This window comes from Arthrobacter sp. S39 (genome assembly GCF_004320525.1).
Taxonomy (GTDB): domain Bacteria; phylum Actinomycetota; class Actinomycetes; order Actinomycetales; family Micrococcaceae; genus Arthrobacter.
The window spans coordinates 1-163,246 of record NZ_SIHX01000010.1; the positions used below are offsets into that span (position 1 = coordinate 1).

A 163,246-nucleotide genomic window follows, 5' to 3' on the forward strand; every position below is an offset into this window, starting at 1 on the left:
GGGAAAATCATCACCCGCGCCCGCCGCAACCAACTCCTCCTACCCGAATCAGCACCGGAAAAAGACCTCCTAAAACTGCTCCTGGCCAACACCAGCCACCTCAAACAGCTGCCCTCCCCGGGCTGAAACAGACCCCTCACCCTGTCCCGACGAACAGCCCCGCCACCGGAAGTGGAACCGGCTCCCAACCCCAAGACGAACCAACGGGCCACACCGCACTGCCCGAAAACAGAAAACAACCGCCGGCCGCACGCCGGCCCGAACTCAGCGGGCATCACCGGCCATCATGAAAAATCGGGGCTAATGGGGAAGTCCGGGGGAGAGATGCTGGATACGCCTGGTTTGGGACTGGTGCCGGGTACGCGGCGCCCGTCAAGGTGACATAGCTGGGGGATGATTCCGACCCCGGCAGCATGAACTTGCGTGACGACTTCAGGCAGCCATTCAAGTTGCGTCTCCGAAGAGTCTTGGCACATCGCCCGCGTCCCTCGCCGCAGGGTGGTCAACGCAGGTGCCCTCTGTGATGATGAGTCCCAGTCCGGTGGATGCGCGGCGGGCGTAGCAGGATGCAACATCGTGCAGTCTTCCCTAGCCGATGTCAGGAAAGATGAATCGAACCTCATTCTGACCCTGCCTGGTTTTCCGCCCCTGACGTCAGCTCTGAATTTACTTCCACTCAACCAGCCAGCTCATGTCGAATCACCTTCTGGTGACTGATAAGTCTGCGGTACTACTAATGACTGCTTCTGCGACTTGTTGGATCTGCTCATCGGTCATTGCTGTTGAGAGGGCAAGGAGTCCATTGGAGCCGGCCAGGACGCCCTTGTCGTAGAGATTCCACCAAAGCGATTCGATGTCCGCGGTGACTATGCGCATGAGTGATCCGAAGCCGTTGACCGGAACCCCCGCGGATTTCAGTTGACTGCGTAAGAGGTCGCCTCGGGTATTCAGAGCAATAACGGCTTCTTCGTCGTAAAGGCGGAGGGCAGTGAGGCCGGCTGCCATAGTCACTGGGTTGGCCGTGAAGGTACCACCCCACATGACATTGCCCGTCGTTGTTGGGCTGAACGTCTTGAGAATGTCGGCGCTTCCGCCGATCGCTCCGGCGGGAAAACCGCCCCCAATGATTTTCCCCATCGAGATCAAATCCGGCTCCACACCATAATGTTGATGAAACCCTCCCCAGCAAAGGCGAAGGCTGATAACTTCGTCTACCGCTAACAGCACACCATATTGTCGTGTGAGTGCCCTGAGCTGTTGGACGAATTCCTGGGTTGCTGGTTGCAACCCTGCACGGTTAGGCATCAGGTCGATGAGAACCGCTGCAGTTCTGTGGCCGAGGATTTGGAGTGCTTCCGAAACGGCTTCTATGTCGTTTTGGGGGAGGACGATAACAGATTTGTGTGTCGAGGCTGGGACGCCCGGCGATTTTTGGTCCACGACTTCGTCGCCGGTGCCGTGGTAGCTGCCCTCGAAGCGGATGATGATGTCGCGACCTGTGTGGGCTCGCGCTGCGCGAAGCATCATGAGAACGGCTTCAGTTCCCGAGTTGCAAAAGCGCCACTGCTGGATGCCGGTTCGTTCTGCAAGGCACTCGGCCATGTCGACTTCGTATTTGGTGGGCAGGCCGAATGCGGTTCCCTTTTTGGCGGCATCAAGAGCGGCGTCAAGGACTTCTTCGTGGGCATGCCCATGTATCAGGGATGTGTAGTTGTTGTTGCAGTCGATGACCGATCGTCCGGTTTCATCGGTGACAATGGCGCCGGAACCTTCGGCGGCATACGGTGGATGGGGAGGGACGAAGACGGTCGAACGAGTGTTGCCGCCTGGCATGACTTTCTTGGCTCGATCGAAAATTTCGGGCAAGTGCTTGGTGGACGTTGTCATTGTGTCAATTCTCTTCAGTTGGGTCGCTAGGCGGCAGTCCCTGGCCCGCTGCACAGGCCAGGGACTGCGTGTCAACGCATGGCGACGGCATCGATTTCGATGACGGCACCTTCGGCGGCCAAGTTACTGACTTCGACAAGGGTGCTGGCCGGTTTGGTGTCGGGCCAGCGAGTTGCCCGCAGCCTGTTCACTGCGGAACGTTCGTTTATGTTCGTGACGTAGACAGTGAGCTTTACCAGGGAGGCTGGAGAAGAACCTGCTGCGTGAAGGATTGACTCGAGTGAGTCCAATATTCTCGCTGTCTGGGCTTCGATGTCCCCCGGTTCAGGGAGCTGTCCGGAGGCGTCAAAGCCGAGCAGGCCGGAGACGTGCACAAAATCTCCGGCGATTACGGCGTGTGAAAAGTGACCGCGGGGGCTTGGTACGTCAGCGCTCAGCACTTCCGCCCTCTTTGTTGGATGTGTCATGCGCGAACGTCCTGCAATGTATTTTTTTGCGCTCTCGAAATGGCCGTGAGCGTCGAGGTGAATGTTTGGATGGCAAATTCGAGATCTTCATCAGTCCAGGCTGCATTCGGACCAAAGGTCCTGCTGGTAAGCCCGAGCCCAGTGTTGGCCAATCCCAAACACATCAGGCGCCACAACCCGTTGTCAGCACGTTCGGCTGACGCGAAATCAATGACTTCTTCACTGGTGAAGTGGAGACCCACGCACGGGCCGTCGCCAGTGATTGCCAGCGGCATTGTAAGCCTTGCCGAGAGGCCGCGTAGTTCCTCTCGTAGCTTTTCGCCCTTGGACGCCGCTTCTGTGAATACCTCCTTGGTTGTTAGCCGCATCGTAGCTACGGCCGCGGCAAGGGCAACAGGATTTTGAGCATGCGTGTTTGATGCGCTGATTGGTTGCTCAAGGATGTCGGCACGCCCGGTCACTACGGCGACAGGCAGGCCTCCGCCAAGCATTTTGCCCATGACGATCAGGTCCGGCGCTTCAAAGCCGTAGTACTCACTTGCGCCGCCGACAGCGAATCGACATCCAGTGATGACCTCGTCAAGGATGAAGAGCGTCCCATGGCGCTGTGTGGCCGAGCGGAGGCCTTCAAGGAACCCATTTCTTTGATGCACAGCGCCGGGGATCGTCATCATGGGCTCAGCGATCACTGCCGCAACTGACCCCGGATGGAGGTCCAAGGCCTCGTTGACGGCTGCGAGATCATTGAACGGCACGGTGATGATGTTGTCATGTGCCGTTGGAGAGATGCCTGCTTTGGACGATTGTTCGCCGAGGAGGGCGTCGTGTTGGCCGTGGAAGCCGCCAGCTACCCTGATGACGGTCTGGTGTCCTGTAAAGGACCGGGCGAGACGTAGCGCGTATGTATTGGCTTCCGATCCGGAGGGGGCGAAGACGACTCGTTCCGCACCGGGGATGCGTTCACACAACTGTTGCGCGAATTCGTCCCGAATGGGGGAGGGGTGCATCGCGCCTCCGGGCGCCCCCAGTTGGTTCATAGCGTCGTGCACTGCGGCGGCCACGATCGGGTGGGACCGTCCAATAAAGCTTGCGTTCCACCCAGCGTTGCAGTCCAGGATGTCATTGCCATCCACGCCAGTGAAGTGGGAACCCGATCCGCGCTGGATGTAGACGGGATACGGCATTCCCGAGTTGAACCGCGTTCGTTGACCTTTGGCAATGAAATTTTGTGCGGACTCATTCGCCGCCTTCGACAGGGCATTTCGCCGGTGATACGTCTCCAACCACTCATCCTCGAGTGCCTTCAGCGTGCTTGTGTTGGTCATAAGTCTTCCTAGTTCATTTGGTGTGGCCGGCGACCGGGCGCTATGCGCGAACCGATGTTTCCGCAGCTTGCTGTTCCTCGTGGTCATTCATCCTCACTCCCCGGGTTTCCCGGGTGAAGGCAGCCGTCACCGCGACAATGGCCAGAGCGATGCAGACGTAGACGATGATGGCAGTTGTGGAACCGAAGATCTGCAGAAGACCGATCGCGATGGTAGGTGCCAGGCTGCCGCCAACGATGCCGGCGAGCTGGTATCCGAGCGAAGCGCCGCTGTACCGGTGCTTGGCGTCAAATAGCTCGCAGATCCACACTGCCTGGACGCCGTACATGGCAGAGTGGAAGACGAGACCGACCAGCACGGCGAGGATGATCAACCCGACAGATTTGGTGTCGACCAGCGGGAAGAAAGCGACGATCATCCAGATGATCGCACCGACGGCGCCGAAAATGGTCACCGGTTTGCGACCGAAGCGATCGCTTAGCGCGGCGAAGGCCGGATACGTCAGGAGTTGCATTCCCGCTCCGAGCATCGCTGCGGTGAGGCCAACCGTCGCGGGCAAGCCCAGGGTCTTCGAAATGTAGGTCAGGAGGAAGGTAATGAGCAGGTAGAACATAATGTCCGCTCCGGCCCGGATTCCAATCACGCGAAGGACGTCGAGGGGCTGACGTCGCAACAGCTCGAGCACGGGGGATTTGCTGACGGTGCCGCTTTCCTTCAAGACGTCAAAGGCAGGTGTCTCGGTGACCTTCAAACGAATGTAGATGCCGACGACAACTACTACTGCCGACAACAGGAACGGTACCCGCCACCCCCAAGAAACGAAATCATCACGTTCAAGGGCCGAGGACATCAGCAGCAGGATTCCGGTGCTGAGAAGGTTGCCGATGGACGCACCGACCTGTACGAAGCTTGTTAGGAAGCCTCGCCGTTCCTTGGGTGCGCGTTCGGCGATCATCAGTGCCCCGCCAGCCCATTCACCTCCAAGTGCAAGACCTTGAATGAGCCTAATCGTGACCAGCAGAATCGGAGCGATCACTCCTGCGGTCGCATAGCTTGGGAGGAGTCCGATACCGATAGTTGACACTCCCATCACCATGATGGTGGCCAGCAGAACTTTTTTGCGTCCGATCTTGTCGCCGAAGTGACCAGCTATCACAGCGCCAACGGGGCGGGCAGCAAAGCCCACAGCGAATGTTATGAATGATAAGAGCGTTCCGGTAAGAGGGTCATACGACGGGAAAAATACGTCGCCGAAGACGAGGGCGGCGGCCGTCCCGTAGAGGAAGAAGTCGTACCATTCCAGGGACGTGCCAACCAGGCTTCCCATAATGGCACGCCGCAGAGATTTTGTCCGTTCGTGCGTTGCTTGTCCAATGTTTTCCATGATGCCTCCAGGTGATGGTGCCGAAGCTGTCGATGCTTTGAGGTGGTTATGTGTCACAGAGCGGAGGACGCTGCCCGGACGTAGCCTGACTCGACATCGGCCCTTAGGGCTTTGTCGGAGCGGGCTGAAGGGTTGCCGTAGCCGCCCCCTCCGGGGGTAAGCATGCAGATAAGGTCACCCCGCGTGAGTGGGATGTTCTCTCCCTTGCTGATCATGGGCAGGATGACTTTTTCGCCGCGGAGGCGGAACCAGGGTGCCGACGCCGCCCCCGGACCTCCACCAGCGCGACCAATTGGAGCGGTTTTCGATTGGTCTCCCAGGAGGCTCGCGCGTCCTCGATCACCGGTGTACTCGAACTCGAAATGCACACCTAGTCCGCCCCGGAATTCGCCTTCACCGAATGAGTTCTCACGGAGCGAGTACTGGCGGACGAGAATGGGATAGCGCTGTTCCAGTGTTTCGACTGACTGGATCAGGCCAATGCTCATGAGCGAGCAGCCGTTTGAAAGCCCATCTCCAGCTTTATGGCCCCCGTAGCCGCCACCGAGGAAGATGTACATGACAAAGGGGTCTCCTTCCTCGTCAACACCGCCAATGGACAAGTTGTTGGAGGTAGCCGAGGAGCCGGCGGGTACCCGGTCAGGAAGCGCACCGGCCAACGCGCCCATGACCGCCGTGATGATCCGCTGGCTTGTTTCCGCGGCGCATCCAGCGACGGGCCGGGGCACCTTGGCATTCAGGAAGACAGTTTCGGGGATTACGAAAGTCAGGGGTTCAAAGATCCCGGAGTTGATGGGCACGTCCGGGAAGACGTGTTTGATGGCAACAATGGCGCTGGACACAGTCGCCGCATAGACGGAGTTCATCGGCCCTTCGCAAGGGGGTGAGGATTTGCTAAAGTCGACCGTCATTTCCTCGCCGGAGACCGTCAGCTCAACTGCGATGCTCAAGGCCTTGTCCACGATGCCGTCGTTGTCCATGTCCTCGGTGAACTGGTACGTGCCATCAGGGATGTCCTTGATATAGCTACGCATCTGAATCGAGGAACGTTCGCGTAATGTATCGATCACCGCGGAGACAAGGTCGGCACCGTATTCATCAAGGAGCTCGGTCAATCGTGAATCCCCTGCTCGCAACGCCGTCGCCTGGGCCTGGACATCGCCCAGGACATCGTCCGGCAACCGGGAATTAGTCTGCAGGATTGCGAGGATATCCGAGTTCAGTGCCTCGTCAGTGAATAAACGAACAGGCGGGATGCGCAGGCCCTCCTGGTAACAGTCGCTAGCTTCTGCTGCGAAGCCTCCGGGGACGCGTCCGCCAAGGTCTGTCCAGTGGCCTGTGTTTGCCAGCATCGCGAATAATTTGCCACCGTAGTAGAACGGCCGCACCATCTTGGTGTCCATGATGTGAGTGCCGCCGGCGAAGGGGTCATTCACCAAGTACATGTCGCCGGGCTTCGGATCCTTGATCGCGGCCAAGACGCTGGCAACCGTGTATTGCATAGTGCCGACGAAGATGGGCAGACCGCGGACGCCCTGCACGATCATCGATCCGTCAACAGCTGAATAGATTCCGTCGGCCCGGTCCCATGCGTCCGAGATGACCGGCGAGAACGCCATGCGTTCAAAGACGGTGTCCATTTCGTCTGCGATTTGCTCGAGTCGGCCGCGGATCACGGCCAATGACAGTGCGTCTACTTCAGGCCTCATCGGGCCACCTCCACGAGAAGAGAGCTATCGTTCTGGACCACCGACGTTGTGCCTGGTGGCAGGATGATGGTTGTATCTGTTTGTTCAATCACTAGAGGTCCTTCCAGTGTCTGGCCGACGGTCAATGTGTCCCGGGAGAGCACGTCGACCATGACTGTCATGCTGTCGAACGTTATGGTTCGTTTTGCCAGCGCGTGGCCGGTACTCGCGGGTAGAGCTGCCCCCATTTGGAGTGACCGTTTGCCGGTGGCGACGGTACGGAGGTTTATCAGTTTGATATCCCGTGATGGGTGCTTGCCCCCATATGTAGTGGCGTGCTGATCGAGGAACGCCTGGATGAGGCACTTGGCTGTCCAGTTGCTCTCTATGTCTCCGAGGGGAATTCGCAGGGTGTACCTCTGCTTGCTGAAGCTCATTTCAGCGAAGTGTTCGACTGTTATGGCCGTGGTGTCGAAGCCGTCGTTGGTCAGCAGGGCATCACCCGCGAGCCGGTGTTCGGCGAGTATTTGCTGCACTGTGTCGGCAAGGCTGCTGCCTTCGACGGTGGCATTGAGTGCGGTTACGTAGTCGTACTTTGCATCCGCGATCAGGCAGCCGTAGGCGCTCAGGGCGCCTGGGTGGGGAGGGATCAGAACTGAGGTGGCGCCGACAGTCCGGGCAAGTTCGACAATGTGCATTGGGCCGGCGCCGCCGAAACCGACGAGGGCGAAGTTGCGTGGGTCGTAACCCTTGTCAACGCTGACGCTTCGAATAGCGGCGGCCATCTTTTCGTTGGCGATGCGGATGACGGCCAGGGCAGCTTCGTCGACCGTGAGTCCGAGAGGTTCGGCGATTACCTTGCGGATAGCTTCTTGTGCGGCGCTAAGGTCAATCTCGAAGCCCTCTTGTGTCCCCAACTGCTGTTTAGGGGCGATTCTGCCGAGGACGACGTTGGCGTCTGTCACTGTGGGGCGATTTCCTCCACGGCCGTAGCAGGCAGGTCCGGGGTCAGATCCTGCACTCTCTGGGCCGACTTGGAGTATGCCTCCTCGGTCGACGGAAGCGATTGATCCTCCGCCCGCGGCAATGGTGGTGATGTCGATCATCGGCAGTTTGATTGGAATGCCGTAGTCGATGTTCTTCTCGGAAGTGATGGCCGGGCTGCCGTCAGGGATGAGCGCCACGTCAAAGCTGGTGCCGCCCATGTCGCAGGAAATGACGTTGGCAAGGCCTGATGCGGCTCCGAATGCGGCCGCGGCAACGGTGCCCGCGGCTGGTCCGGACAGTAGGGTTCGCGCGCCTAAATGCCCCGCACGGCTGGCGGGTGTCAGTCCGCCGTTGGACTGCATGACCTGAACTTCTTGGCTGAAGCCTTGGGAGTTCAAACGTTTCTGAACGCTGTCCAGGTATCGGCTCATCGTGGCGCTCACATATGCGTTGACAGCCGTGGTGTTGGCCCGTTCGAATTCGCCGGCCTCTGGGCAAAGCTCATAGGACGCACTGACGGCCACGTCCGGGAGTAGTTTTGTCAGGAGTTCGACAATTCGTTGTTCATGAGTGGGATTGACGTAGCTGTTGAGCAGACAGACGGCTACGCTCTCTATGTTTGCCTTTCGTAGCTGTCTTGCCAGCTCATGCACTTCGTCCTCGTTAAGGGCAGTGCAAACACGGCCTTTCGAATCGATGCGTTCATCGATCTCGAAGGACAGGCTTCGAGGCACGATGGGCGTGTAACCAGTAGTCAGCCCATACGTAGTGGGCCGGTCGCGGCGGCGAAGCTCAAGTACGTCCCGGAATCCGTGGGTTGTCACAAGGGCGCAGCGGTCACCCTTGCGCTCCAAGACAGCATTGGTGGCAACAGTCGTTCCGTGGACAACGGCACCTAGGCGTTCGAGCGGTACTTCCAGTTGGTTGAGTCCAGACACGAGCCCCTCGGCCTGATCCCCTGGCGTGGAGAAGACTTTGGCGATCCGCAGACTTCCCGTTTCTGCATCGTGGAGGACTACATCGGTAAATGTGCCCCCGACGTCTATACCGGCGATATATTCCATAAGTTTTGTTCCTTTATCGTTTTCGTTAGATACGTCTGTTCACTGCTGAGTGCGGCGGCGGGCTGCAAGAAGTGCAGTCATGTCGTCTGCGGCCTGGAGTAGGCTGCTCACCCATTTGTCAGTTGAGAATCGGCTGCTCGGTCCCGCCACGCTCAGTGCCGCTACCAATGAACCCGTGGAATCGGCGACTCCGGCAGCGACACCGTCAATTCCTTCTGCGTATTCGCCTTCTGTTATCGCGTATCGTCGCCTCCTCACAGTTGGGAGGATCACGGATTTCAGGAGGTCTTTGGAACGGATGCTGTGTTGCGTGACGGGGGGCAGGTCATCCTCCGGGTAGAGATTGTCGATCTCTGCATCCGAAAGGGAAGCCAACATAATTTTTCCGGACGCGCAACTAATGAGTGGCATCCGAGTCCCGACCCTGATGTCCAGCCTTAGGACGTGATTGGTCTCGAAGCGCTGGACGATAATCGCATCGCGATTCCACGGGATTGCAAGTGATACGGCCTCGCCGGAAAGATCTGCAAGTTCGCGCATGGGCCCAAGCAGCTCACCCCCGAAGCGGGCAGCGTCCGGTACAGCTGCCCCGACCTCAAAAGCCGTAATGCCCAAGACATAATGGCTCTCCTCATTTTGAAAGGCGAACTCCTGTTCGACGAGCGTGGCGAGGAGCATGTGCGCTGTGCTGCGCCCAATTCCCATCCGTCGGGCAACGTCGCTTACGCCAATACCGTCAGGATTCTCGCTCAGCAGCTTGAGCACTCGTAGTGCCATTGCCACTGTGCTTGAGGTCCTAGAGCCATTTGACATATGCGAACACCCTTCGTAAAATGCGAATGCAGGTAGATCATGCCCTGTGCGTAGCGACCGGTCAAGAGTTTTTCCACATTAGGCAGATGTGAGAGTGCGGTATCTCTCTGGCAACCCATTGCAGCGCGGACGTAATGCCGGTGGTACGCACACAATTTTTGGGCCGGATCTCCGAGGGCCGCTCAAGGGATCGGGTGAAGTGGCGGCCTCACTGCTGCGACGGCTCGCCCAACCCTCAATGACCACGCCTTAGATGGTCGTAACGATGCGGGCTTTCGCCTGTCTTCATCTACGTCAGCGAAGACGCCGAGGCGGCTTGCCATTTGGAAAGCCGCCTCGAAAGAGGTTTATGTCCGCCGGCTGATATCTCCCCGGGCGCCGGTGATTCGGCAACCAGCTGGTGCTCTTCGGGTCGAGAGGATCGAAGACGTACTCACGCCAACTGAAGACATCTGGGTTGCGAGCGTCGCGTTTACCGCTTCGGAACAAGTTGAAAAGTGTTTGAAAACCTGAGGGCCCCGGAAACCTGGCCATTGGCCGCAGGCGCATCCTGCCTAGGATTTTGCCGCTACCAAAGTGCCCTTCGCTATGGCGGGAATCGGCGTGGACTGCTGTCTCAAAGTGACACGTTTTGTCCCTGGCCCCCGGCCCCATGCTGGAGGAGACCCTGTAGATCTCAAAGTTTGGTGAGTTGATCAGAATGATGAACCGGAAGCTTGCGCTCGGTCGGCACCTCGAGTGGGGGCTACGCGCGAGCGAGCAAGGCAACCCGCAGGGCGCCTCCGACGGCGAGTCGCTACAGCGCAGGCCGCGCTCGGAGTTGACGGATTGGGCCATCGTCGCCTGCTTCCAAAGAACCACTGGTTTCAGTTGTCCGTCACACCATCGATGGCATTTGGCCGGACATCATGGCGGCAATGGCCTGACAGGGTGCGGCGGGACGCGGATACAAAACGATGCTTGCTGGGGACATGGGCTACACCCAGCGTTGTCTGTGAAGCAAGCCTGCGGGGCGGTAACGGTACGTTCCGCCCCAGGTTCTTACAGGTTCTCACCGGCTGGGCAGGTCCGACTAGCCGCTTTCGCGGTCTAGCTCATTGGCGACTTCTATCAGCGGCCAAGCTGCTGCAAACAAACAGTTCATATTTACAGATCAAGGTGAAAGCAATGAAGGCTCGAGAAGCTCACAGGCGACAGAGAAAGCATGCTGCGCTTTCCGACTGGCGAGAACTGCAGGACGGTGAACGAGTAAACATTTTGAGGAATGCAAGGATCGTTGCCCACGGTCGAGTGGAAGAAGTCTCCGAGAGTGGGGGAGTGCTGTGGATCGTGAATGACCAATCCGAAAACCAAGCGTTTCTCAAGTCGGACGGGGTTTTTGTTCACAGGCATTGATGGCGATCGAAATGACGGCATCACCGCCCAACCGATGCCAGCAGACCGTGTTGACCGCGCCTTGGCGGAGATGTTTGAGGACGGTGTCATCATGTCGTCAACGCGAGCCCGCATCGTTGATTACGCCGGTGCGGTTGCCGTTGTGACGTTCGAGCGCGGCCGGCCGATATAGCGCCAAGGGGCGGTGTATCCCGCGTTTCAGATCCGGACATAATCGATCAAATCATCGTCGTCCATTCCGGGCATGGGCCAAGGCTCGCAGCGGGAACTTCGTCGACATTAGAGATGACAATTGAACAGGATGGTGAGACTGATGGCCGAAGCGCCGACAGCCGGCTCTGATAAAGGCCCGATGGATGCATTCCTGCAGGGCGGCTCCCTCAAGCACGCCCCGGGACCCTACTTTGGCCCCTATGGGGGCCGGTGGATGCCTGAGTCACTGATCGCGGCCCTGGACGAGCTTGAGGACACGTTCGAAAAGGCCAAGGCTGATCCCGATTTCATCGCGCAGATCGCCGAGCTGAATAAGAACTACTCCGGCCGGCCCTCCCTCCTGACCGAGGCCAAGCGGTTCGCCGAGCACGCCGGGGGAGTGCGGATCTTCCTCAAGCGCGAGGACCTGAACCACACCGGTTCGCACAAGATCAACAACGTCCTGGGCCAGGCCCTCCTGGCCAAGCGCATGGGGAAGACCCGCGTCATCGCCGAGACCGGCGCAGGGCAGCACGGCGTGGCCAGCGCCACCGCCGCAGCATTGCTGGGTCTGGAATGCGTCGTCTACATGGGCGCGGAGGACTGCCGCCGCCAGGCGCTGAACGTGGCCCGGATGGAACTCCTGGGCGCCACCGTGATCCCGGTGACCAACGGTTCGCAGACGCTCAAGGACGCCATCAACGAGGCCCTGCGTGACTGGGTGGCGAATGTCGGCAACACCCACTACCTGCTGGGTACGGCCGCCGGTGCGCATCCGTTCCCGGCCATGGTCCGCTATTTCCACGAGGTCATCGGCGAGGAAGCCCGCGCCCAGATCATCGAGCAGGCCGGCCGCCTTCCCGACGCCGTCTGCGCGTGTATCGGCGGCGGCTCCAATGCGATCGGCATCTTCCACGGCTTCCTGGATGACCCGTCCGTGAAGATCTACGGCTTTGAGGCGGGCGGCGACGGCGTCGAAACCGGCCGGCATGCGGCCGTCATCACGCTGGGCAAGCCGGGCGTGCTGCACGGTGCCCGGTCCTACCTGATGCAGGACGACGACGGCCAGACTATCGAGTCCCATTCCATCTCGGCTGGCCTGGACTATCCCAGCGTCGGACCCCAGCATTCATATCTGGCCGATATCGGGCGGGTTAGCTATGAGCCGATCACGGACAGCGAAGCCATGGAGGCATTCCGCCTTCTCTGCCGCACCGAGGGCATCATCCCCGCGATCGAGTCCTCGCACGCCCTCGCCGGCGCCATCAAGGTGGGCCAGCGGCTGGCGGCAGAAGCCAGCGAGGCAGGCGCCGCAGGCACCGCGGCAGAGAAGATCGTGATCGTGAACCTGTCCGGCCGCGGTGACAAGGACGTTGCCACCGCAGCAGAGTGGTTCGACCTGCTGGACAAGGATTCCGCAGAAGCCGCCATCGGCAAGGAAGGGGAACAGCTGTGACCGGCGTTCAGGACATCACCAGCACCAGCAAATCGGCAGCCGCCATCGACAAGGCCCGCGCCGAAGGACGGGCGGCCCTGATCGGCTACCTGCCTGCCGGGTACCCCACTGTCGAGGACACCATCGCCGCGGGCATCGCCCTGGCACGGAACGGGGCCGACCTGATCGAGATCGGCATCCCGTACTCGGACCCGGTCATGGACGGCCCGGTCATCCAGGCAGCCACCACGGAAGCCCTGGCCAACGGCTTCGCCGTCCGCCAGGTCTTCGACGTGGTTGCCGGCATCACCAGCCAGACCGACGCCGCCGTACTTGTCATGACCTACTGGAACCCGGTAGTCCGGATGGGCGTGGACGAGTTCTCACGCCGCCTCGCCGAAGCGGGCGGGGCCGGTCTGATCACACCGGACCTTATTCCGGACGAGGCCGCGGAGTGGATGGAGGCGTCCGACAAGTACGGCCTGGACCGGGTGTTCCTGGTGGCGCCGTCGTCCTCCACTGAACGCATGAAGCGCACCGTGGAGGCCAGCCGCGGCTTTGTGTACGCCGTCTCGATCATGGGTGTCACTGGTGCCCGCTCCTCGGTCAGTTCGGCTGCCAAGGGCGTCGTGGCCGCCGCGAAGGAAGCCGGCGCCGAGCGCGTCTGCGTGGGCCTCGGAGTATCCAATGCCGAACAGGTGGCCGAGATTGCCGCCTACGCGGACGGCGTGATCGTGGGCACCGCCCTGGTCGCCGCCATTAGGGACGGCGGCGTGGAAGCCGTCGCGAGCCTGACCAAGGACCTCAGCACCGGACTGACCAGGAAGTAGCCCTTATGCAGACCCTCCTCCACGCCGCGGCCATGGTGCCGGCGAGCATCCCGAGCCCGGACTGGTCCGGTTTCGACATCCCGCTGCCGTGGTCCTCCGTATCCAAGCACGCCGAAGCCCCTCAATCGAGGACAGCAGCATCAAAACCTACGGGGCTGCTCGGCAAGGTCGCTGGAACGTCTCTGCCTGGATGGCCGGCAGGACAGACATCGCCGAAGGGCGGCCTCGGACGTGGCTTCGCGTGGTGGCCAGGACTTCGAGTTCTAGGCTGCGCCCGTCTTCATTTCGGAAGCGCAGAGAGGACTACGGTTTGAGCGTTCTCCGAGTCTCGTGAACTTCATTGGGCGGCGCGAATTCTGCGGTCGCCCCAGAGTGTCTCAAACTGACACGGTACCTAAAGCTGAAGCGTTAAGCATTCCGGACGGCCCGTAAGAGTTGATTTTAATGATGAGCCGAATGGTGGCGGCCGAGACGCGACTGCAGCGCGCTGTTGGCATCCAAAGGTGGCGTAGTGGAGACGATCTGGGCAAGTAAGCCCGTCTGTTTAGCAAACACAAAAACCACTAGCAATTCTGTCAGGTTGATGATGAAGCTTGGGAATTCAGTAATAGAAAGACGCGGCCGAGGAGACCGCCAAAGGAGCGCGCAAATTCGTAACGCGCCAGTGCCCAATTATGGTGGCAAGAAATTGCTTCGACGAAGGAAGCTATCACCATATGCCGAAGGCATGGTTGTGCCAAGACAGAATAGCTGCTGACCCTTGATTGGCGCCCAATATTTAAGCAAAGGTTTAATCAAAGCTAAACCGGCGGTCACAGCTTTCACTTAGTGCGCAAGCTATTTAGACGTCCAGGTCTAATGCCATCGGGCAATCAACAAAGGACTGGTGCAAAATCTATGACGAGAATTTTTAGTACACGTTGGGACAACGGAGCGCGACGTGACGTGGTGGAAGTAAGCTGCGACGGGAGATTCGTGCAGAGGGGAACCGTTGATGAATGTTCTACCGACGGTGACGTCGTATGGATCCTGGACAGCCTCGGCGAGCGGAGACTCTTTCATGAACATGACGGTTGTGACCTCGTTAAAGTGAATAGATAGAGGTCTTTACTTGCAAAGAGAATGCGACGTTTTGCAAGTCCTGTTTACATATTGAAGTCCCGCACCGGCTGACAGCTGTTGAAACGGCGGTAAAGTCATCTCTGACGTGCCCTCAAGTGGAGACTCCTGGTGTGCACTTGGACATGGTGAAGGGCTAGTCTACGGGCACGGTTAGAGTTCCCTTGAATGACAAACCAGTCAATACTCGGACTCCCCAGTTGATGGCGATTGCGCTACAGCCTGGAAATCCAGCTTGAGAACGGCGTGCGAAAGCAGGACTGCCCGGTCGGTCAGCTTATCCAAATCTTCGTCGTCGCACTCGGGGGATGCCCATCGGGTCGCACCTTCCAGCAATGTCATTACAACTTTAACCCGCTCCTCCGCCTCCAGATAACCCATATCGAGGGCAGCGGCCACGTACATGTCCTGATGTAGGTTTACCCAATCGTCTACCTGGGCGCGCAGCTCACTGGGGAGGATGCGGGCCATTCTGTCCGTGGCAACCAGCAGGTCCCATAAGTTGCTTTCGGGGAGCCTCACTTGTCGAGTGAAGTGCAATTTGACCATGCAGACCCAGAACTCCTCAGCCGATTCCGCTTGGTCAACGGCTTCCAGGAGTGCCACGCCGAATCGATGAAAGTGCCAGCGCAGTGATTCCGCCACAATCTCGTCCCTGCCGCCTGGAAAATGCGAGTAGAGGCTCGGCGGCTTGATATTGACGGCATTGGCGATGGTCCGCATGGATACGGAGTTGAACCCATTGGCGATGGCGAGTTGCAGGAAGGCCTCAAGTATGTGTCGTCGCGAAGCTCCCTGGCCCGCCCAATCCCACTCTTCCAAGCGGTGGGCGAAGGTGTCGCGGGCGGCCTTATAGGACGTGCTGCTCATGATTTGACCCTAGCAGTTGCCAGCCCGACACCTTGGTTGCACAGAGCCAACTTCGGTACCGAAACGGGAATCAAATTTTGTGGAAACTATTGGCTAACGATCATTAGTTAGCTATCCTGAAAGAGGCGCAAAGCAGCACCTGCTGGCTCCGCCGTCATCAGCGCATAGCAGGAAGGAACGGATCATGTCTGCCGACGATTCGAACCGGGAAGCCAGAGAAAACACCATGGTCTTTGGCAGTGGGCTTTCGGGCATGGTCGCCGCCTACATCAGTGCCAGGGCGCTTGAAGACGACGCGGCCCACAATCCCAAATGGCACGCGCAGCAGGCCTTCCGCCCCAAGGGCCAAGGCTGGGGAAGCAGATGGATTGCCTCCCGCCGCGCTGGTACTGCCGTCTCCTAAAATTACCGGGCACCTCCAGAAGGAACTATCTGCCATGGCCTCTGCCGAAGTAATTTCCCCTTGGCTGCCGCATGAGTCACTGCGACAAACAGACCGAGTGCGCGAACTCTTCCTGATGCAACCCCATACCGATCTCACCGGAATCCGGCCCATAGTGGCGCGCTCCTGGTACCGAAGCCGGGCAGCCGGAGTTGATGCTGTCGCGGACCGTGGATTCTTTGACGAGGGCCGCGTGGATGAGTACACAATCCATGCAGCCGGCCCGCACCTGCAGAAACTGGATGAGGTTGCCGCCGACCTGGGTGGCTACGTTAGCCTGACAGCGCCCAACGGTGTGCTGATCAAAGCGAACTTCCTGCGTGATGACGGCTTTCCTGCTGGATATTCACTGCTGGAGGAGAGTTGCGGGAGCAACGGTGAAGGTCTGGCGCTGGAAGAAGGACGCGGTGTCTGGCTCGCACCGGAGGAGCACTTCCGCGAGGACATGCGGGGCAATTGGTGCTTTGCTTCCCTAGTCCGGGATCCGTTCCATAACAGGATTCGGGCTGTCATAGGGCTCACTCTGCCCGGTAACCGGGTCTCCAAGCTGGAGCCGTCGTCCACTCTATTGATGCTGGAGGGGGTTGCCTCCCGGATTGAACGCGACATCGAGGTCCGGACGTCATCCAGGGAACGGGCGCTGCTCAATGAGTACTTGAGGGTCTCCCGTCGCAGGGGCAACCGTGCCGTGATTGCCTTCGATGGCAAGAACTCCCTCCTCAACGCTTCGGCAACTGCCACCTTGGAGGACAGCGACTTCTCCATCATCTCCGGGTACGCCAAAGCGGTGATGTCCTCCGGCCGGGAACTGAACTGCGAGGTATCGCTCCAGGGATCAGGGCTTTCCACTCTGGAAGTTTCACCAGTCACCTTGTCTGCGGCCAACGTCGGGGCAATCGTGGTTGTCCGGCCGCACTCACCTGTCACTGAGCGCATTTCCGAACCCATCAGTGTGCCGGACAAGCCGGAGTCGTCCCTGCCGGACACCGCGGACCGGCTCATGAAGCATCTGGACGGGACCAGCATGGGATTCAAGCGCACCCTTAACCTGGCTGGAAAGGCACTAGAGCAGGAACGCTCGGTAGTGGTGATCGGTGAGCTGGGCAGTGGGAAACGCCGGCTCGCGGGTGCCATTGCAGCACTGCGTGGCGAGCATATGGTGGTCGACGCCAGGGGTGGTGCCCTCAGGAATCCCCAACTCCGCGACGTCATCCATCGCGTATCGACCGAAATGCCCTCAACACTCATCGTTGAACATGCCGACGAGCTCTCACAAAACGAGGCCGCCGAGCTGGCGAGGAACCTCCGGGGCAATGCCATCACCAAACTCGCATTCACCATCACGCGGCCCACGGATGCCACCCTGCTTCTCTCCGAAGCGTTCGATGTCCTGGAGATTGCGGTTGAGCCCCTGCGTAACAGGAGGGAAGATATCCCGCCGCTCGCGAACGCAATAGCCGAAGAGATAGGGGACCGCAGGCTGTCCCGGCGGCTCATCACAACGCTGACGCATGCAGACTGGCCCAGGAACATCGATCAGCTGCGGGCAGTGGTGTCCAATGCTGTTGAACGGGCCGACGGCGCCGAAGTAACGGTGGACGATCTGCCGCAGGGGTTCAACCGCGTTCTGACCAAGGGGCGGTTGTCCCGGCTGGAGGACGCCGAGCTCAGCGAACTCCGTACCGCTCTCCAAGAATCCGGGGGCAACCGTAGCCTGGCGGCCGAAACCTTGCAGATTGGCCGCTCCACCCTCTACCGCCGGATGGACTATTTCCGCAGCCGCGGATTCGACCTCTAGCTCCGGACCCTTTTGAAGCAGCTGGCCATCGCGTGTGGTCGGCTGCTTTGTCTTGAACTACCCAGGGCGCATGGGACAGTGTCCCACGCGGGTGTCTCGATCTGGTACGGATGAGCCTGCACATATCGCGTTCTACTTGAAATTACCCGGACACCGGCACCCTCCCAAGGGGTGTTTGGCAGATAAAGAGGGTTACAAAACGAACAGGACGACGACTATGACGCGCGATGCCCAGGGGACCATTCTTGTGGCCCCCCATCACTTTCCGAACCTGGACCGCGAGCACGCGCTCGCTAAGGAGTTCGGTTACACACTCAGCCCGGCTCCCGATGCCGAAGCCTTCCGTGAAGGACTCCCCGAAGCCGACATTGTGATGATCACCCCATACGCGAAACTTACCGCTGCGGACTTTCCCATGATGACCAGATGCAAGGCAGTCATCAGGTACGGGATCGGCTATGACAACATCGATGTTGCCGCTGCAACCGAGGCAGGTATTCCGGTGTCCATTGTCCCTGGGACAGCTTCGGAGGAAGTGGCTTCGCACGCTTTCGCCATGGGCCTGGCGTTGGCCCGCAGGCTGCCCACGGGTGACGCGTCGATCCGGGATCTCGGCTGGGCCGGGACCATCGGCTATGACACGCCGGTATTGTCCGAGCTCGAGGTCGGTGTTCTGGGAATGGGCCGCATTGGCCAGCACGTTGCCCGGATGTACCAGGCTGTGGGTGCCCGTGTCCGGGCTTACGATCCGTTCGTGACGGACAGCTTCGTGGAGCTGACCGGGCTGGATGACATCCTGGAGAACTCCGATGTCGTCTCATTGCACCTGCCTCTGACCGCAGAAACCCGAAACCTGGTTTCCGGCGATGTCCTGGCACGGATGCGCCAGGGCGCAGTGGTGGTCAACGTCTCCCGCGGCGGCCTCATCGATGAAGCAGCTCTTGCCGAAGCACTGACCTCGGGACACATTGCCGGTGCCGGCATCGACACCTTCGCTGAAGAGCCGCTGCGTGAGGGGCACCCGCTCCGCTCCGCGCCCAACACCATCCTGACCCCCCACATCGCGTGGCGTTCCAACCGCTCCACTGGCGCACTGCAGGACGGAGCCGTGGAACGGGTCCGTCTGGCACTGACCGGGCAACCGCTCATCGACCTCGTGAACTGAAAGACTGGAGAAAAACCAATTGGGAACAAAAAACCACCTGGAAAAAGTCGCGGAGAGTCACCCCGCGGAGGATCCACATCTGCGCAGAGGACCCCGCGGCTTCCCCTTGCTGCCGGGCGGCTACGGCCGATCAACGTATTACACGGGAGCCCCGAGCCCGTATGCCATCCGAGGCGAAGGCTACCGCGTCTGGGATGACCGCGGCCATGAACTGATCGATGCAAACAACAACTTCACCTCGCTGATCCATGGCAACGCGCACCCCGAGATCACCGAGGCCGCGACGAAGGCACTCAGTGCCGGCGCCAGCTGGGGAATCCCGAACCTCTATGAGTGGGAACTGGCAGACCTCCTGCTGTCCCGCCTGCCTGATCTTGACCAAGTACGATTTGCCAATTCCGGCACCGAAGCCGTGATGTCGGCAATCCGCATCGCCCGGGCAAGCACTGGGCGCGAACGCGTCATCGTCACCAAGGGCGGCTACCACGGAACCTCCGAAGTGGCCCTGGTTCCTGGCGGACCGGCATACCAGCGCGGAGTGACCCGCGGTGTGATCAACGACGTCACTGCCGTGCCACTGAACGACGTCGACGTCCTGCGTCAGGAAGTTGAAGCCGCACCGGACGCCTACGCCGCAATCATCCTGGATCTGCTGCCCAACAGGGCCGGTCTTCTCAGGATTTCCGAGGATTTTGTGCGCGCTGCCCGTGAACTGGCGACGCGGTACGGGATTGTCCTGATCATCGACGAGGTCATCAGTCTGCGCCTGGGATTCAACGGCTTCAGTGGTGAATACGGCGTTTCCCCCGACTTGCTCACCACGGGCAAGATGATCGGCGGCGGCTTCCCCGTAGGCGCTGTGGCCGGCCGGGCTGAACTGATGGCCCAAGTGGATCCGACCCGGCCAGGCAGCTTGCCCCACGGCGGCACCTTCTCCGGGAATCCGGTCAGCATGGCTGCCGGAGCGGTTGCCTTGCGCCTCTTCACCCAGCAGGAAGTAAAGAGACTGAACCACCTCGGTGACACAACGCGTGACGCAGTGAACCTAAGGATCGCCGACGCCGGCTGGGAGGTGCGCGGCCGAGGTTCCCTCCTCCGCGCGGTTCCTGCCGGCGCAGAAAAGGTCGACGAACAGACACAGCATCAGCTCTGGTGGGCGTCCTACGAACGGGGACTGCTCGGTTCGCCCGCCAACCTGCTGTCCTTGTCCACCCCCATGGACGAGAAAGTCGCCGCGGATATCGCGGACCGACTCGCCGACGCCGTGCTCGCAGTTGCCGGGAAACCTTCCCTCACGGAAGACGGGAAATAGGAAATATGCAAATCATCTCGTACGAACACGAGTCCGGTATTCGGGGTGGGGTCCTGATTGAAGATTCTGTCCACGACCTCGAGCTTCTCTTGCAGGCTTCGAGTGGGGCAGTTAATGGTTCAACCACGTCAGTCCGTGAATTCCTTGAGCTCTACGGCGACCGGATTGCATCGATCTCGGCTGAGCTGTCCGCTCTCGCTGCGCAGGACCCAGAGGCCCGCGTCGGGGAGCGTTCCGAGGTTCGGTTGACCACCCCGGTACCGGATCCGGCCAAGGTGCTCTGCATTGGCCTCAATTACAAGGACCACGTGGCGGAAACCGGCCGGGCCTTCCCCGAATATCCGGACGTGTTCGCAAAATTCGCCTCCACCATGGTGGGTCCGGAGGACGAAATCGGCGGTGCCCGGGTCAGCGATAACCTCGATTTCGAGGGGGAAGTTGCCGTGGTCATTGGCCGCCGGGCGAGCGAGGTCTCCGAGGAGGAAGCACTTAACTACGTGGCCGGTCTGGCTCCGCTGAACGACGTCACAGCACGCGATCTCCAATACCGCGGGACTCAGTGGCTCGCCGGCAAAGCCGTTGACGGTTCAACCCCCTGGGGCCCTGCACTGGTCACCCTCGATGAAGTGGGAGACCCGCAAACGCTTGACCTGGCGACGCGGGTTAACGGCATCGAAGTGCAGCGTTCCAACACGGGATACCAGATCTTTTCCATCGCCCGCATCGTCTCCTACCTGTCGAGCTTCCTCACCCTCGAACCGGGAGACGTCATCGCCACCGGCACCCCGCAAGGCATTGGGGCCAAGCGGAATCCTCCCGTCTGGCTTCAGCCGGGCGACACGGTGGAAATTGAGATCGACAAGGTGGGGCTGCTCCGCAACCGCGTCGGCAAGCCCCAGCTATAACCCCTCCAACTCTACGAAAGTAAGAAGACCCATGAGTGAAGTACAGACACAACCAGGTGACGCGAGGTACCGCATCGCTGTCGATACGGGTGGCACGTTCACGGACGTGGTGGTCGGATCGAATACAGGCGACATGGCGGTTGGCAAAGCATTGACCACCTATGACCGCGTCTTCACCGGCTTCGAAGCCTCCGTGCGCCGCGCCGCTGAATCGGTTGGCTGGAGCGGAGATGACGTCCTCCGCCACGCTGACGTGATCGTCTACGGCACCACGCACGCCACCAACGCAGTACTGACGGGCAAGGTGGCCAAGACTGCCCTGTTGACAACGGACGGTTTCGCCGACACCCTGCTACTCCGTGAGGGTGGCCGCCGGGACGCCTTCGACTCCAAGGCTGCCTACCCGCCGCCCTACATTCCCCGGCACCTGACCTTCGAAATCACAGAGCGCATTTCCGCTGAAGGCGATGTCCTGGTGCCGCTGGACGAAGAGCAAGTACGTGAGATTCTGGGTTCCTTTAAGGACCAGGGAATCGAGGCGGTAGCCGTTTCCTTCCTCTGGTCGATCATCAACGATGCCCACGAGAAGCGCGTCGCGGAACTCATCAAGGAAATCCTGCCAGGTGTTCCCTACACGCTGTCCAACGAGGCCAACCCAACTATCCGCGAATACCGCCGCTCCTCGGCAGCCTCGATCGACGCCTCCCTGAAGCCGCTGATGGCTGACCACCTGGGCAAGCTGCGCTCGGACCTCCAAGAGTACGGTTTCGGCGGTGACCTGCTGGTGGTCACCTCCGAAGGTGCGGTGCTTGACGTCGCGGATGTCCTGGACCGGCCGGTACTGTTGCTGAACTCCGGCCCGTCCATGGCGCCGCTTGTGGGCGCGGCCGCTGCTCCGGAGCGGGACACGGTCGTGGTCTGCGATATGGGCGGCACCACTTTCGACGTTTCCCTGGTTGAAGAGGGCGTTGTCCGCCACACCCGGGAAGCCTGGCTGGGTGAGCCTTTTGTGGGACACCTGACCGGTCTTTCCTCGGTGGCCGTGTCCAGCATTGGCGCCGGTGGCGGCAGCATTGCATGGATCGACGGCGGTGGCCTGCTTCGGGTGGGTCCGCAGAGCGCCCGCAGTACTCCAGGGCCAGCCGCCTACGGACGCGGTGGTGAGGAACCCACGGTGACTGACGCCTGCGTTGCGCTTGGTTACCTTGACGCTGAGGGCTTTGAAGGCGGGTTCACGCTGGACCGCGAGGCAGCTGTCCGCGCCATCGATACCCGCATCGCCGGCCCCATGAGCATGGATACCCTACAGGCCGCACAGGCCATCCTGGATGTCTCTGCCAACCACATGGCCACAGCCATCCGCCAAGCTTCCCTGGAGCACGGCGTGGACCCCCGGGGCGCCTTGATAGTGGCTGGCGGTGGCGCAGGTGCCATGGTCGCGGCCGCGATCGGTGTCCTCCTCGAAACCGATACGATCCTGATTCCCGCGACGGCCGGCGTGCTGGCCGCTTACGGCGCCCACCGCGCCCCCATCGCCACGGAATTCCTCTCGCCGCTGCACAACGACACGCGCAGTTTCGACGCCAGGTCAGCCTCCCGTGCAGTCGAGGACCTGACCGGCAAAGCGGACGCCTTCGTCGAGCGCTTCGACGGCGTAGGAGACGCACCCAACGTCACCTACTTCGTCGACGCCCGGTACCCAGGCCAGGCATGGGATCTGCGCGTCTACTTGGACGCTGCCCCCGATACCGCCGGCGACGCTGCCGGGATCATTGAGCGGGCCTTCCACGAAGAGCACGACCGCCGCAACGGAACCCACGATTCGGACAGTCGGGTGGAGATCATCACCTGGGGTGTCCGGGTCGAAATCCCGAGGCCAGAACACACGAAGGACCAGGTCGAAGCCAGCCGTGCCACCGAAATCCACCGCACAGACTCCATCGTTTTCGGCGGCGAAAGTTTCAGCACCCAGCGGTACCGCGGTGTCACGCTGGCACCCCGGGACAAGATCGTTGGGCCTGCGGTCATCGATCAGCCCACAACCACCATCGTCGTGCCGCCGGAGTGGAACGCCACGCTCGACGAACGATCCAATATCTACCTCACCCGTAAGGAGGCGTAACCGTGACGCGCGAATTTGATCCCGTAAAGCTCTCGGTACTTGCCAACGCATTCGACGGCATTGTCCGCGAGATGACCAGTGGCCTGCTGCGTTCGGCCCGTTCCTCCGTCATCAACACGGCCAGGGATTTCTCCTGCGCCGTGTTGACAGCGGACAACCAACTGCTCGCCGCGGCGGAAGGTGTCCCGGTGCATGTCTTCGGCGCCGGCCCGCTCGGCGAAGATATGGTGGAACTACACGACGACATCCGGGAAGGCGATGCCTTCTTGCACAACGACCCCTACCGGGGGAATTCGCACGCAGCCGACCATGTGATTCTGGTTCCGATCTTCATCCAGGGACGCCACCTCTTCACAGCCGTCACGAAGGCCCACCAGGCCGACTGCGGCAACTCGCTCCCCACCACGTTCTTCGCCACGGCCCGCGACGTCTATGAGGAAGGCGCCCTGATCTTCCCCTGTGTCCGGGTTCAGCGCGACTACACGGACATCGACGACATCATCCGTATGTGCCGGTCCCGCATCCGCGTACCGGACCAGTGGTACGGCGACTACCTCGCCTCGGTGGGTGCCTCCCGGATCGCCGAGCGCCGCCTTCACGAACTCGCCGAAAAGTTCGGCGTCGATGATCTGGTGGACTTCGTTGACGCCTGGTTCGACTACTCCGAGCGGCTCACCGCCAGCGCCATCGAGACGCTGCCCGAGTACGTTCTGCACGGAACCACCGCCCACGACCCCTTCCCGGGCACCGGCCCGGACGGAGTGCCCCTGCAGGCAACCATCGAGGTCAAGCCCAAACAGGGAAAGATCACCATCGACCTGCGGGACAACCCGGACAACCTTCCCAACGGCCTGAACCTCACGAAGGCGACGGCGACAGGCGCGGCGCTGGCAGGCATCCTATCCGGTATCCCGGAGAACCTGCCGAGCAACGCTGGAACCTTCCGCAGGATAGAGGTGCTGCTGCGTGACGGCTGCGCCGTCGGCATCCCTAAACATCCCTTCTCCTGCTCGTCCGGAACCACCAACCTGGCAGACCGCGTCGTGAACCTTGTCCAGGCCGCGTTTTCACAGATCGACGACGGCTACGGCACCGCTGAGGGGGCTGCCGGGCAGGCACCCGCGAAGTCGGTCATTTCTGGAATCGACGAGCGAAACGGCAACGCCTACGTGAATCAGATTCTGGTAGGCGGCGTCGGTGGCCCGGCCACCCCTTACGTCGACGGTTGGCCGACGTACCAGCGGCCCGTCTGCGGTGCCCTTCTCTACCACGACAGCGTTGAGGTAGATGAGCAGCGGTACCCCATCCTGGTCCACGAACGCACCCTGATTGCTGACTCCGGCGGAGCCGGCAGGCAGCGAGGCGGACTCGCAACGCGCGTCACCATGGAACCACGGGTTCAAAGCATGACCATCACGTACGGCATCGAGGGCAAGCTGAACCCACCCAGAGGCGTTCGCGGTGGTCGCGATGGCGCTGTGCCAGCGGCGTGGGTTGAAGACCTCAAGACCGGCGAACGCCGCGAGATTCCCGTCGTGGGCCGATACGACCTGCAGTCCGGTGAAAAGGTAGTATCCATCACCCCGGGCGGTGGCGGATACGGTGACCCGCTGGAACGTGACGTCCTGGCGGTCCTCGACGACTACCGCGAGTCGCGGGTTTCCCTTGCGGCGGCGGTTGCCGAATATGGCGTCGTTATCATCGACGGCGCAATCGATGAAGCGGCCACGGCAAAGACCCGCCAAGAGCGTCTGGCCAGCTAGAAGTACCAGCCATAGCAACTGATTCCGGGGCGGGGTATAGTCCTCGCCCCGGAAGGTTTCACCAACTAATGACGGAGATTCACATGGAACCCATTCGAGTCGGCATTATCGGCGTCGGAAACGTTCTCAACCAATACCTGGACAAGATCGGCGTCCACCCGGACGTCGACGTTGTCGCACTGGCAGACGTTAACGCGGAGGCCGTGAAAGCCCGGGCAGCTGAATATTCGGTTCCCAAGGCCCTCACGCCGGACGAACTGTTGGCCGATGACGAGGTAGAGCTGGTCCTCAACCTCACGCCGCCGAAGCTCCATGCGCCGGTGACCCTCCAGGCCATCGCCGCAGGCAAGCACGTCCTTTCGGAAAAGCCGTTTGCCACCTCCCTGGAGGAAGCTCGCCAGATCCTGGACGCCGCCCGCGAGGCTGGAGTGAAAGTGGGGTCTGCTCCCACCACCTTCCTCGGTTCCGGCATGCAGACCAGCCGCAAGCTCATCGATGACGGGTGGATCGGCGAGCCCGTGGCTGCTTTCGCGTCCTTCGCTTGCCGCGGCTACGAGCACTGGCACCCCAACGTCGACCCCTTCTACAGCCCCGGAGCCGGCCCAATGCTTGATATCGGGCCGTACTTGATCACGAACCTTGTGAATTTCTTCGGCCCGGTCAGGCGGGTTTCTGCAACAACGCCACGTTCATCAGAGACCCGGCCCCGTCCCGGCAAAGAGGGCGAAGTTATCCAGATCAAGACCCCAACGCACGTCACCGGCACCATCGACTTCGAGTCCGGCGCGACCGCTACAGTGATCGTCAGCTGGGACATCTGGAACCACAACCTGCCGCACCTGGAGATCTACGGGACGGGTGGCTCGCTGGCGGCGCCAAACCCTGACCACTTTTCCGGGGCACCCGTGCTACGCCGTGGCGAGCCAGGCGACCTGGCGTTGGACATGACTCCTCCGGGAGGTGGCGACTGGCGGGAAACGCCGATCACCCACCGTGATGATGCCTACCGGGGCATCGGCTTGGCCGAATTCGGCTACGCCATCCGCAAGGGCGTCGAGCCGCGCACCGGTGGCGACTTCGCCTACCACGTGCTGGAAGTCCTCCTCGCCTTTGAATCATCCTCCGAGCAGGGCCGTCACATCGAGATTGAAAGCACCTGCGAGCGGCCACGGCCGCTGCCTTCGGTGGGACCACAGGAGCCCTACCGTTTCGACTAGAGGGACGTTAGACAACAGCAGCCGACGGCGGTACTTGCGTGCCGCCGTCGGCTGCTGTTTTTGTGCCCCGTGGGCAAGCCGCGTATCAAACTGGGACACAACTTTGCTTCCCCACGGTGAAAACCTGATGTTAGGCGAATCGGTTTGCAGATGCCGACGCACCTACGAAACTTAGGAGAACGCATGACAAGCACAGCAGCTGCTGATATCGGCACCGACGTCGAGATCAAGCCCGTCCGCCGCCGCACCGTCGCACAAGCAATCGTTGAATACCTCCAGGTCCAATACAGCGAAATGGACGGTGAAAAGAGGCGCTTGGTTGCCGGAATGTACGGAATTTTCGGACACGGCAACTCGGTTGGCCTGGCGCAGGGAATCGACGAGTATGGCGTGGACTTCCCGCACTACCAGGGCAAGAACGAGCAATCGATGGTCCACGCGGCCATCGGCTTCGCAAAGGCCTCCAACCGCGCCGCAACGCTCGCCTGCACCGCCTCCGCCGGCCCGGGATCGACGAACATGGTTTCGGGTGCCGCGACCGCAACTACCAACCGCCTTCCGGTGCTTCTGTTCCCCGCAGACATCATCAACAACCGTTTTGGTGATCCTGTGCTGCAGCAGATCGAGCACCCCATAGAACGGGATGTCTCCGCCAACGACTGCTTCCGCCCGGTCAGCCGCTATTTCGACCGGATCACGCACCCGGCCCAGCTGCTGTCCACACTCCCTGAGGCCATGCGGGTCCTCACCGATCCCGTGGAAACCGGCGCCGTAGTGGTTTGCCTGCCCCAGGACATCCAGGGCGCGGAATTCGACTTCCCGGAATCCTTCTTCACACCGCGTGTGTGGCACATCCGTCGTCGTCCGGCTGTGGAGGACGAGTATCGTGATGCTGCCGAAATCATTGCGAACGCCGAGCGCCCAATGCTGATCGCAGGTGGTGGCGTCCGTTACTCGACGGCACAGGAGGAGCTGGCACGCTTCAGCGCCGAGTTCGGCATCCCGGTGGCCGAGACCTACGCGGGCAAGGGAAGCGGACCCATCAGTGAACTCAATCTGGGCGCCCTCGGCGTGACCGGCACGGTGGGGGCCAACGAAATCGCCGACGGCGCGGATGTTGTCATCACCGTAGGCTCACGCCTCCAGGACTTCATCACTGCCTCACACTCACTGTTCCAGAACCCCAACGTGAAGTTCGTGAACCTCAACGTTGGCTCATTCGATGCCCACAAGATGGGCTCATTCCCCGTCATTGGCGATGCCAAACTGTCCCTCGCCGCGCTGCGGGAACGCCTCGCAGCCGTTCACTATGGCACGTCCGATGACTTCCGCAGCGACATCGCGGACGCCCGGAAGGCCACCTTCGAGGTACGCAAGCACGACCTTCAGGCATTCCCCGGTGAGAACATGAGCCAGGCCCAGGTGATCGACGTGCTGAACCGCGCGGCAACCAAACAGGACGCCCTGATCCTGGGCTCTGGCGGTGTGGTTGAAGGTATCCACAAGGCCTGGGATCCGTCCAACGGCACCGAGATCCACTTTGAGTACGCCAACTCCTGCATGGGCCATGAAATCCCGGCAGGCCTCGGCTACCGGATCGCGCGCGGGGACGCACCAGGCGAGGTGTACGTGCTGATCGGTGACGGCACCTACTTCATGCAGCCTACCGAGCTGGTCACTGCGGTACAGGAACGGAAGAAGATCATCACCATCGTGATCGACAACCGCGGGCACCAGTGCATTTGGCCGCTCCAGGTGTCGAAGGGCGGCCCTGGCCGCGAGTTTGGTACCCAGTACCGGGAACGCAGCAAGGAGTCCGGTCGCCTCGACGGAGCAATTCTGAACTTCGACATTGCGGCCAACGCTGCCAGCATGGGCTGTGCAGCCTGGTCCACCTCCACAATTGAGGAATTCCAGGCCGCGCTCACGGAGGCCAGGGAAGCGGACGGCCCAGCAGTGATCGTGGCCCGTGTGGAGCCTTGGCGCTATCTGTCGGGCAACGGAGCTTTCTGGGATGTTGGAGTTCCCATGACCTCACAGCGCCCGGGCAGCCAGGAGGGTACCGCGAAGCACCTAGAGGGCCGTGCCCGACAGCGCTTATACGCAGCCACCACCGCACCTGACGCGCGCTAAGCGCACCGGGCGGGACCGTTAGGCTACGGTCCCGCCCGGCCTTTTGGCGGGAAAACGCCGTTTCGAATTTTCTGACAAAGGAGTATCCACCATGAGCGCATTTGCCGTAATAGATCCGGCCACGGGAACCACCCACGCGCAGTACCCTGCGGCCAGCGACGCAGAGGTCGAGGCAGGCCTCAGCGCAGCGCAGACGACATACCAGGAGTGGTCACGCACCACCAGCGTGGCTGAACGGGCAGCTTTGGCCAAGCGCCTGGCCGAGTTGTTTGTGGAGCGCAAGGACAAGCTTGCCGCTATCATCAACCGCGAGATGGGCAAGCCCCTGCAGCAGGCAGCCGGGGAGGCCGAGTTCTCTGGCGCCATCGCCGCAGCCTTCGCCGAGCACGCGGAGGAATGGCTCGCGGATGAAGATCTTGAGGTTGGCGACGGCTTGCGGAGCTTCTTCCGGTACCAAGGCTTGGGCGTGATCCTCGGCATCATGCCGTGGAACTACCCTTACTATCAGGTGGCCCGCTTCGCGATCCCCAACATCATCCTGGGTAACACTGTGATTGTCCGCCACGCAAGCCAGTGCCCGGAGTCGGCGCTTGCTCTGGAGGAGCTCTTCCGCGACGCAGGCTTCCCGGAGGGCGCCTACGTCAACCTCTTTGCCACTCACCAGCAGATCTCGGACATCATCGCCGACGACCGCACGCAGGGCGTCTCACTCACAGGTTCGGAGCAGGTAGGGGCGATCGTGGCTGAGCAGGCCGGGCGTGCCTTGAAGAAGTGCGTGTTGGAGCTTGGCGGCGCCGACGTGTTCATCGTGCTGGACACTGCTGACGTGGACCAGGCCGTTAGGAAAGCCGTCATGGGCCGGATGGGAAACACCGGCCAGTCCTGCAATGGCTCCAAGAGGATTGTGGTGCTGGATAAGTACTTCGATGAATTCTCGGAGAAGTTCAAAGCAGCCATCGCCGGCCAATCCTATGAGAGGGGTGATTTCGGGCCGCTCGCTTCGGCTTCAGCCACCCAATTCCTTAAGGAACAGGTCCAGGGAGCACTCGATCAGGGCGCCGAAATCCTTGTGGGCAACAACCAGCCGCAAGGCAACGTCTTCACCCCGACGGTGATCACCAACATCACTCCCTCCATGAACGCATACAGCGAAGAGCTCTTCGGCCCGGTGGCCCAGCTGTACAAGGTCAGCAGCGATGAGGAAGCGATCAAGCTCGCGAACTCATCGCCCTACGGCCTAGGTTCTGTAGTGATCTGCGACGACCTTGAGCGCGCTGAGCGCGTCGGCAACCAGCTCGACGTTGGAATGGTCTTCATTGGCGCTTACGACCTCAGCGGAGCCGATGTTCCGTTCGGTGGTGTCAAGAAGTCCGGGTACGGGCGCGAACTGGGCAAAGTTGGCATGCTGGAGTTCGCTAACAAGAAGTTGTTCCGCTTCGCCAAATAAGGGACTGGTGCACGCACGAGGAGGCCGGATCATCCCGATCCGGCCTCCTCTTCGAGCTGAACCCAGTTTTCTCAGCCGTTCGGCTGTTGAAGCGGCATGGTGCCGGCTTCTATGGCCGCAAGTTGCAGCGCAAGCAGTTTCGAGTAAAATCTGCCGTCGCCGATGCCAAGCGAGACCATGAACCATAGCTGGTCGACGCCGGTACGACGCCAAAGGCGACCATATTCACGATCCGGACCTACCTTGGAGAATTCACCTGCCCGATCAGCGATGTCGTCACCGAGCACTTCGCGTACCACCGCCGGGGCACCTAGGTAACCGGTAGCGAACACTACGAGGTCAGCTTCCAAGAACCGTCCGCCGTCCAAGTTCACCCCGCCTGCGGAGAGACCCTCAACGGTGCCGTGGCGAAGTTTAATGGTTCCGTCGATGATCAATTCAGATGCGCCCGCGTTGTAGTAATAGCCGGTTCCGTTTTGGCCAAAGATCAATCCAAGAACGCCCTGCCCATTCGGACCGTCGCTCAGCTCGAACCCTGCTTCGACAAGGCCGTCCAAAAGCTCCCGATCCATGGACTTGACCATCTCCACATGCTTTGGGCCGTGCGCTGGAAGTGCTCCGAAGGGAGTAGCAGCGTTTAGGAGATCAGCTTCTTCCGTACTGTACTTACCGCTGACGTGGTTGGCGTGCATCACTTTGTGGAATGTCGAGGTGTTCATGACGAAAGTTCCGGACCGTTGAATCATGGTGACGTCGACACCATGCTCCGCCAGGTCCTGCGCAATGTCGTGGCCACTGACGCCTGACCCGACAACCACTGCCCGCTTTCCCCGCCAACGGGCGTGACCCTGATAGTCGGCCGCGTGCATCACTGTTCCGCAATAGTCCTGCCGACCCGGAAGCTCGGGGATGTTTGGCGCAGCGTTCATACCCGTGGCGAAGATGAGATGCCTGGGGCTAACCTTCCGGCTGCTTCCGTCCAGCCGCCCGACGTTGACAACCCACCGCCGTGAAGCGTCATCGAACTCCACGGTGTCTGCGCTGGCCCCGGTCCACACCGCCAGATCGAGGAGGCTTGCATAACTTTCGAGGAAGTCTCCAAGCTTGTCCTTTGGAGTGAAGCTTGGCCACGTGGAAGGGAACGGAAGGTACGGCAAATGATCGGAAGCAAGCGGGGTGTGGAGTGCCAGCGAACTGTAGCGCTTGCGCCAGTTGTCGCCGACCCGCTGGTTGCGCTCCAGCACCAGGGCGGGAATGCCAAGCGCTCTGAGACGGGCCGCCAGCATGAGCCCGTTGTGTCCTGCACCGAGGATGAGAACCTCCGGCTCCCGCTGTTTGAACTCGGGGTCTAGTCCTTCCTTCCAGCCGACGCGGTCACGAACCGGTCCGTGGGTCTTTCCGCTGGGCCGGGCGCCCTGGTGACGCTCGGGGTGACTGTCCAGGGTATCGAGCGCGAGGACCAAGCTTGCCGCGAGCCAGGATCCGTTTTCCTCTTGGATAAGGCGCACCTGCCCGAACCCTCCCCCCGCACAGTTTCGGAATTGAAGGAAGGAAGATATGGAAGCTGACGTCCCATCCTCTGCAACGATGGGCGCGCCATCCGGGCGCATTCCAATGGACGTAGTTGGCTTTGAGTCCGGCGCCGCCAGAAGACGTGCGATTTCCTCACGGCCAATGGCATTTCGGAAGTCCCATGACAAAGCCAGGAGATCGCGGAAGGTGCCATCCGGCCTGAACAGATCAGCAGCGGCAAGGGGGTCCAGTGACGTCATTGTTGTGTCCAGCCGTTCGACCCACTCACGCACAATACTTTCTGGCGCGTTGATCGAACCGGAATCCTTGGCTGCAGGTTGTACAGCTACATTGGTCATCTGCAGTGCTTCCTTTGCGTATGTCATTTGCGTTTATCTTTCGGGCTCAAGTTGGCCGACTACGCCGCCCTACTGGGCGGTGTAGCCACCGTCAATAAGGAGGTCGGCACCAGTGACGTAACTGGCTTCATCACTGGCCAGATAGAGCACCCCGTAACTCACTTCCATGGGCTGGGCCGCTCGTCTCATCGGCGTGGCATTGCTGAATTCGCGGTTTGATTCTTCGCCCTCTTCGGCAGCCATTGCTGTCATTACCAACCCTGGTGAAACAGAATTGATCCGGACACCACGGTTGGCATACTCCATGGCGGCGGCACGCGTCATCATCTTCACGGCTCCTTTCGAAGCCTGATAGGAGAAGCTGCCTGGGTTGCCGACGGTGCCGTTGATGGAACACGTATTGACGACTGCGCCGCCGCCGCTGCGCTCGATTGCCGGAACGCCGTGCTTGAGGCCCAGGAACACACCTTGTTGATTGATCGCGGTGGTCTTGGACCAACCCTCAAGCCCCTCGTCTTCGACGGATTTCATGGTGCCTACGATCCCGGCATTGTTGATCAGGATGTCGACTCGTCCCCAGCGTTGTTCAGCTGCAGCGATGACGGACTTCCAATCACCTTCGGAAGTAACGTTCAAGTGCATGTACTGGACATCGTGGCCAGACTCCCGCAATTCCAGGGCGACAGCCTCGCCGCTCTCATCCAGAGTGTCGGTGACAAGCACGGACGCGCCCTCCTGGGCGAAGAGGCGGGCGTGCGACTCACCCTGCCCTCTGGCTCCACCGGTGATGATGGTTACCTTGCCTTGTACGCGGCCCATGATTGTCTCCTTAGTGATCTGCGTGAAGTGTGTATCACGCTCTGGAAGACGCTACGGGCATGTTGGGGCCGGATTTGTGTCAGAAAGATACATTTTTGGTCAATCGATCCAAGCCAGCATTGGATTCCGCGCGGCACTCGTCCGCGCTGAATCAAAGGGGATCGACTGTGGGCATGCGGCTCGAAGGCAAGACGGTAATTGTTACAGGTGCAGCATCGGGACAGGGCCTGGCAACTGCGCGGGCACTGATAGAGCATGGGGCCAGCGTCATGGCAGCCGATATTGATGAAGCAGGACTGGAGCGGCTCGCTAAGGAACACGAGCGCATTGCGACGCATCGCTGCGACATGAGCAAGCCCGCCGAGGTGGAGAGGCTTGTAGCCGCGGCAGAGGCGACATTCGGGGCAGTACATGCGCTGCTTAACTGCGCCGGCTACCTGAAGGCCGCGTCGGTGCTTGAGACCACAGACGAAATGCTCGACCGGATCATTGACATCAACCTGAAGGGTGTGTTCTACGGCTGCAAATACGTTATCCCTGCTCTGCAACGGGCTGGTGGGGGATCGATCGTCAACTGGGGGTCGGTGAACTCCATGGTGGCTGAATCGGATATTGCGGCCTACGCGGCGTCCAAAGGTGGTGTCCTGATGATTACCAAGTCAGTCGCTGTGGAATACGCCAAGGACAACATCAGGGCCAATTGTCTTTGCCCTGGCGGAGTGCGCACCCCCATGGTGGCGGACTTCTTTGATGATGGATTCCTCAATGACGAGCAAGCCCAGCGTGCCTACCAGCCGCTCGGGTTGATCGACCCGGAGGAGGTGGCAGACGTCGCCGTCTTCCTGGTTTCGGATGAATCACGCAAGATGACCGGTTCCGCCGTTGTTGTAGACGCGGGCTACACGGCCATGTGACCAGATGTCCCACCTTGGGACAGTAGCCGTTGGCGCTGCTGCGTAGTCTCGACAGAACCCACCGCGGAGGTGGGGAATAACCGATCCATTAGGGAGTTTCTTGGCGATGACCACCAACGCGCAGCAGGCCTTCGGTGCCCGGATGACTGAACGACGACGTGCACCGTATATAACAGTTCCCCACGTCATCGCAGGCCAGGAGTATTTTGAAGGCCAGCTCATGAAACGGGAGGATCCCAGCAACCCCAGCCTAGTAGTCAGCGCCTGTCACGACGCTCCCGCATACCTGGTGGAGCTAGCCGTCCGGGCAAGTCGAAACGCACAACGCGAATGGTCTCGCGTTCGGCACGCCGAGCGCATCGAGCGGGTACGCCGGGCAATCCCGTTCATCGAGGAACGTCTTGACGATTGGGCAGTTCGTGTTGCACTCGAAATCGGCAAGCCTTATGCAGGTGCTCACGCTGAGGGAGCAGAGGTGCTCGAAATTGTCCGTCAATACACCGAGTATGCGTCGGCGCCCGGCGCTTTCGAGGATGAACGGACAGACGACCCAGCTGGCCTGTCAAACGATTCAGTGCTCAGACCATACGGTGTATTTGGTGTCATCACTCCGTTCAACTACCCAATCGTCCAAGCTGCAGGACCGGCGATCGCTGCATTGATTGCGGGCAATGGGGTGGTGGTCAAAACTTCGCACGATGGGCCGTGGTCCGGGCAAGCCGTTTATGAACTCTGTCAGGCAATGAAGCTGCCGGAGGGTCTTGTTAATGTGGTCCATGGAGGCGACGGTCCGGGCCGCGCTTTGGTGTCGTCCGAAATTGACGGCGTGTGCTTCACCGGATCCGTCTCCGTCGGTAAATCGATCCTGCGCGACTTCGCTGCCGGACCCTACCCACGGCCAGTTATCGCCGAAATGGGAGGCAAGAACCCCGTTATTGTCACCGACACGGCCAACCTTGAGCAGGCCGCCGAAGGCATTGTCTTTTCAGCCTTCGACCTCAGCGGGCAGAAATGCAGTGCACTTTCCCGGGTGTTGGCGACACCGGCGGCCCATGACCACTTGGTCGAACTAGTAGAGGAACGGGTTAGGGCACTGAAGGCCGGTGACCCCATCGATGGGGACGTCTTCGCAGGACCTGTTGTTTCTGCGGATGCCATGGAACGCTACGCCTCACTCGTTTCCTCGGCCCGAAGGGGAGGCTTTCAAGTCGAAACCGGGAAGGCCGATGAAGGCGGTTACTTCGCACCGGCCACCGTAGTGTCCGGCGTGCCGGCGACTCATGAGTTGGCGACGGTGGAGCACTTCCTGCCGTTTCTGACCATCAGCAAGGTACCCAATTTTGAAGCGGCCCTCACAGCAGCCAATGACACGGACATGGGATTAACCGCGGGAATTTATACAGGGGACATGGACGAGGCCAGGGAGTTCCTTGATCGCATAGAGGCCGGCTGTGTCGACGTGAACGTCCCGGGGCATGCCACCACTGGCTGGTGGCCAGGACCGCAGACTTTTGGCGGGTGGAAGGCGAGCGGTACAACGGGTAAACAAACGCTGGGAAAGTGGTATTTTCAGCTGTTTGGGCGGCAGCAGGCGCGAAAACTGCCGGGCCATCTGGAACACCTGCTGCAGCACTGACCCCCGCCCTGAATGCAGAAAGCAGGCACAGACATGACTTTCCATGATGTTTCGAGGATGTCCGAGGCTTTTCCCTTGCATGTGGGCGCACGGCCGAACTCAGAGATCCAGTCGCTCAGAGAACGATTCCTAGCCGAGCCCGAGGTGACGGACCTGAGCATCCTGCGACCAGTCATCGCTCGGTCCTGGCAACGTAGCCTTGCGTGCAATGTCACGGCTGTGTCACCGTTTCTGCACACCACGGTTCCTCAGGCCGATGAGCAGTTGCTGGCAGCTGCGGAGCCCGTGCTGACCGAACTCGAACGCCTGTGCACCGATGCCGGGGGCGTAGTTGTCCTCACCGACGCGGAGGGCACACTCGCAGTCTTCCGCGGCGATGCTACCGAGCGGCGGAAAGCCGAACTGTTGTTCCCTAGCTTGGGCGCGCGAATGGCTGAGGACCTGATTGGAACCAATTCCGACGGTACGGTGCTGGAAGAGGGTGAGGCTGTGCAGGTCTGGGGAGCCGAGCACTTCAATGAAGCACTCCAAAACAGTTACTGCACATCTGTTCCGATTCGTGACCCCCTCCGGAGATCCGTCCGCGGCGTCCTGGGCTTGATGTTGCCCGAGAAGTTAGCCCGGACCACTCATCCGGGGTCGGTCCTGCTGACTGTTCACGGCGCAGCCGCCGACATCACGCGTAGATTGGCCGAAAGGTTGGCAGCCCGCGAACAGGCCCTCATGTCCGAGTATCTGACCGAGATCCGGAAACGCGGTGCAGATGCTGTGGTGGCGATGGACGAACGCACCACGATTGCCAGCCGAAGCGCTCTTCGCATGCTGGACCCAAGTGATTTTGCCGTACTTGCAGCCCTGGCTAGGGAGGCAGAGCAGCGGGACGGTACCTCGCAGCATCGTATAAATGTGAGCACCGGCAGGGAGGTCCAGCTCCACATCCGCCCGATGGGTCTCCGCGAACTCGGTGCTGGGGGAGCATCTGTCATGCGGGTCCAAGTCCCGTCTGTTCCAAAGGGGTTACGTGCTGGTTCGGCGACAGTAGAATCCAGCACACACTTCGAAGGCATCGTCGGTACCAGCCGGGCGCTCCGGAGGTCCTTGGACGCTGCAGGTGCTTCCGTAAGCCGTCGAATGCCGGCCTACATTATCGGTGAGCAGGGCAGTGGTAAACGGACCCTGGCGGAAGCGATGGCCAAGCGTCTGTCCGCCGATACCCACGTGTTCGACTTCAGTCAGCGCTCGGCTGGCCAGTTCACCATTGAAGACGTCGATACAGCGTTGGAACGAGGAGCGGCCGTGATCCTCCACCGGGTCGACAAGTGCGGACCACTATTGCGGGATGACCTTGCCTCCTTGCTGCAGGTCCTGGAACAGCCCCAACTCATTTTGACTGCAGGTATCGTCAGTGATGATCTGTTGCCTGTTCTCTCGGCCCTAAGGGGAATCGAGGTGGTCATGCCGCCCCTAAGGGAAAGGCGGGAGGATGTTGTTGTATTGGCGTCGCACCTACTCCGGAACGCACTTGGACGGGAAGTACGGATGTCGCCAAAGCTGCGCGATGCCCTGGTCGTAGCTGATTGGCCAGGCAATGTCAGCCAGCTTCGCGAGCTCGTGGAATCGGCGGCGTCCCAGTCCCTTAGCGGGGAGTTGCACCTGTCAGACCTTAACGCCGTGCAACTGCGCAGACTTGGCACAACCCGCCTCTCCAGGTTGGAAGAGGCCGAATTGCAACAGATCAGGGCAGCACTTGCTGAGGCATCCGGCAACCGCGTTCGGGCCGCAACCCTTCTGGGAATCGGGAGATCGACCCTCTACCGAAAAATCGAAGCCTATGAAGTCATGGGGTTCGATCTCGCGCTGGGCTGAGGGGCAAAGCGACTGTTGCCCGCCCGGAAGTGCATCATCCTGGGACAGTTCCTGCGCCGTTCCAGAATCAAAATCAAGAGACTGACTGGGATCACCTGGTGATACCTCGTCAGCTCACCAGCAGTACGGCCAACCGGCCTGCCTTCCCCCAAAAACAGTGAGCGTCAAAGAGGACGTCACTCTCCTGAGGAGAACAAAAGTGAAACAGGAACTTCCAGTCCAGCGCATAGCCGTTGTTGATTCAGAAGACATTGAAGACCGATCGTCCATCTATAAGCTCAGAGGCCGGATGGGGACCACTGGACTGCTCTTTACGGTCCTGGCTTTTACCGCACCCTTGGGCGTGGTCTTTGGGTTCGTCTCAGTTAACATTTCCTTCGGGATCGGAGTGCCCATCGCGTTCGTTGCGGTCGCTGTATTGATGGCGCTCTTTGCCATGGGTTTCACAGCAATGACGAAGGCGATACCCCGCCCTGGCGCTTTTTACACGTACATCCGCGAAGGTCTGGGCCGTCCCACGGGACTGGGAGGATCATTCCTCGCCTTGGTCACATACGGCTTCAACGTCACGTCATGCATTGTTGTCTCCGGAATCGCCGTGAACAACCTGCTGGGTGCCTTCCTGGGGGACGTGTCAACACCGTGGTGGATCTGGAGCATGGTGATGTTCGGCATTGCCTGGGCGCTTAGCTACTTCAATGTGGAGTTATCTGCCAAGGTCCTCTCGGTCATACTGGCCGTCGAGGTACTTGCGGTGGCCATTTTTGATGCGGTGATCATTGTCAACGGAGGACCTGAGGGGCCTTCCTTCGAGCCATGGAACCCTGTCAACCTCTTCACTCCTACCATAGGAGTCCTCCTTCTGTTCAGCATTGGGGTCTTCAACGGGTTCGAAGCGACAGCGATCTACCGGGACGAGGTTAAGAGGCCGAGCATTACAATCCCAAGGGCAACCTTCCTGGCTGTGGCATTTCTTGGAGTCTTTTACGCCATTTCCGCGTTCGCCCTGATCCTTTCGGCGGGAACGTCGAACGCAGTGTCGGCGGCTCAAGCGGATCCGACGGCCATGATGCCGGACGCTCTCCTCCAGTACTTTGGGGCCTTCGCGAACCAAGTGATTGCGATTCTGCTGGTGACCAGCTTTTTTGCCTCAGGTCTATCGCTCCAGAACATCCTGTCCCGGTACACGCACTCCCTGGCCGTTGACGGGATTTTTCCGAAGGCGCTCTCGACAGTCCATGCAAAGCATGGATCTCCGCATCGTGCCGCTGTGGCAGTCGGCGCCGTCTTGCTGTTGGTACTGCTCATCTTGGTGATTTCCGGCGGCGAGGCGAATGCTCTCTATGCGGCAGCAGCCGGAGTTGCATTTTATGGAATGCTGCTTTTGCTCTGCCTGACCGCTGTGGCCATGATCGTGTACTTCCGCAGGAACAAGACAAGCATGTCTTTCTGGCGCACCCTCGTAGCTCCGGTGATTGCTCTCTTGGGGATCGGTTTTGCGCTGTTGACAGCCTCCTTCAATATGGAGTTGCTGGTGGTCGGTGACCCACTCCTGCTCACCGTGCTGCTTCTCATACCCTATTTGTCGATAGCCGTCGGCATTGCGCTTGCTCTGTTGTTGAGGCGCCGGAACGCTGAGACCTACAGGCGCATAGGTCGAGCTGTCGACTGAGGACATTGAAGGAGGCCGGATCGTGGTGATCCGGCCTCCTTTTGTTGCGGGGGAGTTTGTTCGTGCTTAGGCCTGGTAGGTCGTCTGACCGGAGACTTCCGGGATCTCAACCCACTCGCCGGAACCGGCGCTGCGCAACGAGGCATCCACGAGTTCGGAGGCTGACCAGCCGTCCGCGACGGAGGGACCAAGCTGCTTTCCTTCCGCAACTGAACGCAGGAACAGCGCCGCCTCAATGGTCTTGAGGTCGTTGAATCCAATCCCGGGCCCGGGACCGGGCTGGAAGCGGCCGAACTCGCCGAAGGACGGCGGTGTCATGATGGTGCGGTAGCCGCTGCGGTCCGTTGCGAGCTCCAGTTGGTTCATCCGTTCGAAGTTCCATCGCAGGGAGCCTTCAGTGCCGTAGACCTCGATGATGTATTCGGCGTGGGGCCCGATGGCCACGCGTGTGGACTCGAACATACCGATCGCACCGCCTTCGAAGCGGGCCAGCATGGCTGTGTAATCCTCGTTTTCAACCTCCCGGGTGACGTCTGAGGCCTGGCCCATGTCGAAGGAATTCGAGGAGTTGCCGGCAGGCAGCGGTCTGTCCTTGATGAAGGTCTCCGTCACGGCATTCAGCGACGTTATGCGGCCCACCAGGAATTGGGCGAGGTCGAAGCCGTGGCTGAGGACGTCGCCAAGGACGCCGGATCCTGCTCGGGCCTGCTCGTAGCGCCAGGTGAATACCTGGCTTGGATCCGAGGCGTATCCGGTGAGGAGGCGGATCTGCACGTTGGTGATTTTGCCTAGTGTTCCGGACCGGATAAGTCGCCTGGCTTCCGCCACGGCGGGTGCGTGCCGGTAGTTGAACCCGACTGAAGTGATGAGCCCTGCGGCCTCAGCCCCTTGGGCAATCTCGCGGGACTCTTGGGCGCTGCGACCCATGGGCTTCTCGATCCAGAAGTGCTTGCCGGCCTCTATAGTGGCAAGCGCTATTTCGTGGTGCAGGAAATTGGGAGAGCAAATGGACACAACGTCCACGTCCGGATTTTCCAGCACCTTGCGGTAATCCGTGGCCGTTTCCTTATAGCCGAGTGCGTCTTCGGCATGATGGCGGCCAGCGTCGTCGGGGTCCGCGGCAATCACCAATTCAGGATGTCGCGGCAGTTCCGGGAAGAACTGCTTGGTTGCCAAGTAGGCGCGCGAATGCAGCCTCCCCATCCATCCGACCGAAATCAGGCCGACCCCAATGCGGTTTTGCTGTTCCAAGAGCACTCCTTCATCTCTGCCGCTGTTCGGCGGTGCTGTGCCGCAGACTGACGGCGGCATCTGCTGATCAGCCTAAGGACGTTGGCCGTGTGCTCTGTGTCTCAATGTGAGACAGCCGGAGGCAGGGGAGCGCTGTTTTAGTGGAACGTACTAGCCAGCCACTGCCGAGCAAGAGGAGACCGTCGCCGATGATGGAACGCGACCAACAACTTCGAACGGAATCCCTTCGGGTTCTCATCACTGGTGCAACCTCCGGCGTTGGGGAAGCGACGGCAAAGCTTTTCGCGAAACGCGGTGCTCGGGTGGCGCTTCTGGGGCGGCGTTCTGCGGAGCTGCAGCGCGTGGCTGCGGAGATTGGCCCCGATGCCCACAGCGTGGTTGCCGATGTCTCCGATGCCGACGCAGTCAGGAACGCCGTCCGGAGCGCGATCCACGCATTGGGTGGCTTGGACGTAGCGGTCAACGCTGCGGGTGTAGCCGGGCATGTTGCTTTGGAAGACCTCACCGAGGACCACTGGCAGGAAGTGCTGCAGACGAACTTGTCCGGCACTTTTTACGTTGCGCGGGAGGCCGCGCTCCATATGCGGCGGTCAGGGGGCGGCTCGATTGTCAATGTGGCCTCCGACCTCGCCGCTATGGGCGTGCCGGGGCTTGTTCATTACTGCGCGGCCAAAGCCGGCGTTGTGGGACTCACCCGCGCCCTGGCGCTGGAACTCGCGCCCCTTGTACGGGTGAACGCCGTCTGTCCTGGACCGATTGACACACCCATGGTGCGGGCGGGCCTGGAAGCAGGGCCGGACCCAATTGAAGCCCGGAGGTTGAAGGAAAGCACCGTGCCGCTGAACCGCCTCGCGGATCCGGACGAGGTGGCCGCCGCAATCTACTTCCTGGCCGTCGAAGGAACCTTTGCTACCGGAACCAGCATGGCGTTCGACGGCGGCACATCAGCTGCGTAGGAAACGCCACCAATTACCTGTCAAGACCGAACAAGCCAAGGAGCTTAAAAGACTATGGAAGAGTCGAACTATAAGGACCTCCGCAGTGCGCGGTGGTTCGCGCCGCACGACCTCACCGGATTCGTTCACCGCACAGCGATCCAGGCAGAGGGCTTCTCGCGCTTTGCCCTCAAGGACAAACCGGTCATCGGCATAGCCAACTCCTGGTCGGAGCTGGTTAACTGCAACATCCATTTCAAGCTGCTGGCAGACGCCGTCAAGCGCGGTGTCCTGATGGCCGGCGGGCTGCCGCTGGAATTCCCCACCATCTCCCTGGGTGAAAGCCTCATGAAGCCGTCGGCTATGCAGTTCCGAAACCTCATGGCCATGGACGTTGAAGAGTCCATCCGCGCCTACCCGCTGGATGCCATCGTGCTCCTGGGCGGTTGCGACAAGACTGTCCCGGCCCAGCTCATGGGTGCCGCCAGTGCGGACGTCCCCACCATCATGCTGACCGGCGGACCCCAAGAGCCCGCACACTTCCGAGGGAAGCAGCTCGGGGTAGGCACCGACACCTGGAAGTACGCAGATGAGCTGCGGGCAGGGAAGATCACCGAGGCGGACTTCGACGAGCTCGAGTCCGCCGCGAAACCATCTGCCGGACACTGCAGCGAGATGGGCACAGCCTCTACCATGACGTCCCTCGTCGAAGCACTCGGCATGTGCCTGCCGGGTACAGCGTCTATCCCTGCGGTAGATGCGCGTCGCGCCCAAGCGGCGGAAGCCACGGGCCGCCGGGCAGTGGAGATGGCTCTGTCTCAGGGGCCAAAGCCCAGCGAAATACTGACAAAAGAGGCCTTCGATAACGCCATCACCCTCCTGATGGCTGTTGGTGGGTCCACCAACGCCGTGGTGCACCTCCTGGCACTCGCAAGGCGCGTCGGCTACGAGCTGCCTTTGGACCGCTTCCACCAGATCTCCCAACGGACCCCTCGCATTGTCAACGTCCGCCCATCCGGCGAGTACCTGGTGCAGCAACTGTTCCAGGTCGGCGGCATCTCCACCGTACTAAAGGAACTGGCCCCACTGCTGAACAAGGACGCCATAACAGTCACAGGGGAGTCCCTCGAGAGTGGCTACATGGCGGCCCCCGAACCTGATGGCGTCGTAGTCAGTACTCTCGAGGCCCCCTTCGATGCCTCCGGAGGCATCGCCGTTGTCCGCGGCTCCCTGGCGCCCAACGGAGCGGTCATCAAACGGAGTGCTGCGTCCAAGGATCTGCTGCAGCACAAGGGCTCAGCAGTGGTATTCGAGGACATCTACGACCTGGGACGCAGGATTGACGATCCCGAGTTGGACATTACCGAAGACTCCGTTTTGGTCCTGCGCAACAGTGGGCCTGTAGGAGCTCCCGGAATGCCCGAATGGGGCATGCTGCCCATTCCCGAGAGGCTCCTCCGTCGCGGTATCCGCGACATCGTCCGCATTTCCGATGCCAGGATGAGCGGCACCGCATTTGGGACCACAGTGTTGCATGTGTCTCCAGAGGCCGCCGTGGGTGGACCGCTGGCGATTGTCCGGGACGGGGACCCCATTGTGCTCGATGTTGAGAACCAGCGCCTGGACTTGGACATCCCTGCCGAGGAGATCGAGAGCCGACTTGCGGAACTAAAGCTTCCAGAACCGAAATACCGGCGCGGCTACGGACGGCTCTTCATCGATCACGTGAACCAGGCCGACGAAGGCTGCGACTTCGATTTCCTGAAGGGCCTTCCCGACGAGGAGCCACAACGCTTGCCGTACGGCCTGATGAGCGGTTGGCAGGGCGGTTGGTAAACGGCAGCAAACTCCAAACGCAAGAACAAACGGGGGCTGCTCCTCAGATGCAGACCGGGAAGGGGAAGGTATGTCACGACCAAAAGTGATAGCGATTGTCCAGGAGGGCCGCCCGCGACCTCCTGTTGAGCGGTTGGAAGCCGACGCAGATGTCGTCGTGGTGCGCACCGCGGACGAGTTCCAGGCTGCCCAGCCCGGTGCGGAGATCCTGTTCCTGAACGACTTCAGGACCAAGCTCCTGCGCGAGGTCGGGCCAGGGGAGCTGCGCTGGATCCACACCTCAAGCATCGGCGTTGACAGCCTGATGACCGATGAAATCATCAACAGCGACATTATTGTGAGCAACTCCCGCGGCGTATGCGAGCGGCCGATCGCAGAGTGGGTCCTGGGCGTCCTGCTGATGTTCACCAAAGACCTGCGCCGCACCATCGAGCTGCAGCAGGCCCGCACCTGGCAACACCGCGAAACCGAGCCGCTGCTGGGACGGAGAGTCCTGGTAGTGGGGCCAGGTCCCGTGGGCCGCGAAACCGTCCTTCTGCTGCGCGCTGCAGGTATGGACGTTAACATCGTGGGCCGGTCTGCCAGGAATGATCCGCAGCTGGGTTCCATCTCGGGCTTTGATGAGCTTGACCGGCTCCTGGGCCAAGCCGATGATGTCGTGCTGACATTGCCGCTCACAGAAGAAACCCGTGGCCTGTTCAACTCGTCGCGGTTCCGCAAAATGCGGCCCGGGGCGCGTCTGGTCAACGTCGGACGCGGGGCGGTGGTGGTGGAGCAGGACCTCCTTGACTCCATTGACGCCGGACATCTGGGCGGGGCGGCACTGGATGTGTTTGAACATGAGCCCTTGGATGCCGGGAATCCGCTGTGGAGCCGTCAGAACATCCTTGTCTCCCCGCATGCCTCCGGAGACTTGATCGGCTGGCGCGGAAGAGTAGTGGATTGCTTCGCCCGGAATCTCAGGCTGTGGAAGGCCCATGAGCCGCTGCAGGACGTGGTGGACCTGAAGAAGCTTGGTCCGGCTACTCCTGCCTTGGCGTCTGAAGCCCCCTGAAGCCATTCCATGGGGTATTTCGGGTTCTGGAAACACGCCGGAATGCCCCATGGGATCCCGTGTCCCAAGCTGGTACAGTACTCCCACGATCCTCGTCGATAGTGTGATTCAGCACTCAAAATTTCGTAATGAGGATCTACATGTCAAGCACAATAAGAGGTACGACGAAAACGCCGACCCAGGCCCAGGAACACAAGCTCAGCGGCAATATGGGCGTGGGCGAGCTCGTGATGAACGTGCTCGCCTTTTCCTCTCCGCTGACAACAGTTGCAGGCACCTTGCCTGTGATGCTGCTTTTCAGCGGTCACACGGCACCGGGCATCTACCTCCTGGTGACCCTCATGCTGTTGATATTCTCTGTTGGCTTCGTGAAAATGAGCCGCAGCGTTGACGCTCCGGGTGGTTTCTACTCGTTTGTCACTGCCGGCTTGGGTAAGCCCGCAGGCCTTGGAGGTGCGCTGCTGGCCCTCTTCGGATACGTTTTCATTGGGTTCTTTGCACCCTCGCTTTTTGCTTTGACTCTCCAAAGCTTCGTGGTGAACACGTTGAACGGCCCCGACATCCCCTGGTATTGGTACGGGCTTGGCATCATCGCCGTCACCACGCTCCTTGCCTACCACCGCATTGATCTCTCGGCCAAGGTCCTCACGGTCGTCATGCTGCTGGAATCTGCAGTAGTGATCATTTTCGATGTCGCCGCATTCGCCGCAGGATCCGGAGCGGTTGTTCAGGGCATCGGCTTCTCCATGCCGTGGATCACGGATGCCGGGTTGGGGCTGGCACTGCTGTTCGCCGTCGGAAACTTCTTTGGATTCGAAGCGACAGTCATCTACCGGGATGAAGTCAAGAATCCGGACCGCACCATTCCCCGGGCCACCTACATCGCGGTAGTGGGAATCGGGTTGTTCTACGCCGTGGCGGCCTGGGCCTACACCGCGTTCTTAGGGGCAGACAAGGTTCAGGGCGAAGCTGCCGCCAACACGGTGAACCTCTTCAACGACGGCGCCACGGTCCTGGTGGGCAAGATCTTTGCGGACATCGCAGTGGTCCTTCTCATCACCTCGATCCTGGCTTCAATGCTTTCGATCCAGAACATCGCCGCCCGGTACAGCTTCTCCCTTGCGGCCGACGGGGCCCTGCCCACCATACTTGGCAGGGTCCACCCCCGCCACAAGTCGCCCTATGTCTCGGCATTGGCAGTCGGCCTCCTGTGGGCCCTGGCCACAGTGGTCTTCAGTGTGGTGGGTGTCGCTCCCGAGCTCCTGTACCCCATAGCCAGCGGCAGTGGAACCTTCGCGGTGCTCCTCTTAATGTTTATCACGAGCTTTGCTGTTCTTGTTTACTTTGTCCGCCGCCGCAGCTTCGCTCCGGAGTCCGTCTGGAAGACCATCGTCGCTCCAATCGTCAGCGTGGTCTTCCTGGGTCTGATCACCTATTTGGCGATCACTAATTATCCGGAACTCATCGGCGGTTCTGCAGTCATGACGGCAATTTTTATGACCTTCACTTTCGCCCTGTTCTTCGGCGGCATTGCCTATGCGTACGTCCTGCGATCACGGCGTCCCGATGTCTATGCACGCCTGGGCCGGCAAAAGATCGACTAGAAAAACACTCTTACTTCAACTTCAACATCTGGAGATCTGCAATGATGCAACAGATCAGGGTTGGCCTGTTCGGGACCGGAAGAATCGGCCAGGTACATGCTATGAGTTTGGCTACCTTGGACGAGGCAACGCTGTCCTGGGTATGTGATCCATTCATCGAAGGCGCAAAACAAACGGCTGCAGAATTCGGAGGTCGAGTGACCGACGATCCCGACGAAGTCTTCGACTCGGGCGAAATCGATGCTGTCATCGTTGCCTCACCCACTGCGACCCATCTGGGCCTCGTAGAGAAGGCGATCGACGCCAATGTGCCAGTGCTTTGCGAGAAACCGATTGACCTGGACATTACCCGTGTGGACGCTCTCCGTGAGAAGGCCGCAGCTTCCGACGTGCCAGTTGCCTTGGGTTTCAACAAGCGCTTTGACAGGCACTTCGTGGAGCTGAAACGACGCGTGGCTGCCGAGGAGATAGGAGCGTTGGAGCAACTGGTGATCACAAGTCGGGACCCGGGGGAGCCGCCGGCAGCCTACCTTACGCAATCCGGCGGGATCTTCCGGGACATGACCATCCACGACCTTGATATGGCTCGGTACTTCATCCCGGAAATTGTTGAGGTTTCAGCCCACGGTGCAAATGTGTTCAGCGATAATATCCGTCAGGCTAATGACTTCGATTCAACTGTGGTCACGTTGCGGGGCTCCAAGGATGAACTCATAACGATCCTGAACTCGCGTCACTCGGCATATGGCTACGATCAGCGCATCGAGGCGTTCGGTTCAACCGGTTTGCTCCAGGTAGGCAACAAGAACGACAGCCTGGTGCGCCACTGGGGGGCCAGGTCCGTCGAATCGATCGGGCCTTACCAAAACTTCTTCCTGGAACGCTATGCAGAGGCTTACCGCTTGGAAGTAGCAGAATTCCTCCGCGCGGTCCGGGGCCTGCCTTCGAGGAGCCCAGGATTCGAGGACGGCCGCGCAGCCCTGATCCTTGCTGACGCGGCTGAGAAATCTGCCCGGAAGGGCATTGCGGTAGCAGTGGATCTGGCCTAGCCGGGCCAATTAGGCCGCCTGCCTGGGCCGCTGATGTCTCGCAACAGCATCTGCGGCCCAGAGCAGGCCTTTTTCTTCATTCATTGGGAAGAAAACCAACCAAGACGAGAGGCGCGGTAGACCGGCATGGGGGTAGTTGATGGGCCAAAGGAAGATATGCAGCCAGATTGGACGCCACCGGCTGCCTTTTGGGAGATGGCCGAAAAAGGGGACGCAGTCCGCCTGCAAAAACCGGGCTGGCCACCGCACGACGGATACGTGGACGACAAGACTCCCGACGGTGACATCGTGTGGGTTGTTCGGGTAGGTGAGCGTCGCCTATTCCACAGGGCCGACGGTTACAGCCTGACTGTGTGGAGATAGGCCCAGGGCCTTATATGTATTTTCAGTTCAATATCGGCCAAATGCCAATGGTGATTTGAAACGATCCATTCGCCGTGTTCCAAACTGGCACACATGCCCCCATCCCGAATCCGTCAAAGTTCAAGTAAGTGAAACAGTGTGGCGAGCGTCACGCGGATATGGCCTATTTGGAAAGCCAGATTCTGCACAAATCAATCATCGAAGTCTGATTGACCCTCGCTGAACGTGATTCACCGGTTCGTTTGCATTTGCCCTATCAATCGAGGATGAAATGACCGATGCACCACCGGCGACCCCTCCACTGGTCGCACTACATGACATACATAAGACGTTCGGTGCAGTCTCCGCGTTGCGCGGCGTGAGCATCGATGTGCAGCCTGGCGAAACGTTCGCCTTGCTGGGCGACAACGCAGCCGGCAAATCGACGCTCATGAAGGTACTTACTGGCGTCTACCAACCGGACCGCGGATTTATCGAGCTTGACGGTCAGCGGACCGAGTTCCCAACACCGTCAGCTTCCCGGGACCAGGGAGTCGAGATGGTCTATCAGGACTTCGCCCTTGCCGACAATCTTGACGTCCGGTCAAACATCTTTCTCGGCCGTGAACCGCAGAAGAACATTTTGGGGCCGCTGTTGAAAATCATCGACAGGAAAAAGATGGAAGCCGAAACCAAGCGCGTGCTTGAAAGGCTGGACATTCCCATCAATCCGCGGCTAAAGGTCAAGCGCCTTTCCGGCGGGCAGCGCCAGGCAGTCGCCATTGGCCGGGCACTCGCTTTCGATGCACGCCTGATCATCATGGATGAGCCCACGGCCAACCTATCCGTCGCAAAGGTCGACAAGCTCATCGAAGTGACACAGCGACTCAAAGACCTGGGCATTGCGGTCATCATCATTACCCACAGGCTGGATGAGGCCTTTGCCGTGGCAGACCGCTTCGCCGTCATGCGTCAGGGCCAGGTTGTGGGGCGTTTCCGTGTAGGGGACGTATCCGAAGCGCAAGTGGCGCACCTTATTTCACACGGCACCTTGGACGACTACGTCGACAACGGGAGCGGCATTCCGGAAGAACGTCGCAAGATCGGCAGCACATCATCCATGGACGTGGTCGATGCGGTGGCCGCGCGCGGCAGCAAGGGCGGGAACGGCTCATGAGCCTCACAATGGACAACATCAAGACCAAGCTCGGGCCTGCCGATCTGAAGGACGGAACTGCGGCCACAAAAATCAAGCGCTTCATCGGCGACTACGGGATCATCGTCCTCTTCGTCGTTATCCTTCTGGTCCTGGCTGCTGCGGCACCGAACTTTCTGACCCTGAACAACATCGTGAACGTTGTACGGCAGTCGTCCATCATAGGACTTATCGCCCTCGGAATGACCTTCATCATGATCACAGCCGGCATCGACCTTTCAGTGGGCTCGATAGTTGGCTTGGCGGGCATGACCTTCGCATTGCTGGCCCCGGCCAGTGGAGGCGCTTTTTGGTTGCCCCTGATCGTCGGCTTGGGAGTAGGCCTGCTGGTTGGATTCCTCAGCGCAGCGTTAGTTGTCTGGGGAGCTATCCTGCCGTTCCTGGCAACGCTTGCAACTATGGCCATCGCCCGCACTGCAGTCCTGGTAATGACAAATGGGCAGGTTGTTTCCGGGCTTAGCGGACCTGCTGAATGGCTGGGTTCGGGCTTCATCGGCCCGGTTCCGGTGCCGGTCATCATCTTCTTGATTGCCGCCATCATCTGCGAGTTTGTGCTCAGCCGAACCAAATTCGGTTCCCACGTCTATGCCGTCGGTGGCAATGAAGAATCTGCCAAAAAGGTGGGCATCTCGACAGGACGCGTGCTGTTCGCCGTCTACTTGATCGGTGGCGTCACTGCCGCGCTCGGTGGCCTCGTCCTGACTGCCCGTCTCGACGGTGCGGCACCGGTAGCTGGCACCGGCTACGAACTCCAGGTGATTGCCGCCGTCGTTATTGGAGGCACGAGTCTCTTCGGCGGTGTTGGCACCATCCGCGGAACCGTCATCGGAGTCCTTCTCCTAGGCGTTGTGATGAACGGCATGAACCTGCTCGGTGTCTCCTCCTACTACCAGCAAGGCGTCCAAGGCATCATCCTTGTGCTCGCCGTGCTGCTGAATCGCTGGAAGTCGGACTGACCCCTGGGCCCAGCGTCAACAAACAAACAAACAAACAAAGTTTCCTGAAGCACAGGAATCCATCGAAAGGAACAACCATGGGAATGCGACCAAAGATCGCTGCGGCGGTCGCCATGCTGGCCGCAGGTGCCTTGACCCTCACCGGGTGTGGCGGCAACGGCAGTGCAAGCAGTAGCGAGGCAGCAGGCAAGTCCTACAACATCGGCGTTGTGGTCCTTGACCTGCAAGACCCGGACCTGGCCCATATGACCGACGCTATGAAGAAGACTGCAGATGAAAAGGGCGTCAAGCTCAACATCACCGACTCCAAAAAGGATGTGGGCAGTGAACTCAACCAGGTTGAGGATCTACTGACCCGCCAAGTGGACGCCGTAATCATGCAGCCTTTGGACGGCGAGGCCAGCCAGAACGCGGCAAAACGGGTCATCGCCGCCAACGTCCCGCTGTTCATCCTGTCCACTGAGTTCGCAGAGGGTGCGGACGTTGGATACAAGAGCTACATCGGTGTAGATGACACCGTGGCCGGCGAAATGCAGGCCGAGTACTTGAACAAGGCGCTTCCGGAAGGCGGCAACATTGTGTTCGCCGCCGGCATCTACGGAGCCTCCTGGACGGATCGCCGCAAGAATGGGTTCGACAGCAAGATCAACAAGAACTTCAAGGTGGTGGCGGAATTCCAGGCCAAGGGCAGCCGTGACGACGCCAAGCGCAACATGGAGGACACTCTTCAGCGCTTTGGCGCCGGCCAGATCGATGCCGTGGTGGCCAACAACGACGAGATGGCCATTGGCGCAGCCTCTGCCATTGCTGACGCTGGCCGCACTGCCGAGTTCAAGGCGGTAGTCGGCGTCGACGGTACGGAACCGGCTCTGCAGGACATCAAGGCAGGGACAATGTCGGCAACGGTCCGCCAGGACTCTGCAGGGCAGGGCGCCAAGGCGGTTGAGGTGGTCACCGACTTCCTCAAGGGCGGAAACGTGGAGAACCGGTACACGCTACCGTTCACACTCATCACCAAGGACAACCTTTCTGAGTTCTTGAAGTAGGCCGTTCCATCAATCCAACGGGCACAGCGGATTCGTCCGCTGTGCCCGTTCTGTTTTGGCACACCCCCGCGTGCACCGCACCTGCCTACACTTCCTGCGGACCCCTACGAATGGAGAACTCGACCATGCCCCACGATGACGACAGTGACACGAAACTGAGGCAGTTGCTCGCCAGGTTGAGGGATCACGGCATCGACGTGGACGACTCTCCGCGGAGGCGCTCTGAGTACTCCTATGATGCATCGAACTACCGGGTACGGCCTGCCGCCGTCGCCTTCCCAAAAAACGTCGACGACGTGCGGACAGTCTTGCGGGCATGCTCGGATACAGGGGTACCGATCACCGCACGCGGCGGGGGAACGTCGATGGCGGGGAACGCCGTGGGCGACGGTGTGGTGATCGACCTTTCCCGCCGCCTGACCTCTGTGGGAACCCTCGATGCCGGCCAGGCGACGGTGTGGGCCGACGCGGGGGTTGTGCTCGGCGAGCTGCGCGCGCAGGTTGAGAAGGCCACCAAAGGCAAACTGACATTTGCCCCCGACCCTTCTTCCCTGACACGCGCCACGGTGGGGGGCTCGATCGGTAATGACGCCTGCGGAAACCACTCAGTGGCTTATGGGCGCATGACTCATCATGTGCAGGAGTTGGAGCTGGTTACGGCCGACGGCGCCTACCTAAAGGCAGGGCGGGATTTCCTCTGTGCCGTTGATGAAAACGACGCCCATTCCGTTGCCCGGGCGCAGGAACTGCTGGAAGGCCTGAAAGCGCTGGCGGGAGGACATCTAGCGTCCCTCCGTGTCGAGCTGCAGAACATTCCCCGGCAGGTCTCCGGGTATCATCTGGGCCACCTGCTGCCGGAGCACGGCTTTGACGTGGCTAGCGCGTTGGCCGGCAGCGAAGGTACGTGCGCCGTTGTTGTGCGGGCCAAGGTGGGTCTCGTCCAGAAGCCCGTGACCACCGCGCTGCTGTGCCTTGGCTACGCGAACACTATTGATTCCGCGCGGGATGTGATGACCATCCTGTCCGCAAAGCCGAGCGCCATCGAGGGCCTGGACGTATCGATCGTGGACATTATGCGGCACCGCCGGGGAGTGGCCAGTGTGGAGTCATTGCCGGAGGGCAAGGCTTTTCTTATGGTCGAGTTTTCGGATGACACCCTTCAGCACGCGGCCGCATCTTGTGAGGACCTGGTTGAGAAGCTCAGCGCCGACGGCCGTGTTGTTGACTATTCGATCGTTACGGAACCCTTGGAACGGGCCGCCCTGTGGAGGGTGCGCGAAGATGGTGCGGGGCTCTCCTCGCGGCGGATCGATGGGGTGCAAACGTGGCCTGGATGGGAAGATTCTGCGGTTGCACCGGAGCGGCTTGCCGACTACTTGGCGGACCTGCTCGCACTGGTGGAAAGGTACGGCTACACGGCCCTGATGTACGGCCACTTTGGTGCAGGGTGCGTCCATATGCGGTTGGATTACGATCTCCGCAGTGACTTCGGACGCCAGGTGTTCGGTGACTTCACCCGTGAAGCTGCCAAGCTGGTGGTGGCCCATGGTGGCTCGTTGTCCGGGGAACACGGTGACGGTCGCGCGCGTAGCGAACTACTTGAGGTGATGTACTCCCAGGAGATGATAGGCATTTTCGGAGCCTTCAAGCGCCTCTGGGATCCGGCGGGGATCCTCAACCCCGGGATAATTGTGGATCCGGAACCCTTCTCTGCTTCGCTGGCTTTGGAAGGCGTCGTTGAATCTGGCCACACCCACGGTGAGCTGACCGCAGCCTCGGCTGGCGCCGTCGTGCCTTCCTCCGGGAACCGTGAGCTGCTCCCGGTGGCGAGTCCGTTCGTCGGGAATACCCACGCCTGCATTGGTGTAGGACGATGCCGGTCCGCCACTGGCGGCTTCATGTGCCCCAGTTATCGGGCCACCAAAGATGAAAAGGATTCGACCCGCGGCCGGGCCCGAGTGTTGCAGGAACTAACCCGGACCAAAGGCAGCAGCAAGGATGGCTGGTCAAGCCCGGAAGTCCGGGAGGCACTGGACCTCTGCCTATCGTGCAAAGCCTGTTCCGCTGACTGTCCCACCGGCGTGGACATAGCTGAGGCCAAGTCGCAACTGGTCGACGAGCACTACCGCGGGCGAATTCGACCGTTCACGCATTACTCCATTGGCTGGCTGCCCCGGTGGCTTCCGTTGCTGACACGCGTGGCACCTCTGGCCAATGTGGGCACAGCTTTCCGTCCCTTCAGGCTTGTGGGGGAATGGTTGGGCATCAGCGCCCGACGGCGGCTGCCGGCTTTTGCGGCGAACGGCAGGATCCGCAAGCGGGTGCGGGAAGCCGGATTCGCGGACAACGCCGACGTGCTTCTGTTCATCGACAGTTTTACGCGCGCATTCCGACCCGAGGTTGTCCCGGCGGCGGCCAGGGTGCTCCGCGACTCCGACAGATCCGTGGGGTGCACTCCGGACGCTTGCTGCGGCCTGACCTGGATCTCCACCGGGCAACGTGATGGGGCTCGACGCAGGCTATTCCGGTTGATCAGCAAGCTCGACGACGGCACGGACCGGGATATCGTCGTCCTCGAACCCAGTTGCGCGGCGACCATCCGGGACGAAGGTCCAAAACTGGTCGGCGGTGCCGCCGCTGCGAGGGTCGCGGCAAGGGTGCGGTCATTCTCTGTGGCTATAGATGAAGCCATCAACCGTGGCTGGAAGCCGACGGCGATGCCGCCAGTAACAGCCGTGCTGCAAACCCATTGCCATGAGCATGCTGTGTTCGGTTCAGGTGCCCAGAAACGCGTCCTGGAAGCCTGGGGAGTTCCGAACCTCGTGGAATCATCCTCTTGCTGCGGCGTCGCCGGCAATTTCGGCTTTGAGGCCGAGCACTTCGATATGTCCATGAAAGTCGCCGAGCACTCCGTCATCGCCGCCCTGGCGAAAGGCGACTCTAACGCCCTTGTTCTCACCGATGGTTTCAGTTGCGCCATGCAGGTCTCGCAGATAGACCCCGGGCGCTCGAGCAAGCACCTCGCCGTGGCGCTGGACCCTGAGAATGCCAGCGGGGAACGGTAGGTGGAATACTTCGGAATTTTCCTCATTTTGGTGGCGGCCGGGGTGGGCTTGGTTGGCCCACATGTGGGCAAGCCCGCCCGTCCACTGCGAAACATGGCCAACATGTGGGGCATCCTTTTTATACCATCGGGTGCAGCAGCTTTTTTGATCGCAGCGGCCGGGTTCTTCATCTTTGTCACGAGCATCAGCTCACGATGAGCCCGTGCCCATCAGCAGTTGTGTCTCAAACTGACACGATCGGCACAACTACTGAAGGCGGATTCTGGAAGGGACCAATAGGCACAACTAGTTTTTAGGGTTGATCCCGATGATGAACAGGAAGCTCGCACAAGGACGGCACGCTGAGTGGCTGCGATCCGCGGCACACTGCGGCGAGACGGACGCAGATGAGCGCAGCGACCATCAATCAAAGCGATCCCGCCGGATCGTTCATCGTCTCCGGCAGGACATGGCAGAAGGACGCGACATCAGCGATGTGTGGCCGTGGCCGATGCCGGGCATCTAACCCGCCGCAAGCCGCGGTCCGTAGGGTCTGCTCCTGGCAACGTGTTCAACCACTGCGGCCCGCTTTCCCGGCTCAGCACAGGAGACAGAGCTGGGCAGTCGTGGACCGCCGTCCTTCCAGTGCGCCTGGCCAATTGTAAAGCACACTGCCAGGGCGTTCGCCGCGACCGGGCGCCCCTGCCCTTGTGGAGGTTCCCTAGGCCGCCGACCGGCACCACAACGAGCACGCCGGCAGGCCCAGTCCGGCAACGCCGGAGGGTTCCGTCACGTTTTCACCGCTGGGCCCGTAGCTATCTACTGGAGCTACATGACGAGGCTGTGGCGGTCAGGGTCAGTGACGGCTTCCTAAAGGACCAGACTGAAATCCGGATTGGGGATGCCACGTGGCTACGATTGGGGAAGTGCAGCCTAACGATCGTTAGTTACAATGGAGGTGACCGATCAACGTTGTGAGGATGACATGAACCATTCGCCGCGCGAGCAGGCAAATACTGCTGTCAGAGATTTCCTGTCTAGCCGCGATTGGTCAGCCCAGACGCCCGCCCGGCAGCGGATCCTCGTGGCGTTCCTAAGTCTGGCTACCGCCAGGGGCTTTGGTTCAGTGACTATGAGGACATTGGGCCGCGAGCTCGATATGAAGGCACCCAGCCTGTACTCAAGCTTTCCCCGAGGCAAGGACGAAATTGTTGCCGAGTCGCTCAGTTGGTTCACCCACAGATTCGCCCGTGAGCTCCTTGACGCTGCCGAAGCCACCACCACGCCGGAGGAGTATTGGGCGGCGCTTGTTCGCTTCCATCTCGCCCAGCAGTTGCAGCGGCCCGAGGCGGATCTCTGGGACCTCCTGGTCGCAACTGATCGGGTAGCCCGGTTCCTTAGCGACGAGGTGCGCCAGGAAGTGGCCTCCTGGGTGAGGCTGCATGAGGATATGTATGCGGCTGCCGCCGAAGAGATGGGCTTCCGCCTCTCCAGGAAGACCACCCATGTCATTTTTACGCTCCTCGACGGTGCGGGACGCTGGGCTGACTGGAACGGAAGTGACGCAGACCTTGAAATCCTTCTGGACCACGCGGTGGCACTGAGCCGCTCCATTCTGGAAGTTGGCAGCGGGACCCCCGCCCTGGCTTAATCAGAAGTCCCCGATGACGCGCTCTATGCAGGAGCGCCGCTTTAGCGTGCCCGGAATTCGCGGGCTGGCGGAGCGGGGGTGTAAATATTTCCAAAACCCTTGCCTAACTAACGCTCGTTAGCCTACAGTCATCGCAAGGTCCAAAGACGTACCTGCAGGAGTCTCGACCTCACCGATTACCTGAATCGACAAGGGAAGCCACAATGAGCCATTCCACCAGTGCCGAACGCCATGAGTCGGCCCTTCGCACCACCACTGAACCTTCAATCGAACTTCGCGGCCAACTTGGCGTTGGAAGCATCCTCTTTTCCGTCGTCGCATGGGCCGCACCGCTGCTTGTAGTTGTGGGACTGATGCCCTCGATGATTGCCTTCGGCGGCAACGGGATCATTGCCGCACTCGCAGTCTCCACAGTCATCCTGCTCCTGTTCTCCGTGGGGTATACGGCTGTCACCAGATATGTGGAGCGCCCCGGAGCTTTCTACGCCTACATCACTGCCGGGTTGGGCAAAGAAATCGGGCTCGGTGGTGCCTTCCTAGCCATGTCGGGTTACTTGGTCCTCCTTCTCTCCACGTGGGCCGCGTTTGGCGTTTATGGCCGCGCACTTGTAGTGGATACATTCCATGGGCCCGATGTGCCGTGGTATTTCTACGGGTTGCTGGGCGCCCTGCTCGCGGGAGTAGCTGCATACCGGAAAATCGAGTTCTCGGCCAAGACACTTGGTGTGGCTCTGATCCTGGAAGTCGTCCTCGTCCTGGTGTTCAATCTGAGGGTATTTTTCGACGGAGGCCCCGGTGGTCCACCGTTGGGGGCCCTGACATGGGACGGCGCCAGCACTGGCAACTTTGGACTTGTACTGTTGTTCGCGATGTTGTGCTTTGGAGGATTCGAGTCCTCGGCAATCTACCGTGAGGAAGCCAAAGACCCCAACAAGACAATTCCTAGGGCAACCTATGTTGCAGTGGTCCTCATTGGGCTGTTCTACCTCGTTGCGGCTTGGGCAATGCTGACTGCCCTGGGGCCGCAAGGGGTGGCTGATGCCCGGGCCGGCGGCGCCGTTGCCTCTATGTTCGGCGACCTCGCCGCTTCCTATGTTGGCAATGTGGTGCCGGGCATCATCAATGTCCTCGTAATTTCCTCGACGTTTGCCTGCCTCCTCGCCCAGCATAATGCTGTAGCCCGGTACGCGTACTCACTCGGCAAAGACGGCGTCCTGCCGCGGACGCTGGGAGTGGCGCACGCCCGGCATCATTCCCCGTTTGTAGCCTCCATCATTGTCACCGCGCTTGAATTCGCGGCAATTGTAGCCATCGCCGCTGGCACTGCATTCGACCCCGCTGGCACGGACGCCTTCACGGTCTATGTCCGCCTGAATGGCCTGGGTGCGATCGTCGTCGTGGCGCTTCTGGTCCTGGTCTCCGTAGCAGTACTCGTCTACTTCCAGCACCACAAGGTGCCGGGCCGCGGAGTATGGAAGACGACGGTTGCCCCGGCCTTGGCCTTGGGCAGCCTCGCCATCGTGCTGGTGCTCAGCTTCCTCAACGTCGACGCGTTAATTGGGGCCGGACCCATAGCTTCCTTGGCCTTTACGCTCTTCATCCCCTTGGTGTGGGTGGGCGGCATTGCGTACTCCCGCTGGTTGAAGAAAGCCAAGCCTGCTGTCTACCAAAAAATCGGCCGCCAGTAAGCGGACTCGGTCCACTGACATGACTAACAACAAGGACACCACCATGACACAACGTCTCACCGGCAAGATCGCTGTCATCAGCGGAGGAGCCAGCGGCATGGGCGTCAGCCACACCCGCAGGATGATCCAGGAGGGGGCGAGGGTCATCTCCTTCGACCTGAACGAAGGCGCCGGGCCCCAACTAGTTGATGAATTTGGCAAAGACAACCTGATCTTCCTCCGAGGAGACGTGAGGAACGCCGAGGACTGGGCCAGGGTGGTATCGGCCGGGCAAGCACATTTTGGCACTCCGAATGTGCTTGTCAACAACGCAGGTATCTCTCCACTGCAAACACTTGAAAAGGTGTCCGAGGAAGACTACCGCCGCGTTATCGATATCAACCAGGTTGGCACCTTCCTCGGAATGCAGGCCTTGATTCCATCGTTGCGCCAAGGCGGCGGATCCATCATCAACATCGCGTCCACTGCGGCGCTCGTCGCATTTGCCGATCTGTTCCCCTACGTCGCATCAAAGTGGGCAGTGCGCGGAATGACAAAAGCGGCAGCATTGGAACTGGCGAGGGACGGCATCAGAGTTAACGCTGTTTGTCCCGGAGACACGGACACCCCGATGATCCGCGCCATAGCCCACACGCCCTCGGGGGCACTTCCGCCAGCTGCTGACCTGCCGTTCAAAAGGTGGGCGCAACCTGAGGAGATCAGCGCCGCCGTCGCCTTCCTCGCCTCAGACGAATCGTCGTACATGAGCGGCAGCGAACTCGTCATCGACGGCGCCTTCACCGCGCAGTAGCGCCCAACACACAGAAAAGAGACGAACATTGCATCGAGTCAAAGGAAAGATCGCCATCGTCAGCGGTGCCGCCAGCGGCATGGGCGTGGAACACGTCCGCGCCCTGGTGCGGGAGGGAGCAAAGGTGGTGGGCTTTGACCTTGTTGAGGGGGAGGGGACTGCGCTAGTGGATGAGCTTGGCGACGGCACTTTCCACTTCCTTCCCGACCGCAGTGTCACCTCCGCATCCGATTGGGCGGAGGTTGTCCGGCACTGCGAGTTCAATTTCGGGGCGCCGACAGTTCTGGTCAATAACGCTGGAATTTTCCGATCGACAAGGGTTGAGGATGTCAGCGAGGATGCGTATCGATCGGTCATCGACGTGAACCAGGTTGGTCCGTTTCTGGGCATGCAAAGCGTTATCTCAGCCATGCGATACGCCGGAGGTGGCTCGATTGTGAACATCTGTTCCACCTCCGGCCTGGTGGCCTTCGAAGACAATTTTGCGTACGTGGCTTCCAAGTGGGCGGTCCGCGGCATGACAAAGGCAGCGGCACTTGAGCTGGCCGCGGACGGCATTCGCGTGAATGCTGTCTGTCCCGGAGAAACGGAGACACCCATGTTGCTCAATAGCACGGAGCCCGGCACATCCTTGCCGCCGGAGTGTCTTCCATTCGGCCGCTGGGCCCAGCCTGAGGAGATTGCCGCTGCCGTGCTGTTCCTTGCATCAGACGAGTCTTCATATATGAGCGGCAGCGAAGTTGTCGTGGATGGGGCGTATACCGCTGGGTAGAACGTGCTCTAGGCGGGGGCATGCTGCACCAGCCAGCAGGCCGCATTTCGCGCGTGGAGGCCCACCCACCATTCTTTCTTTTGCCGGAGGAATTACGTCGCATGACCACTGGCATGCGCGCGTCTCTCAATGGCCCTTTGCAGGGTTGAGTAGCGCACAAGTCACTTTCGGCCGCTGGAGTTGTGTTCCAATCTGGCACACAGCGTCTTCAGGGCTTGAAGATAATGTGATGGAGCGCAAGCGGCTGGGGACACTTATCGTGCTAAGAAATCACCCTGGCTCGGTAGAAGGCTTCGAAGGATTAGATGTGGTCCAATGCTGATCATCTGTAGTGATACGGGGAACAATGAACAATTACTATCCACCTGCCCTGCTTCTGGCGCGGCAAGAACAGGCTACAGTCATTGCTCATGAGGCTCGGAGCGCTCTACCTGACGCCCCGGTGGTCGTCGAGGAAGAGTCGCGATCAGCTCTAGGGTGGAGATCCCTTCGAGGGCGAATCGCCACGGCTCTGCATCGCATTGCGTGGGCCATCGAGTCCTAGGCCTGCCCGGGCTGCAGCCCAGACCGGGCAGGGCTAAATGAAAACGCCTACTACCCCCGGGAGTTTGCGCTCGCATGAGCGCGCCAAGCACCGATTTCCGCTCCCGGCCACCGATCACTGCTGAGACCGGCAGGCACGTGCAGTGTCAAAGATGTTCCACGCGAACGCACAAGGTAGTGGCGACCGGTTAGGCATCCCCCAAAAAGCTCCAGCTCCGCCGACCCTCTTGCACTGGTCTGCGGAGCTGGCCGCATTTATTCCAACTCGCGGCAGCGGTGCTTGTAGGTCTGCGACGAAGGATGAACTCAGGATGGGGATCTGTTGTCCAGAAGTTACACGTTCGCCCTGCATGGAGCTGTTGGCCTTGGTATCGCCGGCGTCGTCTTCATGGTGCTCGGCCTACGACTCGCCCGAATGCGCGCGGGAAACGCCCCCACATTTCCGGGAGTTGCTGCATCCACCACCGAGGCAGCCCTGACTTAACAGTTATTCCCAGCGTGCTGGAGACGTTCCAGCGCGCTGGGCTCGGATCGCAACTCCGGCGTCTTCGGGCACCTGCGTTTCCGCACTTTCTTTCGCTACCGCCGCTGATCATTTGGGCCTCGGGGGTCGAGGGCGTGGGTAAGCAGTATCCAACTGTTAACGCCAACCGAAAATAGGGCCAGGAACGCCAACTGAAAATAGGGCCACCGACCATTATGGAAGGTGATCAATTTGGATGATTGGGCGGAGATACGCCACCTGTTTTCGACGGGCAAGCACTCGAAACGGGAGATCGGCAGGATCGTGGGTGTTTCCCGCGGAACGGTTGATCGGGCGCTGGAGTCGGATCGGGCGCCGAAGTATCAGCGGGCATCAGGGGTGTCGAGTTTTGATGCGTTTGCTCCCAGGGTGCGGGAGCTGTTGGTGAAGACGCCAACGATGCCGGCCGCGACGCTGGCCGAGCGGGTGGGCTGGTCTGGTTCAGCGTCGTTGTTCCGGGCGAAGGTCGCCGTGATCCGGCCCGAATACGCGCCGCCGGACCCGGCGGACCGCCTGGTTCACGAGCCGGGGTTCCAGGTCCAGTGTGATCTCTGGTTTCCGCACGAGCCGTTGCCGGTCGGTGCGGGCCAGTCCGATACGCCGCCGGTGCTGGTGATGACCTCGGCGTTCTCGGGATTCATCCAGGCACGGATGCTGCCGTCGCGGACGACGCCGGACCTTCTGGGCGGGATGTGGACTCTGCTGCAGGACGCGCAGGCGGTCCCTTCACGGCTGTTGTGGGATAACGAGTCCGGCATCGGCCGGCGCAAACCGACGGAGCCGGTGGCCGCGTTCGCCGGTTCCCTGGGATTGGAGATCAAGCTGCTTCCGCCGCGGGATCCGGAGTCCAAGGGCATGGTCGAGCGGATGAACAGGTTCTTCCGGCAACGATTCATGCCGGGCCGGGACTTCCGCTCCCCGGCGGATTTCAACGGCCAGCTGGACGACTGGCTGCCCAAGGCCAATCACCGGTACTCGCGGTCCCGCCATGGCCGCCCGGATGAGTTGGTTGTCCTGGACCGGGAAAGGATGCGGGAGCTGCCGCCGGTGACCCCGGAGGCGGTGTTCCGCAACGCGGTGCGGCTGCCACGGGACTACTACGTGCGGGTGTTCTCCAACGACTATTCCGTGGACCCTTCATTCATCGGGCGCATCGTGGACGTCATCGCCGACCTGGACACCATATGGGTGACACACGAGGGTGTCATCATCGCCACCCACGTCCGGGCATGGGCCCGGCACCTCGTGGTGACCGATCCCGCCCACGTGGCCCGCGCGGCGGTGATGCGCCAGGACTTCCGAACCCAAAGAGTGCACCGCCCTGAACCGTTGGAGTCCGTGGAGGTACGGGATCTGGCCGCCTACGACGAGATCTTCGGCATTGATCTGGGCCAGCAGCCGGCTCTTCTGGAGGTGGCTTCATGACCGGAACACCGTCTCAGATCGAGTACTACGCCCGGGCCCTGCGTGCACCACGGATCAGCGACGGGTTCCGCCGGCTTGGGGACCAGGCCAGGGACGCCGGCTGGTCCCATGAGGAGTACCTGGCCGCGGTCCTCTCCCGTGAAGTCTCCGAACGCGAAGCCTCCGGAGCTGCCACCAGGATCAAGGCCGCGAGGTTCCCGGCCCACAAGGATCTGGAGGAGTTTAACTTCGATCACCAGCCCTCCGCGGACCGGAACCTCATCGCGCACCTGGGCACCGGCGTGTTCCTCTCCGAAGCCAAAAACGTGGTCCTGCTCGGACCGCCAGGCACTGGCAAAACCCACCTCGCGGTAGGCATCGGCATCAAGGCGGCCAAGGCCGGGCAGCGGGTTCTTTTCGACTCCGCGACCGGCTGGGTTGCCCGCCTGCAGGAAGCACATTCTCGCGGGAAACTTGCCCAGGAACTGGTCAAACTACGCCGCTACGGGCTCCTCATAATTGATGAAGTGGGCTATATCCCGTTCGATCAGGATGCCGCGAACCTGTTCTTCCAGCTCGTCTCGAGCCGCTACGAACACGCCTCCATGATCCTGACGTCCAACCTCCCGTTCGCCCGCTGGGGCGACGTCTTCGGAGACCTGACCATCGCCTCGGCGATGATCGACCGGATCGTCCACCACGCCGACGTCATCAGCCTCAAAGGCAACAGCTACCGGCTCAAGAAACACCAACCCGCCGCCAGTACGGCACAATAGAACCACAACCCCGTGGCCCCGTTTTCAATTGGCACTAATGGCCCTATTTTCGGTTGGCGTTAACACAGTAACTCGCGACCCCGAAACAGGCGAAAGAAATCTGACCCTGTTGAGAATGATGAAGCAGCAAAAAGGGTTACGAGAATCCGTTCTGGGCACTGGGGTCTGCCTTGGCGTGTACGCGAGAGTCTCCACTCCTGGAATCATTCGAGTCGGCGATGGGATAAATGTCTCCGGTTAGCTCCGCAGAGCGCACGGAAAATCAAGCGTGGAATGGCCGTCACTGGTGGTTTTCGCCCGAGACAACGACACCCTCAATGGAAATGTCGTAGGAGCCGTTGAAGGGGCTACTGATCAGCAGGCTGAACGGGGAGCGGCCACAGGGGCTGCTCCCTCAGGCTTCGCGCTGAGGTGACGCGGGTGGCTTTAGCCGGTCTCGGGACCGGAAGAGTAAAAACAGCTGGATTCGCAGTCCTCAACTTCGCCCCTGCACTTGCCCGGCGCCGTCGTTCCGCGATGAAACGGGAGGTGAAGAGACACCGTGTCCGCGGCTGTGTGTGTGTGCTGGCGGTAGCCCAATGGGGTACGGAAATACTTTTCCTTTGACTGTCTGCGCCTGATCACATCGCTGAGACCGGAGCAAGGACAAAATTAAACAAAGGACTGATTAATGAACATGATGTTCATAAAATGAACGACGCCAACTTAGGTGTGGCATGGGTCGTGTGAGGAATCAACGGTATAGGGCCGCTGTTTGGGGTGAATTCGGCTGCACTCAAACTTGCCGCTCCGGAGCTGACACTGGAGCCGCGTTTGTCGCTTTGCTGCAGCACCGTTTCCCAGTGGATACTCGGTGGGCGAGGCTGTCGCCATTGCGCACGATTGGATGGGGTCTTGGAGATTTCGTCGGCTGAAGGTTGCACCCCTCGACAATGCAGGGGAGCGCATCTGAGCTTAGGCGCTTCATGGGCCCGTCGAGGATGCCTGCGCTGGCTCAGGCAGTGTCGTGACGGGTTGGAAATTTTTGAAGATATGTCTGCGAGCATGTGTCGAGCGTTTGCTCTCGTTGCCTCCGTCGTCATCACTCCGCGCCTCTGACCCGGACGCTGCACTACGACGGCTGGTGCGAATGACCGTGGGATCCCCACGGACGCCCCGCATCTGCTTCGGCACGGCTAAGTGCCCCCAGGGGCGCTGCCCTCACGGGAGCGGCTACAAGCTTGGGGAAGTCCGTCATCAGCACCCGCTAGATCATTGCCTTGGCAATGTCATCGGCTGCCCTTCGTAACCGCTCCACGATTGCCGGCAGCCGTCCAGTCCTCAGGCGTTCGCCGGGTCCGTTGGCTGTGAGGATTCCCGTTAGCTGCCCCCGGACGTCGCGGACTGCGGTGCCTACGGTGAAGAGTCCCTCTTCCAGTTCGTTATCCAGTACGGCATAACCCTGTTCTCGCACCGCTTGGATTTCCCGTATGAGGTCGTTCCGCCTGGTGATCGTGAAGCGCGTGAAGCTTTCGAGGATCTCGGGGAAGGCCTCCTCGATCTTTTCGTCGCTTTCTTCGGCGAGCAGTATTTTTCCGGACGCGCTTGCGTGAAGAGGGTATTTGTGGCCGATGTACTGCTGGGGAACGCTGAGGAGCCTTGAACTCGATCCTTCGGCAACTACGTCGTAGTCAAGCTCTCCGTTGACGATTGCGAAAGTGACAGACTCGTTCAGATCTGTGGCTGCTTCATCGAGTATGGGCTGGACGCGCTCTGTCAGTCCTGTAGAGGGGTCCGCCAATCGCCCTAGTCGGGCGATCTCGTATCCGAGGCTGTAGAGGGTTCCCTTGCGACCTATAAGCCCGGTCTGTTCAAGAGTGAGAAGTAACCGTGATGTCGTTTGGCGACTCATTCCTACAGACTGTGCGAGCTCCGTTGCCGTGATGCCCCTGGGATGTCGACCGAGTTCGCGTAGGAGCACGACTGCTTTGATAATCGACTTATTGGTTGCGTCGACGGACTCGGGTGCCTGCTCTTCTTCAGTCATAACTCCACTGCTCATAGACGATGGCCTGATGGCTGGGCACATATTTTGCTTCTGGCAGTCAGCATGCCCACGCGTTCAATCTTATGCGCGGCATCGCGCCGCTGCTGCCCATATCTTATGTAGGAAGCCAGCTATTGGTCACAAGTACCCGCGGGTCTTCAGCGGGGACGTTGACCGCCGCTTGGCCCTTCCGAGGACTCTTCCGTGGCCAGGTAGAGGCCTTCCCATGCAGCCGAGGATAGGCGGCCGCTTCCATCCGCACTTGGGGCTGGACCGGGGTTGTCGACAACCGGATGGAGGGCTGCCGGCTGTGCGCGACGAAAGAAGACGGAGCCAGCTGACAGGCAGCGATGGGCAATAGACATGGGAGGTTCTCCTTTGCATGTGACAGTTCACGAGGGGGTTGTGGGTCTCAAACACTGTGTGGAACCTGGCGCAGGCTCTCGGCGTCGGGGAATCTCCACTGCAGATACTTCACCGCGATACCGGTGTGGTCAGCTAACCGAACGTAGTCGACCTGCTTGCTCCCGCAGACCGCACTAAGTTCTGCTAACGCTGCCGAGATCGCAGATGTCCTGCGTGCATCGCGCTCGGCAAGTCTCTCCGTTACTGAGGAATTGCGTTTCTTAGGCTTCTGCCGCCAGTGGGACATCCCAATCCTTTCCTGTGCCAGAGCCGGCCGTCCTTCCGCTGCGTGAGGCTCAAAACTGTCGACGGCTCACCGCGAGCGTTTAAATGGGCATCATGCCTACAAAATGAGCATGCCGCTGAAGAGTATGAGACACCCGCCATAGCCAGGCTGTCAAGAGGCGTCTATTTAGTTCACCGAAGCTCATTTTGCCGCTTGACGGTGATGCGGGTTACATCATAAAGTGGGCGTAGCGCCCAACAAGTGGGCGAACCAGTCGTTGATCACGCTTTATCCGGCACGAGTCCAAGGAAGCACCACTGCCATGAAAAACGAACCTCTTAGCCTTTTCGCGTTCGATGTCTTCGCCCCCTCGCACCTGACCTCCGGGTCGTGGCGCAACGAAGCCGACCAGGGCTTTCGCTATACGGACCTCCGGTACTGGACCGGTATCGCGCAAATGCTCGAAAACGCCGGGTTTGACGGGATCTTCTTCGCCGACAACCTCGGCTACCATGACGTCTTCCGCGGCAACGGCGACGCCGCCCTGCGTGACGCCGCTCAATTCCCGATCAATGACCCCACCGTGCTGATCAGCGGCATGGCCGCAGTAACAAAACACCTCACCTTCGGCGTCACTGTCTCTGCAACGTATGAGCCGCCCTACCTGCTGGCCCGCAAGTTCAGTTCGCTTGACCACCTCACGTCAGGCCGTGTCGGCTGGAACATCGTGACCTCATACTCGGAGGCCGCCGCCCGCAACCTCGGCAAGGAGCAGCAGCTCACCCCCGCAGAGCGTTACGACCTCGCCGACGAGTACATGGATGTCGTCTATAAACTCTGGGAAAGCTCCTTCGAAGAGGACGCAGTGGTCCGCGACGCCGAATCCGCAACCTACATCGACCCGTCCAAGGTGCACCCGATCGACCACTCCGGAGAGCACTTCACGGTCCCAGGATTCCACCTCTGCGAGCCGTCCCCTCAGCGCACCCCGGTGCTGTTCCAGGCGGGTTCTTCCGCCAGGGGCATGGAGTTCGGCGGCAAGCACGCCGAGGCCGTTTTTATCCAAGGCACTTCAGTTAACGGGGCCAAGCGCACCGTAGCCAAACTCCGCCAGGCCGTGGCCGACGCCGGCCGCGATCCCCGGGACGTCAAGGTTGTCATCCTGCTCACCGTGGTGGTTGCACCCACCGATGAGGAAGCCCAGGACAAGTATCAGCAGGCCGTGGACAACGCACCCGTTGATGGAATCCTGGCCCGCTTCAGTGGCTGGACTGGAATCGACATGTCCGAATACGAGCTCGATACCCCATTGCGGTCCGTTGGGACGAAAGCGGGGCAGTCCATGGTGGACATGTTTTCCAAAGCGGACCCGGACCGGGACTGGACGCCGCGCCAGATTGCCGAGTACCTGGCCGTCGGTGGCACCGGTGCCACGATCGTCGGCTCACCAAAAACCGTCGCCACCGAACTGCGCCGCTGGCGCGACGAGGCCGACATTGATGGCATCAACCTCAGCTACACCACCAAGCCGGGCGGCTGGGAAGAGTTCATCGAGCTCGCCCTTCCCGAGCTCCGCGCCGAAGGCCTAGTCGCCGCGGAACGCAGTGAAGACCAGGAGCCCGTGACCCTGCGCGAGAAGCTCTTCGGACAGAAATACACGTTGGACGGTCACCCCGCTACGGCACAGCGCGCCAAGCACCTGAGCGACGCCACCCGCTAAACGCACCCGCGACAACGGAATCAACACCTAAGGATTTTCAAATGACTGAACAAACTGACATCGTCGTCATCGGCGCCGGTCTCGCCGGCCTCATCACCGCCCGTGAACTCGGCAACCGGGGCCACAAGGTGGTTGTGCTGGAAGCCCGCGAGCGTCTTGGCGGCCGCCTGTACACCGAACGCCGCCTGGGCCAGAACCTCGAACTCGGCGGCAACTGGCTGCACTGGACCCAGCCCCACGTCTGGGCCGAGGTCACCCGCTACGGCCTGGAAGTCTCCCGCGGCCCGCGCTCGGAAGAAACCTACTGGCTGGCCGGCAACGAAGTGCGCAGGGGCAACCTGGACGACTTCATGAAGCTGATCGACCCCGGCATGACCCGCCTGCTCGAAGACACCACGAAATGGCTGCCCCGCCCGGACGCACCCTTGACCAACCCAAATCTCGCCGAAGCGGACCAATACAACCTGCAGGAAATGCTCGACAAACTGGACCTCTCCGAGGACGAACGCAACGCCAACGAAGCGGCCTGGGTGGGCCACTTCAACGCACCCCTGAACCAGTGCGCCTACGTCAACGCCCTCCGCTGGACCGCCGGCTCATCCGGGCACTGGCAACTCATGCACGAGGCCTCGGCCATCTACCGGCTCAAGGACGGCAACGACACCCTGGTGAACGCTATCGCCGGGGACACCAGCGCCGACATCCGCCTCAACGCCCCCGTGACAGCCGTCCGCCACGACAGTGAGGGAGCAACCGTCAGCTACGGCGACGGCCACGAGATCCAGGCCAAAAGGGTGGTCATCACCCTCTCGCAGAACATCCTGCACAAACTCGACGTCTCGCCCGCCCTCTCCGACGGCAAGCTCGCCCCCAGCCGGGAAAAGACCGCATCCCAAGGCGTCAAGGCCTGGATCCGCGTCAAGGGACCCATCAAACCGTTCTTCGCCTACTCCGCCCAGGACAAGCCGCTGTCCGTGATCCGCACCGAATTTGTCGGCGACACCGACGCCGTGCTGGTGGGTTTCGGAGCCGATGCCGACCGCATCGACGTCACCGACATTGGGCAAGTCCAGGAAGCCATCAAGGTCTGGCGCGACGACCTCGAAGTCCTCGAGGTCACAGGACACAAGTGGGGTGAAGATCCCTACGCGGAGGAAACCTGGCAGATCCAGCGCCCCGGCCAGCTCACCAAGTACCACGCGGCACAGCAGGCCAGCGAAGGCGCACTGCACTTCGCCAGCAGCGACATCGCCAACATCTGGGCAGGCTTCTTCGACGGCGCCATTGAGAGCGGGCTACGCGCAGGCCGCAACATCCACGCAGAACTGACGGAGGACCAGCCATGACCGCCACCGCTGTTGCCCCCAGGACCATCGATTCCGACCGCTACCGCGCCGTCATGCGCCACCTGCCCACGGGCGTAGCTGCAGTTTGCTCCACAGAACCTGTGACCGGCGTCCAGAACGGCATGATCGTGGGGACCTTCGCTTCCCTGTCCATGGAGCCGGCACTGGTGACGTTCAGCGTGATGCACTCCTCCACGAGCTGGCCGAAGATTTCCGACGCCGGCACCTTCAGCATCAGCCTGCTCGCCGAGGACCAGCAACAGATCTGCCGGGCACTGTCCGCCAAAGGCGAGGACAAGCTCCGCTCGATCGGCTGGTCCGAATCGGACTGGGGCACCCCGCACCTTCATGGCTCCCTAGCCTGGCTCGACTGCCGGGTGGAACAGCAGTTCACAGCCGGTGACCACGTCGTCGTCATCGCCAGCGTGCTGGAGATGACGCCGGGAGAGGGCAACCCCCTCATTTTCCACGGAGGCCGCTTCGGAGGCTTCAGCGAACGCGCAGCCAGGCCGTCCTTCTAGCGGCCGGACGACGCCGTCGCGCGCTGTCCCGCCAAAGCAGACGGCGCCGCCCGCCCCACCCTACTCATGAAATCGATCAAGGAAGATTGACATGGATATCACTCCAACCAAAGCCACCACACCGGCAATGGACGTCACACCCGCCTACTACCGCCAAGTATTGGGTAAGCTGCCCACCGGCGTCGTGGCCATTACCGGCATCAACGATGACAACGAAAAGCTTGGACTGGTCGTCGGAACGTTCCAGTCCCTCTCACTCGAGCCGCCGCTGGTCATGTTCTGCGTCGACAAGTCCTCGTCGACCTGGCCCAAACTGCGCAAACTCCAGAACTTCACAGCCAACATCCTCTCCGATGACCAGGTCAGCATCTGCCGCTCCCTCTCGCGTAAAGGGCCGCAGAAGTTCGAAGGACTGCCCTGCAGTGACGGTCCGCTCGGCACCCCGCACCTGGACGGAGCCACCGCCTACATCGACTGCAAAGTTACCGCCGAAGTGGTGGTCGGTGACCACTACATGGTTGTCGGCGCCGTCACCAATATGGAGGAAGGCAGCGGCAACGCCCTGATCTTCCGGGCCGGCAAATTTGGCCAGTATCTGCCCATCGACATCCCCACCCAGGCACCCGAGCCAGCCAGGAGCGCATCATGAGCAACCGCCGTGAAGAAATCCTCAACGCCTGGAACCGTGCCTGGGGCGACGGGGACGTGAAAGCATTCGAACAAATTATCGCGCCTGGTTACCTCCGCCGCTCCAAGTCAGGCAGCGAGGACTCCACCAGCGTCCTGCAAACCATCCAGGACACCCACGAAGCCTTCCCGGACTTCAGCACGGACATCCTGCACATCGTTGAAGATGGCGATACCGCCGCCATTCACTGGCAAAGCCAGGGAACCCATCAGGGCTCGTTCATGGACGTGCCCGCCACCGGACGGAGCATCACCGTGACGGGTGCATCATTCCTCCGCTTCGACAACGACAAAATCGCCGAGGAATTCGTGGTGTGGGACCCCCGGGAACTGCTCTCCGCGCTCGGCATCTGGCATCTGGGCTCCGGCAACGACTAAGGGCCAGCCGACCACCACCACCGGAGAGGGCAGCCGCGTCGTGATCTGCTGGCCGCCTTCTCTTACTTCTTCAGGAGACGAATCAATGACGATTAATGGACACTCCCTCATCGCGGGGGAGACCGCCGCCGGGACAGGCGGCACAACCTATGGTTTCAACCCTGCCACCAACGAGCAGCTCGATCCCGCCTACACGCTGATCACCGAAGCCCAACTGACGACGGCGACATCCGACGCCGCGGACGCCTACGCGTCCTTCAGCACCCTGGACCCGGAGACGCACGCCGCGTTCCTGGAAGCCATCGCTGACAACATCGAGGCCATCGGCGACGAACTCATCGTCCGCGCCGGCCTGGAAACCGGCCTGCCCGCGGCCCGGCTGCAGGGCGAACGCGCCCGCACCACCGGCCAGCTGCGCCTGTTCGCCACCGTGGTCCGCCAGGGCGACTTCCGCGGCGTCCGCATCGACCCGGCCCTCCCGGACCGCACCCCACTGCCCCGGGCCGACATCCGCCAGCGCCAGATCCCGCTCGGCCCCGTCGCGGTCTTCGGTGCCAGCAACTTCCCGCTCGCGTTCTCGACGGCGGGAGGGGACACAGCCTCGGCCCTCGCCGCCGGCTGCCCGGTGGTCTTCAAGGCCCACAATGCCCACCCCGGCACGGGTGAGCTCGTCGGCCAGGCCGTAGTGAAGGCCGTCAAGGACTTCGGCCTGCACCCGGGCGTGTTTTCCCTGATCTACGGCCCCGGCGCCAGCATCGGCCAGGCCCTCGTGGCGGACCCGGCCATCAAGGCCGTCGGCTTTACAGGCTCCCAGGCCGCCGGCATCGCGCTGATGCGCACCGCCGCCGCCCGCCCCGAACCCATCCCCGTCTACGCGGAAATGTCCTCGCTGAACCCGGTTTTCGTTTTCGAAGGCGCACTCAAGGGCGACGTCGACGCCCTGGCACAGCAGTACGTCACCGCCGTCACCGGCAGCTCAGGCCAGCTCTGCACCTCCCCGGGCCTGCTGTTCGCCCCCGAAGGTGAGCTGGGCGACAAACTCGCCGCCGCCGTCGGCCGCGCCATCTCAGCCTGCGCCGGCCAGACGATGCTCACCGAGGGCATCGCCGGGTCCTGGCATGCCGGGGCCGAAGCACTCGGGGCAGCCGCCGGCGTCGACATTGTGGGGCAGGGCACCGCAGGGCCCACCGAAAACGCGCCGGCCCCGACGATCTTCGGCACCCAGGTCAGGGACTTCGTGAAGAACCACGTGCTCCACGAGGAAATCTTCGGCGCCGCGAGCCTCGTCATCCGCTACAGCTCCGTGGAAGAACTGATTGAGGCCACCAACCGGCTCGAAGGCCAGCTCACCGGGACCCTGCAGCTCACCGCGGAGGACTATCCGTCGGCGGCACCCCTGGTCCCGGCCCTGGAGCAGAAGGTGGGCCGCATCATCGTCAACGGCTGGCCCACCGGCGTCGAAGTAGGCCACGCGATGGTCCACGGCGGACCGTTCCCGGCCACCTCCGACACCCGCACCACCTCCGTCGGAACCCTCGCGATCAACCGGTTCCTGCGGCCGGTCGCGTACCAGAACCTGCCGCAGGAACTGCTGCCCACATCACTCCAGGATGAGAACCCCTGGAAGGTCAACCGCCTCGTCGACGGCAAGCCTGAACTAAACCAGTTCTGAATTTGCCGTATCCAAGAACTCCGGCCCCGGACAGCCTCACGAACCAAGAAACGCGTCCGGGGCCGGACGCCACTACATGCACATGTTCCGGCGTTTGATGGTGTCAGGACTGCCAACGACGGCAGTACCCCCAGCTCCTGGAGCGCATGCAGTCACACCGCGTCACCCTCCACTGATCTCGCAACCATGGAGCCCTACATGTACGCACGCACCAAACACCCCCTCCGCAGGATTTCCAGGAGATCCGCTGGCCCCCTGCCCGACTGGTCTAAGCTTTCCCGCCATGACTCCGTGACAGTACTTCGGCCTGACGGCAGCGTCTTGTCGGGACAGATAGACATGATCGCCATAGACCGCAGCGTTTTCTGGATCATCCAGGACGCTGGCCTGGGAAGAACCATGATCTGCAGCGCCGAGTCACCAATCGTGACGAAAACCTGCTAGACCGAACTCCTCGAAACAGCAAGCAGCACCCTGCAGCCTTCTGTTCTCTCATTGCACCAATCATCCTTCCCCAGGCTCCCGGTCTTTGACCGGGCCGCCGGGTTTGGAAGACCAACCCAACAATCCCCTTTTTGAAAGAGGCTCTGATGAGCACTAAACATCTTGCATCGGATGCGTCGTCTGATGAGGCGGCAATGGCGCCGCCGGTGGATGATACCGCGCACTTGCACCGCACTGAGTCCGAGGAAGCGAAAATCCTTGAGGACTTGAAGGACGGTGTGGCAGAACGACGGGGCGCAGTCCGCGCTCATGCCGGTGGTTTGGATAAGACGATCTTCGTGGTGACCGGGGCCCTGGTTGTTGCGTTCCTGGTTTGGGGTTTCACGAACACGGAGAGCTTGGCGACGGCCTCGACGGCGGCGTTGAACTGGGTTCTTGGTAGTTCGGGGTGGGTTTTTGTCCTGCTGTCCTCGGTGTTCGTTGTGTATGTTTTGTGGTTGGCTATTGGCCGGTTCGGGAACATCCCGCTGGGCAAGGATGGCGAGGAACCGGAGTTCAAGACCGGGTCCTGGATTTCCATGATGTTCGCCTGCGGGATGGGTATCGGGCTGATGTTCTATGGCGTGGCCGAGCCGCTGTATCACTACATTTCCCCGCCGCCGAGCACGGTTGATGGGCAGACCGTCGAGGCCGTTGAGACAGCCATGGCCACGTCGGTGTTCCACTGGACCCTGCACCCGTGGGCGATGTACGCCGTGGTGGGCATCGCGATCGCCTACAGCACCTTCCGGCTGGGCCGCAAGAACCTGTTCTCCGAAGCATTCGTTTCCCTGTTCGGCCGCAAAGCCGTCGACGGGATCGGCGGCAAGGTGATCAACATCCTGGCCATCTTCGCCACCCTCTTCGGGTCGGCCGCATCCCTGGGCCTGGGGGCGCTGCAGATCGGCAGCGGCCTCAAATTCAACGGGGTCGTCGGTGAAGTCGCCACCCCGCTGCTGGTGATCATCATCGCCGTCCTCACGTTCTGCTTCGTCGCTTCCGCGGTCTCGGGGTTGGAGAAGGGCATCCAGTTCCTGTCCAACACCAATATGGTCCTCGCCGTTGTCCTGGCCGTCATCGTGTTCGTTGTGGGCCCGACCATGTTCATCCTGAACCTGATCCCCTCGGCCCTGGGATCCTACATCCAGCAGCTGCCCGAAATGGCGGCCCGCACCGAAGCCACCGGGGACGACACCATGCGGGCCTGGCTCTCAAGCTGGACAGTGTTCTACTGGGTCTGGTGGATGTCCTGGACCCCGTTTGTGGGAATGTTCATCGCCCGGATCAGCCGCGGCCGCACCATCCGCCAGTTCGTCACCGGCGTCCTGTTCGTCCCCTCGATCGTGTCCCTGCTCTGGTTCGCCATCTTCGGCGGGACCGCCATCCACCAGCAGCGCGCCGCGGACGCGACCGCCGACACCGCCGACGGGATCGCGACCATCGTTGACGGCGCGCCCAGTATTTCCTTCGACGGCGCCCTGTTTGCGATGCTCAACGGCCTCGGGACACCGCAGTGGCTCACCATCGGCCTGGCCGTCCTGGCCATGGTCCTGACCGGAATCTTCTTCATCACCGGCGCCGACTCGGCCTCGATCGTGATGGGCTCCCTGAGCTCCCGCGGGACCCTGAAACCCTCCAAACCCGTCGTCGTGTTCTGGGGTGTCCTGATGGGCACCGTCGCGATCGTGATGCTGCTGGCCGGCGGAGACACACCCGCCGAAGCACTCAGCGGACTCCAACGCATGACCATCGTCGCCGCGGCACCGTTCGTGATCGTCCTGCTGGTCCTGTGCATCGCCCTGACCCGGGACCTGCGGCGGGACCCTATCTGGCTCCGAAAACAACTCTCCGACTCCGTCATCCGACGCACCGTCCGGGCCGCCGTCGACGAACACGGCCACCAAAAATTCATCCTCGCCACCAAAGAAAGCACCGCACCACCAACAGGACAACTCCAGGCCGTAGACGCCACAGCCGCAGGAACACCCATCTACCCCAGCTCCAACAACCATCGTCCAAAGTCGACCCCGTCCCATCCGGAAAGCTGAACCCCGAAACCGACGCCGGCTGCCTTGTCCCGGAACAAACAGAAGCACGACGACGGCGGCACCCTCCCGCCGTCGTCGGCTCCTGAACCTCCCGTTGTCGCAGCCGCCGGACGGGACCACTCTTAGGTAAGAGACCACAACATTCCCCCCAGCGCTTTCACTGACCGGGAGGTCAAAAGCATGATCCCACGCCAACTTCCCAGAGCCGCGAACAAGGCGAAACCAACCTCATCCGCCACAACCGGGAGGAGCTAAAAATGTCAGACACAAGTAATTCAGCTGCACGCCAGAGCACCGCCTCAACAGCGAGTAAAAGACGCTTTATGTTCAGAATGGTCACCGTCCTGATCGGCGGCATGTTCCTGGACGGATACATCCTGGGCATCATTGGACCGGTGTCCGGGAGGATGGCCGAGGACCTTCAGCTCGATGCGGTGTGGCAGGGACTCATTGCCGCGGCCGCGCTGATCGGCATCCTGATCGGTTCGCCGCTGGGCGGCTGGGCCGCCGACAAGTTCGGCCGCAAGCCAATTTTTATGTTCGACATCGGCCTGTTCGCCATCGCGTCAGGAATGCAGTTCTTCGTCGACTCCCCGGTATTACTCCTTGTGGTGCGGCTGCTGATGGGCATCGCGATCGGTACCGAGTACGCGGTCGGCTGGCCCCTGATGGCCGAGTTCTCTCCCGCCCGTCTGCGGGGGCGCCTCATGGGCGCAATGGAGATCGCCTGGTACGCCGGCTTTATGCTCGCGTTCCTGATCGGTTACCTGCTCGGTGAGTACACCGGCCTGAGCTGGCACTTCATCCTGGGTACGAGCACGTTCATCGCCGTGGTCCTGTTCCTCGCCCGGCTCGGCCTGCCGGAGTCGCCACGCTGGCTGTGGAGTGTGGGCCGAAAGGACGAGGCCCTCGCTCTCGCCGCAAAGTACATGCCCGACGACGCGCTCGATGACCTCCAGCACGAGGACGTCCGCAAGGGCAGCTTCGGGATGCTGTTTTCCAAGGCGCACTGGCGCTCCACCCTGTTCATCTCGGTGTTCTGGTTCTGCGCAGTGACACCGTACTTCGCGATCGCCACTTTCGCCGACAGCGTGCTGAACCAGTACGGCCTCGCCGGTGGGCTCGCCGGGGGCGTGGGACTCTCCGCCGTTGCCCTGGCCGGAGTCGTCATCACGGTCCTGCTGATCGACAAGGCCGGCCGACGCATCCTCTGCGTTCCGCCGCAGTGGCTGTGCGCCGTCGTCCTCGCGGTCATCGGATTGTGGGCTGGCGCACCGGCTCCCATCGTCCTCATCCTGTTCCTGGTTTTCTCGTTCTTCAACGCGATGTACACCACGCTGACGGGCGTCTACCCCGGCGAGATCCTCCCCACCGAGATCCGTGGGATCGGAACCGGGTTCGCGGCCGCTGTCAGCCGCGTCGGGGCGGGCATCGGCATCTTCCTGATGCCGATGTCAATGGAAACCCTCGGGGCGGGCCCCACCATGCTGATGGCAGCCGCTGTCGCCTTGGCCGGTGCCGTGCTGTCCCAATGGCTGGCTCCGGAGACCAAGGGCAAGAGCCTCACCGAGGCAGCCGCAGGGTACTCACACTGAAGAAGCTCCGAACATCACAGACACGGACAGTACTGCGTCAAAAGAACAACCCAAGGAAACACATGTCCAACCCACAAGTAAAAGTCCTTCGTTCCGTGGACAGCCTGTCCTTCCCCGCCCTGGCCCTCAAGCCGACAGCCATCAACGGCACGGAGCCGAAAGACGCCACCGACAACGCCTTCACAGTCAAGGCCAGCAGCGTGGACCTCGGATTCTGGGAATGCTCACCAGGGAGCTTCACAACTGCCCGCGACGGCGTCAATGAGGTCATTCTCGTGCTGGAAGGCAAGGCCACCCTGGTCTCGGACACCGGCGAACGCTTGGACCACCAGGCCGGCGACGTGGTACTGATCCCGAACGGCTGGAGCGGCGTCTGGGAGATCCACGAGCACTTCAAGAAGCAGTACATCACCATCTCCGCCTAGGCGCTTCCGCCTCAGTAAATCTTTCCCCTAGCAAGAAGTCAGGAACCCATGTCCTCCCAACTCAGCGGTGTGCTCACCGCACTGGCAACCCCCTTCACTGCTGACGGCGGGATCGATGAGGCAGGTCTTCGTGCCCTCGTTGACCGTTCCATCGACGCGGGAGTCGACGGTGTTGTCGCCTGCGGGTCCACCGGTGAGTTCGCCGCGCTCCGCCCCGATGAACGGCGCCTGGTCGTGGAAACCGTCGTGGAACACACGGCCGGTCGGGTGCCGGTGGTGGCACAGACCGGCGCGACCAGCACGGCGGAGGCCATCGAGAACTCCCTGCATGCGCAGAATTGTGGTGCTGACGTGCTCATGCTGATCGCCCCCTACTATGAGCCGCTCTCGATGTCCGAGACCATCGGATACTTCCGTGCTGTGGCTGACGCAGTGGAACGTCCCGTGATGCTGTACAACTACCCTTCTGCCACCGGTGTCAACCTCGATGCCGGAATCGTGGGCAAGCTGGCCCGCGAAGTGGAGAACATCCGCTACATCAAAGACTCCAGCGGCGACATGGAACAGGCCACCCAGCTCATCCACCGCCACCGCGAGCACATCACCACCATCATCGGGTCGGACAGCCTGATCCTGGCAGCCCTCACGGAGGGCGCCCCTGCTGTCATGGCCGGGACAGCCAATCTGGTGCCACGCGAAATAGTGGCCGTCCAACGGGCGGTCGCTGCCGGTGACTTCGCCACGGCCCGGGCCGGGTGGAACCGCATCTACCCGCTGATCGACGCCATTCTGTCAGCACCGTTTGTTCCTGCCGTCAAAGCCGCATTGGACATTCTCGGACTCCCTGTCGGCACGGCCCGCCGCCCCACTGCAGACCTCACGCCTGCTTCCCTTGCCAGCATCCAGGAAACTATAAATGGGCTCCAACTGCAGGAAGCCTACGTACAGGACGCAACCGCTCGGTGAATCCGGGTACTGCCGGCTTGACGATGGCAGGTGCTCATTATTACGTGGCTGGAATCCATGTCGGCGGTGGGGCGGTTGTCGATGCCCTGGAGGATGAGGCCGGTGCCGCTGAAAAGTTGATGTCGGTGGTTGGAAGGTCCTCAAGTGGCGAATTTCGGGGTGTGGACAATGTCCAAACTTCAGTCGTCGGACTCGGTCGTAGTGGGGTCGGACGGGGCAGGATTCCGCATGTTTCCTCGGGTGCCCACTGTTGCAAGGGCTGGAATGCAGTTCGAGTCCCACCTCGGGCAAAGTGTTTCCGCAGGTCAGCGGGGTTTTTGCATTTAATGTGTTGACATTGACCCTCCGCGGCCCGGGGATACCCGGGCTACAACCTTTTGTAGATGAACATTCGTCCGGGCACTCACGACGGCGGCGCCGGACTTCCGCTGCTCGGCACCTTGGGGAGGTGGCCGGTTTTATTGCGCGTCGGCGTCGGACTTTCAGTTCCAGCAACCCGTCACTACCCATGGCTGAGAGCGGCACCAATACTGGCGCCGTTTCAACGATGTGAGCGGAATATTAGGAAGTGGCGCGGCGGGCGACGTTGTAGAAGCGGATGTTTTCGTATTCTTCGAGGCCTTCGGCGCTTCCTTCGCGTCCGAGGCCTGATTGCTTGATGCCTCCGAAAGGGGCGCCGGCGTTGGACGGTACGCCTTGGTTGATGCCCACGATTCCGGTCTCGAGGCGGTCGGCGACGTTGAGTGCGCGGTCAAGGTTCTCGGTGAAGACGTAGCCGGCGAGGCCGAATTCTGTCGCGTTGGCCCGGGTGATCGCTTCGGCTTCTGAGGTGAACCGCTGGATCGCGGCGATGGGACCGAAAATCTCGGACTGGGCAACATCGGAATCTTCGGTGACGTGGTCCAGGACGGTCGGGGCGAAGAAGTTCCCTGCCGAGTCGTATCCGTGGCCGCCGGTCAGCAGGCTGGCGCCCAGGGCCACAGCGTTGTTGGTGTAGGCGTGCATCTGGGCTACCGCACGGTCATCGATCAGTGCACCGAGACCGGTGTGCTGTCCGAGGCCGCTTCCGACAGGAACCTGGGCGAAGCGTTCGGCGAGTGCGGCGACGAAGTCATCGGCGATGCCGTCCTGGACGTAGATGCGGTTGGCGCCGATGCAGGACTGTCCGCCGTTGCGCAGCTTCGCGGCGAACGTTCCGTCCACCGCGCGCTGAAGATCGGCGTCGTTGAAGACGATGAGCGGTGCGTTCCCGCCGAGTTCCATGGAGCTGCGGAGCACGTTCCGGGAGGCAAGCTTCAGCAGCTGGCGGCCCGCCGGTGTTGAGCCGGTGAACGAAACCTTTCGGACCCTGGGATCCTGCAGGACGGCTTCGCTGAAGGCCCCTGACTTGGAGGTGGTGATGACCTGGATCAGTTCTTCGGGGACGCCGGCTTCGATGGCGAGCTGGACGGCGAAGTACGTCGTCAGCGGAGTAAGCGTGGCCGGCTTGATGACGACGGGGCATCCTGCCGCCAGCGCCGGTGCGATTTTGCGGGTGGCCATGGCCAGCGGGAAGTTCCAGGGCGTGATCAATACCGCCAGGCCCACGGGGGAGCGGCGGGTCAGCAGGCTCGCGCCGCCGTCCGGGGTGTCCCGGAAGTTTCCTGCGGGGCGCACAGCCTCCTCGGCGTACCAGCGCACGAAGTCGGTGCCGTACTTGACCTCGCCGCGGGCCTCGGCCAGGGGCTTGCCCATTTCGCGTGAGATCAGGTGTGCGAGGTCTTCGGTGTGGGCAACCAGCTTGTCATACCAAGCGTGCAGCACATCCGCGCGCTGACGAAGGGAGCTGTTTGCCCATGCAGCTCCTGCAGCGTCGGCCTTCCCCACAGCTTCCAGTGCCGCCTCGACATCAGCGTCAGGGACATGGGCGATGGTCTCGGCCATGGCGGGGTCCTGCACTGCGATGCCCTGGCCGGGCAGTTTGATGGACTGGATAACGGCATCCGCATGCCGGAGGCTGTCGGCGTCCGCCGTGATCAGCGGGGCAGCGACGTTGGTGGTGAGGCTCATCGGTTCTCTCTTTCGGTTAGGGCTTGCTCAAAGGGACGGTGTTCCGGGGATCAAGGAGTTCGGCAAGGTGAAGGCTCTTGCGCCCGGGTTCCAATTGCTTGACCTGCATCGCACAGCTGAAGCCGTCGGCGAGGACCGGGGTGTCCTGGGCGGTTTTGGCGAGGGCCGGAGCCAGCGCCTGTTCCGCCACCTTCATGGAGATGTCGTAGTGGTTGGCTTCGAAGCCGAAGTTCCCGGCGACCCCGCAGCAGCCGGTCGCCTCGGTGACATTGGCGACGCCGAGGGCGGCCAGGGTCTTGCGCTGGACTGTGGCCCCGAAGGTTGAGTACTCGTGGCAGTGGGTCTGCACCGTCACGTCCGTCGGTACGGCCGGTGGCGTCCAGCCTGCGTCGACCCATTCCTTCACGGCTTCGGCGAAGCTGCGGATCCGGTGGGATACGCGTTCGGCGGCCTCGGTGCCGAGCAGTTCCGGTGCATCTTTCTTCAAGGCGGCGGCGCAGCTCGGTTCGATGACGACGATCGGTGCATCGCTGCCGTCGTCGAGCTTCGCTACGGCCTTGCCCATGAGCTTCTTTGCGGTGTCGAGTTGACCAGTGGAGATCCAGGTCAGGCCGCAGCAGGCGTCGGATTCGCAGCCGACCTGCCTGCCCGTGCTTTCCATGACCCGGGCTGCTGCCCCGGCCACTTCAGGCCTGAAACCCTTGGTGAACGAGTCAACGAAAAGTACTGCGTCGGCTGTCTTGGCGGGGGAGCTGTACGGGGCGAGAGCGTCGCGAAGCATCTTCCGGGAAGCGAACTTCGGCATCTTCCTTTTGGTGGTGAGGCCACCGGCAGCGGCGACGACGTTCCCGAGCGGGCTGGCCAGGACCAAGTTCACCAGCGGGCTAATGCGGGACGATAGCTTCAGCCACCTGGGCAGCCACCCGAGGGAGAAATGCGACATGGGCCGAAGCTTCCCCTCGTAGTAGTGCGCGAAGAACTCCGATTTGTAACTGGCCATGTCCACGCCTGCGGGACAGTCGTTGGAGCAGGCCTTGCAGGCCAGGCACAGATCCAATGCCTCGCGGACATCTTCAGACTTCCAGCCTTCGTCGACGGTCCGGGCACCCCGGACCATGTCCTGGAGCACCCTGGACCGTCCCCGCGTTGAGTCCTTCTCGTCCCCGGTGGCGCGGAAGCTGGGGCACATCACCCCACCCGAGTCTGAACGGCACCTGCCGACGCCGATGCAAGCCTGGACGGCATGTACCCAGGGGGCGGCTCCGGCTGCGGCGGCCTCAACGGGCCGGAGCTCGAAGTGCGTTCTCCACTCACGCTCGGGGACCCCCTCGAGTGCCAGGTTGGCGTCAAATCGATCCGGATCGGTGATGGAACCCGGATTCAGGATCCCTGCCTCATCCCAAAGCCTGCGGTATTCCTCGAACGCGGCGAGCATACCGGGGGAATACATCTGCGAAAGCAGTGCCGAGCGGGCACGTCCATCGCCGTGTTCTCCGGACAGGGAGCCTCCGTGGCGGACCACAAGTTCGGCGGCGGCCTGAGTGAACTTGCGGAACACGCTGCGGCCTTCTTCAGTGCGCAGGTCGTAAGTGATGCGGATGTGCATGCATCCCGCCCCAAAGTGTCCGTACATGATCCCGGTCAGCTCATACTCGTCCAGGAGCGTCCGGAAATCGGCCAAGTAGGCTGCAAGGTTCTGCGGGGCAACGGCGGAGTCCTCCCAGCCGGCCAGTGATTCCCCGCCACTGGCGGGCCTTGACGACAGCCCTGCGCCGTCTTCCCGCACCCGCCACAACGTAGCGCGTTCAGCAGAGTCCGGAACGGGGCACCCATCGACCAGGCGCCCGTTCGCAGCCAGCCGTTCCAGCAGCAGGGCGGCCTGGCGGGCCACTTCGTCCGGGTCGTCGCCGTCGAGGTCTACGTACAGGAACGCCCTGCCCCGGGGAAGCCCCAGGACGGAGTCGTCTCCGCGGCGCAGCCGCATGGTATCCACGATGGCCTCATCGATGCCCTCCACCGCTGCCGGTGAGAAGTCAAGGATGGTCTCGATGTCTTTGGCGGCATCGACGACGTCGGCGTAGCCGAGGCAGACCAGCAGCGCACTGGATGGCTTGGGGACGAGTTTCATGCGGGCGCGGACGACGACGGCACAGGTTCCCTCGGTGCCGACCAGTGCCCTGGCAACGTTGAGGCCGTTCTCCGGCAGGAGGTTGGCAAGGTGGTAGCCGGAAACCTGGCGCTGGATGCGGCCAAGTTCACGACGGAAAGCAGCCAGGTTGTCCTGGGCGAGCTTCTTGAAGTCTTCGCCCAACTGGAACGCCCGGGAAACGGAGAAAGCATCGGACGGATTGGTGGCCCGGACGCCCTTGTCAGATGCGGTAAGGAGGGCTCCATCGGAGGTGACGACGTCGATCTCGTGGACGTGGTCAGAAGTCCGACCATAGCGGACCGAGTGATTGCCGCAGGCGTCATTGCCGATGGCGCCACCGATGGTGGCACGGTTTTTTGAGGACGGGTCGGGGGCGAACGTGAGGCTCCCGCCGGTTGCGAGTTCGGTTTCGCGGGTGAGCCGGGCAAGCACAACGCCGGCTTCGACGTTTGCCGTTCCCGTCGTCTCATCGATGGTGATGATCCGGTTCATGTGCCGCGAGAAGTCCAGCACGATTCCCGGGCCGATGGCGTTTCCAGCCATGGACGTCCCTCCGCCCCTGCTTATGAGGGCAGTATCGGTTTCCCGGCACGCTGCCATAACGGCGACGACGTCGTTTACGCTCCGCGGAAACACCACACCAACAGGCGGGATCCGGTAATTGGACGCATCGTAGGAGTACGCGGCCAGCCGGTGGCCGGAGGCTTCCACGGGCACACCCGCGGCCTGAAGCCTTTCCAGGATCGGTGCATGTTCCGGGGCGGTGAACTTTGAAGGCATGGTGCGCTTTCCACTCGGGGTTGCATGGAACGGTATTGATGAATCGATAAGCAATTGAGGGGAGTGCCGTCGGGAAGCCGGCCCCTGGGCTGGAGCGGGTGGCTGTGCCGGCCTAGTCCTCTCGGGAAGATTCCTCCGGGATTCTCGTGCTCAGGAACTCTTCGGCGTCGTTCAAATGGGCCGCCCAAAGCTGTAAGGCTTCTTCAGGGTTGCCGGTGACAAGTGCTTTCAGAAGCGCCGTATGTTCATCGTGAAGGGTCGATACGTGGGGGTATCTGGGGCGAAGGAGCGCCATCAGGAGGCGGATCTCTGTCGAAATCGTCTGAAAGAGCCTGCTCAACCTTGGCGAGTCTGCAGCTGCCACAACTGCTGCATGAAAGCCCATGTCGGCTTGTGCCGCTGTCTCCCAATCCTGGTCATCCCTGACCCCTGAAAACCTCGCCAGGGATTCCCGGATCGGCTCGGTATCGGCGCCTTGGCAGACCGAGCGGACCGCCTCGAATTCGATGAGTCGGCGCACGCGGAATATGTCGGCGACGTCCAGGGCGGTGAAACGGCGGACCCTTGCACTTTGCCCGGTTTCACGTTCCAGGAAGCCGTCAGCGATGAGGCTCTGTACCGCAACGCGGGCAGTGGGCCTCGCCACGCCCAGCTTCTGGGCCACGTGGCTGTCCTTAACCCGTGCTCCCGCTGGGTAGTCTCCGGCCAGGAGGCTGCGTTCAAGCCGGGTACGGACAGCGTCGGCAACTGTCACGGTTTCATTGATCGTCACCTAAAAACTGTATTACAGCTATACAGTTTTCGCGAAAAGTGGTGAAACTCAGGGGTAAGTCTGGCTACCGTGCGAAAACGTCAGGAGCTGCGGCGGCTTCAGCTCCCTTGCGCATCAGGGTCATTTGGGGGCAGCTTCGGGGAGGGGGCGTGGCCGCGGGGCATTTCTCTGCCATGGACATCTGCTGCCGCACGGGTTACGATTGTCAACAATTGACAGTATGGCAGAAGGAGAAGTTCATGCGTCCGTACGTTTACGTACCTGCGGCCACCATCGCCGGGGAGCTCGAGCCCAACGGCCACCGTCCTGGCTACGACTCAGGCGACCCCAAGACATCAATCCTGAAGTTCGACACCGCCATCAAGACGGGTGTCTGGGAGTGCCAGCCCGGCGGCTGGGAAGTGACCCCTCGCGAGGACACCGAAGTGTGCTACATCGTGAGCGGTCGCGCGACCGTCACCGACGCCGCCACCGGCAACAGCTACGAGATCTCCGGCGGCGACGTGATCGTCCAGCCCAAGGACTGGTCGGGCCGCTGGGAGGTCACCGAGACTATTCGCAAGGTCTACACCCACGGCTTCGACTGAGCGCCGTCTCACCTGGCTACTGACGAACGGGCCGCACCCTCAGTGAGGGTGTGGCCCGTTCGCGCATCCGGCAACACGGCGAAGGTGACCCGGGTCCTACCCTCCTGAATCTCTTCCCTCCGGCCCTGGGCTCCTCTCTTTTCTCCGATGGCGCGTACTGCCGCCAGTGCGGACCCCGTGTCCTCCAGCTTCAAGGATCGGGCGGGGGAAGGGCGGGCATAGGGGATGTCCGGGTCCGTCAGCACTTCCAGAAACGCCGGACGGTCCGCGGGCTAGTGCCTTGTCCCAGGCTGTGCCCGGTTGCGCTTGGTCATGACGCGGATGCGCACGTGGGCGTGGAGAGACAAAAGCTGCACCTATAGCCGAACTTCCGGCGCAGATTTGCAGCAGGGGTTGGTTAAGCCCCTCCGCCCCTTTGGTCCTGGGAGGCCGTGATAGGTCGCCTATGTCGGAATGCAAAAAAATTGCCACTCCAGCCCTATCGTAGATTGTTGACAATTGCTAGACTAGCTATGTGAACTACCAACCGAGGCCGGTACCCGCCAGCCCCCTAATGAAAGGAAATGTCATGAAGAAACGTCGCCCGGCTGCTTCGACTCTCGTGCTCGATGAACCGTCAGGCACTGGTCATTGCCCGAAAACCGGATGGTGGTCAGCCGCTGGGGACCCGAGTGGCACGAGGTTTATCGCTAGGGGCGAGGTGATGCCTGCCTTGAGCGGCACACTTGCGCTTTGGACATTGAGGGCGACGGCTGACGGGATCTAAGGCAGGGACTCGAATCTGCGTTGCACCTAAGTTCGTAGACGCAGTCCCGGCCGTCGTTACGCTAAGCCTTCGCGTCGGCGAGTTCCGACGACGAACCCGCATCCAGCGCAACGCCACGCTCGACTTCGGTGATCCGCACTCCTGACAGCGCGAAACCAAAATGAACACCGATCGGATCCTGAGGTTCCGGTTCGAGAACGGCTCCGACCTCGCCATCCATGCCCCGCGGTCCTGCGTCTCAGGCCGCGAAACTGATCGGCAGGCCGCGGCTCGCCCTCAACCTGCAACCCAGCCAGCCGGATGCTACTCGCGGCCCAGGTCCCCAGCGTTGCTCCTACCGCGAAGACTCAACTACTGGGCTTAGCAGTGAACAACATCGGAGTTGTTGGTATCTCGTACATACTCCATCTGATTTTCACTGCCTTGCTGAGCGGCTCGGCTCTTCCTCATCCTTGTGATCATCTATCTCATGCTGTGTTCTTGCCGGCATCTGAGGACGATTCCGGAGCTTTAAGCCAACATGGTCGTGAACGTGAGCAGTAAAGGTGGAAGAATCACCACGGACGGCTCAACCAGGCGCTGGGCATCCGGCCGACGGGGTCTCAGACAGCGCCGTTTGCCCCGTTACCGAGAAATGAGACGCCGCGAGGCCCTCATGGCTAAGCAGGCACGCGACCAAGATGTCCCGCGCTTGGAGGCTCTCGCAGGGTTGCCCGCTAGCTAGCGGCCGAGCGTCCCCGGTCTCGAGCGAGGAGGGTGACTTCCCTTGAACTGCTTCCAGCCGATCGGCCCGCGTAGCCGGCCCATTCTTCTTCAGGCGTTTCGGTTGCGATTCGGGAGAACGATACAGGGGTGACACCGGAAAACCGGAGCGGGCCGGCTCTTGCTCAGGGTCCGAAATAGACAGGGGGTCATGGAAAATCAACTCCGCTCCTTGTGGCCGGGGAGCTGTGGCCGCCACCTGTCTGGGGCTGTTCCGGAGGGGATCATTGGGGGCAATGCACGCTGCCCCAATCACTGGAACGCGCCCTGCTGGACATGAACGGCAACGAGGATGGAGCCCAGGGCAAGAATTCCGGCACTGACCTGAGCCAGGAAGTGATTTTTGAATCTCCTCCGGAGCTTTGCACCTGCACCTGCGTCTGCTGTGGACTGCGGGAGGTGCACGACTGCGCTGGAGCTGGTCAGGAGCCCTGCGGCGATGAGCACCATCAAACTGACCATGACGCTCCCAGGGTGACAGGTTCGACGAGGCGCCCGTAGTGCGGCATTCCAAGAGGCTCTTTAGCAGGCATGGGCGTTCTGAGAAATCTGCAATTCGTAGTCGTCCTCAATATGGAACAGCCGACGATCACCGATTTTGTCTATAACCCAAATTGTGTGTCCATCTTCAGTCCGGTCGTTAACAAAACCCTTGTGGCACTCAACGCCTCCCTGGCTAAGAGTGACGGCGTCACCCCGCTGGACGGACGCCCACATAGATACTCGCTGGCTTTGCAGCACTCTTACTCCTGTCCTCCTGGTCCGCATCCGGGACGTCTTCGGCCCGTAACCAATGCAAGGTTTCCATCCCAAAGTCTATCGTCGATTGTTGACAATTGCTAGAGGCTTCCCTGCGGCTTTGGGCACGGGAAGGCCTGAGGGCTGCCCGGAGGCTCCTGCCCGTGTTTAAGGCTTAAAGCGATGACAACGAAGAGTCCGACGGCGGCCGTCACGGTGGGTCGGCGGCTGGAGAGTATTAGGAGGTGACTTCGTTCTCTTCCCTTGTGGTGGTCAGATCCTCAACGGCCTTCCGCATGTGCTGGTTGATGGCTTTGTGGAGCGCTGCTCTTTCGCCCGCCTCCAGCAGGTCCAGAAGGTTCTGATGTTCCTGCACGAGGGCGTCTATGCGGGGGTAGGCGACGGCCAGGTTGAGGATACACATCCTCGATTCGGCCGCGAGGGTTTCGTAGATCCGGATCAGGCGTGTGTTGCCTGCCCCGGCCACGAAGGAGGTGTGGAACTGCATATCCAGCCGGGCAATCGCCTGCCAGTCCGAGACAGCGACCTGCTTCGCCATGTCATTGATGACGGCCTTCAAGACCCGGCACGTGTCGTTGACTTGCTCCTGGCCGGCATCAAGCAACGCGTCTGCCGCAGTAGATTCCACAGCCTCACGGACTGCATAGATCTCCCTGACATCGTCGTGTGTAAGCTCCAGGACGAAGACACCCCTGTTGCGATGGCTGACCAGGATCCCTTCCTGGGACAGCCGCTGCAATGCCTCACGGACAGGACCCCTGGATGTGCGCAGCTGGCCTGCCAGAACGGACTCATTGATCTGCTCTCCAGGACGGAAGATCCCCTGGACAATTTGTTCCCGCAACTGATCGGCGATCAACTGCGCCGTGGGCCTGCCCTCCAGTACAAACAATCCTTCCGATGCCGCCATTGTTGTTCCTCACTTCACTCTTGGCCGATTGCATTTCTTAGACAATATTGGATTCGTGAACCCTTAGAGGCCACATCGGCACGAGGCCTCGTCGGAGTCACCTTTTGGGGATGGTCGCGTGAAAGCTCTTGAATCGCTGGGGTCTGAGGAAATCGAGACCGTCGAATGAGCCTTTGCCCAAGGCTTCGTGCGCGGCGATTTCGCCGTAGCCGGTGGCGTTTTTGAAGCCGCCTCCGGAGAATCCGGTAGCGAAGTAGATTTTGCTGCCTTCGTTCAGGTGGCCGATCAGAGGCTGCCGATCCGAGGTGAAGAGGTCGGGGAAGGCGTCTGAGCGGACAATGTTGGGGAGCAGCCCTGGGAAGAACTCGGTGACCGTGTCCATGGTTTCCGAGATTTCCGCGGCTGTCAGTCCCCTTGGCACCGAATCCGGTTGCGGTGTTGGTGCTCCCCGGCCGTCCAAAGTGGCCTTCACGGTGACACCATCAACGCTCGGCGCCCCGTACATTGAACGGTCCCCGGAGATTCGGCTGAAGACGGGGAACCGCTCGGGGGAAAACTCTGCCGCATCCTTGGCCACGAACCAGGTGAGATAGATCCGGTACGGCTCTGCGGCCTTTTGCAGGTAGTCGGGCATCAGCCTCCGAGACCAGCCGCCTGATGCGACGATGACGGTCTCGAAGGTCCACGCGTTTTCGCCGGAGGTGATGAGGACGCCGTCTCCGGTTTCGGTGATGCTGTCGATCGGGGTGTTGGTGTGGATGGTTGCGCCGTTGGCTTCCGCGGCCCCAACCGCCGCGGTTACCGCCCGGTCGGTCCGCAAGGCTCCCGCATTGGGATCAAAGACCGCCGAATCGTCGGGGCGGAGGTTGTGCTGGGGATACCGCTCGGCCATTTCTTCGCGGCTGAGGATGACATGGTCTGCGCCGTTGGTGTTGGTGGTTTGGAGCAGGGCAGTGAGGTAGGGGCCGTCCTTGGTTCCGATGGAGAGTCCGCCGGTGCGGGTGAGGATGTTTTGGCCTGTTTCGGCTTCGAGTTCGGCCCAGAGCGTGCGGGAGCGCTGGAGGATGGGGTAGAGGTTGGGGCTGCCGCGGTAGAGCATGCGGAAGAGCCGGGTGTCACCGCCGACGGCGCTGCGGGCGTGGGCGGGGGCGTGGGCTTCGAATCCGGTGACGGACCCGGTCAGGTGGGAGGCCTGCCACAGGGCCATGGATCCGATGCTGCCCAGGCCGATGATGGCGAGTTTTCCGTCCATGGTCAGAGGACCTGTTCCAGGAACGCCTGGGTGCGGGGTTCTTTGGGGTTGGTGAGGACTTCGCGGGCGTCGCCGCGTTCGATGACGTAGCCGTCGTCCATGAAGATCAGGGAGTCGGCCACTTCGCGGGCGAAGCCCATTTCGTGGGTGACGACGACCATGGTCATGCCCTTCTTGGCGAGCTGTTTCATGACGGCGAGGACTTCGCCGACCTTTTCGGGGTCCAGAGCCGAGGTGGGTTCGTCGAAGAGCATGATCTCGGGGTCCATCGCGAGGGACCGGGCGATCGCGACGCGTTGCTGCTGGCCGCCGGAGAGCTGGGCCGGGTAGTAGTCCCCGAAGCCGGCCAGGCCGACACTAGCGAGCAGTTCGTGGGCGCGTTTGGCTGACTGTTTCTTATCGGCACGCTTGACCAGGACGGGGCCGGACATGATGTTCTCGTGGGCGGTCATGTTGGGGAACAGGTTGAAGGACTGGAAGACCATGCCGACCCTGGTGCGCTGTTCGGCGAGTTTCTTGGGGGGCAGGGCGTGGTAGGCGGTGTCGGTTTCGTAGTAGCCGAAGTCTTCGCCGTTGACTTTCAGGACTCCGGAGTCCACGGTTTCCAGGCCGTTGATGCAGCGCAGGACGGTGGATTTGCCGGAGCCGCTGGGTCCGATGATGCAGCAGATCTCGCCGCTGGCGATCTCCAGGTCGATGTCTTTGAGGACTGTTTTGGGTCCGAAGGACTTGCCGATTTTCCGGGCAAGGATCGTGCCGTCGTTACTCATCGGGCGATACCTTCCGGGTCTGTCAGCACAACGGGTTTCGCTTTCCGGGGGAGCCGGGAGGTTGTGCGGGAGTATTTCTGCTCGAGCTTGGACTGCGGGTAGCTCAGCAGCAGGGTCATGACCAGGTACCAGAGGCTGGCGACGATCAGCAGGGGAATGGTCTCGTAGGTCCGGGCGTAGATGAGTTGGGCGCTTTGGAGCAGTTCGGCAACACCGAGGACGCTGACCAGGGAGGTTTCCTTGAACATGCCGATCACCTGGTTACCGGTCGCCGGGATGATCGAGGGCATCGCCTGGGGGATGATGACCTTGCGCATCTTCGTCCACCCGCTCATGCCGAGGGAGTCGGCGGCCTCGATCTGGCCCTTGCCCACCGCGGAGAACCCGCCACGGATGATCTCGGCCATGTAGGCGGCCTCATTCAGGGTCAGGCCGACCAGCGCCGCGGTGATGGGTGCCATCAGGGCGTTCATGTCGATCGCGGTGCTGATGTCCGTGAACGGGATTCCGATCGCCAGGTTCGGGTACAGCGCAGCAACGTTGAACCAGAAGATCAGCTGCACCAGCACCGGGGTGCCACGGAAAATCGTGATGTAGACGCCCGCGGTGGCGGCGATCGGTTTGATGCTCGAGCCCCTCATGATAGCCAGCGCCAGCCCGAGAAGCGTTCCCAAGGCCATGCTCGCAATCGTCAGGAAAATCGTGAGCATCAAACCGCGAAGAATCGTTTCGTGGGTGAAGTACTGGGCCACCACACCCCACTTGAAGTTGGGGTTGGTTGAAACCGAGATCAGGATGCCCAAAGCCAAAAGGCTGCACACAACCCAGGCAACGAACTCAAAGGTGCTTCGTCGCCGGAGCCTTGGCTTGAGCGCCGGGTCGATGGCATTCATTGCGGCGTCACTTCCTTGACGAATGAATTTCTGCACGGTTTTCCGTTAGTTGAGCTTGGCGTCGGTGATGGCTCCGGAGCCCAGGCCCCAGGTCTCGAGGGACTCCTTGTATTCCGGGGTCTCCAGGACGGACTGGAGCGCTTTCTGGAAGGCCGGGGTCAGCGGCGAGCCCTTCTTCAGGCCGACGGCGGTCAGGTCGCTTGAGCCGACATTGACCCGGCCGAGAATGGTGAAGGAGCCCGGCTGCTGCTTCTCTGCCCACCCGAGGGAGGTCGTGTCGTAGAGGATGCCGTCGATCCGCTTGGAGTGCAGCTGGACCAGGGCGTCCTGGATGTTGGGCAGCGTCACGGCGTTGATCGCCGGCTGTCCCTTGGAGGTGCAGGTCTGCTCGTTAAGGGCCGGAAGGCGCAACAGCTGACCGGTCGAGCCCTGGGTGACGGCGATGTTCTTCCCGCACAGGGTCTCGACGGTGAGGTTCAGCGGGTTCCCGGCGGCCGCGGCCACAGAATTGCCGGCCCTGAAGTAGTCGATCATGTCCAGGACCTTGAGTCGATCCTCGGTCTTGGACATGGTCGTGGCGGTGAAGTCGAACCGGCCACCGTCCAGGCCCGGGACGATCGTGTCGAACTTCGTGTCCACGAACTTCAGCTTCAGGCCAAGCTTCTTCGCAACGAGCCGGGAGATGTCCGGGTTCAGGCCGATCGCGGTGGTGTTGTCCTCAGCAAGGAAGGTCGTCGGCGGGTAGTGCAAGTCCATCGCGACCGATAGCTCGCCCTTGTCCTTGACGGACTGCGGCAGCAGAGCCACGGCAGCGGGGTCAGGCTGGACGCCCTCTGAGATGTCAGCCGTAGTCGATGTCTTGGACCCTTCTTGCACTGAATCGCTGCCGGTGGACCCGCACGCCGTTAGCGCCAGTAAAACTGCCAACCCTGCACCGGCAGCCCGGACCTTGATGCTCATCTTCGTCGGAGTCTCCTTCCAAACATTCAAGCCGCATGCCTGTACTTACAATGCAACCACCCTCGCACTGGATCGTCGACAATTTACAGGGATTTTTTTGGTGACGGCACAAGAGAAGGCCAGATCCGGGCGGATCTGACCTTTTCTTTTGCGATGGTGGATGAGGGGAATCTCAGGGGCTGCCTTCTTCCGTTGTTCCGGTGAGATCCTCAACGGCCGATTCCATGTGGCGTGTGATGGCTTTGTGGAGTTCTTCCCGGTGGCCTGCCTCCAGGAGATCGAGGAGGTTCTGGTGTTCCTGTACCAGGACGTCTATTCGGGGGTAGGCGACGGCCAGGTTGAGAATACACATCCTCGACTCGGCCGCGAGGGTTTTGTAGATCCGGATCAGGCGGGTGTTGCCTGCCCCGGCCACGAAGGAGGTGTGGAACTGCATATCCAGCCGGGCAATAGCCTTCCAGTCCGAGACAGCAACCTGCTTCGCCATGTCGCTGATGATGGCCTTTAGTGCCTGGCTGGTGTCCTTGACTTGTTCCTGTCCGGCATCCAGCAGCGCGTCTGCGGCAGTTGATTCCACAGCCACACGTACGGCGTAGATTTCTCTGATGTCTTCCATGGCGAGCTCAAGGACGAAGACACCCCTATTACGCCGGCTGACCAGGATCCCTTCCTGGCACAGCCGCTGCAATGCCTCACGGACCGGGCCCCTGGATGTGCTTAGCTGGCTTGCCAGGACAGATTCGTTGATCTGTTCTCCCGGACGGAACACGCCCTGAACAATTTGTTCCCGCAGCTGGTCAGCGATCAGCTGCGCCGTGGGTCTTCCCTCCAGTGCAAAGAGCCCTTCCGGTGCCGCCATTGATATCCCCCTCATCTCACTCTCTTGCCTGCTACATGTTTCTAGATTGCTATTGCGGTGTATTTGTACTCGAGGAATTCTTCGATGCCGATCTTGCCGCCTTCGCGTCCCAGCCCGGACTGCTTGATGCCGCCGAATGGTGCTATCGGGTTGGAAACAAGGCCGGTGTTCAGTCCGACCATGCCTACTTCCAGCTCGGCAGAAAAGCGGAGGGCCTTCTCCATGCTTTCGGTGAAGACGTAGCCGACCAGGCCCCATTCGGTGTCGTTGGCGAGGCGGAGGACTTCGTCTTCACTGTCGAAGGGGGTGATGGCTGCTACGGGACCGAAGATTTCGGTGTTCATCAGTTCGGCGTCGATGGAGACGTCGGTAAGGACGGTGGGGGTGTAGAAGTATCCCGGACCCTCCGGCCGGCTTCCGCCTGTCAGGATGCGTGCGCCTTTGGACACCGCGTCGGCCACGAGGGCCTCGACCTTGTCCAGGCCTTTCTGTTCGATCAGGGGGCCGACTTCGGTTCCGGCCAGGGCGCCGTTGCCGACCTGGAGTTCTGAGATCTTCTTGGCGAACTTTTCGCCGAATTCCTCCACGACGGAGCGGTGGACGAAGAAGCGGTTGGCCGCGGTGCAGGCCTCGCCCATGTTCCGCATTTTGGCTTTCATGGCTCCGTCGACTGCCTTTTCGATGTCCGCGTCGGCCAGGACGATGAAGGGGGCGTTTCCGCCCAGTTCCATCGAGGAGCGCATGACGTTCTCGGCCGCCTGGCGCAGCAGGATCTTGCCCACGCCGGTGGAGCCGGTGAAGCTGATCTTCCGTGCGATGCCGCTGCTGGTCCAGGTTTCCACCACGCCGGCGGCGCTGGAGGTGGTGACGACGTTCAGGACGCCGTCGGGGAGGCCCGCCTCCCGGAAGATCTGCACGAGGGCGAGGGACGTCAGGGGTGTCAGCTCGGCTGGTTTGAAGACCATGGTGCAGCCGGCCGCGATGGCGGGGGCGATCTTGCGGGCGCCCATGGCCAGCGGGAAGTTCCACGGGGTGACCAGCACGCAGGGTCCGACCGGTTCCTTGGTGATCACGATCCGGGTATTGCCATCCACGGAGGTGGTGTTGTCTCCGCCGATGCGGACGGCTTCTTCGGAGAACCAGCGGAGCATTTCGGCTCCGTAGGCCACCTCACCCTTTGCCTCGGCCAGGGGCTTGCCCATCTCCGCGGTCATGATCGCAGCGAGCCGGTCGGTGTTGGCAATGACCAGCTCGAAGGCGCGGCGCAGGATATCGGCGCGTTCGCGGGGTGTGGACTTGCCCCACTGCGTCTGGGCGCGTCCGGCGGCCTCGATGGCTGCGCGGGCTTCTTCGGGGCCGCCGTCGGCGACGTGGGCGATGATCTCATGGGTGGCCGGATTTTCCACCGGGAAAGTAGCGCCGCTTGCAGCCTTCTGCCAGGCACCGTCGATGAACAGGTCAGTGTGGAGGGTATTTGAGTCAAATGAAGAGCTCATGTCACGCTTTCAGGGATCGTAGGAAAGACTAGGAGGTGGCTGTCTTCAGGGCCTGGGTGAGCCTGGTCAGGCCGGCCTGGATTTCGTCGCTGCTGACGTTCAGCGCCGGGATGACGCGGATGACGTTGCCGTGCGGACCGCAGGTGAGGAGGAGGAGTTCTTCCTTGATGGCTGCCTGCTGGACAGCCAAAGCGGTTTCGGCGTCGGGGGTGTTGTCCTCAGTGGTGAATTCGACGCCCTGCATGAGGCCGCGGCCGCGGACGTTGCCGATGCCGGTGAATTCTGTTGTGAGCCGGTCAAGTCCTGTGCGCAGTTCGTCCCCGCGGAGCAGGGCGTTCTGGACCAGGTTTTCGCGTTCGATGACGCCCAGGGTTGCGACGCCGGCTGCGGCTGCGACGGCGTTTCCGCCGTAGGTGCCGCCTTGGGACCCTGCCCAGGCTTTGCCCATCAGCTCGGTCGAGGCGGCGATGGCTGAGATGGGGAAGCCGCTGGCGAGTCCCTTGGCGGTGATGACCACATCGGGGGTGATTCCTGCCCAGTCGTGGCCCCAGAACTTGCCGGTCCGGCCGACGCCGGCCTGGACTTCGTCGAGGATGAGGATGATGCCGTGGCGGTCTGCGCGTTCCCGCAGGCCTTGGAGGAAGGCCGGGGGAGTGGGGATGTAGCCGCCGTCGCCCAGGACGGGTTCGATGATGAAACCGGCCGTGTCGCTTGGGCTGCTGATGGTGAGGAGGAGGTGGTCCAGTTCCTTCAGGGCGAAGGTGACGGCGGTTTCCTCATCCCAGCCGTACCGGTAGGTGTGCGGGAACGGGGCGATGTGCACGCCGCCCATGAGGGGGGAGAAGCCTGAACGGAACTTCGTGCCGGCGGTGGTCAGTGACGCGGCGCCCACGGTCCGGCCGTGGAAGCCGCCGTGGAAGGAGATGATATTGGGCCGTCCGGTGGCCATGCGGGCCAGGCGGACGGAAGCTTCCACTGCCTCGGAGCCGGACGTGGCGTAGAAAACGCTGTCCAGCCCCGAGGGGAGGAATTCTCCCAGCTTTTCCGTGAGCTCAAGCAAGGGCTTGTGCATCACGGTGGTGTACTGGGCATGGACAATCTTGCCCACCTGCTCGCGTGCTGCCGCTACGACGTCGGGGTGGCAGTGACCTGTGCTGGTAACACCGATTCCAGTGGTGAAATCGAGGTACTTTTTGCCGTCGGTCGCGTGGATCCAGCTGCCGAGGGCGTGGTCTACGACGACTGGAGTGGCCTGCTTGAGGAGGGGGCTGAGAGTTGCCATGGGCTTCATACTTTCTTAGGAACTGTAGATTGTCAACAATACCCTATATTGAGGGAATTAGAACTTTTGGGTGCTTGTGTTAAACGGACTTGAAGCGTCTGGGGCGCGCAAAATCGAGGCCGTCGAAGGTGCGCTTGCCTAGGGCCTCGTGGGCGGCGATCTCGCCGAAGCCGGTGGCAATTTTGAAGCCTTGGCCGGAGAAGCCGGTGGCGAAGTAGATGTTGCTCCCTTCGTTCACGTAGCCGATCAGTGGTTTCCCATCCGAGGTGAAGAGGTCCGGGAAGGCATCCGAGCGGACAATGTTGGGGAACAGCCCCGGGAAGAACTCGGTGACAGTCTCCATGGTTTCCGAGATTTCCGCGGATGTCAGGTCGCGGGGGACCGAATCCGCCTTGGGTGTGGGTGCGCCCCGGCCGTCCAGGGTTGCTTTGACGGTGGCGCCGTCGACGGCGGGTGCGCCGTACATGGAGCGGTCTCCGGAGATTCGGATGAAGACGGGGAAATTCTCGGGTGAGAATTCCGCCGCGTCTTTGGCGACGAACCAGGTCAGGAAGCACCGTTGGATTTCCGTTGCTGCCTTCAGGTAGTCGGGCATCAGTCGCTGGGACCAGCCGCCTGATGCGACGATGACGGTCTCGAAGGTCCAGGATTTGTCGCCGGAGGTGATGAGGACGCCGTCGGAGGTTTCGGTGATGCTGTCGATCGGGGTGTTGCTGTGGATGGTTGCGCCGTTGGCTTCCGCTGCGGCGACTGCCGCCGTGACCGCACGGTCGGTGCGCAGGGCGCCGGCGTGGGGGTCGTAGACGGCGATGTCGTCGGGGTGGAGGTTGTGCTGGGGGTAGCGTTCGGCCATCTGTTCGCGGCTGAGGATTTCGTGGTCTGCGCCGTTGATCCGGGTGGTTTCCAGCAGGGCCGGGATGTAGGGCCCATCGGCGGATCCGATGGAGAGTCCGCCGCAGCGGGTCAGGATATTCTGGCCGGTCTCGGCTTCGAGCTCGGCCCAGAGATCCCGTGAGCGCTCCAGGATGGGGTAGAAGTCAGGCACTCCGCGGTAGAGCATGCGGAAGAGCCGGGTGTCACCGCCGACGGCGCTGCGGGCGTGGGCGGGTGCCTGGGCTTCGAATCCGACGACGTCCTGGGTCAGGTGGGAGGCCTGCCACAGTGCCATGGATCCGATGCTGCCCAGGCCGATGATGGCGAGTTTTCCGTCCATGGTTAGAGCACCTGTTCCAGGAACGCCTGGGTGCGGGCTTCCTTCGGATTTGAAAGGACCTCCCGGGCGTCGCCGCGTTCGATGACGTAGCCGTCGTCCATGAAGATCAGGGAGTCGGCGACTTCGCGGGCGAAGCCCATTTCGTGGGTGACGACGACCATGGTCATGCCCTTCTTGGCGAGGTCTTTCATGACGGCGAGGACTTCGCCGACTTTTTCGGGGTCCAGGGCCGAGGTGGGTTCGTCGAAGAGCATGATTTCGGGGTCCATGGCCAGGGACCGGGCGATCGCGACGCGTTGTTGCTGGCCGCCGGAGAGCTGGGCGGGGTAGTAGTCCCCGAATCCGGCCAGGCCGACGCTGGCGAGCAGTTCGTGCGCCCGCTTGATGGCCTGTTTTTTGTCCTGGCCTTTGACCAGGACGGGTCCGGACATGACGTTTTCGTTTGCGGTCATGTTCGGGAAGAGGTTGAAAGACTGGAAGACCATGCCGACCCTGGTGCGCTGCTCGGCCAGTTTCTTCGGCGGCAGGGCGTGGTAGGCGGTGTCGGTTTCGTAGTAGCCGAAGTCTTCGCCGTTGACTTTCAGGACCCCTGAGTCGACTGTTTCCAGGCCGTTGATGCAGCGCAGGACGGTGGATTTGCCGGAGCCGCTGGGTCCGATGATGCAGCAGATCTCACCGCTGGCGATCTCCAGGTCGATGTCTTTGAGGACTGTTTTGGGTCCGAAGGACTTGCGGATTCTCTGGGCAAGGATCGTGCCGTCGGTGCTCATCGGAGGTTACCTTCTTCCGGTTCGGTCAGCACAACTTTTTTCGCTTTCCGGGGAAGCCGGGAGGCTGTGCGGGAGTATTTCTGCTCAAGCTTGGACTGCGGGTAGCTCAGCAGCAGGGTCATCACCAGGTACCAGAGGCTGGCAACAAGCAGCAGCGGGATGGTCTCGTAGGTGCGCGCGTAGATCAATTGCGCGCTTTGGAGCAGCTCGGCAACACCGAGCACGCTGACCAGCGAGGTGCCTTTGAACATGCCGATCACCTGGTTACCGGTCGCGGGGATGATCGAGGGCATCGCCTGCGGGATGATGACTTTGCGCATCCTGGTGCCGGCGCTCATCCCGAGGGAGTCGGCGGCCTCGATCTGGCCCTTACTGACCGAGGAGAACCCGCCGCGGATGATCTCGGCCATGTAGGCGGCCTCGTTCAGGGTCAGGCCGACCAGCGCCGCCGTAATGGGTGCCATCAGGGCGTTCATGTCGATCTTGGTGCCAATGTCCGTGAACGGGATCCCGATCGACAGGTCCGGGTAGAGGGCGGAGATGTTGAACCAGAAGATCAGTTGCACCAGGACCGGGGTGCCCCGGAACAAGGTGATGTAGATACTTGCGGCGATGGCAATCGGCTTCACGTGCGAGGAGCGCATGATCGCCAGGCCCAGGCCCAGGAGCGTCCCCAAGGTCATGCTCGCAACGGTAAGGAAGATGGTGAGCATCAGCCCACGGAGGATGGATTCATGCGTGAAGTACTGGGCCACCACACCCCACTTGAAGTTGGGGTTGGTCAGGACGGAGGTGAGGATCCCGATGCCGAGGAGGATGCTCAGGGTCCACCCCGCGTACTCGGAGCGGGTCCGAAGCCGAAGCCGTGGCTTCAGGGCTGCATCAATGCTACCCATCGTTGTTCTACTCTCTTTGTTAGTAGCTGTGACCATGGAGCGCCTCCTAGTTCAGTTTGGCGTCGGTGATGGCCCCGGACTCCAGACCCCAGGTCTCCAGGGACTTCTTGTACTCCGGGGTTTCCAGGACGGACTGGAGCGCTGCCTGCAGGGCCGGAGTCAGCGGCGAGCCCTTCTTCACGCCGACGGCGGTCACGTCGCTGTTGCCGACGTTGACCCGGCCGATGAGGGTGAAGGAGTCCGGCTGCTGCTTCTGGGCCCAACCGAGTGCGGTGGTGTCGTAGAGGATGCCGTCGATCCGCTTGGAGTGCAGCTGGGTCAGGGCGTCCTGGACGTTGGGCAGAGTCACGCCGTTGATCGCGGGCTGTCCCTTGGAGGTGCAGGTCTGCTCGCTCAGGGCCGGAAGGCGCTTGAGCTGGCCGGTGGAACCCTGGGTGACGGCGATGTTCTTACCGCACAGGGTCTCGACGGTGAGGTTCAGCGGGTTCCCGGCGGCTGCGGCCACAGAGGTGCCGGCCTGGAAGTAGTCGATCATGTCCAGGACCTTGAGCCGCTCTTCGGTCTTGGACATGGTCGTGGCGGTGAAGTCGAACCGGCCACCGTCCAGGCCCGGGACGATCGTGTCGAACTTCGTGTCCACGAACTTCAGCTTCAGGTCAAGCTTCTTCGCAATGAGCCGGGCGATGTCCGGGTTCAGGCCGATCGCGGTGGTGTTGTCCTCAGCAAGGAAGGTCGTCGGCGGGTAGTGCAAGTCCATCGCGACCGATAGCTCGCCCTTGTCCTTGAAGGACTGCGGCAGCAGAGCCACGGCAGCCGCGTCAGGCTGGATGCCTTCTGAGATATCGGTGGTGTTGTTGGTCTTTGACTCAGATTCCGGAGCGCTGGTGGCCGCGCCGCCACAGGCACTGAGGGCGAATATAACTGCGAGCCCTGCGGCTGCCGTCTGGACTTTGTTGATGGTCTTCATGGTGCTTCCCTTCGAAAGGTTTTAGCTGAAGTTGCTCTGCTGGGATGGGAGCAGGCTTTGGTGTTGCTTCATGCGGGTTGTGATGGGGATCTCGTTCCGCATCTAAAGCAATGCAACCGCCCAAATCGCCGATTGTCAACAATTGACGATAAATAAATCGAGTATTTTTCGATAGGGCCCCTGTTGCGAGGCAATCTCACTAAGAACTGTTGACAATCTACAATCATCGGATCTAGAGTCGAGAAGAGCGGGAATGGAGCCTTTGGCGAACCCAGGAACCCGCTGGCGCAGACCATAGGAAGGCGGCAGGCCACACATCCGGGCCTCCCGTTCAAGACGCAACAGAACGGACGAATCATGGCAGAAACGAACTTCCGGCCGAAGTACATCTCTTTTGATATCTACGGCACGCTCATCAACTTCGACATTGATCCCACCACGCGCCGCCTGCTCGATGGCCGCATCTCCGAAGAGCAGTGGCCGACCTTCAAGAAGCAGTTCCGTGGATACAGGTTCGACGAGGTCCTTGGCGACTACAAGCCGTACGAGCAGATCCTTCAGGGTTCCTTTGACCGCGTGTGCAAGCGGTGGGGCATTGGGCCGACCGAAGGCGCCGGCGCAGAGTTCGCTGAGGCTGTACGCGGCTGGGTTGCCCACGATGACGTGCCGGCGCCGCTGAAGCTGATGGGCGATAACTACAAGCTGGTGGCTCTGTCCAACGCCGACGACAGCTTCCTGGACATCAGCATTCCCAAGCTCGGCGCTGACTTCCACGCCGTGTTCACCGCCGAGCAGGCCCAGGCCTACAAGCCGCGCTACCAGGCCTTCGAGTACATGCTGGACACCCTGAACGCCAAGCCGGAGGACTTCCTGCACATCTCCTCGCACACCCGCTACGACATGCATCCGATGCACGACATGGGCTTCCGGAACCTCTGGATGCTCGACCGTGGCTATGACCCCATTGGCGAGGGCTACGACCTCAACACTGCTAAATCCTTGGACGAGATCAACAAGCACCTCGGTCTCTAAACCGACTTCGAGGCGAAAGGTCAAACCGTGAAACTCATTCCCTACTGGCTGGATACAGCCGAAGCATCCGGAGACTACCGGCAGACTCCGGTACCGGAGAATGTCGACGTCGCCATCATCGGCGCCGGCTTTACCGGGCTGTCAGCGGCCCTGGAATTTGCCAAGCAAGGCGCCAGCGTTGCCGTCTTCGAAACCCACACCGTGGGGTGGGGTGCATCCGGCCGGAACGGGGGAATGGCGACTACCGGGTTGGCCATCAGCTTCAGCACCGCGGTCAAGCGGTACGGGGCCACGCGTGCCGTGGAGATGTTCCAGGAATACAACGACGCCATCGACACCATCGAGAAGCTCGTGCATGACAATGGCATCGACTGCGATTACAACCGCTTCGGCAAGCTCTCGCTGGCCTTCCACAAGTCCCACTATGAGGGCTTCCTGAGGTCGCAGGAGAAGCTGGCTACCCTGGCCGACCATCACGTCACTGTGATCCCCAAGTCTGAGATCCACAGCGAAATCGGCACGGACTTCTACCAGGGCGCGATGGTTGACCCGCTCGGGGCTGGTCTGCACGTTGGCAAGTTCGTCCACGGCCTGGCCGGGGCGGCGGTCGCCGCCGGAGCGGATATCTGCGAGAACGCAGCAGTGACCGAGCTGAACAAGGTCTCCGGCGCCGTGCACGATGTGCACACCACCCGCGGCATCACCCGGGCCAAGCAGGTCCTGGTCGCCACCAGCGGCTACACCGGCAATATCACGCCCTGGCTGCAGCGCAGGGTCATTCCGGTGGGCAGCTTTATCATTGTGACTGACCCGCTGCCCGAAGACGTGGTCAACCGGATTCTGCCCAACCGGCGCCAGGCATCTGACAGCAAGATGCTGACCTACTACTTCCGGATCACCCCGGACAACCGTCTGCTCTTCGGTGGCCGCGCCCGTTTTGCCCTGTCCAGCCCGGACTCGGACGTCAAGAGCGCCGAGATCCTGCGCAAGGCCATGCTCGAGCTCTTCCCCTACCTGTCCAACGCCAAGGTGGACTACATCTGGGGCGGACTGGTGGACCTCTCCATGGACCAGATGGTCCACGCGGGTCAGCATGACGGCCTCTTCTACTCCCTCTGCTACAGCGGACACGGGGTCCAGATGGCCGCGCACATGGGCAAGAGGATGGCCCACTTCATGGCCGGCGACAAGTCCGCGAACGTCTGGGGAGACCTCAAGAACCCGCCCGTCCCGGGCCACTTCGGTCCGCCCTGGTTCCTGCCCTTCATCGGCGCAGCCGCAAAAATCATCGACCGCGTCAAATAGGCAGGATAAGGGTTCATATGCTTTCAACAACGACCGCGGGTCAAGCGCGCCCGAAAACAGCTGAGGAAACGGGTTATGGCCGGGCAAACGTGGCCAACCTTCCTGGCGGTGCCTTTTTCGAAGGACAGTGGCAAACCACCGACAGGACCCTGGAAATACGGGATCCTGAAGATGGCATCCTGCTTGGCCGGGTCTGCACCTCAACACCGCAGGACGTGCGGCGCGCGATCGCTCACATTCATCGCCACCTCCTGGTTGACGAATGGCCGCTCCGTTCACGCCGCGTGGCGCTGGAGAATGCTGTCCAGCTCCTGGGCGAACAGTCCGAGCGGTTCTCGAAGATCATTGCCGCGGAAAGCAGCAAGACGATCGTCGAGGCAGAGCGTGAGGTGCGGCGTTGCATGGAAACCCTAAGGCTTTCCGCCGCCGCTTCGTCCGAGCTCACGGGGGAGACGCTGGGTTTCGATGACAGCATGGCGGGCGGAAACAAGATCGGCTGGTACAGCCGTAAGCCGGTGGGGATCGTCGCGGCCATCACGCCGTTTAATGATCCACTAAACCTCGTGGCACACAAGCTGGGCCCGGCCATCATCGGAGGCAACGGCGTCGTGCTTAAGCCTTCCGGCCGTACCCCGCTGTCCGGGCTGGCACTGGTCCAACTGTTGCTTGAAGCGGGTGTTCCGTCGGGACGTATTGCAGCGATCGTGGCCGGTCCGGGCGTTTCCGAAGCACTGGTGACGGACCCGCAGGTGGATCTGATCTCCTTCACCGGCGGTCCCCAGACCGCGGACCGCATTGCCGCCGCCGCAGGCGCCAAGAAGATCATTTCGGAACTCGGCGGCAACAACGCCACCATTGTGTGCCCGGACGCTGACGCCGTCCAGGCAGCCAAGGCGATTGTGGCCGGAGCGTTCGGTGTTGCAGGCCAGAACTGCCTGTCCGTGCAGCGGGTCTACGTTCACATCTCGCTCTTCGACCAGGTCCTCGAACACGTCACCGCCGGCACCAAGGCACTCAGGACCGGGTCGAAGCTCGACCGGAACACCGACGTCGGACCACTCATTTCGGAGGACGAGGCCCGGCGGGTCGAGGAATGGGTGGAGGAAGCGAACGCTGCCGGCGCCACTGTGCACGCCGGAGGCAAACGCACTAACGCTTACTACGAACCCACCGTCCTGACCGACGTGCCGTCGGAATGCCGGGTGATCCGGGACGAAGTGTTCGGGCCAGTCGTCAGCATCCTGCCGTTCATCGAAGCCCAGGACGCCATTTTTGCGGCCAACAGCTCCGAATACGGTCTCCAGGCGGGTGTGTTCACACAATCCATCGACCTTGCCATGGCCATCGCCGACCGGCTGCACGTGGGCGCCGTTGTCATCAATGAAACCAGCGACGTCCGCATTGATTCCATGCCGTTCGGCGGATTCAAGAAGTCCGGCGTGGGGCGCGAAGGCGTCAAGTATGCCGTCCTGGAGATGACCGAACCGAAGAACACCATCATCAACCTCGGAGAGCCGGCCCGCCGGCCGCAACCGGGCTGGCTGACAGAACGGACACCATGAGCAGGCACAGCATTGCAGTCATCGCAGGTGATGGCATCGGGAATGAAGTTGTTCCCGCCGCTATCGAATGCCTCCAGCGGATCGCAGGGGTGCACGCCCTGAACCTGGAGTTCGCACACTTCGACTGGGGATCCGGCTACTACGGCCGCCACGGACGGATGATGCCCGTTGACGGACTCGAGCAGCTGGCCAAGCATGACGCCATCTTCCTGGGCGCCGTAGGCTCACCGGAAGTCTCGGACGCGGAATCCCTCTGGGGGTTGCTGATCCCCATTCGCCGTGAGTTCCAGCAGTACATCAACCTGCGTCCGGTCAAAACCCTCGACGGCGTCGCATCACCTCTTGCGGCCAAACATCCGATCGATCTGCTCATCGTCCGGGAAAACAACGAAGGGGAGTATTCGGAGGTCGGCGGCCGGATGTACCGCGGGCTGCCGCAGGAGAGTGCGGTGCAGGAAACGATCTTCACCCGGCTGGGTGTTTCGCGGGCGGCACATTTCGCGTCGGTTCTGGCGGCTTCCCGACGCGGACACCTGACCTCCGCCACGAAGAGCAACGGTATTGTGCACACCATGCCCTTCTGGGACGAGATCGTCGAGGAGACGGTGCGTGAATATCCCGGCGTCACCCTGACCAGCGAACTGGTGGATGCCCTGGCCGCGCACCTCGTCCTGAAGCCCTGGACTTTTGACGTCATTGTGGCGTCCAACCTGTTCGGTGACATTCTCTCGGACCTGGGCAGCTCCGTGACCGGCTCGATCGGCCTGGCTCCCAGCGCCAACCTCAACCCTGAGGGCAACTTTCCATCCCTCTTCGAGCCGGTCCACGGTTCGGCCCCGGACATCGCCGGCAAAGGCGTGGCAAACCCGGTAGGCCAGATCTGGTCCGGTGCAATGATGCTGGAGCACCTCGGCCATCCGGAAGCGGCGGCCCACCTCCAGGCCGCGTTTGAGTCTGCGCTGCGGGACGGCGTCGGCACCCGGGATGTTGGGGGCACGTCGTCGACGTCGGAGTTCACTGCCGCAGTCCTGACGGCCATTGACGCCCTGTCCGCCAACTACACGCTCAGCCCCGGCGGAGTGGCGGCGTCGTGACTGACGCTGCAGGACGCAGGCGGCCGGTCGTCGCAGCGCTATACCGCGAGGCTCTGCCGCCCCGGCTTTCCGAGATCGAGGAATTGGCTGAAGTCAGACTGACCAAGGCAGACGGTCTGGCGAACGCGATGGACGGCGCCGACGTGCTCTACCAGTGGCACTCCTTCTCGCCCGCGCTCAAGGAGAACTGGGGTGCGGCCTCCTCACTGAAGTGGATCCATGTCTCGGCGGCCGGCGTGAGCCAGTTGCTTTTTGACGAGCTGATCCGCAGTGATGTGACCTACACGAACTCACGTGGAGTCCTCAGCACGGCCATCGCTGAATTCGCGCTCGGCTTTGCGCTGGACATGGCCAAGGACACGCAGGGTTCATACAGGCTGCAGCACCAACAGCGCTGGCAGCACCGCGTCACTCGCAAGATCCAGGGTCAAAGCGCCCTGGTGGTTGGCACTGGATCCATTGGACGGGAAATAGCCCGGCTCTTCCGCGCCGTGGGTATGGAGGTCAGCGGGGCTGGCCGAACCAGCCGCCCTGGTGGTGAGGATTTCGATTGGATCTACTCCTCCGAGGACCTGGCAAGCTTCGTCCACGGATACGACTACGTTGTGCTTGCGGCACCTCTGACCGCCGACACCCGGGGATTGGTCAATGCCAAGGTCCTTGGAGCGATGAGCTCCTCTGCACACTTGATCAACGTCGGGCGTGGGGAACTCATTGACACTGACGCCCTGGCCGCAGCATTGGCTTCGGGGGCCCTGGCCGGCGCTGCCCTTGATGTTGTCCACCCCGAGCCTTTGCCAGTGGGGCACCCTCTCTGGAGCATGGACAACGTGATCATCACGCCGCATATGAGCGGTGACACCGAAGAGTACCTGGATGACCTCGGCAAACTTTTCGTGGACAACCTGAAGCGCTACTGCAACAGCCAGTCACTGCAGAACGTGGTGGATAAAAACCTCGGGTTCGTCCCGGTTCCCTGACTCCGCACTGATACGCCTAAGGAACAAGCCATGACCACGTCGACGCCGACGCTCACGCTGACCGCCATCAACCACTTCATCAACGGTGCCGAGAGCGCCGGCGAGGGCACCCGCACCCAGCCCGTTTACAACCCGGCCACCGGCAAGGTCAGCGCTGAGTTGCGGCTGGCCAACCGGGCCGACCTGGACGCCACCGTCGCCGCTGCCCGCGCCGCCGCCGATTCCTGGGGCGACATCTCCCTAGCCCTTTGCCACGCTGCCGGAGACGGACTTCAGCCTCAATTTCGGCGGGAAAGGTTCGGGGCGCATTCCGACACATGGTGTTCTTCCCGGACCATGAGAGTCCGGGGAGTTTTCTGAGTTTGTGACGCCCTGGTTGTCGGCCGGCATCAGGTTATAGCGGCATGCGAGACGCCAAAATCCTGCGGGTTTCTACCAGGTCGGGTGCTAAGGAAGGGAACGAGCCGTCCTGGCTGACGCAATCCGCCATAGGGGCATGGGAGCATTTTGCAACGAAAGACGCTCCCCGAACACGACTATTGTCAACAATTTACAATAGTGCTAGATTTGAAGGCACAGACCCCTACCGCCACGAAGGAGTTGCAAGCCCAATGAACAAAGGTATGCCGGCGGAGCAAGCGTCGCCCCTGCTTTTCGTCTGCGAGGATGATTGCGAGTTCTGCACCGGCCCGGAAACGGACTAGTACTAAAGCGCGTTCATGGGCGTCTCCGCGTGGTTGCTGCTCAGGTCGCGGCGGACAGGGCGTCCGGGCATCCCATCAACGGTTCTCGAAACTCCAGCCTGTACAACGGGCTGCTGTCACGAATTTTGAAAAGGATTAGTGTAGTCATGCACCGTGCTTTCCCGTCTTTGGCAGGCGGGTCCCTCCGAAACTGGGCGGAGGCGGAAGGCCAGCGATGCGGTGGCCACCCACGTTCGGGAGGCTGAGAACACGACCTGCCGGAATTGGCACGGACGTGCTTAGAATCCGACGTAGACATGCTCCAGATGCTTGACCGTTGGAGAGGTGGCAAAATAGGGTCCCGCGAGCCCGCGCCAGCGGAGAAATGCCGCTGATTCACGGAAGCGGACGGTGTGGTCCTCGACTGTGGCCCAGCCGACGGTCATGGTGTACTCGTTCGGAGTTTCCACGGATCGGTCCAGGCGCAGGCTCAACGCGCCCTCCGCACGAAAGAGGGGTGTAGCTTTGACGACGGCCGCCTCGAAATCCACTTCCGAGCCGGATGTGATGAGAATAGTCGCCTGTTCAAGAATCATTCGAAATTGCCTGTCGCTGCGGTGGTTGTCTGGCACGCTTAGGGTCGATCATAGGGTGCGCGTCAGGATGGTCCAACGTTGATGGCGGGGGTCTATTGACTTAGTTCGGTACGGTGCTAGATTGCGGCTATCGGGCTACGCCCGTGGGGGATCGACGCCCCGAGTCTACGGTGCCAGCCGCCAATCCGGGGCCTTCCAGACGGAGGCACGACGCTATGAGTTCCGGCCCCGCACCGCACCTTGACAGGGGTTCCACTGATCCCGAATATGCTGCCAATCTTCGCCGGGCCACATTCGCGTCGAGCGTCGGCAGCGCCTTGGAATACTACGATTTCGCCCTTTACGGCCTCGCGTCTGCCCTCATCTTCAGCAAGGTGTTCTTTTCCAACCTTGATCCGGCCACCGGCACCGTGGCCAGCTTTGCCACGTTCGGCGTTGCCTTTGTGGCCCGGCCGCTGGGCGGTCTTTTCTTCGGCACTGTTGGCGACAGGCTTGGCCGTAAGTGGGTTCTGGTGGCAACCATCCTGCTCATGGGCGGTGCCTCCACGCTGGTCGGCGCCCTGCCGACGTATGAGCAGGTTGGTCTGTGGGCTCCCGCGTTATTGGTGCTTATGCGACTTCTGCAGGGGTTCGGCGCGGGAGCGGAGCAGGCCGGCGCGACAGTGCTGATGGCAGAATACGCGCCCGTCCGGCGTCGCGGCTTCTTCGCTGCCCTGCCGTTCATCGGCATCCAGGCCGGAACGCTGCTTGCAGCCGGCGTGTTCATCTACCTGGGTACCCTGCCAAGCGACGTACTGCTGTCGGGGGTATGGCGGATTCCCTTTTTGGCCTCGATTCTGCTGATCGCCATCGCCCTCTTCATCAGGCTCCGCCTGAGGGAGAGCCCCACCTTCATCGTGCTCGAAGAGCAGGAGCAGATTGCCCGGAGTCCGTTGCGGGAGGTTTTCAGCCGGTCCCTGCCAAACGTGTTCCGCGGCATCGGCCTCCGGATGGCAGAGAACGGCGGTTCCTACCTTTTCAACACGCTGGCCGTCAGCTTTGTTGTCACCACTGTTGGTGTCGGCGCCTGGATCGGTCCGCTTGCCGTAGCGGTCGGTTCGCTCGTCGGCATGATCTCGGTCCCATGGGCCGGTGCCATGTCGGACCGCTTCGGACGGATTCCTGTCTACCGCTTCGGGGCCGGTGTCCTGTTGGTGCTGGCCTACCCCGGCTGGTGGCTGCTCTCGCTGGGGAATCCCGTCGTCATTATCCTTGTCATCGCCGTTGCCATCGGGTTTGGGGTGAACACTATGCTGGGCTCCCAGTGCGCTCTGTTGCCAGAACTTTTTGGCAATCGGCACCGCTATATTGGTGTGGCCACGGCGCGTGAGTTCAGCGCGGTGCTCGCGGGTGGGCTCGCCCCGGTGGCGGGTGCCTGGTTGATCAGCATAAGCGGCGGAGCGTGGTGGCCGGTGGCCACGTACATGTTTGTGCTGTCCGTCATCACGTTCATCACCACGTTTTTTGTGCCCGAAACCCGCGGCCGCGACCTGACACTGATCGAGGACGCCTCACGGGACACAGAGGATCAGGTCAGCCTCCGGCCAACGGCGACCAGCCCCCGCAGGCGTGATTAGCCAATGGTGTTCGTCAGGGTTCCGATGCCGCCGAGGACGACGTCGACACGGTCACCGGGCTGCACTTCGACTGCTGTCCCGGGAGCGCCTGTCATAACGACATCGCCCGGTTCAAGGGTCAACCAGGACGTGACGTAGACGAGGCATTCGGTGACCGAAGACGGAAGATTAAAGGAACCTGACTTGGCCCGGACCACGCCGTTGACGCACACGTCGATTCCCACGAGGTCCGGGTCCGGGATCGCCGTTTCGATCCATGGACCCAGCGGCGTGTAGTTGCCGCCGGCTTTGCCTTGGAAATTCCGTTCGTCCACTGCACCCTGGTCCACGTTGGTGACGTCGTTGACGCAGGTATAGCCGAGGACGTGCTCCAGCGCGTTCCCGGCTGTCAGTTCCGTCGCGCTTTTTCCAATCACGACGGCGAGCTCGCCTTCGACGTTGACGGCACCGCGGCCGCGGGCCGCCGCTACCTGGTCCCCTGGGGCGGCCACGGTATGTACCGACTTGTGCCACGCCTGGATGGGCAGGGGATGGTTGTTGAGCGTGCGGTTGTGCGCAATGCCCAGCACGACGGCGGGCCGGACGGGAGCGAGGAAAACCGCCTCGGCGTCAGGTGTCGTGCCCCCGGTGTACGTGGGGGGACTGACGAACGGGTCAACGATGTGGTCCCAGTTGCCGTTGCGCTCCACGGCATGTTGTGGGCCTTCGGCAGTCTTGAGTCTTGCAATGCGCATGGCGCTCCTTGGGGTGGCGGCTGTAGTGGTGCTGCGGATGACGGGGGAGCCTGCGGGTCAGGCTTTCTCGTGGATGTAGCCGAAGGGGACGTCGTGGGTCAGCTCGAGTGTGAAGCGGCCGGGGGCGTGTTTGGTCACGAGGATCCCTCCGGCGCCGCCGGCGAGGGCCACGGCCTGGAGCTTCCGGACTCCTGAGTCCAGGGCATGATCCATGTCGCTGGCACGCCTGACAATAACCTGCAATTTCCTGAGTGGGTTCTGGGTCACTTTTTTCTCTTTCTTGTGTGCGGTGGCGGGCTAGCCGGCGTGCAGCAAAAGCCGGTCCTTGAAGACTGCCGAGTCCAGGACTTCGCGGTTGATCACGAATTTCGGCGGCCGCCCGTTAGCGACGTCCACGATGGCCCGTACACAACTGCCGCCGTTGCCGAGGGACATTTCGTCGGTCCAGGAGAGGCAGTGCGGCGAAAGGGTTACGTTGTCCAGGCCAAGGAGCGCATTGTTGACGGGCTCTTCTTCAAAGACGTCCAGCCCGGCACCGGCGATGCTTCCGCCGGCAAGCGCCGCAATGAGGTCAGGTTCATTGATAATGGGTCCGCGTGCCATGTTGATGACGACCGCCGTGGGCTTCATGCGCGCCAGGATGCCGGCGTTGACGATGTGCCTGGTCTGGTCCGTCAGGACTGCCATAACAATCAGCGCGTCACAGCAGGCCGCCACATCTTTGAGTTCCATGAGTTCCACGCCGAGTTCGGCGGCGCGTTCCGGCGGGCAAAAAGGATCGTAGCCCACACACCGGACGCCAAACGGGGCCAGCAGCCGGATCAGTTCGCCGCCGGTGTTTCCGACGCCGAGAAGGCCGACGGTCTTTCCCGTCAGGCCGGTGCCCATGAAGTTCTCACGCAGGTCCCACCGCTGGTCCCGGACCAGCCGGTCCTTCGTCACGGTGTGGTGCATGACTGACAGGAGCATCGACAGCGTGGCGGTGGCCACCGGGCCGCGGGCGCCGTCGGGGGTAATCGTGGCGACTGTGCCGGCCGCTGAACAGGCAGCGAGGTCGACGGCGTCGTACCCGACACCGAACCGGGCCAGGATCAGCGGAGGATTGGAAACCCCGGCGAAGGACTCCGCTGTAACGGCCGGAGCGGCGTAGAGGATGGCGTCGTACCTCTCCATCTGCGCCGGCGTGAGGGCCTGGGCTCTGTCCTGCATGTACTCCCACTCCAGGCCGGCCGCATCGAGCCCGGCCAGGCCGATATCGCCCCAGACGTTGCGCCCTGTGGCATCGAGAAAATCGGAAGAAATTCCTACTGTGAACGTCATTTAGAAGACCGCCAGGGGGTTTACGGGCGAACCTGTGCCGCGGGGAATGTTGAGGGGGGCGACGACGAACATGAACCGGTAACGGTCCTCTTCGGCGCAGGCGGTGCCGAGTGCTTCGAGATCGAGGTTGTCCAGCAGGGGCAGTCCCATCGCGGTGATCGCCAGAATGTGGATCGGGGAGTGGATGCCGGGGGTGGGGGAGGGGCGGACATCGGAGTCGCCGTCGCCGCCCAGGACGCTGATGCCGCGCTCGGCCAGCAGGGGCATGCAGTCAACGTGCAGCCCTGCACTCAGGTCGGAGGAGTCCCAGATACCGAGCTCGTGGGTCCGGCGGAAATGTCCGGTCCGGATCAGGACGGCGTCACCGGCGGTGATCTTCACACCCAGTTTCTCCTCTGCGGCCAGGATGTCTTCCGCGTGGATGGCAGTGCCGGGTTCCAGCCAGGGAACGTCGAACAGGACGGTGAAGTCCAGCAACACGCCAGGTGCCACCAGCGAGCCAAGGGAACTGACCGAACCAAAGTCCGCTCCAGTGGCCGTTACGACATCCTTGGAGGTTTGCCCGTCGTAGAGCAGGCCCTTATAAGCGATGTGGCTGAGGGCATCCAGGTGGCTCACGGCTTTTCCGTGGTAGTCGACACCGATGAAGTCCTTGTTGCAGGACGGCTCCGGCGCTTCGCGGACGCCGAGGTCTGTCATGTAGTGCAGGGCCGGGTTCGCGTTGGAGGGTCCGCTGACGGTGTTCCACGGCAAAGCCGTTGTCACCACCCGGCCGCTGCGGACCAGGGCGGCGGCTTCAACGACGGAGGCGGAGGCGACCGTTTGCCATGCGCCTGCCGACGGGTTGCTGTAGGTGCCCCAGGTCTTCACCTCCTCGAATACACGTTCAAAGTCCTCCTGGGTGACAGAGGGTCCGTTCCTGGTGGGGCTTCGGTAGGGTGAACCAGCCCTGATATCTTCCGCGCACACGGTGTACTCCTTGAAAAATGGGGGCCGTCCGGGAACACGGGCAGGACGCCTGAAAGAATGTCCCGGGGCCATAAAAAGGTGCCACCGGTTCCTGATGGGGACTGGGAGGGGGTGACTCCGCAATGATAAACCAATATACTGGCATAAAGTCAAGATTTTGGACAGCATCACCAATTATTCACGGATGGGGAAGTCAAACATGACGGCAGAGACAGCGACTGAAGTTGGCGCCAACGCGCAGGGTTCGGTTCCCGCGATTACCCGCGGGATGGCCATATTGGAACTGGTTGCGGCGGCGGGACAGGCGGGTGCGAGCGTTCCCGAACTGGCCAAGTCCATGAATCTGGCCAAGTCTTCCACCGCCAACATCTGCGCAGCGCTTGAAGGCGAAGGCATGCTGAGGCGCTCGGACGGCCGCCTTACCCTGGGCCGGAGGATCTTGTCCCTGGCGGGCGATTACCTCCGCTCGGCAGACCAGCTCGCAGAGTTTTATGCGTTGTGCCGCCGCTCCAGGCTCATCTCCCGCGAGGCGGCGCGGCTCGCCCTGCTGGATGGCACCGATGTGCTTTATCTGGCGCGATATGAGGGCACTAACCCCATCCGCCTAACTGCCAACATCGGTGACCGTTTCCCTGCCCACGTTACTGCGACCGGCAAGGCGGTGCTGGCCACCCTGCCAGAGGCGGTGGTGGAGGACCGGTACCGCGGCAAGACATTTGTGCCCTTCACGGCCAAGTCCCTGACGAGCCTGCCTGAGCTGATGGCTGAGCTGCACAGTTCCCGGCAGCGGGGCTATTTTATGGATGACGAGGAAACCAATATCGGTGTTGTCTGCTTTGCCGTGCCCGTAGTGAATCTTCCGGGTGAGCCTGCGCAGTTCGCCATCAGCGCCACCCTGCTCAAGGCCCGGGCTGATGAGCTGGACCATGGAGAAATCGTTTCCGAACTGCAGCAGATCGCGCGCGCTTTGGCTAACCCGTTGAGTGCACAGTCGCTCTGACGCCCTATTTTCAGCTCGCTCCAAGGTGCCACTTCAAATCGGCTCTTGACCAATATGTTGGTCTTAGTACAAGATATTGGTCAGAGGGTCATTGGTGACCCACCCAGAAATTTACGCAGCACTGGGGCTGCAAGGAGCGAACATGGGACTCACCTCTCCCGCGGTGCCGCTGATCCAGATCGAAAAATTATCAAAGCGCTTTGGCGTCAACGCGGCCTTACAGGACGTCGACCTGACGCTGGATGCCGGCAGCATCCACGCATTGCTCGGTCAGAACGGCGCGGGCAAATCCACCCTCATCAAAATCCTGTCAGGGCTGTACACCCTCACAAGCGGCAGTGTCACCGTCGGCGGACACCTGCTGGGAACACCGGAAGCTACCGAGAACATGGCCTTCATTCACCAGGACCTGGGCCTGGTGGACTCGATGACCATCGCCGAGAACATTGCGCTGGGTACCGGCTTTGGCCGCTCGGGTGGCTTCATTTCCTGGCGCCAGGTCCGCGACGACGCCGCGGAGGCACTCCAGACCGTGGCCTCGCACCTCGAACCCGACCGGTACGTTTCAGAACTGACACGGGCGGACAAATCCCTGGTCGCCATCGCCAGGGCGCTGGCTTCGAACGCCTCTGTGATCGTCCTGGATGAACCCACTGCCAGCCTTCCCGCAGCAGATTCCCGCAAGCTTTTTGACGTGCTGGAGAAATTGCGAAGCAACGGGCACGGGCTGCTGTACGTGAGCCACCGGCTCGACGAAGTTTTCGCCATCTCGGACACCGTCACAGTGCTGCGGGACGGCCGGCTCATCCACAGCGGTCCCATCGCCGGGAAATCCCCGCGCGAGCTCGTGGTGGATATCGTCGGCCACAAACCAGTCAGCTATACCTCGGGCAACGGCATCCAGCCGGAGGCGGAACGTTTGGTCGTCGAAGAACTCAGCACCCCGCAGACAAAGGCCATTTCCTTTTCGGTCCGTGCAGGCGAGGTTGTGGGCATGGTGGGGCTGACCGGTGCCGGGCACATGGAGCTGGGGCGCGCCCTGGCCGGAGCGCACAGGATAACGTCCGGCAGCGCCCGGCTCGACTCGACCGACTACCACCCGCGGACACCGGCAGAAGCCGTGGACGCAGGCGTCGGTTTCGTCACCAGCAACAGGATGGAAGAGGGCTGCGCTCCGGAGCTGTCGCTGCGGGAGAACTTCCTGCCCAATCCGGGGATCCGTTCCAAGAACCCGTTCGCGTGGACCCGCCCCCGCAAGGAACGGGAATTGGCAGGCCAGCTCGTCGAGCGGTACGGCGTCAGGCCGGCATTGACCGAAGTAGCAATCGCCACGCTGTCCGGCGGCAATCAGCAGAAAATCATGATCGGCAGGTGGCTCAGTACACGGAGGAAACTCATCATCCTCGAGGAACCCACCGCCGGCGTGGACGTCGGCGCCAAAGCCGACATCTACACCCTCCTGGAAGAGTCCCTCGCGGCCGGACTCGCAGTCCTGATGATCTCAACCGACTTCGAAGAAGTCGCCAACGTCTGCCACCGTGCACTCGTTTTTGTCCAGGGAACCGTCACCGCGGAGCTATCCGGCGCTGACCTGACCATTTCAAACCTCACTGCGGCGGCCTCCGGTGCTGCTCTCACTTCGGAGTAATCCTCACATGACCCAGCTAAAGACCAGCCGCCAACGCGGCGGCGCGGCCCACCTCCTCGGGCCCTACGGCCTCGTCCTGATCCTGGTGGTACTGTTCGCAGTATTCGCCCTGATCCTCCCGCAGACCTTCCTCTCAGGCCGCAACTTCAACGCCATCCTCAGCAACCAGGCCATCCCTGCACTGCTGGCGCTGGGAGCCATGATCCCCATCGCCACCGGAAAATTCGATCTCTCCATCGGGTATGGCCTTGGGCTCTCGCACGTGATCGTCCTCAAGCTGATCGTGGACGGCAACATGCCTTGGGGCATAGCCGCCCTGGTGGCCATCGGGGTGATGGCACTGGTGGGAGTGGTCAACGGCCTCCTGGTCGAATTCGGGCAGATCGACTCCTTCGTTGCCACCCTGGGAACGGGAACCGTGTTGTACGCCATCACCGGAGCCATCACCAACGGTGCGCGCGTCGTGCCGGGGGACGGCGGCCTGCCCGTCTCCTTCAAGGACCTCTACGACTCCAAGATCGCCGGAGTTCCGATTGTCGCGGTGTACCTGCTGATCGTCGCGGTGATTCTGTGGATCCTGTTTGAACGGCTTCCGCTGGGACGCTACTTCTACGTACTTGGCTCCAACCCGCGGGCAGCGGCCCTGATGGGGATTCCGACTAAAAGGTACTCCATCTACGCCTTCGCCTTCTCCGCCGTGGTCACCGGTGTGGCCGGGGTGCTTCTCGCCTCCCAGCAGCAGATCGGAAACCCCAGCGTCGGCATGGACTACCTGCTGCCAGCCTTTGTGGGAGCACTGCTGGGAGCTACAGCCATCAAGCCCGGACGCGCCAACGTGATCGGGACCCTGGTAGCGGTCATCACGCTGGCCATCGGCTTGGCCGGCATCTCCCAGCTGGGCGCCCAGTTCTGGGTCACCCCGCTCTTCAACGGCGTCACCCTGCTAATCGCCGTCGGCCTGGCAGGATACTCCGCCCGCCGCAAACTCCGGGCCGGGGCGGTGGCCGCCCCGCCGCCCACACTGCCCAAAGCGGACGACGCCGGGCCCTCGGCTCCCGCGGGACCTGCCACTACCGCTGCGCTTCCGCCGGCCCCTGCCATCACCGCCCTCTAGCCTGACCGGCACCACTGACCCATCACACCCAAGAACTGAACAGGCACCACCTCAGGCACTTCCCCCTTGACTGAAAGGCTTCACCATGAACCACTCCGCTCCCCGGCTGCTGCTCGCCGCCGGCGCCATCATGGCCCTTGGGCTCACAGCCTGCACCAGCGGCTCTTCCGAATCAGCTTCCGCCGGCGCGACGGCTGCAGGGGACAGCGGCTGTGCCGACGTCGTCGCCACCGCTCAAAAGGCCGTAGACGCGGCGTCCAAATCGGACACACCGTGGGACGGCCCCACGACGGGCCCTACGGCTGCATCCGGAAAGACGCTGGTCTACGTGGCCCAGTCCATGACCAACCCCGGCGTGGCCGGGGTGGCAAAGGGCCTGCAGGAAGCGGCCGCAGCCATCGGCTGGAACGTCAAGGTCATCGACGGCCTCGGAACCCCGGCGGGGATCCAAAGCGCCTTCAGCCAGGCCCTGACCATCAAGCCGGACGGCATCGTTATCGGCGGTTTTGATCCCAAGACCACGGCAGCCCAGGTCGCGGAGGCGAACGCTGCCAAGATCCCGCTGGCCGCCTGGCAGGCCCTTTCAACGCCGGGCCCCAGCACCGACCCGCTGCTGTTCACCAACATCACCACGAAGGTTGAAGACGTCGCCAAAATCAGCGCCGATTACGTCATCGCGAAATCGAACGGCAACGCCGGCGTCGTGATCTTCACGGACTCCTCCATCCCGTTCGCCGAAGGCAAATCACAGATGATCAGGAAGGAACTGGAAACCTGTTCCGGGATCAAGGTCCTGGAATATGACAATGTCCCGCTCTCGGACGTCAGTGCCCGGATGCCGCAGGAAGTATCCTCGCTGCTGAGCAAGCACAACGAAGCCTGGACGTACTCGGTGGCCATCAATGACGTTTACTACGAAAACGCTGCCGCCGCCTTGCGGGCAGGCGGCGTGAAGGCAGGCGGCGCACCCTTCAACGTGGGGGCCGGCGACGGTGACTCCTCAGCACTTCAGCGCATCAAGGCCGATGACTACCAGGCCGCAACCGTCCCGTCACCGCTGAAGTCCGAGGGCTGGCAAATCGTGGACGAGCTCAACCGCGCCTTCAGCGGCCAGCCCGCCAGCGGCTACGTGCCTCAGATCCACGTGTCCACCAAAGAAAACACCACTGCCACGGATGCCTGGGATCCAGCAGGCTACCAGGACGCTTACCGCGCAATCTGGGGTAAGTAAACCGGGGCACTTTCGGGAAATTATCCCTTCGCTAATGTAAATACGGGCTCCGGCCCGGGAACCAAGGTTGGAAATTGAACAACAACATCACCCCGCAGGCCACCGGCCCGGCGAATGGCACCACCGTTCCACGCAGTGCCGGCTTCGTCGGACTGGGGCTCATGGGTGCCCCCATGGCCGCCAATCTGCTCAAGGCGGGGTGGTCGGTCACAGCATGGAACCGTTCCACTGCTGCCGTGGATGCCTTCGTTCGCCTCGGGGGAGCGCGCGTCAAGAACGTCGCAGCCCTCCGGGACGAGCCGGTGATCATCTTTATGCTCCCTGACCTGTCATTCATCGAGGAGGCCTCCGCCGGCCTCCTCGCTGAATGGCGGTTGGCGCCGCCACGGCCAGGAACGCTTGTGGTGGTCATGAGCAGCGTTTCGCCGGTAGGTGTCAAGGCTTTCGGCCTTGCCGTCGCCGAAGCCAGCGGCGGGAACGCCACCGTGTTGGACGCTCCGGTCAGCGGAGGCACAGCCGGGGCGGTTGACGGCACGCTGGCGATCATGGCCGGCGGTCCGGCTGAGCATTTTGAGCGGCTCCGGCCGGTCCTCGAGGCGATGGGCACCATGGTCAGGCGGCTGGGCGAACTCGGTTCCGGGTCCCTGGCCAAAGCGTGCAACCAACTGATCGTCGGAACCACGACGGCGGCGCTTGCCGAGGCCGCCGAACTCGCCGAACGCTCCGGCATGGAGGTCGAATCCCTCTTTGAAGTGCTTTCCGGCGGCCTTGCGGCGAGCAGGGTGCTCGAATTCGTCGGACCTCGCCTGGCCGCCAAGGACTATGCGCCCACCGGGCCGGCGAAGTTCATGCACAAAGATCTTTCCTTTGTGCTGGCAAGCGCCGCCGCTGCGGGTGCCACCGTGCCGATGGCGACGGCCGCCGTTGCACTTTACGGTGAACTCAAGGACCAGGGACTGGGCGATCTGGACCTGGCGGTGGTGCGGCAAACCATCGCCAACCTTAGCGCTGCCGGAGCTGACACCGCAGCAGTACCCGGTACAGCAGCCCGCACGACAGCCACTGCCCAGGAGACAACACCATGAGCTCACTCTTTGACCTGACCGGGAAGGTTGCCCTGGTGACCGGCTCCAGCAGGGGGATCGGTAACGCTTTGGCGCGGGCGTTGGCCGACGCCGGTGCGACGGTGGTGCTGAACGGCATTAATGCCGGGCGGCTCAAGGACGCGGCGGCGGCGATGGCTGCGGAGTATGCGCCGGGCCGGGTGCACAGTATCGCCTTTGATGTCACCTCCGATGCTGAGGCGGCGCGGGGTGTTGGGTGGGTGGAGGAGCATGTGGGGCCGTTGGAGATCCTGGTGAACAATGCCGGGATCCAGCACCGGGTGCCGATGCTTGACCTGGACGTGAAGGATTGGGAGCGGGTGATTTCCACGGACCTGACGAGCGCGTTTCTGGTGGGGCGGGAGGCTGCCCGGCACATGATCCGCCGGGGCCACGGGAAGATCATCAACATCTGTTCGGTCCAGACCGATCTGGCCCGTCCGACGATCGCCCCGTATGTTGCGGCGAAGGGCGGGCTGCGGAACCTGACCCGTGCCATGACCGCCGAGTGGGCGGGTTCGGGGTTGCAGATCAACGGGATCGCGCCGGGTTACATCCACACCGAGATGACGCAGAACCTGGTGGATGATGAGCAGTTCAATGCGTGGATCCTGGGGCGGACGCCGGCGCACCGGTGGGGCACGGTGCAGGACCTGGCCGGGCCTGCGGTGTGGCTGGCCTCGGCCGGCTCGGATTTTGTGAGCGGGCAGACGATCTTTATCGACGGCGGAATGACGGTGGTGGTCTGATGCCCGCGAACATAACACTCCCCGAGTCGGGGCTGGCCGTAGTGGCCCACGCCGCCGGTGGCCTCCGCATTGAGGACATTCCCTTGGTGCCGCCGCATCCCGACCAGGCTGTTGTCGAAATAGCCTATGGCGGGATCTGCGGCTCAGATTTGCACTATTGGCTGCACGGTGCGGCCGGAGAGTCGGTGCTGAAAGCGCCCATGGTGCTCGGACACGAAATCGTGGGCGTGGTGGTCCGCGCCGCGGCAGACGGAACGGGCCCGGCAGAGGGCTCCGCCGTTGCCGTGCATCCAGCAACCCCCGGCCCCGGCCCAGGCCCCGGGGTCGTCAAATACCCCGAAGACCGGCCCAACCTTTCACCGGGCTGCACGTACCTGGGCAGTGCGGCCCGCTACCCGCACACGGACGGCGCGTTCAGCCGGTATGCCAACCTTCCAACCCGGATGCTGCGGGTATTGCCGGATGGCCTGGACCTGCGCACGACGGCCCTGATCGAGCCCGCCAGCGTGGCCTGGCACGCAGTCTCAAGGGCCGGTGACGTTCGGGGGAAGACTGCCCTCGTGATCGGCAGCGGCCCCATCGGCGCCCTGACCGTTGCGGTGCTCAAACGCGCCGGCGCGGCCCGGATCACCGCCGTCGACATGCATCCCAGGCCGCTGGAGATCGCACAGGCCGTCGGAGCGGACGAGGTCCTGATGGCCACTGATGTGGAGGCGATCGCGGCCGTTCAGGCCGACGTCGTGATTGAATCCTCCGGCAGCCACCACGGCCTGGCCTCCGCGATCCAGGGCGCCGCCCGCGGCGGGAAGGTCGTGATGGTCGGCCTCCTGCCGTCAGGGCCGCAGCCGGTCCTGATCTCCCTGGCCATCACCCGGGAACTGGACCTCAAAGGCTCGTTCCGGTTCAATGACGAGATCGACGACGTCATCACAGCGCTGGCTGACGGCTCCCTTTTTGTTGACCCCGTCGTTACCCATGTCTTCCCCCTGGAACGCGGGCTTGAGGCGTTCGAAACAGCCAAGGACTCGGCCGGGTCCGGCAAGGTCCTGCTGAGCTTCGCTCCGGTGGCGCTGGGAACTGTGCCGCTCCCTACAGGTGATTGGAGTGCCCTGTGAACGTGGCGATCCGCCCCATGGTGGTCATGGGTGTGTCGGGAAGCGGAAAGAGCGTCCTGGGTGCAGCGCTCGGAGAGAGCCTCGGCATTGCCTTCATCGATGCCGATGACCTTCATCCGACGTCGAACAAGGCGCTGATGGCAGCGGGTATTCCGCTGACTGATGCGGACAGAATCCCGTGGCTGGGGGTGGTTGGGTCAACCATTGCCGGCGGCGTCCGCGACGGAGAGCCGAGTGTTGTTGCCTGCTCGGCGCTCAAACGCTCCTACCGCGATCTGTTGCGGAGCCACGTGCCTGACCTGGTCCTGGTTTACATTGACGGTGAGGCGGACACCATCGCGCACCGGCTCGAAACGCGGGAGCACGAGTTTATGCCCGCAACGCTTCTGGCCTCCCAGCTTGCGACGCTGGAACCACCGGCGGCGGACGAGGCGCATATCCGGGTTCCGGCGGAGCTGACGGTGGCGGAAGCCGTGGGCCTTGTCCGAAGCGCGCTCCAGGCGCCCGCTCCCGCCCGGCAGCCTTGACCTCGCCGGGCTGAGCGCCGTGGGCCGGGCGGAAGAGGACCTGCACGACGAGCTTTTGGGACGCGTAGCCCGCCGCTACTTCGTCGACGGCATGCTGCAAAACGATATCGCCGCAGCTGAGCACCTTTCACGCCCCAGTGTGTCGCGCCTCCTGACGGAGGCGCGCGCACGGGGCGTTGTCCAGTTCAGGATCGGGCCGCCAGTGGACCGTGTCCGGGAACTGGAGACGCAACTACGGCGGCAGACCGGCCTGCGCCGCTGTGTCGTGGCCACCAGCAAGCCCCGTGCCCTGTATGGAACCTCGAGCAGGCTGGGGTACGTGGCGGCGCGGTATTTGGAGTCGCAGCTCGCGGCGACCCGGCTTCTGGGCGTCGCGTCGAGCCGGTCGTTGTCGTCGGTGGTGGATTCCCTTGCCGCTGCCCACCGGCCTGACCTGACGGTGGTTGATCTTCTGGGGTGCCCGCAGGGCAGCCGCCCCGGCCTCGCCGTGAAAGCCGGGGAGGGCGGCCGGTTGGTGGATGGGAGCGGACCCAACACCGCCCAGCTGATTGCGACGCGCTTGGGGGCGGCCTTCCGGGCACTGCCCGCGCCCTTCGTGTACCGGTCCGCCACAGCCCTCGATGCTGCCCTGGATTCGGAACCGGTCCGGGAAGCGCTGGCGCTTGGGACGCGTTGCGAGGTTGCCCTGGTTGGCATTGGATCCATGCAGCGTTTCGATGGCACCGGCGTCTACAGTCCTGTCCCTGTCCCGGAACTCGCCCGGCTTGAGCTGCAGGGTGCTGTGGGCCATTTGTGCGGACGCTTTCTCCGGATGGACGGTTCGCCGGTTGAACCCGGCATCGCGCCGTTGGTGCTGGGAATTGGGGCCGACGAACTGCCGAGCGTCCCCCAACGAATCGCCGTAGCCGCCGGCGCCCACAAGGTGGTCCCTATTGCCGCTGCCATCAGCGGTGGCATGGTCTCGGAACTGGTCACGGACCACACCACCGCCGCTGCGTTGCTATCCCTGCTCCTGCGCGGTTAGGGCGTCAGGACACCGCGAGCCAGAGGAGTGAGGCGATGGCCGCGGTCACGCAGCCCATGATGGTGACTCCCACGGTCCAGGTTTTAAGCATGACCTGCTCGCTGATGCCGAAGTAGCGGGAAAGCACCCAGAAGCCGGCATCGTTGAAGTTGGACAGGCACATGCCGCCCGCGGACACTCCCACCGCCAGCAGCGCGAGCTGGCTGGGGTTCAGGCTCGTTGTGTCGAACGACTGGGCCAGCAGCACGGCAACAAAAGTGACTGCCGCCGTCGTCGTTCCCAGTGTTGCCCGCAGGATTGCTGCGAGCACAAAACCGAACAGCACCAGCGGAAGGTGGATCTCTGCCAGGGTGTCCAGGAGCTGTTTGCCTACGCCAGAGGCACCAATGATGGAGCCGAACGCAACGCCGCCGCCGGTGGAGACCAGGATTTCACCCACCGGTTTCATGCCCTGCATCCCGAAGAACGAGATGCTCTCTCCGCGCCGGACCCCCGGCGTCAGCAGCAGTGCGTAGGCACAGAAGACGGTGAGGGTCAGCGCCAGCCAGGGGGTGCCAAGGAATGCCAGGACGTCGAGTACCGTCTGGGCAGGTCCGCCGATGTGCACGGAGCCGGCGAGGGTCTGGATGAGGATCAGCACAATGGGCAGCAACAGGACGAACAGCAGTTTTCCGACGCCGGGACGCTCGTGCCCTTCCAGGGCGGTCAAAGTGTTCGACCGGGCAGGTGCAGTCGCCACTGCGGTGGAAACTGGACCGCTGCCTGCGGGCTCCCCGGCCGCGGGACCGCCTGCGGGCGCCGGCGTCGTAACCTCGGTGGAGGTGCCGCCGTCGTACTCCGCGTCAAGATCAATGGTGCCGTTGGCGGTCAGTTTCCGGGCCACCCACTGTGAATACAGGAAGGCGATGCCCGCGCCGGGCAGCATCGCGAGCATCCCGTACATGATCAGGAGCCCGAAGTTCACGTTCAGGGCAGTGGCGATGGCTACAGCCCCCGGGTGCGGCGGGATGATGGAGTGCATGCCAAGGACGGCGATCGCCATCGGGATGGCGAAGAAGATAATGGACTTCCGGGACTGGCGGGCGACGGCGATGGTCACGGGCGCCAGCAGGATCACGGCGGTGTCGAAGAAGATGGTGCTGCCGACCAGGAGCCCGCACATGGTCATGGCAAGGGGGCCGCGTTTGGTTCCGATGCGTTGGAGCATCTTCTCGCCCAGCACTTCACTGCCGCCTGAGCGGCGGATGATTTCGCCAATCACGCAGCCCAGCGCAATCAGCGGGACCATATGGCCCAACTGCTTGCCCATGGCAGGCTCCATCACGGCGAAAATGCCTGTTTTGGGATCGATGAGCGGCACGCCCATCGCCAGGGCAAGGCCCACGGCGACAACCGTCATGGTGATGAAGGGGTGGATCTTGAGTTTCACAATCATGAAAAACAGGACAATGATGCTGAGGACCACCATCGTCATGGAATACCAGATCGGGTACATATCGCTCCTTCGCGACAAAACGGTGACGGTGGCTAGGCCTGCACGTCACTGAATTAGGTTTTCGGGCCGACCTGATCCAACCCGGCACCGGATGCGCCGGTCAATGAATCCGAGGGAACCTGAACATTCGTTCCAATACCCGCCAGTTTGTTCGTTCAGCCTGCGATTTTTCTGCAGAGGCACCAATACTGGAGGTTCGATTTCCACGCCAGCCTCATGGACGAGGCTGCCGAACAGAAGGGCCCTCCATGCGCCAAAGCCAGCTCCTCAAGTCCCGCGCCCAGGAATTGCCCGCACGAACCATGAGCATGCATCATGTGTGCCTTGTTGTCTCCAACATTGCCGGCACCAGGGATTTCTACGTCAACGTCCTCGGATTCGAGGAGATACACCGGCCCACAGACTTTGTGTTCCACGGAGCGTACTTCCATAACGGCGATGTTGAAGTCCACGTAGTCCAGGAATCCGAGCCAGGACGGCTGTCCCGCCATGCTCCGGAGTGGGGTAGTGAGGAACTGCGCACGGGCCTCTGCCATCACTTCGCGGTCATGGTGGATTCGTTTGAGCCGTTCCTCGCAGTGATGCGCGAACGCGGACTTGAACGGGTGGGTGGGCCGCGCGTCCGTGACGACTACGTTGAGCAGATCTACATCGCCGACCCCGACGGCCATGTCATTGAGCTTTTGTACCAGCACACTCCGCAGTCCGGCCACGCGCGACGCATGGAAATTTTCGATCTGGGGATAGCGGTCCCGGTCGCTCCCGGACACCACGTCCTTGATCCGCGGGTCAAGCATGGATTGTCCTGTCCGGAATAAGTTACGGGCGTAGGGCCCATGGCCCGGCTGCTGGTAACTGATCTTCTGCGTGCATCGCTCCGGGCACCCGCCGGTGCTGCGGATCCATTGGGAAGCCGCGCCGCCGGCCGGTAGTGCCTGTCGGGCCCAAAGTTCATCTCTGCGGTGACGAGGGGAGTGGCGGCATTGTGCGGGGTGCTCTGATATGTCACCAGTGCGCTTTCCGCCACAGCGGGGCTACCGCAGGCTGCGGTCAGGCTCCTGAGGAGTGCGTAGAAGGACGACATAGCAAAAGCGGGCATAGTCCTGCCGGGCCTCCACCCGAACAGCAGTTGGCGATGGGGTATTGCGGCCATGGCCGTGACCTCCGCCGTCATGCCCTCGCGGGCAAGGGAAGCAGCATCCCTTCGAAGGTCGGATAGGCGGCTTCCTAGAATCCACGCCCCGTCGAGGGGCTTGATCCGCCGCCTCCAGGATGGCGTTGGTGGCCGAGGCTGGGGTGTAGTTGGTGATTCGGGACCTCGCCGTGAGGTTGACCTAGTTGTTATTCGTTGGTGCCTGGATCAAGCCCGCGCCAACGTCCACGGGATCCGTGCCGGCCTTGAGTGGTTTGAACGTTCCGGAGGCGATCAATTTGGACTGCAGGAGCACAGGACTCAGTGGTCCCTGCGCAAGTAGCCGTTCGGCCCAAAGTGCTGTCACGCCGGCGACGTGCGGGGTCGCCATGCTGGTTCCGCTGATGGTCTTGGTGCCGCCGTTGAGCCAGGCGCTGAAAACACCGACGCCGGGACCGGCCACGGTCGCCATGGTATTGGAAAACGGTGCCACGGTGAGTCCGCCGGCGCCGTCGGCCAAGGCCGCCACGGATGTGATGCCGAACGCCGCCGCGGGCGGGGCAACGTTGATCTCGTAAGCGGGATTGCCGGCGCGTTCACTTTCGTTGCCGGCGGCGGCGACGATGATTGTGGTCTGGGCGACTGAGGCGCGGGCGTTGAGAAGGTTGGCCAGCTGTTCGAAAAGCCGGACGTTGGCGCGGTAGCCTTCGAGGGCGATCGATGTGGCTGCGGGGATCGTCAGACCGTTTACCGTGACCAGCTCGTCCACCCAGCCTGGGAAGTCCATGCCCAAGGACATGGAGATGACGTGGGCGCCGTTGTCGGCTGCCCACAGCATTGCCGAGGCGAGAATATCGCTGCTGCCGCCGTTCGGGCCTCCGAGGACCTTGCCTATGAGGGCTTTCTGGACGCCGCGGGCGACGCCGATCCGCTGGCCCGCGAGGTCGCGGCCGAAGATTGTGCCCGCGCAGTGCGTGCCGTGGCCGTTGTCGTCCTCGGCGCTGCCGGCGCCCGTGAAATCTTTTGTGACAAGGTCGACGCCGGCGAAGGCGGGATGGTCGGCGTCGATGCCGGTGTCCAGCACCGCGATGGTCACTCCGGTGCCCGTGAAGGGAGAGGTGTCTGCGCCCACGGCCTTGACGCCCCACGTCACGGCAGCGGCCGGTGCCGCGTCTGCATCGAGGGGTTCGATGAGTTTCATTGGCATCGCTGGTGCGAAGCCGAGGACCGTGGGATCGTTCCTCAAAGCGTTGATAGTTGAGCTTGAGGGGTTGTCGTCCCTCTCCACTGTCATCCCCACAGCCCGTTCAGCGATGCTTTGGACGGCCGATTCAAGCCCCGAGGCACCCGGCCCGTCAAAGGGGTCGCGCGTGGCGCGCAGGGCAGGGGCGCGCAATATGACGATCTTCCGGTTGAGCCGTTCGGACATTTCAAGCTCCTTTGACCTCTATTTGGCCGTGATGGCGCCCTAGGCGCGTGGACCGCAGGTATGACAGGCATCAAATTTTGTCGACGGACGCTTCGACATGGTTCAAGGTTTACCGCTGGCGGTGTTACAGCGGCGTTATCGGTCGAAAGGGGCTTCGCACGGACGCTCCAGTAACGCTCCAGTAACGCCGTGGTGCAAGCATGAGTCCCCGTGTGCTGAAGATCTATCCCGTGGGGCTGGGTAAGCGAATGGTTGGGATTGGGCATGGATAATAACGCCAGTCGCGCCTGGCCACCTGTATGACTTTTAGACAGCTCTGCACAGTGCTGGCCACAACGGCTGCCCTGGTGGCTTTGGTGCTGGTCAATGTCGACTGGTCTCCGGCTGCCGTGACTGACCCCGCCCGCACCTTGTTTCTGAACGCGCAAGGGGTCTTGCGCTGGAGCCAGAATCCCCACCGGACGCCGTTTTCGGTTCCGGAACTGCTGCTGTTCTTCGCCGTCGGACTGGCCTTCGTAGCAGCAGGCGTCACTGCATGGCATACCAGGCCCAACAGGAATCCGGGGTTGCTGCTGGTGGTGTCGGGATGGATGTGGCTCACTGCCGGTCTTCGCCTGTCCAGCAATCCGCTTGCCTTCACCCTTGGGGTGACAATGACCCTGATGTACCAGCCGCCGTTGCTGCAGCTGGCACTGTGCTTTCCGGGAGGCGTCCTGCGCAGCGCGTGGGAGAGACGGTTCGTGACGTTCTTCTTTGCCTCCTGGCTATTCATTGCGATTGCCGGGTGGGCCTTCTTCGACCCGCGCGAACAGATTCTCGGGCACGTCTCAACCTCGCAGAACCTGTTCCTGGTGTGGAACAGTGCGGAGATCACCAACCGAATCGGCAACGCGGCAAGGGTATTCCAAATCTGCGTGGGCCTTGCGGTTGTGGCTGTCCTGGTAGCACGGTGGCGTTCCGGGACGCCGGCTTATCGAGCCTCATTCCTGCCACTATGGCTGGCTGTCATCCTGAAGACCGCTGCAACCATCTGGGTGTCCCTGGCGGTAGTGCAGCTCTCCGGGACCCTTTCGCCGGCGGCGCTGTTGTGGCAGTATCCCGCGACGGCGGTGGTGCCCTTTGCGGTGTTGTTCGGACTATGGCGCTACCGCTTTGCCCGGGGCGCCCTCAGTGAGGTCATGGTCGAAATCGGCGCGGCACCGGTAAGCAACAGGCTGATCCGCGTCCTGCGCCGCTCCGTTCACGATCCCACCCTGCAGCTGTGGCGTTGGTCCGCCGAAGCTGAACAGTTCCTGGACGACGACGGGCGCCGACAGGCCCTGCCCACAGGCACATCAGGCAGGGCTGCGATTGTCCTCGAACGCAGTGGCAGGCCCTTCGGCGCGCTGGTCTTTGACGAGACGCTCAAAGATCAACCGGAACTCCTCGCCGCCCTCAGCAGCGCAACCGCACTCACCCTCGAAAACCAGCATATGGAGGAGCAGCTGCGCAAACAGCTGATCGAGGTCAGCCGCTCCCGGAAACGCATTGTCACGGCCGGGGACGACCGCAGGCGCCAGCTGGAGAGGGATTTGCACGACGGCGCCCAGCAGCGGCTGGTGGCCGTCGCCATGGCGCTGGCGAGAGCACGGCGGGTACAGGATCCGAATGACATGCGCTTCCTCGTGGAGCAGGCGGGCCAGGACCTTAATGAGGCCCTGGCCGAGCTGCGGGAGCTGGCACATGGGGTGTACCCGCCGTCGTTGCGCGAACGCGGTCTCCTCGCTTCCGTGACTGCATTGGCTGAACGCGCGGCCTTGCCCATCCAAGTCAAGGCCGACCTTCCGCTGCGGCCGCCACCCACGGTGGAGCTGGCCGCCTATTTCATCTGCGCCGAAGCGGTCACCAACACACTCAAGCATGCGGGGGCCACTTCCATGGCCATTTCCCTGACAAGCACCACAAAGGAACTCTTCTTGACTATTACCGACGACGGGCGCGGCGGGGCCGGGTTTGGACCTGCCGGTGGCCTGCTCGGCCTCACAGACCGCGCGGAAGCTTTGGGCGGCGTCCTGACTGTTACCAGCCCGCCCGGGCGGGGAACCACGATCACCGCAGTACTGCCTTTCGTCAATGACGCCGAGCGGTCCCTGCCGTGACGCTGCGTGTGGTGATCGCGGATGATTCGGCCCTGCTGCGGCGTGGACTGGCGGTGCTGCTGGCCTCGGAAGGCCTCCACGTCGTCGGGGAGGCTTCCGAAGCTCAGGGCCTGCTTGACCTGGTGGTAACCCACCGGCCTGACGTGGCGGTGGTCGACATCCGGATGCCGCCGTCGTACACCCTTGAGGGCATCCGGGCGGCGGAACAGATCCGGCGGGACCACCCGGAAACCGGTGTCTTGCTGCTTTCCCAGTACGTCGAAACGGACAACGCCATGGCCCTGTTGTGCAACGGCGCCCGCAGCCTGGGGTACCTCCTGAAGGAACGGGTGTCGGACGTGGATGAGTTCCTGGGCGCACTGCAGCGGGTTGCCACCGGAGGAACCGCCATCGACCCGGACCTGGTCACTCGTATGGTCTCCCGGCCACGGGCCGCAGACCGTTACAGCCAGGAACTGTCCGGCCGGGAAAAGGACGTACTGGCGTTGATGGCCGAGGGCCGCACGAACACGGGAATAGCGTCGGCCCTGCTGATGGGCGAGCGTACCGTGGAGGCACATGTCCGCAGCATCTTCCTCAAGTTCGGACTTCATCCTGAGCCGGAGGACCACCGGAGGGTGCTCGCCGTCCTGACGTACCTGCGCGCCGGGCACGATCCCCGGCCCTGATCGCGGACCCGCGCAGCTGGCCCCGATTGTCAGGATGGAACGAGGGCCGAAACGCGCGCCTGCAGCTCCGAGCGCATCAACTGGCTTAACTGGAAACCGGGCTCAAGGCCAAACGTGTCCTGGCAGAGACTGCGGAATCGGCGATACGAACGTTGGGCCCCGTTGATGTTACCGGCGGCGAGTTCAGCCCGAACCAGCAGAACCACCGAGCGCTCGCGCAGGGGTTCGAGGTTGGCTGCGGCCAGCGCCGCTGTTTCGGCCGTGTCTGCATCGCCTTCGGCGAGGGCCCGTTCTGCTGCTGCGTCCAAGGCCATGACCCTCAGGTGCCGGAAACGCTCCTGTTCGCTGATGACCCAGTCCTCGTACCATCCCGGCAGCAGTTCTCCGGTCCGCAAGGCCTCGATCGGGACGGGCTCCGCGTATGCGTGTGTGAGCGAGTGCTGCACGCCGTGGAAGTCAACGGCCACTGATGGGTCCAGTGCCAGCAGGTGTTGTGCGTCCCGCAGCAGGCCCGGGAGTTCGTGGGCCACGTGCCACAGTGCCACCCGTAGGCTGGCGTCCGCCTGTCGGTCGGTGCTGTCTGGCCAGAGCAGCCCTGCGACGGCCGTACGCGGTCGTGGCCCAACAATGGCCAGTGCGGTGATCAGCCGGCGTTGCCGGCTCGCGACCTGCACCGGTTGGCCGAGGCGCCGTAACTGCCAGCAGCCCAAAAGATTCAAAGTCCACATATTGTCTGTCATTGCCGGATCCTTTGTAACTTCGGTGGTGAAATTGTCCTTTCAGTCTGCTCGGGACCCCGGAATGGCGCTTCCGTGCTATCACTTAACGGCTTCAGCGGCCCTCCATGCCCGACGCGGCCCTTCATCCCGTACCGTCCTGGACAGCGAACAGGAACGGCGGAAGAACGTTGTTGCTCCGCCGTTCCTGTGGGCCGGCTGGTGGCTGCCGTAGGCCTACATATCAGTTCACGTAGACCCAGGGAACGCCGAGGTGGTTCGCGGAACCGTCGCTGAAGTTCAGCTGGGCGGTGGAGCCGCCGCCCCGGGCGTAGACGTAGAGGGAGGCCGTGACGCGCAGGTAGGCCTGGTCGGCTCCCAGCAGGTCCGAATAGTAGATGTTCCGCCACCCGTCGAACCGATCGTTGACGTTGATGTTGTCATCGCGGACATCAAGGACGTTGGCGGTGCCCGTGGCTTTGTAGTTGTATTGGTAGCCAACGGCTGAGAGGTCGATTCGTGCATGGGCTTCCTTCGAGTCCCAGAACCCGTCATCGGCCCGGACGATGTAGAAACCGTTAAAGGGAACCGACACCGAATGGGAGTAGTTGCGGTTCTCCGGTGCCCTGTAGGTGAACCACCAGTCCATGTAGACCGTGAAGGATCCCGCGCCGGTACCGAACAGGCCCGATCCTGATCCGTTGGCATATACCGAGGCATCTATGGTGCCGGGGTTGTAGCCCTGCCAGTACACGGTGCCGTTGGAACCGTGCAGCGTCCCGTAATAGGGGGTAAGCCAGCCGACGGCAGCCGCACTGGCGGTCAGTGCTGCACCAACGCCCGGGTGCAGCGTGGTCTGCTCTATCGAGGTAGACGCGGCGGACAGTTCCTTGCTCAGTGAGGTGGTCAGTTGGAGGGTCTGCTCGGCTTGTTCCTCGTGCGAACGCTCCTGGGCTTTGAAGGCCTCTCCCAATTCACCTGGCAAGTTGTCCTGCAGTTGGGACAGCCGGGTTTGTCCCCTGCTTTCAAGTTCCCGCAGGCGGCTGGCCTGACTGGTCTGCAAACGGATGACCTCTTCGCGCCGGTCGGCCACGAGCTGTTCGAGGACTTTGTCGATTTCTGTTTTGATCTTTTTCACGGTGTTTCTTCTCCCATATCTGATCGGTGAGGTACCGCTTGTGATGGCCTGTGGGCCTGAGTGGAGGCGGTGACTTCACAATATGAACCGCCGGGTTATCGGACTGTTACCTGGTCGGCGGGAGCGTTGAGGTTTCTGGAGCGCCTGCCGGCATGCTGCCGGATTCCTCGGCGGCAACTCGGAGGCTGTTTCACATTGGAACACTGCGCGCCCGGGCACACCTCTACCGTGGATACAGATGCCGTGGCGGCCGTCACTTTGTGGGTGGCCGCGGCACGCCTGCCTGTCACTTAGTGGCGGGTGGAAAGGACACTTTCACCGATCTGATCCGGTGACCACTTCTTCGAATGCGGTGCCGCAGCCGTCCTCGTCTTCAACGTGCTGTTCTTTCCTTCGGGCGACCCCACCGTGGCCCTGATTGCTTCGTTCACCACGTTTGCCGTGGGGTACATTGCCCGGCCCGTCGGCCCGTCGGCGCGGCGGTGATGGGGCACTTCGGTGACCGCCTCGGCCGCAAGCGGGTCATGCTGGCCACAGTGGCGATGATGGGCGTGGCGTCGTTCGCCATCGGCTCTCTGCCGACCTTCGACCAGGTAGGGCTGCTGGCCCCGGTGCTGCTGGTTGTCCTCCGCGTGGTCCAGGGCTTCTCCGCGGGCGCCGAATCTGCCGGCGCCTCGACGTTGACCGTTGAACATTCCCCGGTGGGTAAGCGCGGATTCTTCACCAGCTTCGTGATGGTCGGCTACGCCGTGGGCTGCTCGCTGGCCACCATCGTGTTCCTGACGTTGGCGCTGCTGCCCGCCGAGCAAACGAGGTCCACACCCCGTTGTAGCAGCTGAAGAACAGGCTCATTGGAGGAAGGCGAAGACCGCACTCATCAGCACGTCCGCCGTCGAAATCGCCCAGAGGTACCCGAAGAGCGTGAGTGAACATCCCACAGAGGAGATCAGCACAGTCCGCTTCCGGCCGGTGACGTCGGAGACGTAGCCGGCCGCGGGAATCGTGAGGATGGACAAGGCGATCGAACCGGAGATGACAGCCGACTCTGTATTTACGGCCTCGGCTCAAATCCATTTCGGGGCGGCCGGAACGATGCGGTTTGGCGCAGCGCCGGGGCCGGTGGCGGTGACGCCGGTGGTGCCGCGGCCGGTGGCCCATTGGACGACGGCGGGCAGGGGGCCGGTGATGGTCGTTGGGTCCGCGGTGTTGGTGTCGCCGAACGTCAGGTCCGTGCCGGTGGCGTTGATCCGGAGTCCGGTGTCGGTGCCGCGGGTGTGCCAGGTACCGGTGATGTCTGCCAGGAGCCGTTCGAGGACGGGCGTGGGGATGTCGGTGAAGGTGGCGCCGTTGTTGAGGTCGATGGCGTGGATCCAGACTTCGCGGGTGCGCATCCAGACGGTTTCGGACGCGGGGACGGTCCGGCCCTGTGCGGTGCGGACCTCATGGTGCCAGGCCTCTTCGGGCAGGTCGCGCCATTCGACGGACAGGTGCACCGCGGAGTGGTCGAAGAGGTTCCGCAGCGCGATCGGGGACAGGGTGGCGCCGAAGTTGATTTCCTGGTTCCGTGCTTCGGGGGAGGAGTACATGGGTGTTTCGATCCCGGTGGCGGCCCATTCGACCAGGCGGGCGATGGCGCGGGCGTTGTAGCCGATGTGCGCGGTGATGTGGCGTCGGGTCCAGCCCGGCAGTAGCGAGGGCCCGTCCAGGTCGGCGTCGGTGAGTTCGTTGAGTTTCCGGGCGAAGAACGCGGTACCCCGCCGGGCCTGCAGGAGGTCTTCCTGCAGGCGCGGGTCGGTGGTTTGGTCGGTGCGGGCTGCCATCAGGCTTCCTTGATGACGCGGTTCTTCAGCTGGCCCAGGCCTTCGATGGTGGTGAGAAGGAGCTGGCCTTCCTGCAGGTAGCGTTTGGGGTCCTGGGCGTGGCCTACCCCGCCGGGTGTGCCGGTGGCGATCACGTCGCCCGGGTTCAGCGTGATGATGGTGGAGATGTAGGAGACCAGGAGCTCGGGGGTGAACACCACGTCGTTGGTGGGGGTGCTCTGCTGGATCTCGCCGTCCACGGCGGAGGTCATCAGGCCGGCGGTGAATTCGTCCTTGGTGACCAGGGCGGGCCCGAACGGGGTGGACTTCTCCCAGGTTTTGCCCTGCAGCCACTGGACGGTGCGGAACTGGTAATCCCGCATGCTGATGTCGTTCAGGACCGCGTACCCGGCGATGTGCTCCGCCGCGTCCGCTTCACTGATCCGGCGGCCGGTTTTGCCGATGATCACGGCGAGTTCGGCTTCCCAGTCCACGGTCCCGGATTCGGGCGGCAACGCCAGGTCATCGTTGGGGCCGATCAGGGATTCGGTGTACTTGGCGAACAGGGTGGGGTATTCCGGGACGTCCCGGCCCATTTCCTTGATGTGGTTGCGGTAGTTGTGGCCCACGCAGATGATCTTCCCCGGGGAGGGTACGACCGGGGCGAGGTCCGCGCCCCCGAGGGCGTGCGTTGCGCCGTTGGCCGCCGCAGCCGTGGTTTCCCAGGCGGGGTCCTGCAGGAGCGCCCCGACGTCGGCGAACCCGGGAATCTCGGTCAGGGTATCGCCGTCCTGGCGGACCGCCGTCGTTCCAACAGGGGTGCGGAGGGTGAGGAGTCTCATGCGTTCTTGGGTCCTTCGGTGTAGGTGCGGTTGAAGCTCAGGCGCTCAAAAATCGGGGCGTCACTGAAACGGAACAAATCAAACCCTGTCGGGGCATCAGCGTCTGCGGTCACGGACCATTCCTGCCAGGACGGCACAACGAACAGGTCACCCTTGGCCAGGGCCTTGGCTTCGCCGTTCAGGGTGACGGTGCCGGTGCCCTCGAAGACCTGCCACACACTGGAACCCACCTCACGCAAGGACTGGGTGGTGGCGCCGGGCCGGAGGCGGTGGAACTCGGCCCGGATGGTGGGCATCACGTCCCCGCCGGTCGTCGGGTTCGTGTACCGGACGGCGGCGTGGCCCTGGGACACCGTGGCCGGGTGGCCCTCGTCCTCCAGGAGCAGCTGCTCGGTCAGGGCGGCGTCGGTGTGTTCCCACCGGTACGCCGCGATCGGGGAGTTGACCGTGTCCTGCAGCCCGGAGAGCGGTCGCAGGCCCGGGTGGGCCCAGAGCCGCTCGGACCGGGAAATATCCGGGGTGGCCTCATCGGTAACGCGTTCGGTGCCGAACTCGAAGAACCCGGCGTCGGCGTAATGCACAAACGGGATGTCCAGCCCGTCGATCCACGCCATGGCCTGGTCGGTGTCGTTGTGGTGACCGTGGAAGTTCCAGCCCGGCGTGAGCAGGAAATCCCCGCGGCGCATCGCCACCGGATCCCCGTTCACCACCGTCCACACCCCCTCACCCTCCACCACAAAACGGAACGCGTTCTGCGAATGACGGTGCTCCGGGGCCGTCTCATGCGCGCCCAGGTACTGGATCGCGGCCCACAACGTCGGCGTCGCATACGGGGTCCCGGCCAGGCCCGGGTTCGCCAACGCAATCGCCCGGCGCTCCCCGCCCCGCCCCACCGGCACCAGATCCCCCGCACGGGCGGCCAACGGATACAAATCACTCCACCGCCACACATGCGGCACCGCCTTCGGCGACGGGACCATCGGCATCAGATCCCCGATCTCCGTCCACAACGGAATCAGGTTCTCCGCCTCAAAGTCCCGGTACAAGTCTGCAAGCTGCGCAGCCTCCTCCGGCGTCGGCTCCGGCAACGCATGACTCGCAGCAACAGATTCATGCGTTGTGTTCTCGGCGCTGATGGACACGTGGGCCTCCTCGATAGGTCAAGACAGTTTTTTGGCGTAGCTCGACTCTAAGGACGCAAATGTGTGACTCCCAGCATATTCTGGCAGCCAGAATTTAGGGACGGGTCCAGCGGGTGGGCAGCGTGGCAGGATCAAAGGATGCTCAGTCCGGCTCGGCCGGGTTGGCCGCGATGTCGATCTCCAGCTGGCGGGTTGTTTCACGCAGGGCGGCGACCAGGCCGCCGTCGAACACTTTGCGGAACCGGGTAGCCGGCGTGGCGACGCTGAGCGCACCCACCACGTGCCCGTGCCTGTTGTGCAGCGACATGCCGAGGGCGCTGACGCCCTCCTCGGTCCCCTCGAAATTGGCCGCGAAGCCGTTGCTGCGGATGGACTCCAGCTCGCGCACGAACGCCGGGTACTCTGCGTCGGGGATGGTGTCCCCGCCGATCTCGGCGTTGTTGCTGCGGAAGAGCTGGTCGATCATCTGGGGTTCGAGTTCGGCCAGCATCGCCTTGCCGCCCGAGGTCCGGTTGGCCGGCATGACCGTTCCTTGCCGGTCGCCCACCCGCAGTACATTGCTTCCTTCCACGGTGGCCAGGAAACGGACTTTGGTGCCCACCCGCACCATCAGGTTCACCGTCTCGTTGAGCTGCGCGGAGAGCAGCTCCATGTGCGGCTGGGCAAGGGAGCGGAGCAGCCTGGTCCAGCTCAGTCCGGCGGGCCCGACGCCCATGGCCGGACCGGGCACGTAGCGGCGGGTTTCATCCTGGACCGCGAAACCCCGGTAAACCAGCATCGCCAGCAGGCGGTGGGCGGTGGAAGGCGCCACGCCCAGCTCCTCGGCGGCGTCCTTGAGCCTCAGCGTCCCGCCGTCGCGGAGCAGCTGAAGGAGCTGCAAAGCGTTGTCCACCGCCTCGATGGAATACGTGGGCCGCTTCTGCGCGGGCATTTTCTGCGCTGCCTTCCGCGGAGATTTCGATGCGGCCGAGGTTGCTGGATGATTCTGCACATCAGAATTGTATTGTGGTTCATCTGCGACCGCCATGACAGTAGTGGGATGAATCACACACTTCCCGCTGCAACGCCGCAACGGTCCTCACCAGGGTCCCCCGTCCCCACTGCTGCTGACGGGCCGGGGCCGCGCTTCTCCAAGGCCTCGGCCGCCGCCGTCCTGGTCTGCTGGCTGCTGGTGGTCTTCGACGGCTACGACCTGATCGTCTACGGCACCGTCCAGTCCTCCCTGATTTCGGAGACAGGCTGGGGCCTGAGCAAGGCCACCGCCGGAACTATCGGATCCATGGCCTTTGTCGGCATGATGATCGGGGCGATCTTCGCAGGCCGCATGGCAGACTCCTGGGGCCGCCGCCGCACCATCCTCGGCTGCGCCATCGTCTTCTCGGTCTTCACCGTCCTCTGCGCGTTCGCTCCGAACGCCGCAATCTTCGGCGTCCTTCGGCTCCTCGCCGGCATCGGCCTCGGCGGCCTGGTGCCCTCGGCAAACGCCCTCGTTGCGGAACTGGTCCCTGCCAAATGGCGGTCCCTCATCGCCACCCTGATGATGTCCGGCGTGCCGATCGGCGGATCCATCGCCGCCCTGGTCGGCATCCAACTGATCCCCGCCTTCGGCTGGGAATCCATGTTCCTGGTGGCCGTGCTGGCCCTGCTGGTCGTCGTGCCGCTCGGACTGAAATACCTGCCCGAGACACTGGCCCCCGCCAGTGCTCAGGAAAAGGCCGGCCGCAAAGACAGCGCCGGGAAGACCAAGGCAGGGCAGGAGCCGGCGGGTTTTGCCTCCCTGCTCCGTGCCCCCTACCTGGGCGTCAGCGTGCTGTTCGCCGTCGCTACGATCGCCACCCTGTTCGCCTGGTACGGGCTGGGCACGTGGCTGCCCAACCTTATGCAGCTGGCCGGCTACAACCTCGGCTCCGCCCTGACCTTCGCCCTGGCCCTCAACCTGGGCGCGGTGGCCGGTTCGGTCATCACGGCCTGGGCGGGGACCCGGTTTGGTCCGGTGCCCACAGCCATCGCCGCGGCAGCCGTCGCGGCAGGAGCGCTCGTGGTCCTCGTGGCTGGACCGCCCGTCGGCGTCGTCTACTTCATGCTGGTCCTCGCCGGCGTCGGAACGCACGGCACACAGTGCCTGATCATCGCGGCCGTCGCCAGCCACTATCCCGGACACCTGCGGGGGACCGCTCTCGGCTGGGCCCTCGGGACAGGCCGCATCGGCGCCGTCGCGGCACCCCAGGCCGGGGGACTCCTGCTGGCAGCCGGGCTGGGGGTCAACTCCAACTTCCTGGCCTTCGCCGGTGCAGCCGCCATCGCGGCCGTGCTGCTGGCCGCCGTCGGCCTGAAACTCAAGTCAAAACTCTCAATCCCCTCTTCATCAACAGGAGCCAGCAATGTCTGAACACGCCACGTCCACCGATGTCCTCGTCATCGGAGGGGGGATGGCCGGACTGGCCGGAGCCCTTGCGCTGCGCGAAAACGGCGCCAACGTCACCCTCGTGGAGCGGGCCCCCGAATTCGGCGAGGTCGGCGCCGGGCTGCAGATGGCCCCCAACGCGTCCCGGGTCCTGCAGCGTTGGGGGCTGCTGGAAAAGGCGCTGGAAATCGGAGTCCAGCCCAAACACCTGGTCTTCCGCGACGCCGTCACCGGCGAGGAACTCACCCGCCAGTCGCTCAGCGGCGAGTTCGCCGAACGCTACGGCGCACCGTACGTCGTGATCCACCGCTCCGACCTGCACCGGGTCCTGCTCGAAGGCTGCCAGGCGGCGGGCGTCAAACTGGTCAACGACGTGATGGTCGAAAGCGTGGAAACCGTGAACGGCCGCGGCGTGGCGCACACCGCCGCGGGCGTGGACTACGAAGCGGACGTGGTGATCGGCGCCGATGGACTCAAGTCCACCCTGCGTCCGCTCGTGGCCACCGACGAGCCCGTCTCCTCCGCCTACGTCGCCTACCGCGGCACAGTACCGATCACCGAAAACACTCCCAAGGCCGACCTGGAGGACGTCATCGTCTACCTCGGACCGGACTGCCACCTGGTGCAGTACCCGCTGCGCAAGGGCGAGCTGCTGAACACCGTGGCCGTTTTCAAGTCCGCGTCCTTCGAGCGCGGCGAGGAGCAGTACGGGGGACTGGACGAACTCGAAGCTGCTTACAAGGACTGCGTCCCGGCGGTGCAGGACGCGCTGAAGAATCTGGGCACCGGCATGCGCTGGCCCATGTACGACCGCGACCCGATCGAGAACTGGGTCGCGGGCAGGATGGTGCTGATGGGCGACGCAGCGCACCCCATGCTCCAATACCTCGCCCAGGGTGCCTGCCAGGCACTCGAAGACGCCGCTGCGCTCCAGGACGCCAGCACTGGCACCGTGTTCACGGCCGACGGCGTCAACCCGGGAGCGTGGGACGACGCCATCAGGCAGTTCAACACCCTCCGGGCCGGCCGCACGGCCCGGGTCCAGCGCACCGCCCGTATGTGGGGCGAGTCCTGGCACGTATCCGGCCTGGCCCGCATACTGCGGAACCTGCTGTTCAAGAGCCGGAAGGACAACGACTTCCAGTACAACGACTGGCTGTACGGCCAGGACGGCGACGGCGTTCCGGCCCGGAAACCTGTTCCGGCCAGGCTGCGGGTTCCCGTTCCTTCCTGACCTGAGACCCCGCGTCCACAGAGACCGGGAGCACAACGCCTGGACTGTTTGTCCCCAGCCAAGGGCGACGTGAAGTACGGCTGTGTTGGTGGGCCTCCGGGGGAGTGCTGCTCCGTCGCCTGCAGGCGGAGTGACCCACGACGTAGGACGGTTCGAACCCGTCCGGAGCCCCGGCGCAAGAAGGACCGCATTCCCTCACCAGGGACTGCGGTCCTTCTTGGGCCATCACTCATTCATTTGGCCCATGGTTGTGTTGACGGCATGACCTGGGCACGATTTCCCTGCCAGTCAGTGTTGAACTCGACTGTAGAACCCCATGCGGTCTCCTCAGTCCGCTCCTTGCAGGAGTCGAAGGTCCGGTTTGACGAGGCGTGCTGCTGTCTTGGCCACGAGGGGTACTCAGCCCATGAGCATGCCGGCCTGGACGGGTGAGAGCTGGGGCGTTCGTTCTACTTGAGCAGAATCGATCGGGTTCAGACTCGTGCTGCCAGCTCCCCGAGGGCCATTCGGGCTTCCAGTTCCCCTCGGCCAGTCAGTCGTCGGAATGCATCCTCCAGGTCGGCAACCATGTCGAAGGATGCGTCCACGGCCCTTAGCGACTGCAGACCGCCTCAAACGGCGTGCAGCTGCCGGGCAACTCGAGTGGGATCGAGGTCGGGGTGCGAGTTGCCGTCGTCCTGTTGCTTCTTCACGAGCTGCGTGAAGGTCTCGATCGTGCGCGCGTAGTGTGCGCGGAAATATTCGTGCGCCTGGTGGTCCGGGTGGTCGGACTCCGCATGTAGGGCGACGTGCAGAACTGGATCGGCGGCAGCGACTACACGCAGCCCTGGACCGGCTCACCACTGCCGGGGTTATCTCCAAAGTCGGCCAGTCCAAACGAAACCAGGCATGGGCCGCCACGGAAGTGCCCGTTGAAGTCGATCGGCTCAACCAACGCCTCGCCGACATCGCAAAAGCGGCATAGTCCTGCCGGACGTCCACCCGAACAGGCCGGACAGACCGATCACGCCGTCGTGGGAGGTCGGTACCGGCCCGAACCCCTGGGGAAATGTCAGCAAATGATCATGTCGAGGACACCCTGGGGCAACCTGGCAGCGAAACAATCTTTGTAGAGGGGAGGCTTTACTACGGAGAAAGGATTGTCATGGGAATTGGTGATCGCGTTGTTATTGGATCATGTTATGAACTGGGATCGGGTGATGCCGTCGAGGCGTTCCACGAGAACATGTTGGTATATCGCGGGCCGGTCACGGACGTCGTCCCGGACCGTGGGCTGTTCTGGATTTTGGACACCTTGACTGGTGGCAGACGTCTTGTCGACATGTCCGAACTCGAAGTCGTCCGCATTCCCTCGCCCATCGTTGAGCCATGGCTTGGGCTCTTCCTCCGGAAGGGCCACGGATCAGCGGGTGTCCACTCCAGGCCATCATGCAACTGGCGCGAGGTGTCTGCACTGCCGTAGCTGAACTCCATCTCGTGAACGCTTTAGGTGGCGACGCTCCAGCGAGTGCGCCCTTGCTGGCAGGAGTAGCGGACGACGTTCTGGCCCCCTTTGTCGAACTATCCAAGAGCCGGCGGATCCTACTGCCAGCCCTATACGAGGGTGTAGGGGCCGAGGCAGTTCCACCCCGGTGTCCGATCCTGGGGACTTAGCGGTGTCGACCCCACCGTCACGGCCGCCACGGTGTGAGCCGGGGCCACCAGCCCGGGACGTTGCGCCGGTAGTTAAGGTACTGCTCGCCGTACGTGCTGGTGAGGGTCGGTTCCTCGTAGCCTTTCACGAACGCGACGACGGTGGCGAGGGTGATCGCGGCGTAGAGCACGAGCAACCAGCTGCCGAACAGCAGTGCCTGGCCGAGGATGATGCTGAGCACGGCGAGGTACATCGGATTGCGCACGAAGCGGTAGGCACCCGTTACGACGAGAGTCTGGGTAGGAGCGACCGGAGCGGGCGTGCCGCGGTGCATGGCGAACAGCGCGAAGGCGTGCAGGAGGAAAGCCACCCCGGTAGCGATCGCCATCCAGCCGATCGGCACGAGGACCCAGGCCGCGCCACCCCAGCTGTGCCACCGCCAGCCGGAGATGAGCCACGGGACCATGCCCGCGACGACGCCGGGCGCGAGGAAGAGGAAGACGATCGTCCCGATCCACGCGCGTACATGCGGAGCTGCCTGAGCCATGTCCGTCAGGCTAACCCTGTTCCTCCAAGCGCGCGAGACTCCTCGTCCGTGCACCGGGCGACATGGCGTGTCCGGTTCTGGCCCGTGGTTGCCGGAATTCCCCAGTCAGGATGGCTGCGGATGGGGGCTTTCATCGTTCCACGACGGCGGCGAGGAGGTTCTCGCTGCCGTCCTCGAGCAAGATGGTGTGGGCACCGCAGGGGCAGCGCGAGTAAGTGACAGTTCCGGTTGATGTGGGGTGCCGGGAGACGGCTTGCCAGGTATGTTCGTGCATAAACCCAGCATCCGGTAATGGGTTGATGCCATTCAACCATTACACTCTGGGTATGGGATACAGCCATGAAAATCAGGTCGGAGCCCAACTGGCCGCTGCCCTGGTAAACGCGCAGGCAGGAGACGACCTGGAGGCTGTGCTGCGGGATTTCAGCATTCGGGAACCGCGGCTGGACGCTGCCGCGGAGCAGGGCCTGCGTGGTTGGGCAGTCGAACTGGTGTCGGCCTTCGCGGCCCAAGCCGTTGATGAGCGATGCCGCTCCATCAACGCGCTCCTTGATCGCTCCGCGGGGAAGATTTCGCTGACGACACATGACGATTCCCGGCCCCATCTGCATCTCTTCCCCGAGGGGGACGACATCCTGTCCCGGGTCAAGGCAGTCACGGCCGGCGGCCTGGCACTGTTCATCGCCTGGAGCGGCGGGATCCGGATCGGCACCTGCGCCCGGCCGGCCTGCGTCAGGGCGTTCATCGACAACTCAAAAGCCGGGAGGCAGCGCTACTGCAGCGCCCGCTGCGGAAACACCGACGCAGTCGCCCGGCACCGGCAAGCCGCCAGCATGCCCTCCCGGAACGCAGCCAGAGCGTGAAATTCACCGCAGCTTATGCGGGAGACTGGGCTATTCGCGGCGTTCGCGGGTCTGGCCGAAGGGGACGTCGCGGCTGACCGCGACGGTGTAGCTGGTATAGCCGTGTTGGGTGACCAGGATTCCGTGGCGGCGTTCCTGCATGGCGTGTTCGCGGGCCATTTCCACGGCGGTGTTGAGGTCATTTTCAACGGTGTGGGGGTCGTAGGCGGTGATTTCCAGGACGAGGTCAGAGTGGCGCTTGATCATCGTGGTCTCTTTCTCGGGGGAGTAATTGCCTGAAGGCTGGGCAGCCGCGCTCCTGGGCGGGAAATCCGGGGGAGGCTGAAGGCTGTGGTTCGAGAGGGGTGCCCGGCATGGTTCGATGGGGCGGTGGCCGGAGAGTGCCGGCGGTCTGGATCGGCGGAAGAATTCCTGCGGATCTGTAGCCAGTGTGGAGGATAACTGGCCCCGTGCGCAAGACGAATCACGGAAAATGTTGAATGCATGAGGCTAGCCAGTAACCGCCAATGCGTCGATCTCGACGAGCATGACCTCGTGGGGGGATCCACAAAAACGGTGGCGCGGCTGGGAAACGCCCTGCTGGGAACGGTCTCCTTCGGTTGGTTCCGCCAAGGGGGTATCAGGCGCTGGTATTGCCCTGCCTGTGCCTGGTTTCGATGACGTCGTGGACTTCGAGGGCCGTCGAGATCCGTGTGAGGTCGGCAACGCGTGAAAGGTCCAGTGCGAGCAGAGCCTCGATCTGTCGGCGGGCTTCGACGACGGCGTCTTCCTGGATATGCAGCTGCTCAGCGGTCTTCCCCGCGCTGAGATTATTGTTTAGGAGAGCTGACAGGGTCGGCAGGAGCGAAGGGCCTTGGGCTGGGTCGTAGCATCGCAACGGCCCAAGCACGTCGTCCGCGTAGCGGTTCAAAGCGGATACGTCCGGGAGCTGAAGCAGGAGTCCAGTCAAGCCCAGGTCGCTCAGCACAATGGTCCCGGGGGGACTCTTGCGAAGGGCTGCCAGCTCAACAGCTCCGCGGGCAGTTGCAAAAGCTGCCGGATAGTCGGCGATGTTTGTGGCCGGTCCCGTCACGGCAACGTACGCGGCATCCGTGCTTTGGCCGTGTCCTGAAGGGATCCGCCTGACTTTGTCGGCGATGCCACGCATTTGGTCGATCCGCGTGGTTGGGACCATCGGCCAGAGGGCAACAACGAACCCACCGTAAGGTCCAAGCAGCGGCTTTGGTGAAATTTGCCATGCCACTTGTGCGAACTTGGCGGTAAGCCAGTGCGGCAGGGTACGTTCGGTGCGGGGGTCAAACCGGACTGCGATGACTGCGTGGGGCAGTGACAGGCCGTGGCCGAGCCGTTCGGCTTCGGCCAGGAGCGCTGTGGCTTCGTGTACTCTGCCTGACAGGAGCGCAGAGAGAATCTCGCCAGTGTCCCGCCACTCTGTCTGGGTTGCTGTCCGGGTCCGGAGGAGCTCCAAAGCCAGTGGCGCCGCGGCCCTTTCCAGCGCCTGGCGGTCCAGCGGTCTGAGCTCGGAGATTGTCCCGCTCGTCCAGATCCACGCGATGACCTTGTCCTTGATCATTACCGGGACGCGGACAAAGGTCCCGGTCCCTGTTGTATCCGGAAGGTTCACCTCGGCCAGCAACCCGGCACTGCCCGCGGACATAACATCGGGCAGTGGGAGGTCAGCGGCGTTTGCGAGGAGGGCAACCGGGAGCGATGCGCCATCACCTTCGGTGTTGTAGAGGACGGTCCCGTTGGTCTCGCACACGGCGACGGGACGATCCAGGATCTCTGTCAGGGCTCCGCCAAGGGCCCTGACCCCGCCTCCTTCGAGCGTCAGGGCTGTCAACCGCTCGTGGATCGCTTCGGTTTGCCTTTGCAGTTCGTACTGCTCCTCAAGCGACTCGTTCAGCCCGTTGAGGACCGTGATCCGCTCCGCCTGTTCGGAGCGCAGGCGGCTGGTGGTGATAGCCAGGGCGGCCTGGCCTGCCAACATCAACAGGCGCGATTCTTCTTCCTTAGTGAAGTGATGGGTTGAACGGGTGTAGCAGTTGAGAGTTCCGAGTGTTTCATCGGCTGAGTTCAGAGGCACAGAGATCATGGAGTTAAAACCTTGGTCTTTTGCCGCATCCCTCCACACGAGCATCGCCGGATGGTTTCCGAAATCCTCGATCTGCACGGGGACTCCCATGGTGAATGCCTGGACCGACGGCGTGGGAGTGTGAACGCCATGAAGCCGGATCGGGTGCGTTGCGTTGATTTCCCGGATGTAGTCGGCGGAGAGGCCGTACGAGCCTTCGATCATCAGGACTTGCGACGCCGCGTCCGGCATGGTGATCGCGCAGAACTCATAGGACATCAATTTGCTCGCGGTCCTGGCGATCAGGTCCAACAGCTCGCCGAGCGAAACGCCGCGGTTGACTGCCGCACCGACATCGGCCAGCGCCTTCAGCCATCCTTGAAGGTGCTCGGCCATACGGTCAGGGCCCATTTTCACACTTAGAGTTTTTCACGGATTCCCTGAACGGGCGAGAGACTTTTCACCCCCGGGATTGCGTTCAAAATCCGGTCGGATGGCCTCACGTTATCGTTGGACCAACACATCTGATCAGGAGGACGTATGCCCTACGTTGTTGACTTCAAGGACGTTTCCACTGTCGGCCTGGAGTCGTCGCCGGTCGCCGAGGCGCTTGCCGGGTTGCGCGCCAACGAGGGCCGCTACTACCGCACCAAGTACGACCACGAATTCACCGTTAGCCCTGCAAACGAGGTTCCGGAGGTGGTGGACCGGGTGAACCGCATCCTCAAGGAGGAGCGCGAGATTGTCATCGGCTCCCGCCCGCTCGAGGCGACTGCCTTTGAAGTCGATGGGTTGCGGATGGATTATGTGTTCTTCGAGTCCGGGCTGTCGGTCAACGTCATGTACAGCATCGACGACGGCGGGAAGCGGGCGGTCGGTTTCAAGCTGGCCGAAGGCATGGAGATTCCGGAGGAACTGGCGTCCCGTTTCAAGTTTGCCCGCCAGAAGTCGAAGCTGGCCGGCGTGATCCGCGGCTCCTACTTCGTGATCAAAGGCGTGTACTGACCGGCCCTCACGGAACTCAACGACAAAAAGAGCCTTGAAGGCCCCAGTGACTTATGTCATACTGTTCCTCGATACGCATCGACGATGCGTATCGATGATTCGCAGAGACCACCCAGCAGAGAGCACAAGGAGGCCAAGCAATGCCCACCAGCAAGGATGTTGCCCAGGCCGCCGGTGTTGCCCAAAGCACCGTGTCCTATGTCCTGAGTGGCAAGCGGCCGATTTCTGAAAAGACCCGGAAAAAGGTCGAGGATGCTATCGAGCACCTGACCTACCAGCCCAACGCCGGGGCCCGCGCGCTCGCCAGCCGCAGGACCCGCGTCATCGGGTTGGTCATTCCGTTCATACCCGAGCTGCACATGGCCTCGATCATGGAATTCGTCTCGGTGATCGCCAATACCGCCCGCCGCTACGACCACGACATCCTGCTGGTCACCGAGGACGAGGGCGCAGCTGGCCTGCAGCGCGTGGTCGGCCAGCAGATCTGCGACGGACTGATCCTCATGCAGGTGGAGGGCGACGACGAGCGGCTCCCCGTGGTCCGGAGCCTCAAGGTCCCGGTGGTCCTGATTGGCATCCCCCACGATCCTTCCGGCCTGGTCTGCATCGATGCCGACTTTGAAATGGCCGGAAAACAGTGCGTCCAGGACCTCGCCGCGGCAGGGCATGACGTGATCTGCGTCCTCGATTGGCAGCGCGAGGTAGTGGACCGGCACGTTAACTACGTGGAACGCTTTAGGTCCGGCACCAACCAGGCCGCCGAGAGCATCGGCGTCAAAATGCTTCACCTGCCGGGCGGCACGGACCGTGACGTCATTGCTGATTCCGTGGACAAGGCCTTGGCCGAAACCACCGGAACGCCGGCGTTCATTGCCCCTGACGGCACCGTTCAGGACGTTCTGCGGCGGGTACTGTCCAGCCGCGGCCTGACTCCGGGCAAAGACGTGTCGGTGATCGGCAGCGCCTCTCCCACGCTTGCCGAGCTGCAGCCCATTCCGCTTTCCACCATCGACCTCCGTCCGGCCGAAGTCTCGCGCCGCGCGGTAAAGATTATTTGCGACCTCCTCGAAGCCGACTCGCAGGGACCAACCGAATCCCTGGAGTTGGTGCCCACGGTCATCACTCACCGTTCCAGCACGCTCCGCCCACCCCGCGGCAGCTGAACCCCCAGCGCCCCCGATCCAAACCCGATTCCAGTCATCGATCCGCATCGTCGATACGCATCGACATATCGATACCCACAACAAAGGAACAGACAATGAAGTCAGCACACAGGACCGCGCGTCCGCTCTCCTTGGCCGTTGCCGCCCTTGTCGGCCTGCCGCTGTTCATCTCAGGCTGCGGAGCGGCCGGTAATTCGGCTTCCTCCACTGAGCCCGTCAAAGAGATCTCGGTGGTTGACTACTACAACAACGAGCCGGACAAGTCCTTCATCGGCGACGCCCTCACCGCCTGCGGCACCAAAGCGGGCGTCACCATCAAGCGCGAGACTGTTCCGGGCAAATCGCTGATCTCCAAGGTGCTCCAGCAGTCCTCCTCCAAAACGCTGCCCGACGTACTCATGCTGGACAACCCCGACCTGCAGCAAATTGCCGCCACGGGGGCACTGGCCCCCTTGGCCGATTTCAAAATCAGCACAGACGACTTTGCTCCCGGCGTGCTCAGCGCCGGCACCTACAAGGACAAGGTCTACGGCCTGGCACCCACCGTCAACACCATCGCCCTGTTCTACAACAAGGACATCCTGGCTAAAGCCGGCGTTACGCCGCCCACCACCTGGGATGAGCTGAAGTCAGCAGCCGCCAAGCTCACGTCCGGGGACCAGTACGGACTGGCATTCAACGCCAACCCCACCTACGAAGGGACGTGGCAGTTCCTCCCGGTCATGTGGTCAAACGGCGGTGACGAAAAGAAAATCGACACCAAAGAGACCGAACAGGCCCTGCAGCTGTGGACGGATTTGGTCAAGAACGGTTCGGTCTCCTCCTCCGCCCTGAACTGGACCCAGGCCGACGTGAAGGACCAGTTCATGGCAGGCAAGGCAGCCATGATGGTCAACGGCCCGTGGCAGATTCCATCTCTGGACAAGCAGCCGGCCCTTCAGTACGGCGTTGTGAAGATCCCGGTCCGTGAAGCCGGCCAGACGTCCGTGGCCCCGCTCGGCGGTGAAGTCTGGACCGTCCCGCAGACCGGCAATAAGACCCGCCAGGCCAAGGCGGCCGAAGTGGTTGCCTGCCTGAACAGCGATGAAAACCAACTGGCGATGGCCAAGGTCCGCAACACCATTCCGTCCAAGACCACGCTTGCGGAAACCTTCGCATCCGAGAACCCCAAGCTCGCCACCTTCACCGAGCTGATCAAGACCGCCCGGGCACGGACCGGCCAGCTAGGCGAGGAATGGCCTGGCCAGGCCACCAAGATCTACACCGCCATCCAGACGGCGCTGACCGGCAACGCCTCTCCGGCCGACGCGCTCAAGCAGGCCCAGGGCCAGTAGGCAGCCATGTCAATGACAACCGACTTGTCACATACGGCGGCGGGGCCGTCCGCGGGAAAATCCTCCCGGAAGCACGGACGCGCGAACACTTCAGGGACTGAAGCGCAATCTCCGAGGCGGCGCAGCCGCCAACGCCGCGAGCGCATCTTCCAGTGGCTCTTCCTGGTCCCTGCTGTGGTCTACATGGCTCTGTTCTTTGGCTACCCGGTAGCCAAGAACGTCGTCATGAGCTTCCAGGACTACACCACGTCCACATTCTTCACCGGAGAAGCCCCCTGGGTGGGGTTGGCCAACTACGCGACTGTATTGTCGTCGTCGTTGTTCTCCACCTCGCTGCTGAACACCGCGCTCTTTACGCTGGGGTCCATCCTGGGCCAGTTCGTCATCGGGCTGGCGCTGGCGATCTTCTTCCAGCGCAAGTTCCCGCTCAACGGAATCCTGCGGTCGTTGCTTCTGCTGCCCTGGCTCCTGCCGCTGATCGTTTCGAGTGCCGTGTGGCGCTGGATCCTGGACAAGGACAGCGGCGCCCTGAACCGCTTCCTCGGCGCCCTCGGCATCATCGACACCGGCATCCCGTGGCTGACCAGCACTTCCCTGGCGCTGATTGCCGTGGTGGGGGTGAATATCTGGATTGGCATTCCCTTCAACCTGACCATCCTGTACGGCGGCCTCCAGGAAATCCCGGACGAGCTGTACGAGGCAGGGTCCCTTGACGGGGCCACCGGGTGGCGGGCGTTCCGGCACATCACGTGGCCCATGCTGCGGCCGGTGGTCAGCGTGGTCCTGGTGCTCGGCGTCGTGTACACGCTCAAGGTGCTGGACATCATCCTGGGCCTCACCAACGGCGGGCCCGCGAATTCAACCCAGACCATCGCCACCCAGTCCTACGCCCTGTCCTTCAACGAGTTCAAATTCGGCGAAGGCGCGGCCCTGGGCAATGTGCTGGTGATCATTTCCCTGGTGTTCGCGGTCCTCTACCTGCGGGCCAGCCGACGCGCAGTGGACGAGTGAGGAAACCATGACAACCCAACTGAAGGCACCCGCCAGCCGAAGCGCCGTTGCCGCCTCGGGCCGCAAGAACTGGGCGTACACGGCATTGGCCATCTTCTTCCTGGCCGTCATGCTGTTCCCGGTCTACTGGATGGTCAATGCATCCCTGCAGCCCAACGGCGCCACCCTTGAAACCTCGTGGCTGCCGCTGAAGCCCGACTTCACCGGCTACGCCACAGCCATTAACGAACAGGGCGGCAACCTTGGCACCAGCCTGGTCATCTCCCTCGGAAGTGTGGCGTTGAGCCTGGCCATCGCAGCCCCCGCGGCCTATGCCCTGGCGTACTTCAAGGTCCGGGGCGCAGGCGTGGTCCTGTTCGCCATCCTCATCAGCCAGATGATCCCGGGCATCGTGGTGGCCAACGCGCTGTACACCGCGTACAACGACCTTGGCCTGCTTAACTCCATTCCAGGCCTCATCCTTGCGGACTCGGCGCACGGCATCCCGTTCGCCATCCTCATCATCCGGGCGTTCATGAATGGCATGCCGGCGTCCGTGATCGAGGCTGCGCGGGTGGACGGCGCGGGCCATCTCCGGGCGTTCTGGTCGATCGTGATCCCGCTGAGCCGGAACTCCCTGATCACCGCGGGCCTGTTCACGTTCCTGTTTGCCTGGAGCGACTTCCTGTTCGCACTGACCCTGACCACTACAGAGGCCGTCCGGCCCGTGACGCTGGGCATCTTCCAGTACATCGGCGCCTACGTGAACGACTGGAGTTCAGTGATGGCGACGGCGGTACTCGCCTCCATCCCGGCCATCGTCCTGCTGGTCGCGGCCCAGAAATACATCGCCGCCGGCACCACCGGCGGCGCGGTCAAATAGACCGCCTACAACACCTACAAGGAGAAATCATGACTGACAGCAAGCCCATCCGCGTCACCGTCTGGAGCGAGAACCGGCACGAGAAGCGGGACGAACTGGTCGCCCGCCTGTACCCGGACGGAATGCACGGCGCCGTCAAGGCGGGTATCGAGGAGAACCTGGGCTCCGCCGTCGTGGTCCGGACCGCAACCCTGGACGAACCGGAACACGGCCTCGCGGAGGAAGTACTCGCCAACACTGACGTCCTGACCTGGTGGGGACACATGTCCCACGCGGACGTCGACGACGCGATCGTGGAGCGCGTACACCGCCACGTCCTTGCCGGCATGGGGTTGATCGTGCTGCACTCCGGGCACTGGTCCAAGATCTTCACGAAGCTTATGGGCACCTCGTGCACCCTTCGCTGGCGCTCCGAACAGGACCGCGAACTCGTATGGACAGTCGACCCCACCCACCCCATCGCCAAGGGTGTGCCGCACCCCATCGAAATTCCCGAGCAGGAGATGTACGGCGAATTCTTCGACATCCCCACACCTGAGGAACTCGTGTTCATCAGCTCGTTCAGCGGCGGCGAAGTCTTCCGTTCCGGCTGCACGTTCCGTCGCGGACACGGCAAGATCTTCTTCTTCAGCCCCGGCGACCAGGACTACCCCGTCTACCACCACAAGGACATCCGCCGGGTCATCGCCAACGCAGTGGAATGGGCCGTCACCGACCGCCCGGAACGCGCCGTCCCCGAGCTGCTGCGCTATGAGACCGGTGACTTCTTCAACGGCAAGAGCTACCAGGGAGCCAACGCGTGAGCACCCCCTTCGCCACCATCCCCGACGACGGCACTCCGCTTCGCGTTGTCGTCGTCGGCGCCGGCGGCATGGGCCGCGCCTGGCTCAGGACCGTCGAAGAGTCCGCCGCGGTGGAGCTCGCAGGCATCGTCGACCTGGACCTGGACGCCGCCCGGGCGGCTGCCGCGGCGCTGGGACGTCCCGACCTCCCGGTGGGCGCCGGTACAGCCGCGCTGGCGTCCGACGTCGGCGCCCAGGCGGTCATCAACGTCACCGTCCCTGCCGCGCATCATCCGGTCACCACCGAAGCACTTGCCGCCGGGCTGCCCGTCCTCGGCGAAAAACCCGTGGCGTCCACCGTGGCCCAGGGACTGTCGCTCGCGGCCGCCGCGGAACTCCACGGCCAGCTGTTTATGGTCAGCCAGTCCCGCCGCTACAACAGGCACCTGTTCGAAGCGAAGCGTCTGTCCTCTTCCCTGGGCAGGGTGGGCATCGTCTCCGCCGAGTTCTTCAAGGCACCGCATTTTGGCGGATTCCGGGATGCCATGGACCACCCCCTGCTCTTGGACATGGCGGTCCACCAGTTCGACATGGCACGGTTCCTGCTCGACGCGGATCCCGTCTCCGTCTTCTGTGAGGAGTACAACCCCGCCTGGAGCTGGTACCGCGGGGATGCGGGCTCCACAGCCATCTTCGAGATGACCGGCGGCGAACGCTTCGTGTTCAACGGCAGCTGGTGCAGTCCGGGCCAGGAAACCTCATGGAACGCTGCGTGGCGGATCAGCGGCGAGCACGGAACGGTCCTGTGGGACGGCGACAACAGCCCGGTATCCTCGGTAGCCTCCGACACGGGCTACAGCGAAGACCCTGGCCAGGAAATCGCCGGGTCGCTGCGGGACTTCGTGGCCGCTGTCCGCACGGGGAGTACGCCGATGGGAAGGGTCCACCAGAACATCATGAGCCTGGCCATGGTCGAAGCTGCCATCCAGAGCGCGGCCACCGGAACCCGCGTGTCCGTGGACGGACTCCTCGAAGACTCCTACCGGCAGGCCATCCTTGCCGAGCGCGACCCCGCAGTGCTGGAAGTCCTGAAGTCCTGGACATCGGTCCGGAATGCCCTCACCGGCGAAAGCGTCGCCCTCTGACCGGCTGGGGCGGAGAGCCGATGCCTGTCATGGATGTTTAGGGCAGACTGGTGGCGTGAACGGAATCCGGTGGGTGCTGCACGTCGACCTCGACCAGTTCATCGCGGCGGTCGAAGTGCTCCGGCGGCCCGAGCTTGCGGGCAAGCCGATCATTATCGGCGGCCGGGGCGACCCCACGGAACGGGCCGTGGTGTCCACGGCATCCTACGAGGCCAGGGCGTTCGGTGTGGGTTCCGGAATGCCCTTGCGCATTGCGGCCCGGAAAGTGCCCGACGCCGTGATCCTGCCCGTCGACCAGGAAGCCTACCTCGCGGCGTCTGACACGGTGATGGCTACCCTGCGCGCGCAGCCCGGCGCCACCGTGCAGGTGCTGGGCTGGGATGAAGCCTTTATCGGTACTGAGACAGGCAACCCGGAGGCCTACGCCCGGCAGGTGCAGGCCGATGTCCTGGAACGGACGCAGCTGCATTGCAGCGTGGGCATCGGCGACACCCTGGTCCGGGCCAAGGTCGCCACCGGTTTCGGCAAGCCGGCCGGCGTCTTCCGTCTCACCGCCGGGAACTGGCTCGAAGTCATGGGCGGCCGGCCCACCAAGGACCTGTGGGGCGTCGGAACCAAAGTCTCTGGCCGGCTGGCCAAACTCGGCATCAATACCGTCGCCGAGCTCGCCGCGTCCGACCCCCAGGACCTGGTCCCGGAGTTCGGCCCCAGGATGGGTCCCTGGTACGCGGAGCTCGGACGCGGTGATGGCGCCAGCGTTGTGGACGACACCCCGTGGGTTGCCCGCGGGCACAGCAGGGAGACCACCTTCCAGCGGGACCTGACCGAGCCGGCCCAGGTGGACGGCGCCGTGAGGGAACTGGCGGCGCGTGTCCTTGAGGATGTTGTGGCGGAAGGACGGCCCGTGGTCGGGCTGACGCTGAAGGTCCGGTATGCGCCGTTCATCACCAAGACCCACGCGAGGAAGATTTCCGAGACATTCGACCGGAACGAAATCCTGGCGCAGGCCCTGGACCTCGCAGCCGGCATCGAAGCGGGCCGTCCCATCCGGCTCCTGGGCCTGCGGGCCGAAATGGCAATGCCCGACGACGCCCGGAAGGGGCATACGCCGACGCGCGGCGGTTGGTGACGGCGCAGCTCGCGTGCCCGAGCTTGTCGAGAGCACCGGGATAGCCCTGCGGCCGGAGCTCCGCCAATCGATTCGCGCATCATCTAGGGTCGTTCCTGGTGTGGCGTTGGGATCCCCGCTGGTTTGCGTTGACGTTGACGGAGCGCCAGCAGTGGAAACAGCAGTACCGAGAGCATTCCTGCTCCAACGAGCGCGGATGCGGTCCCGCTGGAGATCAGCCCCTCGTCCTGGCCAATGGCTGTCACCGCTACGATAATCGGCAATCCTGTTGCCCCAAACAACATGATGGACCGTTTGTCGGCCCATGTGGAGTTGGGAGGACTGGCGAGCAGCGACGGAAGCCCGCGGATGACGAGCAGTAGGAGCAGGAACAGCGGGATCATTGCGAGCGTGGCCGGGCTGGAGGTCAGCGCGCGCAGGTCGAAGTCCACGCCGGTGTCGATGAAGAAGACCGGCACCAGGAACCCGAACGCGATGGCGTCGATTTTCGTCTCGATGACCGTCCGATCCTCTTCGGGAGCCCGTGCGATGGCAACCTTCCAGAGGACCCCGGCGGCGAATGCACCCAGCAGCATGTCCAGTCCCAGCACCATACTCAGCACCACGAGCGCGGTGAGAATGAACATGATGGACCGGACGGCGAACTGGCCGCTGGTGTGGAGGGTCCTGGTGACGTGGGAGTGGAGCAGTGTGTGCCGTGCGCGCGAGGCGAGATAAATCGCCAGGCCCGTCAGCAGAACAAACCCGAGGAGTACTGCTGTGGCCGGTCCCAACTGCCTGCCACTGAAGAACAGCGAGATCGCGACGAGCGGACCAAACTCCCCGGCCGCACCCAGTGCTGTGACCGCGATACCAACAGGGGACTTCGATTCACCGGCATCGCGAAGGATTGGGAGCAGCGCGCCCAGTGCTGTGGAGCACAGGGCAACGCCGATGATCACGGCGGCCTCGGGTGTGGGGGCCAGGAGGAGGCCGGCACCTATTCCGGCCGCCAAAGAGATGACCCAGCCGGCAGATGCGCGATTGGCGGGCCGGCCTCGGATGACTGCGAAATCAATTTCGTTGCCGGCAACGAAGAAGAGCATGGCCAGCCCGAATTGGGCCAGCGTATCTGTGAACTCGGCGGGCTGGATCCACCCCAGCAGGCTGGGTCCGAGCATGATTCCGAGGACAATTTCGAAGACCACGATCGGCACCTTGACCACCCGATCAAGGGAGCGGGCCGCGAGGGGCGCAGCGATAGCCAGCAAGGCAATCAGAACCAATGACGTGGACAAGCCGTGCACCTGCGGCGCCTCCGATACCTCGGTTGCTTCCAAGGAAAAGTAATCCCAAAGCTACCGCCACTTCTGGTGATGGCGCTATCAGCCCCCGTGCCGCAGGGGGACATTTTCTGCACGGACATGCCTCATGCCAGGCAATAGTAAGCATAGTGATCATCTTTTGGTATTCTCAAACGTTTCCTCCTGCAGGGATGTGGTGAGCCATGCCCCGATCCTCACTCCAGCTGCCGGTGGTGCCAACTACTGTCAACAGGTCGAAAGGGCGGGGATCACATGCCGGTCTGGATGCAGGCACTGATGTGGGGGACCGTTGCCGGCGGCGCGCTGGTGCTGGGCTCAGGCATCGCCTGGCTGTGGAAGGTGCCGCCCCGGATGGTTTCGACCATTATGGCGTTCGGCGCGGGTGTCCTCATTTCTGCCTTGGCTTTTGAACTGGTTGACGAGGCAGTCGAGGGTGGCGGGTTGCTGCCCACTGTGGCCGGGTTTCTCTGCGGCGCGTTGATCTTCGTTGGCTCAAACATCCTCCTGGCCCGTGCGGGAGCCAAACACAGGAAACGTTCGGGAGAGCAACAGCCGAACGAACAGGAATCCCCGGGCAGCGGAACCGCGATCGCCGTCGGAGCCCTGATTGACGGTATTCCTGAGTCCGTGGTCCTGGGATTGGGCCTGGTCATTTCCGGAAACGTGAGCCCCGCGATGCTGGCCGCCGTTTTCATCTCCAATGTCCCCGAAGGCCTGTCCAGCACTGCTGGCATGAAAAAAGCGGGCCGCAGCGGGAAATACGTGTTTGGCATCTGGGGAGGAATCGCAGTGTTCTGCGGGCTGGCGTCGCTCGTCGGCTACGCCGCCCTGGAAAATGCTCCGGCCGAAATGATCGCGTTCATCACGGCCATCGCGGCCGGAGGCATTCTGGCCATGCTGGCGGACACGATGATTCCGGAGGCCTTTGAAGAGCACCACAACCTCACCGGCTTCACAGCGGCGGTCGGATTCCTGACGGCCTTCACAATCCACCGGGTCGGGGGCTAGGAAGCCCCGCAGTTCAGGGTGGTTCCACGGCCTATGCGTTCCAGCTCCAAAACCATCTGGGTGCCGTAGGGTGACGTCATGGAACTCCGTCTCGAGGTTGTCCAAGTGCCCGTCTCCGACGTGGACCGGGCCAAAGCCTTCTACACCGACAAACTCGGCTTCGTGCTCGATCACGACGTCGAACACATCCCCGGCATGCGCGTCGTTCAGCTGACCCCGCCGGGCTCATCCTGCTCCATTGTGATCGGGACCGGCATGACCTCCATGGTTCCGGGAAGCCTCGAAGGACTGCAGTTGGTGGTGCCGGACATGCACGAGGCACGTAGCGTGCTCCTTGGCCGGGGGGCTCCCATCAGCGAAGCCCAGGACATGGGCGGATTTGCTTTCGCTTACCTCAGCGATCCGGACGGCAACCGCTGGGTCATCCAGGAAATCCCGCCCAAGGCACCGTAGCCGAAGTCTTGCGCCCGCGCGGCTCTCACCGCAGCACTGCGGCTACTGCGCTGATCTCGACGAGCGCGCCGGGCACGCCCAGCCCAGCCACACGTGCCGCGGTGACCAGGGCCGGTTCATCGGATGCGAGTTCGGCCGCGATCGCCCCGTAGCCCGCGGCGAGGTCGGCGCCGTCGACGAAGAGCACTGTCCAGTGGACGACGTCGGCGAGGGTGGCGCCAGCCGCGGCGAGCGCGGTCCTCGCGTTCTCGAGGGCGCGGGCAGACTGCGCCGCCACGTCTCCCTCTCCGATAAGCGCGCCGTCGCCGTCGACGGCGTTCTGGCCGCCGACATAGATGGTGGTCGCGCCGGGCGGAACGATGGCGACGTGGCTGAAGGCCGGGCTCGAGACAAGCCCCTGGGGACGGATGCGCTGTATGGGTGCCATGCCTGCATGGTCTCACTGACCGCCGGCGGAGGGGAGTCCTGGAGATAAAGCAGGCCCCTTGAACCTCCCATCGTCCCGGGGTTAGCATGGCCGCCACTGACGTCGATCACATCGAGGAGACGGTCATGGACGATACAACAGCAGCGGCGTCATCAGCAACTCTGATGGTGGACCTGATCATTTCCCTGGACGGCTATGCCTCAGCCGAGGGGTGGCCCGGGTGGTGGGGCCTGGAGGGTCCGGAATACCTGGCCTGGCTGGGGCAGGAGGGGGAAAAGGACTACACCTTCCTTCTCGGGGCGAACACCTACCGGCTGATGTCCGGCATGTCGGAGGAAGCCGCGGCTGAGGGCTCAGGCTTCACCGAGAATGAGGGGGCCAGCCTTTCCGGTCTGGCCGCCGTCCCCAAGGTGGTCTTCTCCTCCACCCTGCAGGCGCCCCTGGCATGGCCGAACTCGACGCTGGTCACCGGTGACGCGGTTAAAGCTGTGGCGGAGATGAAACGGACCGGGACCGGGACCGTGAGCACCCTCGGCAGCCTCAGCCTCTGCCGGTCCTTGCTGGCTGCTGGGCTCGTCGACAGGTTCCGGCTGGTGGTCTTCCCGGTGATCACTGGCCGTACCGGGAAGGAACGGATTTACGACGGCTATCCGGACGTCGCGCTCGAGATGGTGGACAGCAGGACCTTCGACGGCCGGCTCCAGCTGCTCGAGTACGTGCCCACCCTGCTCAACGGTCCGCCGGGCACCGGCCCGGCCTGAGTCCGTCCGTGGACGCCAATCTCCCGCATCAGTCCGCTCGCCTCAATCACGGGCTTCTACGGTGACGGTCCGGGGTGCCTGGAAGGACAGGAGCCTGATCCAGTCTGGCTGGCAGTCCTGCAGCTGCACTTCCGGCAGGGCAAGGGCGGCTTCCTGGACAACGATGGCGGCCTCCAGCTCTGCGAGCTTGGCCCCGAGGCAGCGGTGGATGCCCGACCCAAACACCAGGCCAGGTCCCGTGATTTGGCCCGGCCGGGCGGCCTGCGACGGCAACGAGAAGCCACCTGTTCCGGCCGGTGCGGTGATGCGGTTGCCGCTGAGTTCGAGGAGGATTTCGGTGCCGGCGGGGATCAGGCCGTCACCGAGCTTCGTCTCGTGGGCGGCTACCCGGCGCCAGGTGGGGACCGATGATTCGGTGGCCAGCACGTGCCGGACCATGGTCCTGGAACCGGCTTCGGTGGCTGCGTCCTTCCAGCTGACAGGCGAGGAACCCTCCAGGAGGCGGAACAGGGTGGTGCTGATCAGCTGGGTGGTGGTTTCCTGGCCGGCGATCAGCAGGAAGTAACCCAGCGAACACAGTTCCGGCGTGGACAGGCCGTGTCCGGCCAAGGATTTGAACAGATTGCGCCCCGGAGCCGCCACAGATTCCGCTACGAACTGCCGCAGCCAGACGTAGAAATCAGCGGCGCTGTGGGCCAGTTCGAGCTGCCGGTCCTCGTCCGGCCAGCCCCAGAACAGTTCCATGGACTCAAGGCCCCACCGCTTGAGGTCAGCAAGGTCCCGGACGGGCAGCCCCAGGAGCTCAAGCATCACCACCGCCGGCGGAAACGCCGCGACAGCCTGCACGAGGTCCACCTGGCCGGAAGCACCGAGACCGTCCGCGGCGTCCCCTGCCGCTTCCCTTGCCAGTTCCCGGATCCGCGGTTCCATGGCTGCCACGGTGGCCGGGGTGAAGAAACCCGCCACGACCTTGCGGATCCCGGAGTGTGTGTCGGTGTCGTTGCTCGCCAACACGGGCGGCAGTGCAAAGCGCACCCGCTGCAGCACGCGCAAGGCAGGTCCTGTCAGGGGCGTCACGGCCACCAGGGCATTCGCGGGGCTGAAGTCGGCTGGCCGGTGCAGCACGTCACGGACCGCGTCAGGGTTACGCACCTCGAGGTACGGGCAGCGCGCCTGTCCTGAGCTTTCCGCCAGCGGGGCTGCCGCCGTCATCGCCGGGTTCATGCGGGCAGGCCGTTCAGCCAGGCCGGTGCGCCGGTCCGGAAATCGGCCGGGGACAGTTCCGCCGCCTGCTCCGGGAGGGCGCCAAGGAAAGGCACCCGCAGCGACCCGAGCACCTGCCGGTTGCTGTGGTGCACACTTTCGGGGCTAACGGGCCAGCTCCCGAGCACCAGCCCCAGGACCTGCAGTTCCCGGGCAGCCAGTGCTTCGAGGGTCAGTGCGGTGTGGTTCAGGGTCCCGAGCCCCGGGCGGGCAACGAGGACAAATGCCGCCGCCAGAATGGCTCCGAGGTCCGCCAGGGTGCCGCCGTCGGAATCCAGTTCCACCAGCAGGCCGCCTGCGCCCTCCACCAGGACGTGGTCGTGCGTCGCCGCTAGCTCGCGGACCCGCCCGGCGTGCGCTGCAAGCGGGGGAAGCTGCTTTCTGTCGACGGCGGCAGCCGCGACAGGTGCCAGGGGCTGCTGCAGGACCACCCCGGTTTCCGCCGTCACTGTGCCGGCGAGCCGGACAATTTCGGCTGTATCGGAGTCGCCGTCGGCGGCTCCTGACTGGCACGGTTTGTACACCGCCACGCTGCGGCCGGTTCCGTGCAGGACGGCAGCGAGGGCCGCCGTCGTGATGGTTTTTCCGACCCCGGTGTCCGTTCCGGTGACCAGGATGATGCCGGGCAGGTTCATGCAGGTTCCTCCAAAATGCCGCGCAGCACTGCGCAGCTCTCTTCTATTTCCGCAGGGGTCAGGGTGGCGCGGGCGGTGAGCCGCAGCCGTGAGATCCCGTCCGGAACGGACGGCGGGCGGAAGCATCCGACCCGGACGCCGGCCGCGCGCGCGGCACCGGCGGCCGCCAGCGCTGATTCGGCGGACGGCATGGGGATGGACTGCACGGCCCCCGCTGTTTGCTCGACGGCGGGCCGGTCGACGGCGGCCCGGTCGACGCCGGCACCGCGGATCCCCAAGGCCGGGGCGAGCCCGGCGGCCAGCGCCGCAGCGTTGGTTCGGACGGCTTCCGCCCGCCAGGGCTCATCCCGGATGATCCGCACCGCGGCGAGGGCGGCCGCGGCGGAGGCAGGCGCCAGACCGGTGTCGAAGATGAAGCCCCGCGCCCGGTTGACGAGGTGTTCCCGCAGCAACGGTGACCCCAGGACCGCGCCGCCCTGGCTGCCCAACGCCTTGGACAGCGTCGCGGTCACGACCACGTTCGGATGCCCGGCCAGGGCTGTCCCGGCAACCGAGCCGCGGCCCTGGAACGTCCCGGTGCCAGTGACTCCCAGGCTGTGCGCCTCGTCGATCAGGAGCACAGCGTCGTGCTCCGTTGCCAGGGCGAGAAGGGCGGCGAGCGGGGCTTCGTCGCCCAGGACGCTGTAGAGGGATTCGACGGCGATCAGCGCGCGGGGTTCCGCCCGGTCGGCCAGCAACCGGCCGGCGTCCACCACGCTGTTGTGGGTGAACGATTCGGTCCGGGACCGGCTGAGGCGGAAGCCGTCGATCATCGAGGCATGGCAGTGTTCGTCCGCGACAATCAGGGTCCCGGGTCCGCCGAGCGCCGTGATCACACCGATGTTGGCCAGATAGCCGGACGAGAACACGAGCGACGTTTCCATCCCGGCCAGGGCCGCAAGTTCCTGCTCGAGGTCCAGATGCAGCCGGGTGGTTCCGGCCACCAGGCGGGAGGATGTCGCACCTGCGCCCCACTGCCAGGCCGCTGCCGCAGCTGCCGCGGCAAGCCGCGGGTCCGCCGCGAGGCCCAGGTAGTCGTTGCTGGCCAGGTCGATGAACCGTTCGTCCGCGTCACGGGGGAGCGGGCGGCGGACCAGGCCACGGCGGTCCCGGACGGCGGCCTGCCGTTCGAGCCACTGGGTCATGGAGTTGCTCATGCCGCTCCTCCGGACCGTGCAGCGCCTCCAGCCAGTGCCGGGACGCGCCCGTGGACTTCGGCGATGGCCGCCGTCATGCCCGCGGTGATCTGCTCTATGTCGGCGGCGGTGCTGATGTACGGGGGCATGGTGTAGACGAGGTTCCGGAATGGCCGGACCCAGACACCGTGCCGGATCGCCGCGGCGGTCACCGCCGTGACGTCGACGGCGTTGTGCAGCTCAATGACTCCGACGGCGCCGATGGTGCGGACATCCCGGACGGCCTCGAGGTCACGGGCGGAGGCGAGTCCAGAATGCAGGCCAGCTCCGATCCGCGCCACATCGGCACGCCAGGCGCCGTCGCCGATGATGCCGAGGCTGGCGTTCGCTACCGCGCATGCCAGCGGGTTGCCCATGAACGTGGGGCCGTGCAGCAGCGCCCCGGCCTGGCCGCCGGAAACCGTCGCCGCGACCTCCGCTGTGCAGAGCATGGCGGCGAGGGTGAGGTACCCGCCGGTGAGGGCCTTGCCGCCGCACATGATGTCGGGCATGACACCGGCGTGATCGGCCGCGAACAGCTCGCCGGTGCGCCCGAACCCAGTCGCGATTTCGTCAAAGATGAGCAGCAGCCCGTGCCGGTCAGCTACCTGCCTCAGGACTGTCAGGCATTCGGCCGGGTAGGCGTGCATCCCGCCGGCACCCTGCAGGACCGGTTCAACGATGATCGCGGCGAGTTCCCCCGAATGCATAGCCGCGATATCCGCCAGGCCGGCTGCCCATGCCTGCACGGATTCGGGCGTGGCTGACGACGCTGCCGGCGGACGCGGCGCAAAGACATTGCCGGCCAGGAGGCCCGGAAACGCTGAGTGCATCCCGTCCACGGGATCGCAGACGCCCATCGCTGCGAACGTGTCGCCGTGGTATCCGCCGCGGATGCTCAGGAACCGCTGCCTCTGCGGGTGCCCGGACGCGGTCTGGAACTGCACCGCCAGCTTCAGCGCAACTTCAACGGCCACCGAACCCGAATCCGCAAGGAACACCCGCTCCAAACGGGGCCGCCCGGGTGCAGACGGGGCCATGTCCACCAGCCGCTCGGCAAGTTCCACCGCGGGGGCGTGTGTAAGGCCGCCGAACATCACATGGCTGAAACTCCGCAACTGCCGTTGGGCGGCAGCGTCCAGTACCGGGTGGCGGTAGCCGTGGATCACCGACCACCATGACGACATCGCATCCACCACCTCATGGCGGGTGCCGTCCTCGCCCCGAAGCCGCAGCCGCACGCCGTCGGCCGCTTCAACCTCCCACAGCGGAAGGTCCGGGGACGCGGGCGCGTACGGGTGCCACAACCGTGCCCGGTCCCGCCCGATCAGGCCAGGCTGCGCCCCGCCGCTCATGGTGCAAACACCCCGTGGCGGGAACATTCCGCCGACCAGCCCAGCGGCGTCACCTGGACCTTCATCCGGCGCTGGCAGTCGGCGCAGTACCGCGGCGGTTCCATCGCGAGGTGTTCGGCGCAGCTGCGGTGAGCGTCCGACGCCGGGCCGGCGCCGCCGTCGGACGGTCCACCGCAGTGTCCGCAGAACTGAGCGGTGGCTGCGCCCACTGCAGTGCCGGTGGTCGAGCTTGTCGAAACTGGGGCCACGACCGCCGGGTTCCCTGTCCGAGGGCCCACGCCGGCGAGGGACCCAGCCAGAGCTTGCGAAGGCTGGGAGCCGGCGGGGACTTGCGAGGTTAGGGAGCGGTTGGGGATCATAGCGTCTTCTGGAGTTCCTTGATGGGCATGTTCAGTTCGACCAGGAGGTTCAGGTCCGCGGTGGCCGGCCGGCCCAGGGTGGTGAGGTAGTTGCCGACGATGACGGCGTTGATGCCGCCCATCAGGCCTTCGCGGGTGCCGAGGTCGCCGAGGGTCAGTTCCCGGCCGCCGGCGTACCGCAGCACGGTGCGGGGCATGGCCAGCCTGAACGCGGCGATGGCGCGGAGGGCGTCCTTGCCGTCCATGATTCCTTGGTTTTCCAGCGGTGTGCCGGGGCGTGGGTTGAGGAAGTTCAGCGGGACTTCGTGCGGTTCCAAGGCGGCGAGCTGGGCCGCCAGTTCTGCGCGCTGTTCCAGGGATTCGCCCATGCCGATCAGGGCGCCGCAGCACAGTTCCATGCCGGCGTCCTTGACCATGTTGCAGGTGTCGAGGCGTTCTTCGTAGCTGTGCGTGGTGACGACCTCCGGGAAGTAGCTGCGGGCTGTTTCGAGGTTGTGGTTGTAGCGGTGCACACCCCATTCCGCGAGCTGGTCCACCTGGCGCTGGGTGAGCATCCCCAGGGAGCACGCGATGTTGATGTCCACTGCTTCGTTGATGCGGTCGATGGCGAACTTGATCTGGTTCATCAGTTTGATGTCGGGGCCGCGGACGGCGGCAACGATGCAGAACTCGGTGGCTCCCGTGGCGGCGGTCTCCTTCGCGGCCTTGACCAGTTCGGGGATGTCCAGCCAGACCCCGCGGACGGGCGAGTCGAACAGGCCTGACTGGCTGCAGAAATGGCAGTCCTCCGGGCAGCCGCCGGTCTTGATGGAGATGATGCCCTCCACCTCGACGTCCTCGCCGCAGTGCTTGAGCCGGACTTCGTGGGCGAGCTGCAGGGCTGCGGGCAGGTCGCTGTCCGGCAGCCGGAGGATTTCCAGGAGCTGGCTTTCGGACAGGCCGATGCCCTGATCCAGGACCTGGGTACGGGCGGTTTCGAGAATGGTGCCGGGTCCGGCCTGGAGGTCTGGCTGCATCGTCATCGATAGTCCTTGGGGTGCGTAGCTGCGGATCTTTCTTCCGAACCGACGGTAGTTCCCTGTTGGACGCGGGATTTTGTGGGGTTTCGACAAGGTGGTGCAGCCGATATTGGACGGACCGGCTGCTGCGCCGAGAATGCCTGGTCGAACATGTGACACTCGGGTGGGCCGGGTGCTCGGAGCCTGACCGCCAGTGCCGGTCCGGCCTCCCAGGAATCTGCCAGGCGCGCTATGAGGGCGGCAACCGCGGGAGCAGAATGGATTCATGGTCGACGCCGAAGTTTCCGCAGGCCTTGCGGAAGGGGAACGCCTCCTTGCGGCTGCCGACTGGGCAGCGGCGGCGGATGTGTTCGACTCCGTGCTCGCAATCCATGACCATCCAACGGCCCACGATGGCCTTGCCACCGCAATGTGGTGGCTTCGGGACGTGGACCGGGCGGTTGCTGAGCGTACAGCGGCCTACGCAGGCTTTCGCCGGCTCGGGCAGGATGCAAGGGCCTGCCGCTCGGCACTATGGCTTGCGCGCGAGTACGCAGAGTCGCTAGGAAACGCGTCAGTCAGCCGTGGTTGGCTTGCCCGGGCGGAGGGCCTCGCATCCCGCCTCCCTGACGGGGTTGATGGCGGATGGCTGGCCGTGACGCGTGGGCTGCTGCGCACTGACCCGGCGACGGCACGCGGAGACGCCCGGACCGCGCTGGCAGTTGCGCGCAGCTGCGGTGATCCGGATCTTGAGGCGACGGCCCTGGCGCTCCTGGGCCTGGGGACCATCGCCGCTGGCAACGTACCGGAGGGAATGACGCTGGTCGACGAGGCCATGGTGGTGGTAACTGCCGGCGAACTTCGCGACAAGGTAGTTTTTGGGGACATCTGCTGCATGGTTACACGGGCCAGCGAAGAGGCCTGCGACACCTCCCGCCTGGGCCATTGGAACAAGATCCTCCTGCGCTTTATGGAAGGTACGGGGCACCCTGCACTACTGGAATTCTGCGGCACATGCTGCGCGGAGATATTCCTCGCCTCAGGTGATATCCCTGGTGCGGAGGGCTGGCTGAGCAGGACGCTCCGCGAGCTGGAACAGGGCGGCCACCGTGCCCGGTGCGTGCACCCGGCGGCAAAGCTGGCGGAACTGCGTCTGCTGCAGGGACGTGTGGAGGAAGCTGGCCGGTTGCTCTCGGGCTTCGAAGACCGCCCCGATGCGCTGCGGGCGTCGGCTGCGGTCCGCCTGGCGGCCGGAGACACAGCTGTGGCCGCGGCGCTGCTGCACCGGCGGATCCGTCAGGTGGGTGAGGGGCTGCTCATCGTTCCGCTGCTCGCACTGCTTGCCGAGGTCGAGCTGGAACAAGGCGTGCCGGACCAGGCCCTGGCAACGGCAGGGCGCCTGGACGGCGTCGCCGCCGCCACACGCTGGCCTCGCGCAATTGCGTCATCACACCTGACGGCCGGTCGCGTCGCGGCCGCCGTCGGCAATACTGCATCGGCGCAGGCGCGGCTCGACGCAGCGATCGCGATATTCGGCGAGCTGAACATGCCGCTGGAGGCCGCCAGGGCGCGACTCGCACTGGCCGAAGCCTTGCGTGATTCGGATCGTGAGGTGGCCGTGCACGAGGCCGGCGTGGCCGTGGCGGCGTTCGACGAAACGGGTGCCAGCGGCCTGGCCGACAAAGCCGCTTCGCTCCTCCGCGCCCTGGGCGGCCCCGCCCGCACGGGGCCAAAGGCACTCGGCCTGCTGTCGCGGCGGGAACGCGAAGTACTCGCGCTGCTTGCCGAGGCCATGACGAATGCCGAAATCGCGGACCGTCTTTTCATCAGCGGCAAGACGGCCGAGCATCATGTGAGCAGCATCCTGGCCAAGCTGCAGGTGCGCAGCCGTGGTGAAGCCGCAGCTTTCGCCCTGCGCAACTCCTTCGTGGAACAGGACCACAAATAGGGGATTCTCCCCATCCTTTCCTAACGACCGCAACGCATCCTTGGAGTGTCCGCAAGACATGCCAGGAGGTGCGGAATGAGGCAGCAACGAACAGCAGCCAACGTCCTGAGGCGCGAGGTGACCGTGACGGTCCGCGAACACAGCACCGCCCCGGCGCGGGCGGTTTTCGACGTCCTCGCTGACTTGCCCGGCCATCCCGGCTGGGGCGGCGCTGTGGCGACAACTCTGTTGTCCATGGAAGCCCCTCGAGGGCAGGCCGCGGCTGGGACGGAGTTCACCTCCACGGCCGAGGACGCCATACACCGGTTCCGGGACTCCTCCGTGGTTACAGAAGCCGTTCGACCCTCAAAATTCGAGTGGGTCACGGAGTCAGCACTGGAGTCCAAGAAGAACCGGACACCGGCGGACTGGCTCCTGGTGCACCGCTACGAAATTCGGCCGGACGGAACCCAGAGCCACGTCACCTACACATGGCGGCTGGTCCGCGCGACCGCGCTGCCCGGACTGTTGGCAATGTTTGGCATTCCCGTCCTGCGGTCACTTGCCGCGCGTGGGTGGGCGCGGGCAAGCAGGGCAGGTCTGCGGCGGCTCATTGCTGCAGCGGAAACCACGGCGCGGGCGTAACCCGCGCAACGAACAAGGAAGGAACAGGACGATGGCAAAGCTATCAAAAGATGACGAGACTGCCCGCGTGGAGCGGATGACCGGCTATGAGGGCCGATACCGGGAGGCCGACGGCTACACCATCGCTTTCGAAAAGTTCGAAGACGGAGGCGACTTCACCCCGTTCTACCAGGGCTTGCCGGATGACCTGTGCCAGAGCCACCACTGGGGATACGTCGTACGGGGCCGGCTGATCATGCATACGCCCGCCGGAGACGAGGTCGTCGAAGCGGGCGAGGCCTACTACACGGCTCCCGGCCATACTGATGAGCTTGCTCCCGGAACGGAGCTGGTGGAATTCAGCCCGACCGACGAACTCGCCCGCACCTTGGCGGTCGTAGCACAGAACCTGCAGTCCGACGCGACCTGATAGACCCAAAGGCTGGCACCGCCGAGTGCACTACTCGGCGGAAGGCCGTTTTCTGTGCTGTTTCGTCACGGCGCGCTGCTGCTTGGCGGCGAGGCGCCGGCGGTTCGAGCCCCGGGTGGGTTTGGTCGCCCGGCGGCGGGGAGCCTCGGGAGCAAGACCCTCGGCCACGAGGTCGGCGAGCTTGGCCAGGGCGATCTCGCGATTGCGCAGCTGCGAGCGCTGCTCGGAAGCAGTCACGGTGATAACCCCCGCGATGAGGCGGCGTTCCAGGCGCGTGAGGAGCATCAGCCGTTGGCCGTCCGAAAGCGCCGCCGAGCCACCCACATCCCAGAAGAGCTCGACGCGGCTGTCCGAGGTGTTGACGTGTTGCCCGCCCGGTCCGGACGACCGTGAAAACCGCCAGCCAAGTTCCGACGCGGGTATGGTGAGCGCCGTCGAAACCTCCAGATCCATGCATCAAGGGTTACACAGTATGGGTTCGGTCGGCCGCACCCGTCCCAGGAGTAAGGTTTGACCTAGTCGACGAAGGGGTCAACGTGAGCTACAAATATCGAACCGTCCGGGTTCGCGGTACCGAGCTGGTTGGAACAATTGCACGGAAGCACGGGAGCGCGCCAGACATCTACGAAACGTCCAAGGACCCGAGCACGTCAGTTGTGCCGGTGTTCTTCGAGGCGACGGGCGAGGTCCGTTTCTTCGACAGGTCCGTGCTGGAGGACGTCGTGGCGCCTGCCGGGTAGCTGCCGGACCAGGCCCCCGCGTAGCCAAAATTGCCCGGATCTTGAGCAGATAAGGCGTGTCAGCCGGAATTCCGGAGACTAGGTTTGGCTTAGTGGTTCAGGCAGATGGACCCCCACCTTCAGTGGTCGGAGTATCAAATGGCTGACAGTAAACGCACTGAGCATGCGCGCCGGAGGGCCGAAGCGAAGGCAGCGGACGATCCAGGCAAGGCAGCGGGCAGCGGCGGTAAGGATCAAAAGGAACCTTCTGACAAGGCGCCGGAGCCGCGCCGCGTGCCTGGCCTTCATGGTTACGACCCCAGCCAATGGCCTGACGCGCGGCTGTAGGCCATAATGCCAGCCCTGAGGCCGATCATCCTCCTGGACATCGATGGCGTGCTCAACCCTGTGGTCCGTCCGGGTGACGGCGGGGACGAAGCCGGGTTGTGGCTGCCGGAGGCCAAAGTTTCCCTCGTCCGAAGGCTGGCACAGTGCGGCCGGATTGCCTGGGTGTCCACGTGGCCGGCGGACCAGACGGCCAGCCTGGAGTCGCAGCTGGAACTGGAATTTGCCCCATTGCGCGTGACGCTGACGCTGCGTGCCGAAGACAGCGAAGAGCCGACGCCGAAACTCCGTTCGGTGCGCCGGTGGCTAAGGCGAATGGAACTCGCGGGCGAAGCGGACTGGGACGCAGTGGTGTGGATCGATGACGTACTGGGGCCCGACGCGCGGGAATGGGCGTCCACCCACACCCAGCCGGTGCTGCTGGAACGGCCAGGTTCGGCGCACGGAATGTCGGAAGTGCACGTCGTTGCCGTAGAGGTGTTCGTTGATGCCTGACCCCAGGGCCGAAGGTCCGGGGCGCACGGGCTTCCGGCCCCGACATCCGGTCCCGACATACCGGGCTGGGTGACGATCAGGACTAGAGTCCGTCGGGTACAAGATCGTACTCAATGGAGAGCTAGTCCCTCTTCGCCCTGGCCGGCGTTGTTATCATCGCCCTCGCAGCCCTGGCCATCGGTGCAACACCCCAGTCAGTCGCCGATTCCTTCGGGAACGGCTTTTGGGACCTGACGGCGTTTACGCTGCAGATGGCCATGGTGGTGCTCACCGGTTACGTCGTGGCGACCTCCCCGCCGGTAGCCAAACTCATCAACCGGCTGGCCCTCGTCCCGTCCACCGCCCGCATGGCGGTCAGCTTCGTGGCGATGATGTCGATGTCCGTGTCCTTCCTCAACTGGGGCCTCAGCCTCATCTTCGGGGGACTGCTGGCCCGGGCCATTGCGCGCCGCAAGGACCTCACCGTGGACTACCGGGCGCTCGGTGCGGCCGCGTTCATGGGCCTCGGGGCCGTCTGGGCGCTGGGGCTTTCCTCCTCCGCCGCGCAGCTGCAGGCCACGGCGGCTTCGCTCGCTGCGTCCAGGCCCAGGAGTTCACCGTTCCCGCGGGAAGCATCAGGAACCTTATGAATCAGCCCGAAGGGCGGGAGCCGCAGCAAGCTGCAGGGCGGAACGGGCGTCAATCGGAGTAAATTTTGTCCATTGAAAGGCTAAATACCCCCGAGGGGCCATACGATGGGCACGTCTCATCACTCAAAAATTTTCGGGGGAAACACCATGAGCTATCCGCAATACCCGCAGCAGCAGACGCCGCAGCAGACCTTGCAGGGCGGCGAGCCGCCGCTTTGGGCACCGTACTACGGTGCGCCGTTGCCGGCAGCCGTCAAGCGCTTCTTCAAGAAGTACGCCACGTTCTCCGGGCGGGCCAGCCGGAGCGAATTCTGGTGGTGGGCCCTTGTTTCCTTTGCCGTGAGCATTGTCCTGAACATCATCACCGCTGCGACGACGACCTCCAGCCTGGACAGCGCGCCAGCCCTGGGCGCCGGAAGCATTCTGGCCGCCCTCTGGGGCCTGGCCACGATTGTCCCGTCCCTGGCGCTCGTTGTTCGTCGCCTGCACGACGGCGGCTTCAGCGGCCTGCTGGCTCTCCTCCTGCTGGTGCCCTTCCTGGGCGCCCTGGCTGTGCTGGTTCTGACGATCCTGCCGTCCAAGCCGGAAGGCCAGAAGTACGACCAGCCGTCGGGCGTCTAGCCCGCAACCCGGTCAGCAGACAAAGCTGACTCACCACATCAGAAGGGCCCGTTCCTGCTTGGATTCTAGGGGTCGTTGCAACACCTGTTGGTTAGGTGGTTAGTAGTAAATCACGTAAACGCTCGGCTGGAGTTTTCCAGCCGAGCGTTTTGCGTGGGCGTCCGTTGAGTTCCTGCGCGACGTG

General features: G+C 62.7%; 138 protein-coding genes and 2 pseudogenes. 85 read left to right on the forward strand and 55 right to left on the reverse strand.

What is annotated here, in order from left to right; genetic code table 11:
- Positions 1-699 precede the first annotated feature (699 nt).
- The 7 genes from EYS21_RS18110 to EYS21_RS18140 all read right to left on the reverse strand — a co-directional run bounded on the left by EYS21_RS18110 (position 700) and on the right by EYS21_RS18140 (position 9,567).
- Complete coding sequence (locus EYS21_RS18110; protein ID WP_131134642.1) at positions 700-1,887, reverse strand: aminotransferase class III-fold pyridoxal phosphate-dependent enzyme; 1,188 nt, start codon at positions 1,885-1,887, stop codon at positions 700-702.
- Positions 1,888-1,958: 71 nt separating this feature from the next.
- On the reverse strand, positions 1,959-2,354 hold the full coding sequence (locus tag EYS21_RS18115) for a RidA family protein (protein ID WP_131134643.1): 396 nt from the start codon (positions 2,352-2,354) through the stop codon (positions 1,959-1,961).
- Positions 2,351-3,679, reverse strand: coding sequence for an aminotransferase class III-fold pyridoxal phosphate-dependent enzyme (locus tag EYS21_RS18120; protein ID WP_165478352.1), 1,329 nt, complete (start codon positions 3,677-3,679; stop codon positions 2,351-2,353). Before EYS21_RS18120 ends, EYS21_RS18115 begins: the two co-directional genes overlap by 4 nt.
- A gap of 40 nt (positions 3,680-3,719) precedes the next feature.
- Entirely contained in the window at positions 3,720-5,063 is a 1,344-nt protein-coding gene (locus EYS21_RS18125) for an MFS transporter (protein ID WP_131134645.1), read from the reverse strand.
- Between the two features lie 53 nt (positions 5,064-5,116).
- On the reverse strand, positions 5,117-6,772 hold the full coding sequence (locus EYS21_RS18130; RefSeq protein WP_131134646.1) for a hydantoinase B/oxoprolinase family protein: 1,656 nt from the start codon (positions 6,770-6,772) through the stop codon (positions 5,117-5,119).
- Positions 6,769-8,802 carry a hydantoinase/oxoprolinase family protein gene (locus EYS21_RS18135; protein WP_131134647.1) on the reverse strand — a complete coding sequence of 678 codons (2,034 nt, stop codon included), beginning with the start codon at positions 8,800-8,802 and terminating at the stop codon, positions 6,769-6,771. The genes EYS21_RS18130 and EYS21_RS18135 overlap by 4 nt, the downstream gene beginning before the upstream one ends.
- 39 nt (positions 8,803-8,841) lie before the next feature.
- Entirely contained in the window at positions 8,842-9,567 is a 726-nt protein-coding gene (locus EYS21_RS18140) for an IclR family transcriptional regulator (protein WP_207307810.1), read from the reverse strand.
- Positions 9,568-11,044: 1,477 nt separating this feature from the next.
- Between EYS21_RS18140 and EYS21_RS23795 the strand changes: the two are divergent.
- From EYS21_RS23795 to trpA, 3 genes and pseudogenes are all read left to right on the forward strand, one after another.
- Positions 11,045-11,238: pseudogene (locus tag EYS21_RS23795) on the forward strand (pyridoxal 5'-phosphate synthase lyase subunit PdxS); the annotation flags it as partial.
- Between the two features lie 85 nt (positions 11,239-11,323).
- Positions 11,324-12,658 (forward strand): tryptophan synthase subunit beta, encoded by a 1,335-nt coding sequence (gene trpB / locus EYS21_RS18155; protein ID WP_131134651.1) that lies wholly within the window; start codon positions 11,324-11,326, stop codon positions 12,656-12,658.
- Positions 12,655-13,467: a tryptophan synthase subunit alpha gene (gene trpA, locus EYS21_RS18160; protein WP_207307812.1), complete on the forward strand. Its 813-nt coding sequence runs from the start codon at positions 12,655-12,657 to the stop codon at positions 13,465-13,467. The genes trpB and trpA overlap by 4 nt, the downstream gene beginning before the upstream one ends.
- Positions 13,468-14,766: 1,299 nt before the next feature.
- On the opposite strand, the gene EYS21_RS18170 is transcribed toward trpA, so the two are convergent.
- Positions 14,767-15,456 (reverse strand): TetR/AcrR family transcriptional regulator, encoded by a 690-nt coding sequence (locus EYS21_RS18170; RefSeq protein WP_131134653.1) that lies wholly within the window; start codon positions 15,454-15,456, stop codon positions 14,767-14,769.
- A 184-nt stretch (positions 15,457-15,640) separates the two neighbouring features.
- On the opposite strand from EYS21_RS18170, the gene EYS21_RS18175 reads away from it, so the two are divergent.
- The 10 genes from EYS21_RS18175 (at position 15,641) to EYS21_RS18220 (ending at position 29,760) form a co-directional block, all read left to right on the forward strand.
- Positions 15,641-15,859 (forward strand): hypothetical protein, encoded by a 219-nt coding sequence (locus tag EYS21_RS18175; RefSeq protein WP_131134654.1) that lies wholly within the window; start codon positions 15,641-15,643, stop codon positions 15,857-15,859.
- Positions 15,860-15,956: 97 nt separating this feature from the next.
- Positions 15,957-17,696, forward strand: coding sequence for a helix-turn-helix domain-containing protein (locus EYS21_RS18180; RefSeq protein WP_242633493.1), 1,740 nt, complete (start codon positions 15,957-15,959; stop codon positions 17,694-17,696).
- 217 nt (positions 17,697-17,913) lie between these two features.
- Complete coding sequence (locus EYS21_RS18185; RefSeq protein WP_131134656.1) at positions 17,914-18,861, forward strand: C-terminal binding protein; 948 nt, start codon at positions 17,914-17,916, stop codon at positions 18,859-18,861.
- Between the two features lie 19 nt (positions 18,862-18,880).
- On the forward strand, positions 18,881-20,173 hold the full coding sequence (locus EYS21_RS18190; RefSeq protein ID WP_207307813.1) for an aminotransferase class III-fold pyridoxal phosphate-dependent enzyme: 1,293 nt from the start codon (positions 18,881-18,883) through the stop codon (positions 20,171-20,173).
- A 5-nt stretch (positions 20,174-20,178) separates the two neighbouring features.
- The gene (locus EYS21_RS18195; RefSeq protein ID WP_131134657.1) at positions 20,179-21,078 is read left to right on the forward strand and encodes a fumarylacetoacetate hydrolase family protein; all 900 of its coding nucleotides are present in this window, start codon (positions 20,179-20,181) and stop codon (positions 21,076-21,078) included.
- A gap of 31 nt (positions 21,079-21,109) precedes the next feature.
- Positions 21,110-23,200, forward strand: a complete 2,091-nt coding sequence (locus EYS21_RS18200) for a hydantoinase/oxoprolinase family protein (RefSeq protein ID WP_131134658.1) — start codon at positions 21,110-21,112, stop codon at positions 23,198-23,200.
- A 2-nt stretch (positions 23,201-23,202) separates the two neighbouring features.
- Complete coding sequence (locus EYS21_RS18205) at positions 23,203-24,963, forward strand: hydantoinase B/oxoprolinase family protein (RefSeq protein ID WP_131134659.1); 1,761 nt, start codon at positions 23,203-23,205, stop codon at positions 24,961-24,963.
- Positions 24,964-25,046: 83 nt separating this feature from the next.
- Positions 25,047-26,180 carry a Gfo/Idh/MocA family oxidoreductase gene (locus EYS21_RS18210; RefSeq protein WP_207307814.1) on the forward strand — a complete coding sequence of 378 codons (1,134 nt, stop codon included), beginning with the start codon at positions 25,047-25,049 and terminating at the stop codon, positions 26,178-26,180.
- Positions 26,181-26,363: 183 nt separating this feature from the next.
- On the forward strand, positions 26,364-28,313 hold the full coding sequence (gene iolD, locus EYS21_RS18215) for a 3D-(3,5/4)-trihydroxycyclohexane-1,2-dione acylhydrolase (decyclizing) (protein ID WP_131134661.1): 1,950 nt from the start codon (positions 26,364-26,366) through the stop codon (positions 28,311-28,313).
- A 91-nt stretch (positions 28,314-28,404) separates the two neighbouring features.
- Positions 28,405-29,760 (forward strand): aldehyde dehydrogenase family protein, encoded by a 1,356-nt coding sequence (locus EYS21_RS18220; protein ID WP_131134662.1) that lies wholly within the window; start codon positions 28,405-28,407, stop codon positions 29,758-29,760.
- Between the two features lie 71 nt (positions 29,761-29,831).
- On the opposite strand, the gene EYS21_RS18225 is transcribed toward EYS21_RS18220, so the two are convergent.
- Together EYS21_RS18225 and EYS21_RS18230 are read right to left on the reverse strand one after the other, a co-directional pair.
- Positions 29,832-31,631, reverse strand: coding sequence for an NAD(P)/FAD-dependent oxidoreductase (locus tag EYS21_RS18225; protein WP_165478353.1), 1,800 nt, complete (start codon positions 31,629-31,631; stop codon positions 29,832-29,834).
- A gap of 69 nt (positions 31,632-31,700) precedes the next feature.
- Positions 31,701-32,450 (reverse strand): glucose 1-dehydrogenase, encoded by a 750-nt coding sequence (locus tag EYS21_RS18230; protein ID WP_131134664.1) that lies wholly within the window; start codon positions 32,448-32,450, stop codon positions 31,701-31,703.
- A gap of 173 nt (positions 32,451-32,623) precedes the next feature.
- On the opposite strand from EYS21_RS18230, the gene EYS21_RS18235 reads away from it, so the two are divergent.
- From EYS21_RS18235 to EYS21_RS18250, 4 genes are all read left to right on the forward strand, one after another.
- On the forward strand, positions 32,624-33,364 hold the full coding sequence (locus EYS21_RS18235) for an SDR family oxidoreductase (protein WP_165478354.1): 741 nt from the start codon (positions 32,624-32,626) through the stop codon (positions 33,362-33,364).
- A gap of 106 nt (positions 33,365-33,470) precedes the next feature.
- Positions 33,471-35,000, forward strand: coding sequence for an aldehyde dehydrogenase family protein (locus tag EYS21_RS18240; protein ID WP_131134666.1), 1,530 nt, complete (start codon positions 33,471-33,473; stop codon positions 34,998-35,000).
- A gap of 33 nt (positions 35,001-35,033) precedes the next feature.
- Complete coding sequence (locus EYS21_RS18245; RefSeq protein ID WP_165478355.1) at positions 35,034-36,866, forward strand: helix-turn-helix domain-containing protein; 1,833 nt, start codon at positions 35,034-35,036, stop codon at positions 36,864-36,866.
- Between the two features lie 199 nt (positions 36,867-37,065).
- Complete coding sequence (locus EYS21_RS18250) at positions 37,066-38,538, forward strand: APC family permease (RefSeq protein WP_131134668.1); 1,473 nt, start codon at positions 37,066-37,068, stop codon at positions 38,536-38,538.
- 66 nt (positions 38,539-38,604) lie between these two features.
- On the opposite strand, the gene EYS21_RS18255 is transcribed toward EYS21_RS18250, so the two are convergent.
- A complete protein-coding gene (locus tag EYS21_RS18255; RefSeq protein WP_131134669.1) occupies positions 38,605-39,789 on the reverse strand; it encodes a Gfo/Idh/MocA family oxidoreductase in 1,185 nt (394 codons plus the stop codon).
- Positions 39,790-39,980: 191 nt separating this feature from the next.
- Between EYS21_RS18255 and EYS21_RS18260 the strand changes: the two genes are divergently transcribed.
- The 15 genes from EYS21_RS18260 (at position 39,981) to istB (ending at position 61,018) form a co-directional block, all read left to right on the forward strand.
- Positions 39,981-40,745, forward strand: a complete 765-nt coding sequence (locus tag EYS21_RS18260) for an SDR family NAD(P)-dependent oxidoreductase (RefSeq protein WP_242633502.1) — start codon at positions 39,981-39,983, stop codon at positions 40,743-40,745.
- 54 nt (positions 40,746-40,799) lie between these two features.
- A complete protein-coding gene (locus EYS21_RS18265) occupies positions 40,800-42,560 on the forward strand; it encodes an IlvD/Edd family dehydratase (protein ID WP_131134671.1) in 1,761 nt (586 codons plus the stop codon).
- A gap of 70 nt (positions 42,561-42,630) precedes the next feature.
- The gene (locus tag EYS21_RS18270; RefSeq protein WP_131134672.1) at positions 42,631-43,614 is read left to right on the forward strand and encodes a D-2-hydroxyacid dehydrogenase; all 984 of its coding nucleotides are present in this window, start codon (positions 42,631-42,633) and stop codon (positions 43,612-43,614) included.
- Positions 43,615-43,754: 140 nt separating this feature from the next.
- Positions 43,755-45,218 (forward strand): APC family permease, encoded by a 1,464-nt coding sequence (locus EYS21_RS18275; protein WP_131134673.1) that lies wholly within the window; start codon positions 43,755-43,757, stop codon positions 45,216-45,218.
- A 41-nt stretch (positions 45,219-45,259) separates the two neighbouring features.
- A complete protein-coding gene (gene iolG / locus EYS21_RS18280; RefSeq protein WP_131134674.1) occupies positions 45,260-46,267 on the forward strand; it encodes an inositol 2-dehydrogenase in 1,008 nt (335 codons plus the stop codon).
- A gap of 634 nt (positions 46,268-46,901) precedes the next feature.
- Entirely contained in the window at positions 46,902-47,786 is an 885-nt protein-coding gene (locus tag EYS21_RS18290) for an ATP-binding cassette domain-containing protein (RefSeq protein ID WP_165478356.1), read from the forward strand.
- Positions 47,783-48,781 carry an ABC transporter permease gene (locus EYS21_RS18295; protein ID WP_242633494.1) on the forward strand — a complete coding sequence of 333 codons (999 nt, stop codon included), beginning with the start codon at positions 47,783-47,785 and terminating at the stop codon, positions 48,779-48,781. Before EYS21_RS18290 ends, EYS21_RS18295 begins: the two co-directional genes overlap by 4 nt.
- Before the next feature lie 77 nt (positions 48,782-48,858).
- A complete protein-coding gene (locus EYS21_RS18300) occupies positions 48,859-49,827 on the forward strand; it encodes a sugar ABC transporter substrate-binding protein (protein WP_131134676.1) in 969 nt (322 codons plus the stop codon).
- A gap of 125 nt (positions 49,828-49,952) precedes the next feature.
- On the forward strand, positions 49,953-52,892 hold the full coding sequence (locus tag EYS21_RS18305) for an FAD-binding and (Fe-S)-binding domain-containing protein (RefSeq protein WP_242633495.1): 2,940 nt from the start codon (positions 49,953-49,955) through the stop codon (positions 52,890-52,892).
- Positions 52,893-53,856: 964 nt separating this feature from the next.
- Complete coding sequence (locus tag EYS21_RS18315; RefSeq protein ID WP_131134679.1) at positions 53,857-54,522, forward strand: TetR/AcrR family transcriptional regulator; 666 nt, start codon at positions 53,857-53,859, stop codon at positions 54,520-54,522.
- Positions 54,523-54,725: 203 nt separating this feature from the next.
- Positions 54,726-56,210, forward strand: coding sequence for an APC family permease (locus EYS21_RS18320; protein WP_131134680.1), 1,485 nt, complete (start codon positions 54,726-54,728; stop codon positions 56,208-56,210).
- A 43-nt stretch (positions 56,211-56,253) separates the two neighbouring features.
- A complete protein-coding gene (locus EYS21_RS18325; RefSeq protein WP_131134681.1) occupies positions 56,254-57,000 on the forward strand; it encodes a glucose 1-dehydrogenase in 747 nt (248 codons plus the stop codon).
- Between the two features lie 28 nt (positions 57,001-57,028).
- Entirely contained in the window at positions 57,029-57,772 is a 744-nt protein-coding gene (locus EYS21_RS18330) for an SDR family oxidoreductase (RefSeq protein WP_131134682.1), read from the forward strand.
- 1,249 nt (positions 57,773-59,021) lie between these two features.
- Positions 59,022-60,263, forward strand: coding sequence for an IS21 family transposase (istA, locus tag EYS21_RS18340; protein ID WP_131134684.1), 1,242 nt, complete (start codon positions 59,022-59,024; stop codon positions 60,261-60,263).
- Positions 60,260-61,018, forward strand: a complete 759-nt coding sequence (gene istB / locus EYS21_RS18345) for an IS21-like element helper ATPase IstB (RefSeq protein ID WP_056630617.1) — start codon at positions 60,260-60,262, stop codon at positions 61,016-61,018. Before istA ends, istB begins: the two co-directional genes overlap by 4 nt.
- A 1,246-nt stretch (positions 61,019-62,264) precedes the next feature.
- Here the strand turns inward: istB and EYS21_RS18355 are convergent.
- Positions 62,265-63,044: an IclR family transcriptional regulator gene (locus EYS21_RS18355; RefSeq protein WP_131134686.1), complete on the reverse strand. Its 780-nt coding sequence runs from the start codon at positions 63,042-63,044 to the stop codon at positions 62,265-62,267.
- A 953-nt stretch (positions 63,045-63,997) separates the two neighbouring features.
- Here EYS21_RS18355 and EYS21_RS18360 point away from each other — a divergent pair.
- From EYS21_RS18360 to dapA, 10 genes are all read left to right on the forward strand, one after another.
- On the forward strand, positions 63,998-65,395 hold the full coding sequence (locus EYS21_RS18360) for an LLM class flavin-dependent oxidoreductase (RefSeq protein ID WP_131134687.1): 1,398 nt from the start codon (positions 63,998-64,000) through the stop codon (positions 65,393-65,395).
- A complete protein-coding gene (locus tag EYS21_RS18365; protein ID WP_278184755.1) occupies positions 65,329-66,741 on the forward strand; it encodes an NAD(P)/FAD-dependent oxidoreductase in 1,413 nt (470 codons plus the stop codon). The genes EYS21_RS18360 and EYS21_RS18365 overlap by 67 nt, the downstream gene beginning before the upstream one ends.
- Positions 66,738-67,262, forward strand: a complete 525-nt coding sequence (locus EYS21_RS18370; RefSeq protein WP_131134689.1) for a flavin reductase family protein — start codon at positions 66,738-66,740, stop codon at positions 67,260-67,262. Before EYS21_RS18365 ends, EYS21_RS18370 begins: the two co-directional genes overlap by 4 nt.
- Positions 67,263-67,353: 91 nt before the next feature.
- Entirely contained in the window at positions 67,354-67,911 is a 558-nt protein-coding gene (locus EYS21_RS18375; RefSeq protein ID WP_207307817.1) for a flavin reductase family protein, read from the forward strand.
- Positions 67,908-68,327, forward strand: a complete 420-nt coding sequence (locus EYS21_RS18380; RefSeq protein WP_131134690.1) for an ester cyclase — start codon at positions 67,908-67,910, stop codon at positions 68,325-68,327. Before EYS21_RS18375 ends, EYS21_RS18380 begins: the two co-directional genes overlap by 4 nt.
- 85 nt (positions 68,328-68,412) lie before the next feature.
- Positions 68,413-69,999 carry an aldehyde dehydrogenase (NADP(+)) gene (locus tag EYS21_RS18385; protein WP_131134691.1) on the forward strand — a complete coding sequence of 529 codons (1,587 nt, stop codon included), beginning with the start codon at positions 68,413-68,415 and terminating at the stop codon, positions 69,997-69,999.
- A gap of 590 nt (positions 70,000-70,589) precedes the next feature.
- Entirely contained in the window at positions 70,590-72,530 is a 1,941-nt protein-coding gene (locus EYS21_RS18395) for a BCCT family transporter (RefSeq protein WP_131134693.1), read from the forward strand.
- A gap of 257 nt (positions 72,531-72,787) precedes the next feature.
- Positions 72,788-74,125: an MFS transporter gene (locus tag EYS21_RS18400; RefSeq protein ID WP_131134694.1), complete on the forward strand. Its 1,338-nt coding sequence runs from the start codon at positions 72,788-72,790 to the stop codon at positions 74,123-74,125.
- A 62-nt stretch (positions 74,126-74,187) separates the two neighbouring features.
- Positions 74,188-74,550, forward strand: coding sequence for a cupin domain-containing protein (locus EYS21_RS18405; RefSeq protein WP_165478357.1), 363 nt, complete (start codon positions 74,188-74,190; stop codon positions 74,548-74,550).
- Positions 74,551-74,598: 48 nt separating this feature from the next.
- Complete coding sequence (gene dapA / locus EYS21_RS18410) at positions 74,599-75,516, forward strand: 4-hydroxy-tetrahydrodipicolinate synthase (RefSeq protein WP_131134696.1); 918 nt, start codon at positions 74,599-74,601, stop codon at positions 75,514-75,516.
- Positions 75,517-76,077: 561 nt separating this feature from the next.
- On the opposite strand, the gene EYS21_RS18415 is transcribed toward dapA, so the two are convergent.
- The 3 genes from EYS21_RS18415 to EYS21_RS18425 form a co-directional block, all read right to left on the reverse strand.
- Entirely contained in the window at positions 76,078-77,565 is a 1,488-nt protein-coding gene (locus EYS21_RS18415) for an NAD-dependent succinate-semialdehyde dehydrogenase (protein WP_131134697.1), read from the reverse strand.
- A 16-nt stretch (positions 77,566-77,581) separates the two neighbouring features.
- Positions 77,582-80,494, reverse strand: a complete 2,913-nt coding sequence (locus tag EYS21_RS18420) for an FAD-binding and (Fe-S)-binding domain-containing protein (protein ID WP_131134698.1) — start codon at positions 80,492-80,494, stop codon at positions 77,582-77,584.
- 112 nt (positions 80,495-80,606) lie between these two features.
- Positions 80,607-81,266, reverse strand: coding sequence for a GntR family transcriptional regulator (locus tag EYS21_RS18425; RefSeq protein WP_131134699.1), 660 nt, complete (start codon positions 81,264-81,266; stop codon positions 80,607-80,609).
- 239 nt (positions 81,267-81,505) lie between these two features.
- Here EYS21_RS18425 and EYS21_RS18430 point away from each other — a divergent pair, with 239 nt between their 5' ends.
- The gene (locus EYS21_RS18430; protein ID WP_131134700.1) at positions 81,506-81,853 is read left to right on the forward strand and encodes a cupin domain-containing protein; all 348 of its coding nucleotides are present in this window, start codon (positions 81,506-81,508) and stop codon (positions 81,851-81,853) included.
- Between the two features lie 827 nt (positions 81,854-82,680).
- Here the strand turns inward: EYS21_RS18430 and EYS21_RS23475 are convergent.
- The 14 genes from EYS21_RS23475 to EYS21_RS18500 form a co-directional block, all read right to left on the reverse strand.
- Positions 82,681-82,839 carry a hypothetical protein gene (locus EYS21_RS23475; protein ID WP_165478359.1) on the reverse strand — a complete coding sequence of 53 codons (159 nt, stop codon included), beginning with the start codon at positions 82,837-82,839 and terminating at the stop codon, positions 82,681-82,683.
- A 794-nt stretch (positions 82,840-83,633) separates the two neighbouring features.
- Positions 83,634-83,843 carry a hypothetical protein gene (locus tag EYS21_RS18435; protein ID WP_131134701.1) on the reverse strand — a complete coding sequence of 70 codons (210 nt, stop codon included), beginning with the start codon at positions 83,841-83,843 and terminating at the stop codon, positions 83,634-83,636.
- Positions 83,844-84,357: 514 nt separating this feature from the next.
- Positions 84,358-85,050, reverse strand: a complete 693-nt coding sequence (locus tag EYS21_RS18445) for a GntR family transcriptional regulator (protein WP_131134702.1) — start codon at positions 85,048-85,050, stop codon at positions 84,358-84,360.
- A gap of 97 nt (positions 85,051-85,147) precedes the next feature.
- Positions 85,148-86,302: an FAD-dependent oxidoreductase gene (locus EYS21_RS18450; RefSeq protein WP_131134703.1), complete on the reverse strand. Its 1,155-nt coding sequence runs from the start codon at positions 86,300-86,302 to the stop codon at positions 85,148-85,150.
- Between the two features lie 2 nt (positions 86,303-86,304).
- Complete coding sequence (locus tag EYS21_RS18455; RefSeq protein WP_131134704.1) at positions 86,305-87,072, reverse strand: amino acid ABC transporter ATP-binding protein; 768 nt, start codon at positions 87,070-87,072, stop codon at positions 86,305-86,307.
- Entirely contained in the window at positions 87,069-87,965 is an 897-nt protein-coding gene (locus tag EYS21_RS18460) for an amino acid ABC transporter permease (RefSeq protein ID WP_131134705.1), read from the reverse strand. Before EYS21_RS18460 ends, EYS21_RS18455 begins: the two co-directional genes overlap by 4 nt.
- A gap of 45 nt (positions 87,966-88,010) precedes the next feature.
- Complete coding sequence (locus EYS21_RS18465; protein WP_131134706.1) at positions 88,011-88,925, reverse strand: ABC transporter substrate-binding protein; 915 nt, start codon at positions 88,923-88,925, stop codon at positions 88,011-88,013.
- A 172-nt stretch (positions 88,926-89,097) separates the two neighbouring features.
- On the reverse strand, positions 89,098-89,784 hold the full coding sequence (locus EYS21_RS18470) for a GntR family transcriptional regulator (protein ID WP_131134707.1): 687 nt from the start codon (positions 89,782-89,784) through the stop codon (positions 89,098-89,100).
- A gap of 41 nt (positions 89,785-89,825) precedes the next feature.
- Positions 89,826-91,280: an NAD-dependent succinate-semialdehyde dehydrogenase gene (locus EYS21_RS18475; RefSeq protein WP_131134708.1), complete on the reverse strand. Its 1,455-nt coding sequence runs from the start codon at positions 91,278-91,280 to the stop codon at positions 89,826-89,828.
- 28 nt (positions 91,281-91,308) lie between these two features.
- On the reverse strand, positions 91,309-92,562 hold the full coding sequence (locus EYS21_RS18480) for an aspartate aminotransferase family protein (RefSeq protein ID WP_131134709.1): 1,254 nt from the start codon (positions 92,560-92,562) through the stop codon (positions 91,309-91,311).
- 79 nt (positions 92,563-92,641) lie between these two features.
- On the reverse strand, positions 92,642-93,775 hold the full coding sequence (gene solA, locus EYS21_RS18485) for an N-methyl-L-tryptophan oxidase (protein WP_131134710.1): 1,134 nt from the start codon (positions 93,773-93,775) through the stop codon (positions 92,642-92,644).
- Between the two features lie 2 nt (positions 93,776-93,777).
- A complete protein-coding gene (locus tag EYS21_RS18490) occupies positions 93,778-94,545 on the reverse strand; it encodes an amino acid ABC transporter ATP-binding protein (protein WP_131134711.1) in 768 nt (255 codons plus the stop codon).
- Positions 94,542-95,441, reverse strand: coding sequence for an amino acid ABC transporter permease (locus tag EYS21_RS18495; protein ID WP_131134712.1), 900 nt, complete (start codon positions 95,439-95,441; stop codon positions 94,542-94,544). Before EYS21_RS18495 ends, EYS21_RS18490 begins: the two co-directional genes overlap by 4 nt.
- A 46-nt stretch (positions 95,442-95,487) precedes the next feature.
- A complete protein-coding gene (locus tag EYS21_RS18500) occupies positions 95,488-96,408 on the reverse strand; it encodes an ABC transporter substrate-binding protein (RefSeq protein ID WP_131134713.1) in 921 nt (306 codons plus the stop codon).
- A gap of 357 nt (positions 96,409-96,765) precedes the next feature.
- Here EYS21_RS18500 and EYS21_RS18505 point away from each other — a divergent pair, with 357 nt between their 5' ends.
- From EYS21_RS18505 to EYS21_RS18530, 6 genes and pseudogenes are all read left to right on the forward strand, one after another.
- Positions 96,766-97,440, forward strand: a complete 675-nt coding sequence (locus tag EYS21_RS18505) for a haloacid dehalogenase type II (RefSeq protein ID WP_131134714.1) — start codon at positions 96,766-96,768, stop codon at positions 97,438-97,440.
- Between the two features lie 27 nt (positions 97,441-97,467).
- Positions 97,468-98,745 carry an FAD-binding oxidoreductase gene (locus EYS21_RS18510; protein ID WP_131134715.1) on the forward strand — a complete coding sequence of 426 codons (1,278 nt, stop codon included), beginning with the start codon at positions 97,468-97,470 and terminating at the stop codon, positions 98,743-98,745.
- An 89-nt stretch (positions 98,746-98,834) separates the two neighbouring features.
- Positions 98,835-100,307 carry an aldehyde dehydrogenase family protein gene (locus EYS21_RS18515; RefSeq protein WP_242633496.1) on the forward strand — a complete coding sequence of 491 codons (1,473 nt, stop codon included), beginning with the start codon at positions 98,835-98,837 and terminating at the stop codon, positions 100,305-100,307.
- Positions 100,304-101,401 carry a tartrate dehydrogenase gene (locus tag EYS21_RS18520; RefSeq protein ID WP_131134717.1) on the forward strand — a complete coding sequence of 366 codons (1,098 nt, stop codon included), beginning with the start codon at positions 100,304-100,306 and terminating at the stop codon, positions 101,399-101,401. The genes EYS21_RS18515 and EYS21_RS18520 overlap by 4 nt, the downstream gene beginning before the upstream one ends.
- The gene (locus EYS21_RS18525) at positions 101,398-102,381 is read left to right on the forward strand and encodes a D-2-hydroxyacid dehydrogenase (RefSeq protein ID WP_131134718.1); all 984 of its coding nucleotides are present in this window, start codon (positions 101,398-101,400) and stop codon (positions 102,379-102,381) included. Before EYS21_RS18520 ends, EYS21_RS18525 begins: the two co-directional genes overlap by 4 nt.
- Positions 102,382-102,411: 30 nt before the next feature.
- Positions 102,412-102,627: pseudogene (locus tag EYS21_RS18530) on the forward strand (aldehyde dehydrogenase family protein); the annotation flags it as partial.
- Between the two features lie 736 nt (positions 102,628-103,363).
- Here the strand turns inward: EYS21_RS18530 and EYS21_RS18535 are convergent.
- Entirely contained in the window at positions 103,364-103,660 is a 297-nt protein-coding gene (locus EYS21_RS18535; RefSeq protein WP_131134719.1) for an antibiotic biosynthesis monooxygenase, read from the reverse strand.
- Between the two features lie 215 nt (positions 103,661-103,875).
- Here EYS21_RS18535 and EYS21_RS18540 point away from each other — a divergent pair, with 215 nt between their 5' ends.
- On the forward strand, positions 103,876-105,276 hold the full coding sequence (locus EYS21_RS18540; protein WP_131134720.1) for an MFS transporter: 1,401 nt from the start codon (positions 103,876-103,878) through the stop codon (positions 105,274-105,276).
- On the opposite strand, the gene EYS21_RS18545 is transcribed toward EYS21_RS18540, so the two are convergent.
- From EYS21_RS18545 to EYS21_RS18560, 4 genes are read right to left on the reverse strand one after another with little or no spacing between them, the layout of a single operon-like run.
- On the reverse strand, positions 105,273-106,010 hold the full coding sequence (locus EYS21_RS18545; protein ID WP_131134721.1) for a fumarylacetoacetate hydrolase family protein: 738 nt from the start codon (positions 106,008-106,010) through the stop codon (positions 105,273-105,275). The two genes, EYS21_RS18540 and EYS21_RS18545, sit on opposite strands and share 4 nt — an antisense overlap.
- Before the next feature lie 57 nt (positions 106,011-106,067).
- A complete protein-coding gene (locus EYS21_RS18550) occupies positions 106,068-106,277 on the reverse strand; it encodes a hypothetical protein (protein ID WP_131134722.1) in 210 nt (69 codons plus the stop codon).
- 30 nt (positions 106,278-106,307) lie between these two features.
- On the reverse strand, positions 106,308-107,330 hold the full coding sequence (locus EYS21_RS18555) for an NAD(P)-dependent oxidoreductase (RefSeq protein WP_131134723.1): 1,023 nt from the start codon (positions 107,328-107,330) through the stop codon (positions 106,308-106,310).
- The gene (locus tag EYS21_RS18560) at positions 107,331-108,299 is read right to left on the reverse strand and encodes a cyclase family protein (protein WP_242633497.1); all 969 of its coding nucleotides are present in this window, start codon (positions 108,297-108,299) and stop codon (positions 107,331-107,333) included. It lies immediately after the preceding gene.
- A 199-nt stretch (positions 108,300-108,498) separates the two neighbouring features.
- Between EYS21_RS18560 and EYS21_RS18565 the strand changes: the two genes are divergently transcribed.
- From EYS21_RS18565 to EYS21_RS18605, 9 genes are all read left to right on the forward strand, one after another.
- The gene (locus EYS21_RS18565) at positions 108,499-109,299 is read left to right on the forward strand and encodes an IclR family transcriptional regulator (protein WP_207307818.1); all 801 of its coding nucleotides are present in this window, start codon (positions 108,499-108,501) and stop codon (positions 109,297-109,299) included.
- Positions 109,300-109,441: 142 nt separating this feature from the next.
- The gene (locus EYS21_RS18570) at positions 109,442-110,947 is read left to right on the forward strand and encodes a sugar ABC transporter ATP-binding protein (protein WP_131134725.1); all 1,506 of its coding nucleotides are present in this window, start codon (positions 109,442-109,444) and stop codon (positions 110,945-110,947) included.
- Between the two features lie 7 nt (positions 110,948-110,954).
- Positions 110,955-112,061 (forward strand): ABC transporter permease, encoded by a 1,107-nt coding sequence (locus EYS21_RS18575; protein WP_131134726.1) that lies wholly within the window; start codon positions 110,955-110,957, stop codon positions 112,059-112,061.
- A gap of 85 nt (positions 112,062-112,146) precedes the next feature.
- Positions 112,147-113,292 carry a substrate-binding domain-containing protein gene (locus EYS21_RS18580; protein WP_207307819.1) on the forward strand — a complete coding sequence of 382 codons (1,146 nt, stop codon included), beginning with the start codon at positions 112,147-112,149 and terminating at the stop codon, positions 113,290-113,292.
- An 86-nt stretch (positions 113,293-113,378) separates the two neighbouring features.
- On the forward strand, positions 113,379-114,377 hold the full coding sequence (locus EYS21_RS18585) for an NAD(P)-dependent oxidoreductase (RefSeq protein WP_278184756.1): 999 nt from the start codon (positions 113,379-113,381) through the stop codon (positions 114,375-114,377).
- A complete protein-coding gene (locus tag EYS21_RS18590) occupies positions 114,374-115,144 on the forward strand; it encodes an SDR family oxidoreductase (protein WP_131134727.1) in 771 nt (256 codons plus the stop codon). Before EYS21_RS18585 ends, EYS21_RS18590 begins: the two co-directional genes overlap by 4 nt.
- On the forward strand, positions 115,144-116,259 hold the full coding sequence (locus EYS21_RS18595; RefSeq protein WP_131134728.1) for an L-idonate 5-dehydrogenase: 1,116 nt from the start codon (positions 115,144-115,146) through the stop codon (positions 116,257-116,259). Before EYS21_RS18590 ends, EYS21_RS18595 begins: the two co-directional genes overlap by 1 nt.
- Positions 116,256-116,786, forward strand: a complete 531-nt coding sequence (locus EYS21_RS18600) for a gluconokinase (protein WP_242633498.1) — start codon at positions 116,256-116,258, stop codon at positions 116,784-116,786. The genes EYS21_RS18595 and EYS21_RS18600 overlap by 4 nt, the downstream gene beginning before the upstream one ends.
- On the forward strand, positions 116,740-117,810 hold the full coding sequence (locus tag EYS21_RS18605) for a sugar-binding domain-containing protein (RefSeq protein ID WP_131134729.1): 1,071 nt from the start codon (positions 116,740-116,742) through the stop codon (positions 117,808-117,810). Before EYS21_RS18600 ends, EYS21_RS18605 begins: the two co-directional genes overlap by 47 nt.
- Before the next feature lie 4 nt (positions 117,811-117,814).
- Here the strand turns inward: EYS21_RS18605 and EYS21_RS18610 are convergent, their stop codons facing one another.
- Positions 117,815-119,305 carry an SLC13 family permease gene (locus EYS21_RS18610; RefSeq protein ID WP_131134730.1) on the reverse strand — a complete coding sequence of 497 codons (1,491 nt, stop codon included), beginning with the start codon at positions 119,303-119,305 and terminating at the stop codon, positions 117,815-117,817.
- Positions 119,306-119,553: 248 nt separating this feature from the next.
- On the opposite strand from EYS21_RS18610, the gene EYS21_RS18615 reads away from it, so the two are divergent.
- On the forward strand, positions 119,554-120,123 hold the full coding sequence (locus EYS21_RS18615) for a VOC family protein (RefSeq protein ID WP_131134731.1): 570 nt from the start codon (positions 119,554-119,556) through the stop codon (positions 120,121-120,123).
- Positions 120,124-120,639: 516 nt separating this feature from the next.
- Here the strand turns inward: EYS21_RS18615 and EYS21_RS18620 are convergent.
- Positions 120,640-121,866 carry a S8 family serine peptidase gene (locus EYS21_RS18620; protein WP_131134732.1) on the reverse strand — a complete coding sequence of 409 codons (1,227 nt, stop codon included), beginning with the start codon at positions 121,864-121,866 and terminating at the stop codon, positions 120,640-120,642.
- Positions 121,867-122,165: 299 nt separating this feature from the next.
- On the opposite strand from EYS21_RS18620, the gene EYS21_RS18625 reads away from it, so the two are divergent.
- Entirely contained in the window at positions 122,166-124,004 is a 1,839-nt protein-coding gene (locus EYS21_RS18625) for a histidine kinase (RefSeq protein WP_131134733.1), read from the forward strand.
- Positions 124,001-124,672 (forward strand): response regulator transcription factor, encoded by a 672-nt coding sequence (locus EYS21_RS18630; RefSeq protein WP_131134734.1) that lies wholly within the window; start codon positions 124,001-124,003, stop codon positions 124,670-124,672. Before EYS21_RS18625 ends, EYS21_RS18630 begins: the two co-directional genes overlap by 4 nt.
- Positions 124,673-124,701: 29 nt before the next feature.
- Here the strand turns inward: EYS21_RS18630 and EYS21_RS18635 are convergent, their stop codons facing one another.
- Both EYS21_RS18635 and EYS21_RS18640 read right to left on the reverse strand, forming a co-directional pair.
- Complete coding sequence (locus tag EYS21_RS18635; protein ID WP_131134735.1) at positions 124,702-125,412, reverse strand: BTAD domain-containing putative transcriptional regulator; 711 nt, start codon at positions 125,410-125,412, stop codon at positions 124,702-124,704.
- 220 nt (positions 125,413-125,632) lie between these two features.
- Complete coding sequence (locus tag EYS21_RS18640) at positions 125,633-126,526, reverse strand: hypothetical protein (RefSeq protein WP_131134736.1); 894 nt, start codon at positions 126,524-126,526, stop codon at positions 125,633-125,635.
- Positions 126,527-127,011: 485 nt separating this feature from the next.
- Here EYS21_RS18640 and EYS21_RS18645 point away from each other — a divergent pair, with 485 nt between their 5' ends.
- Entirely contained in the window at positions 127,012-127,365 is a 354-nt protein-coding gene (locus tag EYS21_RS18645; protein WP_242633499.1) for an MFS transporter, read from the forward strand.
- 9 nt (positions 127,366-127,374) lie between these two features.
- Here EYS21_RS18645 and EYS21_RS18650 read toward each other — a convergent pair whose 3' ends face one another.
- The 5 genes from EYS21_RS18650 to EYS21_RS18670 form a co-directional block, all read right to left on the reverse strand.
- Positions 127,375-127,542, reverse strand: coding sequence for a hypothetical protein (locus EYS21_RS18650; protein WP_207307820.1), 168 nt, complete (start codon positions 127,540-127,542; stop codon positions 127,375-127,377).
- 48 nt (positions 127,543-127,590) lie between these two features.
- Positions 127,591-128,346, reverse strand: a complete 756-nt coding sequence (locus tag EYS21_RS18655; protein ID WP_131134737.1) for a maleylpyruvate isomerase family mycothiol-dependent enzyme — start codon at positions 128,344-128,346, stop codon at positions 127,591-127,593.
- Positions 128,346-129,167, reverse strand: coding sequence for a fumarylacetoacetate hydrolase family protein (locus EYS21_RS18660; protein WP_131134738.1), 822 nt, complete (start codon positions 129,165-129,167; stop codon positions 128,346-128,348). The genes EYS21_RS18655 and EYS21_RS18660 overlap by 1 nt, the downstream gene beginning before the upstream one ends.
- Complete coding sequence (locus tag EYS21_RS18665) at positions 129,164-130,309, reverse strand: cupin domain-containing protein (protein WP_131134739.1); 1,146 nt, start codon at positions 130,307-130,309, stop codon at positions 129,164-129,166. Before EYS21_RS18665 ends, EYS21_RS18660 begins: the two co-directional genes overlap by 4 nt.
- Positions 130,310-130,451: 142 nt before the next feature.
- Positions 130,452-131,240, reverse strand: coding sequence for an IclR family transcriptional regulator (locus EYS21_RS18670; RefSeq protein WP_131134740.1), 789 nt, complete (start codon positions 131,238-131,240; stop codon positions 130,452-130,454).
- Positions 131,241-131,348: 108 nt separating this feature from the next.
- On the opposite strand from EYS21_RS18670, the gene EYS21_RS18675 reads away from it, so the two are divergent.
- The 3 genes from EYS21_RS18675 to EYS21_RS18690 all read left to right on the forward strand — a co-directional run bounded on the left by EYS21_RS18675 (position 131,349) and on the right by EYS21_RS18690 (position 135,409).
- A complete protein-coding gene (locus tag EYS21_RS18675) occupies positions 131,349-132,698 on the forward strand; it encodes an aromatic acid/H+ symport family MFS transporter (RefSeq protein ID WP_131134741.1) in 1,350 nt (449 codons plus the stop codon).
- Complete coding sequence (locus tag EYS21_RS18680) at positions 132,691-133,947, forward strand: FAD-dependent oxidoreductase (RefSeq protein WP_131134742.1); 1,257 nt, start codon at positions 132,691-132,693, stop codon at positions 133,945-133,947. Before EYS21_RS18675 ends, EYS21_RS18680 begins: the two co-directional genes overlap by 8 nt.
- 1,048 nt (positions 133,948-134,995) lie before the next feature.
- A complete protein-coding gene (locus tag EYS21_RS18690) occupies positions 134,996-135,409 on the forward strand; it encodes a hypothetical protein (RefSeq protein WP_131134743.1) in 414 nt (137 codons plus the stop codon).
- A 208-nt stretch (positions 135,410-135,617) separates the two neighbouring features.
- Here the strand turns inward: EYS21_RS18690 and EYS21_RS18695 are convergent, their stop codons facing one another.
- Both EYS21_RS18695 and EYS21_RS23480 read right to left on the reverse strand, forming a co-directional pair.
- Entirely contained in the window at positions 135,618-136,127 is a 510-nt protein-coding gene (locus tag EYS21_RS18695) for an isoprenylcysteine carboxylmethyltransferase family protein (RefSeq protein WP_131134744.1), read from the reverse strand.
- A 130-nt stretch (positions 136,128-136,257) separates the two neighbouring features.
- Positions 136,258-136,401, reverse strand: a complete 144-nt coding sequence (locus EYS21_RS23480; protein WP_165478360.1) for a hypothetical protein — start codon at positions 136,399-136,401, stop codon at positions 136,258-136,260.
- A 52-nt stretch (positions 136,402-136,453) separates the two neighbouring features.
- On the opposite strand from EYS21_RS23480, the gene EYS21_RS18700 reads away from it, so the two are divergent.
- Positions 136,454-136,990 carry a CGNR zinc finger domain-containing protein gene (locus EYS21_RS18700; protein WP_131134745.1) on the forward strand — a complete coding sequence of 179 codons (537 nt, stop codon included), beginning with the start codon at positions 136,454-136,456 and terminating at the stop codon, positions 136,988-136,990.
- Positions 136,991-137,020: 30 nt separating this feature from the next.
- Here EYS21_RS18700 and EYS21_RS18705 read toward each other — a convergent pair whose 3' ends face one another.
- Together EYS21_RS18705 and EYS21_RS18710 are read right to left on the reverse strand one after the other, a co-directional pair.
- Positions 137,021-137,236 (reverse strand): hypothetical protein, encoded by a 216-nt coding sequence (locus EYS21_RS18705; protein WP_131134746.1) that lies wholly within the window; start codon positions 137,234-137,236, stop codon positions 137,021-137,023.
- A 373-nt stretch (positions 137,237-137,609) separates the two neighbouring features.
- Positions 137,610-139,460, reverse strand: a complete 1,851-nt coding sequence (locus tag EYS21_RS18710) for a GAF domain-containing protein (protein ID WP_165478361.1) — start codon at positions 139,458-139,460, stop codon at positions 137,610-137,612.
- A gap of 144 nt (positions 139,461-139,604) precedes the next feature.
- Here EYS21_RS18710 and EYS21_RS18715 point away from each other — a divergent pair, with 144 nt between their 5' ends.
- The 8 genes from EYS21_RS18715 to EYS21_RS18750 all read left to right on the forward strand — a co-directional run bounded on the left by EYS21_RS18715 (position 139,605) and on the right by EYS21_RS18750 (position 147,495).
- On the forward strand, positions 139,605-140,069 hold the full coding sequence (locus EYS21_RS18715; RefSeq protein ID WP_131134748.1) for a phage tail protein: 465 nt from the start codon (positions 139,605-139,607) through the stop codon (positions 140,067-140,069).
- Positions 140,070-140,209: 140 nt separating this feature from the next.
- Positions 140,210-141,232, forward strand: a complete 1,023-nt coding sequence (locus EYS21_RS18720) for a LacI family DNA-binding transcriptional regulator (RefSeq protein WP_131134749.1) — start codon at positions 140,210-140,212, stop codon at positions 141,230-141,232.
- Between the two features lie 95 nt (positions 141,233-141,327).
- Positions 141,328-142,566 carry an extracellular solute-binding protein gene (locus tag EYS21_RS18725; RefSeq protein WP_131134750.1) on the forward strand — a complete coding sequence of 413 codons (1,239 nt, stop codon included), beginning with the start codon at positions 141,328-141,330 and terminating at the stop codon, positions 142,564-142,566.
- Positions 142,567-142,572: 6 nt separating this feature from the next.
- Entirely contained in the window at positions 142,573-143,577 is a 1,005-nt protein-coding gene (locus EYS21_RS18730; RefSeq protein ID WP_131134751.1) for a sugar ABC transporter permease, read from the forward strand.
- A 7-nt stretch (positions 143,578-143,584) separates the two neighbouring features.
- Entirely contained in the window at positions 143,585-144,439 is an 855-nt protein-coding gene (locus EYS21_RS18735; RefSeq protein WP_131134752.1) for a carbohydrate ABC transporter permease, read from the forward strand.
- A 29-nt stretch (positions 144,440-144,468) separates the two neighbouring features.
- Positions 144,469-145,242, forward strand: coding sequence for a ThuA domain-containing protein (locus EYS21_RS18740; RefSeq protein ID WP_131134753.1), 774 nt, complete (start codon positions 144,469-144,471; stop codon positions 145,240-145,242).
- Positions 145,239-146,366 (forward strand): Gfo/Idh/MocA family oxidoreductase, encoded by a 1,128-nt coding sequence (locus EYS21_RS18745; protein ID WP_131134754.1) that lies wholly within the window; start codon positions 145,239-145,241, stop codon positions 146,364-146,366. Before EYS21_RS18740 ends, EYS21_RS18745 begins: the two co-directional genes overlap by 4 nt.
- Before the next feature lie 73 nt (positions 146,367-146,439).
- On the forward strand, positions 146,440-147,495 hold the full coding sequence (locus tag EYS21_RS18750) for a DNA polymerase IV (protein WP_131134779.1): 1,056 nt from the start codon (positions 146,440-146,442) through the stop codon (positions 147,493-147,495).
- Between the two features lie 83 nt (positions 147,496-147,578).
- Here the strand turns inward: EYS21_RS18750 and EYS21_RS18755 are convergent, their stop codons facing one another.
- Positions 147,579-148,781 carry a cation:proton antiporter gene (locus EYS21_RS18755; RefSeq protein ID WP_131134780.1) on the reverse strand — a complete coding sequence of 401 codons (1,203 nt, stop codon included), beginning with the start codon at positions 148,779-148,781 and terminating at the stop codon, positions 147,579-147,581.
- 270 nt (positions 148,782-149,051) lie between these two features.
- Here EYS21_RS18755 and EYS21_RS18760 point away from each other — a divergent pair, with 270 nt between their 5' ends.
- Together EYS21_RS18760 and EYS21_RS18765 are read left to right on the forward strand one after the other, a co-directional pair.
- The gene (locus tag EYS21_RS18760; RefSeq protein ID WP_131134755.1) at positions 149,052-149,807 is read left to right on the forward strand and encodes a ZIP family zinc transporter; all 756 of its coding nucleotides are present in this window, start codon (positions 149,052-149,054) and stop codon (positions 149,805-149,807) included.
- Positions 149,808-149,885: 78 nt separating this feature from the next.
- Positions 149,886-150,260 carry a VOC family protein gene (locus tag EYS21_RS18765; RefSeq protein ID WP_131134756.1) on the forward strand — a complete coding sequence of 125 codons (375 nt, stop codon included), beginning with the start codon at positions 149,886-149,888 and terminating at the stop codon, positions 150,258-150,260.
- 25 nt (positions 150,261-150,285) lie between these two features.
- Here EYS21_RS18765 and EYS21_RS18770 read toward each other — a convergent pair whose 3' ends face one another.
- On the reverse strand, positions 150,286-150,687 hold the full coding sequence (locus EYS21_RS18770) for a RidA family protein (RefSeq protein ID WP_131134757.1): 402 nt from the start codon (positions 150,685-150,687) through the stop codon (positions 150,286-150,288).
- Between the two features lie 125 nt (positions 150,688-150,812).
- On the opposite strand from EYS21_RS18770, the gene EYS21_RS18775 reads away from it, so the two are divergent.
- Positions 150,813-151,448, forward strand: coding sequence for a dihydrofolate reductase family protein (locus EYS21_RS18775; RefSeq protein WP_131134758.1), 636 nt, complete (start codon positions 150,813-150,815; stop codon positions 151,446-151,448).
- Between the two features lie 42 nt (positions 151,449-151,490).
- On the opposite strand, the gene EYS21_RS18780 is transcribed toward EYS21_RS18775, so the two are convergent.
- The 5 genes from EYS21_RS18780 to bioB form a co-directional block, all read right to left on the reverse strand.
- Complete coding sequence (locus EYS21_RS18780) at positions 151,491-152,672, reverse strand: cytochrome P450 (protein ID WP_131134759.1); 1,182 nt, start codon at positions 152,670-152,672, stop codon at positions 151,491-151,493.
- Positions 152,669-153,346, reverse strand: a complete 678-nt coding sequence (gene bioD / locus EYS21_RS18785; RefSeq protein ID WP_131134760.1) for a dethiobiotin synthase — start codon at positions 153,344-153,346, stop codon at positions 152,669-152,671. The genes EYS21_RS18780 and bioD overlap by 4 nt, the downstream gene beginning before the upstream one ends.
- Positions 153,343-154,542: an 8-amino-7-oxononanoate synthase gene (locus tag EYS21_RS18790; protein ID WP_242633500.1), complete on the reverse strand. Its 1,200-nt coding sequence runs from the start codon at positions 154,540-154,542 to the stop codon at positions 153,343-153,345. The genes bioD and EYS21_RS18790 overlap by 4 nt, the downstream gene beginning before the upstream one ends.
- A complete protein-coding gene (locus tag EYS21_RS18795; RefSeq protein WP_131134761.1) occupies positions 154,539-155,915 on the reverse strand; it encodes an adenosylmethionine--8-amino-7-oxononanoate transaminase in 1,377 nt (458 codons plus the stop codon). The genes EYS21_RS18790 and EYS21_RS18795 overlap by 4 nt, the downstream gene beginning before the upstream one ends.
- 355 nt (positions 155,916-156,270) lie before the next feature.
- Positions 156,271-157,296, reverse strand: coding sequence for a biotin synthase BioB (bioB, locus tag EYS21_RS18805; protein WP_242633501.1), 1,026 nt, complete (start codon positions 157,294-157,296; stop codon positions 156,271-156,273).
- A gap of 262 nt (positions 157,297-157,558) precedes the next feature.
- On the opposite strand from bioB, the gene EYS21_RS18810 reads away from it, so the two are divergent.
- The 3 genes from EYS21_RS18810 (at position 157,559) to EYS21_RS18820 (ending at position 160,253) form a co-directional block, all read left to right on the forward strand.
- Positions 157,559-159,220, forward strand: a complete 1,662-nt coding sequence (locus EYS21_RS18810; RefSeq protein ID WP_131134763.1) for a helix-turn-helix transcriptional regulator — start codon at positions 157,559-157,561, stop codon at positions 159,218-159,220.
- 75 nt (positions 159,221-159,295) lie between these two features.
- A complete protein-coding gene (locus tag EYS21_RS18815; RefSeq protein WP_131134764.1) occupies positions 159,296-159,844 on the forward strand; it encodes an SRPBCC family protein in 549 nt (182 codons plus the stop codon).
- Between the two features lie 31 nt (positions 159,845-159,875).
- Positions 159,876-160,253 (forward strand): hypothetical protein, encoded by a 378-nt coding sequence (locus EYS21_RS18820; protein ID WP_207307821.1) that lies wholly within the window; start codon positions 159,876-159,878, stop codon positions 160,251-160,253.
- A 30-nt stretch (positions 160,254-160,283) separates the two neighbouring features.
- Here the strand turns inward: EYS21_RS18820 and arfB are convergent, their stop codons facing one another.
- On the reverse strand, positions 160,284-160,706 hold the full coding sequence (gene arfB / locus EYS21_RS18825; protein WP_131134765.1) for an alternative ribosome rescue aminoacyl-tRNA hydrolase ArfB: 423 nt from the start codon (positions 160,704-160,706) through the stop codon (positions 160,284-160,286).
- Between the two features lie 83 nt (positions 160,707-160,789).
- Here arfB and EYS21_RS18830 point away from each other — a divergent pair, with 83 nt between their 5' ends.
- The 4 genes from EYS21_RS18830 to EYS21_RS18845 all read left to right on the forward strand — a co-directional run bounded on the left by EYS21_RS18830 (position 160,790) and on the right by EYS21_RS18845 (position 163,062).
- Entirely contained in the window at positions 160,790-160,993 is a 204-nt protein-coding gene (locus EYS21_RS18830; RefSeq protein WP_131134766.1) for a hypothetical protein, read from the forward strand.
- 333 nt (positions 160,994-161,326) lie between these two features.
- Entirely contained in the window at positions 161,327-161,812 is a 486-nt protein-coding gene (locus tag EYS21_RS18835; RefSeq protein ID WP_131134767.1) for an HAD domain-containing protein, read from the forward strand.
- Between the two features lie 137 nt (positions 161,813-161,949).
- Positions 161,950-162,441: a TIGR00366 family protein gene (locus EYS21_RS18840; RefSeq protein WP_278184757.1), complete on the forward strand. Its 492-nt coding sequence runs from the start codon at positions 161,950-161,952 to the stop codon at positions 162,439-162,441.
- A 147-nt stretch (positions 162,442-162,588) separates the two neighbouring features.
- A complete protein-coding gene (locus EYS21_RS18845; protein WP_131134768.1) occupies positions 162,589-163,062 on the forward strand; it encodes a DUF805 domain-containing protein in 474 nt (157 codons plus the stop codon).
- The last annotated feature ends 184 nt before the right edge of the window (positions 163,063-163,246 follow it).

Coding starts and splice junctions, on each gene's coding strand:
- EYS21_RS18620 (WP_131134732.1), bottom strand. CDS start 121,866: ATGTCCGAACGGCTCAACCGGAAGATCGTCATATTGCGCGCCCCTGCC.
- EYS21_RS18220 (WP_131134662.1), top strand. CDS start 28,405: ATGAGCGCATTTGCCGTAATAGATCCGGCCACGGGAACCACCCACGCG.
- EYS21_RS18495 (WP_131134712.1), bottom strand. CDS start 95,441: ATGGGTAGCATTGATGCAGCCCTGAAGCCACGGCTTCGGCTTCGGACC.
- EYS21_RS18225 (WP_165478353.1), bottom strand. CDS start 31,631: ATGACCAATGTAGCTGTACAACCTGCAGCCAAGGATTCCGGTTCGATC.
- solA (WP_131134710.1), bottom strand. CDS start 93,775: ATGGACGGAAAACTCGCCATCATCGGCCTGGGCAGCATCGGATCCATG.
- EYS21_RS18775 (WP_131134758.1), top strand. CDS start 150,813: ATGGACGATACAACAGCAGCGGCGTCATCAGCAACTCTGATGGTGGAC.
- EYS21_RS18385 (WP_131134691.1), top strand. CDS start 68,413: ATGACGATTAATGGACACTCCCTCATCGCGGGGGAGACCGCCGCCGGG.
- EYS21_RS18505 (WP_131134714.1), top strand. CDS start 96,766: ATGGCAGAAACGAACTTCCGGCCGAAGTACATCTCTTTTGATATCTAC.
- EYS21_RS18735 (WP_131134752.1), top strand. CDS start 143,585: ATGACAACCCAACTGAAGGCACCCGCCAGCCGAAGCGCCGTTGCCGCC.
- EYS21_RS18645 (WP_242633499.1), top strand. CDS start 127,012: ATGGGGCACTTCGGTGACCGCCTCGGCCGCAAGCGGGTCATGCTGGCC.
- dapA (WP_131134696.1), top strand. CDS start 74,599: ATGTCCTCCCAACTCAGCGGTGTGCTCACCGCACTGGCAACCCCCTTC.
- EYS21_RS18565 (WP_207307818.1), top strand. CDS start 108,499: ATGACGGCAGAGACAGCGACTGAAGTTGGCGCCAACGCGCAGGGTTCG.
- EYS21_RS23475 (WP_165478359.1), bottom strand. CDS start 82,839: ATGGATGGCGAGGTCGGAGCCGTTCTCGAACCGGAACCTCAGGATCCG.
- EYS21_RS18200 (WP_131134658.1), top strand. CDS start 21,110: ATGAGTGAAGTACAGACACAACCAGGTGACGCGAGGTACCGCATCGCT.
- bioD (WP_131134760.1), bottom strand. CDS start 153,346: ATGAACCTGCCCGGCATCATCCTGGTCACCGGAACGGACACCGGGGTC.
- trpB (WP_131134651.1), top strand. CDS start 11,324: ATGGCCGAAGCGCCGACAGCCGGCTCTGATAAAGGCCCGATGGATGCA.
- EYS21_RS18790 (WP_242633500.1), bottom strand. CDS start 154,542: ATGAGCAACTCCATGACCCAGTGGCTCGAACGGCAGGCCGCCGTCCGG.
- EYS21_RS18320 (WP_131134680.1), top strand. CDS start 54,726: ATGAGCCATTCCACCAGTGCCGAACGCCATGAGTCGGCCCTTCGCACC.
- EYS21_RS18445 (WP_131134702.1), bottom strand. CDS start 85,050: ATGGCGGCATCGGAAGGATTGTTTGTACTGGAGGGCAGGCCCACGGCG.
- EYS21_RS18455 (WP_131134704.1), bottom strand. CDS start 87,072: ATGAGTAACGACGGCACGATCCTTGCCCGGAAAATCGGCAAGTCCTTC.
- EYS21_RS18265 (WP_131134671.1), top strand. CDS start 40,800: ATGGAAGAGTCGAACTATAAGGACCTCCGCAGTGCGCGGTGGTTCGCG.
- arfB (WP_131134765.1), bottom strand. CDS start 160,706: ATGGATCTGGAGGTTTCGACGGCGCTCACCATACCCGCGTCGGAACTT.
- EYS21_RS18450 (WP_131134703.1), bottom strand. CDS start 86,302: ATGGACGGAAAACTCGCCATCATCGGCCTGGGCAGCATCGGATCCATG.
- EYS21_RS18245 (WP_165478355.1), top strand. CDS start 35,034: ATGACTTTCCATGATGTTTCGAGGATGTCCGAGGCTTTTCCCTTGCAT.
- EYS21_RS18720 (WP_131134749.1), top strand. CDS start 140,210: ATGCCCACCAGCAAGGATGTTGCCCAGGCCGCCGGTGTTGCCCAAAGC.
- EYS21_RS18175 (WP_131134654.1), top strand. CDS start 15,641: ATGTCTGCCGACGATTCGAACCGGGAAGCCAGAGAAAACACCATGGTC.
- istB (WP_056630617.1), top strand. CDS start 60,260: ATGACCGGAACACCGTCTCAGATCGAGTACTACGCCCGGGCCCTGCGT.
- EYS21_RS18370 (WP_131134689.1), top strand. CDS start 66,738: ATGACCGCCACCGCTGTTGCCCCCAGGACCATCGATTCCGACCGCTAC.
- EYS21_RS18770 (WP_131134757.1), bottom strand. CDS start 150,687: ATGGCACCCATACAGCGCATCCGTCCCCAGGGGCTTGTCTCGAGCCCG.
- EYS21_RS18535 (WP_131134719.1), bottom strand. CDS start 103,660: ATGATTCTTGAACAGGCGACTATTCTCATCACATCCGGCTCGGAAGTG.
- EYS21_RS18230 (WP_131134664.1), bottom strand. CDS start 32,450: ATGGGCCGCGTACAAGGCAAGGTAACCATCATCACCGGTGGAGCCAGA.
- EYS21_RS18300 (WP_131134676.1), top strand. CDS start 48,859: ATGGGAATGCGACCAAAGATCGCTGCGGCGGTCGCCATGCTGGCCGCA.
- EYS21_RS18395 (WP_131134693.1), top strand. CDS start 70,590: ATGAGCACTAAACATCTTGCATCGGATGCGTCGTCTGATGAGGCGGCA.
- EYS21_RS18820 (WP_207307821.1), top strand. CDS start 159,876: ATGGCAAAGCTATCAAAAGATGACGAGACTGCCCGCGTGGAGCGGATG.
- EYS21_RS18725 (WP_131134750.1), top strand. CDS start 141,328: ATGAAGTCAGCACACAGGACCGCGCGTCCGCTCTCCTTGGCCGTTGCC.
- EYS21_RS18185 (WP_131134656.1), top strand. CDS start 17,914: ATGACGCGCGATGCCCAGGGGACCATTCTTGTGGCCCCCCATCACTTT.
- EYS21_RS18480 (WP_131134709.1), bottom strand. CDS start 92,562: ATGGCAACTCTCAGCCCCCTCCTCAAGCAGGCCACTCCAGTCGTCGTA.
- EYS21_RS18115 (WP_131134643.1), bottom strand. CDS start 2,354: ATGACACATCCAACAAAGAGGGCGGAAGTGCTGAGCGCTGACGTACCA.
- EYS21_RS18695 (WP_131134744.1), bottom strand. CDS start 136,127: ATGGCTCAGGCAGCTCCGCATGTACGCGCGTGGATCGGGACGATCGTC.
- EYS21_RS18540 (WP_131134720.1), top strand. CDS start 103,876: ATGAGTTCCGGCCCCGCACCGCACCTTGACAGGGGTTCCACTGATCCC.
- EYS21_RS18570 (WP_131134725.1), top strand. CDS start 109,442: ATGGGACTCACCTCTCCCGCGGTGCCGCTGATCCAGATCGAAAAATTA.
- EYS21_RS18845 (WP_131134768.1), top strand. CDS start 162,589: ATGAGCTATCCGCAATACCCGCAGCAGCAGACGCCGCAGCAGACCTTG.
- EYS21_RS18400 (WP_131134694.1), top strand. CDS start 72,788: ATGTCAGACACAAGTAATTCAGCTGCACGCCAGAGCACCGCCTCAACA.
- EYS21_RS18435 (WP_131134701.1), bottom strand. CDS start 83,843: ATGGTCAGTTTGATGGTGCTCATCGCCGCAGGGCTCCTGACCAGCTCC.
- EYS21_RS18295 (WP_242633494.1), top strand. CDS start 47,783: ATGAGCCTCACAATGGACAACATCAAGACCAAGCTCGGGCCTGCCGAT.
- EYS21_RS18780 (WP_131134759.1), bottom strand. CDS start 152,672: ATGAACCCGGCGATGACGGCGGCAGCCCCGCTGGCGGAAAGCTCAGGA.
- EYS21_RS18520 (WP_131134717.1), top strand. CDS start 100,304: ATGAGCAGGCACAGCATTGCAGTCATCGCAGGTGATGGCATCGGGAAT.
- bioB (WP_242633501.1), bottom strand. CDS start 157,296: ATGACGATGCAGCCAGACCTCCAGGCCGGACCCGGCACCATTCTCGAA.
- EYS21_RS18430 (WP_131134700.1), top strand. CDS start 81,506: ATGCGTCCGTACGTTTACGTACCTGCGGCCACCATCGCCGGGGAGCTC.
- EYS21_RS18120 (WP_165478352.1), bottom strand. CDS start 3,679: ATGACCAACACAAGCACGCTGAAGGCACTCGAGGATGAGTGGTTGGAG.
- EYS21_RS18490 (WP_131134711.1), bottom strand. CDS start 94,545: ATGAGCACCGACGGCACGATCCTTGCCCAGAGAATCCGCAAGTCCTTC.
- EYS21_RS18315 (WP_131134679.1), top strand. CDS start 53,857: ATGAACCATTCGCCGCGCGAGCAGGCAAATACTGCTGTCAGAGATTTC.
- EYS21_RS18125 (WP_131134645.1), bottom strand. CDS start 5,063: ATGGAAAACATTGGACAAGCAACGCACGAACGGACAAAATCTCTGCGG.
- EYS21_RS18760 (WP_131134755.1), top strand. CDS start 149,052: ATGCCGGTCTGGATGCAGGCACTGATGTGGGGGACCGTTGCCGGCGGC.
- EYS21_RS18625 (WP_131134733.1), top strand. CDS start 122,166: ATGACTTTTAGACAGCTCTGCACAGTGCTGGCCACAACGGCTGCCCTG.
- EYS21_RS18810 (WP_131134763.1), top strand. CDS start 157,559: ATGGTCGACGCCGAAGTTTCCGCAGGCCTTGCGGAAGGGGAACGCCTC.
- EYS21_RS18355 (WP_131134686.1), bottom strand. CDS start 63,044: ATGACTGAAGAAGAGCAGGCACCCGAGTCCGTCGACGCAACCAATAAG.
- EYS21_RS18235 (WP_165478354.1), top strand. CDS start 32,624: ATGCGGCTCGAAGGCAAGACGGTAATTGTTACAGGTGCAGCATCGGGA.
- EYS21_RS18610 (WP_131134730.1), bottom strand. CDS start 119,305: ATGTACCCGATCTGGTATTCCATGACGATGGTGGTCCTCAGCATCATT.
- EYS21_RS18420 (WP_131134698.1), bottom strand. CDS start 80,494: ATGCCTTCAAAGTTCACCGCCCCGGAACATGCACCGATCCTGGAAAGG.
- EYS21_RS18240 (WP_131134666.1), top strand. CDS start 33,471: ATGACCACCAACGCGCAGCAGGCCTTCGGTGCCCGGATGACTGAACGA.
- EYS21_RS18595 (WP_131134728.1), top strand. CDS start 115,144: ATGCCCGCGAACATAACACTCCCCGAGTCGGGGCTGGCCGTAGTGGCC.
- EYS21_RS18210 (WP_207307814.1), top strand. CDS start 25,047: ATGGAACCCATTCGAGTCGGCATTATCGGCGTCGGAAACGTTCTCAAC.
- EYS21_RS18380 (WP_131134690.1), top strand. CDS start 67,908: ATGAGCAACCGCCGTGAAGAAATCCTCAACGCCTGGAACCGTGCCTGG.
- EYS21_RS18675 (WP_131134741.1), top strand. CDS start 131,349: ATGAATCACACACTTCCCGCTGCAACGCCGCAACGGTCCTCACCAGGG.
- EYS21_RS18655 (WP_131134737.1), bottom strand. CDS start 128,346: ATGGCAGCCCGCACCGACCAAACCACCGACCCGCGCCTGCAGGAAGAC.
- EYS21_RS18545 (WP_131134721.1), bottom strand. CDS start 106,010: ATGCGCATTGCAAGACTCAAGACTGCCGAAGGCCCACAACATGCCGTG.
- EYS21_RS18290 (WP_165478356.1), top strand. CDS start 46,902: ATGACCGATGCACCACCGGCGACCCCTCCACTGGTCGCACTACATGAC.
- EYS21_RS18195 (WP_131134657.1), top strand. CDS start 20,179: ATGCAAATCATCTCGTACGAACACGAGTCCGGTATTCGGGGTGGGGTC.
- EYS21_RS18130 (WP_131134646.1), bottom strand. CDS start 6,772: ATGAGGCCTGAAGTAGACGCACTGTCATTGGCCGTGATCCGCGGCCGA.
- iolD (WP_131134661.1), top strand. CDS start 26,364: ATGACAAGCACAGCAGCTGCTGATATCGGCACCGACGTCGAGATCAAG.
- EYS21_RS18460 (WP_131134705.1), bottom strand. CDS start 87,965: ATGAATGCCATCGACCCGGCGCTCAAGCCAAGGCTCCGGCGACGAAGC.
- EYS21_RS18590 (WP_131134727.1), top strand. CDS start 114,374: ATGAGCTCACTCTTTGACCTGACCGGGAAGGTTGCCCTGGTGACCGGC.
- EYS21_RS18580 (WP_207307819.1), top strand. CDS start 112,147: ATGAACCACTCCGCTCCCCGGCTGCTGCTCGCCGCCGGCGCCATCATG.
- EYS21_RS18170 (WP_131134653.1), bottom strand. CDS start 15,456: ATGAGCAGCACGTCCTATAAGGCCGCCCGCGACACCTTCGCCCACCGC.
- EYS21_RS18765 (WP_131134756.1), top strand. CDS start 149,886: ATGGAACTCCGTCTCGAGGTTGTCCAAGTGCCCGTCTCCGACGTGGAC.
- EYS21_RS18835 (WP_131134767.1), top strand. CDS start 161,327: ATGCCAGCCCTGAGGCCGATCATCCTCCTGGACATCGATGGCGTGCTC.
- EYS21_RS18305 (WP_242633495.1), top strand. CDS start 49,953: ATGCCCCACGATGACGACAGTGACACGAAACTGAGGCAGTTGCTCGCC.
- EYS21_RS18555 (WP_131134723.1), bottom strand. CDS start 107,330: ATGACGTTCACAGTAGGAATTTCTTCCGATTTTCTCGATGCCACAGGG.
- EYS21_RS18500 (WP_131134713.1), bottom strand. CDS start 96,408: ATGAAGACCATCAACAAAGTCCAGACGGCAGCCGCAGGGCTCGCAGTT.
- EYS21_RS18635 (WP_131134735.1), bottom strand. CDS start 125,412: ATGACAGACAATATGTGGACTTTGAATCTTTTGGGCTGCTGGCAGTTA.
- EYS21_RS18575 (WP_131134726.1), top strand. CDS start 110,955: ATGACCCAGCTAAAGACCAGCCGCCAACGCGGCGGCGCGGCCCACCTC.
- EYS21_RS18815 (WP_131134764.1), top strand. CDS start 159,296: ATGAGGCAGCAACGAACAGCAGCCAACGTCCTGAGGCGCGAGGTGACC.
- EYS21_RS18475 (WP_131134708.1), bottom strand. CDS start 91,280: ATGAGCTCTTCATTTGACTCAAATACCCTCCACACTGACCTGTTCATC.
- EYS21_RS18465 (WP_131134706.1), bottom strand. CDS start 88,925: ATGAGCATCAAGGTCCGGGCTGCCGGTGCAGGGTTGGCAGTTTTACTG.
- EYS21_RS18660 (WP_131134738.1), bottom strand. CDS start 129,167: ATGAGACTCCTCACCCTCCGCACCCCTGTTGGAACGACGGCGGTCCGC.
- EYS21_RS18705 (WP_131134746.1), bottom strand. CDS start 137,236: ATGATCAAGCGCCACTCTGACCTCGTCCTGGAAATCACCGCCTACGAC.
- EYS21_RS18730 (WP_131134751.1), top strand. CDS start 142,573: ATGTCAATGACAACCGACTTGTCACATACGGCGGCGGGGCCGTCCGCG.
- EYS21_RS18360 (WP_131134687.1), top strand. CDS start 63,998: ATGAAAAACGAACCTCTTAGCCTTTTCGCGTTCGATGTCTTCGCCCCC.
- EYS21_RS18135 (WP_131134647.1), bottom strand. CDS start 8,802: ATGGAATATATCGCCGGTATAGACGTCGGGGGCACATTTACCGATGTA.
- EYS21_RS18405 (WP_165478357.1), top strand. CDS start 74,188: ATGTCCAACCCACAAGTAAAAGTCCTTCGTTCCGTGGACAGCCTGTCC.
- EYS21_RS18690 (WP_131134743.1), top strand. CDS start 134,996: ATGTCAGCAAATGATCATGTCGAGGACACCCTGGGGCAACCTGGCAGC.
- EYS21_RS18680 (WP_131134742.1), top strand. CDS start 132,691: ATGTCTGAACACGCCACGTCCACCGATGTCCTCGTCATCGGAGGGGGG.
- EYS21_RS18470 (WP_131134707.1), bottom strand. CDS start 89,784: ATGGCGGCACCGGAAGGGCTCTTTGCACTGGAGGGAAGACCCACGGCG.
- EYS21_RS18740 (WP_131134753.1), top strand. CDS start 144,469: ATGACTGACAGCAAGCCCATCCGCGTCACCGTCTGGAGCGAGAACCGG.
- EYS21_RS18670 (WP_131134740.1), bottom strand. CDS start 131,240: ATGCCCGCGCAGAAGCGGCCCACGTATTCCATCGAGGCGGTGGACAAC.
- EYS21_RS18615 (WP_131134731.1), top strand. CDS start 119,554: ATGCGCCAAAGCCAGCTCCTCAAGTCCCGCGCCCAGGAATTGCCCGCA.
- EYS21_RS18260 (WP_242633502.1), top strand. CDS start 39,981: ATGGAACGCGACCAACAACTTCGAACGGAATCCCTTCGGGTTCTCATC.
- iolG (WP_131134674.1), top strand. CDS start 45,260: ATGATGCAACAGATCAGGGTTGGCCTGTTCGGGACCGGAAGAATCGGC.
- EYS21_RS18795 (WP_131134761.1), bottom strand. CDS start 155,915: ATGAGCGGCGGGGCGCAGCCTGGCCTGATCGGGCGGGACCGGGCACGG.
- EYS21_RS18715 (WP_131134748.1), top strand. CDS start 139,605: ATGCCCTACGTTGTTGACTTCAAGGACGTTTCCACTGTCGGCCTGGAG.
- EYS21_RS18270 (WP_131134672.1), top strand. CDS start 42,631: ATGTCACGACCAAAAGTGATAGCGATTGTCCAGGAGGGCCGCCCGCGA.
- EYS21_RS18110 (WP_131134642.1), bottom strand. CDS start 1,887: ATGACAACGTCCACCAAGCACTTGCCCGAAATTTTCGATCGAGCCAAG.
- EYS21_RS18710 (WP_165478361.1), bottom strand. CDS start 139,460: ATGGCCGAGCACCTTCAAGGATGGCTGAAGGCGCTGGCCGATGTCGGT.
- EYS21_RS18375 (WP_207307817.1), top strand. CDS start 67,354: ATGGATATCACTCCAACCAAAGCCACCACACCGGCAATGGACGTCACA.
- EYS21_RS18325 (WP_131134681.1), top strand. CDS start 56,254: ATGACACAACGTCTCACCGGCAAGATCGCTGTCATCAGCGGAGGAGCC.
- EYS21_RS23480 (WP_165478360.1), bottom strand. CDS start 136,401: ATGCACGAACATACCTGGCAAGCCGTCTCCCGGCACCCCACATCAACC.
- EYS21_RS18275 (WP_131134673.1), top strand. CDS start 43,755: ATGTCAAGCACAATAAGAGGTACGACGAAAACGCCGACCCAGGCCCAG.
- EYS21_RS18415 (WP_131134697.1), bottom strand. CDS start 77,565: ATGAGCCTCACCACCAACGTCGCTGCCCCGCTGATCACGGCGGACGCC.
- EYS21_RS18700 (WP_131134745.1), top strand. CDS start 136,454: ATGGGATACAGCCATGAAAATCAGGTCGGAGCCCAACTGGCCGCTGCC.